Source organism: Salipiger thiooxidans, from assembly GCF_900102075.1.
GTDB lineage: Bacteria > Pseudomonadota > Alphaproteobacteria > Rhodobacterales > Rhodobacteraceae > Salipiger > Salipiger thiooxidans.
In genome coordinates, this window is the sequence record NZ_FNAV01000001.1 from 1 (window position 1) to 222,059 (window position 222,059).

At 68.1% G+C, this 222,059-nt stretch carries 204 protein-coding genes, 4 tRNA genes, 1 other RNA gene and 12 pseudogenes (1 of these 221 running past the window's edge); 114 read left to right on the plus strand and 107 right to left on the minus strand.

What is annotated here, in order from left to right; all coding sequences use genetic code 11:
- The 4 genes and pseudogenes from BLQ77_RS00005 to BLQ77_RS29935 form a co-directional block, all read left to right on the plus strand.
- Positions 1-317: integrase core domain-containing protein (locus tag BLQ77_RS00005; RefSeq protein WP_165616986.1), on the plus strand; the 317-nt coding region annotated here is incomplete at its 5' end.
- A 50-nt stretch (positions 318-367) separates the two neighbouring features.
- Entirely contained in the window at positions 368-562 is a 195-nt protein-coding gene (locus BLQ77_RS00010; protein ID WP_242661585.1) for a hypothetical protein, read from the plus strand.
- Positions 563-574: 12 nt separating this feature from the next.
- Positions 575-1,195 (plus strand): SAM-dependent methyltransferase, encoded by a 621-nt coding sequence (locus BLQ77_RS00015; protein ID WP_089953959.1) that lies wholly within the window; start codon positions 575-577, stop codon positions 1,193-1,195.
- 62 nt (positions 1,196-1,257) lie between these two features.
- A pseudogene (locus BLQ77_RS29935) lies at positions 1,258-1,555 on the plus strand (hypothetical protein); the annotation flags it as partial.
- Positions 1,556-1,604: 49 nt separating this feature from the next.
- Here BLQ77_RS29935 and BLQ77_RS00020 read toward each other — a convergent pair.
- Positions 1,605-2,138 (minus strand): amino acid permease, encoded by a 534-nt coding sequence (locus tag BLQ77_RS00020; protein ID WP_207545796.1) that lies wholly within the window; start codon positions 2,136-2,138, stop codon positions 1,605-1,607.
- A gap of 631 nt (positions 2,139-2,769) precedes the next feature.
- On the opposite strand from BLQ77_RS00020, the gene BLQ77_RS00025 reads away from it, so the two are divergent.
- The 8 genes from BLQ77_RS00025 (at position 2,770) to BLQ77_RS00060 (ending at position 12,108) form a co-directional block, all read left to right on the plus strand.
- Positions 2,770-4,467 (plus strand): glycerol-3-phosphate dehydrogenase/oxidase, encoded by a 1,698-nt coding sequence (locus tag BLQ77_RS00025; RefSeq protein ID WP_089953962.1) that lies wholly within the window; start codon positions 2,770-2,772, stop codon positions 4,465-4,467.
- Positions 4,468-4,485: 18 nt separating this feature from the next.
- Entirely contained in the window at positions 4,486-5,958 is a 1,473-nt protein-coding gene (locus tag BLQ77_RS00030) for an FGGY-family carbohydrate kinase (protein ID WP_165616987.1), read from the plus strand.
- Between the two features lie 52 nt (positions 5,959-6,010).
- A complete protein-coding gene (locus BLQ77_RS00035) occupies positions 6,011-7,285 on the plus strand; it encodes an ABC transporter substrate-binding protein (protein WP_089953966.1) in 1,275 nt (424 codons plus the stop codon).
- Positions 7,286-7,351: 66 nt separating this feature from the next.
- Positions 7,352-8,224: a carbohydrate ABC transporter permease gene (locus BLQ77_RS00040; RefSeq protein ID WP_008885819.1), complete on the plus strand. Its 873-nt coding sequence runs from the start codon at positions 7,352-7,354 to the stop codon at positions 8,222-8,224.
- Entirely contained in the window at positions 8,212-9,027 is an 816-nt protein-coding gene (locus tag BLQ77_RS00045; RefSeq protein WP_008884655.1) for a carbohydrate ABC transporter permease, read from the plus strand. The genes BLQ77_RS00040 and BLQ77_RS00045 overlap by 13 nt, the downstream gene beginning before the upstream one ends.
- 10 nt (positions 9,028-9,037) lie before the next feature.
- Positions 9,038-10,117, plus strand: a complete 1,080-nt coding sequence (locus BLQ77_RS00050; protein WP_089953969.1) for an ABC transporter ATP-binding protein — start codon at positions 9,038-9,040, stop codon at positions 10,115-10,117.
- A gap of 4 nt (positions 10,118-10,121) precedes the next feature.
- Positions 10,122-11,123: a hypothetical protein gene (locus BLQ77_RS00055; RefSeq protein WP_089953972.1), complete on the plus strand. Its 1,002-nt coding sequence runs from the start codon at positions 10,122-10,124 to the stop codon at positions 11,121-11,123.
- Between the two features lie 34 nt (positions 11,124-11,157).
- Complete coding sequence (locus BLQ77_RS00060) at positions 11,158-12,108, plus strand: sugar-binding transcriptional regulator (RefSeq protein ID WP_089953974.1); 951 nt, start codon at positions 11,158-11,160, stop codon at positions 12,106-12,108.
- Positions 12,109-12,140: 32 nt separating this feature from the next.
- Here the strand turns inward: BLQ77_RS00060 and BLQ77_RS00065 are convergent.
- Positions 12,141-12,465, minus strand: a pseudogene (locus BLQ77_RS00065) (integrase core domain-containing protein); the annotation flags it as partial.
- A gap of 26 nt (positions 12,466-12,491) precedes the next feature.
- Between BLQ77_RS00065 and BLQ77_RS29000 the strand changes: the two are divergent.
- The 9 genes from BLQ77_RS29000 to BLQ77_RS00110 all read left to right on the plus strand — a co-directional run bounded on the left by BLQ77_RS29000 (position 12,492) and on the right by BLQ77_RS00110 (position 23,413).
- Complete coding sequence (locus tag BLQ77_RS29000; RefSeq protein ID WP_207545797.1) at positions 12,492-13,022, plus strand: hypothetical protein; 531 nt, start codon at positions 12,492-12,494, stop codon at positions 13,020-13,022.
- Positions 13,023-14,372: 1,350 nt separating this feature from the next.
- Positions 14,373-15,974, plus strand: a complete 1,602-nt coding sequence (locus BLQ77_RS00075) for an arylsulfatase (protein WP_089953977.1) — start codon at positions 14,373-14,375, stop codon at positions 15,972-15,974.
- Between the two features lie 63 nt (positions 15,975-16,037).
- Positions 16,038-17,009 (plus strand): haloacid dehalogenase-like hydrolase, encoded by a 972-nt coding sequence (locus BLQ77_RS00080; RefSeq protein ID WP_008886049.1) that lies wholly within the window; start codon positions 16,038-16,040, stop codon positions 17,007-17,009.
- Between the two features lie 75 nt (positions 17,010-17,084).
- Complete coding sequence (locus tag BLQ77_RS00085) at positions 17,085-18,089, plus strand: AAA family ATPase (RefSeq protein ID WP_008883770.1); 1,005 nt, start codon at positions 17,085-17,087, stop codon at positions 18,087-18,089.
- Positions 18,090-18,146: 57 nt separating this feature from the next.
- On the plus strand, positions 18,147-19,124 hold the full coding sequence (locus BLQ77_RS00090; protein WP_089953979.1) for a DUF58 domain-containing protein: 978 nt from the start codon (positions 18,147-18,149) through the stop codon (positions 19,122-19,124).
- Positions 19,121-19,618 carry a DUF4381 domain-containing protein gene (locus tag BLQ77_RS00095; protein ID WP_089953982.1) on the plus strand — a complete coding sequence of 166 codons (498 nt, stop codon included), beginning with the start codon at positions 19,121-19,123 and terminating at the stop codon, positions 19,616-19,618. Before BLQ77_RS00090 ends, BLQ77_RS00095 begins: the two co-directional genes overlap by 4 nt.
- Positions 19,615-20,619: a VWA domain-containing protein gene (locus BLQ77_RS00100; protein ID WP_089953984.1), complete on the plus strand. Its 1,005-nt coding sequence runs from the start codon at positions 19,615-19,617 to the stop codon at positions 20,617-20,619. The genes BLQ77_RS00095 and BLQ77_RS00100 overlap by 4 nt, the downstream gene beginning before the upstream one ends.
- The gene (locus BLQ77_RS00105; protein WP_089953987.1) at positions 20,616-22,148 is read left to right on the plus strand and encodes a VWA domain-containing protein; all 1,533 of its coding nucleotides are present in this window, start codon (positions 20,616-20,618) and stop codon (positions 22,146-22,148) included. Before BLQ77_RS00100 ends, BLQ77_RS00105 begins: the two co-directional genes overlap by 4 nt.
- Positions 22,145-23,413 carry a BatD family protein gene (locus BLQ77_RS00110; RefSeq protein WP_089953989.1) on the plus strand — a complete coding sequence of 423 codons (1,269 nt, stop codon included), beginning with the start codon at positions 22,145-22,147 and terminating at the stop codon, positions 23,411-23,413. The genes BLQ77_RS00105 and BLQ77_RS00110 overlap by 4 nt, the downstream gene beginning before the upstream one ends.
- A 2-nt stretch (positions 23,414-23,415) precedes the next feature.
- On the opposite strand, the gene arsB is transcribed toward BLQ77_RS00110, so the two are convergent.
- Positions 23,416-24,468 carry an ACR3 family arsenite efflux transporter gene (gene arsB, locus BLQ77_RS00115; RefSeq protein WP_089953991.1) on the minus strand — a complete coding sequence of 351 codons (1,053 nt, stop codon included), beginning with the start codon at positions 24,466-24,468 and terminating at the stop codon, positions 23,416-23,418.
- 134 nt (positions 24,469-24,602) lie between these two features.
- Between arsB and BLQ77_RS00120 the strand changes: the two genes are divergently transcribed.
- Positions 24,603-24,941, plus strand: a complete 339-nt coding sequence (locus tag BLQ77_RS00120; RefSeq protein ID WP_089953996.1) for an ArsR/SmtB family transcription factor — start codon at positions 24,603-24,605, stop codon at positions 24,939-24,941.
- 22 nt (positions 24,942-24,963) lie between these two features.
- Here BLQ77_RS00120 and BLQ77_RS00125 read toward each other — a convergent pair whose 3' ends face one another.
- Entirely contained in the window at positions 24,964-25,647 is a 684-nt protein-coding gene (locus BLQ77_RS00125) for an ABC transporter ATP-binding protein (RefSeq protein ID WP_089953999.1), read from the minus strand.
- Positions 25,640-26,926 (minus strand): lipoprotein-releasing ABC transporter permease subunit, encoded by a 1,287-nt coding sequence (locus BLQ77_RS00130; protein WP_089954002.1) that lies wholly within the window; start codon positions 26,924-26,926, stop codon positions 25,640-25,642. Before BLQ77_RS00130 ends, BLQ77_RS00125 begins: the two co-directional genes overlap by 8 nt.
- Positions 26,927-27,037: 111 nt before the next feature.
- On the opposite strand from BLQ77_RS00130, the gene BLQ77_RS00135 reads away from it, so the two are divergent.
- From BLQ77_RS00135 to BLQ77_RS00145, 3 genes are all read left to right on the plus strand, one after another.
- On the plus strand, positions 27,038-27,367 hold the full coding sequence (locus tag BLQ77_RS00135) for a DnaJ family domain-containing protein (RefSeq protein WP_089954006.1): 330 nt from the start codon (positions 27,038-27,040) through the stop codon (positions 27,365-27,367).
- A gap of 374 nt (positions 27,368-27,741) precedes the next feature.
- A complete protein-coding gene (locus tag BLQ77_RS00140) occupies positions 27,742-28,857 on the plus strand; it encodes a pyridoxal phosphate-dependent aminotransferase (protein WP_089954008.1) in 1,116 nt (371 codons plus the stop codon).
- Positions 28,858-28,975: 118 nt separating this feature from the next.
- Entirely contained in the window at positions 28,976-29,179 is a 204-nt protein-coding gene (locus BLQ77_RS00145; protein WP_008886262.1) for a hypothetical protein, read from the plus strand.
- Positions 29,180-29,249: 70 nt separating this feature from the next.
- Here the strand turns inward: BLQ77_RS00145 and BLQ77_RS00150 are convergent, their stop codons facing one another.
- Complete coding sequence (locus BLQ77_RS00150) at positions 29,250-30,446, minus strand: pyridoxal-phosphate-dependent aminotransferase family protein (protein WP_089954012.1); 1,197 nt, start codon at positions 30,444-30,446, stop codon at positions 29,250-29,252.
- Positions 30,447-30,587: 141 nt separating this feature from the next.
- Here BLQ77_RS00150 and BLQ77_RS00155 point away from each other — a divergent pair, with 141 nt between their 5' ends.
- The 4 genes from BLQ77_RS00155 to BLQ77_RS00170 all read left to right on the plus strand — a co-directional run bounded on the left by BLQ77_RS00155 (position 30,588) and on the right by BLQ77_RS00170 (position 34,622).
- Positions 30,588-31,283, plus strand: a complete 696-nt coding sequence (locus BLQ77_RS00155) for a phosphatase domain-containing protein (protein WP_008885122.1) — start codon at positions 30,588-30,590, stop codon at positions 31,281-31,283.
- Positions 31,280-33,028, plus strand: coding sequence for an ABC transporter ATP-binding protein (locus tag BLQ77_RS00160; RefSeq protein WP_089954014.1), 1,749 nt, complete (start codon positions 31,280-31,282; stop codon positions 33,026-33,028). The genes BLQ77_RS00155 and BLQ77_RS00160 overlap by 4 nt, the downstream gene beginning before the upstream one ends.
- 65 nt (positions 33,029-33,093) lie before the next feature.
- Complete coding sequence (gene ygfZ, locus BLQ77_RS00165; protein ID WP_089954016.1) at positions 33,094-33,828, plus strand: CAF17-like 4Fe-4S cluster assembly/insertion protein YgfZ; 735 nt, start codon at positions 33,094-33,096, stop codon at positions 33,826-33,828.
- Positions 33,825-34,622, plus strand: a complete 798-nt coding sequence (locus BLQ77_RS00170; protein WP_089954019.1) for a fructosamine kinase family protein — start codon at positions 33,825-33,827, stop codon at positions 34,620-34,622. The genes ygfZ and BLQ77_RS00170 overlap by 4 nt, the downstream gene beginning before the upstream one ends.
- 32 nt (positions 34,623-34,654) lie before the next feature.
- Here BLQ77_RS00170 and BLQ77_RS00175 read toward each other — a convergent pair whose 3' ends face one another.
- Entirely contained in the window at positions 34,655-35,122 is a 468-nt protein-coding gene (locus BLQ77_RS00175) for a GNAT family N-acetyltransferase (RefSeq protein ID WP_089954021.1), read from the minus strand.
- A gap of 93 nt (positions 35,123-35,215) precedes the next feature.
- A complete protein-coding gene (efp, locus tag BLQ77_RS00180) occupies positions 35,216-35,779 on the minus strand; it encodes an elongation factor P (protein ID WP_008884739.1) in 564 nt (187 codons plus the stop codon).
- 217 nt (positions 35,780-35,996) lie between these two features.
- Here efp and BLQ77_RS00185 point away from each other — a divergent pair, with 217 nt between their 5' ends.
- Positions 35,997-36,326, plus strand: coding sequence for a DUF6280 family protein (locus BLQ77_RS00185; protein ID WP_040383876.1), 330 nt, complete (start codon positions 35,997-35,999; stop codon positions 36,324-36,326).
- Positions 36,327-36,414: 88 nt separating this feature from the next.
- Here the strand turns inward: BLQ77_RS00185 and BLQ77_RS00190 are convergent, their stop codons facing one another.
- From BLQ77_RS00190 to BLQ77_RS00210, 5 genes are all read right to left on the minus strand, one after another.
- Positions 36,415-37,404, minus strand: a complete 990-nt coding sequence (locus BLQ77_RS00190) for a hypothetical protein (RefSeq protein ID WP_131821969.1) — start codon at positions 37,402-37,404, stop codon at positions 36,415-36,417.
- Positions 37,405-37,474: 70 nt separating this feature from the next.
- Positions 37,475-38,890, minus strand: coding sequence for a TolC family outer membrane protein (locus BLQ77_RS00195; RefSeq protein WP_089954026.1), 1,416 nt, complete (start codon positions 38,888-38,890; stop codon positions 37,475-37,477).
- Positions 38,891-38,930: 40 nt separating this feature from the next.
- The gene (locus tag BLQ77_RS00200; protein ID WP_089954029.1) at positions 38,931-39,581 is read right to left on the minus strand and encodes a protein-L-isoaspartate O-methyltransferase family protein; all 651 of its coding nucleotides are present in this window, start codon (positions 39,579-39,581) and stop codon (positions 38,931-38,933) included.
- A 188-nt stretch (positions 39,582-39,769) separates the two neighbouring features.
- Positions 39,770-40,129: a phage holin family protein gene (locus tag BLQ77_RS00205; RefSeq protein ID WP_089954032.1), complete on the minus strand. Its 360-nt coding sequence runs from the start codon at positions 40,127-40,129 to the stop codon at positions 39,770-39,772.
- 9 nt (positions 40,130-40,138) lie between these two features.
- Positions 40,139-40,495 (minus strand): ElaB/YgaM/YqjD family protein, encoded by a 357-nt coding sequence (locus BLQ77_RS00210; RefSeq protein ID WP_089954034.1) that lies wholly within the window; start codon positions 40,493-40,495, stop codon positions 40,139-40,141.
- A gap of 353 nt (positions 40,496-40,848) precedes the next feature.
- Here BLQ77_RS00210 and BLQ77_RS28600 point away from each other — a divergent pair, with 353 nt between their 5' ends.
- Entirely contained in the window at positions 40,849-40,992 is a 144-nt protein-coding gene (locus BLQ77_RS28600) for a hypothetical protein (protein WP_165616988.1), read from the plus strand.
- Between the two features lie 292 nt (positions 40,993-41,284).
- On the opposite strand, the pseudogene BLQ77_RS00215 reads toward BLQ77_RS28600, so the two are convergent.
- Positions 41,285-41,593, minus strand: a pseudogene (locus BLQ77_RS00215) (transposase); the annotation flags it as partial.
- A 65-nt stretch (positions 41,594-41,658) separates the two neighbouring features.
- Here BLQ77_RS00215 and BLQ77_RS28075 point away from each other — a divergent pair.
- From BLQ77_RS28075 to BLQ77_RS00225, 3 genes and pseudogenes are all read left to right on the plus strand, one after another.
- Positions 41,659-41,815: pseudogene (locus BLQ77_RS28075) on the plus strand (IS5/IS1182 family transposase); the annotation flags it as partial.
- Between the two features lie 80 nt (positions 41,816-41,895).
- Positions 41,896-42,402 carry a tyrosine-type recombinase/integrase gene (locus BLQ77_RS00220; protein WP_278184676.1) on the plus strand — a complete coding sequence of 169 codons (507 nt, stop codon included), beginning with the start codon at positions 41,896-41,898 and terminating at the stop codon, positions 42,400-42,402.
- 112 nt (positions 42,403-42,514) lie between these two features.
- A tRNA-Cys gene (locus tag BLQ77_RS00225) sits at positions 42,515-42,588 on the plus strand.
- A gap of 294 nt (positions 42,589-42,882) precedes the next feature.
- Here the strand turns inward: BLQ77_RS00225 and BLQ77_RS00230 are convergent.
- From BLQ77_RS00230 to BLQ77_RS00240, 3 genes and pseudogenes are all read right to left on the minus strand, one after another.
- Positions 42,883-43,686 (minus strand): annotated as a pseudogene (locus BLQ77_RS00230) (IS5 family transposase); the annotation flags it as partial.
- A gap of 287 nt (positions 43,687-43,973) precedes the next feature.
- The gene (locus tag BLQ77_RS00235) at positions 43,974-44,183 is read right to left on the minus strand and encodes an HNH endonuclease (RefSeq protein ID WP_089954039.1); all 210 of its coding nucleotides are present in this window, start codon (positions 44,181-44,183) and stop codon (positions 43,974-43,976) included.
- A gap of 205 nt (positions 44,184-44,388) precedes the next feature.
- A pseudogene (locus BLQ77_RS00240) lies at positions 44,389-45,236 on the minus strand (IS5 family transposase); the annotation flags it as partial.
- 193 nt (positions 45,237-45,429) lie between these two features.
- Between BLQ77_RS00240 and BLQ77_RS28605 the strand changes: the two are divergent.
- On the plus strand, positions 45,430-45,837 hold the full coding sequence (locus BLQ77_RS28605) for a type I glutamate--ammonia ligase (protein ID WP_375360190.1): 408 nt from the start codon (positions 45,430-45,432) through the stop codon (positions 45,835-45,837).
- 223 nt (positions 45,838-46,060) lie between these two features.
- Here BLQ77_RS28605 and BLQ77_RS00250 read toward each other — a convergent pair whose 3' ends face one another.
- Positions 46,061-46,756: a fumarylacetoacetate hydrolase family protein gene (locus BLQ77_RS00250; protein WP_089954043.1), complete on the minus strand. Its 696-nt coding sequence runs from the start codon at positions 46,754-46,756 to the stop codon at positions 46,061-46,063.
- A gap of 207 nt (positions 46,757-46,963) precedes the next feature.
- On the opposite strand from BLQ77_RS00250, the gene BLQ77_RS00255 reads away from it, so the two are divergent.
- The 6 genes from BLQ77_RS00255 to BLQ77_RS00280 all read left to right on the plus strand — a co-directional run bounded on the left by BLQ77_RS00255 (position 46,964) and on the right by BLQ77_RS00280 (position 52,971).
- Positions 46,964-48,205 carry an NAD(P)/FAD-dependent oxidoreductase gene (locus BLQ77_RS00255; protein WP_089954046.1) on the plus strand — a complete coding sequence of 414 codons (1,242 nt, stop codon included), beginning with the start codon at positions 46,964-46,966 and terminating at the stop codon, positions 48,203-48,205.
- 46 nt (positions 48,206-48,251) lie between these two features.
- The gene (locus BLQ77_RS00260) at positions 48,252-49,223 is read left to right on the plus strand and encodes a TRAP transporter substrate-binding protein (RefSeq protein ID WP_089954048.1); all 972 of its coding nucleotides are present in this window, start codon (positions 48,252-48,254) and stop codon (positions 49,221-49,223) included.
- A gap of 234 nt (positions 49,224-49,457) precedes the next feature.
- Positions 49,458-49,988 (plus strand): TRAP transporter small permease, encoded by a 531-nt coding sequence (locus BLQ77_RS00265; RefSeq protein ID WP_089954051.1) that lies wholly within the window; start codon positions 49,458-49,460, stop codon positions 49,986-49,988.
- A 1-nt stretch (position 49,989) separates the two neighbouring features.
- A complete protein-coding gene (locus tag BLQ77_RS00270; protein WP_089954053.1) occupies positions 49,990-51,303 on the plus strand; it encodes a TRAP transporter large permease in 1,314 nt (437 codons plus the stop codon).
- A gap of 4 nt (positions 51,304-51,307) precedes the next feature.
- Complete coding sequence (locus BLQ77_RS00275) at positions 51,308-52,051, plus strand: TSUP family transporter (RefSeq protein WP_089954055.1); 744 nt, start codon at positions 51,308-51,310, stop codon at positions 52,049-52,051.
- Entirely contained in the window at positions 52,048-52,971 is a 924-nt protein-coding gene (locus tag BLQ77_RS00280; RefSeq protein WP_089954058.1) for a hypothetical protein, read from the plus strand. Before BLQ77_RS00275 ends, BLQ77_RS00280 begins: the two co-directional genes overlap by 4 nt.
- Here the strand turns inward: BLQ77_RS00280 and cbbR are convergent.
- Positions 52,968-53,909, minus strand: a complete 942-nt coding sequence (gene cbbR, locus BLQ77_RS00285; protein ID WP_089954060.1) for a LysR family regulator CbbR — start codon at positions 53,907-53,909, stop codon at positions 52,968-52,970. The two genes, BLQ77_RS00280 and cbbR, sit on opposite strands and share 4 nt — an antisense overlap.
- A 97-nt stretch (positions 53,910-54,006) precedes the next feature.
- Here cbbR and BLQ77_RS00290 point away from each other — a divergent pair, with 97 nt between their 5' ends.
- The 11 genes from BLQ77_RS00290 to BLQ77_RS00340 all read left to right on the plus strand — a co-directional run bounded on the left by BLQ77_RS00290 (position 54,007) and on the right by BLQ77_RS00340 (position 64,520).
- A complete protein-coding gene (locus BLQ77_RS00290) occupies positions 54,007-55,014 on the plus strand; it encodes a class 1 fructose-bisphosphatase (RefSeq protein WP_089954810.1) in 1,008 nt (335 codons plus the stop codon).
- Between the two features lie 28 nt (positions 55,015-55,042).
- Positions 55,043-55,915, plus strand: a complete 873-nt coding sequence (locus tag BLQ77_RS00295; RefSeq protein WP_008885788.1) for a phosphoribulokinase — start codon at positions 55,043-55,045, stop codon at positions 55,913-55,915.
- An 11-nt stretch (positions 55,916-55,926) separates the two neighbouring features.
- On the plus strand, positions 55,927-57,912 hold the full coding sequence (tkt, locus tag BLQ77_RS00300) for a transketolase (protein ID WP_089954063.1): 1,986 nt from the start codon (positions 55,927-55,929) through the stop codon (positions 57,910-57,912).
- A gap of 19 nt (positions 57,913-57,931) precedes the next feature.
- Positions 57,932-59,011: a class II fructose-bisphosphate aldolase gene (gene fba, locus BLQ77_RS00305; protein ID WP_089954066.1), complete on the plus strand. Its 1,080-nt coding sequence runs from the start codon at positions 57,932-57,934 to the stop codon at positions 59,009-59,011.
- Between the two features lie 86 nt (positions 59,012-59,097).
- A complete protein-coding gene (locus BLQ77_RS00310) occupies positions 59,098-60,561 on the plus strand; it encodes a form I ribulose bisphosphate carboxylase large subunit (RefSeq protein ID WP_089954813.1) in 1,464 nt (487 codons plus the stop codon).
- Between the two features lie 76 nt (positions 60,562-60,637).
- On the plus strand, positions 60,638-61,057 hold the full coding sequence (locus BLQ77_RS00315; RefSeq protein ID WP_008885562.1) for a ribulose bisphosphate carboxylase small subunit: 420 nt from the start codon (positions 60,638-60,640) through the stop codon (positions 61,055-61,057).
- Positions 61,058-61,153: 96 nt separating this feature from the next.
- Entirely contained in the window at positions 61,154-62,083 is a 930-nt protein-coding gene (gene cbbX, locus BLQ77_RS00320; protein WP_089954068.1) for a CbbX protein, read from the plus strand.
- Positions 62,084-62,095: 12 nt separating this feature from the next.
- Positions 62,096-62,797: a ribulose-phosphate 3-epimerase gene (gene rpe, locus BLQ77_RS00325; protein ID WP_089954071.1), complete on the plus strand. Its 702-nt coding sequence runs from the start codon at positions 62,096-62,098 to the stop codon at positions 62,795-62,797.
- A 3-nt stretch (positions 62,798-62,800) separates the two neighbouring features.
- On the plus strand, positions 62,801-63,355 hold the full coding sequence (locus BLQ77_RS00330; protein WP_089954073.1) for a thioredoxin family protein: 555 nt from the start codon (positions 62,801-62,803) through the stop codon (positions 63,353-63,355).
- Between the two features lie 23 nt (positions 63,356-63,378).
- On the plus strand, positions 63,379-64,068 hold the full coding sequence (gene gph / locus BLQ77_RS00335; RefSeq protein ID WP_089954076.1) for a phosphoglycolate phosphatase: 690 nt from the start codon (positions 63,379-63,381) through the stop codon (positions 64,066-64,068).
- Entirely contained in the window at positions 64,065-64,520 is a 456-nt protein-coding gene (locus BLQ77_RS00340) for an HAD family hydrolase (protein WP_089954079.1), read from the plus strand. The genes gph and BLQ77_RS00340 overlap by 4 nt, the downstream gene beginning before the upstream one ends.
- Here the strand turns inward: BLQ77_RS00340 and BLQ77_RS00345 are convergent.
- Positions 64,510-65,103 carry an SAM-dependent methyltransferase gene (locus tag BLQ77_RS00345; RefSeq protein ID WP_089954083.1) on the minus strand — a complete coding sequence of 198 codons (594 nt, stop codon included), beginning with the start codon at positions 65,101-65,103 and terminating at the stop codon, positions 64,510-64,512. The genes BLQ77_RS00340 and BLQ77_RS00345 overlap by 11 nt on opposite strands.
- A gap of 175 nt (positions 65,104-65,278) precedes the next feature.
- Between BLQ77_RS00345 and BLQ77_RS00350 the strand changes: the two genes are divergently transcribed.
- Genes BLQ77_RS00350 through BLQ77_RS00360 form a run of 3 tightly spaced genes read left to right on the plus strand, consistent with a single transcriptional unit; the run spans position 65,279 to position 68,805 of the window.
- Positions 65,279-66,481, plus strand: coding sequence for an ABC transporter substrate-binding protein (locus BLQ77_RS00350; RefSeq protein WP_089954085.1), 1,203 nt, complete (start codon positions 65,279-65,281; stop codon positions 66,479-66,481).
- A 43-nt stretch (positions 66,482-66,524) separates the two neighbouring features.
- Positions 66,525-68,165, plus strand: coding sequence for an ABC transporter permease (locus BLQ77_RS00355; RefSeq protein ID WP_165617006.1), 1,641 nt, complete (start codon positions 66,525-66,527; stop codon positions 68,163-68,165).
- Positions 68,158-68,805: an ABC transporter ATP-binding protein gene (locus tag BLQ77_RS00360; protein ID WP_089954090.1), complete on the plus strand. Its 648-nt coding sequence runs from the start codon at positions 68,158-68,160 to the stop codon at positions 68,803-68,805. Before BLQ77_RS00355 ends, BLQ77_RS00360 begins: the two co-directional genes overlap by 8 nt.
- Before the next feature lie 10 nt (positions 68,806-68,815).
- Here the strand turns inward: BLQ77_RS00360 and BLQ77_RS00365 are convergent, their stop codons facing one another.
- Together BLQ77_RS00365 and nudC are read right to left on the minus strand one after the other, a co-directional pair.
- Entirely contained in the window at positions 68,816-69,286 is a 471-nt protein-coding gene (locus BLQ77_RS00365; RefSeq protein WP_089954092.1) for an SRPBCC family protein, read from the minus strand.
- A gap of 55 nt (positions 69,287-69,341) precedes the next feature.
- Entirely contained in the window at positions 69,342-70,307 is a 966-nt protein-coding gene (gene nudC / locus BLQ77_RS00370; RefSeq protein WP_089954095.1) for an NAD(+) diphosphatase, read from the minus strand.
- Positions 70,308-70,507: 200 nt separating this feature from the next.
- Here nudC and BLQ77_RS00375 point away from each other — a divergent pair, with 200 nt between their 5' ends.
- Both BLQ77_RS00375 and ffs read left to right on the plus strand, forming a co-directional pair.
- Positions 70,508-72,487 carry a bifunctional 2',3'-cyclic-nucleotide 2'-phosphodiesterase/3'-nucleotidase gene (locus tag BLQ77_RS00375; protein ID WP_089954097.1) on the plus strand — a complete coding sequence of 660 codons (1,980 nt, stop codon included), beginning with the start codon at positions 70,508-70,510 and terminating at the stop codon, positions 72,485-72,487.
- 69 nt (positions 72,488-72,556) lie between these two features.
- Positions 72,557-72,653: signal recognition particle sRNA small type (ffs, locus tag BLQ77_RS00380), an RNA gene on the plus strand.
- A 613-nt stretch (positions 72,654-73,266) separates the two neighbouring features.
- Here ffs and BLQ77_RS00385 read toward each other — a convergent pair.
- The 3 genes from BLQ77_RS00385 to BLQ77_RS00395 form a co-directional block, all read right to left on the minus strand.
- On the minus strand, positions 73,267-73,776 hold the full coding sequence (locus BLQ77_RS00385; protein ID WP_089954099.1) for a protein-tyrosine phosphatase family protein: 510 nt from the start codon (positions 73,774-73,776) through the stop codon (positions 73,267-73,269).
- Between the two features lies 1 nt (position 73,777).
- The gene (gene ypfJ, locus BLQ77_RS00390; protein ID WP_089954101.1) at positions 73,778-74,614 is read right to left on the minus strand and encodes a KPN_02809 family neutral zinc metallopeptidase; all 837 of its coding nucleotides are present in this window, start codon (positions 74,612-74,614) and stop codon (positions 73,778-73,780) included.
- 426 nt (positions 74,615-75,040) lie between these two features.
- On the minus strand, positions 75,041-75,325 hold the full coding sequence (locus tag BLQ77_RS00395) for a hypothetical protein (protein WP_131821970.1): 285 nt from the start codon (positions 75,323-75,325) through the stop codon (positions 75,041-75,043).
- Positions 75,326-75,388: 63 nt separating this feature from the next.
- Here BLQ77_RS00395 and BLQ77_RS00400 point away from each other — a divergent pair, with 63 nt between their 5' ends.
- Complete coding sequence (locus BLQ77_RS00400; protein WP_008885130.1) at positions 75,389-77,155, plus strand: DNA polymerase III subunit gamma/tau; 1,767 nt, start codon at positions 75,389-75,391, stop codon at positions 77,153-77,155.
- 351 nt (positions 77,156-77,506) lie between these two features.
- Here the strand turns inward: BLQ77_RS00400 and BLQ77_RS00405 are convergent, their stop codons facing one another.
- Both BLQ77_RS00405 and BLQ77_RS00410 read right to left on the minus strand, forming a co-directional pair.
- A complete protein-coding gene (locus BLQ77_RS00405) occupies positions 77,507-78,433 on the minus strand; it encodes an NAD-dependent epimerase/dehydratase family protein (protein WP_089954107.1) in 927 nt (308 codons plus the stop codon).
- A complete protein-coding gene (locus BLQ77_RS00410) occupies positions 78,430-79,533 on the minus strand; it encodes an NAD(P)/FAD-dependent oxidoreductase (protein WP_089954109.1) in 1,104 nt (367 codons plus the stop codon). Before BLQ77_RS00410 ends, BLQ77_RS00405 begins: the two co-directional genes overlap by 4 nt.
- A 249-nt stretch (positions 79,534-79,782) precedes the next feature.
- On the opposite strand from BLQ77_RS00410, the gene BLQ77_RS00415 reads away from it, so the two are divergent.
- Together BLQ77_RS00415 and BLQ77_RS00420 are read left to right on the plus strand one after the other, a co-directional pair.
- The gene (locus tag BLQ77_RS00415; RefSeq protein ID WP_008884942.1) at positions 79,783-81,585 is read left to right on the plus strand and encodes an autotransporter assembly complex protein TamA; all 1,803 of its coding nucleotides are present in this window, start codon (positions 79,783-79,785) and stop codon (positions 81,583-81,585) included.
- Complete coding sequence (locus BLQ77_RS00420) at positions 81,582-85,856, plus strand: translocation/assembly module TamB domain-containing protein (RefSeq protein WP_089954111.1); 4,275 nt, start codon at positions 81,582-81,584, stop codon at positions 85,854-85,856. The genes BLQ77_RS00415 and BLQ77_RS00420 overlap by 4 nt, the downstream gene beginning before the upstream one ends.
- Before the next feature lie 302 nt (positions 85,857-86,158).
- Here BLQ77_RS00420 and BLQ77_RS00425 read toward each other — a convergent pair whose 3' ends face one another.
- Complete coding sequence (locus tag BLQ77_RS00425) at positions 86,159-89,710, minus strand: ExeM/NucH family extracellular endonuclease (protein WP_089954114.1); 3,552 nt, start codon at positions 89,708-89,710, stop codon at positions 86,159-86,161.
- Between the two features lie 390 nt (positions 89,711-90,100).
- Between BLQ77_RS00425 and BLQ77_RS00430 the strand changes: the two genes are divergently transcribed.
- The 3 genes from BLQ77_RS00430 to BLQ77_RS28610 are packed head-to-tail and all read left to right on the plus strand — an operon-like array spanning position 90,101 to position 92,339.
- Entirely contained in the window at positions 90,101-91,042 is a 942-nt protein-coding gene (locus BLQ77_RS00430; protein WP_089954117.1) for a sulfurtransferase, read from the plus strand.
- Positions 91,042-92,178: a YeeE/YedE thiosulfate transporter family protein gene (locus BLQ77_RS00435; protein ID WP_089954119.1), complete on the plus strand. Its 1,137-nt coding sequence runs from the start codon at positions 91,042-91,044 to the stop codon at positions 92,176-92,178. The genes BLQ77_RS00430 and BLQ77_RS00435 overlap by 1 nt, the downstream gene beginning before the upstream one ends.
- Positions 92,175-92,339, plus strand: coding sequence for a hypothetical protein (locus tag BLQ77_RS28610; RefSeq protein ID WP_165616991.1), 165 nt, complete (start codon positions 92,175-92,177; stop codon positions 92,337-92,339). Before BLQ77_RS00435 ends, BLQ77_RS28610 begins: the two co-directional genes overlap by 4 nt.
- 76 nt (positions 92,340-92,415) lie before the next feature.
- Here BLQ77_RS28610 and BLQ77_RS00440 read toward each other — a convergent pair whose 3' ends face one another.
- Genes BLQ77_RS00440 through BLQ77_RS00450 form a run of 3 tightly spaced genes read right to left on the minus strand, consistent with a single transcriptional unit; the run spans position 92,416 to position 95,143 of the window.
- On the minus strand, positions 92,416-92,874 hold the full coding sequence (locus BLQ77_RS00440; RefSeq protein WP_089954122.1) for a CYTH domain-containing protein: 459 nt from the start codon (positions 92,872-92,874) through the stop codon (positions 92,416-92,418).
- A 2-nt stretch (positions 92,875-92,876) separates the two neighbouring features.
- Positions 92,877-93,620 (minus strand): ParA family protein, encoded by a 744-nt coding sequence (locus tag BLQ77_RS00445; protein ID WP_089954125.1) that lies wholly within the window; start codon positions 93,618-93,620, stop codon positions 92,877-92,879.
- On the minus strand, positions 93,617-95,143 hold the full coding sequence (locus BLQ77_RS00450) for a CHAD domain-containing protein (RefSeq protein ID WP_242661586.1): 1,527 nt from the start codon (positions 95,141-95,143) through the stop codon (positions 93,617-93,619). The genes BLQ77_RS00445 and BLQ77_RS00450 overlap by 4 nt, the downstream gene beginning before the upstream one ends.
- Positions 95,144-95,522: 379 nt before the next feature.
- On the opposite strand from BLQ77_RS00450, the gene BLQ77_RS00455 reads away from it, so the two are divergent.
- Both BLQ77_RS00455 and BLQ77_RS00460 read left to right on the plus strand, forming a co-directional pair.
- Positions 95,523-96,497 carry a SphA family protein gene (locus tag BLQ77_RS00455; protein ID WP_089954127.1) on the plus strand — a complete coding sequence of 325 codons (975 nt, stop codon included), beginning with the start codon at positions 95,523-95,525 and terminating at the stop codon, positions 96,495-96,497.
- Between the two features lie 96 nt (positions 96,498-96,593).
- The gene (locus tag BLQ77_RS00460; protein WP_089954130.1) at positions 96,594-97,355 is read left to right on the plus strand and encodes a YbaY family lipoprotein; all 762 of its coding nucleotides are present in this window, start codon (positions 96,594-96,596) and stop codon (positions 97,353-97,355) included.
- A 28-nt stretch (positions 97,356-97,383) separates the two neighbouring features.
- Here the strand turns inward: BLQ77_RS00460 and BLQ77_RS00465 are convergent, their stop codons facing one another.
- Together BLQ77_RS00465 and BLQ77_RS00470 are read right to left on the minus strand one after the other, a co-directional pair.
- Entirely contained in the window at positions 97,384-97,716 is a 333-nt protein-coding gene (locus tag BLQ77_RS00465) for a hypothetical protein (RefSeq protein WP_131821971.1), read from the minus strand.
- 111 nt (positions 97,717-97,827) lie between these two features.
- Positions 97,828-98,367: an HdeD family acid-resistance protein gene (locus tag BLQ77_RS00470; protein WP_089954132.1), complete on the minus strand. Its 540-nt coding sequence runs from the start codon at positions 98,365-98,367 to the stop codon at positions 97,828-97,830.
- 438 nt (positions 98,368-98,805) lie between these two features.
- Between BLQ77_RS00470 and BLQ77_RS00475 the strand changes: the two genes are divergently transcribed.
- On the plus strand, positions 98,806-100,359 hold the full coding sequence (locus BLQ77_RS00475; protein WP_089954135.1) for a phospholipase D family protein: 1,554 nt from the start codon (positions 98,806-98,808) through the stop codon (positions 100,357-100,359).
- Positions 100,360-100,375: 16 nt separating this feature from the next.
- Here BLQ77_RS00475 and BLQ77_RS00480 read toward each other — a convergent pair whose 3' ends face one another.
- Together BLQ77_RS00480 and BLQ77_RS00485 are read right to left on the minus strand one after the other, a co-directional pair.
- Entirely contained in the window at positions 100,376-100,831 is a 456-nt protein-coding gene (locus tag BLQ77_RS00480; protein ID WP_089954139.1) for a hypothetical protein, read from the minus strand.
- Between the two features lie 25 nt (positions 100,832-100,856).
- Entirely contained in the window at positions 100,857-101,255 is a 399-nt protein-coding gene (locus BLQ77_RS00485) for a phage holin family protein (protein ID WP_008885814.1), read from the minus strand.
- 317 nt (positions 101,256-101,572) lie between these two features.
- Between BLQ77_RS00485 and BLQ77_RS00490 the strand changes: the two genes are divergently transcribed.
- Positions 101,573-103,534, plus strand: a complete 1,962-nt coding sequence (locus tag BLQ77_RS00490; protein WP_242661587.1) for a cytochrome c3 family protein — start codon at positions 101,573-101,575, stop codon at positions 103,532-103,534.
- Between the two features lie 78 nt (positions 103,535-103,612).
- Here BLQ77_RS00490 and BLQ77_RS00495 read toward each other — a convergent pair whose 3' ends face one another.
- The 5 genes from BLQ77_RS00495 to betI form a co-directional block, all read right to left on the minus strand.
- Positions 103,613-104,419, minus strand: coding sequence for a glycoside hydrolase family 25 protein (locus BLQ77_RS00495; protein WP_207545798.1), 807 nt, complete (start codon positions 104,417-104,419; stop codon positions 103,613-103,615).
- Between the two features lie 183 nt (positions 104,420-104,602).
- Complete coding sequence (betA, locus tag BLQ77_RS00500) at positions 104,603-106,261, minus strand: choline dehydrogenase (RefSeq protein ID WP_089954147.1); 1,659 nt, start codon at positions 106,259-106,261, stop codon at positions 104,603-104,605.
- Positions 106,261-107,718 carry a betaine-aldehyde dehydrogenase gene (gene betB, locus BLQ77_RS00505; protein ID WP_089954163.1) on the minus strand — a complete coding sequence of 486 codons (1,458 nt, stop codon included), beginning with the start codon at positions 107,716-107,718 and terminating at the stop codon, positions 106,261-106,263. The genes betA and betB overlap by 1 nt, the downstream gene beginning before the upstream one ends.
- Positions 107,719-107,739: 21 nt before the next feature.
- Positions 107,740-109,251, minus strand: a complete 1,512-nt coding sequence (gene betC, locus BLQ77_RS00510) for a choline-sulfatase (protein ID WP_089954166.1) — start codon at positions 109,249-109,251, stop codon at positions 107,740-107,742.
- On the minus strand, positions 109,248-109,820 hold the full coding sequence (gene betI / locus BLQ77_RS00515; RefSeq protein WP_089954168.1) for a transcriptional regulator BetI: 573 nt from the start codon (positions 109,818-109,820) through the stop codon (positions 109,248-109,250). The genes betC and betI overlap by 4 nt, the downstream gene beginning before the upstream one ends.
- Positions 109,821-109,919: 99 nt before the next feature.
- On the opposite strand from betI, the gene choX reads away from it, so the two are divergent.
- The 5 genes and pseudogenes from choX to BLQ77_RS00540 all read left to right on the plus strand — a co-directional run bounded on the left by choX (position 109,920) and on the right by BLQ77_RS00540 (position 115,055).
- Positions 109,920-110,840: a choline ABC transporter substrate-binding protein gene (choX, locus tag BLQ77_RS00520; protein WP_008884727.1), complete on the plus strand. Its 921-nt coding sequence runs from the start codon at positions 109,920-109,922 to the stop codon at positions 110,838-110,840.
- Between the two features lie 116 nt (positions 110,841-110,956).
- A complete protein-coding gene (gene choW, locus BLQ77_RS00525) occupies positions 110,957-111,793 on the plus strand; it encodes a choline ABC transporter permease subunit (protein ID WP_008883970.1) in 837 nt (278 codons plus the stop codon).
- Positions 111,790-112,812, plus strand: coding sequence for a choline ABC transporter ATP-binding protein (choV, locus tag BLQ77_RS00530; RefSeq protein WP_008883580.1), 1,023 nt, complete (start codon positions 111,790-111,792; stop codon positions 112,810-112,812). Before choW ends, choV begins: the two co-directional genes overlap by 4 nt.
- Positions 112,813-112,962: 150 nt before the next feature.
- Positions 112,963-114,120 (plus strand): annotated as a pseudogene (locus BLQ77_RS00535) (IS5 family transposase).
- A 302-nt stretch (positions 114,121-114,422) separates the two neighbouring features.
- Positions 114,423-115,055: a tyrosine-type recombinase/integrase gene (locus tag BLQ77_RS00540; RefSeq protein ID WP_089954171.1), complete on the plus strand. Its 633-nt coding sequence runs from the start codon at positions 114,423-114,425 to the stop codon at positions 115,053-115,055.
- A gap of 177 nt (positions 115,056-115,232) precedes the next feature.
- Here the strand turns inward: BLQ77_RS00540 and BLQ77_RS00545 are convergent, their stop codons facing one another.
- Positions 115,233-115,577, minus strand: coding sequence for a Rossmann-fold NAD(P)-binding domain-containing protein (locus tag BLQ77_RS00545; RefSeq protein ID WP_207545799.1), 345 nt, complete (start codon positions 115,575-115,577; stop codon positions 115,233-115,235).
- Between the two features lie 25 nt (positions 115,578-115,602).
- Between BLQ77_RS00545 and BLQ77_RS00550 the strand changes: the two are divergent.
- The 3 genes and pseudogenes from BLQ77_RS00550 to BLQ77_RS29795 all read left to right on the plus strand — a co-directional run.
- Positions 115,603-116,297: pseudogene (locus BLQ77_RS00550) on the plus strand (IS5 family transposase); the annotation flags it as partial.
- Positions 116,298-116,670: 373 nt separating this feature from the next.
- Positions 116,671-117,135: an IS5 family transposase gene (locus BLQ77_RS29175; RefSeq protein ID WP_242661588.1), complete on the plus strand. Its 465-nt coding sequence runs from the start codon at positions 116,671-116,673 to the stop codon at positions 117,133-117,135.
- Positions 117,132-117,428 (plus strand): transposase, encoded by a 297-nt coding sequence (locus BLQ77_RS29795; RefSeq protein WP_375360192.1) that lies wholly within the window; start codon positions 117,132-117,134, stop codon positions 117,426-117,428. Before BLQ77_RS29175 ends, BLQ77_RS29795 begins: the two co-directional genes overlap by 4 nt.
- Here the strand turns inward: BLQ77_RS29795 and BLQ77_RS00560 are convergent.
- Positions 117,411-117,848 carry a hypothetical protein gene (locus BLQ77_RS00560; protein ID WP_207545804.1) on the minus strand — a complete coding sequence of 146 codons (438 nt, stop codon included), beginning with the start codon at positions 117,846-117,848 and terminating at the stop codon, positions 117,411-117,413. The two genes, BLQ77_RS29795 and BLQ77_RS00560, sit on opposite strands and share 18 nt — an antisense overlap.
- A gap of 399 nt (positions 117,849-118,247) precedes the next feature.
- Here BLQ77_RS00560 and BLQ77_RS00565 point away from each other — a divergent pair, with 399 nt between their 5' ends.
- From BLQ77_RS00565 to BLQ77_RS00575, 3 genes are all read left to right on the plus strand, one after another.
- The gene (locus tag BLQ77_RS00565; protein WP_089954173.1) at positions 118,248-119,240 is read left to right on the plus strand and encodes an ABC transporter substrate-binding protein; all 993 of its coding nucleotides are present in this window, start codon (positions 118,248-118,250) and stop codon (positions 119,238-119,240) included.
- A 105-nt stretch (positions 119,241-119,345) separates the two neighbouring features.
- Positions 119,346-120,380: an ABC transporter permease gene (locus tag BLQ77_RS00570; protein ID WP_089954176.1), complete on the plus strand. Its 1,035-nt coding sequence runs from the start codon at positions 119,346-119,348 to the stop codon at positions 120,378-120,380.
- A 10-nt stretch (positions 120,381-120,390) separates the two neighbouring features.
- Positions 120,391-121,434 (plus strand): quaternary amine ABC transporter ATP-binding protein, encoded by a 1,044-nt coding sequence (locus tag BLQ77_RS00575; protein ID WP_089954178.1) that lies wholly within the window; start codon positions 120,391-120,393, stop codon positions 121,432-121,434.
- A 308-nt stretch (positions 121,435-121,742) separates the two neighbouring features.
- Here BLQ77_RS00575 and BLQ77_RS00580 read toward each other — a convergent pair whose 3' ends face one another.
- From BLQ77_RS00580 to BLQ77_RS00620, 9 genes are all read right to left on the minus strand, one after another.
- Complete coding sequence (locus tag BLQ77_RS00580) at positions 121,743-122,795, minus strand: phage late control D family protein (RefSeq protein ID WP_089954181.1); 1,053 nt, start codon at positions 122,793-122,795, stop codon at positions 121,743-121,745.
- A gap of 203 nt (positions 122,796-122,998) precedes the next feature.
- Positions 122,999-123,634, minus strand: coding sequence for a TetR/AcrR family transcriptional regulator (locus tag BLQ77_RS00585; RefSeq protein WP_089954183.1), 636 nt, complete (start codon positions 123,632-123,634; stop codon positions 122,999-123,001).
- A 132-nt stretch (positions 123,635-123,766) separates the two neighbouring features.
- A complete protein-coding gene (locus BLQ77_RS00590; RefSeq protein ID WP_089954186.1) occupies positions 123,767-125,074 on the minus strand; it encodes a TRAP transporter large permease in 1,308 nt (435 codons plus the stop codon).
- 21 nt (positions 125,075-125,095) lie between these two features.
- Positions 125,096-125,590, minus strand: a complete 495-nt coding sequence (locus BLQ77_RS00595; RefSeq protein WP_008884083.1) for a TRAP transporter small permease subunit — start codon at positions 125,588-125,590, stop codon at positions 125,096-125,098.
- Positions 125,591-125,653: 63 nt separating this feature from the next.
- Positions 125,654-126,775 (minus strand): C4-dicarboxylate TRAP transporter substrate-binding protein, encoded by a 1,122-nt coding sequence (locus tag BLQ77_RS00600; protein WP_089954189.1) that lies wholly within the window; start codon positions 126,773-126,775, stop codon positions 125,654-125,656.
- A gap of 68 nt (positions 126,776-126,843) precedes the next feature.
- Positions 126,844-127,560, minus strand: coding sequence for an HAD family hydrolase (locus BLQ77_RS00605; protein ID WP_165616992.1), 717 nt, complete (start codon positions 127,558-127,560; stop codon positions 126,844-126,846).
- Between the two features lie 17 nt (positions 127,561-127,577).
- Positions 127,578-128,813 carry a metal-dependent hydrolase family protein gene (locus BLQ77_RS00610; protein ID WP_089954194.1) on the minus strand — a complete coding sequence of 412 codons (1,236 nt, stop codon included), beginning with the start codon at positions 128,811-128,813 and terminating at the stop codon, positions 127,578-127,580.
- Positions 128,814-128,858: 45 nt separating this feature from the next.
- The gene (locus BLQ77_RS00615; protein ID WP_008885319.1) at positions 128,859-129,509 is read right to left on the minus strand and encodes an isochorismatase family protein; all 651 of its coding nucleotides are present in this window, start codon (positions 129,507-129,509) and stop codon (positions 128,859-128,861) included.
- Between the two features lie 663 nt (positions 129,510-130,172).
- Positions 130,173-131,075: a LysR family transcriptional regulator gene (locus tag BLQ77_RS00620; RefSeq protein WP_089954197.1), complete on the minus strand. Its 903-nt coding sequence runs from the start codon at positions 131,073-131,075 to the stop codon at positions 130,173-130,175.
- Positions 131,076-131,176: 101 nt separating this feature from the next.
- Here BLQ77_RS00620 and BLQ77_RS00625 point away from each other — a divergent pair, with 101 nt between their 5' ends.
- The 9 genes and pseudogenes from BLQ77_RS00625 (at position 131,177) to BLQ77_RS00660 (ending at position 139,992) form a co-directional block, all read left to right on the plus strand.
- Entirely contained in the window at positions 131,177-131,914 is a 738-nt protein-coding gene (locus tag BLQ77_RS00625) for an SDR family oxidoreductase (protein WP_089954199.1), read from the plus strand.
- Positions 131,869-132,141, plus strand: a complete 273-nt coding sequence (locus BLQ77_RS28370; protein ID WP_131821972.1) for a Rossmann-fold NAD(P)-binding domain-containing protein — start codon at positions 131,869-131,871, stop codon at positions 132,139-132,141. The genes BLQ77_RS00625 and BLQ77_RS28370 overlap by 46 nt, the downstream gene beginning before the upstream one ends.
- A gap of 189 nt (positions 132,142-132,330) precedes the next feature.
- Complete coding sequence (locus BLQ77_RS00635; RefSeq protein WP_008884938.1) at positions 132,331-132,540, plus strand: tautomerase family protein; 210 nt, start codon at positions 132,331-132,333, stop codon at positions 132,538-132,540.
- Positions 132,541-132,875: 335 nt separating this feature from the next.
- A pseudogene (locus BLQ77_RS29190) lies at positions 132,876-132,998 on the plus strand (IS481 family transposase); the annotation flags it as partial.
- A gap of 341 nt (positions 132,999-133,339) precedes the next feature.
- Entirely contained in the window at positions 133,340-134,290 is a 951-nt protein-coding gene (locus BLQ77_RS00640) for a TAXI family TRAP transporter solute-binding subunit (RefSeq protein ID WP_008885804.1), read from the plus strand.
- 80 nt (positions 134,291-134,370) lie between these two features.
- On the plus strand, positions 134,371-136,512 hold the full coding sequence (locus tag BLQ77_RS00645; RefSeq protein ID WP_089954204.1) for a TRAP transporter permease: 2,142 nt from the start codon (positions 134,371-134,373) through the stop codon (positions 136,510-136,512).
- Positions 136,509-136,892: a DUF1850 domain-containing protein gene (locus tag BLQ77_RS00650; protein WP_089954207.1), complete on the plus strand. Its 384-nt coding sequence runs from the start codon at positions 136,509-136,511 to the stop codon at positions 136,890-136,892. The genes BLQ77_RS00645 and BLQ77_RS00650 overlap by 4 nt, the downstream gene beginning before the upstream one ends.
- Positions 136,893-136,954: 62 nt before the next feature.
- Entirely contained in the window at positions 136,955-138,691 is a 1,737-nt protein-coding gene (locus BLQ77_RS00655) for a sensor histidine kinase (protein ID WP_242661601.1), read from the plus strand.
- On the plus strand, positions 138,688-139,992 hold the full coding sequence (locus tag BLQ77_RS00660) for a sigma-54-dependent transcriptional regulator (protein ID WP_089954212.1): 1,305 nt from the start codon (positions 138,688-138,690) through the stop codon (positions 139,990-139,992). Before BLQ77_RS00655 ends, BLQ77_RS00660 begins: the two co-directional genes overlap by 4 nt.
- On the opposite strand, the pseudogene BLQ77_RS29940 reads toward BLQ77_RS00660, so the two are convergent.
- A pseudogene (locus tag BLQ77_RS29940) lies at positions 139,992-140,093 on the minus strand (IS481 family transposase); the annotation flags it as partial. The gene BLQ77_RS00660 and the pseudogene BLQ77_RS29940 sit on opposite strands and share 1 nt — an antisense overlap.
- Here BLQ77_RS29940 and BLQ77_RS00665 point away from each other — a divergent pair.
- Positions 140,080-140,595 (plus strand): hypothetical protein, encoded by a 516-nt coding sequence (locus tag BLQ77_RS00665; RefSeq protein ID WP_089954215.1) that lies wholly within the window; start codon positions 140,080-140,082, stop codon positions 140,593-140,595. The pseudogene BLQ77_RS29940 and the gene BLQ77_RS00665 overlap by 14 nt on opposite strands.
- Before the next feature lie 13 nt (positions 140,596-140,608).
- On the opposite strand, the gene BLQ77_RS00670 is transcribed toward BLQ77_RS00665, so the two are convergent.
- The 15 genes and pseudogenes from BLQ77_RS00670 to BLQ77_RS00740 all read right to left on the minus strand — a co-directional run bounded on the left by BLQ77_RS00670 (position 140,609) and on the right by BLQ77_RS00740 (position 155,686).
- The gene (locus tag BLQ77_RS00670; protein ID WP_089954217.1) at positions 140,609-142,168 is read right to left on the minus strand and encodes a hypothetical protein; all 1,560 of its coding nucleotides are present in this window, start codon (positions 142,166-142,168) and stop codon (positions 140,609-140,611) included.
- Between the two features lie 140 nt (positions 142,169-142,308).
- Complete coding sequence (locus BLQ77_RS00675; protein ID WP_040384260.1) at positions 142,309-142,518, minus strand: YgaP family membrane protein; 210 nt, start codon at positions 142,516-142,518, stop codon at positions 142,309-142,311.
- 88 nt (positions 142,519-142,606) lie between these two features.
- A complete protein-coding gene (locus tag BLQ77_RS00680) occupies positions 142,607-143,278 on the minus strand; it encodes a Crp/Fnr family transcriptional regulator (protein WP_089954220.1) in 672 nt (223 codons plus the stop codon).
- Positions 143,279-143,429: 151 nt separating this feature from the next.
- Positions 143,430-144,638, minus strand: coding sequence for a TsoY family (seleno)protein (locus BLQ77_RS00685; protein ID WP_089954222.1), 1,209 nt, complete (start codon positions 144,636-144,638; stop codon positions 143,430-143,432).
- An 86-nt stretch (positions 144,639-144,724) separates the two neighbouring features.
- Positions 144,725-146,359: a tetratricopeptide repeat protein gene (locus BLQ77_RS00690; protein WP_089954224.1), complete on the minus strand. Its 1,635-nt coding sequence runs from the start codon at positions 146,357-146,359 to the stop codon at positions 144,725-144,727.
- 327 nt (positions 146,360-146,686) lie between these two features.
- The gene (rsgA, locus tag BLQ77_RS00695) at positions 146,687-147,772 is read right to left on the minus strand and encodes a ribosome small subunit-dependent GTPase A (protein WP_089954227.1); all 1,086 of its coding nucleotides are present in this window, start codon (positions 147,770-147,772) and stop codon (positions 146,687-146,689) included.
- Between the two features lie 115 nt (positions 147,773-147,887).
- Entirely contained in the window at positions 147,888-149,213 is a 1,326-nt protein-coding gene (locus BLQ77_RS00700) for a hypothetical protein (protein ID WP_089954230.1), read from the minus strand.
- Positions 149,214-149,371: 158 nt separating this feature from the next.
- The gene (locus BLQ77_RS00705; RefSeq protein WP_089954232.1) at positions 149,372-149,584 is read right to left on the minus strand and encodes a hypothetical protein; all 213 of its coding nucleotides are present in this window, start codon (positions 149,582-149,584) and stop codon (positions 149,372-149,374) included.
- 51 nt (positions 149,585-149,635) lie between these two features.
- A pseudogene (locus tag BLQ77_RS29800) lies at positions 149,636-149,860 on the minus strand (FAD-binding protein); the annotation flags it as partial.
- 278 nt (positions 149,861-150,138) lie between these two features.
- Positions 150,139-150,213, minus strand: a tRNA-Glu gene (locus BLQ77_RS00715).
- A 35-nt stretch (positions 150,214-150,248) separates the two neighbouring features.
- Positions 150,249-150,323: transfer RNA gene (locus BLQ77_RS00720), tRNA-Glu, on the minus strand.
- Between the two features lie 143 nt (positions 150,324-150,466).
- The gene (gene recJ / locus BLQ77_RS00725) at positions 150,467-152,206 is read right to left on the minus strand and encodes a single-stranded-DNA-specific exonuclease RecJ (protein ID WP_089954235.1); all 1,740 of its coding nucleotides are present in this window, start codon (positions 152,204-152,206) and stop codon (positions 150,467-150,469) included.
- Positions 152,207-152,330: 124 nt separating this feature from the next.
- Positions 152,331-153,296: a class II fructose-bisphosphatase gene (gene glpX, locus BLQ77_RS00730; RefSeq protein ID WP_008885180.1), complete on the minus strand. Its 966-nt coding sequence runs from the start codon at positions 153,294-153,296 to the stop codon at positions 152,331-152,333.
- A gap of 539 nt (positions 153,297-153,835) precedes the next feature.
- A complete protein-coding gene (locus BLQ77_RS00735; RefSeq protein ID WP_089954237.1) occupies positions 153,836-155,122 on the minus strand; it encodes a homoserine dehydrogenase in 1,287 nt (428 codons plus the stop codon).
- A gap of 258 nt (positions 155,123-155,380) precedes the next feature.
- A complete protein-coding gene (locus tag BLQ77_RS00740; protein WP_089954240.1) occupies positions 155,381-155,686 on the minus strand; it encodes a hypothetical protein in 306 nt (101 codons plus the stop codon).
- A 99-nt stretch (positions 155,687-155,785) separates the two neighbouring features.
- On the opposite strand from BLQ77_RS00740, the gene BLQ77_RS00745 reads away from it, so the two are divergent.
- Positions 155,786-156,376 carry a TetR/AcrR family transcriptional regulator gene (locus BLQ77_RS00745; protein ID WP_008884135.1) on the plus strand — a complete coding sequence of 197 codons (591 nt, stop codon included), beginning with the start codon at positions 155,786-155,788 and terminating at the stop codon, positions 156,374-156,376.
- A 19-nt stretch (positions 156,377-156,395) separates the two neighbouring features.
- On the opposite strand, the gene BLQ77_RS00750 is transcribed toward BLQ77_RS00745, so the two are convergent.
- Positions 156,396-156,827 (minus strand): cytochrome c family protein, encoded by a 432-nt coding sequence (locus BLQ77_RS00750; protein WP_089954243.1) that lies wholly within the window; start codon positions 156,825-156,827, stop codon positions 156,396-156,398.
- 142 nt (positions 156,828-156,969) lie between these two features.
- On the opposite strand from BLQ77_RS00750, the gene BLQ77_RS00755 reads away from it, so the two are divergent.
- Positions 156,970-157,404, plus strand: coding sequence for a DMT family transporter (locus tag BLQ77_RS00755; RefSeq protein ID WP_089954246.1), 435 nt, complete (start codon positions 156,970-156,972; stop codon positions 157,402-157,404).
- A gap of 12 nt (positions 157,405-157,416) precedes the next feature.
- On the opposite strand, the gene BLQ77_RS00760 is transcribed toward BLQ77_RS00755, so the two are convergent.
- On the minus strand, positions 157,417-157,860 hold the full coding sequence (locus BLQ77_RS00760; protein WP_008885742.1) for a MerR family transcriptional regulator: 444 nt from the start codon (positions 157,858-157,860) through the stop codon (positions 157,417-157,419).
- Between the two features lie 156 nt (positions 157,861-158,016).
- Between BLQ77_RS00760 and BLQ77_RS00765 the strand changes: the two genes are divergently transcribed.
- Positions 158,017-160,218, plus strand: a complete 2,202-nt coding sequence (locus BLQ77_RS00765; RefSeq protein WP_089954250.1) for a heavy metal translocating P-type ATPase — start codon at positions 158,017-158,019, stop codon at positions 160,216-160,218.
- A 159-nt stretch (positions 160,219-160,377) separates the two neighbouring features.
- Positions 160,378-161,934, plus strand: a complete 1,557-nt coding sequence (locus BLQ77_RS00770) for a D-aminopeptidase (RefSeq protein WP_089954253.1) — start codon at positions 160,378-160,380, stop codon at positions 161,932-161,934.
- Positions 161,935-161,938: 4 nt separating this feature from the next.
- Here BLQ77_RS00770 and BLQ77_RS00775 read toward each other — a convergent pair whose 3' ends face one another.
- Positions 161,939-162,622, minus strand: coding sequence for a GntR family transcriptional regulator (locus BLQ77_RS00775; RefSeq protein ID WP_089954255.1), 684 nt, complete (start codon positions 162,620-162,622; stop codon positions 161,939-161,941).
- Positions 162,623-162,789: 167 nt separating this feature from the next.
- Here BLQ77_RS00775 and BLQ77_RS00780 point away from each other — a divergent pair, with 167 nt between their 5' ends.
- Positions 162,790-164,517, plus strand: coding sequence for a thiamine pyrophosphate-binding protein (locus BLQ77_RS00780; RefSeq protein WP_242661590.1), 1,728 nt, complete (start codon positions 162,790-162,792; stop codon positions 164,515-164,517).
- Positions 164,518-164,535: 18 nt separating this feature from the next.
- Here the strand turns inward: BLQ77_RS00780 and BLQ77_RS00785 are convergent, their stop codons facing one another.
- The 8 genes from BLQ77_RS00785 to BLQ77_RS00820 form a co-directional block, all read right to left on the minus strand.
- Positions 164,536-165,582, minus strand: coding sequence for a siderophore-interacting protein (locus BLQ77_RS00785; protein WP_165616993.1), 1,047 nt, complete (start codon positions 165,580-165,582; stop codon positions 164,536-164,538).
- A complete protein-coding gene (locus tag BLQ77_RS00790; RefSeq protein ID WP_089954261.1) occupies positions 165,579-166,349 on the minus strand; it encodes an ABC transporter ATP-binding protein in 771 nt (256 codons plus the stop codon). Before BLQ77_RS00790 ends, BLQ77_RS00785 begins: the two co-directional genes overlap by 4 nt.
- Positions 166,346-167,320, minus strand: coding sequence for a FecCD family ABC transporter permease (locus BLQ77_RS00795; protein ID WP_165616994.1), 975 nt, complete (start codon positions 167,318-167,320; stop codon positions 166,346-166,348). Before BLQ77_RS00795 ends, BLQ77_RS00790 begins: the two co-directional genes overlap by 4 nt.
- Positions 167,317-168,285, minus strand: coding sequence for a FecCD family ABC transporter permease (locus tag BLQ77_RS00800; RefSeq protein WP_165616995.1), 969 nt, complete (start codon positions 168,283-168,285; stop codon positions 167,317-167,319). The genes BLQ77_RS00795 and BLQ77_RS00800 overlap by 4 nt, the downstream gene beginning before the upstream one ends.
- A 14-nt stretch (positions 168,286-168,299) precedes the next feature.
- A complete protein-coding gene (locus BLQ77_RS00805; protein ID WP_089954267.1) occupies positions 168,300-169,322 on the minus strand; it encodes an iron-siderophore ABC transporter substrate-binding protein in 1,023 nt (340 codons plus the stop codon).
- Between the two features lie 73 nt (positions 169,323-169,395).
- Positions 169,396-171,507, minus strand: coding sequence for a TonB-dependent siderophore receptor (locus BLQ77_RS00810; protein WP_089954270.1), 2,112 nt, complete (start codon positions 171,505-171,507; stop codon positions 169,396-169,398).
- 240 nt (positions 171,508-171,747) lie between these two features.
- The gene (locus BLQ77_RS00815; RefSeq protein ID WP_131821973.1) at positions 171,748-172,053 is read right to left on the minus strand and encodes a hypothetical protein; all 306 of its coding nucleotides are present in this window, start codon (positions 172,051-172,053) and stop codon (positions 171,748-171,750) included.
- Between the two features lie 142 nt (positions 172,054-172,195).
- A complete protein-coding gene (locus BLQ77_RS00820; RefSeq protein ID WP_089954275.1) occupies positions 172,196-172,684 on the minus strand; it encodes an RrF2 family transcriptional regulator in 489 nt (162 codons plus the stop codon).
- A 126-nt stretch (positions 172,685-172,810) separates the two neighbouring features.
- Between BLQ77_RS00820 and BLQ77_RS00825 the strand changes: the two genes are divergently transcribed.
- Together BLQ77_RS00825 and BLQ77_RS28615 are read left to right on the plus strand one after the other, a co-directional pair.
- Positions 172,811-173,281 (plus strand): Lrp/AsnC family transcriptional regulator, encoded by a 471-nt coding sequence (locus BLQ77_RS00825; protein ID WP_089954278.1) that lies wholly within the window; start codon positions 172,811-172,813, stop codon positions 173,279-173,281.
- A 198-nt stretch (positions 173,282-173,479) separates the two neighbouring features.
- Entirely contained in the window at positions 173,480-173,653 is a 174-nt protein-coding gene (locus BLQ77_RS28615; protein WP_165616996.1) for a hypothetical protein, read from the plus strand.
- On the opposite strand, the gene BLQ77_RS00830 is transcribed toward BLQ77_RS28615, so the two are convergent.
- The 7 genes from BLQ77_RS00830 to BLQ77_RS00855 form a co-directional block, all read right to left on the minus strand.
- Positions 173,634-174,209 (minus strand): hypothetical protein, encoded by a 576-nt coding sequence (locus tag BLQ77_RS00830; RefSeq protein WP_089954281.1) that lies wholly within the window; start codon positions 174,207-174,209, stop codon positions 173,634-173,636. The two genes, BLQ77_RS28615 and BLQ77_RS00830, sit on opposite strands and share 20 nt — an antisense overlap.
- Positions 174,210-174,235: 26 nt before the next feature.
- Entirely contained in the window at positions 174,236-174,595 is a 360-nt protein-coding gene (locus BLQ77_RS00835) for a hypothetical protein (protein ID WP_089954283.1), read from the minus strand.
- Positions 174,595-174,810 carry a hypothetical protein gene (locus BLQ77_RS28375; protein WP_131821974.1) on the minus strand — a complete coding sequence of 72 codons (216 nt, stop codon included), beginning with the start codon at positions 174,808-174,810 and terminating at the stop codon, positions 174,595-174,597. The genes BLQ77_RS00835 and BLQ77_RS28375 overlap by 1 nt, the downstream gene beginning before the upstream one ends.
- Positions 174,811-174,943: 133 nt before the next feature.
- Positions 174,944-175,225, minus strand: coding sequence for a cell division topological specificity factor MinE (minE, locus tag BLQ77_RS00840; RefSeq protein ID WP_008885621.1), 282 nt, complete (start codon positions 175,223-175,225; stop codon positions 174,944-174,946).
- Positions 175,222-176,070 (minus strand): septum site-determining protein MinD, encoded by an 849-nt coding sequence (gene minD / locus BLQ77_RS00845; RefSeq protein ID WP_089954286.1) that lies wholly within the window; start codon positions 176,068-176,070, stop codon positions 175,222-175,224. Before minD ends, minE begins: the two co-directional genes overlap by 4 nt.
- Positions 176,067-176,813: a septum site-determining protein MinC gene (gene minC / locus BLQ77_RS00850; RefSeq protein ID WP_224948645.1), complete on the minus strand. Its 747-nt coding sequence runs from the start codon at positions 176,811-176,813 to the stop codon at positions 176,067-176,069. The genes minD and minC overlap by 4 nt, the downstream gene beginning before the upstream one ends.
- Before the next feature lie 228 nt (positions 176,814-177,041).
- Entirely contained in the window at positions 177,042-179,402 is a 2,361-nt protein-coding gene (locus BLQ77_RS00855) for a Tex family protein (protein ID WP_089954293.1), read from the minus strand.
- 256 nt (positions 179,403-179,658) lie between these two features.
- Between BLQ77_RS00855 and BLQ77_RS28620 the strand changes: the two are divergent.
- Positions 179,659-180,207, plus strand: a pseudogene (locus BLQ77_RS28620) (GntR family transcriptional regulator); the annotation flags it as partial.
- Positions 180,208-180,320: 113 nt separating this feature from the next.
- Here the strand turns inward: BLQ77_RS28620 and BLQ77_RS00865 are convergent.
- Positions 180,321-180,950, minus strand: a complete 630-nt coding sequence (locus BLQ77_RS00865; RefSeq protein WP_242661591.1) for a MarR family winged helix-turn-helix transcriptional regulator — start codon at positions 180,948-180,950, stop codon at positions 180,321-180,323.
- A 142-nt stretch (positions 180,951-181,092) separates the two neighbouring features.
- On the opposite strand from BLQ77_RS00865, the gene BLQ77_RS00870 reads away from it, so the two are divergent.
- Positions 181,093-182,607, plus strand: coding sequence for an MDR family MFS transporter (locus BLQ77_RS00870; protein WP_008883960.1), 1,515 nt, complete (start codon positions 181,093-181,095; stop codon positions 182,605-182,607).
- A gap of 99 nt (positions 182,608-182,706) precedes the next feature.
- On the opposite strand, the gene BLQ77_RS00875 is transcribed toward BLQ77_RS00870, so the two are convergent.
- The 7 genes from BLQ77_RS00875 to BLQ77_RS00905 all read right to left on the minus strand — a co-directional run bounded on the left by BLQ77_RS00875 (position 182,707) and on the right by BLQ77_RS00905 (position 188,990).
- Positions 182,707-183,675 (minus strand): dipeptidase, encoded by a 969-nt coding sequence (locus BLQ77_RS00875; RefSeq protein WP_089954301.1) that lies wholly within the window; start codon positions 183,673-183,675, stop codon positions 182,707-182,709.
- 15 nt (positions 183,676-183,690) lie between these two features.
- Positions 183,691-184,410: an ABC transporter ATP-binding protein gene (locus BLQ77_RS00880; protein WP_089954304.1), complete on the minus strand. Its 720-nt coding sequence runs from the start codon at positions 184,408-184,410 to the stop codon at positions 183,691-183,693.
- Positions 184,397-185,158: an ABC transporter ATP-binding protein gene (locus tag BLQ77_RS00885; RefSeq protein ID WP_089954308.1), complete on the minus strand. Its 762-nt coding sequence runs from the start codon at positions 185,156-185,158 to the stop codon at positions 184,397-184,399. The genes BLQ77_RS00880 and BLQ77_RS00885 overlap by 14 nt, the downstream gene beginning before the upstream one ends.
- Positions 185,155-186,138: a branched-chain amino acid ABC transporter permease gene (locus tag BLQ77_RS00890; protein WP_089954310.1), complete on the minus strand. Its 984-nt coding sequence runs from the start codon at positions 186,136-186,138 to the stop codon at positions 185,155-185,157. The genes BLQ77_RS00885 and BLQ77_RS00890 overlap by 4 nt, the downstream gene beginning before the upstream one ends.
- Before the next feature lie 4 nt (positions 186,139-186,142).
- On the minus strand, positions 186,143-187,012 hold the full coding sequence (locus tag BLQ77_RS00895) for a branched-chain amino acid ABC transporter permease (RefSeq protein ID WP_089954313.1): 870 nt from the start codon (positions 187,010-187,012) through the stop codon (positions 186,143-186,145).
- 74 nt (positions 187,013-187,086) lie between these two features.
- Positions 187,087-188,265: an ABC transporter substrate-binding protein gene (locus BLQ77_RS00900; RefSeq protein WP_008884539.1), complete on the minus strand. Its 1,179-nt coding sequence runs from the start codon at positions 188,263-188,265 to the stop codon at positions 187,087-187,089.
- Between the two features lie 101 nt (positions 188,266-188,366).
- On the minus strand, positions 188,367-188,990 hold the full coding sequence (locus tag BLQ77_RS00905) for a TetR/AcrR family transcriptional regulator (RefSeq protein ID WP_008883772.1): 624 nt from the start codon (positions 188,988-188,990) through the stop codon (positions 188,367-188,369).
- A gap of 402 nt (positions 188,991-189,392) precedes the next feature.
- Here BLQ77_RS00905 and BLQ77_RS00910 point away from each other — a divergent pair, with 402 nt between their 5' ends.
- The gene (locus tag BLQ77_RS00910; RefSeq protein ID WP_089954316.1) at positions 189,393-191,162 is read left to right on the plus strand and encodes a putative bifunctional diguanylate cyclase/phosphodiesterase; all 1,770 of its coding nucleotides are present in this window, start codon (positions 189,393-189,395) and stop codon (positions 191,160-191,162) included.
- Positions 191,163-191,240: 78 nt separating this feature from the next.
- Here BLQ77_RS00910 and BLQ77_RS00915 read toward each other — a convergent pair whose 3' ends face one another.
- A complete protein-coding gene (locus tag BLQ77_RS00915; RefSeq protein ID WP_089954319.1) occupies positions 191,241-191,702 on the minus strand; it encodes a response regulator in 462 nt (153 codons plus the stop codon).
- A 79-nt stretch (positions 191,703-191,781) separates the two neighbouring features.
- Here BLQ77_RS00915 and BLQ77_RS00920 point away from each other — a divergent pair, with 79 nt between their 5' ends.
- On the plus strand, positions 191,782-194,376 hold the full coding sequence (locus BLQ77_RS00920; RefSeq protein WP_089954321.1) for a CheR family methyltransferase: 2,595 nt from the start codon (positions 191,782-191,784) through the stop codon (positions 194,374-194,376).
- 210 nt (positions 194,377-194,586) lie between these two features.
- On the opposite strand, the gene BLQ77_RS00925 is transcribed toward BLQ77_RS00920, so the two are convergent.
- Both BLQ77_RS00925 and BLQ77_RS00930 read right to left on the minus strand, forming a co-directional pair.
- Positions 194,587-194,673, minus strand: a tRNA-Leu gene (locus BLQ77_RS00925).
- A 155-nt stretch (positions 194,674-194,828) separates the two neighbouring features.
- A complete protein-coding gene (locus BLQ77_RS00930) occupies positions 194,829-196,547 on the minus strand; it encodes a peptidoglycan-binding domain-containing protein (RefSeq protein WP_089954323.1) in 1,719 nt (572 codons plus the stop codon).
- Between the two features lie 245 nt (positions 196,548-196,792).
- Here BLQ77_RS00930 and lipB point away from each other — a divergent pair, with 245 nt between their 5' ends.
- A complete protein-coding gene (gene lipB, locus BLQ77_RS00935; RefSeq protein ID WP_089954325.1) occupies positions 196,793-197,443 on the plus strand; it encodes a lipoyl(octanoyl) transferase LipB in 651 nt (216 codons plus the stop codon).
- Between the two features lie 9 nt (positions 197,444-197,452).
- Here lipB and BLQ77_RS00940 read toward each other — a convergent pair whose 3' ends face one another.
- Both BLQ77_RS00940 and BLQ77_RS00945 read right to left on the minus strand, forming a co-directional pair.
- On the minus strand, positions 197,453-197,914 hold the full coding sequence (locus BLQ77_RS00940) for a GNAT family N-acetyltransferase (protein WP_089954328.1): 462 nt from the start codon (positions 197,912-197,914) through the stop codon (positions 197,453-197,455).
- Between the two features lie 158 nt (positions 197,915-198,072).
- Positions 198,073-198,270: a hypothetical protein gene (locus tag BLQ77_RS00945; protein WP_089954331.1), complete on the minus strand. Its 198-nt coding sequence runs from the start codon at positions 198,268-198,270 to the stop codon at positions 198,073-198,075.
- A 351-nt stretch (positions 198,271-198,621) separates the two neighbouring features.
- On the opposite strand from BLQ77_RS00945, the gene ctaD reads away from it, so the two are divergent.
- From ctaD to BLQ77_RS00960, 3 genes are all read left to right on the plus strand, one after another.
- Positions 198,622-200,295, plus strand: coding sequence for a cytochrome c oxidase subunit I (gene ctaD, locus BLQ77_RS00950; RefSeq protein ID WP_008885275.1), 1,674 nt, complete (start codon positions 198,622-198,624; stop codon positions 200,293-200,295).
- 167 nt (positions 200,296-200,462) lie between these two features.
- Positions 200,463-200,960 (plus strand): DUF2244 domain-containing protein, encoded by a 498-nt coding sequence (locus BLQ77_RS00955; protein ID WP_089954333.1) that lies wholly within the window; start codon positions 200,463-200,465, stop codon positions 200,958-200,960.
- A 20-nt stretch (positions 200,961-200,980) separates the two neighbouring features.
- Positions 200,981-201,874, plus strand: coding sequence for a hypothetical protein (locus BLQ77_RS00960; protein ID WP_089954337.1), 894 nt, complete (start codon positions 200,981-200,983; stop codon positions 201,872-201,874).
- Between the two features lie 30 nt (positions 201,875-201,904).
- Here the strand turns inward: BLQ77_RS00960 and BLQ77_RS00965 are convergent, their stop codons facing one another.
- On the minus strand, positions 201,905-202,372 hold the full coding sequence (locus tag BLQ77_RS00965; RefSeq protein WP_008885169.1) for a GatB/YqeY domain-containing protein: 468 nt from the start codon (positions 202,370-202,372) through the stop codon (positions 201,905-201,907).
- A 192-nt stretch (positions 202,373-202,564) separates the two neighbouring features.
- Here BLQ77_RS00965 and carA point away from each other — a divergent pair, with 192 nt between their 5' ends.
- Complete coding sequence (gene carA, locus BLQ77_RS00970) at positions 202,565-203,704, plus strand: glutamine-hydrolyzing carbamoyl-phosphate synthase small subunit (RefSeq protein WP_089954340.1); 1,140 nt, start codon at positions 202,565-202,567, stop codon at positions 203,702-203,704.
- Positions 203,705-203,899: 195 nt separating this feature from the next.
- On the plus strand, positions 203,900-205,687 hold the full coding sequence (locus BLQ77_RS00975; protein ID WP_089954341.1) for a glycosyltransferase family 2 protein: 1,788 nt from the start codon (positions 203,900-203,902) through the stop codon (positions 205,685-205,687).
- 29 nt (positions 205,688-205,716) lie between these two features.
- Here BLQ77_RS00975 and BLQ77_RS00980 read toward each other — a convergent pair whose 3' ends face one another.
- Positions 205,717-206,361, minus strand: a complete 645-nt coding sequence (locus tag BLQ77_RS00980) for a GntR family transcriptional regulator (protein WP_008886109.1) — start codon at positions 206,359-206,361, stop codon at positions 205,717-205,719.
- 99 nt (positions 206,362-206,460) lie between these two features.
- On the opposite strand from BLQ77_RS00980, the gene BLQ77_RS00985 reads away from it, so the two are divergent.
- The 4 genes from BLQ77_RS00985 (at position 206,461) to BLQ77_RS01000 (ending at position 209,213) form a co-directional block, all read left to right on the plus strand.
- A complete protein-coding gene (locus tag BLQ77_RS00985; protein WP_008884654.1) occupies positions 206,461-207,102 on the plus strand; it encodes a pyrimidine 5'-nucleotidase in 642 nt (213 codons plus the stop codon).
- 123 nt (positions 207,103-207,225) lie between these two features.
- Entirely contained in the window at positions 207,226-207,438 is a 213-nt protein-coding gene (locus BLQ77_RS00990; protein ID WP_008884317.1) for a hypothetical protein, read from the plus strand.
- Positions 207,439-207,619: 181 nt separating this feature from the next.
- A complete protein-coding gene (locus tag BLQ77_RS00995; RefSeq protein WP_089954344.1) occupies positions 207,620-208,813 on the plus strand; it encodes a UbiH/UbiF family hydroxylase in 1,194 nt (397 codons plus the stop codon).
- Between the two features lie 4 nt (positions 208,814-208,817).
- Complete coding sequence (locus BLQ77_RS01000; protein ID WP_089954348.1) at positions 208,818-209,213, plus strand: GFA family protein; 396 nt, start codon at positions 208,818-208,820, stop codon at positions 209,211-209,213.
- Positions 209,214-209,349: 136 nt separating this feature from the next.
- On the opposite strand, the gene BLQ77_RS01005 is transcribed toward BLQ77_RS01000, so the two are convergent.
- The 3 genes from BLQ77_RS01005 to BLQ77_RS01015 all read right to left on the minus strand — a co-directional run bounded on the left by BLQ77_RS01005 (position 209,350) and on the right by BLQ77_RS01015 (position 211,654).
- On the minus strand, positions 209,350-210,474 hold the full coding sequence (locus BLQ77_RS01005; protein WP_089954350.1) for an aminotransferase class V-fold PLP-dependent enzyme: 1,125 nt from the start codon (positions 210,472-210,474) through the stop codon (positions 209,350-209,352).
- 260 nt (positions 210,475-210,734) lie between these two features.
- Entirely contained in the window at positions 210,735-211,202 is a 468-nt protein-coding gene (locus BLQ77_RS01010) for an Lrp/AsnC family transcriptional regulator (protein ID WP_089954353.1), read from the minus strand.
- Positions 211,199-211,654: an Lrp/AsnC family transcriptional regulator gene (locus tag BLQ77_RS01015; RefSeq protein WP_089954356.1), complete on the minus strand. Its 456-nt coding sequence runs from the start codon at positions 211,652-211,654 to the stop codon at positions 211,199-211,201. The genes BLQ77_RS01010 and BLQ77_RS01015 overlap by 4 nt, the downstream gene beginning before the upstream one ends.
- Positions 211,655-211,800: 146 nt before the next feature.
- Between BLQ77_RS01015 and ilvC the strand changes: the two genes are divergently transcribed.
- Positions 211,801-212,823 carry a ketol-acid reductoisomerase gene (gene ilvC, locus BLQ77_RS01020; protein ID WP_008884831.1) on the plus strand — a complete coding sequence of 341 codons (1,023 nt, stop codon included), beginning with the start codon at positions 211,801-211,803 and terminating at the stop codon, positions 212,821-212,823.
- An 89-nt stretch (positions 212,824-212,912) separates the two neighbouring features.
- On the opposite strand, the gene BLQ77_RS01025 is transcribed toward ilvC, so the two are convergent.
- The 3 genes from BLQ77_RS01025 to BLQ77_RS01035 form a co-directional block, all read right to left on the minus strand.
- Positions 212,913-213,107, minus strand: coding sequence for a hypothetical protein (locus BLQ77_RS01025; protein ID WP_165616997.1), 195 nt, complete (start codon positions 213,105-213,107; stop codon positions 212,913-212,915).
- Positions 213,108-213,272: 165 nt separating this feature from the next.
- Entirely contained in the window at positions 213,273-214,658 is a 1,386-nt protein-coding gene (locus BLQ77_RS01030) for a GntP family permease (protein WP_089954361.1), read from the minus strand.
- 227 nt (positions 214,659-214,885) lie between these two features.
- Positions 214,886-216,637 carry a serine protease gene (locus BLQ77_RS01035; protein WP_089954364.1) on the minus strand — a complete coding sequence of 584 codons (1,752 nt, stop codon included), beginning with the start codon at positions 216,635-216,637 and terminating at the stop codon, positions 214,886-214,888.
- A gap of 160 nt (positions 216,638-216,797) precedes the next feature.
- Between BLQ77_RS01035 and BLQ77_RS01040 the strand changes: the two genes are divergently transcribed.
- The gene (locus BLQ77_RS01040) at positions 216,798-217,727 is read left to right on the plus strand and encodes a glycine--tRNA ligase subunit alpha (protein WP_008885474.1); all 930 of its coding nucleotides are present in this window, start codon (positions 216,798-216,800) and stop codon (positions 217,725-217,727) included.
- A 44-nt stretch (positions 217,728-217,771) separates the two neighbouring features.
- Here the strand turns inward: BLQ77_RS01040 and BLQ77_RS01045 are convergent, their stop codons facing one another.
- Entirely contained in the window at positions 217,772-218,404 is a 633-nt protein-coding gene (locus BLQ77_RS01045; protein ID WP_089954367.1) for a MarC family protein, read from the minus strand.
- An 80-nt stretch (positions 218,405-218,484) separates the two neighbouring features.
- Between BLQ77_RS01045 and BLQ77_RS01050 the strand changes: the two genes are divergently transcribed.
- From BLQ77_RS01050 to glyS, 3 genes are all read left to right on the plus strand, one after another.
- Positions 218,485-219,000 (plus strand): DUF6446 family protein, encoded by a 516-nt coding sequence (locus BLQ77_RS01050; protein WP_089954370.1) that lies wholly within the window; start codon positions 218,485-218,487, stop codon positions 218,998-219,000.
- A 364-nt stretch (positions 219,001-219,364) separates the two neighbouring features.
- Positions 219,365-220,222 (plus strand): DUF1206 domain-containing protein, encoded by an 858-nt coding sequence (locus tag BLQ77_RS01055; RefSeq protein ID WP_089954372.1) that lies wholly within the window; start codon positions 219,365-219,367, stop codon positions 220,220-220,222.
- A 104-nt stretch (positions 220,223-220,326) separates the two neighbouring features.
- A protein-coding gene (gene glyS / locus BLQ77_RS01060) for a glycine--tRNA ligase subunit beta (protein ID WP_089954374.1) crosses the window boundary here: on the plus strand, positions 220,327-222,059 show its 5' portion. It continues 490 nt past the right edge of the window; only the first 1,733 of its 2,223 coding nucleotides appear in the window; its start codon is at positions 220,327-220,329; its stop codon lies off the right edge, out of view.

Sequence of the window (222,059 nt, forward strand, 5' to 3'; positions counted from 1 at the left end):
CCATGCGTTTCGACATGATCTGTGAGGCCAACGGGATTGTGCACCGGCTGACCAAACCCAACCATCCCTGGACCAACGGACAGGTCGAACGGATGAACCGCACGATCAAGGAGGCCACCGTCAAACGCTTCCACTACGAAAGCCATGATCAGCTGCAAACGCACCTCTCGGACTTCATGGCAGCATACAACTTCGCGCGCCGGCTCAAAACCCTCAACGGGCTCACACCCTACGAATACATCTGCAAGATCTGGACATCAGAGCCGGACAGATTCATCTTGAACCCGATCCACCAGATGCCGGGACTGAACACCTAGCCCCGGACACAGTGCCCTCCTGCGATCTGGCGGAGGCTCTCGGTTGCTCCATGAAGGACGGACCGACCGGTCCCTATGTGGCCGTCGACCCGATGCAGGCCACCAGCCAGCCCGGCGTCTTTGCCGCCGGCGACCTTGCCAGCCCCATGCCCAATGCAACGATTGCGGCGGCGGCGGGCGTGATGGCGGGCACCGCCGCGCATCGCTCGCTGATCTTCGACCCCGATCTGACCGCTACCGCCTGAAGGAGCATCGCCATGCAACAGACCACACGAGACTTCTGGAACGACCGATACCGCCAAAAGACCGGCGAGAGCTCAGGCAAGCCCAGCCTCGTCCTGTCCCAGTTCGCCGGTCCGCTGGTGCCTGGGCGGGCGCTGGAACTGGGTTGCGGCCGGGGGGACGACGCGCTCTGGCTGGCCCGGCAGGGCTGGCAGGTGACGGCGGCGGACGTTTCCGCCGTGGCGCTCGACTACGCGTTCCAAAGCGCCACCCGCGCCGGACTGGCCGGGAAGATCCACTTCGAAGAGCACGATCTGGCCGAAACCTTCCCCGAAGGCGTCTTTGATCTCGTGGTCGCCAGCTTCCTGCAATCGCCGCAGGACTGGCCACGCGCACATGTGCTGGCCCGGGCTGCCGGGGCAGTGGCCACGGGCGGGCGACTTCTGATTACCGAACACGCCTCGCGCCCGCCGGGGTCCGACGCCCCCGAGGACACGGTTTATCCAAGCGCCGAGGAAACGCTGGCCTCGCTCGACCTCGATCCCCGGCACTGGCAAAGGCTTTGCGTCTGTGCCATCGCCCGCACGGGAACCAGAGACGAGGTTCAGGGCGAAACGGTCAAGGACAACGTGATCTTCATGGAACGGCTGGGATAGGCTAGGTGTATGATCCCACGGTTTGATGTTGTGATCCTTTCGAAGGAACGGAAGGATGCCCTATGGGACAGGTTCGTCACGGAAGCGCCACGTACTGTTACCCGGCAGGCGATTTGCATGGCAAATCTGCCGAGAGGCCACGCACGCCGTCAGAGCAGCAATACAGCGATCCACTGCCCGACAGGGTCATGCGCAGCATGATCCCGAGAGGGGAAAGCTTCGCTCGCGACGTTGAGCCGGGAGCTCGGGATCAATCCCAAGACGGTTGCGAAGTGGCGCAAACGGCAGACGGTCGATGATCTCAAGACCGGCCTAACGGAGCCTCGTTCGACGGTCCTCACCGAGGCTGAGGAGGCGGCCAGCCCGCGTTGAACAGCGCACAAAGGAACAGCGTCCGGCCGCCCACATCTCATTCCCCGGGCGGCGGGACCAGCGGCACGGAATTGTCGCCGTTCACATTGCCATTGAAGAACGGCACGATGCCGACGATCAGCATCGGCACGACCACCATCAGGCCGATCCACATCTGTACTCGAGCGGTGCCAAGGATGCCCCGGTGCTGGATCGCGAAAGTGATCAGCATCAGCGCAGCACCGATGAAGAATGCTGCGCCCGCGTCGATATCCGCAAGCCCGAGGAGCGAGAAGCGCAGCACTGAAAAGCTTTGCAGGAACGGCGTGTTGGCCTCGGTCAGCGCAGCGATTGCGGCCTGTGCCGCAGCGCCGTCAGACAGGCCCTGGATCGCTTGCGCGTTGGCGGCGCTGCCAAGCCAGACCAGCACCTCTGGCGCGCCCGGGGTAAAGACCGGCATCGGGGCGACGGCGTTCAGGACATAGCACGCTGCGATGGCGCACCCCAGCGACAGAACCGGAGTCCAGGCGAACCGGTTCCACCAGACCGACAGCGGTGCGAGGAACTTGCTGTAACGTAGCGAGGCGGCCACACCAAAGACCGCAGCCCCACCCGGCTTGTTTTTGTTCTGATCGAGATCAGCACAAGCGCGGGCACGCCGCTTGCGATCCAGAAGGCCCCTTTCCAGTCTATGGCACGGTGCAGCCCGTCCACCTCGTTCACGGATGTTTCGGCGCGATGTCCGCCGCGGAATTTAAGGACATGTTTCCTCCCTTTTGAACTTTTCGCCAGTTTCAGAATTTGCACACCAGACAATTGCATTGCACCAAGCAGGAACAAACTTCGAACCCAGCCCGATGTGCGGCTTGAGGGAACGGCAGGAGATGTCGTCTGAAACACCCGAAACCGGCGGGCTCTGTCCCGAGATGGCGTCGCTGCCATCCGAATTTTCGCTTGAGTTACAGGCGGGTGCCGGGGCGTCTCTTCAAAGCCCGTCGTGAAGGGAGGATTTGCGTCGCATGCGCGCCGGGCCTGCGGCAATAGTTCGAAGGTCGGGTGTGCCGGTCGCGCCGCAAATCGGCGCGTTTCCACATCAAAGGCGGGGGCAGCACCGGAATCACGGGCGCCGCCGCGCGGTTCGTCCAGGGGCGGCATCTACGACCTTTGTTTAATTTATGGCAAAATGGCTTTACACAAGTTAAACATTGCGATGAGTTGCAATCATGACAAGCAGCACCCCCTTCCTCTCTCTTCAAGAGCCGCACGCCGAGACCCTGCGCGAAGACACTGCGCGGCGGCTTGAGGCGCTGGCGGACCCTGAGGTCCTGATCATCGGCGGCGGCGTCAACGGTGTGGCGACACTGCGCGAGCTGGCACTGAACGGCGTGTCCTGCGTGCTGCTCGACACTGGGGATTTCTGCACCGGCGCCAGCGGAGCATCGAGCCGCATGGCCCATGGCGGGCTGCGCTATCTCGAAGGGCGCGAGTTCCGGCTGGTGGCCGAGTCCGCGCGCGAGAGAAACCGGCTCGTGGCCCATGCGGGTCATCTGGTCAAGCCGCTCGAAATCGTTGTGCCGATCGAGCATCGGCTGCGGGGCTTCGGGCGGGCAGTGCTGCGTTTTCTGGGTCTGTCGAAGCGCAGCGGGCCGATGTCTCTGCTTGCGCTCGAAGGGGGCCTGCTGGTCTACGAAATCTTCGGGCGGCGCGAGCATCCCCTGCCCTCGCACAGCACCTTTCTGCGCCGGTCGGGCTTTCCCGAAGGGCTGCGCGATACGACCCGCGCAGTGACCAGCTATTTCGACGGCCAGATCACCCAGCCAGAGGGGTTGGTGATGGAAATGCTGCGCGAGGCGCTGGATCAGGGGCCGCAGGTTGCCGCGCTGAACCATGTCTCCTGGCAGGCCGAGGGCGGCGCAATCACATTGCGCGACCGCTTCGGCACCGGCAGTTGGACGCTGCGCCCCAGGGTGATCGTCAACGCCACCGGCGCCTGGATCGATCAGGTCAACGCCGAGCTTGGCGGAAACACCCGTTACCTGCGCGGCATCAAGGGCGCGCATCTGGTGCTGCACAACCCGCAGCTTTTCGAGCGGATGGCCGGGCGGGCCTTCTACTTCGACGATGGCACCGGGCGCATGGTCATCACTCTGCCCGTGGACCGGAACGTGCTGGTCGGCACCACCGAGGTCGAGACCACGGATCCCGATGATCGCCGTGTCGCCGAGGATGAGATCGCCTATTTGCTGCGCGCCATGGATGGACTGTTTACCGACATCTCGGTGGACCGCTCACAGATCGTCTCGGTCACATCGGGCATCCGCCCCCTGCGCAGGGGCGTTGAAGGATCGGCGACCAGTGCGGCGCGGGATCACGCCCTTGAGGAAGACCGGTTTCCGGCCTGCCCCGCGCCCGTGCTGTCTCTGGTCGGCGGCAAGTGGACCACCTTCCGTGCTTTTGGCGAAGAAAGTGCGGATCGCGCGCTGGCGCTGCTGGGACGGTCGCGCCGCGTCTCGACCGCCGCGCGGGACTATCCCGGCGCAAGCGCTTGCACTGCCGAAGAACTGGACCTGCCGCTATCGCTCGGCAAGCGGCTGATCGACCGCTACGGCGCTCTGGCGCGCGAGGTTGCGCCGCTTTGCCGCGACGAGGGCGCCGTGCCGATGGCGGGGGCATCGGACTGGTGCCGGGGCGAGATTCGCTGGGCGATCCGCGCGCGCGGTGCCGCCACGCTTGAAGATCTGGTGCTGCGCCGGACCCGGCTGAGCTTTGGTGAGGGGCTGCGGCCCGAGACGCTCGAGGATCTGGTCACGCTGCTGTCGCAGGAGACGGGGCGCGACGGGGCCGAGCTGGAGGCAGAGCGCCGCGCCGCCCTGCGCGATCCAAGACTGATGGGGACCCGCGCCGAACCGGCGTCGATATAGGGACGGGGAGACCGGATCATGAGCACACCAGTGCTGATCGCCATTGATGCCGGTGGGACGGCGGTAAAGGTCGTGGCCTTCGACCTGGAAGGCGTCGAGATCGCCACCGAAACAGCGGATGTTCCCACGCAGCACCACCCGGACGGCCGTGTCGAACGCGATCTGGAGCCGTTCTGGACCGGCACCGTTTCGGCGCTGCGCCGCCTGACGGCCGCTTGTGCCGGACGTGAGATCCTGGGGGTGGGCTGCACCGGTTTCGGCAACGGCATCTTTCTGGTCGACGAAGATGGCCGCGCCACCCGCCCCGGCATCGTGTCGGTGGATCACCGGGCTCAGCCGCTTGTCGATGCGCTCACCAAGACGGGTGCCGCGCGCGAAATTTCTGCCGTGACCGGGCACCGTCTTTGGGGTGGCCAGACGGTGATGCAGATCGCCCGCCTGGCGCAGACCGAGCCGGAGGTCATGGCGCGCACCCGCTGGGCGCTTGCCTGCAAGGACGTCATCCGCTTGCGGCTGACCGGCGCGGCATTGACCGACCCGAGCGATGCCAGCGGCGGCGGGCTGGTGGATCTGGCCTCAGGCGACTATGCTACGGAGGTGCTTGAACGGCTGGGCCTTGGCGCGCATCTGCACCGCCTGCCGCCCATCGTGGCGAGCGATGCGGTCGCGGGCCGCATCAGCCGAGAGGCCGCCGAGGCCACCGGCCTGCCCCAGGGCACCCCCGTCGCCGGCTCAATGATGGATGTCGCCGCCTGTTCGCTGGGCGCGGGCGCGGTGGATGCGCCGGTGCTGACCATGATCGCGGGCACCTGGTCGATCAACAGCCTTGAAAGCGATGCACCGCTGGGCGACGCCGCGCCGATCCTGAACATGCTCTATCGTGGCGACAAGCGTCTGATTGCAGAGGGCAGCCCAAGCTCTGCCGCCAATCTTGGCTGGTTTCTCGACCGGGCCCTGGGGCAGCGCGTTGGTGTGGACGAGGCGAACGCGCTCGTGGCCGCAAGCCGGGCAACCGGGCGGCGCTGCCAGTTCATGCCTTACGTCTTCGGGCCGGAGCCGCGTCGTGGCAGCTTTGTCGATCTGGGGGCAACCGACGATCTGGGAACCATGCTGCGCGCGATCTACGAAGGGGTCGCCTTTCAGGCGCGCCGCCATGCCGAGGATGCCGTGGGTCTGGCCGGGCAGGTCTTTCCCGGAACCATCCGGCTGGCGGGGGGCGCCGCGAAATCGCCGGTCTGGACCCAGATCTTTGCCGATATCTGCCAGCGCCCGGTCGAGGCCGTGCGCGCCGGAGAGGTGGGCGCACTGGGGGCCGCGATCTGCGCCGCCGTCGCGTCGGGCGCCTATCGCGATCTGGCCGAGGCCACGGCGCGGATGACGGGCACGGCCCGTCGCGATGATCCCGACCCGACGCTTGCCGAGCTCTACGATACACGCTTCCGCGCGTTCCGTCGGTTCGACCTGGGACTGGCGGCCATGATGATGGACTGAGCGCCTTCGGGACGCCGGGCGAGACAAACAGCTTTTCAAGGGAGGAAAGACAATGAGAAAGACGACGTTTCTACTGACAACCGCGCTCTGCGCAGCGGCGCTACAGGCCCAGGCGCAGGACATGTCCTGCAAGGGGAAGCTGTCGACGCTCAACGTGATCGGACAGGGGATGCCCGCCGTCACCGCGCTGGACTCCTACCTGCCCGAGTTCAACGAGAAATGGGATACCGAAGTCAAGGTGACCATGCTGGGCGAGAACGAGCGCCGCGCCAAGGCGCGCCTCGATGCCTCGACGGGCGCGGGAGCATATCAGGTGCTCTATATCGACGAGGCAAACCTTGCCGAGTATGTCGATGCGGGCTGGGTCTATCCGCTGGCCGACGTGGTGCCCGAAAACTATGAGATCGGCGATTTTCGCACCGATCTGAGCAATGTCGCCACGGTTGACGGCGTGCTGTATTTCGCCCCCTTCGTGGGCGGCGGCGACGTGATGATGTACCGCAAGGACCTGCTTGAAGACGCCGGGATCGACACGCCGACCACGCTGGACGAGATGGTCGCGGCGATCAAGGCGCTGGACGAGGCCGACAACGGCGCGCATGGCTGGTCGGCGCGCGGGCAGCGCGGGTCTGGCATGAATGTCTGGCGCTGGACGCCGTTCTTCCGCGCCATGGGCGGCGAATGGCTGGACGGCGATATGCCCGCCTTCAACAGCGATGCGGGCGTTGAGGCGACAGACCTGTACATCGACCTGATGAAAAGCGCGCCTCCGGGTGTGGCGACCTTCAACTGGTCGGATTCGGTCGAGGCGTTCCGGGGTGGCCAGGTCGCCATCCTGATTGAATCCGACGTGTTCGGCCCGTGGATGGAGGACCCGGCGAAATCCTCGGTGGTGGGCAAGGTGGGCTATGCGCCGCCGCCCGACCCGCTGCCCTCGGCAGGCTGGGCGCATGGCTGGGCGGTGTCCAAGACCGGCGCGGCTGACGACTGCACCAAGGCCATCGCGGGCGATTTCGTGGGCTGGGCCACCTCCAAGGAGATGGAGCAGCGCCGGCTCGAGGCGGGCATCGCCTCGGATATCGGCCGCACCTCGACGCTGCAAAGCGACGCCTACAAGGCGCTTGTGCCTGCCGAGTACATCGAAGCGCTGCTGGCCACCGGCGACAAGACCAACCTTCTGATCATGAAGAGCCCGGTCTGGCCTGAAATCGGCGACAACCTTGGCCTGACGCTCGAAGAGCTGTTCGCGGGCACCCGTGACGACGTGCGCGGTGCGCTGGACGAGGCGGCCTTCTTTGCCGAAGACAGCCTGATGCAGCTCAAATAACGCCCCCTTTCCGGCGCGCCCCGCTTTCGGGTGCGCCGGAGCCATCCTTTGCCTGAAGGACATGCCATGACCCGGAAACGGTTCGTCACCTTGTCGCTTGTGCCAGCAATCGGCCTGCTTGCTACGCTGGCGCTGGTTTCGGTGGCCGGTGCTGTGTGGTTCTCGTTGATGAACCGGACCCTGCGCTCGGCAGATTACGACTTCGTCGGCGCCTACAACTTCCTGCGCCTGCTGCGCGACCGGCGCTTCATGAACGCGCTGGAAATCTCGGCGCTTTGGGAAATCATCACCGTGCTCGGAACGCTGGCGCTGGCGGTGCTGCTGGCGGTAATGATCTTCGAGACGGTGAAGAAACCGCTTTGGCGCAACCTCTTGTGCTTTGCCTTCCTGGTGCCGGTGCTGCTGCCCCGGGTGGCGGCGGCGTTCATCTGGCGGTTCCTCTATTCGCCATCGCTCGGTGTCATCAACTACCTGTGCGGTCTGGTCGGCATCGGCCCGGTCGAGTTCCTGGCGGACCCATCTCTGGCGCTGATCTCGGTCGCGGTGGTGGATATCTGGCAATGGGGCCTGTTCTTCACCGTGATCCTGCTCAAGCTGCTGGAGACGCTGCCGCGCGATCCCATCGAGGCGGCGCTGCTGGACCGGGCCCGCACGTGGGAGATCCACGCCTATGTCACCCTGCCGATGCTCAAGGGGCCGCTGATCAGCCTGGCACTGGTCAAGGCGGTGGAAAGCCTCCGGTCCTTCGATCTGATCTTCGTGATGACCGGCGGGGGGCCGGGCACCGCGACCGAAACGCTCGACCTTTACGCCTATCAGATGGGCATCAACATGGGTGGGCGCATCTCCTATGCCTCGGCCATGTCCATCCTGCTGCTGATCGTCACAACGGTCGCCTTCACCATCATCTGGAAAGCGGGGAAGAAATGGGCAAGCTGATTTCCGCCATCGGGGTGCGCGTGCTGCTGGCCGTGCTGATCGTCGTGGCGCTGGGGCCGATCCTCTGGACCGTGCTCGGCGCCTTCAAGGAGCTGCGCGACATCGTCACCCCGGTGCCCAAACTCGTCTTTGAGCCGACGCTGGACAATTTCGCCACCATCCTGCGCAACCCCACGATCCGCGACGGGCTGCTGCATTCGGCGATTGTCGTCTCGGTCTCTGTGCTGATCGGCGCGCTGCTGGGCATTCCGGCGGCCCATGTGCTGGCCCGCCACGCGCGGCGCTATGGCGACGACGTGCAGTTCTTTGTGCTGTCGCTGCGCTTCATGCCCCCCGTCGCCATCGCGATCCCCTTCATCGTCATCTACCTCGATCTCGGGATTTACGACACGCTGTTCGGGCTGATCCTTGTCTACCTCATCACCACCATCTCGACGGTGATCTGGCTCGCCGTGCCCGCCTTCGAGCGGGTGCCGCAGAACATCGAGGAAGCCGCCGCCATGGAGGGCTGCGGCCCGGCGGAGATCTTCTGGCGCTTTTCCCTGCCCGTCGCGGCACCGTCGCTCTTCGGCGCGCTGGTCTTCACCTTCGTGCTGGTCTGGAACGAGCTGCTGCTGGCGCTGACGCTGGCGGCGCAGAATGCCACCCTGCCCGTGGTGGCCGCCTCGATCACCTCGCTGGGCAAGGAAGTGCCCTGGGGCGTCATCAACGCCGCGACCGTGGTGCTGGTTCTGCCGCCGCTCGTCTTCATCGGCCTTCTGATGGGCCTGCTCAACACCATGGTCCGCAGCGGCCCGAAATAGGACACATCCCATGGCCAATATTTCCTGTACCGATATCGTAAAGTCCTATGGCGCCCATCCGGTGATCGAAGGCATGAACCTCGACATTCCCGACCACGAATTCGTGGTCTTCCTCGGCCCCTCGGGCTGCGGCAAGTCGACCATGCTGCGCATGATTGCCGGGCTCGAAGAGGTGACAGGCGGGCGCATCGTCATCGGCGGCACCGACGTGACCACCCTGCCCCCGGGCGAGCGCGGCGTCGCGATGGTGTTCCAGAGCTACGCGCTTTACCCGCATATGAGCGTCGCCGACAACATCACCTTCGGCCTGCGCCGTCAGGGTATTGCCAGGGCCGAGATCGCGCCGCGCCTTGCCCATGTGGCGCAGATGCTGGGGCTCGAGCCGTATCTGGACCGCAAGCCCAAGAACCTCTCGGGCGGCCAGCAGCAGCGCGTTGCCATGGCCCGCGCGATGATCAAGACGCCCAAGGTGTTCCTTTTCGACGAGCCGCTGTCGAACCTCGACGCCAAGCTGCGCGAAAAGCTGCGGACCGAGATCCGCAAGATGCACCTGCAACTCAAGACCACGACGATTTTCGTCACCCACGATCAGCTCGAAGCCATGACAATCGCCGATCGCATCGTGCTGATGCGCGACGGGCGCATCGAGCAGATGGGCAGCCCCGACGAAATCTTCGAACGGCCCGCCACGCGCTTTGTGGCAGATTTCATCGGCACGCCCGCGATGAACTTCCTGCACGCCACCATGCAGGACGGCCATGTTGCCCGCGCGGGCAACATCGCGCTGCGGCTCTCGCCCACTGACTTCCCCCGCCTGCGCCCCGGCCAGAACGTCGAGCTGGGCCTGCGCCCCGCCCGGATGAAGCTGTGCCCGGAAGGCACGCCCGGCGCGCTGACCGGCACGGTGGTGCTGGTCGAGAACATGGGCGCCGAGGGGCAGGTCATCACTGATGTGGACGGGCATGAGATGTCCTTTACCACCCCGGCCTTCCGGGGCCTCGCAATCGGGGATCGGGTGAGCTTTGCTATCGACCCCGGGCATGTCCACGCCTTCGACCCGCAAAGCGGGCACAGCCTTCGGGAGGAGTAACCCAATGACCCGCTACGCCGACAAGATCGCCCGCATCCGCGCGGGCAGCTATCGCAAGGGCGATTACATGATCGCCGACGCCAAAGATTCCGATGTCACCGGCGGCATCACCACCACCGGCGCGCGGCGCGATGCCTCCGGGATGCCCAGCGGCCCGCGCACCCGCCCCGAATTCCTGCGCCAGATCCGGACCGTGGTCGAACAGGACGTGGTCGACATCATGCTGACCTCCGCCGGCAACATGGCCGCGCTGCGCGAGGCAGGCGTTTTCGAAGGCAGCGCCATCCAGCCCGCGTTTCGCGCCAATGAAACGACCTGCGTCTGGGGCAATGTGCGCGGCGCGGGCTATGCCGCACAGCCCTCCCGCCCCTATCGCGGCGCGGATCTGGGCTTTGCCCCCGCGGATTTGTGTCTTTATTCGATCACCTTCAACAACGACACCGAGGCCGACGCCGATGCTCTGGAACGCTATGCCGCGTTTCGCGCCGAAGCGCGTGACGCCGGGGTGCGGCATTTCCTTGAAGTGTTCAACCCGAACGTCGCGGGGGCCGTTGCCCCCGAGGACACCGGCGCCTTTGTCACCGATTGCATCATTCGACTGCTGGCGAGCCTGACCCCGACTGAGCGGCCCGAGTTCCTGAAGGTCGCCTATAACGGACCCGAGCACATGGCGGCGCTTGCCGCGCATGACCCCTCGATGGTGGTTGGTGTTCTGGGCGGCGCGGGCGCCACGCATCGCGACACGTTCGAACTGCTGGCGCAATCCGAACGCCATGGCGCTCGGCTGGCGCTGTTCGGGCGCAAGATCAACCAAGCCGAAGATCAATGCGCGCTGATCGCCTGGATGCGCCGGGTTGCCGATGGCGAGACGACGCCCGCCGAAGCCGTCCGGGGCTATCACGCCGATCTCGCGACGCGTGGATTGCAGGCGGATCGCACCCTTGAAGACGATCTTCGGATCACTGCGGAAAGTCTGTGCTTTGACGCTGTCTCCGAGCCGGTCTAGCCTGCGCCACTCGCGTCGCACTCAAAGGACAGCAATGGCCCGCGCCAACCACCCATCCGACCGGATCGTAGCCGAGATTGCATGGCTGTATTACATCAAGGGTTATAACCAGGCCGAGATCGCCAAACGGATGAACCTGTCCCGACCGACGGTCATCACCTACCTGCGGCTGGCGCGCGAGCGTCAGATTGTGGGGGTGAAGATCGCGGGGCTGCATTTCCGGGTCAACGACCTGGCGGATGCGCTATGCGCGCGCTACGGCCTGCAAAGCGCTTATGTCGTCCCCGAGGCCGAAAGCGCGCTGGAGACCGCCTATCAGGTGTGCGAAGCCGCCGCGCAGTTCCTGCCCGATTTCGTATCGACCAGCGACACGTTGGGCGTGAGCTGGGGGCAGACCGTGTCCTTCGTGTCCGAACGGGTGCCCTGGTGGCCGGTGCAGGGTCTGGTCGTTCGTCAGTTGATCGGCTCGCTGGCGAACCCCTTGCTGCCCACCTGCGAAAGCTGCACAACCGAGATCGCGCGGCGGCTCTCGGCGCAATGCATCAACCTAAACGCCCCGGCGGTGTGCAGCGATGCCGGGCTGGCCGCCCAGCTTCGAGCCGAGCCGATCATTGCGCAACAACTCGACCGCCTGCTCGACTGCAACAAGGCGATCTATTCGCTCAGCCCCTGCACCCTCGACACGCATGTCGTGCAATTCAACCTCGCGACCGAGGCGGACATTTCCGATTACCGCGCGAAGGGCGCGGTGGGCATCATCGCAGGTCGCTTCATCGACCCGGAGGGCGTGCCAGTTCTCGGCGATCTCGACCGGCGCATGATCGGCGCCGATCAGGAATGCCTGCGCGGGATGGAGGGGCTGCTTGTGGTGACCGGTCTGCCCAAGATGGAAGCGACCCGTGCGGCGCTGCGCGGCGGTTATGTCAATCATGTCGTGCTCGATACGGCGCTTGCCGAAGAGCTGACGCGCAACCGGCCAGCGTGATTTTCACGCGGGTCGCGGAGCGACTTGCCGCCTTATATGTTCAGTCCCGGCATCTGGTGGAGCGGGTTCAGGATGAATCGATCCGGCCTCTGATGTCCAGATTTTGCAGGTGTATTCGTAGGGCGCGAGCCCGTCGAGGATCTTGAGCCTACGAGCGAAGTTGTAGGCAGCCATGAAGACCGAGAGGTGCGGTCTCAGCTGAATGTGGCTGTCGTAGTGGGGGCGTTTGACGATGGCCTCCTTGATCGTGCGGTTCATTCGCTCGACCTGGCCGTTTGTCGGCGAAACAGTCCCCCGGACTGTTTCCCAATCCTCCAAACTCCACGGATGGTTCGGGTTGGTCAGGCGGTGCTCGATCCCGCTCGACCATTGTCCTTGGACCAATGGCGGACAAGGTCTCGCCCTCACAGATCATGTCGAACCGCATTGCCCGCGCGTATGCTGTGTTCCGGTTGCGGGGCTGCTCGGCGATCTGCCCCGGGGACGGCAACACCCCTGCCCTCGCGCCCGTCTACGACCTGCTCTCGACCATTCCTCATCTTCCTGCGGACGATTTGGCCCTGTCGGGCGGCGGCGAGCGCGCCTTCAAAGCACTGACCTCGGCCCGCTGGAAGGCCTTCGACAACCGCGTCAAGCCCCCCGAACCCGCCGTTTTGAAGGTGGTTGCCGAAACTCGTCAGGCGGTCGATGCACATTGGTGGGATCTGCCCGAACGCGCCGTCGTACCCGGCGCGGTCCCGGAACGCATCGACGCCCACGTCCGGACGATGACGACCGTTCTGGTCGGGCGACCGAGGTCGGGGATTTCCGGACCCGCCCCAGTTGGGGATCACGGATCGGCAAGCCATATCGGCAATGACGATCGGTCCAGCCTCACGGCGGGACGGACGCCTCATTCGGACGAAGTTCATTGAGCCTGCGCAGCTTGCAAGAAGATCGAGACCATGGCGGCTGAATTGCAACGTAACGCGCGAATGAGAAGGAAAAAAAGCACGAAAACTCGTGTGAAAATACTGCACACAAAGCACATCAACCATCTGATTTAAATTACAAATTCCCCCATCCATCATCGGGAGGCGGACAGACGAGCGTTCGGGCGCAGACTTCACCGGTCATGCGCGTTCCTTTGTCCTTGCTCTGGATCGGGCCGGTTCGGAGGTGAGCCAGCCACTGCCGGGCGGGGGCATGGTGCCCTGGCCGGTCCCCCTGAACACGGTCTGACGTGACTTGGATCCTGGACATAGGAGCGCCGGGCGGCGGCGGTGAACCTGCGGGCCCCTGCATCTGCAGCAAGGAAACCCGCCTGGTCACGCTCTGGGTCTCGCGAGGATGGGTCGTCGAAACAGGGGCAAAGATGATGATGCCCGATCTGCTCGAGCGACAGATCCCGTGTCGGAAGCCGGCGCGGCGCCCCCGCGCAACCTTGAACTCCGCCATGGAACCCATGCCGTGACGCCTGCGTGGCATCATGCGAATCGCGGGGAAGGCGGTTGCAGGTATTGCCGTTTGCGAGCGGCCCGGCGGAGGTCGTGCGCAGGGTGGTTCGGGCGGCGTTCCGCCTCGTGCAAGACAGCTCGGCAGCTCTCAACCCGGAAATGGCCGGACTTACATGTCCGGCGGCGGCATCCGTGCCGCCCTCATACCAAGCGCTCAAAGTCCCTTGCCACGTGGCGCGGAGGCTGCCTTGCGGCCGCAGAGGCCTCAGCGGGGACGTTCACAAAACTGCCAGGAGAACACTTTTAGGTTGCAAATGCCCTCCGCGGAGACACGCCAGATACACCTGCGGTTATAAATGCCCTCTATCCAACAACCCTTGATAGTGCTAACTTTTCTCTCGGAGAGGTGTTTCCCGTAGGGGGGAGACGAGACGTTCGCGATCGGGGCAGATCCGGCAGTGCCGCTTCCGTCCCATCAGGGTGGGCTTTGACATGACGGGACGCGTGGAGACGGCGCCAAAGGGCGCGGAAGACGCGGGCGGCGGGCCCCGATCCACTGCGCGCCATGCCCGGCCCGATGACGGCACTTCGCGCCCCACCGCACGCCACGGACCGCCACCGCATTCCACGGGCACCCCGATGCCCGCATCCAGGACGTTCGACCTGACCCCGGTGCCGTCACGGCCGCGAGACCCGCGCCCGTGTACAGCCACCACGACGGGGTCGAGGTCGCCCGTGGCCCTTAAGGGGATCCACGCCGCCTTGCCGGGCGGCACCGCACTCCCGCCGGGCAATTCTCTGAAGTCGCGATATTCTGAGGAGTTTCTTATGAAACCGAAGCACTGGATAGCAACGACCATTTGCAGCACCGCATTCATCGCCGGCGCCGCATTCGCCCAAGACGCGGAAACGGCCGACCAGCCGAACATCTTAGTGATCTGGGGCGACGATGTGGGTCAGTCCAACGTCTCGGCCTACACCATGGGCCTGATGGGCTACACCACGCCCAATATCGACCGGATCGCCAAGGAAGGGATGATGTTCACCGACTATTACGCCGAGCAGTCCTGCACCGCCGGCCGGTCGTCCTTCATCATGGGCCAGTCGGTCTTCCGCACCGGCCTCTCCAAGGTCGGCCTGCCCGGCGCCGAAGAGGGCATGCAGGTCGAGGATCCGACCATCGCCGGCATGCTGAAGGCGCAGGGCTACGCCACCGGCCAGTTCGGCAAGAACCACCTCGGCGACCGTGACGAACACCTGCCGACGAACCACGGCTTCGACGAATTCATGGGCAACCTCTACCACCTGAACGCCGAGGAAGAGCCCGAGCACGAGGATTATCCGGGCGACATGGTGATGCCCGACGGCAGCACCTTCCGCGAGACCTTCGGACCGCGCGGCGTGCTGCATTCCTACGCCGATGGCGAGATCCAGGACACCGGCCCGCTCACCCGCCAGCGCATGGAGACCGTCGACGACGAGACCGTCGCGGCAGCCATCGACTTCATCGAGCGCCAGCAGGAAGCGGGGACGCCCTGGTTCGTGTGGTGGAACGGCACCCGGATGCACGCCCGCACCCACGTTCCCGACGACGTCCGCGCCAAGGCCGACGAGATGGCCGGGCGCCACCTCGACGAGTATTCCGCCGGGATGCTGCAGCACGACATGAACGTGGGCCAGCTTCTCGACAAGATCGACGAGCTCGGAATCGCCGACAACACCTTCGTGTTCTACTCGACCGACAACGGCCCGCACATGAACACCTGGCCGGACGCGGCGATGACGCCGTTCTGGGGCGAGAAGAACACCCAGTGGGAAGGCGGCTGGCGGGTGCCCGCGATGGTGCGCTGGCCCGGCAAGGTCGAACCCGGAACCGTCTCCAACGAGATCATCCACCACATGGACTGGTTCCCGACCTTCCTCGCGATGGCCGGCAACGAAACCGTCAAGGAAGACCTGCTGACCGGCGTGACCGTGGCCGAGGTCGGCGGTGGCCGCGACTACCGCGTGCACCTCGACGGCTACAACATCCTGCCGCTGCTGACCGGCGAGACCACCGACAGCCCGCGCGAGGAGATCTTCTACTTCACCGACGACGGCGACCTTGCGGCGCTGCGCTGGAACGACTGGAAGATCACCTTCCTCGAGCAGAAGGCATGGGGCACGCTGCGGGCCTGGATGGAGCCGCTCACGCCGCTTCGCACGCCGCTGGTGTTCAACCTGCGCCGCGACCCCTACGAGCGCGCCTACCGCACCTCGAACACCTACTACGACTGGATGTTCGACCGCGCCTACATGCTGGTGCCCGCACAGCGCTATGTCGGCAATTTCCTCGAGACCTTCATCGAGTACCCGCCGCGCCAGGAAGCGGCGTCGTTCAGCCTCGACAAGGTCATGGAGAAGCTGTCGCAGCCACATGGCGCCCAATAGTCCACGCTTGACGGACCGGCGGCCCCCGCCGCCGGTCTTTCCCATTTTCAGGAGGTTCCTGCGATGCGTATTGCCGCAGCCACGATTGTCACGCTGACCCTGCCCCTGAGCGCCCTCGCCGATCCCCTGCCGTCGTGGAACGACACCGAGGCCAAGGCCGCGATCATCGCCTTCGTCGACACGGTCACCGATCCCGAGTCCGGCGATTTCGTCCCGGCCCGCGACCGCATCGCCACCTTCGACAACGACGGCACGCTCTGGGCCGAGCAGCCGGTCTATTTCCAGGCGCTCTACGCGCTCGACGTGCTCAGGGAGAAGGCCGCGGACGATCCCTCGATCCTCGGCACCGACGTCCTGAAGGCCGCGGCCGAGGGCGATCTCGACACGGTTATGGCCAGCGGTATCGAGGGCCTGCTCGAGGTGATCAACGTCTCGCACGCGGGCATCACCGTCGATGCCTTCCAGGCCGATGCCTACGAGTGGCTCACCACCGCGACCCATCCGACCAGCGGCAAGACCTATGCCGGTATGGTCTACCAGCCGATGCTCGAGCTGCTGAGCTACCTGCGCGACGAGGGCTTTGCCACCTACATCGTCTCGGGCGGCGGCATCGACTTCATCCGCTCGTTCGCCGACGACGCCTATGGCATCCCGCCGTGGCAGGTGGTCGGCACCGAGGGCACCACGACCTTTGCCGTCGAGGAGGGCGGCGCGGTGCTCAACAAGGACGGCGGCGTCACCTTCGTCGACGACAAGGAGGGTAAGCCGGTCGGGATCATCCGCCACATCGGCCAGCGCCCGATCTTCGCCGCGGGCAATTCCGACGGGGATTTCGAGATGCTCGAATACACAACCGGCGGCGACGGGCCGTCCTTCGGACTGATCGTGCACCACACCGACGCCGAACGGGAGTTCTCCTACGATCGCGACAGCCACATCGGCGAACTGGAGCGCGGCCTCGACGAGGGCCCGGAACGCGGCTGGCTGATCGTCGACATGGCACAGGACTGGGCGAAGGTGTTCCCGTCCGACTGAGCCTGGCGACTGAGCCTGGCAACTGGGCGCGCGGGACGCTTGCGGGAAGAAGGCTTGGGGGAAGAAGGATTGAGCATGGACGACATGACCGACACCGGCGCGCGCGCCCAGATCGACGCGCTGCGCGCGCGGATGGGCGACGCGATCATCGGCCAGCGCGAAGTCATCGAGCGGCTGCTGATCGGCCTCCTGGCCAACGGCAACCTGCTGGTCGAGGGCCTGCCGGGCCTTGCCAAGACCCGCGCCATCAAGGCCCTGGCCCGGAACATGGAATGCGATTTCAGCCGCATCCAGTTCACCCCCGACCTGCTGCCCTCGGACGTCACCGGCACCGAGGTCTATTACCAGGGCGAGGGCGGCGGCTCGTTCCGCTTCGAGCCGGGGCCGATCTTCGCCAACCTCGTGCTGGCGGACGAGATCAACCGCGCGCCTGCCAAGGTGCAGGCGGCGCTGCTCGAGGCGATGGAGGAACGGCAGGTTACGGTGGCGGGCACCACCCACCGGATGGAGCCGCTGTTCATGGTCATGGCCACCCAGAACCCCATCGAGCAGGAGGGCACCTACCCGCTGCCCGAGGCGCAGATGGACCGCTTCCTCATGCACGTGAACATCACCTACCCACCTGTCGAGGACGAGGTCGAGGTCATCCGCCTCGTCCGCTCCGAGGAGATCGCGGCGCAGGCGCCCGCGGACGGCGCCCATCTCGAGCCCCGCGCTCCGATCCCTCAGAAGGCGGTGTTCGCCGCCCGCCGCGAGATCGCCGCCCTGCCCGTCGCCCCGGCGATGGAGCGCTACATCGCCGATCTGGTCAACGCGACCCGCGTGCCCGGGCAGTTCGGCGACGACCTGAAGCGCTGGATCGAGGTCGGCGCCAGCCCGCGCGCCTCGCTGGCGCTCGACAAGTGCGGGCGCACCCACGCATGGCTCGCCGGTCGCGACTACGTCGACCCAGAGGACATCCGCGCCGTGGTCGCCGACGTGCTGCGCCACAGGCTGGGCCTCAGCTACGAGGCGCAGGGCGAAGGGGTCAGCCCCGACGCGGTGGTGGCCGAGATCGTCCGGCAGGTGGCCCTGCCCTGAGACGCCACCCCGGCGGTTGACCCGACCGCTGGCCCGACCACCTGAAGGGGGGAGAAGATGAAGGACCGCGCCGCCCGCATCCGCACCGGAACCCTGCCGAAGGCCCGGCAGGTGTCGGAGGATCCGCGCATCCACACGAGTCTCGCGCATCTGCGCAGCCTCGAGGGTCCGGCGCGCGGGCTCAGCTTCCTGCCGCGCCAGCCGGCGCAATCGGTGCTGAACGGCCGCCATGCCTCGCGGCTGCGCGGGCGCGGGCTCAACTTCGAGGAGCTGCGCGACTACCTGCCCGGCGACGACGTGCGCGCCATCGACTGGAAGGTCACCGCCCGCACCGGCGCGCCGCACGTTCGGGTGATGACCGAGGAGCGCGACCGCCCTGCCCTGCTGGTGGTCGACCAGCGCATGTCGATGTTCTTCGGCACGCGGCACAACATGAAGTCGGTGACCGCCGCCGAGGCCGCCGCGATGACCGCCTTCCGCATCCTGGACCAGGGCGACCGGGTGGGCGGCATCGTCTTCGGCGACGAGGTGCTGGCCGAGATCCGTCCGCAGCGCAGCCGCGCAGCGCTCAACCGCTTCCTCACCGCGCTGGCCGATGCCAGCGCGCTGCTGCACGCCGAGGCCCCCAACGTGACGCCCATCGGGCTCACGCAGGTGCTGCGCTCGGTGGCGCACATCGCCCGGCGCAACCACCTGATCGTGGTGCTGAGCGATTTCGACGGCATCGACGCCGAGACCGAGCGCGTGGTGGCGGCGCTGTCACGGCACAACGACCTGATCCTCGTGCCGGTCACCGATCCCAGCGCGGGCGAGCTGCCCCCGGGCCTGCGCCTCATCGTCACCGACGGCGCGCTGCAGGCCGAGATCGACACGGGATCCGCCGGCGCCCGGCAGGGGCTGGCCGAGATGTCACGCGGCCGGATCCGCGAGGTGCTCGACTGGCAGCGCCGCTTCGGCGTCGCGATCCTGCCGCTCTCCGCCGGAGAAGAGACCCTGCCGCAGATGCGCCGCCTGCTGGGGCTCGGGCCGCGATGACCGACGAGGACGCCCCGGAAACCGCCGAAAGCCTCGTCGCGCTCATCGACCTGCTGGTCGAGCCGGCGCCGCCCGTTCCGGTGCCGCTGACGCCGCAGACATGGGGCTGGGCGGCGCTCGCAGTGCTGCTGCTGGCCCTTGTGGCCTGGGGGCTCTGGCGCTGGCTGGCGCAGCGCCGTGCCAACGCCTACCGCCGCGCCGCGCTGGCCGATCTCGGCACCGCCGCCACCACCGCCGAGCTCGCCGAGATCCTGCGCCGCGCCGCGCTGGCCGCGTGGCCGCGCACCGAGGTCGCGGCGCTCGCGGGTGCCGACTGGACCCGCTTCCTCGACCGCACCGGCAAGGGCGAATTTCCTGCCGCCGCGGGCGAGGAACTGCGCCGCGCCACCTATCGCGACACCGGGACCGCGCCCTCGCCCGAGCTGCGCGCCGCCGCAGGCCGCTGGCTGCGCAGCCACCGCGCCGGGCCCCCTGTCGCGGGGGCGCCGTCATGATCCAGCTCGCCGCGCCCTGGATGCTGCTCCTGCTGCCGCTGCCGCTGCTGGTCTGGAAGCTGTTCCCGCCCCACCGCGAGCAGGAGGACGCCCTGCGCTTTCCCTTCTTCCGCCGCATCGCCGAGGCCGCGGGCGCAGAACCCCGCGCCGGTGCCGTGGTGCTGTCGCGTCCGAAGGTCTCGGTGATCGCGGCGTCGCTCTGCTGGGTCCTCGTTGTGCTGGCACTGGCCCGTCCCGAGCGGCTTGGCGCGCCGGTCACCATCGAGACTGCCGCGCGCGACGTGGTGCTCGCCATCGACATCTCGGGCTCCATGGACAGCCGCGATTTCACCGCCCCCGACGGCACCCGCAAGCAACGCCTCGCCGGGGTGCGCGACGTGGTGCGCGGCTTCGTCGAGGGCCGGGACGGCGACCGCATGGCACTGATCGTCTTCGGTTCGGCGGCCTACCTGCAGGCGCCGCTGACCGCCGATCTCGACGCCATCCTCGCCCTGCTCGACCGGACCGAGGTCGGCATGGCCGGGCCGCACACGGCGCTCGGCGATTCCATCGGCCTCGCCATCCGCACCTTCGAAAGCAGCGAGATCGACCAGCGCCTGCTGATCCTGCTGTCTGACGGGTCCGACACCGCCAGCCGGATGGACCCGGTCAACGCCGCCGAGATCGCCGCCGGGCGCGACGTCGAGATCTTCACAGTGGGCGTCGGCGATCCCGATGCCACCGGCGAGAACCGCGTCGACCTCGACACGCTGCGCGCCATCGCCGACCGCACCGGCGGCGCTTATTTCTTCGCCGCCGACGAGGCCGCGCTGACCGCGGTCTACGAGCGCATCGACGCGCTCGCCCCGCGCGAGACCGAGACGCTTTCGTTCCGCCCGCGCCGGTCGCTGTCGTGGCTGCCGCTGGGTCTTGCCGCGCTGGTGGGCCTTGCCTCGCTGGCCTTCCTGCGGCTGCGTCTCGGGCACCGCCGGGCGCGGCGCGACAGCGGGGCGGCGGCATGAGCGATCTGGCGTTCGTCCTCGAGGCCTTCCGCTTCCTGCGCCCGCTCTGGCTGCTGCTGATCCCGCTGGTGCTGCTGCTCTGGTGGTCGGTGCGCCGCGCCGACCGGCGCAAGCCGATGCTGGCCGAGGCCATCGCCCCCCACCTGCGCGAGGCGCTCACCGTCGGGCGCCGCGGCCGGCGCAGGCTGGCGCCGGTGGACAGCGTCGCCCTGATGCTGGTGCTCGCGGCCATCGGCGCCGCCGGGCCCACGTGGTCGCGCCAGCCCGACCCCTTCGCCGCCCAGTCCGCCCCCGCCGTGGTCGTGCTCGAGGTCACCGACAGCATGGAGGCCAGCGACGTCGCGCCCACGCGGCTCGAGCGTGGCAAGCAGAAGATCCGTGATTTCCTTGACCTGCGGGCCGGCGCGCGCACCGCGCTGGTGGCCTATGCCGGCACCGCCCACGCGGTGCTGCCGATGACCGAGGATCCGCAGGTCATGGTCCCCTATCTTGAAGGCCTCTCGCCGCAGGTCATGCCGCGCGAGGGCGCCCGCGCCGCCGAGGCGCTGCAGCTCGCGCAATCGCTTCTGGCCTCCGAGGCCAGCACCGGCGGCATCCTCTTCGTGAGCGACGGCATCGACGCGGCGGACGTCGCGGCGCTGAACGCCAGCCCGCAGCCGGTGGCGGTGCTGGCGATGCTGCCCGAGGGCACGCGCGACCGGGGCATCGACTCCCTGTCGGTGCCGGTGGTGACGGTAACGGCGGATGCGGGCGACGTGCGCCAGCTGGACGCGCTGCTGAACGCCGCCTACCGCCGCGCCCGGCTCGAGGAATCCGAGCAGCCGTGGGACGACCGCGCCCACTGGCTGGCCTGGCCCGCGGCGCTGATCCTGCTGCTCTGGTTCCGCCGCGGCTGGACCATGCGGTGGGCCGTGCTGGCCGCGCTGGCGCTGCTGCCCGGCGCCGAGGGTGCCCGCGCCGAGGGCATCGCCGACTGGTTCCTGACGCCGGACCAGCAGGGCCGGCTCGCCTACGAGAAACGCGACTACGAGCGCGCCGCCGAGCTGTTCACCGATCCGCTCTGGCGCGGCTATGCGCTTTACAAGGACGGCCAGTACAAGGCCGCCATCGAGGTGCTCGACCGGGTCGAGACCGCGCAGGCGGCGATGGTTCAGGGCATCGCGCAGATCAAGTCGCAGAGCTACCGCGACGGCGTGCGCGCCTTCGAGACCGCCCTCGCACGCGACCCGGACTACCCCGGCGCTGCCGAGAACCTCGCGACCGCCAAGCGCATCGTCTCCTACATCGAGACGCTTCAGGAAGGATCCGACACCGGTGAGGACACAGGCATCGGTGCCGACGAAGAGGTCTACGACAACGAAAGCGGCAGCGGCGAGGAGACCGAGCGCCCCGCGACGGCGGGCGCCGCGATGCTCACCGCAGACCAGTGGATGACCACGGTGGACAGCCGCACCGACGAGTTCCTGCGGCTGCGCTTCGCGCTGGAGGCGTCGCAGCCAGCGCCCCCGCAGGAGGGCACAGAGCCATGATCCGCGCAGCGCTTCTCGTGCTTGCCCTGCTCCTGCCGCTGCGGCTTGCGGCGCAGGAGGAGGCGCTCGCCCCGGAGCTTCTGGTGGAGTTCCCCGAGACCGAGGCCATCCCCGGCCAGTTCCTGAACCTGCGTCTCACGGTGCTGGTGCCGACCTTCATGCCGAAGCCGCCGCAGTGGCCGGGCTTCGAGGCGCCGAACCTGATCGTGCGGCTGCCCGAGGGCTCCACCAATCCGACCTCGAAGCGGGTGAACGGCGAGACATGGTCCGGGATCACCCGCCGCTACCGCATCGCGCCGATGGTGCCGGGCGACTTCACCCTGCCGCCGCAGCAGGTGCGGATCACCTATCGCAACCCCGAGGGCCTCGACGATCTGACCGCTACCCTGACGACCGGGGCCATCGTCTTCTCCGGCATCCTGCCCGAGGGGGCCGAGGGGCTCGACCCGTTCCTCGCCGCCTCGGATCTGGTGCTGACGCAGGAGATCGAGGGCACGCCCGAGGCCATGGAGCCCGGCGACAGCCTGTCGCTGCGGCTGGTCGCCGGGGTCGAGGGCGTCTCGCCGATGTTCCTGCCGCCGCTGCTGCCTCGGGTCGCGCTCGAGGGGTTGGCGGCCTATCCCGACGAGCCGCAGCTGGCCGAGACGGACGACCGCGGCGTGCTGAGCGGCACCCGCACCGAAAGCGTGACCTACGTGGCCGAGGCCGGCGGCGGCGGCACCGTCCCGGCCGTCGATCTGCAGTGGTACGACATCGACGACGGCACCGTGAAGACCGCCTCGGTCGGACCGGTCACGCTGCAGGTGGACGGACCTCGGGCAACGGGCGCCGCGCCGCTCGACCTGCGCCGCCTCCTGCTTCTTGGGCTGGCCGTCGTGGTGGGGCTGGCGGTGGTGATCGCACTGCTGCGGCGGGCACTGCCGGTGCTTGCCCTCCGTCGCGAAGAGCACAGGGCCCGGATACTGGCCTCAGAGGCCCACGCCTGGCAACAGCTCTCGCAGGCGGTGGCCCGGCGCGACGACGCGGCGCTGCGCCCGGCGCTCGACCTCTGGGCCTCACGCTGCGACGGCGCCGACCCGCGCCGCACGCCGGCGGTACAGAACGCCCTGCTGGCGCTCGGGGCGGCGTGCTATGGCAGGGGCGAAACCAAGGCCCCAGCCTCCTGGGCAGCGCTTGACACGGCGCTGAGCGAGGCGCGCGGCAGGCTGCGGCGGCATCGCGACACGTCGCCCCTGCCCCCGCTCAACCCGGGCCACGCGGGCTAGGGTCAGCGCGGGTTTTCGGGGAACCGCGCCCGGGTGCGGTTGGCGAAGGCCACCAGCGACAGCATCACCGGGACCTCGACCAGAACGCCCACCACCGTGGCCAGCGCCGCGCCAGAGTTCAGCCCGAAGAGCGAGATCGCGACGGCGACCGCCAGCTCGAAGAAGTTCGACGTGCCGATCATCGCGCAGGGCGCCGCGATCCGGTGCGGCACTTTCAGGACCCATGCCGCGCCATAGGCCAGCGCGAAGATGCCGTAGCTCTGGATCAGGATCGGCACCGCGATCAGCGCGATCACCAGCGGCCGCGCAAGGATCACCTCACCCTGCAGCCCGAAGAGGATCGCCACGGTCGCCACGAGCCCCACCATCGAGAGCGGCTTCACCCGCGCTGAGAACGCCGCGATGGCCGCCTCCGAGCCCAGCAGCCGGCGCGTCAGAAGCCCGGCGAGCAGCGGCAGCAGCACGTAAAGCACGGTGGCCAGCACCAGCGTGCTCCACGGCACGGTGATCTCGGTCACGCCCAGCAGGAAGGCCACGATGGGCGCGAAGGCCACCACCATGATGAGGTCGTTCACCGACACCTGCACCAGCGTGTAGGTGGCGTCGCCCCGGGTGAGCTGCGACCACACGAAGACCATGGCGGTGCAGGGCGCGGCGCCCAGCAGGATCAGCCCGGCCGTGTATTGCGCCGCATCCTCGGGCGCGATCCACGGCGCGAAGACACGGTCGAAGAACAGCACCGCCAGCAGCGCCATGGTGAAGGGCTTGACCAGCCAGTTCACCGCAAGCGTCACCAGCAGCCCCTTGGGCTGTCGCGCCACCCCGGCGACGGCGCCGAAATCGACGCCCACCATCATCGGGTAGACCATGGCCCAGATCAGCACCGCCACCACGAGGTTGATCGACGCCACCTCGGCCGCGGCAACCGCCCCCATCAAGCCCGGCGCCACCAGCCCGAGCGCGATGCCGCCCACCATCGCCAGCGCGACCCAGAGCGTCAGGAACCGTTCGAAGCGGCCCATCGGGGCGGGCGCGGTGCAGGATGCGTCGGACATGGCGGAACCTCACGGGCGGGCGGCGACGGACGCTCGCTGATGTTTCGTCATTTCGGGGATTCCCGAAGTGAGAACTCAGCTAGCCGACGCCCCCTCCGCTTGTCAAGTTTCGTCATTTCGGGCAGGATCGAAATATGAACAAGACCACCGCCATCGACGCCTTCTCGGCCCTCGCCCACGACACGCGGCTGTCGATCTTCCAGCTGCTGGTCACCCGCGGCCCCGGGGGAACGCCGGCGATGGAGGTGGCACGGCTGCTCGGCGCCAAGCCCTCGACGCTGTCGGGCCATCTCGCCACGCTCAGGCGCGCCGGGCTCGTCCGCGCCACCCGGCAGCAGCGCGAGATCCTCTACGCGGCGAACCTCGACACGGTGAGCGGGCTCGTCACCTTCCTGCTGCGCGATTGCTGCAAGGGCACCGGCACCGAGTGTCTCGACCTCTCGGCGCTGCTGCCCGACCGCGACGCCTGCTGACGCCGCGGGGCCCCGGGCCGGATCAGACCGGCACCAGCCGTCCCTCGTCCAGCCGCACCTGACGGTCCATGCGCGAGGCCAGCTCGAGGTTGTGCGTCGCGATCACCGCGCAGAGCCCGGTCTCGCGCACGAGGCTCATCAGCGCCCCGAACACCGTGTCAGAGGTTGCGGGATCGAGATTCCCCGTAGGCTCGTCCGCCAGCAGCAGCTTCGGCGTGTTGGCCATGGCCCGGCAGAAGGCCACCCGCTGCTGCTCGCCCCCCGACAGCGCCGCCGGCCGATGCTCGGCCCGGCTCTCGACGCCGACGCTGGCAAGCAGCGCCCGGGCGCGCTCTTCCGCGGCCGCGCGGGCGGTGCCGTTGGCGAGCTGCGGCAGCACGATGTTCTCGAGCGCGGTGAACTCGGGCAACAGGTGGTGGAACTGGTAGACGAACCCCACCTCCTGCCGCCGCAGGATGGTGCGGCGCCGGTCCGAGGCCGCCCCCAGCGCCTCTCCCGCGATGGCGACCTCGCCCCGGTCGGCGGTGTCCAGCAGGCCCGCGATGTGCAGCAGCGTCGACTTGCCCGCCCCGGAGGGCGCCACCAGCGCCACGACCTCGCCGCGACCGACGGTCAGGTCCGCGCCGCGCAGCACGGCCACCTCGTTGGGACGGCCGGGGTTGTAGCGTTTCTCGATGCCCTCAAGGCGCAGGATTTCCTCATTCATAGCGCAGCGCCTCCACGGGGTTCATCCGCGCCGCACGGCGGGCGGGAAAGATCGTCACGACGAAGGACAGCCCGAGCGAGAGCGCCATGGCGCTGAGCACGTCGCCGAATTGCAGCTTGGCGGGCAGCGAGTAGATGCCGCGCACCGCCGGATCCCAGACCCCGCCACCCGCGACGTAGTTCACGAACGAGAAGATCGGATCGATGTAGATGGCGAAGAGACAGCCGAGGATCACCCCCAGCAGCGTGCCCAGCACCCCGGTGAAGGCGCCGCAGATGAAGAACACCCGCAGCACCGAGCCCTCGGTCAGCCCCATGGTGCGCAGGATGCCGATGTCGCGCCCCTTGTTCTTGACCAGCATGATCAGCCCCGAGACGATGTTCATGGTGGCGATCAGCACCAGCACCGAGAGGATCACGAACATCACGTTGTCCTCGACCTCGAGCGCCCGGAGAAACGCCCCCGACGCATCCTGCCAGGTCCAGATCAGCGCGCCCTGCCCGGCCGCCTGCTGCACGCCGAGCGCGATGTCCTCGACATGCTCCGGGTCCTCGGTCATCACCTCGAGCTCGTCGGCGACACCCTCGCGGTTGAAATAGAGCTGCGCCTCCTCGAAGGGCATGTAGGCGCGGGTCCGGTCGATGTCGTAGCGCCCGGCGGTGAAGATGTAGACGACCTCGTAGCTCACCACCCGCGGCGACACCCCGAAGGCGGTCTTCACCCCGTCGGGCGAGATCAGCCGCACCTCGTCGCCGACGCCGACGCCAAGCTCGCGCGCCACGCCCGAACCGATGGCGATGCCCTCGTCGAAGCGCGCGATGTCGCCCTGCCCGGTCTCGGGATCGGCGATGCGCGGGATGGCGGCAAGGTCGTCGGCGGCGATGCCGAAGACCTCGACCCCGGCGTTGCGGCCGTTGGCGGTGCCCATGACCTGCCCCTTCACCAGCGGCGCCACGCGGGTCACCCCCGGCACCTCCGCCACCCGCTCGGCGCGCTGGGTGTAATCGGGGAAGGTGCGCACCACCCGGCCGAACTCGTCCTCGCGGCTCTGGGCGTAGACGGTCACGTGGGCGTTGGCGCCGAGGATGGTGTCGACGAACTCGGCCCGGAAGCCCGAGCGCACCGACAGCGTGGCGATCAGCGCGAAGACCGCGAGGGTGATGCCCACGAGGCTGATCCAGGTCATCACGCTGACCCCGCCCTCGGCGCGGCGGGCGCGGAGATAGCGCCAGGCGATCATCCACTCGAAGGGGGCGAAGGGGGGCGGTGTGCTGGCCATGCGGGACGGCGCCTTTCGGTTCATCTGCTCGCGGCGGAAACTGGCGCGTCTCCCCCATGCGGTCAAGGCAAAGCCCGTTGAAAACGAGCGGCACGCCGATATACTCGCGCCATGTTGCGCTGGACCCGACTCACCGAACGGCAGATCCGCAAGGCCGAAGCCGAGGGCAAGCTCTCGGGCCTCGAGGGCGAGGGCAAACCGCTGCCCGACCGCTCCGCCGAGGCGCATCTCGACGCGGGCGAGGCGGTGGGCTTCCGGATGATGGCCGAGGCCGGCGCCCTGCCCGAGGAGATCCGGCTCAAGGCCCAGCTCGACGCCGCCCGCACCGACTGGCAGGCCGCCAGCGATCCCGCCGAGAAGAAACGCCACATGGCCCGCATCGCCGACCTGCAGATGCGCCACGAGATCGCCCGCGACGCCCGCCGCAAGTTTTTGCGCTGACCCCGCCCCGCGACAGGGCCCGCCGACACGGCGCGCGCCCCACCCTCCAACTTTCCAAGCAAACGCCGGGGAGTCTGCCGCGGGCAGACGGGGCAGAGCGCCTGTTCCCTCACCACCCGGCGCAACCCCCCTCTCCCCTTCCCACCAACGACAAGGTCCGCCTGCCAAGCGCGATCCCCGCCCTTCATCTTGCCAAATAAACTCCGGGGAGTCTGCCGCAGGCAGACGGGGCAGAGCCCCTCTTCCATCCCCACCGGGCGCAGCCTCCCTCTCCCCTTCCCACACCCCCGCCGCAACCGATCTGCCCCGCTCGGCCCCCATCACCTGCCATTGCGCTTGACCGCCTAAGCACCGGCGCAGTAGGGATTTCCTCCATGACAGGACCGCGCTTTCCCGACCTCATCGCCAGCCTTCCCGCAACCGTGCCCTTCGTGGGGCCCGAGGAACTCGAGCGCGCGCAGGGCTTTGCCTTCCGCGCACGGCTCGGCGCCAACGAGAGCGTCTTCGGCCCCTCGCCCCGCGCCGTCGAGGCCATGCGGGCGGCCGATGCGGAGATCTGGAAATATGCCGACCCCAGCCATCTCGCGCTCAAGACCGAACTGGCGGGACGACTCGGTTGCGGCCCTGCCAACATCGTCTTCGGCGAAGGCATCGACGGGCTGCTGGGCTATCTCGTGCGTCTGCTGGTCTCGCCCGGCGACGCGGTGGTGACTTCGGACGGCGCCTATCCGACCTTCAATTTCCACGTCTCCGGCTTCGGCGGCGTGCTGCACAAGGTCCCCTACCGCGACGACGCCGAGGACATCGCGGCGCTCTTCGCGCGGGCGGCCGAGGTCGACGCCAAGATCGTCTACCTCGCCAATCCCGACAACCCGATGGGAAGCTGCCACCCGGGCCAGGCCATCGAGGAGGCGCTGCCGCTCTTGCCCGAGGGCTGCGTGCTGGCGCTCGACGAGGCCTATATCGAGTTCGCCCCCGAGGGCACGGCGCCCGTCATCGCGATCGACCATCCCCGCGTCGTCCGCTTCCGCACCTTCTCCAAGGCCTATGGCATGGCCGGCGCGCGGGTGGGCTACGCCTTCGGTGACGCGCCGCTGATCGGCGCCTTCGACAAAATCCGAAACCACTTCGCCATGAACCGCGCGGCACAGGCCGGCGCGCTGGCGGCGCTGTGCGACGACGCATGGCTCGACGAGGTGCGTGGCAAGGTCTCGGCAGCGCGCGAACGCATCGCCCGGATCGCCGCCGACAACGGGCTGAGCGCCTTGCCCTCGGCCACCAATTTCGTCGCGGTCGACTGCGGCAAGGACGGCCCCCATGCCCGTGCCGTGCTGCAGGCGCTGGCCCGGCGCGGCGTCTTCGTGCGCATGCCCTTCGTGGCACCGCAGGACCGCTGCATCCGCATCAGCGCCGGCACCGAGGCGGATCTCGACATCCTCGCCGAGGCGCTTCCCGAGGCGCTGGCGGAGCTGCGCGAAGCAACGGATTGAACGAATTCGGAGCCTCGGGAGTTACCCTTCCGAAAGGCTTCCGCGGCAAGGCTCGTCACGTAGGGTCCGCGCGTCGCGCGCCTTCGGACCCCGTTCCCTTTCGCGAGGATGCCCCGTCATGGACGACCAGACCCGCCAACCGGCACCGGACTACACCAGCTCAGCGCTCTTCTTCATCTTCATCAACATGCTGTGGATCTTCGGCGTGATCTGGGTGCACTGGGGGCTGGGTGCCGTGGCCATCGCCGGCGTCGGCGTCAATCACCTGATCACCATGCTCGACGACCGCATCAAGCGCGACGCCACCGCCCCGGACCGCTGAGCGGCGACGTCGCGGGCAGGTCCTCCCCGCCCGCGACGCGTGTTCGCGCGCACCCGGCCCCGGCAAACGGTCAGGCGCCGCCGATCACCTCCGCCGCCGCCGCGACACCTCCGCGGCCATGCGGCACGCCGAGCGCCTGAAGCCCCGCCTCGATCACGCCGAGCGCACCGAGGATCATGTGCGCGTTGACGTGGCCCATGTGCCCGATCCGGAAGAAGCCGGTGCCGGCGGGATCGTCGGGCTCGGACATGCCGAGGCCGATGCCCAGCGTCAGCCCGGCGCGGCTGTCGGTCCATTCCCGCAGCTGCGCGCCGTAGGGCGCCCCGATGCGCAGCGCCGACACTGCGTGGCTGCGCAGCGCCGGATCGGCGATGTTCATCGACATCGGCCCTTCCGAGCCCCAGACGTCGACCGCCGCCCAGACCGCACGGGCCAGCGTCTCGTGCCGCCTCCAGATCGCCTCGAGCCCCTCCTCGCGGATCATGTCGAGCGCGACGCGCAGCCCGTACAGATGATGCGCGGGCGCGGTGCCGCCGAAATACTGGTAGAAGAACTCGGGGGTCGCGCGCGGCGTCCAGTCCCAGTAGCGGCTGACCCGCTTCATCGCGGCCCGGCGCTCGGCCGCGCGGTCGTTGAAGAAGACGAAGGCCATGCCCGGAGGCACCATCAGGCCCTTCTGCGAGCCCGCCACCATCACGTCGGCGCCCCAGGCGTCCATCTCGAAGCGGTCGCAGCCGAGCGAGGCGATACAGTCCACCATCAGCAGCGCCGGGTGGCCGGTCTCGTCGAGCACGCGGCGCACCGCGGCGACGTCGTTGCGGACCGAGGTCGCGGTGTCCACGTGGGTCACCAGCACCGCCTTCAGCGCGTGTTCGGTGTCGGCGGCCAGCGCCTCGGCGATTCGGGCCGGGTCCAGCGGCCCCTTGCGGCCGAATTCGATCACCTGCGGCTCGATGCCGAGACCCGTCGCCATGTCCGCCCAGCCATGGCCGAACCGCCCGGTGGCCGCTACCAGGATCCGGTCGCCTTCGGCCACCACGTTCGACAGCGCAGCCTCCCAGGCGCCGTGACCGTTGGCGATGTAGATGGCGACGTGCCCCTCTGTCTGCGCGACATATTTCAGGTCGGGCACCATGCCGCGCACCATCTCGACAAGCTCGCCCTCGTAGATGTTGGGCGATGCGCGGTGCATGGCGCGCAACACTGCATCGGGCATGACGGACGGGCCGGGAATGGCCAGGTAGGGGCGGCCGTGAGCTAGCGACATGGGAGACTCCGTGAAACAGGCCCCTTGAAATGACGGCCCGAGCGCCAAACTATCCGCAGTCGCGGCGGCGTCAATCCGCCCCGCGGCTTGCCACGCGGGGGCAAGGTCACTAAACCCGCGATTGACTTCCGTGGAGACGACATGCTGACGCAGCTTTGGGAAAAGATCGAGAATGCCGAGCGGCGCCTGCGCCGGTCCTTCGGCAAGGACATCTCGACGCCGGGATCGCGGGCGCTCTCCACTTTCCATTACCATCTGTTCGACCACGCCTGGCTGCGCACGGTTTGGACGAACTTCTGGGAGATCGCGCCCGGCGTCTGGCGGTCGAACCACCCCACCCACCGGCGGTTCGAGAAATATGCCAAGATGGGGATCAAGACGGTCATCACCCTGCGCGGCGAGGAGAAATTCTCGCACTACCTCTTCGAGAAGGAGAGCTGCGAGGCGCTCGGGCTCAAGCTCGAGCACGCCAAACTCTGGGCCCGGATGGCGCCCAAGCGCGCCCGCATCCTGCATCTGATCGAGACCATGCGCACCGTCGAGCGTCCGATGATGTTCCACTGCAAGTCCGGCGCCGACCGCGCGGGCTTTGCCTCGGCGGTCTACCTGATGGTGTTCGAGGGCGTGCCGGTCGAAGAGGCACGCAAGCAACTCGGGCTGAAGTACATCCACCTGGAATTCACCAAGACCGGGATCCAGGGCTACATCCTCGACACATACGCGGCGCGCAACCGGCGCGAGCCCATCGGCTTCGAGGACTGGATCGCCACCGAATACGACGCCCGGAAACTGCAGGCGGGCTTCGACGCCAAGCGCCCGCCGGAAGAGCTGGCGTGACCAAGGCGCCGCCCAACGCGAAGGGGCTCTTCGTCTGGCTCTGGTGGGGATACCTCTGGAAGCATCGCTGGCTGCTGGCCATCGCGCTGATCTTCATGGCGATCGAAGGCTCGATGTTCGGGCTGCTCAGCTACATGATGAAGCCGATGTTCGACCAGGTCTTCGTTGGTGGCAACGCCGGCGCGCTGTGGTGGGTCGGGCTGGTGATCTTCGGCAGCTTCCTGGTGCGCGCCACAGCGAGTGTGGTGCAGAAGGTGCTGCTGACCCGGATCTCGGAAGAGACCGTGGGCGACATCCGCAACGACCTGCTGCGCCACCTGATGACCCTCGACGGCAGTTTCCACCAGGCCCACGGGCCGGGCTACCTGATGCAGCGGGTCGAGGGCGACGTGGGCCAGATCAGCAAGGTCTGGCGCATCATCATCACCGGCGCCGGGCGTGACGTCATCGCGCTGGTCTCACTTTTCGCCGTGGCGCTGGGAATCGACTGGCACTGGACGCTGGTGGCGCTCGTCGGGGCCCCGCTCATGGTGCTGCCTTCGATCCTCGTGCAGCGTTACGTGCGTGGCAATGCCCGCAAGGCGCGCGACATCGCGGCAGGGCTGTCGGTGCGGCTCAACGAGGTGTTCCACGGCATCGTCCCGGTCAAGCTCAACCGGCTCGAAGACTATCAGGCGGCGCGCTATCGCAAGCTGACCGACGACCGGATCACGGCCGAGACCCGCTCGGCGCTGGGGCAGAGCTCGATTCCCGGACTCATCGACATTATGGCGGGCATCGGCTTCCTCGGCGTGTTGTTCTACGGCGGCAGCGAGATCATCGCCGGCACCAAGACCGTCGGCGATTTCATGGCCTTCTTCACCGCCATCGCGCTGGCCTTCGAGCCGCTGCGCAGGCTGGGTGCGGTCAGCGGCAGCTGGCAGATCGCCGCCGCCTCGATCGAGCGCCTGAAGGAGCTTCTGGACACCGTTCCGGACCTGCGCGATCCGCCTTCCCCCCGCCCCGCGCCCGAGGCCGTGCCCGAGGTCGTGCTCGACAACGTCACCCTGCGTTACGGCGACCAGCCGGTGCTGCGCGGCGCGAGCTTCGTGGCCGAGGCCCGCAAGACCACGGCGCTGGTGGGCGCTTCGGGCGCCGGCAAGTCCACGGTCTTCAACCTGCTCACCCGCCTCGTCGACCCCGAGGGCGGCCGGGTCGAGATCGGCGGCGTCCCGGTGCAGGACATGCGCCTCTCGGACCTGCGCGGCTTGTTCTCTGTGGTCAGCCAGGAAGCGTTGCTGTTCGACGAATCCCTGCGCGACAACATCCTGCTCGGCCGCAAGGACGTGACCGAGGAACGTCTCGAACAGGTGCTCGAAGCGGCGCATGTGGCCGACTTCCTGCCCCGGCTCGAGGGCGGGCTCGACGCGCAGGTGGGTCCCCGCGGCTCGTCGCTGTCGGGCGGCCAGCGCCAGCGCGTCGCCATCGCCCGCGCCATCCTGCGCGATACGCCGATCCTGCTGCTCGACGAGGCCACCTCGGCCCTCGACGTGCAGTCCGAGGCAGTGGTGCAGGCCGCGCTCGACCGGCTGGCCCAAGGCCGCACGACCCTCGTGATCGCGCACCGCCTCTCGACCGTGCGCCACGCCGACAAGATCGTGGTCATGGATCAGGGCCGAGTCGTCGAGGAAGGCACGCACGATGCCCTTCTTGAGCGCAACGGCGCCTATGCGCGACTTCATGCCATGCAGTTCGCGGAAAGCTGACCGGCCCCCACTCGCAACTCCCGCCAAGCCGCTTTAAGCTGCGAGGGAACAGACGGGAGAGTGCCATGAGCGACACACGCAAGGTCCTGCGGGTCAGCGGGCCGGACACCGAACACTTCCTGCAGGGGCTCGTGACCAACGATGTCGCCCTGTTGAAGGACGGGCTGGTCTATGCAGCGCTGCTCACCCCACAGGGCAAGTATCGCGCCGATTTCTTCCTCGTCCCCGATGGCGAGGACATCCTGGTCGACGTGGCCGAGGGGCTCTACGAAGGGCTGGCCAAGGCGCTTACGATGTACAAGCTGCGCGCCAAGGTCACGATCACCGAGACCGACATCACGGTCGCCCGCGGTCCCGGCCCCGCGCCCGAGGGCGCCTACGCCGACCCGCGCGACCCGCGCATGGGATGGCGCGCCTATGACGGCCGCCCCGACGAGAGCGCCGACTGGGACGCGCTGCGCGTCGCCGCCTGCGTGCCCGAGAGCGGCATCGAGCTGACGCCAGACACCTTCATCCTCGAGGCCGGGTTCGAGCGCCTGCACGGCGTCGACTTCCGCAAGGGTTGCTATGTCGGTCAGGAAGTGACGGCGCGGATGAAGCACAAGGTCGAACTGCGCAAGGGGCTGGTGACGGTCGAGGTTAACGGTGCGGCACCGGTGGGCAGCGAGATCACCGCGGGCGAAAAGGCTGCGGGCGTGCTCTACACGCAGGCCGAGGGCCGCGGCATCGCGCATCTGCGCTTCGACCGCGCCGGGGACGAGATGACCGCGGGCGACGCGGTTGTCCGGTTCGCGCCATGAGCGTCGAGGCACTCGCCCGGGTGTTCGGCGCCGATGTCACCGCCACCGCGCCGCTGCACGGCGGCGACCTCTCCGAGGTGCTGCGGATCACCTTCGCCGACGGCCGCTCGATGGCGGTCAAGCGCGGGCCGCGCGTGGACACCGAGGCGCGGATGCTGGCGGCCATGGCCACCGCAGGTGCCCCGGTGCCGCGGGTGCTTCACCAGGCGGGCGACCTGCTCTGCCTTGAGTGGCTCGACGAGGGCACCGCCTCGCCCGAGGGCTGGGAGGCGCTGGGGCGCGGGTTGCGCACGCTGCACAACTGCACCGGCACCGCCTATGGCTGGCCCGAAGATTACGGCTTCGGCCCCGTGCCCATCGCCAACGAGACGATGGCGGACTGGCCCGAGTTCTGGGCGCGGCGGCGGCTGCTGCCCTTCCTGCCGCGCCTGCCCATGGCGCTGGCGCGCCGGCTCGAGGCGCTGGCCCGTGCCCTGCCCGAGCGCCTGCCAGCCCGCCCCTCGCCCGCGCTGCTGCACGGCGACCTCTGGACCGGCAACACGCTCTTCGGGGCCGGGGACGGCTGGATGATCGACCCGGCCTGCTACCACGGCCACGCCGAGGTCGACCTTGCCATGCTCGAGCTCTTCGGCGCGCCGCCCAAAGCCTTCTGGCAGAGCTACGGCCCCGAGGAACCGGGTCGCGCCGAACGTCGCGCGATCTACCAGCTGTTCCCGGCGCTGGTGCATTTCCGGCTCTTCGGCGCGGGCTACCAGAGCATGGTGGCACGGCTGCTCCTGGCCGCGGGGATCTGATCCCCGCGCGCCCTGCCCGTCCCCCGTCTCCCTCAGACGAGCTGCTTCTCTAGCAGCTCGACCGCGGGCCTTGCGCCTGCCCGTCGCATCAGCGCCGCCGAGGCGCCGTTGAAGGAATGCACCGTGGTGACCCAGCCTTCGCAGCCCTCGGAACGGATCCCGGTCTCGAAGCGCTCAACCAGCCGCCGGGCAATGCCGCGCCGGCGCCAGGACGGAGCCACCGCGATATGTTCGAGCACCGCGACCCGTCGCCCCCGCTCGACCGCGCTGGCGGGAATATCGCGGAGCTTCCACAGCAGGTAGCCGCGCGGCACCCCCTCGGCGCGGTAGACGAGGATCCGGCCCCCCTGCTCCATCAGCGTGGCGACGAACGCCTCGAGCGTCTCGGGGTCCGCGTCATCGTGGAAGCGGTGCGGGACCTGCTGCACGTGCAGCGCATTGAGCCCGCGCAGCAGCGAAGCCACGTGCGGCAGGTCGGTGTCGAGGAATGAGTCGATCATGAAAAGGGCCTCCTAGGCTTTGCGCCGGAGGCCCTTGCTGTTCTGAAAATGTCGCCCCCGGATCGCACGGGGACAAAGTGGTCGGCGCGCGGGTTATGCGCGTTCCGAATACTCCATGGTTTCAGTGTTCACGATGATGTCCTCGTCCTGCCCGACGAAGGGCGGCACGAGCACCCGCACGCCGTTGTCGAGCACGGCGGGCTTGAAGCTGTTTGCGGCGGTCTGACCTTTGACGACCGGCTCGGTCTCGACGATCTTGCAGGTGACCTTCTGCGGCAGGGTCGCGTTCAGCGCCTCTTCCTCGTGGAATTCGACCACGATGGTCATGCCGTCCTGCAGGAACGGGCGACGCTCGCCGAGGATGTCGGCGGGCAGCTGCACCTGCTCGTAGGTCTCGGTGTCCATGAAGATCAGCTGGCCGCCGTCTTCGTAGAGGAACTGCATGTCCTTCTGCTCGAGCCGCACGCGCTCGACCTTGTCGGCGGACCGGAAACGCTCGTTCAGCTTGGAGCCGTTGCGCAGGTTCTTCATTTCGACCTGTGCGAAGGCACCACCCTTGCCGGGCTTCACGTGGTCGACCTTCACGGCAGCCCAGAGGCCACCGTCATGCTCCAGCACGTTACCGGGGCGAATTTCGTTACCGTTGATCTTGGGCATCAGGGCTAAACTTTGGCAAAAGGTTGATGAACGTTTGCCGGCTCCTATATCTCTGTCGTCCTGCCCGTGCAAGACAACGAAATACGGAATGCCCGGAAAGTGAGCTATGCGCCAGCGTCAACGGTGCCTTGCGTTACAGATGTATCCGAATCAAACGGAATGGTCCATAACGCCACTCACGCCGGAAAAGACAAGAGCAATAATCAAAGGTCGAATCATGAAAGATTTCGTGGATAGCACTGCGTTCAATGCAGAACAGGGCAACCGTGCGCGGAAGCTCTTTGCAGCGGTGGTGCTGGCTGCGCTCGACGACGCGATCGCCGATGACAAGAAATACGGCAATGGCCCGGAACAGATCGCCCGTTGGGCGCGCTCGCGCGATGGACGCGAGGTTCTCAGCTGTGCCGGTATCGACCCGAACGAACGAGTCGTGTCGGGCCTGATGGAATTTGTCGGAAAGGGTGTGCGCACCTCGGTCGCGCTGTCGCGCGAAGAGAGCGAGCGTCGTCACGCCGCAGCATCGGCAGATCGCGCCGAAGCCGCCTGACCCCAGAACGCTACGTCAGAATGCATGAAAGGCGCGCCCGTCTCCCCGGGCGCGCCTTTCGTTTTGCGCGGCGTTTTTTGACGCGACGTTATTCGTAGTCCTTGCTCATCGCCATGCGGTGGATCTCACGGCGCACGAGCTTGCGGACGTTGCGGGTGATCCGCTCACCAAGCGCGCCCTGCAGCTCCTGCCGGATCATGTCCGACACCATGCCGCGCACCATCTCCTCGTCGACAAGCGCCACGGCGCCGCCCTCGGGCCGGGTTTGCGGCAGGGCCGTATCGTCGTTGCCGGGCCGGGGCGTGCCGCGCCATTCGGGGCCGCGCAGCACCGTGGCCTCGGTCTCGCGCTGCGGCTCCGCGAGCTTGCGGTCGTGGTCTTCCCACTCCAGCGGCTCCTGCGCGCGGTGCACGAAGGCAGCGTCGCCCTCGCCCGGCTCGGCGGGCGCGGGGCGGTTGCGCGCGATGAGCTCCTCGAGCGCGGCGATCTTGCCGGCGAGGCCACGCTCGGGCGTGTCCGCGGCCTGTGCGGGGGCTTCAGCGACGTCGGCCTCTGGACGACTGCCGGTCTCACTGTCCTCGACCTCAGGCTCGGCCCCCGTGGCCTCTTCGGGCTCGGCGGCCGGGAAGCTGCGACCCGAGTGCATCTCGAACTCGTCGATGCCGAAGCCCGCGGCATCGAACTCTGCCGCGAGGGTGCGGGCGACCTCTTCCTCGACGAAGCTGTCGAACAGCCCCTCGGTGTCGTCGCCGTCCTCGACGTAGTCGGGTTCCACCGGCGGGACCGGCACCTGCCGCGCTCCCGCCACGACCGGCTCGGAGAGCACGAGCGTCGGGTGGGTCAGCAGGATCGGGCCGCCATCGCGAGCGGGGGGCGGCGTCTCGCCGGACAGCTCCGCGTCCGGCACGCGCAGCGCCGGGGTGAGCACGAGCCGCTCCGGCTTGCCCTGCCGGTTGTCGGGCTCTTTGGCGGCTTTGGCAGGCTCATCCCGCAGCTTCGGGCGGGCGTCCTCGGAGACGAGCCGCCGGATGGAGGACAGTACGTCCTCGATTTCCACATTCGTCACTGGGTCTGACATTCAAGTTCCACTCTTGCCTCGGGAAAACTGTAGCCCGAGGCGCGATTCCAGACAACAGATCCGAAAAAACCTAATTTTTACCGAGGGCACGCAGCACACGATCGAGGTCTGCGCCCTGCTGCGACTTCACCGGAGCGGAGCGGACCATGTTGTAGTAGGCCGCCGGATCGTAGACCGGCACCGCGAGCCCGAGCGCCCTGGCGGTCAACTGACCGATCGAGGCAAGGACCGCGTAGGCGGCGATGGTCTCGTCCACCTGGGCCGAGATCTGCGCGGCGCGGGCGTCGAGAAGCTCCTGCTCGGCGTCGAGCACGTCGAGCGTGGTCCGGGCGCCCAGCGTCGCCTCCTCACGGATGCCTTCGAAGGCCACCCGCGCGGCGCGCACCTGCTCCCGCGTCGAGACCAGCGAGGCCTGCGCGATGCGCAGCTGCGCATAGGCGCTGCCCACCGCCTCTTCCACGTCGCGGCCGGTCGAATAGAGTTGCGCGCGCGAGGCATCGCGGTCGGCAATGGCCTGCCGCACGCCCGAGGTCAGCCCGCCGCCCTGGTAGATCGGGCCGGAGAGGCCGAGCGCCACGGCACCGCCACGGTTCGCTCTTTCGGAATCGAAGGTGTCGCTGGCGCCCCAGCTGCCCTGAAGCTCGACCTTCGGCTGCATCTGCGCCTCGGCGATCCTGACGGAGATGTCGTTGGCGGCGACCACGTGGCGAAGCTGGGTCATGTCCGGGTGGGTGGCCAGCGCCTGCGACTTGGCGTCGGGCACCGAGCCCGGCAGTCGCGGCAGGCCGCCCGGCGACTGCAGCGCGCCCGGGTAGTTGCCGACGATGGCGTTGTAGGTCTCACGGTTGACGGCGAGCTGGCCCTCGGCGGCGGCCAGCAGGCTGCGCGCCTCGGCAAGCCGGGCCTCGGCCAATGCGACGTCGGTGCGGGTGACCTCGCCGACCTCGAAACGGTCCTGCGCGGCGCGCAGCTCCTCGCCGATGACCCGGACGTTGTTCCGGCGCAGGGTCACCGTCTCTTCGGCGCGACGCACCTCCATGAAGGCGGAGACGGCGCTCAGCAGCACCTGCTGCTCGACCGAGACCAGCGCCGCGCGGGTGGCGAGCACCGCTTCCTTGGCGGCCTCGAGCCCGAGACGGCGCGCGCCGCCCTGGTAGAGCGTGAGCGAGGCGATGAGGTTCGCGCTGGCGGTGACATCGGCGCTTGGCGCCCAGCTGTAATCGCCGGTCAAGAGGTTGGCGTTGTTGGCCGAGCCGTAGTTGCGGCTGACGTTGCCCGACCAGCTCAGGACCGGGCGCAGTGCGGCGACGGCCTGCGCGACGTCTTCGTCGGCGGCCCGCAGAACCGCCCGGTTCTGGTCGAGCAATCCGCTGGTGACATAGGCGTTCGAAAGCGCCTCGGCGAGGGTTTCGGCCGACGCCGGAACCGCGTTGACTGCGGCGAGGCACAAGCCCGCCACCATTCCAAAGACCGTTCTGCGCGCCATGACTGCCCTCTCTGCCCGCGTTTCTTGCGGCGGCTGCGCTTCAGAGTGCGAACGCCGCTTCTTTTTTGTATCCGGGCAGCACCGGCGCGGTCGCGTTGAATGCGAACCGCCAGGTGATTGCCCCGTCGATCTTCCATCCGATGCGCACCACGCCCAGAGCCCCTTCCATGAAGAGGCAGGCGATGCGGCCACCGTCCTTGAGTTGTTCAGAGATTCCCGCGGGAAGCGCCTCGACGCCGCCTTCGATCACGATGGCGTCGTAGGGCCCGTGGGTCTTGGCGCCGTCGACCAGCGCGCCCACGTGCAGCACGACGTTGTCGGCGTATTCCGACAGAAGCTCCTGCGCCTCTTCGGCCATGGCCTCGTCTTCCTCGACCGCGACGACCGCCTCGGCGATGCGGGCGATCACGGCCGACGAATAGCCGTACCCTGCCCCGATATCGAGAACGAGGTCATCGTTGTCGAGATTCAGCGCGTCGAGCATCTTGGCCAGTGTCCGCGGCTCGAGCACGACCCGGCCCGGGGACAGCTCGACGTTGCGGCCGGCATAGGCCGCCTCGCGCTTGTCGTCGGGAACGAATGCTTCGCGCGGGATCCGCAGCATGGCCTCGATGATCGGGAACTTGGTGACATCCGAGGGCCGGACCTGCGTATCCACCATCATGCGGCGGCGCGTGGCGAAATCGGTCATCCGCTAAACTCTTCCGTTCAGTATGGTCTCGAATGTTTGTGCCACACTTGCTCCGCTGCCGCAATGACGGAGAGAAACGGATTCGCGCAAACGGGGAAAGGCGCAACACTGGCGCCTTTCCCCGTTGGGATTGATGGTAGGGATGCGACGGCGCGGTCAGGCGCCATCGAGGTCTTCAGTCAGGCTCTTCAATCGTCGTCCCGCGGGGTCCCGGCCTGTGAGGTCCCGGACCCGGACGTTCCGGCCGCGCCTCCGGCGGCACGCCCCGCGAGGAAGGCCTCGAGCAGCGCCGCGATGTTCATTGCGGGGGTGGGCGGCGGGACCGCAACCCTCGGACGGCGCGCGAAGAGCAACAGCAGAATCGCCAGGACGAGATACCCCGCCCCAACGACCAGCATCGCGATCAGCAAGTCATACGCCTCGGCCAACGCCACCAGCGCCGCGTCGGTGAAGAAGACAGCGGCAACGATCACGCAGACGAGCGCGAGCGCACCGAATACCAGTTGCCGAACGAATAGGCGCAGCCGCAGTTCGAGCGCGTAGAACATCTGGCCTTATTACCTCCGGGCGTTCAGGTAACCCAGCAGGAAGCCCGCCGCAGCGGCAATACCCACCGCCTGGAACGGGTTGGCACGGATCTGGCCGATGGCCGCGTCCTCGTATTGCGCCGCGCGACGGCCTGCCTCGTGCAGCAGCTCCTCGCCCTGAAGGCGCATTTCGCCGGCCTTTTCCTCGACCTTGCGCTTGGCGTCCTTGCTGCGGCGCGTGCCGATCTCGCCCACGAGCTCGGTGAGCCCGGCGAGGTCCTTGCGCAGCGTCGCGATCTGGGCGCTGAGGTCGTCGGCGTCGCGGGACCCCTTGTCGCTGCCCGACTGCGCCCCGGTTGCGGCGGCTTGTACGGATGCATTTGCCATGGTCCGATCTCCCTTCGGAAAGATGTGGTTGTCGGTAAAACGCGGAGCCGCGGGCAATGGTTCCGGCGTCCCCCGTCATTCTCTGTGTCGGTCGGCTGTTCTGGCGGGCACCCTTGCGAGGTGCACCGGCAGGCCACCGTCCTGACCGCCGAAACAACGGCTTGCCGCGACTGTGCCACGCGCGTCGCCTCTCGCAAAGCGCGAACGCGCGTGACCCTCTGTCGCCCCTGCGCCGCCGCAGTCACCGGCAGCTTCACGCCGTCCCGGGCGCCTCGGAGGCACTGCGGTTTCGCGGCATCCCGCGGGAGCGTATGGTGTGAGGAGGGAAGAGACCAAGTGCAGGAGGAAACCTCATGTCCCGAAATACGTTGATACTCCTTGCGATTGTCGTGGTCGTCGCGATCATCGTCATGGCGACGATGGGCCAGGAGGAGGACGCCACCATGGCCCCAGAGACCAACACCGAGGAGGTCCCGGCGGCCCCCGCCACCGAGTGATGCCGGCGCTGCCCCGACTGCTTTCGTTCGGCTCTCGCGCCGCGAGGGGTCACTGAAGCCCGGCCGGGTCGATGCCCCCCTCGTCGCAGACGGCGCTCTGCGGACCGCCCGCGAGGATCAGCGCGCCGATGTCGGCGCCCCCGGGCAGCTCGGCCCTTGAGCGTGACTGTGATGTCCTGCACCAGCACCCTGCCCCGTCGCCCTTGCACTGCATCTGCACCCGCTCGCCGGCGCCTGCACCGAAGTCCTGGTCGAAGACGGCGCAGCTCGGCGCTGGTCACGCTGCCGCCCACTCGTATTTCAGGGTGCGCCACAGCCTCTTGATGAAAATGTTGTCCCGGAACCGGCCTTTCCCATCCATTGATATGCGCACCCCAGATCGGCGGAGCCGATCCGTCCAGGCGAAGGACGTGAATTGGCTGCCCTGATCCGTGTTCATGATCTCGGGCGGGCCGAACTTGTGGATGGCCTCATTCAGCGTTTCGACGCAGAACTGGGCTTCCAACGTATTCGAGATCCGCCAGGACAGAACCTTGCGGGTGTGCCAGTCCATGATCGCCACGAGGTAGAGGAACCCACGCCGCATCGGCAGATAGGTGAGGCGTTGTTGCAGAACTCTGGCTGCGGGCGATTCACAGTGTGAATCCAGCCGGTTAGACGGTCTGCATGAGCAAGCCTTTTCCCGCCCGCTACGGCACGACGAACTGGTCCAGCTACAACACTGCCTTGCGCAAGCGCGGCTCAATGTTGATCTGGATAGACCGGAGAGATGGCTTGGCTTGCGCCGCATGAATGCCGGCTCGGACGTCCATGGGGCTTCTCACGAAGGCGGAGGAGAACCCGGCCAAGGGCATCAAGGCGTTGAAATACGAGAAGAAGGAGCGCGAGCCATCGCCGGACACGATGGTTGCCGCCTTCCGCAAGGCCTACGCCTACGGGACCCGTGAGCGCACACTGTTCGAGATGTGCCTCGGGACCGGGCAGCGCATCGGTGACGTGCTCAGGATGCAGTGGGGACACGTCCGGGGCGACACGATTCTCGTGATCCAGGGGAAGACCGGCGCTCGGCTTGAGATACCTCTCACGCCGCACCTGTCGGCAGCGCTGGAGGCCACGGAGCGCCAAAGCCTCTTCATCCTGACCAAGGATTTGTCGAAGACGAAGCGGCCGGGACAGTGGGAGTATCGAGGAGCATCAGACGCGATGCGTGCAGCGAGAGAAGCAATTGGCGCACAAGACTACGACCTGCACGGCCTGCGCTACACAGCCGCCGTCGAGCTTCTTCTCGCTGGCTGCAGCGATGACCTGATCTCAGCCGTCACGGGCCAGAGCGGCGCGATGGTACGCCACTACACACGGCACGTCCGGCAGCGTGTCAGTGCACGTGAAGCGCAGGTGCGCCGCGGGTGATTTTCAGCTTGAGAACAGAACAGAACGGAACGTGAAAGTGTGGCAATCTGTGTGGCGGAAGGGCTTGCGCGCCTCGAAAGGATGGTCTAAACGCCCGCTACCACTGGGCGACGGCGAGTTGGCGGAGTGGTGACGCAGCGGATTGCAAATCCGTGTACACCGGTTCGATTCCGGTACTCGCCTCCAAATTTCCCATTTTATTTCAATAACTTAGACCATTTCGCCTTGCCTTGCGGGCGCGCGAACAAAGTGCGTACATCCGAGGACGAAGCGGGAACAGCAAGCTGACTTTTGTTCCAAAACTTCGTTCCGGTTTCCGTCACGCGCTGGCTCCGAATGTCTCAAATTTTCACAAGTATATGAATTATAATCTATATTTTTCTCCTGTGCCCGCGTCTGACGCAGCGGAGATGTCGTCCGTTGATTAGAGGCGAGCACTCGGGACTAACGTAGACTACGCGCCTTCCGGGCGGTGGGGAATCTGTCCGCAGGATTTCGTTGCGCGACAGCTCCGGCGGTGCCAGGTTTCCAGGGTTTGGCGTTCTTGCGGGGCGGTATGATTGCGGCGGCACCTCGGGCGGCGATGGCGTCGTGGCACTTGCGCGTGTCGAAGGCGCCATCGGCGGTGACGGTGGCGATCTCCTGCTGGGGCGGGATCTGGTCGAGCAGCTCGGGCAGCATGGGGGCGTCACCGATCTCGCTGGTGGTGAACTCCGCGGCCCGGATTTCCAGTGATTATTCGTCGATACCGATGTGGATCTTGCGCCAGACCCGCCGCTTCGTGCCGCCGTGCTTGCGGGCGTTCCACTCCCCTTCACCCTCGACCTTGATCCCGGTTCTGTCCGCTGCCCGGCAGGGCATTGCGCAGCAATGTCCCGAGAGGGACCAGCAGGTGCAGCGGACCGTCCGAGCCGCGATAGGGGATGTTCACCTTCAGCATCTTCTGGCGACGCGACAGCGTGCTGAAGTCGGGCACCGTCCAGTCGAGGCCGATCAGCCGCAGCAGGCTCTCGACGAACCCGGTCGTCTGCCTGAGCGCCATGCCGAACAGCACCTTCATGGTCAGGCAGGTCTGAATGGCCGCGTCGCCGTAGTCGGGCTGCCGCCCGCGCTTGCCGGTCGGTGTGGCTTCCCAAGTCATCGAAGGGTCGAACCAAGCTCTCGTGACATTGCTGCGCAATGCACTGACGGTTAGTGGATCGTCAGCGAGCCGCGGCGCTTCAGCGCTTCGTTATAGGCGGGCCAGTTCCTGGTCTTGTAGGTCGGGGGCGTTGGTCTGCTCATGCAGTCCAGCTACCACGCCGGATTCACGAGATGAATCCCTCACGCGATTTGTGCAACAGAGTGACTCGCCTCCACAGACACCCATAAGCCCATGTTTTAAAAGGCTTTTGGATAATTTAGATTTGACCCCCTCATCTCACCCACCATCTTGGATGCGCTTGATTGAAACGGGATGACACACTACTTCATTCTTCGGCAAAGCGCGGACGACAAAGACTGATCTTTTTGTATCTGGAAAAAAGGCGGGGCTGGCTATTCTGAGCAGACTCGAGAGCTGGAATTTAGCCTCATGACGCGTTTTTCTTGGCCGCAACTTTGATCCGCGCCCTCTCGACACGGTGGCATGTCGGACACAACAGGGCGAAGTCCTTAATTGTTGTGTACCTCACGCCCTCGTCCAGCGGGTGCATGTGATGCACGTCCAATAAGGAGCGGGGATTGATGCCTTCGATCCCGCTCACCATCGACGGATCAAACTCGCAGTCGTCGCAATGCATGGCGTTCTCACGCCGTCGTTTCTTGACGAACTCCTGTGCGAGCCGTGCCGCTCGTTTGCGAACTTAGGCACGCCGCTCTTCTTCCATCCCTTCCAACGCACCGTCAGGTAGGTCTCGCTCAACCAGTCTGCGGATTCGGTCGTCAATCTCGCTTGCCTCGGCCAACACAAACTCGTCTTCAGTCCCAATCCATGCATTGGCAGCGGTATCCGCTCCATCGTCGCCAGAGCGCGCGGCCCAGGTATTTCGCCGCGCTCAGGGCCTCGTTTCGCGCCACGGCTCCGGCGGTGATGGTCTTCCAAGGCTTCGCGTTCTTGCGGGGCGGGATGACAGCATGGGCGCCACGGTCGGCAATAGCGTCGTGGCATTTACGTGTGTCGTAGGCACCGTCGGCGGTGACGCTGCCGATCCGCTCGTCTGCCGCGATCTGGCCGAGCAGGTCGGGTAGCACCGGGGCATCACCGATGTGGCTCCCGGTGATCTCGACAGCGCGGACCTCCAGTTTTTCCTCTTCAATCCCGAGATGGATCTTGCGCCAGACGCGCCGCTTGGGACCGCCATGCTTGCGGGCGTGCCATTCACCTTCGCCCTCAATCCTGATCCCGGTGCTGTCCGCTGCCCGGCAGGGCATTGCGCAGCAATGTCCCGAGAGGGATCAGCAGGTGCAGCGGCCCCTTGGAGCCGCGATACGGGATGTTCACGGCCAGGGTCTTCTGGCGCCGGGACAGGGTGCTGAAGTCGGGCACCGTCCAGTTGAGGCCAACCAGCCGCAGCAGGCTCTCGACGAACCCTGTCGTCTGCCGGAGCGCCATGCCGAATAACACCTTCATGGAAAGGCAGGTCTGGATGGCGGCATCGCTGTAGGTCTGCTGCCGGCCACGCCTGCCTGTCACAGCGGCCCCCCAGCTCATAGCGGGGTCGAACCAACCTCTCGTGACATTGCTCGCAATGCACTGCCGGTCAACGGATCGTCAGCGAGCCCCGGCGCTTGAGCGCTTCATTGCAGGCCGGCCAGTTCCTGGTCCTGCAGGTTGGGGGGGTAGCTCTGCTCATGCACACCAGCTACCACGCTGGATTCATGAGATGAATCCCACACGAGATTTATGCAACAGAGCCCTTCTGATGTTCCATGGCTCGCGACAGGCATCAGAATCACGTTTTTTTTCCGCACAATCTGTCAGTTGCACAAGCGATTTTGACGCCTACACAACTGAAAAAAATATTTCTTTTAATATCATGTCTTAGGATGATTTCAGGCCATTCCCAGTGCCGATTTGTACATCTCGAGGACTGCCTCTTCCGTCTTGTCGGCGAGGGCAGCAGGGGCGTGCGCATCGAGTGCCGGATCCCCGGCGCCGACATGACCCCCTACCTCGCCTGCGCGGCGCAGTTGGCCACGGGTCTTGCCGGGATCGAGGAAGAGCTCCCCCCTGTCGCCCGCCGCGACGGGCGACATCTACGGCGCCGAGGATGTGCCCGAGGTGCCTCGACCCTGCGCGAGGCGACCGCGATCTTCCGCAAGTCGAAGATGCTGCGCAAGGCGTTGGGCGGGCCGGTGGTCGACCACTACACGAGGGCGGCCGAGGTGGAGCAGGAGGACTACGACCGCGTTGTCACCGACTACGCGCTGCGGCGCTGGTTCGAGAAGGCCTGAGAGGCTGAGGCTGAGGCTGAGCTCCCGGCCGGCGGGATCGAAGTCAGGTCCGATGTCCCGAACGGCGCGCGGGCTGCCCGCGCCGGAGGACACCGCCGCCGCCACTGTCCTCGGGCAAACTACACCCTATCTTAGGCCACGCCGGTCACACGGCACCGCCCCCACCACAGGCCCACCTGCGCCCCCGACGGACAAGACCCGCCGGGGGCCGGAAGGCGGAGGCTCAGGCGCGCGGGCCGATGGTGGTGGTCAGCGAGCCCAGCCCGTCGACCGAGACCGTGCAGACATCGCCCGGCACCAGCTTGCCGACGCCCGCGGGGGTACCGGTCATGATCAGATCGCCCGGCTGCAGGGTCATGGTCTGCGACAGGATCGAGATCACCTCGGGCACCGTCCAGATCATCTCGGCGAGATCGCCGCGCTGCTTCTCCTCGCCGTTCACCTCGAGCCAGATCGCGCCCTCGGTCGGATGGCCGACCTCGGAAACCGGGTGCACCGGCCCCACGACGGCGGAATTGTCGAAGCCCTTGGCGAAATCCCACGGGCGCGACAGCTCCTTCGCCGCGTTCTGCAGATCGCGGCGGGTCAGGTCGTTGCCCAGCGCGTAGCCCCAGACGTGGCCCAGCGCCTCGGCCTCGGGAATGTCGGCGCCGCCGCTGCCGATGGCGACGACGAGCTCGGCCTCGTAGTGCAGGTTCCCGGTCTGCGGCGGATACGGGATCACCGCGCCGTCCTCGACCACCGCGTCGCAGGGCTTGGTGAAGAAGAACGGCGGCTCGCGGTCGGGATCGCGGCCCATCTCGCGGGCGTGCGCGGCGTAGTTGCGGCCGACGCAGAAGATGCGCCGCACGGGGAAGCGGTCGTCGCTTCCGGCGACAGGAACGGAGGGGGTGTCCATCGGGGGCACAACGTAGGCCATGCGGGCTCCTTTGCTGGGTCTGCGGTGTCGGCGGCCGCGATCCGGGGTCGCGGTTCTCGTCTCTTTGCACAGGCTTAAGGCCATCCGGCAGCGGGAAGCCAGCCCCTTCGGGCGCGCGCATTGACACCTCGCGGGAAACCGCGCTTGATCCGGGCTCAGGGACAGGCGGCGCTGAAGGATGTGCCGGCACAAAGGCAAGGACGGAACATGACGAAGACGGTGGCGGTGATCGGCGCGGGTATCGTTGGGGTCGCCACGGCGATCTGGCTGCAACGCGACGGACATCAGGTGATCCTGATCGACAAGGCGGGCCCCGCCGAGGGCACGAGCCACGGCAACGCGGGCGTGCTGGCCTCGTGCTCGGTGCTGCCGGTGACGGGTCCCGGCCTGTGGCTGAAGGCGCCGAAGATGCTGCTGGACCCGAACCAGCCGCTCTTCATGAAGTGGTCCTACCTGCCGAAGATCGCGCCGTGGCTGATGAAGTTCATGACCCACGCCAACGCCGACGCCGCCCGCAAGCGCGCCGCCGCCGCCGCGCCCATCATCGGCGACAGCCTCGCCGACCACCAGGCGCTGTCGGCGGGCACCGGCGCCGAGCAATGGGTCGTGCCGGGCGATTACGTCTTCCTCTACAACAACCGCGCCGCCTTCGAGGCGGACGCCTTCGGCTTCCAGGTGCGGCGCGAGAACGGCTTCGAGTGGGAGCTGCTCGAGGATCAGGCGCTGCGCGACTACGATCCGATCTGGGGCCCGCAGATGACCTGCGCCGCGCGTTTCCCCGGCCACGGGCGCATCACCGATCCCGGCCGCTATGTGAAGGACCTCGCCGCCCACGCGGTGTCGCAGGGCGCCCGGCTGGTCATCGGCGAGGTCACCGACCTTGCCCGCGAAAAGGGCGCTGTGACCGGGGTACGCGTGGGGGGCGAGACCATCCCCTGCGACGCCGCCGTCATCACCACCGGCGTCTGGTCCGGGCCGCTGGCGCGCAAGCTCGGCGTCAACGCGCCGCTGGAATCCGAGCGCGGCTACCATCTCGAGCTCTACGAGCCCTCGGTCATGCCCCGGAATCCGGTGATGATCGCCAGCGGCAAGTTCGTCGCGACCCCGATGGACGGACGCCTGCGCCTTGCCGGCATCGTCGAGCTTGGCGGGCTCGACCTGCCGCCGTCTCGCGCGCCCTTCGAGCTGCTCGAGAAGCAGATCCGCGCCGCGGTGCCCGGGCTGACGTGGAAGACGACCGTGGAGTGGATGGGGCACCGGCCGTCGATGGCCGATTCCCTGCCGATCATCGGGGAATCGCCGGCGGTGAAAGGGGCCTACATGGGCTTCGGCCACGATCACGTCGGTTTGACGGGCGGCCCCAAGACCGGGCGGCTTATTTCTCAGCTGATCTCGGGCCGGACACCGAACATCAATCTTGCGCCCTACGCCCCGGATCGGTTTCACTAGCCTCACCAAAAAACATTAGAACACAAACAACAGGGAGAGACAGATCATGAAACTCGCGAACACGCTGCTCGCAGCGACGGCGCTTGCCGGCATCGGCGCGGCGGCTCAGGCCGAGAAGTGGGACATGCCCATGGCCTACGCCGCGACCAACTTCCATTCGGAAGTCGGCGCCACCTTCGCCAGCTGCGTGACCGACGGCACCGGCGGCGAGCTCGAGATCGTGACCCACCCCTCGGGCTCGCTCTTCGGCGGCGCCGAGATCAAGCGCGCGGTGATGACCGGCCAGGCGATGATCGGCGAGCGTCTGCTTTCTGCCCACCAGAACGAGAACGCGCTCTACGGCGTCGACTCGATCCCCTTCCTCGTCTCCTCCTTCGACGAGCACGAGAAGCTCTGGTCGATCGCCCTGCCCTATGTCGAGAAGGCGCTGGAAGAGGACAACCTGCACTACGTCTACTCGGTGCCGTGGCCGCCGCAGGGGCTCTACATGAACAAGGAGCTGACCGACATCGAAGGCATGAAGGGCGTGAAGTTCCGCTCGTACTCGGCGGCGACCGCCAAGATGGCCGAGCTGACCGGCGCCCTGCCGGTGCAGGTCGAAGCGGCGGAACTGAGCCAGGCGCTGGCCACCGGCGTGGCCGAGAGCTTCATCTCGTCGGGCGCCACCGGCTATGACCGCAAGGTCTGGGAGCACCTGTCGCATTTCTACGAGGTCGACGCATGGCTGCCGCGCAACGCGGTCTTCGTGAACCTCGACGCCTGGAACGACCTGTCGGACGAGGCCAAGACGGTCATCACCGACTGCGGCGCCACCGCCGCCGCCGAGGGTCTGCAGAAGTCCATCGACTACACCAACTTCACGCTCGATGAGTTGAAGAAGAACGGCATGTCCGTCGAACGGGCCTCGGACCACCTGATGGGCCAGCTGCAGGAGATGGGCGAGGTCATGACCGCCGAGTGGCTCGAGACCGCGGGCGACGACGGCAAGGCCATCGTCGACGCCTACAAGGGCGAGTGATCCAGGCCGAGTGAGCCGGGTCACGTGCCCCGGCACGACTGACACGGGACCGGCCGCCGCGCGACGGGCGGTCGGCAGGATGACCCGGGCGGCGCCACGCGCGCCGTCCGGCACACCCGGCAGACGGTGACTTCGATCTCCGGCCCTGCGCGCCCCATGCGCAGGCCGCCGCGTCACCGCGACAGCCTCAAAAAGCCCCATGGGCCAACAGACAACAGGCAGGGAGGACAGGGCATGGCCGCCGCACGGACGCTTCGGCGCATCCTCGATACGTTCTATCTCATCGGCGGGATCCTCGCCTCGCTCTTCCTGATCGCGATCCTCGCGATCATCGTGCTGCAGATGCTGGCGCGCTGGACCGGGCATGTCTTTCCCGGCGCCACCGACTACGCCGGCTACTGCATGGCCGCGGCGTCCTTCTTCGCCTTCGCCTACGCGCTCAACCACGGCGCCCACATCCGGGTCTCGCTGCTCCTCACCGGGCTCGGCAGGCACCGCTGGTGGGGCGAGCTCTGGTGCTTCGGCATCGGCACCGCGATCTCGACTTGGTTCGCGTGGTACGCGATCCGCGGCAACCAGATCTCGTGGCGCTTCAAGGAACTGAGCCAGGGGCTCGACGCGACGCCGATGTGGATCCCGCAGCTGTCGATGTCGATCGGCACCGTCATGCTCGCCGTGGCGTTCTGGGACCACCTCGTGCGGCTGATCTTCACCGGGTCGCACGGCATCACCACCGACCTCGTCGACCAGAGCCAGGGAGAATGAGTTGGAACAGCTGATCCCCATCGGAATCTTCCTCTTCGTCCTTTTCCTGCTGCTGGGCTCCGGCGTCTGGGTGGGCCTTGCGCTGATGGGCGTGGCCTACGTCGGCATGGAGATTTTCACCTCGCGCCCCGCCGGCGACGCGATGATCACCAAGATCTGGTCGTCCTCCTCGAGCTGGACGCTCACCGCGCTGCCGCTCTTCATCTGGATGGGCGAGATCCTCTACCGGACACGATTGTCGGAGGACATGTTCAAGGGCCTGAGCCCGTGGATGGCGCGGCTGCCCGGCGGGCTCGTGCACACCAACATCGTGGGCTGCACCGTCTTCGCGGCGGTCTCGGGCTCGTCGGCGGCGACGCTGACCACGGTCGGCAAGATGTCGATCCCCGAGCTGCGCCGGCGCCACTATCCCGAGACCATGGTCATCGGCACGCTGGCGGGGGCCGCGACGCTGGGGCTGATGATCCCGCCCTCGCTGACGCTCATCGTCTACGGCGTGACCATCAACGAGAGCGTCACCAAGCTCTTCATGGCGGGCGTTCTGCCGGGCCTCGTGCTGGCGCTGATGTTCATGGGCTACGTGGCGGTGATGTCGTGGACGTCCAAGGACTTCAACCCGACGCCCGAGCCCCACATGTCCTTCGTCGAGAAACTCAAGAACTCGCGCTTCCTGATCCCGGTGATCTGCCTGATCGTCGTGGTCATCGGCTCGATGTACATGGGCTGGGCGACGGCGACCGAGGCCGCGGCCTTCGGCGTCATCGGCTCGCTGATCCTCGCGGCGGCGCAGGGCTCGCTGAGCTGGGGCACCTTCAGCGAGAGCCTCATGGGCGCGGTGCGTACCTCGGCGATGATCGCGCTGATCCTCGCGGGTGCCTCGTTCCTGTCGCTGTCGATGGGCTTCACCGGCATCCCGCGCGGGCTCGCCGACCTGATCGCCAGCTGGGAGCTGTCGAAGTTCCAGCTGATCATGGCGCTGCTGGTGTTCTACATCATCCTCGGCTGCTTCCTCGACGGCATCTCGTCGGTGGTGCTGACCATGGCCGTGGTCGAGCCGATGATCCGGGCACAGGGGATCGACCTGATCTGGTTCGGCATCTTCATCGTGGTGGTGGTCGAGATGGCGCAGATAACGCCGCCCATCGGCTTCAACCTCTTCGTGCTGCAGGGCATGACCGGGCACGAGATGAACTTCATCGCCCGCGCCGCGATCCCGATGTTCCTCATCATGGTGGTCATGGTCTTCGTGCTCATCGTCTTCCCCGAGCTCGCCACGTGGCTGCCCGACAACATCCGCAAGGGCCCGGGCGGCTGATAAGGTGACCGAGGCCTGGACACATCTCGCGGCGGCCCCCTGGGTCGCCGCAATCGCCTTCGCCATCGTCTTCGTGGGCGCCGTGGTGCAATTCTCGCTCGGCATGGGCTTCGGGCTGACCGTGGCGCCGGTGCTGGCGCTCATCGACCCGGTGCTGGTGCCCTTCCCCGCCCTGCTCATGAGCTTCGCCGTCGCCGCGGGCGGCGCCCTGCGCGAGCTGCACGCGGTGCGATGGCACGCGGTCGTCTGCGCCGCCGGAGGCCGGGGCCTCGGCGCGGCCGTTGCCGCAATGCTGCTCGCGGGCATCGCCTCGGCGCAGGGCTTCAGCCTCGTGTTCGGGCTATTGGTGCTTGGCGCGGTAGCTCTGTCGGTGGCGGGGCTGAGACTTGGCTTCACCTACCGCAACCTGCTGGGCATGGGCGCGGTCTCGGGGGTGATGGCGACGATCACCTCGGTGGGCGCGCCGCCGCTTGCCATGGTGTTCCAGGGCCAGCCCGCGGGCAAGGCCCGCCCGACGCTCGCGGCGATCTTCACCTTCGGAACCCTGTTCTCGATCGCCGGGCTCTGGCTTGGCGGCTTCGCCGGGGTGCGCGAGCTGTGGCTGGCGCTGCTGCTGTCGCCCGCGGCGCTGGCGGGGTTCTTCGCCACGCGCCTGCTGGGCGGGTTGCTCGACACCCGCTACCGGGCGCTCCTGCTGGGCGTGAGCGGGCTTGCCGGGCTGGCGCTGGTGATCCGGGGGCTGGCATGAGCCCGCTGCTGGCCTGCGCCCGGCACGCGCGCTGGCTGCTGGTGGCGGGGCTCGTTGCCGGCGTCGCGGTGCCCGGCGTCGCATCGGCGGTGCGACCATGGCTGCCCGAGCTGGTGGCGCTGATGCTCTTCCTCGCCGCCCTCAGGATCGGCCCGCGCCGCGCCGTCGGCGCGCTCCACGAGCTGCGTGAGACCGCCGCCGTGCTGCTGGCGTGGCAACTCGCCCTGCCCCTCGCGGCACTGGCGCTCTTCGCCGCAACAGGTCTGCTTGGCCAGCCCGTCGCACTTGCGCTGATACTGATGCTTGCCGCCTCGCCGCTGGCGGGGAGCCCGAACCTCACCATGCTGGTCGGCGCCGACCCCGCCCCGGCACTGCGCCTGCTGATCCTCGGCACTGCGGCCCTGCCGCTCAGTGTCATTCCGGTGTTCTGGGCCCTGCCCGCCCTCGGCAGCGCCGCCGCGGTCAGCGGCTCGGTGCTGCGGCTGCTGATGACCATCGGACTTGCCGCGGGGCTCGCCTTCGCGCTGCGCCTGACGCTGATGAAGGCCCCCTCCGAGACCGCGCTCGCCCGCATGGACGGGCTCTCGGCACTGACCATGACGGTGATGGTGCTGGGGCTCATGTCCGCCGTGGGCCCTGCCCTCTCCGAGCGCCCGCTGGCGCTGGCCGGGTGGCTGGCGCTGGCCTGTGCCGCCAATCTCGGGCCGCAATGCGTGGTGGCGCTGCTGCTGAGGGGCCGGATGCCCGGCCCGCGCATCCCGGCGCTGGCCATCACCGCGGGCAACCGCAACATCGCGCTCTTCCTAGTGGCGCTGCCGCCCGAGACCACCGACGTGCTGCTGCTGTTCATCGGCTGCTACCAGGTGCCGATGTATCTGACCCCGCTCCTGATGACCCGCTTCTACGCCCGGCTGCGCTAGGCCACGTGCCCGGCGGGCCAGCGCGGCAGGAAACTGTCGCGCTCGGCGGCGATGAACTCCCACACGGTGCGGGCGGCGCCGCTCAGCGGGGCGTCGGTCGGGTGCAGCAGGAACCAGTGGCGCATGATCGGCAGCCCGGGAAGGTCCAGGGTCACCAGCCGCCCCGAGCGCAGTTCCTCGACCACCGTGTGATACGAGATGAGCGCGATCCCCAGCCCCGCGATCACCGCCTGCTTGATGGTCTCGTTGGTGCCCATCTCGGAGCGCTCATAGGGCTTGCCCTCGCCGATCCGGTCCAGAAACCGGGTCGCGAGGATGCGGGTGCCCGAGCCCTGCTCGCGCATCAGGATGATCTCGTTCAGCACCTCGTCGGGGGTGATGTCGCGCTTCGCGGCCAGCGGATGATCGGGCGGCGCGATCAGCACGTGCGGGTGATCCCCGAGCGAGATCGCCTCGAGCGCCGGCACCCGCGGCGGCCGCCCCATGATCGCGAGATCCAGCGCCCCGTCCTGCAACGCGCCGATGATGCTGTCGCGGTTGCCGATCTGTAGCAGTATCTCGATGTCGGGGCAGCTCCTGCGCAGGCGGGCGACGATGCCCGGGGCGAAATACTTGCCGGTCGAGACCACCCCCAGAACCACCGTCCCGGCGAGCCCCTTCTGCAACGCATCGATTCTTCGCAATGCGATCCGGAGACCCGCGTCGGCCCTCTCGTAGGCGTGCAGAAGCACCGCGCCTTCGGCGGTAACGGTGAAAGGACCGGACCCGTCCCGCGACAGCATGGCACAGCCAAAGGTATGGTCCAGGGCCTTGAGCTGGCTGTGCACCGCTGGGGCAGTGAGACCCAGCTCTTCGGCGGCACGCGAAATTGATCCAGTTCTTTCAACGGCTTCCAAAGCGCGAAGCTGTTTGAACGTCAGCGAGGCCAATCTGCGCATTAAACTTCTCCGAAAGAGAGATCAGATTTTTTAAATTTTCTAACAACGCCCGATGCGGAAGATCAAGCCTCAGTCACCCGTCGAGGAGGAGGCCTTGATGACCGACAGGAACCCCTATTCACCCGACGCGCCGATTCCGGCCCGTCTCCGCCCCGCGATGGAGGCGCTCGGCCGGGTCGGCCGCGACCTCGCCCGGCGCATTGCCCGCGGCCCGCTCGATGGCCGTCTCGACCGCACCGTGGGCGGCAACGCCGACGGCGACGCGCAAAAGGCGCTGGACGTGCTGGCCGACGCCGCCTTCCTCGCCGAACTCAGGGGCACCGGCATCCGCTGGTACGCCTCGGAAGAGCAGGACGACGTCACCGAGCTCGACCCCGCCGGGCGGCTGGCGCTGGCCATCGACCCCCTCGACGGCTCGTCGAACATCGAGACCAACGTCTCCATCGGCACCATCTTCTCGCTTCGCGAGGCCAGGGATGAGGGCGTGGCGAGCTTCCTGCGCCCCGGTCACGAGCAGCTGGCGGCGGGCTACATCATCTACGGCCCGCAGTGCATGATGGTCGTCACTTTCGGCGACGGGGTGCAGGACTACCTGCTCGACCCCGCAACCGGGCTTTTCACGCTGGTCAACACGCGGCTGACGATCCCCGAGGAAAGCGCCGAGTTCGCGATCAACGCGTCGAACTACCGGCACTGGTCGAAGCCCGTGCGCGCCTACATCGACGACTGCATCGCCGGCAGCGAGGGCCCCCGCGCCAAGAACTTCAACATGCGCTGGATCGCCTCGCTGGTGGCCGAGACCCACCGGATCCTCGTGCGGGGCGGGCTCTTCCTCTACCCCCGCGACGCCCGTCCCGGCTACGCCGATGGCCGCTTGCGCATGGTCTACGAATGCGCCCCCATCGCGCTGCTGATCGAGCAGGCGCAGGGCCGTGCCACCGACGCCACCACGCGCATCCTCGACAAGGTGCCGGGCTCGCTGCACGCCCGCACGCCCTTCGTCTTCGGCTCGACCTCCAAGGTCGACCGCATCACCGCCTACCATGACCTCCCCGAGCAGGAAATCTCTGCCCTCTTCGGCAACCGCGGCCTGTTCCGCGTCTGATCGCCCCCAGGAAAGACCAGCAAGTCCCATGAGCAAGAAGCATCCCATCATCTCGGTCACCGGCTCGTCCGGCGCGGGGACCACCACGGTCAAGACGACGTTCGACCAGATCTTCCGCCGTGAAGGCATCAAGGCGGTGAGCATCGAGGGCGACGCCTTCCACCGCTACAACCGCGCCGACATGAAGGCCGAGCTCGAGAGCCGCAAGGCCGCCGGGGACGAGACTTTCTCGCATTTCTCCTACGACGCCAACGAGCTGGGCGCGCTGGAGGACATCTTCCGCACCTACGGCGAGACCGGCAGCGGCAAGACCCGCCACTACATCCACGACGACGCCGAGGCCGAGCGCCACGGCACCCCGCCGGGCCACTTCACCGACTGGAAGCCTTTCGAGGATGGCAGCGACCTGCTGTTCTACGAGGGCCTGCACGGCGCGGTGAAGAACGACGAGGTCAACCTCTCGGCGCTGGCGGATCTCAAGATCGGCGTGGTGCCGGTCATCAACCTCGAATGGATCCAGAAGATCCACCGCGACAAGGCCTCGCGCGGGTACACCACCGAGGCGGTGACCGACGTGATCCTGCGCCGGATGCACGCCTACGTGCACTGCATCTGCCCGCAGTTCACCGAGACCGACGTGAACTTCCAGCGCGTGCCGGTGGTCGACACCTCGAACCCGTTCATCGCCCGCTGGATCCCCACCGCCGACGAGAGCCTCGTGGTGATCCGCTTCAAGAGCCCGCGGGGGATCGATTTCCCCTACCTGACCTCGATGATCCAGAACTCCTGGATGAGCCGGGCGAACTCGATCGTCATTCCCGGCGGCAAGATGGACCTCGCCATGCAGCTCATCTTCACGCCGATGGTCCAGCGGCTCGTCAACGAATCCAAGCGCGCCTGAGGGAGGCACAGATGACCCTTCAACAGACAATCTCGACCAGCACCGAAGACCAGATGGCCAACGCCATCCGCGCGCTCGCGATGGACGCGGTGCAGGCGGCGAACTCGGGCCATCCCGGCGCGCCCATGGGCATGGCCGACGTGGCAACGGTGCTTTTCAACCGCTTCATGAAGCTCGACCCGAAGGACCCCGGCTGGGCCGACCGCGACCGCTTCGTCATGAGCGCCGGACACGGCTCGATGCTGGTCTACGCGATCAACCACCTGCTGGGCTACGACGACATGCCGATGGACCAGCTGCGCCGCTTTCGCCAGCTTGGCAGCCGCACCGCCGGGCACCCGGAATACGGCCACGCCAAGGGCATCGAGACCACCACGGGACCACTCGGCCAGGGCATTTCCACCGCCGTCGGGATGGCGCTGGCCGAGCGCATGATGAACGCCCGCTTCGGCGACGATCTGGTGGACCACTACACCTATGTCATCGCCGGCGACGGCTGCCTGATGGAAGGCATCAGCCACGAGGCCATCGACCTCGCCGGACACCTTGGACTCTCCCGCCTGATCGTTCTCTGGGACGACAATGGCATCACCATCGACGGGGGCACCGACCTCTCCACCTCCACCAACCAGCTGGCGCGCTTCGCGGCCGCGGGCTGGCACGTTGCCTCCGTCGATGGGCATGACAAGACCGCCGTCGCGGCCGCACTCGAGACGGCGCGCGCCGAAGCCTCCCCCTCCCTGATCGCCTGCAAGACGATCATCGGCTTCGGCGCACCAAACAAGCAGGGCTCGCACGACGTGCACGGCGCGCCGCTGGGCGAGGCCGAGATCGCCGCCGCGCGCGAGACCCTCGGCTGGACCCACGCCCCCTTCGAGATCCCGCCCGAGGTCTACGACGGCTGGCGCGCGGTCGCGGCCCGCGGCGGCGACGCCCGCTCCGCCTGGGCGCGTCGGCTGGCTGACAGCCCCGACGCCTGGACCTTCCGCGCCGCCCACGCGCCGGTGGACGACGCCAGCCTCGATGCCGCGATCACCGCCTACAAGCACCGGCTGTCGTCGGACGCGCCCAAGGTGGCAACCCGCAAGGCCAGCGAGATGGCGCTCGAGATCGTCAACGGCACCCTGCCCAACACTGTCGGAGGCTCTGCCGACCTCACCGGGTCGAACAACACGAAGACCAGGGGCCAGGCTCCGGTGAAAGCCGGCGACTACGCCGGCAGCTACATACACTACGGCATCCGCGAGCACGGCATGGCGGCGGCGATGAACGGCATCGCGCTGCACGGCGGGCTGAAGCCCTACGGCGGCACCTTCCTCGCCTTCGCCGACTACTGCCGGCCGGCGATGCGGCTGTCGTCGCTGATGGGGCTGCCGGTGGTCTACGTCATGACCCACGACAGCATCGGGCTGGGCGAGGACGGGCCCACGCACCAGCCGGTCGAAACCATCGCCTCGTTGCGGGCGATGCCCAACCACCTCGTGTTCCGCCCCTGCGACGCGGTCGAGACCGCCGAGGCCTGGCAGATCGCGATGACCCAGACCGCGCGGCCCAGCACGCTGGCGCTGTCGCGGCAGGGCCTGCCCACGGTGCGCACCCGGCACACCGAGGCCAACCTCACCGCCCGCGGCGCCTATGTGCTGCGCGACGTGGCCCGGCGCGACGTGACGCTGATCGCCACCGGCTCCGAGGTCGAGATCGCGCTGGCCGCCTCCGAGGCGCTGGCCGCCGAGGGCATCGCCGTCGCCGTGGTTTCGGCCCCCTGCTTCGAGCTCTTCGCCGAGGCCACGCCCGAACAACGCGCCGCAGTGCTGGGCGATGCCCCGCGCATCGGCATCGAGGCCGCGATCCGGCAGGGCTGGGAGCTGATGCTGCGCCCCGAGGACGGCTTCATCGGCATGACCGGCTTCGGCGCCTCGGCGCCCGCCCCCGAACTCTACCGCCATTTCGGCATCACCGCCAACGCCGTGGCCGCGCTGGCGCGGCAACTCGTCTGACCAAGGGAGGACCCACCACATGGCACTGATCACGCTGAGGCAATTGCTGGATCACGCCGCCGAGCACGGCTACGGCGTTCCGGCCTTCAACATCAACAACATGGAGCAGGGCCTCGCGATCATGGAGGCGGCCGAGGGCTGCGACGCGCCGGTGATCCTGCAGGCCTCGCGCGGGGCCCGGAAATACGCGGGCGACATCATGCTGCGCCACATGGTGCAGGCGCTGGCCGAGATGTTCCCCGGCAACCACATCGTGATGCACCAGGATCACGGCAACAACGATGCCACCTGCCTGTCAGCGATCCGCCACGGCTTTACCAGCGTGATGATGGACGGCTCGCTCGAGGAGGACATGAAGACGCCCGCCTCCTACGAGTACAACGTCGAGATCACCCGCCGCGTCACCACCGCCGCCCACGCGGTCGGCGCCTCGGTCGAGGGCGAGCTGGGCGTGCTCGGATCGCTCGAGACGGGCGAGGCCGCGGCCGAGGACGGCTCGGGCGCCGAGGGAAAGCTCAGCCATGACCAGCTTCTGACAGATCCCGATCAGGCGGTGGATTTCGTGCTGGCCACCCGCTGCGACGCGCTGGCCATCGCCTGTGGCACCTCGCACGGGGCCTACAAGTTCACCCGCAAGCCCGACGGCGACATCCTGTCGATGGAGACCATCCGCCGGATCAACGAGAAGCTGCCGGACACGCATCTGGTGATGCACGGCAGCAGCTCGGTCCCGCAGGAGCTTCAGGACCTGATCAACGCCAACGGCGGGCGCATGCCCCAGACCTACGGCGTCCCGGTCGAGGAGATCGAGCGCGGCATCCGCATGGGCGTGCGCAAGGTCAACATCGACACCGACTGCCGCATGGCGATGACCGGCCAGTACCGCCGCATCGCGCAGGAAAAGCCCGAGGAATTCGATCCGCGCAAGTTCAACGCGCCCGCCATGGAAGAGCTGCGCAAGCTCTGCCGCGACCGGTTCGAACGCTTCGGCACCGCCGGACAGGCCTCGAAGATCAAGCCCGTCTCGCTCGACGACATGGCAAGCCGCTACGCCAGCGGCGCGCTCGACCCGAGGATCGCCGCGGCCGACGCCGCCTGATCCCCCCCCGCCAACGGACCGACCACGGACCGACGACGGACCGACCGCGGATCTGCATTCGCATTATGCTCACGGAGGAGAAGACCATGCTGGACAATGCCAAGACCGTCACCGACGCGAAGAAGCGCTACAGCGCTGGCGTGATGAAATACGCCCAGATGGGCTATTGGGAGCCGGACTACACGCCCAAGGACACCGACATCATCGCGCTGTTCCGGATCACCCCGCAGGACGGCGTCGACGAGGTCGAGGCAGCGGCGGCGGTGGCGGGCGAAAGCTCGACCGCGACCTGGACCGTGGTCTGGACCGACCGGCTCACCGCCTGCGACAAGTACCGGGCGAAGGCCTACCGCGTCGACCCGGTGCCGAACTCGCAGGGCGAGTTCTTCGCCTACATCGCCTATGACCACGACCTGTTCGAGCCGGGCTCGATTGCCAACCTCACCGCGTCGATCATCGGCAACGTCTTCGGCTTCAAGCCGCTCAAGGCGCTCCGGCTCGAGGACATGCGCCTGCCGGTCGCCTATGTGAAGACCTTCCAGGGTCCCGCCACCGGCATCGTGGTCGAGCGCGAGCGTCTCAACGCCTACGGCCGCCCGCTGCTGGGCGCCACGGTGAAGCCCAAGCTCGGCCTCTCGGGGCGCAACTACGGCCGCGTGGTCTACGAGGCGCTTAAGGGCGGGCTGGACTTCACCAAGGACGACGAGAACATCAACTCCCAGCCCTTCATGCACTGGCGGGACCGGTTCCTCTACTGCATGGAGGCGGTGAACCGTGCCTCCGCCGCCACCGGCGAGGTGAAGGGGACCTACCTCAACGTCACCGCCGGCACGATGGAAGAGATGTACGCGCGGGCGGAATTCGCAAAGTCGCTCGGCTCGGTCGTCATCATGATCGACCTCGTGATCGGCTACACCGCCATCCAGTCGATGGCCAAGTGGGCGCGGGACAACGACATGATCCTGCACCTGCACCGCGCCGGGCATTCGACCTACACCCGCCAGCGCTCGCACGGGGTCAGCTTCCGCGTCATCGCCAAGTGGATGCGTCTTGCCGGCGTCGACCACCTGCACGCGGGCACCGTCGTCGGCAAGCTCGAGGGCGATCCGGCCACGACCAAGGGCTACTATGATATCTTCCGCGAGGAATATAACCCGATGGCGCTCGAAAACGGCATCTTCTTCGACCAGGACTGGGCCTCGCTCAACAAGATGATGCCGGTGGCCTCGGGCGGTATCCACGCCGGCCAGATGCACCAGCTGCTGACCTATCTGGGCGAGGATGTCGTGCTGCAGTTCGGCGGCGGCACCATCGGTCACCCGCACGGCATCGAGGCGGGCGCCACGGCCAACCGCGTCGCCCTCGAGGCGATGGTCTTCGCCCGCAACGCCGGGCGCGACATCTGGAACGAGGGCGAGGACATCCTGCGCGACGCCGCCCGCACCTGCACGCCGCTGAAGCAGGCGCTCGACACCTGGAAGGACGTCACCTTCGACTACGCCTCGACCGACGCACCCGACTTCGCACCGACCCCCGAGGTGTCGATGTGAGCCTCTGCGGGGGGAGATGCCCCCTCTTCCCCCGCACCCTCTCCATTTCCGAAATTCCGACCTGAAAGGACATCCCATGCGACTGAGACAGGGCCAGTTCAGCTTTCTTCCCGACCTCACCGACGACGACATCCGCGTGCAGGCGCAATACGCCATCGACAACGGCTGGGCGGTCTCGGTGGAATACACCGACGATCCCCACCCCCGGAACAGCTACTGGGAGATGTGGGGCCACCCGATGTTCGACAACCGCGACGCCGCGGCAGCGGTCTACGAGGTGAACGAGTGCCGCAAGCAACACGGCTCGAAGTACATCCGGGTGCTGGCCTTCGACGCCACCCACGGCTGGGAATCGATCCGCATGAGCTTCATCGTGAACCGCCCCGCCGAGGAGCCCGGCTTCCGGGTGGTGCGGCAGGAGGGCGAGGGGCGGCAGATCCGATACACCATCGAGAGCTACGCCGTGCGCGAACCCGAGGGCGCGCGCTACGCCTGACCTGCCGCCCACCGGCAGGTGCCGGACCGGGGGGCTTTGCGCCCCCCGGACCCCCCGCAGGATATTTATGGCCATTGGAAGACAGGGAGCCCCGTAATGAATGCCGAGACACAAGTGGTGACGCCGAAGACCGTGGATCTGGCCGCTTCCTTCGAGGAGTCGGGGGTGGCCGAGGTGCTGCGCGAGCTCGACGAGGCGCTGGTCGGGCTGGCCCCGGTGAAGCAGCGGATCCGCGAGACGGCGGCGCTTCTGTTGGTGGACCGGGCGCGACGGCAGCTGGGGCTCGCCACCGAGACCCCGACCCTGCACATGTCCTTCACCGGCAACCCGGGCACCGGCAAGACCACGGTGGCGCTCAGGATCGCCGACCTGCTGCATCGGCTGGGTTACGTGCGCAAGGGCCACCTCGTGACGGTGACACGCGACGATCTGGTGGGGCAGTACATCGGCCACACCGCGCCCAAGACCAAGGAAGTGCTCAAGAAGGCCATGGGCGGCGTGCTCTTCATCGACGAGGCCTATTACCTCTACCGCCCCGAGAACGAGCGCGATTACGGCCAGGAGGCCATCGAGATCCTGCTGCAGGTGATGGAGAACAACCGTGACGATCTTGTGGTGGTGCTGGCGGGTTACGCCGACCGGATGGACCGGTTCTTCGCCTCGAACCCCGGCTTCCGCTCGCGCATCGCCCATCACATCGAGTTTCCCGACTACAGCGACGGGGAACTGGGCCGGATTTCCGAGACGATGCTCGCCGAACAGAATTACGTCTTTGACGAGGGTGGCAAGCGTGCGATGACCGAGTATATCGGCAAGCGACGCGCGCAGCCGCATTTCGCCAATGCGCGCTCGATCCGCAACGCGCTCGACCGGGCGCGGCTGCGACAGGCCAACCGGCTGTTCGAGACCTCGAGCGGCCCGCTCGACGCCACGGCGCTGAGCACCATAACTGAGGCGGACATCCGTGCCAGCCGGGTCTTCCTGGGCGGGCTCGACGTGGACCGCGCGCAAGACGAACGAGCGTGAGGAGACCTGCGCATGAGCTTTGACCGATCCATCAAGATCGCCCCGTCGATCCTGTCGGCGGATTTCGCAAACTTCGGCGCCGAGATCCGCGCCATCGAGGACCAGGGCGCCGACTGGGTCCATGTCGACGTCATGGACGGGCATTTCGTGCCCAACCTGACCTTCGGCCCGCCCGCCGTTAAGGCCTTTCGCCCGCATGTGAAGACCTTCATGGACGTGCACCTGATGATCGCGCCCGTGGATCCCTACATCGAGGCCTATGCCGAGGCCGGTGCCGACATGATCACCGCCCATATCGAGGCGGGCCCGCACATCCACCGCACCCTGCAGGCGATCCGCGCGCAGGGCGTGAAGGCGGGCGTGGTGCTGAACCCCGGCACCCCGGCCGAGGCCTGCGCCGACGTGCTCGACCTCTGCGACATGGTGCTGATCATGACGGTGAACCCCGGCTTCGGCGGGCAGAAGTTCATCCATTCCGGCGTCGAGAAGACCCGCAAGGTGCGCCAGATGATCGGCGACCGTCCGATCCACATCCAGATCGACGGCGGCATCACCCCCGAGACCGCGCCGCTGGTGGTCGAGGCCGGCGCCGACGTGCTGGTCGCGGGCTCCGCCGTCTTCAAGGGCGGCTCGGTCGACACCCCCGAGATCTACGGCCAGAACATGCGCGCGATCCGCGAGGCGGCCGAGGGCGCACGGGCAAAGGCGGCCTGAGCTGTGGCCGTCATGCCTCCGGTCTGCAACTTCGGATGGCGCGCGCCGGGCTTTCACCTGCCCGGCGTGGACGGCCGCAGGTATCGCTTCGATGACATCGCCGGGTCGAAGGGCACGCTGGTCATGTTCATCTGCAACCACTGCCCCTACGTGCTCGCGGTGCTCGACCGGATCGTCCGCGACGCGCGCGAACTGCAGGCGCTCGGCATCGGGGTGGCGGCGATCAGCGCCAATGATGCCCTCGCCTACCCGCAGGACAGTTTCGAGAACATGAAGGTCATGGCCGACGAGCGCGGTTTCCCCTTCCCCTACCTCTACGACGAGGCGCAGGGCGTCGCCCGCGCCTATGACGCCGCCTGCACGCCGGACTTCTTCGGCTTCGACGCCAAGGGCGGGCTGCAGTACCGCGGCAGGCTCGACGCTTCGCGCAAGGAAGCCGGCGCGCCCGACCTGAAGCGCGAGCTCTTCGAGGCCATGAGACAGGTCGCGGAAACCGGACACGGACCCCGGGAACAGATCCCTTCCATGGGCTGTTCGATCAAGTGGAAGGCCGCCTGAGCGGCACAGCAGAAGGACATCGCATGACCGCTCCCATGGCCGCCGACCCCAAGGCCGTCGTCTTCGACCTCGACGGCACGCTCATCGACAGCGCCCCCGACCTGCACCTCGCCGCCAACCTCGTGCTGCGCGACGAGGGCCTGCCCGAGATCAGCTTCGAACAGGCGCGCAGCTTCATCGGCAAGGGTGCGGGCGTTCTGATCTCGCGCGTTATGGAAGCCGTGGGGCTGGGCGACGACCCCGAGGAGCACGCCCGCCTGCTGGCCAAGTTCATGACCCATTACGAGGGCGAGCCCGCGAACACGCTGGTCTATCCCGGCGTGGTGGACGCGCTGGCGCGGCTCGAGACCATGGGCTGCGCCATGGGGCTCTGCACCAACAAGCCGGGCGCGCCCACGCGCATCGCGCTCGAGCATTTCGGGCTCGACCGCTTCTTCGCGGCCACCGCGACCGCCGACACCCTGCCCCAGCGCAAGCCCGATCCGGCGCCGCTGCACCATGTGGTGCGCGCGCTTGGCGCGGGCAGCGCGCTTTACGTCGGTGACAGCGAGGTCGATGCCGAGACTGCCCAGCGCGCCGGGCTGCCCTTTGCGCTCTACACCGGGGGCTACCGCAAGACGCCGCTCGCTGAGCTCTACCACAGCTACACCTTCGACCACTGGGACGAGCTGCCCGAGATCGTCTCGCGCCATTTCGCCCGCGTCGAGGCTTGACCCTGCGTGCGCTGATCTTCGACGTCGACGGCACGCTGGCCGAGACCGAAGAGGCGCACCGACAGGCCTTCAACGAGACCTTCGCCGCCCACGGGCTTGGCTGGGACTGGAGCCGCGACGACTATCGCCGGCTGCTGCGCACCACCGGCGGCAAGGAACGGATCCGGGCCTGGCTGTCCGAGATCGGCACCGCCGGGGACGCGGTCGACGTGCCCGCGCTGCACGCCGCCAAGACCGAGCGCTACGTCGCGAAGCTGCGCGCGGGCGGCCTTGCCCTGCGCGAGGGCGTGGCCGCGCTGGTCACGCGCGCGCGGGCGGCGGGGCTGGGGGTGCTGGTGACGCCCTCGCTCTACACCGAGCACGAGGAATTCGGCACAGCGCCGGTGCTGCGCTCGCTGGCGCGGGGCGCGTTGCCCGACGATCTGCGCGCAGCGCTCTCGGTCAGCGTCTGACCGCCACGAGGTCGATCAGCGCCGACATGCCCACATGGCCGGCGCCCTCGTCGAGTTCCGTCTCGTAGCTCTCCAGCACCTCGATCTCCATGTCGCCGAAGGCTTCGCGCAACAACTCGGGCGTGTAGAGGTTCTCGAGCACCTTGGGCCCGCCGGTGCCGTAGTCGAGCTGCTTCGGCGTGTAGCCGTGCAGCATCAGCGCGCCGCCGGGCTTCACCGCCGACTTCATCCGATCGAAGAGCCGGGCCCGCGCCTCGGGGCCGACGAACTGGATGAAGACCCCGAGCACGAGATCGTAGGCCGCCTCGGGCCAGTCCCAGGTCTCTATGTCGGCCACCTCGTACTGCACCGGGACGCCGCGTTCCTCCGCCAGCGCCCGCGCCTTGGCCACCGCCGAGGGCGCGCCGTCCCAGGCCGAGACGACAAGGCCCTGCTCTGCAAGGAAGACCGAGTTGCGCCCCTCGCCATCGGCAACCGACAGCGCCGTGGCGCCGGGCGTCAGCCGGTCCTCGTGGCGCCGCAGGAACAGCGCGGGGGCGCGTCCGAACACGTACTCCTTGGTCGAAAACCGTTCTTCCCACATGATGCCGCCTCCCTTGCGTTTCCCCAGAGCTAGGCATGTCCCGGACGCCCGGCAAGCGCCGCGTTGAAACCTTTCTTGCGGCATTGTCATTTGACGCTACATCACCGCTCCTGCCAGAAGCAGGAAAACACTCATGAAATCCCGAGCCTGTTCGGGACCCACCGGGGGAAGACGAATGAAGACCTTGCTCGCTTCACTGGCGATGACAGCCGCGCTTGCACTGCCCGCCCTCGCAGATCCCGACCCGACCGACTGGGCGGTCGTGACCGCCGAGGCGCAGGGCCAGACCGTCTACTGGAACGCCTGGGGCGGATCCGAGCCCGTCAACGCCTTCATCGGCTGGATCGGCGAGAAGGCCGCCGAGCAGGGCGTCACGCTCGAGCACGTCAAGCTGTCGGACACCGCCGAGGCGGTGAGCCGGGTGCTGGCCGAGAAGAGCGCCGGCAAGGACGAGGGCGGCGGCATCGACCTCATCTGGATCAACGGCGAGAACTTCGCCGCGATGAAGGATCAGCAACTGCTGTTCGGGCCCTGGGCCGAGGCGCTGCCCAACCGGCAGCTGACCAACCCGTCGAACGCGGCGCTGACGTCGGATTTCACCGTGCCGACCGAGGGCATGGAAAGCCCGTGGGGCCTTGCGCAGCTGGTGTTCTTCCATGACAGTGCCCGCCTCTCCGAGCCGCCGCGCAGCATGCCAACCCTGCTGGCCTGGACGCAGGCCAACCCCGGCCGCTTCTCTTATCCGCAGCCGCCGGACTTCATGGGCTCCACCTTTCTCAAGCAGGCGCTGATCGAGCTTTCGCCGGACATGATCGCCCTTGAAGGGCCGGTGGAGGACGCCGACTACGAGGCCACGACCGCGCCGCTCTGGGCGTTTCTCGACGCGCTCACTCCGAACCTCTGGCGGCAGGGCAAGGCCTACCCGCAGAACGCCGCGCGGATGATCCAGCTGATGGCCGACAACGAGATCGACATCGCCTTCGAGTTCAACCCCAACGCCGCCTCCAACGCCATCGCCAACGGCGAGCTGCCCGACACGGTGCGCAGCTACGTCCACGAGGGCGGCACCCTCGGCAACGCCAGCTTCGTCGCGATCCCCTTCAACGCCAATGCAAAGGCCGGCGCCATGGTGGTGGCCGACATCCTGCTCTCGCCCGAGGCGCAGGCGCGCATGGCAGATCCCGCGATGCTGGGCTTCGGCTCGGTGCTCGACTTCGACAAGCTCGAGGCCGCCGACGTGCAGCGCTTCGACGCCATCGACTACGGCCCCGCCGCCATCGCCTTCGACGAGATCGGTGCCCCCCTGCCCGAGCCGCACCCGTCGTGGATGGAGAAGCTCGAAGAGGACTGGGCGCAGCGCTACGGCGTGGCCGAGTGACGTGTCCCCCCTGCGGCTCGCGCCTGCGCTGACGCTGCTGGTGATGCTCGGCCCCGTGGCAGCCGGGCTGGCGGGCACGCTGCTGCCCGCCTTCGGCATCATGCCGGTTCTGGGCCGGGTCGAGCCCGGCCTCATGCCCTTCCGCGACCTCGCCATGTGGCCGGGCCTGCCGCGCGCCGCGGCGCTGAGCCTCGGCACCGGGCTGGCAGCGACCCTGCTGGCGCTGGCGCTGACCATGGCGGTCTGCGCCGGCTGGCAGGGCACCCGCGCCTTCCGCTGGCTCGAACGCGCGCTCTCGCCGCTGCTGTCCGTGCCCCACGCGGCGGCGGCCTTCGGCCTCGCCTTCCTGATCGCGCCGTCGGGGCTTATCGCCCGCGCCGTGGCGCCGGTCGCGGGCTGGGATCGTCCGCCGGACGTGCTGATCCTGCAGGACCCGCTGGGGCTCTCGCTGATCGCGGGGCTGGTGGTGAAGGAGATGCCCTTCCTGCTTCTGATGACGCTCGCCGCCCTGCCCGCCCTGCGCCCGGTCCAGAGCCTCGCCACCGCGCGCAGCCTCGGCTACGGGCGCAGCGTGGGCTGGCTCAAGACCGTGTTCCCGAGGCTCTACCCGCAGATCCGCCTGCCGGTCTACGCGGTGCTGGCCTTCTCCATGAGCACCGTCGACGTGGCGATGATCCTCGGGCCCAACACGCCGCCGACGCTGGCGGTGCAGGTGCTGCGCTGGATGACCGACCCGGATCTTGCCATGCGGCTGCGGGCGGCGGCGGGGGCCCTGCTGCAGCTCGGGCTGACCGTCGCCGCGCTGGGTCTGTGGCGGCTGGGCGAGATCGTCGTGGCCCGCCAAGGGCGGCACTGGATCGAGGCCGGCGGCCGCGGCCGGAACGACGCCCCGCTGCGGACGCTTTCGCTCGGGCTCGGAACGCTTTCGGCCGTGGCGGTGATCCTCGGGCTCGCGGTGCTGGGCCTCTGGTCAGTGGCCGGGTTCTGGGGCTTTCCCGCGCTCCTGCCCGACGCGCTCACGCTCGCCGGCTGGCGGCGCAGCGGACCGGCGCTGCTGGCGCCCTCGCTCGACACCGCGCTCATCGCGCTGGTCTCGGTCGCCTGCGCGCTGGTGCTGGTCGTCGCCTGTCTCGAGGCCGAGGACCGCTTCGGCCTGCGCCCCTCGTCGCGGGCGCTGTGGCTGCTCTACCTGCCGCTCATCGTCCCGCAGATCGCCTTCCTGCCCGGGCTGCAGATCCTTGCGCTGGTGAGCGGCGTCGATGGCACCCGCGCGGCGGTGGTCGCGGCGCACCTGATCTTCGTTCTGCCTTACGTCTTCCTGTCGCTGTCGGACCCGTGGCGCGGCTGGGACGCCCGCCACGCTGCCGTTGCACGCGCCTTGGGGGCCGGGCCCTGGGGCGTGTTCTGGCGGGTGCGCCTGCCGATGATGCTGCGCCCGGTGCTGACCGCCGCGGCAGTCGGCTGCGCGGTCTCGGTCGGGCAGTTCCTGCCGACACTGCTGCTGGGCGCGGGCCGGGTGCCGACACTCACCACCGAGGCGGTGGCGCTGGCCTCGGGCGGGGCGCGGCGGACCGTGGGCGTCACCGCGCTGATGCAGACCGCCGCCGCCTTCGTGCCCTTCGCCCTGGCGCTGCTGGTGCCAGCGCTGGTCTGGCGCAACCGCCGGGGGCTGCACCATGGCTGAGGGGCTGGTGCTGGAGCGACTGCGCATCACGCAGGGCGACACCGAGATGGTGGCGGTAGATGCCTCCGTCGCCCCGGGCGAGATCCTGACCGTCATGGGGCCATCGGGCTCGGGCAAGTCGACGCTGCTTGCCGCGCTCACCGGCACGCTGGCGCCCGCCTTCACGCTCGGGGGGCGCATCCTGCTCGACGGGCGCGACATCACCGCGCTGCCGCCCGAGGCCCGGCGCACCGGCATCCTGTTCCAGGACGAGCTGCTGTTCCCGCATCTCTCGGTCGGCGGCAACCTTGCCTTCGGTCTGCCGCCCGCGCTGAAGGGCCGCGCCGCGCGCCGCGCCCGGATCGAGACGGCGCTTGCCGAGATCGGCATGGCGGGCTTTGCGCCGCGCGATCCGGCGACGCTCTCGGGCGGTCAGAAGGCGCGGGTGGCGCTGATGCGCAGCCTGCTGGCCGAGCCCCGCGCGCTGCTGCTCGACGAGCCGTTCTCGAGGCTCGACGCCGGGCTGCGCGGCCAGATCCGCACGCTGGTCTTCGAGCGCGCGCAATCGCAGGGCCTGCCGGTGCTGCTGGTGACGCATGATGCCGCCGACGCCGAGGCGGCGGGCGGGCGGGTCATCCTGCTGGGGCGACGGGACGACTGACGCGAAAGGCTCAGCCCTCGCGCTTCAGCCGGTCTTCGAGGTGGTTGGCATATTCCGCCATCTTCACCCGGAAGCGCTTGTCGATTGTGCCCTTGGCAAGCTTCATCGACTGCACCATGAGCCGCGCCGACAGGGTGCGCGGCAGCAGCTCGATCTTCACGCCGACCCGGGTGCGGCTGCGCGAGAGCGCCACGAAGTCGATGGTGCTGCGGGTCTCGAGCCCGCCGATCACGGTCTGGTAGACCATGCCGTTGGGCGGGTCGTACTCGACCAGCGTCACCTCGGCCTCGCGCGCCTTGCCGCGAAACCGGAACGAGGCGAGCCAGACCATGCGCGCGGCGGGCGCCGCGTGGTCGCCCGAGAGCCGGCGCACCTCTGCCCCGCGGCGCATCGCCTGCCGTTCGATCTGGTCGAAATCCGTCGCCTGGGCGAAGACCCGGTCCAGCGGCGCCTCGATGTACTCGCGTGTGGAAAACTCCATCTGCCCGGTCCTCTGCCCCATCATTTCGATGTTGTGGTTGGCCGCCAGTCTTGCTTCAATCCAGCCGGTCCGCAAGCCAGTTGCGCAGCAGAAAATGCGCGATGGATCCGCGCCTTGCGGGCTGGATCGACGGGTTGGTTCCGGCAAAAGAGGCGACGAGTTCCTCGCGCGTGACCCAGCGGGCGGTCTCGATCTCGTTGGGGTCGATGGTGATCTCTTCGCTCTCGGCGATGCCGTGACAGCCGATCATCAGCGACGCCGGGAAGGGCCAGGGCTGGCTGGCGAGATAGGAGACCGCGCCGACTTCGACGCCCGCCTCCTCCCAGACCTCGCGGCGCACCCCCGCCTCGAGCGTCTCGCCAGGTTCGACGAAGCCCGCGAGGCAGGAATACATGCCCTCTGGCCAACCGGGAGAGCGGCCCAGCAGGCAGGAATTGCCGCGGGTCACCAGCATGATGACCACCGGATCGGTGCGCGGGAAATGCGGCGTGCCGCAGGACGGGCAAACCCGCTGCCAGCCCGCCTGGGCGACCTCGCTCTTCGCGCCGCAGCGGGCGCAGAAGCCGTGCGCGCCATGCCACGTGAACAGCGCCCGTGCCGTGGCGCCAAGCTCGGCATCGCGCGGGCCCAGCCGGTTCAGCAGGGCGCGCAGTTCGACGAAGCGCTGGTCGCCGGTGCAGGCAGGGTGCACCTGCTCGGAGCTGTCGAGAAAGCCCTCGGCCCCCGGTGCGCCCTCGTCCGGCTGCCATTCCGACAGGTCGCGGGCGAAGATCGCCTCGCCCTCCTCGCGCCCGAGGAAGATCGGCGCGGTCGCGGCGCCGTCGAACACCGGGTGCTCGAGCGGCAGGCGCACCAGCGTGGCGCTCTCGTCGCCGCTCACCAGCACCTTGCCGCGCCAGAGCGCGATGGTCCGGCTGCCCTCGGCCTGCACCAGTGCCGCCATCGCCGGGATGTCGCCCCGGAGCTCGGCCGCACGGTCGAGCCCCGAGCCTCCGAACGTCACCTCTTCCGCATGTCTCATGTCCCGCCCCGCATCACGCACACCAGTCTCGGAGGCTTGCATGACACGGCTCGCGCGGGGTGGCAAACCGCTTGCCGCGAAACCTGCCCCTTGCGCGAAGCCTATCCTTCCGGTTGAGTTGAGGTCTGGCGGGCCGGCCCTCCCCGGGTCCCGGTCCCAGCGGTCACCGCACCAAGGCACCTGCCCAGAGGAGAGCTGCCATGCCCCGTATCCGTCCTTCCGATCTCACCCGCCGCACCTTCCTGGCGGGCTCGGCCGCAGGCTCTGCCCTGATCGCGCTGCATCCCTATTCCGCCAATGCCGCCCAGAACCAGGCGCACTTGCGGATCATGGAGACCACCGACCTGCACGTGCACGTCTATCCCTACGATTACTACGCCGACAAACCGGTCGACACCGTGGGGCTCGGGCGCACCGCCTCGATCATCCGGGGCATCCGGGCCGAGGCCACCAACTCGATGCTGCTCGACAACGGCGACTTCCTGCAGGGCAACCCGATGGGCGACTACATCGCCTACGAGCGTGGCATGAAGGAGGGCGACATGCACCCGGTGGTCGCCGCGATGAACGCCGTGGGCTACGACGCCGGCACCATCGGCAACCACGAGTTCAACTACGGGCTCGACTTCCTGATGAAATCCACCGCGGGCGCCGAGTTCCCGGTGGTGCTCGCCAATATCGCGACCGAGGCCGGGTCCTCGCCGCGCGAGGACAAGACGCTGTTTAAGCCCTACGTGATCCTCGACCGCGAGCTCACCGACGGCGCCGGGAACACCCACCCGATCCGCGTGGGGGTCATTGGCTTCACCCCGCCGCAGGTGATGAACTGGGACCGCAAGCACCTCGAGGGCAACGTCACCGCCCGCGACATCGTCGCGACCGCGCAGGCCTACGTGCCGCAGATGATCGAGGAAGGCGCCGACATCGTCATCGCGCTCAGTCATTCGGGCATCGGCGCGGCGCAGTACGAGGAAGGCATGGAGAACGCCAGTGTGCCGCTCGCCGGGGTCGAGGGCATCGACGCGGTGATGACCGGGCACAGCCACCTCGTCTTCCCCTCGGCCGATTACGCCGACCGCGAGGCCATCGACCTAGACGCCGGCACCATCCACGGCAAGCCCGCGGTGATGGGCGGGTTCTGGGGCTCGCACATGGGGCTCATCGACCTGCTGCTCGAGCGCGACGGCGACGGCTGGCGCGTGGTCTCCACCGTCTCCGAGGCGCGGCCGATCTCGCAGCGCAACGAGGACCGCTCGGTCACCGCGCTGGTCGAGGACGACGCCGAGGTGCTGGCGGCCGCGGCGCAGGAACACGAGGAGACGCTGGCCTACGTGCGGCGCCCGGTCGGCAAGACCTCGGCGCCGCTCTACTCCTACTTCGCGCTGGTGGCGGACGACCCGTCGGTGCAGATCGTGTCGATCGCGCAGGAATGGTACATCAAGCAGATGCTGGCGGGGACCGGGTACGAGGGGCTGCCGATCCTCTCGGCGGCGGCGCCCTTCAAGTCCGGTGGCCGGGGCGGCCCGGACTATTACACCGACGTGCCGGCGGGGGACGTGGCGATCAAGAACGTCGCCGACCTCTACCTCTACCCCAACACCGTCCGCGCGGTGAAGGTCACCGGCGCGCAGGTGAAGGACTGGCTGGAACGCTCGGCCGGCATGTTCAACCGTATCGAGCCCGGCGCGCAGGACGCGACGCTGCTGAACCCCGATTTCCCGAGCTACAATTTCGACGTGATCGACGGGGTGACCTACCAGATCGACCTCTCCGAGCCGTCGAAATTCGCCGCCAAGGGCGAGCTCGCGAATCCCGACGCCAATCGCATCAAGGAGCTGATGTTCGACGGCGCGCCGGTCACCCCCGACATGGAATTCGTCATCGCCACCAACAACTATCGTGCCTCGGGCGGCGGCAACTTCCCCGGCGCCATGGGCGACACAGTGATCTTCGAGGCCCCCGACACCAACCGCGACGTGATCGTGCGCTACATCGTCGAGCAGGGCACCATCAATCCCAGCGCCGACGGCAACTGGAGCTTTGCGCCCATGCCCGGCACCACCGTGCTCTTCGAGACCGGACCGGGTGCGCGTGCCTATGCCGACGGGTTGCAGGGGCTTGCGATCGAGGAGGCCGGCGACACCCCCGAGGGCTTCGCGCTCTACCGCATCACGCTTTGATCACGCGACCCGGCGTCAGCGACGGCGCCGGGGTTGCGAATCCGTCGCAATGCCCCTAAGTGATGGGTCGAGAGGTTGGCGCGGGCAGGCACCTCGCCAACCCGGTCAGGTCCGGAAGGAAGCAGCCGTAACGAGCCCCGCTTGGGTCGTTGTCCAGCCTCTCACCTCAACAGGGCAAGCCCGCCTGCCGGCGGACGGCCCATGCGCCAGACTGCGGCATCAGCCATCTTCCCCAGATCGACTGCCGCCGCCCGATGGCGCCAGGCGGGATTTTTCGCCAGAAGAATCTCGCTGCCCCCAAGTCCCCCGCCGCATCCAATCCCCCGCTGCATCCAGGTCCCCCCGCTGCAACAGGCGTGCCGCTGCCGATGACCTCGGTATCGATCTACCTGACCCAGCCCCCTGCGATCTCCCAGCGCTGCGTTCCCGTGCGGCGCTCAGATGGTGCGCGCCGCGCTGTCGCCCGCGATCCTCGTGGATACCGCAGACCTCGCTCTTCACATTCGGAAACCCAGAGGCACCGCCGCGTGACACGGTGCCGCCGCGGACAGTGCGCCAGCGCCATGGCCTTGGCAATGCAGGCGCCCCGACCCCTAAAGCTTCGTGACGCTGGATCACCGATGAAAGATGCGGAGCCGCCATCCCAGTCCTCTGCGCGCTGGCTTCAACGCCGAGAAGCCCGGCCCCTGACTCCCCGCACCTCAGAAACGCCCCTTCGCGCGCCCACCCGCACGCGTCGCGCCAGTACGCCGACCTCAGTGTCGCAGTGACCGGCTCCGTCAGTCGCCGCGGCGCAGGAACAGCGCCGCCTGGCGCGGGGCCGACATGGCCCAGTGCATCTGTGCGGTTGTCTCGACGGCGCAGGGCCGCACCGTGCGCAGCCGCGCCAGCGCGTCGTCCGGTGCCTCACCCGCCTCGATCATCAGCCGCAGCGCCACCATGCCCGAGCGGCCGCAACCGCCCCGGCAATGCACGAGCACCCGCCCGCCCCCGCTCAGCGCACTCCGCGCCAGCGCGCTGACCTTCGGCCAGCGGGCGAGGAACGCCTCGTCGGGCGTACCGAAGTCGGCGATGGGCAGATGCTCCCAGCGGGCGCCGTGATCCTGCACGTGGTGCCCGATCCCCGAGGCCCCGGCGGCGGCCATCTCAGCCGCCGAGGTCAGCGTCAGCACCATCGCCGGGCGCCACTCGGCCAGATGGGCCGCATCTCCGGCAAAATCGCCTCCGGCCCCCGGCAGCGGCGAGATGGCGAGGATGCCGCCGGCCACTGGGAGCGCGTGGAGGATCATCTCAGAGCTGTTCCGCGGAGAAGGTGTTGCAGGCCCGGATGTCGCCCGAATCGTAGCCCCGTGCGAACCAGCTCGCGCGCTGTTCCGAGGTGCCGTGGGTGAAGGTGTGCGGCTGCGGCACCTGCCCCGCCCGCCGCTGCAACCGGTCGTCGCCGATCATCCGCGCCGCGTTCAGCGCCTCTTCGATGTCGCCGGGCTCGAGAAGCCCGTCCACGTGGGTCGCCCAGACCCCGGCGAGGCAATCGGCCTGCAGCTCGAGCCGCACGGTCAGTGCGTTGGCCTGGGTCTGGCCGGAGCTGCGCCGGGCCTCGTCGACCTTGCCAAGGATGCCGAGCTCGTTCTGGACGTGATGGGCGACCTCGTGCGCGATGACGTAGGCCGAGGCGAAATCCCCCGAGGCGCCAAGCTGCCGCGAGAGCGTCGCGAAGAATTCGGTGTCGAGATAGGCCTTCTGGTCGATCGGGCAGTAGAACGGGCCGGTGGCGCCGCTCGCACCGCCGCAGGGCGATTGGGTCTGCCCGGAGAAGAGCACCAGCACCGGCGCCGCGTAGCTGCGGCCGACCTGCTCGGGGAAGATCTGGGTCCAGACCTCCTCGGTGGTGGCGAGCACCTGCGACGAGAACTCGGCCGCCCGCTCTTCCTCGGCGCTGATCTGGCGCGGGGCGCCGCTCTGGCCCGACAGGTCGCCGAGCAGCGGGGTGACGTCGATGCCGGCGAAATATCCGATGGCCAGCACCACCAGAAGGCCGATGCCTCCGATCGGGGCGATCCCGCCCCCTCCCGACCTGCGACGGCGATCCTCGACGTTGCTGCTGCGACGAACTCCCCTGAGACGCATCCGGCGACCCTTTCTGGTGATGGCTCGAGGGGATCATAGCCCCCCCGTGGCGTAGCGTTAATAGACAACGAACGCGCAGGGGACGGTTTGGATCCCGCACCGCCAGCGCCGTGCCGCGCCTTCACGCCCGCGGCGGGGCCGGATAGTGCGGCGGCGGAGGGTCGGGATATCGCACCCGAGGCGGTTTGGGCGATCTCGCCGGAGACGGGGCGAGGAATTGCGTCGGCCGCTCGCAGGCGCGTCGCGGACATGCACACGGTGACCACGCTCGGCCAGCCTGCCGCCGCGATTCTGACGGAGCGGCCCCCAGCGTGGTCCTGCCACAGCGCCACCGCTACAGCACAGCGCCTCCGTCACAGCACAGCGCCTCCGTCACGCGCGGCCGCGCCTTCGTGGAACGACCGCGCGCCAAAGCCCTACGTAGGGTCAGACGGCCTGCCCCGGATGTGCCTCGACCCAGTCCTGCAGGAAGGCCGCCGCGTCCTCGCGCACGGTGCTGCGGATCGCGCTGTGCGGCAGGGCCACGCCCGCGTGCAGCGCCAGCTCGAGGCAGGCGATGTGGTCGGCCCCGTCGCGGTCCGGCGCGTTCTCCGAGCCGTGCAGGGTCGTCGACAGCAGCGTGCCGCCGTAGCGGTCGATGTGCGACAGGTCCGGGCGCCGGCCCAGCAGGTCAGACATGACCTCGGGCGCGCAATCGGCTTTTCTGCGCACGCCGGTTTACCTCGGGCGGCGGGGCGCATACCTTGGCCCGGTCCATCACCGCAACAGGCCCCCATGTCCGAGCAAAGCCCGAAGTATCAGGTCCTCGCCCGCAAGTACCGCCCCGAGACCTTTGCCGATCTCGTCGGACAGGATGCCATGGTGCGCACCCTGAAGAACGCGTTCAAGGCTGGCCGGATCGCCCAGGCCTTCATCATGACCGGCATCCGCGGCACCGGGAAGACCACCACGGCGCGGATCATCGCCAAGGGCATGAACTGCATCGGCCCCGACGGCGAGGGCGGCCCCACCACCGAGCCCTGCGGCGTCTGCGAGCATTGCAAGGCGATCATGGAAGGCCGCCACGTCGACGTGATGGAGATGGACGCGGCGTCGAACACCGGCGTCGGCGACATCCGCGAAATCATCGACAGCGTGCACTATCGGGCGGCCTCGGCACGCTACAAGATCTACATCATCGACGAGGTGCACATGCTGTCCACCTCGGCCTTCAACGCGCTGTTGAAAACGCTTGAGGAACCGCCGGCGCACGTGAAGTTCATCTTCGCCACCACCGAGATCCGCAAGGTTCCGGTAACGGTGCTGTCGCGCTGCCAGCGCTTCGACCTGCGCCGCATCGAGCCCGAGGTCATGATCGCGCTGCTGCGCAAGATCGCCTCGTCCGAGAGCGCCGAGATCACCGACGACGCGCTGGCGCTGATCACCCGCGCCGCCGAGGGCTCGGCCCGCGACGCGACCTCGCTGCTCGACCAGGCGATTTCGCATGGCGCGGGCGAGACCACGGCCGAGCAGGTGCGGGCGATGCTGGGGCTCGCCGACCGAGGCCGGGTGATGGATCTCTTCGAGAAGATCATGCGCGGCGACGCGCCCGGGGCCCTGACCGAGCTCTCCGAGCAATACGCCGACGGGGCTGACCCGCTGGCGGTGCTGCGCGATCTGGCCGAGCTCACGCACTGGGTGTCGGTGGTGAAGATCACCCCGGAGGCGGCCGAGGATCCGACGATCTCGCCCGACGAGCGCGCGCGCGGACAGGCGCTGTCGGCGAACCTCGGGATGCGGGCACTGACCCGGATGTGGCAGATGCTGCTCAAGGCGCTCGACGAGGTGGCGCAGGCGCCCAACGCGATGATGGCCGCCGAGATGGCGGTGATCCGGCTGACCCACGTGGCCGAGCTGCCCTCGCCCGAGGAGCTGATCCGCCGGCTGCAGGACACTCCCCCGCCGCCCCCGCCCGGTCCCGGTGGCGGTGGTTACGCGCAGGCGCCCGGCGGTGCCGCGACGCAGGCGATGGGCCATCCGCAGCAAACCCACCCCGGTCCCGGGCCGTCGGGCCCCGTCGCCTCGCAGGGCAACGCGGTTCTGGCGCTGGCCGCCGACGGGGCGCTGGCGCGCTTCCCGAGCTTCGAGCACGTGATCGAGCTGATCCGCGCCAACCGCGACGGGCTGCTTCTGGCGCAGGTCGAGCGGCACGTGCGGCTCGCGGCCTACCAGCCCGGCCGGATCGAGTTCACGCCGACCGACAACGCGCCCGCCGATCTTGCGCAGAAACTCGGCAGCGCGCTGCAGCGCTGGACCGGCAACCGCTGGGGGGTCTCGGTGGTGAACGGCTGCGAGACGCCGACGGTCTACGAAAAGAACCACGCCGCCGAGCTCGCGATGAAGGCCGAGGCCACGGTGCACCCGCTGGTACAGGCCGCCATCGCCGCCTTCCCCAGCGCCGAGATCGTCGAGATCCGCACCCCCGAGGCCGCGATGCAGGAAGCCACCGCCGAGGCTCTGCCCGAGGTCGAGGACGAGTGGGACCCGTTCGAGGAAGACTGATGTCTTGTGCCCGGCCGGGGGCGCCGGCGACAGGCCGGCGCGTGCTGGCACCTCTGGGGCGCGGGTGGCTGCGCACCCCGATGGCAGGCGGGTATCTGCGGGCCCATGGACGTGCGGATTTTCGAGGGCCCTGCCGCCGGTTGGATCGCTGGCTAGCGCCGACGCATGAAGTTCAGGTGCGCCTCTCTCCTGTGGAGGACGGACCACGCCTCTGTCGTGTCGACTCGGACCACGCCGCCGTCGCGTGGGTGTCGAACCACGCCTCTGTCGTGCGGACGCCGGAGCCGCACATCGGGCCGAAGGCCGGGCCACGCACGCGGCGCATGTCGTCCTGACAGCTGAAAACCACGCTCAGTCGGTCGCGGGTCTCCGGGCGTAAACCTCGGCGGCGCGGCGCAGGCCGTCCTCGATGCCGATCTCGGGGCTCCAGCCCAGAAGCGCGCGGGCGCGGGAAATGTCGAGCACGCTCGATTTCAGCTCGTTCTCCAGCGGCTCGCGCCGCAGGTCGAGGCTCTGCCCCGTCACCTCCTGCACCAGCGCCACCAGCCGTGCCAGCGAGGTGCCCTGACCGGTGCCGAGGTTCAGCGTGGTGACCCGCTCGGGCAGGTCCACGGTCACCACCCGCTCCACCGCGCAGGTGAAATCCGCCACGTGCAGGTAGTCCCGCAGGCTCTCGCCCGTGCCGAACAGCCGGAACGGCGCGCCGCTGCGCAGCGCCTCGAGCAGGATCGTTACCACCCCGAAGCCCGGGCCCGCGAGCGGCGAGCCGTAGGCATTCGCAAGGCGCAGCACCGTGAGCCGGAAGCCGTGCCGCTCGGCCAGCATCCGCAGCGCCTGCTCGGTGGCGGTCTTCTGCAGCGCGTAGAAGGATTTCGGCACCAGCGGCGCGGTCTCCGGGATCGGCAGGTCGTCGGTGTCGCCGTAGACCCCGGCGGAGGAGACGTAGACGAGATGCCCCGCCCAGCCGCGCGCCACCAGCGCCTCGGCAAAGGCGGCCTGCGGTTCGATCTCGCGGCGGCTGAGGTCCTCGAAACGGGCGAAGGGCACGCGCGGGCTGGCGAGGCCGGCGCAATGCACGATGGTAGCCGAGCGCTCGTCCCCGGGCAGCCAGTCCGGCGTCAGCACACCGGGCGTGACGATCTGCGACAGCGTCTCGGCGCGGAGCGGCAGCGGCTTGCGGGCGACCCCGGTAACCCTGCCCGGCAGCGCCGCCGAGAGGTGGTCGAGCAGCTCGAAGCCCAGCACGCCCGAGCTGCCGGTGACGTAGACCGCGCTCATGCCGCGGCCGCCGCGAAACGGGCGGGCGCGAGCGCGGCGCAGGTGGCGGCGTCGAGCGCGGGCGTTTCGCCAAGACAGAGCGCCCGGGCGAGCCCGGCCAGCGCCGGCGCGGTCTGGATGCCGTGGCCGCCCTGCCCCGCCAGCCAGAGGAACCCCTCGGCGCCCGTGTCGAAGCCGCAGACCGGGGTCTTGTCGGGCGCGAAGCTGCGCAGACCGGCCCAGCTCGAGACCATGCGCGTCACCGGGACGGTGACCGCGGTCTCGAAGCGGTGCAGCCCCTCGGCCAGCACCATGTCGTCGGGCCATGCGTCCTGCGGCGGCACCGGGTCGGCGTCGGCGGGGCTGACCATGAGCTGGCCGCCCATGGGCTTGGCGTACCAGGTCTCGGCGATGGAGCCGAAGAGCGGCCAGCGGGCGCAGGGCTGGCCGTCGGGCGCGGGAATCACCGCCGCCGAGCGCCGGTGCGGGGTGATCGCGATATCCTGCGCCCCCGCCATGCGCGCCACCTCCGAGGCCCATGCCCCGGCGGCATTGACGACGATGGGCGCGGTGTGGATCTCGCCCCCCGCCGTCACCTGCCAGAGCCCGTCGACGCGGCTCAGCCCGGTCACCGCCGCGCTGGTCCGCAGCGTGCCGCCGTTGGCCTTCAACCGCCGCAGGTAGCCCTGCAGCATCATGTCGACGTCGATGTCCCGGGCGTCGGGCTCGTAGATCCCGCCCGCCACGAGGTCCGGCTTCAGGATCGGCACCATCGCCTCGGCCTCGGCGCCGGTCAACCGTTCGAGCCCGGCGCTGCCGGCGAGGTAGTCCTCGAGCGTCGGCATCTCGGCCTCGGTGGCGACCATGAGCTCGCCGCGCGGGGTCAGCAGCGGCGCGTCGATGTCGAGGTCCGGCGCCTCGAAGAAGCCCACGGCCTCGTCGCTGAGCGCCCGCAGCGCGGCGTTGCCGTAGTTTCGGATGAAGATCGCGGCAGAGCGCGCGGTGGAGTGGCGCCCCGGCCCCGGCTCGGTCTCCAGCAGCAGCACTTCTGCGTCTGCGGACAGGGCCGCCGCCGCGCTCATGCCGGCCATGCCGCCGCCGATCACGATGATGTCAGCCATGCGCCCTCCGTTCGCCTCCGAGGGGCCGGGAAAGCCCCTATCCCGGACCGGGATAGACAGTGCTGCACCTGCACGCAAGCGATGCTCCGCCGATGCCCGGATCCGGGGGCGCGTCCTTGCGGCAACGCAAGCCCAACAATGCGCCGGATCTGCGATTGGTTACTGGCCAGCGCCCGGTCCCTACCCTAGTGTCTAAACGCACCCGCCCCGGAGCCGCCCCTCCGCGAGGCAAGAAAAAGGACCACGCCCGTGACCCTTAGGCGCACCTCTGTCGCTCTTGGCATCGCTCTGTCCCTCTCCGCCATCCCGGCCGCGGCCATCGAGACGGTGAACTTCTCGACCCCCGGCATGGACGAGGATCTCAGGGCCCAGATCAAGAGCAACTCCGCGCTTGCGGCGGCCGAGGACGAGGGCCGCGTCTCCGGTCAGGACGTGCTCGCGGCGGCGCTGTCGGATTACGGCGTGCTGCTCGAGACACTCTATGCCAACGGCTATTACGGCGGCACCATCAGCATCACCCTCGACGGGCGCGAGGCGGCTGACATCCCGCTGCTGCAGACCCCCGACGCGGTCAACCGGGTGGTGGTCGACGTCCGGAGCGGGCCCAAGTACAAGTTCCGCACCACGCGGCTCGAGCCGCTGGCCCCCGAGACCGAGCTGCCCGAGGGCTTCGCCCCCGGCAACACCGCCCGCGCCAGCATCGTGGGCGAAGCCGCTGACGCCGGCATCGACGGCTGGCGCCAGCTGGGCCGCGCCAAGGCCGAGCTGACCTACCAGCAGGTGACGGCGAACCACCCCGACCGCCGGCTCGACGTCGACATGCGCATCACCCCCGGGCCGGAGCTGCGCTTCGGCAAGCTGCGCACGCTCAACGACAGCGCCGTGCGCAGCGCCGCGCAGCGCCGCATCGCGGGCCTGCCGACCGGCGAGCGTTTCGACCCCGACGAGCTTGACGAGGTGGCCCGCCGCCTGACCGACACCGGCGCCTTCTCGAGCGTGACGCTGCGCGAGGAAGAGGTGCCCAACGCCGACGGCACGCTCGACATCGAGCTGCGCGTCGCCGATGCCAAGCCCCGGCGCTTCGGCTTCGGCGCCGAGATCAGCTCGCAGGACGGGCTGACGCTCACCACCTACTGGCTGCACCGCAACCTGCTCGGCGGCGCCGAGCACTTCCGCGTCGATGCCGAGGTCTCGGACATCTCGAGCGAGACCAGCGAGATGGACGCCAGCCTCACCGCCCGGCTCGAGGTCCCCGCCGCCATCGCCGAGCTGGGGCCCGACACCAACGCCTTCTTCCAGGCCGCACTCTCGAGCGCCAATGAGCCGACCTACAACTCGGACAGCATCGGACTGACCGCGGGTTTCACCCGGCGCTTCACCGATAAACTGACCGGCGAGATCGGCGTGGGGCTGCTCTACTCGCAGACCGAGGACGACCTCGGCGACCGCGAGTTCCTGCTCTTCACGCTGCCGACCTCGCTTACCTGGGACAAGCGCGACGACGACCTGAACGCCAAGTCAGGCTTCTACACGAACACCGAGTTCACGCCCTTCATCGACCTCGACGGCAACAGCAGCGGCGCCCGCCTCTACACCGACCTGCGCGGCTACTACGGCTTCGGCGAGTCCAAGAACACGGTTCTGGCCGGCCGGCTGCAGCTTGGGTCGGTGATCGGCCCCGAGCTCGAAGACACCCAGCCCGAGTTCCTGTTCTACTCCGGCGGCGCGGGCTCGGTCCGCGGCCAGCCCTACCAGTCGCTGACCGTCGATCTCGGCGACGGTGACGAGACCGGCGGGCGCAGCTTCCTCGGGCTGTCCGGCGAAATCCGGCAGGATTTCGGCGCCAACTGGGGCGTCGTGGCCTTTGCCGACGCCGGCTTCATCAGCGCCGACAGCGCCCCGGGCGGCGACGGCGAATGGCATTCCGGCGCCGGTCTCGGCGTCCGATACAACACCCCCATCGGCCCGCTCCGGGTGGATGTCGCGGCGCCCACCAGCGGCGACACCGGCGAAGGGGTCCAGCTTTACATCGGCATAGGTCAGGCGTTTTGAAACGGCTTCTCCTCCTCCTCCCCCTCCTCTTCTGCCTGTGTCAGCCCGCCCAAGCGCAGGATGACGACGAGGGCACGCGCCTCGAACGGCTGATCGAGGACGCGCTCTCGTCCGAGGGCACGCAGGTCACCGTGCGCGGCTTCCGCGGCGCGCTCAGCTCGCAGGCGACGATGGAGCGCATGACCATCGCCGACGAAGACGGCATCTGGCTCACCCTCGAGAACGCTGAGCTCGACTGGAGCCGCCTGGCGCTGCTGCGCGGGCGGCTGCAGGTGGACACGCTCTCGGCCGAGCGGCTCGAGGTGGCGCGCACGCCGACGTCGAACACCGAGGCCCCTGCCCCAGAGGCCAGCGGCCAGCCGTTCTCGCTGCCCGACCTGCCGGTCTCGGTGAACGTGGGCGAGTTCCGCGTCGACCGGGTCGAGCTCGGCGCGCCGCTGATCGGCGAGCCGGTGGTGCTGACGGTCTCGGGCGCGGCGCAGCTCGCCGACGGCGATGGCAACGTCGAACTCGAGGTGCAGCGCGTCGACGGTCCCCGCGATGCGCTCACCTTCGCCGGCAGCTATGCCAACGAGAGCCGCCAGCTGTCGCTCGACCTCGTGCTCGACGAGGCCTCGGGCGGCCTGCTGACCACCAAGGCCAACCTCCCCGGCGCCCCGGACCTGCGGCTGACGCTGCAGGGCAAGGGCCCGATCGACGACTTCACCGCCGCGCTGGCGCTCGCCACCGAGGGCGAGGACCGGTTTTCCGGCGACATCACGCTGCAGGGCTCGGTGGGCGCGGATCACCGCTTTGCCGCCGACCTGTCGGGCGACCTGCGCCCGCTGTTGCCGGACGAGCAGCGCGCCTTCCTCGGCGACAACCAGCTGCTGCGCACCAGCGGCGTGGTCGAGGCCGCGGGCGCCATCGAGCTCGACACGCTGGAACTGCGCACCGCCGCTGTCGACCTGACCGGCGCCGCGCGCATCGGCGCCGACGGCTGGCCCGAGCGGCTGGCGCTCGACGGGCGCATCGCCTCGGAAGACGGCAGCCCGGTCACGCTGGCCTTTACCAGCGACGTCACCCGGATCGACGAGGCGGTGCTGACGCTGTCCTACGACCGCGCGCAGGGCGACGGCTTTACCCTCGAGGTGCTGGCGCAGGGCATCGACCGCCCCGAGCTGGCGCTGCGCGAGGCGAAGATCACCGGCGAGGGCACCATCTCGCGCAACGCCGACAGCGCCACGCCCGGCGAGATTGCAGGCCAGCTTCAGCTCGCGGTGGACGGGCTGGCGCTTGCCGACGAGAACCTGCAAAGCGCCGCGGGCGACGCGCTCGAGGGCGCTCTGGCCTACGACTGGCAGCAGGGCAACGGCTTCGACCTGACCGACATCGACATCGCCGGCGCGGGCATCTCGATCACCGGCGACGTGGCCTTCTCGGGCCTCGCCGAGGGCGAGGATCCGGCCATCGAGCCGAACCTCGCGATCCGCACCGACGACATCGCGCGCTTCTCGGGACTGGCCGGGCGCGACCTTGGCGGCGCCGCCGCCTTCGATCTCGAGGCCCGCGCCGAGCCGGTCTCGGGCCGCTTCAACGTCAATCTCGCGGGCACCGCCACCGACCTCTCGGCGGACATCCCGCAGGTTGACGGGCTGCTCGCAGGCGAACTCAGGCTGGCGCTTGCCGCCGAGCGCAACGAACAGGGCACCTTCCTGCGCAACCTCGACCTCGACGGCGATGGCATCGTGATGACCGCCAGCGGCGAGCTGCGCACCGGCGCCAGCACCGGCAGCTTCGACCTCTCGCTGCCCGACCTCTCGCGGGTGCAGGACGGCATGTCCGGCCCGCTGACCGTGAACGGCGACCTGCAGGAAAGCGCCTCGGCCTACACGCTCGACTTCACCGCCGCCGCGCCGGGCCGCACCGCGCTCGACGGCGTCCTGACCGCCACCAAGGACGAGGCCGGGGCGGTCGAGAGCCTGACGTTCAACGGCACCGCCGCCTCGGACGAACTCGCGGCCTTTGCCGCCCTCGCCGGGCGCCCCCTGCGCGGCTCGGTGAGCTTCGAGGGCCAGGGCTCCTACGCGCTCGACGACGGCACCGCCAGCGCCATCGGCGCGCTGGTGACGCAGGATGTCGGCATCGGCATCCCGCAGGCCGACGGGCTGCTCGAGGGCCGGGTGACGATGAACGTCAACGGCTCGCGCAGCAGCGAGGGCATCTTCCTGCGCACGCTCGAGATCGACGGCCCGGCCATCACCCTCGACGCGCAGGGCCAGATGGTGCCCGACGCCAGCACCGCGACCTTCGACCTCGTGCTCTCGGACCTTGCGAAGGTGCAGGACGGCATGTCCGGATCCGCCGCGCTCAAGGGCGACCTTCAGGAAAACGGCGAAGCCTACGTGGTGAACTTCAGCGCCACCGGCCCCGGCGAGACCGCGGCGCAGGGCGTCGTCACCGCCGGCAAGACCGACGCGGGCGAGATCGCCACCGTGGCCTTCGACGGCACCGCCTCGGCGCGCCGGCTCTCGGCATTCGCGCCGCTCACCGGGCAGGCGCTGCGCGGCTCGCTCGATTTCGACGGCGAGGGCTCGTATTCGCTCAGCGATGGTTCGGCCCGCGCCGACGGCACGCTGACCACGCAGGATCTGGGGCTCGGCATTCCCACCGCCGACCAGCTGATCGGCGGCACCGGCCGCGCCGTGGTCTCGGCCTCGCGCGATGCCGACGGCACCATCACCGTGCAGCAATTCGACCTCAGCACCGCCGAGATCACCGCCTCGGCCAGCGGTAGCCTCGGTCAGTCCGGCGACAGCGCACTGACCTTCGACGTGGCGCTGCGCGACCTCGGACTGCTGGTCGAACAGCTTCCCGGCCGCGCCACCGCCAGCGGCACCGTTTCGGCCACCGGCACCGGCCCCTATCAGATCAACACCACCCTCTCCGCCCCCGGCGGCACGCAGGCGCAGGTGAGCGGCAGCATCGCCCGCAGCTTTGACAGTGCCAACATCGCGGTGAACGGCAACGCGCCGCTGTCGCTGGCCAACCGCATTGCCGAGCCCAACCTGCTGAACGGCACCGCCCGCATCGACCTGCGCCTCGACGGGCCGCTGGCGGTGTCGTCGCTGTCGGGCTCGGTGCGCGTGAACGGCGCCGACATCGTGCTGCCCGGCCCCGCGCTCACGCTGACCGGCGTTGACATCGACACCCAGCTCGGCGGCGGGCAGGCGCAGCTCACGGTCGAGGGCGCGCTCTCGAGCGGCGGCAGCCTGCGCAGCCAGGGCACCATCGGTCTCACCAGCCCCTACAACGCCGATCTCCGGGTGCGGCTGCGCGACCTGCTTCTGCAGGACCGGCGGCTCTACCAGGCCACCGCCAGCGGCAACGTGACGGTACAGGGCCCGCTGCTCACCGGCCCAGCCATCGGCGGGTGGGTCGAGATCGAGCAGGCCGAGATCCGCATCCCCGAAACCGGGCTCGGACCGGGCAGCCGCAGCTTCACGCTCACCCACGTGCGCGAGCCGGCGCCGGTCCGCCAGACCCGTCTCCGCGCCGGTCTCGTGGAGACGGAACAGCAGGGCCGCGGGTCGTCCTACACGCTGCCGCTCGACCTCGAGATCCGCGCCCCGCAGCAGATCTTCGTGCGCGGCCGTGGCCTCGATGCCGAGCTCGGCGGCTCGCTGACGCTTACCGGCACCTCGGCCGACATCGTGCCCTCGGGCCAGTTCGAGCTGATCCGCGGCCGGCTCGACATCCTCGGCCAACGGCTGGTGCTGGAAAAGGCCGTCCTGCAGCTGACCGGCGACTTCATCCCGACCATCGACGTGCTCGCCACCACCGAGGTCGAAAGCGCCACGGTCTCGGTCGCGCTTAAGGGCGAGGCCACCTCGCCCGAGGTGACCTTCTCGTCCAACCCGGCCCGCCCCGAGGAAGAGGTGCTCGCGCTGCTGCTCTTTGGCCGCGATCTGGGCGAGCTCTCGGCGCTGCAGGCGCTGCAGATCGCCTCGGCGGTGAACTCTCTCGCCGGGCGCGGCGGCGAGGGCATCATCGGCAACCTGCGGCAGGGCTTCGGGCTCGACGATTTCGACGTCACCACCGACTCCGAGGGCAACGCGGGCCTGCGGCTGGGCAAGTACATCACCGAAAAAATCTACACGGATGTCGAGGTGAGCAGCGGCGAAAGCTCGATCAACCTCAACTACCAGATCAACCGCAACATCAAGGCGCAGACCAGCGCCACGTCGGACGGCGACACCACGCTCGGGATCTTCTTCGAGAAGGACTACTGAGCCCCCTCCCCGTCTCGACCGGCACTTCCTGAAGACCACCGGACCACGCAGAAGGGGCGCCCGCCATGCCGCGAGCGCCCCCTTTTCTTTGAGGGTTTGCCGGACGCAGCCATGGCGCCTGGCCCGCTGCGGTCTCACGAGGCGTGGGGCATTGGCCCCCAACCTCCCCGCACGCCGACAGCCCCAGAGAACGAAGAGGGCACCCGCTTCACAGCGCACGCCCTTGCGTTCATGGAACCGCCGACCTCTGGCGGCGGTCACCCTGCCCCTCCGACCCGGCACTGCCCGGGCGGAGGCAGGCCTCAGCTCAGGCCGAGCCCGAAGTCGAGCCCGACGATCAGCGGGTCGTGGTCCGAGCTGCCGAAGACGCCCGCGTCGTAGAAGGCGCTGTCGACGAAGCTCTCGTCGTAGCTCAGAAGGTCCGGCTCGTCGGCGTTGATATGCCACTCGGTGACCCCGGTGACGAAACCCGCCAGCATGTCGTCGGCGAAGCCCTGATCCAGCGTGCCCTGCTGGCCGTCGAAGACGTAGGAATAGGCCTCCTCCTGCCCGATGTAGGCGTCGATGAGGTCAGTGAAGCCCGCGTCGTCGTCGAGATACTGGACCGGGTCCTCCTCGGCGTAGGAGTTCATGTCGCCCAGCATCACCACGTTGCTGACGCCGCCGCCGTTGTACCCGGTGCCGATCCACTCGGCGAGCTCGACCGCGGCGTCGGTGCGCACACCGTTCCAGAAGCCCTGCCCGTCGCCCTGGTCGAAGTTGGCATCGGCATAGAGCGCGTCGAGATCGGCCTGCGTGATCGCCGTGCCGCCGCCTGCGAGATGGTCCTCGGCGGCCGAGGCCAGCGCCGCAAGCCCGCTGTCGCCCTTGGACTTGAAGTGCGAGGAGACCACGGTGAAGGTCTCGCCGCTGGAATTGTCCTGGAAGGTCGCGGCGACCGAGGGGCGATTGGACTGGTCGTAGGCCTCGAAGTCGTAGCCGATGGCGTCGGCGATGGCGGTCGCCAGCGCGTTGGTCACCGCCGCCGAGCTTTCCTCGTAGGCGATGAAGTCGCTGTAGAGCAGCGTCACCGCGTCCGCGTCGTAGATGATGCCGGTGGTGATGGCGTCGGTGCCGATGAACCCGCCGCTGCCGGTCGGATCGACGTAGCCGAAGTTCGCCCCCGGATCGTTGGCGTTGATGAGATCCGTCAGCGTGTCGATGGCCGAGCCCTCGCCCGAACCGTTGTTCTCGATCTCCTGCAGCGCGAGCACCTCGGCGCCGCTGCCAAGGATACCGCCGACCAGCTTGTCCGCCTGCCGCTCGAACTCGGCGGCGGTGTCGGCGCCGCGCGGGTCGAGATCGCCGTCGGGACCCGTGAGCGCGCCGTCGTCGAGCGTGGTGAAGAAGTTCAGCACGTTGTAGGACGCCACCTGCAGCGTGCCGCCAACGTCATCGGGCGTGTCCTGACGGGCGCCCGAGTTGGTGCTTTCGTCGATGGTCACCGTCCCGGAGGCGTTCACCGTCCACTCGTCGAAGCTGTAGGTCAGCACGCCCTCGACGGTGCTGGTGATCTCGGCGCCGAGGCGGATGGTGCTCAGCGAGAAATCGTCGCCCGCGTCGAGATAGCCGTTGCCGTTGTCGCCGGCGCCACCGGGCAGGAACTCGAAGCTGTCGGGGTTCTGCGCCGAGCTGCCATCGTCGATCAGCAACGAGGCGTTGGCATTGGCCTCGGCCAGCGCCGCCACCTCCGCCGCCTCGGTCTGGGCGTCGAAAAGCTGCGTGGGCTGGGTCTGGATGCCCGCCGAGACCCGGATCTGGCCGTAGCGGTCGAGATTGTAGTTCTCGGTGATGGTCAGCGCCTCGCTGGTGCCGGTGGTGACCGAGACGCTCATGCCCTCCATGGCCTCGTAATCCGGGGCCGCGTCGGGCGTCAGCAGGATGCTGGCCGCGGTGGGCGCGGTCATGCCACTGCCGAGCACCGTCACCTCGCTGACCGAGGTGAGCTCGGTGAGGCCCTGGTATTCCGCCACGGTGCCAGTTGCCTGCACCAGATCGCCCACGGCGGCCCTCGGCGCGCTGCCGGTGTAGATGAAGAGCCCTTCCGAGGTTGCCGCATTGCCGTCGGCATCCGCGTCCTCTTCCTGCAGGAAGAAGCCAGTGGAGGTGACGTAGGTAACCACCGCCTCGACCGTGACCTCGTCGCCTTCCATGGTGCTGGCGTCGCCGCTGCCCTGCACGGCGCTGATCAGAGTGACCTCGGCGGGGGCGGTGTCGTCGCCGGTCTCGACCGGTTCGAAGATGCCCACGTTGTCGATGAAGAGGCTCTCGGACGAGGCGTTGCTGTCGAGCTCCACCACCAGCCGGGCGCTGTCGATGTCGGCGCCGAGGCTGGTCTCGAGCGTCATCCACGCCCCCTCGATGCCAAGGTCGTCGATGTCCTGCCCGGTGCTGTCGAGCAGCGCGACGGTGCCCTGATCGGTCTCCACGTAGATGTTGACGAGGTCGTCCGCCTCCCAGCCGGTCTCCTGCAGGAAGACGTCGAGCGAGACGGTGACCTCGCCGGTGTTGGACAGGTTCACGGTCTGGAAGGTCAGGCGCAGCAGGCCGTCGGCGTCCTGAAGCTCGTAGCCCTGCGCGCCGTCGGTGTAGGCGCCCACGGTGCCGGTGAAATCCTGCACGCCGATGTAATCGCCGTCCGAGATGCCGGTGTCGCCGCGGGTGTTCACCCACGACAGGTCATAGCCCAGCCCCGCGAAGCTGGTGCTGTCCACCGTCGCCTGCCCGGCGTTGTTGACCAGATCGACCGCTTCGCCGAGGGCGGTGATCGCCCCGTCGGCCTCGGCGCTGACGTATTGCCCGCCGACGCTCTCGGTCTCGAAGCTCTCGGAGATGCGGAGCAGCCCCTCGTCCACATCCGCGACGGTGACGCCGAGATCGGCGCTGTCCGAGCCGCCGTTGCCGTCGCTGACGGTCACGGTGATCTCGTAGCTGTTGTCGCCGTCGGCATCGCGCGGCAGCTCGAAGTCGGGGGCCCCGGCAAAGGCCAGCGCGCCGGTGGCGGCGTCGATGGTGAACTGCGCGGCATCGGACCCGGACAGCGCGTAGCTCAGCGTCTCGCCGTCGACATCGCTGGCAGAGATCCCGGCGTCGATGGCGAGCGTGCCCTCGTCGACGCTCACGGTCTCCGGCACCACCAGCACCGGAGCGTCGTTCTCGCCGGTCACCGTGACGGTCACGGTGGCAACGTCGGTGCCGCCCTTGCCGTCATCGACCACGTAGGTGAAGCTGTCCTGCGCGGTCTCGCCCGCGGCGAGGTCGTCGAAGGCGCTACCCGGGTCGTAGGTCACTGTGCTGCCGTCGAAGCCGACAGTGGCGCCGCCGGTCGAGAGCCCAGCCACCGAGACGATCGTGAGGGTGTCGCCGTCGAACTCGCGGTCATTGGCCAGAAGGTCCGCGGCAGAGATCTGCAGCAGCGCGTTCTCGGTGGTTTCGGCGCTGTCGTCGCCCGCCAGCGCGGCGTTGTTGGTGCCGTCGAGGTGCAGCGTGTAGCCGTCGGCCGCGAAGTAAAGCGCCTCGACCCCGATCAGCGTGTCGGTGCCGGTCTCGGGCGCGCCCCCGAGCGCGGTCACGGTGACCGGGCCGAGGCCGAAGAACCCCTGCCCGATGCCGTAGTCGTCGATCCCGCCGGCATATTCGGCCACGTCCTTGCCCGCCCCGCCGATCAGCAGGTCCCAGCCGTCGCCGCCGTTCAGCGTGTCGTTGCCGGCAAGCCCGAGCAGCAGGTCGCTGCCATCGGTGCCGACGAGCGAGTCAGCCCGGCGCGTACCGAGCCACGCGGAACCGGCGGCTCCGTAGAAGATGCTGAATGCCATGATATTCCCCCGAACCCGGAAAACTGAATCGCCGAAAGCTGTGTCTCCGTTCACTGTAACCAAGGAATGACATCGGGCGAGCCTCGCGTCGGGGAGGCACCGCCGCTTGGCGGGGTTCTGCCAACCGGTTGGGCAGCGCGGGTCAATGGCGGAAGACTGTCCCGGCGAACCCCGGGAAGCGCCTTGGGAATAAGGACGCTGTCTTGCGAGACTGGCGGCACATGGAACACCTTCCCACGACGGCACGCCGCACCAATCAGGCGTCCGGATGTGCGAAAGGCACCGGGCGGCTGTTCCGCCCGAACGGGCGCCGTTCAGGCAGCCGACCCTTGCGGTCAGGCGCAGTTCAGCCAATTACACGGGAAACCACTCAGAACGGGAAGCCTTCCGATGAAACGTCATGTCATTGCCATTGCCGCCGCGCTCTCCGGTCTCTCGGCGACCGCTTCCTTTGCCGCCACTCTCGGCCCGCTGGTCACCGCGACCGAGCTCGACGCCGCGCTGCAGGACGGTGCCGAGGCGCCGGTCGTGCTCGACATCCGCGGCGACGCCTATGCCGGCGGCCATATCGACGGTGCCATCGCCGCGCCCTACGGCCTGTTCCGCGGCCCGGCCGACAACCCCGGCCAGACCGTGCCGGTCGACCAGCTCGAAGCCACCTACGAGAAGCTCGGGCTCGAGCCCGACGACGCGGTGGTGATCGTGGCGCAGGGCGCCACCGACACCGAGTTCGGGGCCGCAGCACGGGTCTACTGGACGCTGAAGAGCTCGGGCTTCACCGAGCTGTCGATCCTCAACGGCGGCGCGCAGGCCTGGGTCAACGCCGGCCTGCCGGTCTCGAAGGAAGCGGTGACGCCCGAGCCGACCGAGCTCTCGATCAGCTGGGACAACACCTGGACCGCCGAGACCCCCGAGGTCGCCGACGTCATCGCCGGCAAGCGGCAGGCACTGCTGCTCGACGCCCGCCCCGAAGCCTTCTTCGAGGGCAGCAAGGCGCATGAGGCCGCCGAGAAGCCCGGCACCCTGCCCGGCGCGCAGAACTACCCCTACACCCGCTTCTTCCAGAGCGGCGCCACCGCCATCGGCCAGATCTCGGACGTGCAGGAGCTGAAGGCCTCGCTCGGCGTCAGCGACGGCGAGGAGATCGTCTCGTTCTGCAACACCGGCCACTGGGCCGCGACCAACTGGTTCGCGCTGAACGAGATCGCCGGGCTCGGCAACGTCAAGCTCTACCCCGGCTCGATGGTCGAGTACTCGCACACCGACGGCGAGATGGCCAACGCGCCCGGCCTGTTCAAGAACCTGATGAACCAGCTCAAGGGCAGCAACTGATGACACAGACGGCAACCGAGGGCGCGGTCTCCGCGCCCGCCGGAGCCTGGGGCAAACGCGCCGGCCTTCTGGTCGGCGCGCTTGTGCTCGTGGCCCTCGTGGCGCTTTTCGCGGGGGCGCGCTACGGCTTCCTGCTGCTGATCGGGCTCGGCTTCGGCATCGTGCTCGAGGGCATGCGCTTCGGCTTCGCCGGGCCGTGGCGGGCGATGATCCTGCGGCGCGAGCCCTCGGGCGTGATCGCGCAGCTGCTGTCCATCGCGCTGGTCTCGGCCGTGGCGATCCCGCTGCTGGCCAGCCACCCGGGCGAGCTCGTGGGCGCGCAGGCCCCCGTGGGCTTTGCCATGATCGGCGGCGCCTTCATCTTCGGCGCCTGCATGCAGATCGTGCTGGGCTGCGGCTCGGGCACGCTGGTCAATGCAGGCAGCGGCAACCCGGTGAGCCTGCTCGCCCTGCCCTTCTTCGCGCTCGGCAGCTTTGCCGGGGCGTGGAACCTGATCTGGTGGACCGACCTCGGCGCGCTGCCGATCCTGACGCTGCAGGGCACCTCGGGCCTCGCGGTGACGCTGGTGCTGCTGGCGCTGGCCGCGGGGCTGTTCCTGTGGCGCGCGGCGCCGGGCACGGTGAAGCTGAGCCGCCGACACGCCATCGCGGCGCTGCTGCTGGCGGCACTGGCCATCGGCAACCTCGTGGTCGCGGGCCAGCCCTGGGGCGTGGTCTACGGGCTCGGGCTCTGGGCGGCCAAGGGCTACGCGGCGCTTGGCGGCGACTTCGCGGGCTCGGCGTTCTGGAGCGCCCCGGGCTCGATGGAGCGCGTGCAGGCAAGCCTGCTGACCGACTATACCTCGCTCACCGACATCGGCATCATCGCGGGCGCCTTCGGCGTCGCCGCGTGGCGCCGTGGCGCGCTGTCGGCGGCGCTGCCCGGCTACCCGGCGCGGGCGTGGATCGCCACCGTCGTGGCGGGATTCCTGCTGGGCTACTCGTCGCGGCTGGCCTTCGGCTGCAACGTGGGAGCGTTCTTCTCGGGGATCTCGACCGGCAGCCTGCACGGCTGGGTGTGGTTCGTCGCGGCCTTCGCGGGCGCCTTCCTCGGCATCCGCCTGCGCCCTGTGCTCGGGCTGGAGGCGCGCGCATGACCCGCACCTTCACCGCGTCGCTGGCGATGCTCTTCATCGTGGGGCTGGTGGGCTTCGACCTCGCCACCTCCGAGCTCAACCCCTACCAGGCGCCCGCCGCCTTTGCGCTGGGATCCGGGACCGCGGCCTCCGGCGGGTTCTGCGGCGCGCTGCCGAACTGACCGCCGCTCCTGGAAACGACGAAGGCCCCGCGCGATCTGCGCGGGGCCTTTTTGTCGGCCGGACAAGCGCGCGGGATCAGGCCCCGCCGCCGCTCGCCAGCACGTTATTGGAATAGGCGTGGTTGCCGGTGACATCCGCGCCGAACCAAGCGGGCGGTTCAAAGGCCGCGGCCTCGGCCTCGGAGGCGAATTCCACCTCGACAAGCCGCAGCTCGCGGTCCTCGAAGAGGTCGAGCTCGTAGACATGGCCGTTCTCGAGCCGTCCGGTCCAGCGCACCTTCTCGATGCGGCGGTCGCCGGTCGAGGGCCACATCGCCTCGAAGGCCTCGGCCGAGATCTCGGCCTCGTGCTCGCTGCGGACCAGCCCGCCCTGCCCCTTCACCGTGAGGAAGAATTTCTCGCCCTTCTGGCGCAGCCGCACCTGCACCGAGTCGCTGGGCACGGTGACATAGCCCTGACGGATCTTCCTGGCCTCGGCCTCACCGAGATCGGGGAGCGATGCCACGAGGAACTTGCGTTCGATTTCCTGCGCCATGGTCAGAGCCTCTTCTGCACGGTCTGGCAGAGCGCGTCATAGGCCTTGGCCGCGGCGCCGCTGCGGGCGAAGGTCGCGACCGGCGCGCGGTGCACACCCATCTTCTCGACCTCGGTGCTGAACGGGATCGCCACGTCGAGCAGGCGCTTGGGATAGGCCTTGCGCATCCCCTCCATGGTCTCGGCGTGCAGTTTCTTGGTGCCCTGCACCATCGAGAAGAAGCCCATGATCTTCTTCTGCGGCAGCTCCTGCTCGGCGAAGAATTCGAGCAGCTGCTCGAAGGTCCGCTCGGAGAGCGTCGTCGGGATCACCGGCACGAGGATCGCGTCGGCGCTGCGGAAGATGTTCTCGGACAGGGTCGAGATGTTCGGCGGGCAGTCCAGCAGCACCACGTCATAATCGCTGTCGACGCTCTTCAGCGCCTTCTTCAGCCGCGAGCGAGAGTTCTTCATGCGCGACAGGAACACGTCGAAATCGCGGAAGGTCATGTTGGCGGGCAGGATGTCGAGATTGTCGAAGTCGCTGCCGCGGATCGCGCTGGTGAACCGCTTCACGTCGGTGAAGAACCGGTCGTCGGTCAGCTTCTTCGACGGCTTCACCCGGAAATAGAACCCCGAGGCCCCCTGCGGATCGAGATCGCAGAGCAGGACACGCTGCCCCGCCTTCGCCAGCCCGTAGGCCACGTTCACCGAGCTCGCGGTCTTACCCACGCCACCCTTGTTTGAGTAGCAGGCGATGATCTTCATGTCGCGGCTCCTTCCGGCTTGAAGAGCGAGCGGAACTGCGCCCGGGTCTCGAGCGCGTCGAATGCGGCGAAGGAGTCGGTCACGCGGGCCCGTTCCTCGACCTGCCCCTGATGTAGCACGGTCACCAGCGCGCCAAGGCTCGTGGCGATTTCGACCGCATCCGACTTCGACCCGGCGGTCAGGCCCTCGGACATGTCCTGCAGCGCCGCCTGCTGCACCGAGTAGTCGTTGAAGGCGCCAAGGTTGTCCTGCAGCCGCTTCAGCGACTTGATCAGCGTCCGCACCTCTTCGTCGCCGAACAGCGGGGCGAAGAACTCCATCAGGTAGCGCAGCTTCTTGCAGTGGATGCGCAGCTCGTGCACGTCCTCGTCGGGCGTGTGCTCGCCGATGCTGCGGGCGATGGCGCAGACCCTCTTGTAGCGCTTCCAGATCAGCATCTTGGCGTAGTCCAGCGCGTGGCGGTCGGCCTCGGGCCCCTTGCCGAGCCGCTTGGGCCGGTCGAACAGCTTCTCGAGCTTCGCCATCTCCTTGGCATAGCCCTTGCTGCCGAGATAGGCCGCGAGCTCGGCCTGTGCCTCGCCCCGGTTTCCAGCGAAGGTGGCGAAGAGCTTCTCGAGGCCACCGCGGAACTTGGCGGGCACCAGCGCGATGTAGCGGTCGCGCTCGAGCATATAGACGTCGAGATCGCGCAGCGCCCCGGTGCGCGCCATGATGGCGCCGAAGCGGGCCTTGAGATCGGCGGTCTGCTTCTCGTCGTAGACGCCCTTGAAGAGCGAGATCACCGAGCGCACGCGGCGCAGGGCGACGCGGTACTCGTGCAGGAACTCGCTGTCGAGATCGGCGATCACGCCGGCCTCGTTGCGGCGGGCCAGCGCGATCTGGGCCCCGATGATGTCGTTGGCGGCCCTGAAGGCGCGCTCGTCGGGGGTCATCGTGATCCGCAGTTTGCCGGTCATCGTGGGGTCTTCGCCGCGCAGCACGGCGCAGGCCTCGGCCGCGTTGGTGACGGACCCGCCGCGGGCGCCCGCAAGCGCCGAGGCGAATTGCTTGAACGACTTGTCATAGCCGCGCAGCGCCCGCAGGTCGAAAATGGTGACCGTGCCGTCAGCGGTCGCGAGCACCCAGGCATCGCCGCGCAGGTGGGTCTTCTCATAATCGTCGAGCACCCGCACCGGCGCATGGGACAGCGCGCCCTCGGCCACGGTCATCAGGGTGCGCAGGGGCGACACCACGCCGGCAAGCGCCTCGGTCACCGGGCCCGCGGGCATGCGTTCGACGAAATCCGGCTCGGCCGGGTCCTGCGTCAGGATACCGCCCTCTCCGAGCAGCATCAGCGCGTCGCCGGTGGCGACCAGCAACCGGCCCTTGGCCGCGATCTGGGCGTCGAACGTGTCGATCAGGCGGATCTCGGTCGCGGGGGCCGCCTCTTCCGTGACCACGGAGAGCCCGCCAAGGTCAAGCCCGGCGAGGTCGGTCCGAAGGTCTCCGGCCCGAAACAGGGCTAAAGTCGCGGTCGCGGTCATGTCCGGTCTCCGAAGCTGGGTCGCAAGGTCTTTCTGAGCCTCCCTGGCAAGGTCCGTGCCCGATCGGGCGGTCTCTGTCGGTGAAGAGCCGTTCTTCCCTGAAATTATTACAGACCTCAAGATCGCAATTCGACCGAAAGCGCACCCTGACGTGTTGACGCGGGCCCGCTGCCCGCCTTCTGAGGCCACGGGCAGCGCCAGAGCCCAACTGTCTTGCGACCCGCAACGGGACCGCTCACCACAGCGAACAACGTGGACAGAACGGCGCCGACGAGATACCCTTTAGGTAGATTCATCCCAGTTCGTTTCCGCCATTATGTGAGAGACGGAACGACCTCGAATAGGTTCAAGCACTTTTCAGGCCCGGGAGGGACGACCCATGACGTACGAGGTTCCCAGCATCAGTTTCAGGACGGCAACCCGCGGCGCGGCAGCCTGCGGGCTCGCGCTTTTCGCCAGTACCGGCGCGGCGCTGGCGGCGGAGGGCGGCATCGGCTTCTACCTTCTCGGCTCCAAGGGCCCCTACGCCGGGGTTCTGGCGCCGCCGGGCACCTACATCAACAACGACCTCTACTTCTACACGGGCAACGCCTCGGCCAGCGAGTCCCTGTCGCTGGGCGGCGAGATCACCGCCGATGTCGACGCCATCGCCCGGCTCGACGTGCTGACAGGCATATGGGTGCTGCCCAACGAGGTGCTGGGCGGCAACCTCGCCTTCACCCTGTCGCTGCCCTTCGGCTATCAGGACGTCAAGGGGAAGGCGGCGGTCACGGGCACCGCGCTCGAGGCCTCGGTCAACGACGACGTCTTCACCATGGGGGACCCGGTCCTCGGGGCGACGCTGGGGTGGCACAGCGGCAACCTGCACTGGACCACCGGCGCGCTCGTCAACGTACCCATCGGCGACTACCACGAGGGCGATCTCGCCAATATCTCGTTCAACCGCTGGGGTCTCGACCTCACCGGCGCGCTGACATGGTTCGACCCGGCCACCGGCTGGGAAGTCTCGGGCGCCGCGGGCTTCACCTTCAACGGCGAGAACCCCGAGACCGACTACCGCACCGGCACCGAGTTCCACTTCGAGACGGCGGTCACCAAGACTTTCCCCTCGTCCTTCTCGGCGGGGCTCGTCGGCTACTATTACGAGCAGATCAGCGAGGACAGCGGATCGGGCGCCACGCTCGGCGACTTCAAGGGCCGGGTGAGCGCGCTGGGGGCGACCTTCGGCTACAATTTCCAGATGGGCAACACGCCCGTGTCGATGCGGCTCAGGGTGCTGCAGGAGTTCGAGGCGCGCAACCGGCTCGAGGGCACGGCGGCCTTCCTCACCCTGAGCTTCCCGCTCGGCGGCTAACGGCAAGGTTGCATCTGACCCAGCGTCAGATCTTGCCCGCTGACGGGCAGCGTCACCATATCGGACCCGGGCCAGAGAAGAAGATGGAGAGAAACGATGCGGACCAAGACGGTATGGCGCGGCGGCCTTGCGCTGATCGGCGTGTGTTGTGCCCTGGCGGGCGGCGCCGCCGTGGCTGAGCCGGCTGAGCTTCCGGTGATCGTGCGGCTGGCAGATGGCGCCACCCTGCCCCCCGACGCCACGCTCGAGGTCTCGCTGCTGGACGTGTCGCGCGCCGACGCGCCGTCGGTGACGATCTCCGAGCGCGACTACAAGATCTCCGAACTGCCGGTCGAGATCCGCCTGCCCTACGACAGCGACAAGATCGACGAGCGCATGAGCTACATCGTCTCGGGCAAGGTCGCCGTGGGCGACACGGTGCTGCTGCGCACCACCACCGCCTATTCCGCCCTCACCCGCGAGGCGCCCGAGCGGCCCGAGATCGAGCTCGAGCAGGTCGCGACGCTGGCCGCCACGCCGCGCATCAGCGGCGTCGAATGGGCGGCATTCGAGATCGGCGGACGGATGCTGGTGGCCGAGGACCCGCCCACCATCGCCTTCCTCGACGACGGCAGTTTCTCGATGTACGGCGGCTGCAACACCTTCCGCGGCAAGGCCGAGATGGGCAACGGCACGCTCCGCATCAGGGAGCCCTTCGCCGGGACCAAGCGGCTCTGCCCCGAGCCGCGCATGGAGCTGGAGAAGACCATGGTGGACGCGCTCAACGCGACCCGCGGCTATGTCCGCGTCGACAACCGCCTGAGCCTGACCAACGAGGCCGGCGTCACCACGCTGCGCCTGACCGAACGGCCCGAGTAACGCCCTGCAACACAGACCCCGGGGCCCGTCAGGGGCCCGCGGTCCAGTGCGCCTCGGGGTGGGCCTCGCAATAGGCGCCGAGCCGCGACAGCGCCACGCTGTAATCCTCGCCGCTCGCCGCCGCGTATCCCTTCACATAGGCGAAGACGAAGAGCATGCTCACGACGTCGCCGTCGGGCATGTCCGAGGCCACCGAGGGATCGACCCGGAAGAGCTCGCGCACATCGCCGCAGGTGGCCTCATCGAAGAGCCATGTCTCCGAGGCGCTCACCACCTCGAGCGTGGCCGGATCGGCCATGACGAAGGCGGGGGCGAAGGCCGGCAGAACCAGCGCGAACAGCAACGCAACAGAGGCTTTCATCGGTCTTGTGACCTCTTGGGGGGCGCGGCGGGACGCCTCGCCCGGTGTCGTTGTGCCGGGGGCGACGGTGTTGCCGCCGCCGCCCGCCCGGCCAGTCGATTGCGCCCGGTCTCAGGCGTGCAGGCCCCGCTCTTCCGGCGGCAGCTTGCGGGCGGCAAGGGCGAAGGCCACCATGGTCACGCCGCTCGAGATCAGCTCGATGGCGAGCAACACGCCCAGCAGCACCGCGCTCGACTGCAGGAAGTTGCCGAAGACCATGACCCCCAGCGCCACCGACAGCACGCCCGACAGGAGTGCCACCCAGAAGTAGCCGCTGCCGCGTGCGCCAAAGGCCATGACGATCTTCAGCACGCCGTTCACCATGAACATGATCGCCACCATCATGGTCAGCGTGATGATCCCAACCAGCGGATTGCCAAGCAGCGTCACGCCAAGCCAGACGTAGGCGATGCCCAACAGCACGCCGAGGATCTTCGACCCCCAGCCATCGGCGCGCAGGGCGGCAACGAGCTGCCCGATGCCGCCGAAGACGAAGCACCATCCGGCGATCTGCTCGGCCGCGACGCTGGCGGCGAAAGGGTTCATCAGGGCGAAGATGCCGCCGAGGATCAGCACGATCCCCACGATCAGCCAGAGCAACCAGTTTTTCATTGTCTCATCCTCCAGACGTGATGCGCCGCCCCCGAACCGGAGGCCGCGCGCGAAAACGGATTGACGGTAATTTCGGGACGGCCGGACAAAGGCATGCCCTCCGGGACTTCGGGATTCCCGGGGCGGAAAAGCGACTCCCGCAAGCCTCGGTCACGAAAGCCAGGCACGGCATAACCCTCTCCCAAGCAACGGTTTCATAAAACAATCGGCCGCAAGCAATATATTGGTAACCCGAAAAATGCGGTCCGAGAACAGGCAATGTTCCGGTCCCCGTACATAAAGTCCCCTTGGAATTGCGGCGCCACAATACGGGCCATGCAGCCCCGCTCTCCGCGCCTCGTGACGCAGCTCCCGCGGCCGCCGCTGCGCTTCGGTCGCCGTTGACCGCGGGCGCGGGCGTCTCTAGCCTGAACTGCAGGGGAGAGTTTCGGGGGGAACATGCGGTTTCTGAGGTTCGTCGTCGCGCTCGCGCTGGTGGTCGTCATCGTGGGGATCGCGGTCTTTACCATGCGCGTGCTCTACCCGCTGCCCGAGCTGGAAGGCCGCAGCGAAAGCACCCACCTGCAGCCCTCGGTCGAGACGCCGCTGGGCAAGGCCCTGCTGCCCGCGACCGACGCCCACCCCGGCCAGAGCGGCATCTGGCCGCTCGCCGACGGGCGCGAAGCCTTTGCCGCACGCATCCTGCTCGCCCGCCGCGCCCAGCAGAGCATCGACGTCCAGTACTACATTTGGCAGACCGACACGACCGGGTGGATCCTGCTCGATGAATTGAGACAGGCCGCCGAGCGCGGCGTGCGGGTGCGGATGCTGCTCGACGACAACGGCATTCCCGGGCTCGACGCCGAGCTCGCGGCACTGAACGCGCTGCCCGATGTCGAGATCAGGATCTTCAACCCGTTCACCCTGCGCAGCCCCAAGATTCTGTCCTACGCCTTCGACTTCCCGCGACTGAATCACCGGATGCACAACAAGTCGATGACCGTGGACGGCGCCGCAACCGTGGTCGGCGGGCGCAACATCGGCGACATCTACTTCGATTACGGCAACGGCGTGCATTACTTCGACGCCGACGTGCTGGCGGTCGGTCCCATCGCGGCCGAGGTCGAGGGGGCCTTCGACGAATACTGGTCGAGCGGCTCGTCCTACCCGGCCGAGACCATCCTGCCCGACGCCCCCGACGGGATGGAAAGCCTTCTGGCCCACGCGCAGCAGGCCCGCGAGACCGCTGTCGGCTCGGATTACGCGCAGGCCGTGGCCGACACACAGCTGGTGCAGCGGCTCGAGGCCGGGACGCTCGAATTCGAGTGGGGCGAGGTCTCGCTGTTCTACGACGATCCTGCCAAGGGTCTGGGCGAGGCCGAGGCCGACGCGCTGCTGATCAGCCACATCCTCGAGATCGCACAGCCCACGAAGAGCTTCGACCTCGTCAGCGCCTATTTCATTCCCGGCCACGCCGGAACCGAGATCCTCAACGGCTTTGTCGAGAGCGGCGTGAAGACGCGGGTGCTCACCAACGCGCTGGCCGCCACCGACGTGCCGCCGGTACACAGCGCCTACATGCGCTATCGCGGCGATCTGGTGGATGGCGGCGTCGATGTGCTTGAACTGCGTCCGCAGGCGGACCGGGTGAAGGAGCGCGATCTCTCGAGCATGATCGTGGGCTCCGCCTCGAGCCTGCACGCCAAGACCTTTACCATCGACGGCGAGCGGATCTTCGTGGGCTCGTTCAACTTCGATCCGCGCTCGGCGCAGCTGAACACCGAGATGGGGCTGCTGATCCCGAGCGCCGCCATGGCACAGGCGCTTGGCCAGGTGCTCGACGATCCCCGGCAGTTCTACGTCATCGAGCGCGATCAGGACGGCGAGCTGGTCTGGATCGAGACCGCTGAGGACGGCACCGTGACCACGCTCCACGACGAGCCGGAGACCGGCGCGTTCAAGCGGGGACTGGTGCGGTTCATGAGTTGGCTGCCGATCGAGTGGCTGCTCTGAGGTCAGCCACCCGGCCTCATTGCGGCGCCGGGGGCTCGAGCCCGAGCAGCCCGGTCAGCGCCACCGCCACGCTGCGGCCAAGGTTGCCGAAGGCGGCTTCCACCCCGTCCGAGATCGCCGGGTAGAGATCGGCCTCGATGCGCTTCAGGGTCTCGTTGAGCTCGCCGATGCGTTGCTCGGCGCGGGCGACCTGTGCCTCGAGCGCGGTGCAGATGTGCAGGTCCGGCCCCCCGCCCTCGCGCAGCTCGGCGATGTTGGCGCGGGTCTCGGCGATCTGCCCGGTCAGCGCGCGGATCTCGGAGCGTACCGGAAGGATGGTCTCGGTGATCCCGGCGAGGTCGTCGGTGATGTGCTCGACCTTGGACAGCGCGCTCCACCCCAGCCAGAGGCAGAGCGCCAGCAGGATCAGCGTCGCGTTGAGAAGCGCCAGCACGAGATTCCAGAGCGTCCGCCCGAGGCTTCGGCGTTCCATCGGTCCCTCTCCCCGCGCCGCGCCGTCAGGCCTTCTTCTTGTCCTTGGCGTTTTCGGCGAGTTGCTTGAAGACGTAGATCGGGATCAGGATGGTGGCGATGAGGCTGCCCAGCCAGACCAGCAGGGTCGCGCCGAGCCAGTTGGCCACGCCACCGATCGACATGCCCGGCAGCAGCAGGTCGGTGATCAGAAGCCCGATGGAGACCGTCACCAGCGCCACGCCGCCCATCAGCTGCGGCAGGTGCTTGAGCGAGATCTTGGTGATCAGCGGGCCGAGCACGGCCTGGATGACCGAGAAGGCAACGACCACGACGACAAAGGACAGCGCGTCGATCTGGAAGCCTTGCAGCAGCAGGACGGCCAGCAGAAGACCCACGGCGTTGGCGATCAGGTAGGCGGCGGCGGAAAGGGCTAGGCGGACCAAAATCAGTGCCTCCGAAATGTCCCGGGAGCCACCGGGTCAGACAATGACCGAGGCCCGGGAAATGACAATCTCAAGTTGAAGTCTGCCAGCGGAATTCGACAGGTCAAGGACATTCGTGCCAGGGCGGGAGACGCTTCCCTGACAGGTGTACCAGGCTTTGTCCGGGGGTTGTCACGACTCCTGCTGCGGCTCTAAGGTCGCCCTGAGGGTGTATGCGCCACCCCGCGCGCGCCCGGGACATGCGATACCGGCGACCATTCCCGGGGCCGGCCCACACTGCCCCGCCACCAGCCGCAGCCAGGACAGGAATCGACGACGTGCGCAGATCCACCCGAAGCAGACCGCAAAGCGTCTGGCGCGTCCTGGCCGTGGTCTTCGCCAAGGCGCTGCTCGCGACGCAGGCCCCCGCGCAGGAGGACGGCTATGTCGGCTCCGACGCCTGCGCCGGCTGCCACACCGACGCGGCCGAGGCCTGGGAAGGCTCACACCACGCGCTGGCCTGGACGGAGGCCACGCCCGAGAACATCCTCGCGGATTTCGACGGCACCGAGTTCGTGCTCGCCAATATGCGCGTGCGCTTCCGCATCGGCGAGGACGGCACCCGCTTCGCCTCGGTGACCGAGCGTGGCGGCGTCACCACCGAGTACCCGGTGCAGGCCGTCGTCGGCGTCGCGCCGCTGCAGCAGTATCTCTTCGAGACGGAACCAGGCCGCCTGCAAAGCTTCGACGTGGTCTGGGACACCGAGAAGGGCGACTGGTTCCACCTCTACCCCGGCACCAATCCGCCCCCCGAGGACGCCTTCCACTGGTCCGGTCCCTACAAGACCTGGAACGCCCGTTGCGCCACCTGCCACGCCACCGGCTTTGCGGCCAACTACGACATGGCGACGCGCAGCTATGCATCGGAACAGGTCGAGATCGGCGTCGGCTGCGAGGCCTGCCACGGCCCGGGTGCGCGCCATGCCGAGTGGGCGGAACAATGGCAGACCACGCAGGCAGCGCCGCCCGAGAACCACGGCTTCCCGCGCGACCTGTCGGACCCTGCGGCGTTCCTCGACACCTGCGGCGGCTGCCATTCGCGGCGCGAGGCCTATTTCGACGGCACCCCGCCGGCGGGGACGTCCTATCACGACGCCTACAACCTCTCGCTGCTGCGCCCCGGGCTTTACTGGCCGGACGGGCAGATCCGCGACGAGGTGTACGTGCTGGGCTCGTTCCTGCAGTCCAAGATGCAGGACAAGGGCGTCACGTGCAGCAATTGCCACGATCCCCACAGTGCCGAGCTGATCGCCGAGGGCAACGCGGTCTGCACCACCTGCCACAGCGCCGCCGGCAACCCGGACTTCCCGAGCCTGCCGCTCGAGGTCTTCGACAGCCCCGAGCACCATCACCACCCCGAGGGCAGCACCGGCGCGCAGTGCAGGTCCTGCCACATGCCCGAGCAAGTCTACATGGGCAACGACTGGCGCGCCGACCACTCCTTCCGCATTCCGCGTCCGGACCTGAGCGCCGAGACCGGAGCGCCCGACGCCTGCACCTCGTGCCACACCGAGCGCAAGCCCGACTGGGCGGCCTCCGAGATCGCGAGCTGGTTCCCCGACAGCACCCACCGCGGGCCGCATTACGGACAGGTGCTGGCGCGCGCGGTCAACAGCCCGGAGCCGGTCACCGACGATCTGGCGGCGCTGGCGACGGAAGAGGCGCAGCCCGGCATCGTGCGCGCCACCGCGATCTGGCTGATGGCGCAGGAAGGTACGGCGCTCGACGCGGCAACGCTGGAGCGGCTGCTGGCCGATCCCGACCCGCTGGTACGGGCCTCGGCGCTCGACGCCGGGCGCAGTGCCGAGCAGCCCGAGATCCTGCTGCTGATCGCGAGCATGCTCGATGATCCCTCGCGCACAGTGCGCATCGCCGCCGCCAAGGCCATGCTCGGCGCGCCCATTGCGCATCTTCCGGGGGCAATGTCGGTGCAGCTGCAGCAGGCGCAGGGAGAGTGGCAGGCGGCTCTGTCCTCGCGGCTCGACTTCCCCGAGACCCACCTGCAGCTCGGGGGCATGGCGCTCAGCACCCGGCGTTTCCCCGCCGCGGCGCAGGCCTTTGCCGAAGTCACCCGGCTTGATCCGCAGCACGTGGACGCCTGGGTGATGCGGGCGCGGCTGGCGGCGGCGCTCGAGGACGTGGACGCGGTGCGCGAGATCCTCGAGGCGGCGACCGCCGCCAACCCCGAGGCCCCGGCGCTGCAGGGGATGATGTCGCAGATCGACGCCCAGTCGCCCTGAGGCGCCGATCAGCCGATCAGCCACTCAGACGGGCGGCCCGGGTCGGCCCCGGCCTCCGAGTTAGCCCCGGCGTCCGGCTCAGCCCTGACGGCGCGACGACAGCCAGCGCACCCAGTCGCTCTCGCTGCCGGCGAAGGCGTTGAGATCCACCGTCCCGCGCACCCCCGGCACCAGCCCGGTGCCGCTGTACTGCCAGAAGCTCCAGCGTTCGTTGGGGTAGCGGTCCTGCGGATGGGCGGTGACCGAGCGCAGCCAGAACTCCTGCCCGCGCAGCTGGCCGAGGTCGTTGCGCGCGTAGAAGTCCGGAGTCGTGTAGATCAGCGGCGCGGTGCCGTAGTGGCGCTGCACGATCCGGGTGAATTCCTCGATGCTCGCGCGCACCGAGGCCGGGTCAGGCCGCAGCTTGCAGGTGGGCGAGAGGTGGTTCCACTCCATGTCGAGGATCGGCGGCAGATCGCCCCGCACCCGCGGCACGTTGGCGATGAACCACTCGGCCTGCTCGCGCGCCGTCCTGCAGAAATAGTAGAAATGGTAGGCGCCCACCGGCACCCCCGCCCCGCGCGCCGCGGCGGCATTCTCTCTGAACGCAGGATCCAGAAGGTCGCCGCCCTCGGTCGCCTTGAGCCAGGCAAAGCGGATGCCGGCCTTGCGGGCGGAGAACCAGTTGATCTGCCCCTGATAGCGCGCGGCGTCGAGCCCGTGCACCGGGTAGTTCGCGGGCGAGATCCGGCCCCACGCGTGCGGGTCGGTGTCGCCGAAGCGGTTGGGAATGCCCTCGGCGCGGTTCTCGCGAATGTAGAGCTCGGAGACGCCGGAGACCGGCGCCGAGGCGCCCGTGGTCCTGACCTGGGGGCTGCTGCTGCCGCACGCCGCGAGCAATGTCATGGCGATCGTGAGGCCGAGAGCCGTGGCTCGTGCCCGGCCCGGTCGAGTTGTCTTTCGCATCCTGCCTGTCCCTGCTGCCTGTTCCGGTTTCTTGCCTGGCAACAAGGATAGCGCGAAAACCTGTATCACGCATCAACTGCGTGGCCGGGCAGGATCACAATTCCCGCCCGGCCGCTGTAGCGCTCAGCGCTGCGCGGCTTCCCAGTTCGGGTGGATCCACGGCGCATCGTTGCGCGGCGGCAGCGGGGCGCGGCCGAGGATGTGGTCGGCGGCCTTCTCGCCGGTCATGATCGACGGCGCATTCAGGTTGCCGTTGGTGATGCGCGGGAAGATCGAGCTGTCCGCCAGCCGCAGCCCCTCGACGCCGATGACCCGGGTTTCGGGATCGACCACCGCCGTGGGATCGTCGGCGCGACCCATGCGGGCGGTGCCGCAGGGGTGGTAGGCGCTTTCCACGTGCTGGCGGATGAAATCGTCGAGCTCGTCATCGCTCTGGACATCGGCACCCGGCTGGATCTCGTGCTTGTAGTAGGGCTTGAAGGCGTCCTGCTCGAAGAGTTCGCGGGTGAGCCGGATGCACTTGCGGAAGTCCGCCCAGTCCTTCTCGTGGCTCATGTAGTTGAAAAGGATGCGCGGCGCCTCGTGCGGATCCGAGGACCGCAGCGTGACCTCGCCCCGCGACGGGCTTCGCATCGGGCCGACATGGGCCTGGAAGCCATGGCCCTCGGCCGCGACCTGGCCGTCGTAGCGCACGGCGATGGGCAGGAAGTGGTACTGGATGTCGGGATATTCCACGCCCGCGTCGGAACGGATGAAGCCCGCGCTCTCGAACTGGTTCGTGGCACCGGGCCCGGTGCGGGTGAAGAGCCAGCGTGCCCCGACGTAGGCCTTGCCGAGCAGGTTCCAGTACTTGAAGAGGCTCACCGGCTGGCTCGCTGCCGCCTGAATGTAGAGCTCGAGATGGTCCTGCAGGTTCTGACCAACGCCGGGACGGTCGGCCACCACCTCGATGCCGTGCTCGGCGAGATGCGCCGCCGGACCGATCCCCGAGAGCATCAGCAGCTTCGGCGAGTTGATCGACGAGGCGGCGAGGATGACCTCGGCCCCGGCCCGGATCACCTCGATCTTGCCGCCGCGCTCGACCTCGACGCCGACGGCGCGGCCGTCCTCGATCACCACGCGGCGGGCGAAGGCGCGGACCAGATCGCAGTTCTCCATCTTCAGAGCCGGGCGCAGGTAGGCCTTGGCAGCCGAGAAGCGTTCGCCCTTCCAGACGGTCATGTCGTAGGGCCCGAAACCTTCCTGCTGATGGCCGTTGTAGTCGGGCGTGACGGGGTAGCCCGCCTGCTGCCCGGCCTCGACGAAGGCCTGCGTCAGCGGGTTGTCGCGCCGCCCGCGGCTCACCCGCAGCGGGCCGTCGGTGCCGCGCCAGCGGGCATCGCCGCCGTGGCCGCCGTCGCTCCAGTTCTCCTGCCGCTGGTAGTAGGGCAGCACGTCGGCATATCCCCAGCCATCGGCGCCCTGATCGCGCCAGTGGTCGAAGTCGCGGGCGTGGCCGCGCACGTAGATCATGCCGTTGATCGAGGACGAGCCGCCGATGACCTTGCCGCGCGGCGTCGCCAGCCGGCGTCCGCCGAGATGGGGCTCGGGCTCGGACTGGAAACCCCAGTCGTAGCGCGACATGTTCATCGGGTAGCTGAGCGCTCCCGGCATCTGGATCAGCGGCCCCACATCGGTGCCGCCGTGCTCGATCACCAGCACCCGCCGGCCCGCCTCGGCGAGCCGGTAGGCGATGGCGCAGCCGGCGCTCCCGGCCCCGACGATGACGTATTCGGCCTGCATCAGAAGGGTGCCTCCACATCGCCCATGCGGACGTAGACGGATTTCATCTGGCTCCAGTGCTCGATCGCGGCCTTGGAGTTCTCGCGGCCCACGCCGGACATCTTCACGCCCCCGAACGGCGCCTCGACCGGCGCGTCGTTGTAGGAGTTGATGAAGCAGCTGCCCGCCCGAAGCTGACCGATCACCCGGTGACCGCGGGCGAGATCGCGGGTGAAGACCCCGGCGGCGAGCCCGTACTCGGTGGCATTGGCGCGCGCGATAGCCTCTTCCTCGGTGTCGAAGTCGAGCACGCTCATCACCGGGCCGAAGATCTCTTCGCGGGCGATGGTCATGTCGTCGGTGACGTCGGCAAAGACCGTGGGCTCGAGGTACCAGCCGTCGCGGTCAATGCGCTTGCCGCCGGTCACCAGACGTGCGCCCTCGGCGGCGCCCTTCTCGATGAAGCCCTGCACGATGGTCATCTGGCGTTCCGACACCATCGGGCCGAAGCTCGTGGCCTCATCCAGCGGATCGCCGATCACCGCGCCTTTCAGGCGTTCGGTCAGGCGGGCGAGGAAGGCCTCCTTGATGCCCTTCTGCACGAAGACCCGGGTGCCGTTCGAACAGACCTGCCCCGAGGAATAGAAGTTGCCGAGGATGGCGCCGCCCACGGCATTGTCGATGTCGGCGTCGTCGAAGACCAGCATGGGGGACTTGCCACCCAGCTCCATGGTCACGTGCTTCATGCCCTCGGCGGCGGCGGCGTAGACACGGCGGCCGGTCGGCACCGAGCCGGTGAGCGAGACCTTGGCCACGCGCGGGTCGGTGACCAGCGCGCTGCCGACCTCGCCCATGCCCTGCACCACGTTGAAGAGCCCCGCGGGGGCGCCGGCCTCGGTCAGGATCTCGGCGACCTTGAGAGCACATAGCGGCGTCGCCTCGGAGGGCTTGAACACCATGGCGTTGCCGCAGGCCAGCGCGGGCGCCGCCTTCCAGCAGGCAATCTGGGTGGGGTAGTTCCACGCGCCGATGCCAACGCAGACGCCCAGCGGCTCGCGGATGGTGTAGACCCAGTCCTCGCCCAGCGGGATGTGCTCGCCGGTGAGGCTTGCAGCGAGACCGCCGAAATACTCCAGCGCATCGGCGGCCGAGCTCGCGTCGGCCACCAGCGTCTCCTGCAGCGGCTTGCCGGTGTCGTATGTCTCGAGCACCGAGAGGTCGTGGTTGCGCTCGCGCATGATCTGCGCGGCGCGGGTCAGCACCCGCCCCCGCTCGCGAGGCGACAGCTTCGCCCACTCGGCCTGCGCCTTCTCCGCCGCGACCAGCGCCTGTTCGACGATGGCGGGTGTGGCGGCGTGGAGCGTCGCGATCCGTTCGCCGGTGGCGGAGAAGATCACCGGGATCTCGGCGCCTGCGGTATCCTCGACATAGGCGCCGTTGACGTAGTGGCTGCCGTCGGGCTGGAGTTCATAGGGCATCGGTCATCCTTTGTCGAAAGGTCATTCGCCGCGCGGGTAGCGGGCGTTTTCCTCGACCACGTTCAGGTCCATGTGGTTGCGCATGAAGCGGTCGCTGGCCTTCTGCAGCGGTTGGTAGTCCCAAGGGTAGTAGGCGCCGTTGCGCAGGCTTTCATAGACGACCCAGCGCTTCGCCTGGCTCTTGCGGACCTCGGCGTCGAAGCGGTCGAGATCCCAGCGCTCGTCGGCCATGGCGCGGAACCGCGCCAGCGTCTCGGCATGGGCCGGATCGGCGGCGAGGTTGGTCAGTTCGTGCGGGTCGGTGGCAAGATCGAAGAGCTGCTCGGGGTCGAGCGTGCAGCGGGTGTATTTCCAGTCGCCCTCGCGCAGCGCGACCAGCGGCGCGTAGGAGGCCTCGGCGGCGTATTCGATCGCCACCGGCCCGCGCCCCTCGCCCCTGGCGACCGGCACCAGCGTCTCGCCCGCGGTCCAGGGCATCACCTCGTCCATGCTGACGCCGGCGAGATCGCAGAGCGTCGGGCAGACGTCGATGTTGCTCACCGGCGTCTCGACCAGTCCCGGCGCGACCCCGGGGGCGGCCATCATCATCGGCACGCGAGAGGAGCCCTCGAAGAAGTTCATCTTGAACCACAAGCCGCGCTCGCCGAGCATGTCGCCGTGATCCGAGACGAAGAGGATCGCGGTGTTCTCGGCCTGGCGGGTGCCCTCGAGCGCCTCGAGAATCTCGCCGATCTTGTCGTCGAGATACGAGATGTTGGCGAAGTAGGCCCGGCGCGAGCGGCGGATGTCCTCTTCGGTGATGTCGAAGCTGCGCCAGTCGTTGGCGTCGAAGATGCGCTGCGAATGTGGATCCTGGTTGTCGTAGCCGAGATCGCCCACCTCGGGCAGCAGGTGCTCGCAATCCTCGTAGAGATCCCAGTACTTGCGCCGCGCCACGTAGGGGTCGTGCGGGTGGGTGAAGCTGACCGTGAGGCACCACGGCCGGTCGTCCTTGCGCCGCCCGAGGTCATAGACCTTGCGGGTGGCGTGGTAGGCGACCTCGTCGTCGTATTCCATCTGGTTGGTGATCTCGGCCACCCCTGCCCCGGTCACCGAGCCCATGTTGTGATACCACCAGTCGATGCGCTCGCCCGGCCTGCGGTAGTCCGGCGTCCAGCCGAAGTCGGCCGGGTAGATGTCGGTGGTCAGGCGCTCCTCGAAGCCGTGCATCTGGTCGGGACCGACGAAGTGCATCTTGCCCGAGAGACAGGTGTGGTAACCTGCGCGGCGCAGATGGTGGGCGTAGGTCGGCAGGTCCGAAGGGAACTCGGCGGCGTTGTCGTAGACCCCGGTGACCGACGGAAGCTCGCCCGACATGAAGCTGGCGCGGCCCGGCGCGCAGAGGGGCGAGGCGGTGTAGCAGTTGCGAAACCGCACCGACCGCTTCGCCAGCGCCTTGAGGTTGGGCGCGTGCAGCCAGTCGGCCGGACCGTCGGGGAACAGGGTACCGTTGAGCTGGTCCACCATCAGGATCAGGAGGTTCGGTCGTGTCATGCGAGGGCCCTCAGTTCGTTTTCGAGCGCGGCCAGGACGTGGGCCGAGGCGTTCTGCTCGGGCTCGTCCGACGGGAAATGCGCGAAGCGCAGGTAGATCCCGTCGATGAGCGCGGCGATGCGCCGGGCGATGCCCGGGGCGGCGTCGCCGGCCAGTTGTTTCAGGTCGCGGGTCAGGTTGGAGTGCAGGCGGCGGTGATAGACCACCAGAAGGCGCTGCGCCTCGGTGGAGCGATGCGCCAGCACATAGAAGTTCAGCCAGGAGGCGATCACGTTGTGGCTGAAGTTGGTTTCGCTGAAACTGGCACGAATTACGCCCTCGAGCCGGGCACGGGGCGATTCGGCCTCTCTCAGGGCGGCGCGCACCTCCTGCCCGTAGGCGCTCAGGATGTGCCGCATCGAGGCCAGGAACAGCCGGTCCTTGTCCCCGAAATAGTGGAAGGCAAGGGCCGGCGAGACCCCTGCACGCCTGGCGATTTGCCCTACCGTGACGGTCAGCGCACCGGTGGCGCCGATCTCCTGGATCGTCGCCTCAATAAGCTGCGTTCTGCGCTGTGCCTGAGCCGACATCGCGGGCCCTTCCAACAAAAATGGTTGCAATACTCAGATAATCAGGCACTGTTTGACTGGTCAATCAATAAAACGCAGCCAACGAACAGGGGAAGCAACATGAAGCTCCGCACAGCAATTTCGGCCATCGCACTCACTGCCGCGGGCGCGGGCGCGGCCTTCGCAGACTGCGACGCAGTCTCGATGTCCGACGTGGGTTGGACCGACATCACCACCACCACCGCCGCCGCCAAGCACGTGCTCGAAGGGCTCGGCTACGACGTCGACGTGAAGGTGCTTTCGGTTCCGGTGACCTTCGCCTCGCTCGAGAGCGACGACGTGGACGTGTTCCTCGGCAACTGGATGCCCGCACAGAACGGCGCCATCAAACCCTATCTCGACAGCGGCGAGATCGAGTCGATCAACACCAACCTCGAAGGCACCAAGTACACGCTGGCCGTCCCCGCCTATGCCTATGAGGCCGGCCTGCAGAGCTACGCCGACATCGCCAAGTTCGAGGACGAGCTCGACGGCAAGATCTACGGCATCGAGCCCGGCAACGAGGGCAACGCCTATCTCGTGAGCCTGACCGAAGAGAACAAATTCGGCCTTGGCAACTTCGATGTCGTGGAAAGCTCGGAACAGGGCATGCTCGCGCAGGTCGCGCGCTTCTACAAGAAAGAAGAGCCCGTGGTCTTCCTCGGCTGGGAACCCCACCCGATGAACGCCACCTTCGACCTCAAGTACCTGCCCGGCGGCGAAGACTTCTTCGGCGGCGAGGGTGTGGTCCACACCGTGACCCGCAAGGGCTTCTCGGAAGAGTGCCCGAACCTCGGCAAGCTCTTTGCCAACATGGATTTCACGCTCGAGATGGAAAACAAGATCATGGGCGAGATCCTCGATGACGGTGCCGACCCGGCCGAGGCCACCGAGGCCTGGCTGAAGGAGAACCCCGACGTTCTCGACAGCTGGCTCGACGGGGTGACCACCGTCGACGGCGGCGACGCGGTCGCGGCGGTCAAGTCCAGCCTGGGAATGTGATCCCGAGACATCGCCCGCGGACCCGCTCCACGGGCGGTTCTCTTTCCGGCCCCCGGCGGGTACGGAGCGCAGAAATCCGAACATAAAAAGGCAAGAACCGAGGGAGTTCCTACGCAGTGGAGTGGCTGACCGAATACAAGATACCCGTGGGGGACGCGGCAAGCGCAGTCTTCGAATGGATCAGGGACAACGGCGAGTTCGTTCTCGATGCCATGTCCACGTTCATGGAAGGGATGATCGACGGGATCCTCTGGATCCTGCAGGAGCCTCCAGAGCTCATCGTGATCCTCGCCTTCGTGGCCATCACCTACGCGCTCCAGCGGAACTGGAAGACGGCCCTGTTCGTGTTCGCGGGCTTCCTGTTCATCCTCAACCAGGACTACTGGGAAGAGACCACCGAGAGCCTGACGCTGGTGCTGTCCTCCTGCCTCGTCTGCATGGCGATCGGCGTTCCCATCGGGATCTACGCGGCGCACAGGCCCAAGCTCTACACATACCTGCGGCCGATCCTCGACCTGATGCAGACGCTGCCGACCTTCGTCTACCTGATCCCGGCCATCGTCTTCTTCGGCATCGGCATGGTCCCCGGCCTCATCGCCACGGTGATCTTCGTGCTGCCCGCGCCGATCCGCCTGACCTATCTCGGCGTCTCCTCGACCCCGAAACCGCTGCTCGAGGCCGCCACCGCCTTCGGCGCCACCTCGAGCCAGACGCTGTTCAAGGTCGAGCTGCCCTACGCGGTGCCGCAGATCATGGCAGGGCTCAACCAGACCATCATGCTGTCGCTCTCCATGGTCGTCGTTGCCGCACTCGTGGGCGCGGACGGGCTCGGCGTGCCGGTGGTGCGCGCGCTCAACCAGGTGAACACCGGCCTCGGCTTCGAGTCGGGCTTCGTCATCGTCGTGGTCGCCATCATGCTCGACCGCATCCTCAACGTCGGAGGGCGCAAATGACCGCAGCCGTCAACATCGACAACGTCTCCATCGTCTTCGGAGACCACCCGAAACGCGCCCTGCCCCTGATGGACGCGGGCCAGCAACGGGCCGAGATCCAGACCGAGACCGGGCAAGTCCTGGGCGTGCACAACTGCGACATCACCGTGAAGCAGGGCGAGATCCACGTGCTCATGGGGCTCTCGGGCTCGGGCAAGTCGACGCTGCTGCGTGCCGTCAACGGGCTCAACCCCGTGGTGCGCGGCAAGGTCGAGGTCAACGACGGCGACAAGATGGTCGACGTCACGCACGCCGACCCGGCGACGCTGCGGCGCATCCGCATGCGCCAGGTCGCGATGGTGTTCCAGCAGTTCGGGCTCCTGCCCTGGCGCACGGTGCGCGAGAACGTCGGCCTCGGCCTCGAGCTTGCTGGCATCAAGGCCCGCGAGGCCAACGAGCGCATCGACGAGCAGCTGTCTCTGGTGGGTCTCTCGGACTGGGCCGACAGCAAGGTGAGCGCGCTCTCGGGCGGCATGCAGCAGCGCGTGGGCCTCGCCCGGGCCTTCGCCACCCGGGCCCCGATCCTGCTCATGGACGAGCCCTTCTCGGCGCTCGACCCGCTGATCCGCACCAAGCTGCAGGACGAGCTTCTCGAGCTGCAGGAGCGGCTGAAGCGCACCATCCTGTTCGTGAGCCACGATCTCGACGAGGCCTTCAAGCTGGGCAACCACATCTCGATCATGGAGGGCGGCCGGATCGTCCAGAGCGGCGCGCCGCAGGACATCTTCACCGACCCCCGGAACGACTACGTGGCCGAGTTCGTGCAGCACATGAACCCGCTGGGCGTGCTGCGCGCCCGCGACCTGATGCAGCCGCTGGCAGGAAATCCCACCGCCACCATCGAGGCCGACTGCCTCGTGCGCGACGGCTTCGACACGCTGCTCGCGGCGAACGTCCCGCTGGGCGTGGTCGAGAACGGCCAGCTCGTGGGCCAGCTCGGCAAGGACGACGTCCTCCGCGGCCTCCGCGCCTCGCACTGAGCGACGGCACAAGCAAAGCGACCGCCGGACCCCGCCCGGCGGTCGCCGCATATTCTTGGGTGTTTGATCCCACGGTTTGATGGTGTGATCCGGAATTTGTGCACAAATTCCGTGGGGGATTCATCTCGTGAATCCAGAGTGGTAGCTGGGATGCATTGGCTAACCCACACCCCCAGCCTCAGGACCAGGAACTGGCCGGCCTGCAATGAAGCGCTCAAGCGCCGTGGCTCTCTGACGATCCGTTGACCGTCAGTGCATTGCGCAGCAATGTCACGAGAGGTTGGTTCGATCCCACCATGACCTGGTATGCCGCACAGACAGGCAGGCGTGGCCGGCAGCGGACCTGCAGCGACGCCGCCATCCAGTCGTGCCTGACGATGAAGGTGTTGTTTGGTATGGCCCTGAGACAGACGACAGGGTTTGTCGACAGCCTGTTGCGACTGGTGGGCCTCGACTGGTCGGTGCCCGATTTCAGCACTCTATCCCACCGCCAGCAGACCCTTGCCGTGAACATCCCCTATCGCGGCTCCAAGGGGCCGCTGCACCTGTTGATCCCTCTCGGGACATTACTGCGCAATGCCCTGCCGGGCAGCGGACAGCACTTGGATCAGGGTCGAGGGCGAAGGTGAGTGGCACGCCCGCAAGCATGGGGCCCCAAAAGGCGGGGCTGGCGCAAGATCCACCTTGGGGTCGACGAGGAAACGCTGAAAATCCGGGCTGTCGACGTCACCGGAAGCCACATTGTCGATGTACCGTCTTGCCCGACCTTCTCGGCCAGATATCGGAGGGCCAGGAGATCGGCAGCGTCACGGCAGACGGCGCCTGCGATACTCGCAAATGCCACGATGCCATCGCTGACCGCGGCGCACATGCCGTCATCCCCCAGAGCTCCGCTCGTTCAGGGCTGAATTGATCCACCGGATCAATTCCAGGCCGCCCTTCAACCCCGCAGGAACGCCAGGCCATGGAAGACTGTAACCGCTGACGCGGTCGCACGAAACGAGGCACTGCGCGCATCAAAATACCTCGGCCGGGCCATTTGGCGACCCCTCTCGGCAGCATCCTGCGGATGCGCCTGCCGGGCAGTGGATGGAGCGGATACCACCGCCGGAGCCGTGTCGGGACGAAACCTGCCGGGATCATGCTGCGCATGACCCTGCCGATCAGTGGATGCATTGCGTGAAACCGATGGGCCAGCGGCTCATGGCACGGACCTTTGACAGTCAGGTCGCCGACCTCCAGGTTCGCATCGCCGTCCTGAACGGCTACACCGCGCCCGGCATCCCGATCACGCTGGCCGCGGGATAGGTCTATCCGGGGAAGGGGTTACCCCGCCCATCACCCGATTTGTGCAACAGAGACAGGCTAAATGCAGGTGCAAGTAAGTCGTCTGGTAAGGACAATTGCAGAGCTCTTTCAGCTTGTTTTGGTAGAAGGCGGCGGTGGGCATTGGGCCCGACGGCCACATAGGGATCGTAGCAGCCTTGCGGCAACGCGGCGGCGGCGCCCCGGAGCCAATCTTCTTCACCGGTCATTCGCGACATCGCTTGGTATCGCAGGGTCATGCGATGTCGACGCCTGGGCCGGGAGGGACGGATGGAGAGAGTCTCATGTCCAAAATCCAGCTCCCCGCCATCAAGCCGAAGCGACGCCCTTGGAACCGTGGCAGGCTCGTCGGCCAGAAACGGCCTCTGCTGCCGAAACAGGTCTGGGCGATCCGTGCGCGCCTCGAACTCGCGGGCAACCTTTGCGATCTCGCTCTGTTCAAACTCGCCATCGACGGCAAGTTGCGGGGCTGCGACCTCGTCGGTCCGAGGGTCGCCGAGCTCGTTGTCGGCGATCGTGTCCGCGAACGCGTATCGGTCATCCAGAGCAAGACGCGCCGCCCTGTTCAGTTCGAAGTCACGGAAAACACCCGTGCTTTGATCTCGGCTTGGGTGAATCGGCCGGCGACGACCGGCTGCGCCTTCCTGTTCCCGAGCCGGTTTCATGCCAGACCGCACATTTCGACGCGACAATACGCGCGCCTCGTCCGAGAGTGGGTGACGGCGATCGGTCTCGAGCCGAGCGGCTACGGCACGCACTCGTTGAGGCGCACCAAGGCTGCACAAATCTACCGCAAGACAGGCAATCTTCGCGCAGTCCAGCTCCTGCTCGGTCACACCAAGGTGGACAGTACTGTCCGCTACCTGGGCGTTGAACTTGAGGATGCTCTGAGCATCGCGGAGTCGGTCGACATTTGATACCTTCGGCGGACGGCGCACGCCGTTCGCCAGCCGAGACCGGACGTGCGAGGAGATACGTGCCGACGTGGGCTTCGAGCCCACAGCTGTCGCTCTTGTCGGGCGCAGCGAAAGACGAAGTCGGACCCGAAGGCGGAGTTTCTCCGGGCACGAAGTGCGTGCGGCCTTCGTACGCCTTTAGCTGTCCGTGGAGCAGGTGACGGCCTCCCAGTCATCGATTTCCTGGAGCATCGCATGAAGCCGCTTGCGCACAAGGCCGAGCGCGTCGCTGCCGAGCAGAAGCTGCGGCGGGGGAGTGTCCGACATCACGAGGCCGAGGACGGCCTCAGCGAGCTTGGCGGGGTCGCCGAGCTGGGCGCCGTGCTTTTCCTGCCGCGCTTGGCGGATCGGGTCGAAGAAACTGTCGTAATCGCTGATAGAGCGTTCGCTCCGAACCATGGATCGACCTGCCCAGTCGGTGCGGAAGGAGCCGGGGCAAAGTGCCGTTACATGCACCCCGAATGGCGCCATCTCGCTGCGCATGACCTCGGAGATGCCCTGCAGTGCGAACTACCGCGGCGGCGCGGGTCCGCTGAACCTGCTGATCTGTCTACAGGCATCAAGGCCGAAGGCGAAGGCGAGTGGAACGCTCGCAAGCACGGGGGCTCAAAGCGCCGCATCTGGCGCAAGATACACATCGGCATCGACGAGGAAACGCTGGAGGTTCGGGCCGTCCATTGCCCGACAGGCGATTTGCATGGCAAATCTGCCGAGAGGGGAGGTCACGGGAAGCAATGTGGGCGATGCGCCCGTCTTGCCTGACTTGCTCGACCAGATCCCGTCCGATGAAGAGATCGGTTCCGTGACGGCAGATGGCGCATACGATACCCGCAAGTGCCACGAGGCAATCGCTGCCCGTTGTGCCGCTGCGATCATCCCGCCCCGCAAGAACGCCAAGCCGTGGAAACCGACGAGCCCCGGAGCCATCGCCCGCAATGAGGCTCTGCGCGCTTCCAAATATTTGGGTCGCGCCATCTGGCGACCCCTCTCGGCAGCATCCTGCGGATGCGCCTGCCGGGCAGTGGATGGAGCGGATACCACCGCCGGAGCCGGGTCGAGAGCAAGATGAACTGCATCAAGCTGCTCGGCCAATCCCTCATGGCCCGAGACTTCGACCCCCAGGTCGCCGAGTTGCAGGGTCGTATCGCCGTGCTGAACGGCTACACAGCGCTCGGCATACCCGTCGCGGAAGCTGTGGGATAGGTCCGTCCGGGGAAAGGGGAACCTCGGTGTTCAGACGATTTGTGCAACAGAGCCCCGATGACGCCAAAGTTATTGTTGATAATAGGACGTAAAGCTGTCGCAGGTCGATTTGAATTGATCGGGTGGGAATGTGCTGAAATGCGATCCCTGGTAATGTACACTTGCCGGTCTTTAGGCGGCGCGCTCGCCAAGTTCGTAGAGAGGGACGAGTGTTCAGTTAGGCGATGTATGAGAACGTGTTCTTCGCTTTGATCTCATCGTCTACGAAAAATTCCGGCCCACGGATAACAAGGGCTTTTAGGTCGTGTTGACAAAAGGGCTTCACAGAGCGCGCTGATCATGATTCAAGCTGGTATCTGCGATGGAGACCAGCTTGGCACGAGACCTGATGTCGGACGAGGAGTGGGCGTTCTTTGAGCGGTTCATCCTGGCTGTCCGCGCCCAGAATGGGCGCAAACCGACCAACCACCGCCTTGTGCTTGACGGGATATTCTGGATTTCCCGAACCGGTGCCCCTGGGCGTGACCTGCCCGAAGAGTTCGGCAAGTGGTCGAATGTCTATCGGCAGTTCCGACGCTGGACGCTGGCGGGATTGTGGGAGGACATCATGGACGCGCTGAACCAAAGCCGGGCGGTGCCGGACGCCCTGCAGATGATCGACAGCACCGTGATCCGCGCCCATCATCAGGCAGCGGGCGCAAAAGGGGGACTCCGTGTCAGGGTTTTGGCCGTTCGCGAGCGTCCGATGGGAAAACAGTCCGCTGGACTGTTTTCTGGACCATCTTCCACTTCACGACCAAGATCCACTTCCGCGTCAACTCAGCAGGCCTGCCCATGAGAACCGAAATCACGCCGGGCCAGACTTCCGATTACATGGGCTTTGATCTGGTGATGGCCGACAATCTTCCTGAGCCGAGCGTCCTGGTGGCCGATAGAGGCTATGATGCTGACAGCATTCGGAAAAAGATGGAGGCGCGGGACGTTCTCACCCAAATCCCCATGCGCAAATCCAAGGAAGATGCGCGTCGGTGTGGATCACTCCCTGTATTCGTGGCGCAACTTGCTCGAACGGTGCTTCAACAAACTGAAGAACGCTCGCCGGGTCGCAACCCGCTACGACAAGACCGCTGAGAGCTTCCTCGGCTTCATAGACATCACCTCCATCCGCCTCTGGCTGCGTCTTTTGTCAACATGACCTAGTGTGTCGAAGTTTTCACGCCTAACTGTTGCGAGAATCCGCTGCGACGCGCCGGCGCGTTCAGCAATGCTCCGGCCGGGCTGGCGGCTGAGCCAAACCATAGATGCGCGGTCCATTTCCCGAACGCGATCAAGCGGGGTAAGTTCCCTGTGCCTGCGCAAGACCCTGCGGATACGCCTTTCCAAATCATGCAACACCGGTTGCATCCGGCGTGCCTGGCGCACGATCTCGGCCATCTCCGGGTCGGCTTCATTCTCGGCGCGCTTCCAAGCGCCCCTTAGGCGCCCCCAGGTATCGCTTGGGTCTTCAAGTGCGTCTTCTAGCTCCTGAATGCGGGCGAGGACTTCGTTCATGTGCCGAAGCGCCTCCGCTCCTTCCTCTTCTGCCGCGGTTGCCGGATCGTGCCCCGATTTGGGTCGGACTGGAAAAACCAGACGAAGCGGTGCTCTTCCCTCTTCGCGCTTGGGATATGGGGCAAGCACCAAGCTTGTATTGGTGCCCTTCAGGAGAACAGAGTGCGCACGGCAAAGCAACGATGGCCGACCGCCACTGGTCCGATCATCAGGGGCGAGCGCGCGCCCGGTGGAGCACACCCGCGCTCGCCCGTTTGCGGTTCGACGCAGGGCCTGTTATCTACTGAATAAATGTTGAAAAGAAACGCAAAATGAACGCTTGGCATGTCCTGAACATGCCATCCCTCATGGCGTGCGCTGTCCTTTCGCATTCAAATGAAAGTCACAAAGGAGAACCTCATGCGTACTATGAAGCTCGCATCTACTGCCCTCGTTGCCACCCTCGTACTGCCGCTGGCCAGTCAGGCGCAGGCCCAGGACGACGCAGGCCGGTGCGGCGAAGTTTCGATCGCCCAGATGGGCTGGGCCGCTGCCGAAGTGACGACAAACATCGCCAAGTTCCTGCTTGAGCAGGGGTATGGCTGCGATGTCACCTTGGTGCAGTCCGACACCATCCCCGCCATCACCTCGGTCGCCGAAAACGGCGAGCCGGACGTTGTGACCAACCTGTGGCTCAACTCGGGCGGCGAAGCCTATACCAAGCTCGAAGAAGGCGGCACCATCCAGCGCCTGACCTCGGTGCTCGAGCCGGGCGGTGTCGAGGGCTGGTGGATCCCTACCTCGCTCGCCGAAGAGCACCCCGAACTGAAGACCATCGACGGTATCCTTGAGAACCCCGAACTGGTCGGCAGCCGTTTCAACAACTGCCCCGATGGCTGGGGTTGCCGCGTGGTGTCGGATAACCTGGCACGCGCGCTGGATCTCGAAGGTCATGGCATCGAGGTCTTCAACCACGGCTCGGGCGAGACGCTCGCGACGTCGATGGGCGCGGCTGTGACCGGCGGTGAGCCCTGGTTCGGCTACTACTGGGGTCCGACCGTCCCGCTCGGCAAGTACGACATGACCAAGGTGGACCTGGGCGGCTATGACGAGGCGGCCTTCACCCCGCTGCAGAACCCCGACACCCCCGACCCGCAGGTCTCGGATTTCCCCGCGGCGCCGATCCTGACATCCGTCACCACCGAGTTCGCCGAAGAGAACCCCGAGGTGACCGAGTTCTTCACCAAAATGACCTTCGCGACCGACCAGATGTCGGGCCTCCTGGCATGGAAGGACGAGAACAACGCCTCGAACGAGGAAGTCGCCGTCTACTTCCTGTCGACCGCATCCGACACCTGGACCAACTGGGTCAGCGACGAGGCGCGCGAAAACCTCTCGGCACTCGTTCAATAATCGAGTGCTCGGCCCATCGGGGCGCAGACTCTCAACGGGGCCGGGCAATCGGCCCCGTTTTGGTTTTCAACAACAAGGAGGGCCTGCAAGGGCCGCAATGCTCATATGGCAACCTATGATGGTCTCTTCGACACCCTTGGCCTGAGGGATTGGTGCGGCACGCAGGACTCCGGCGCACCAATGTCAATGGCCGACCTGCTGGCCAAGTCAAGCGGCGCCGTTGCCGACAGCTCGTTGCGGGATTTTCCATTTCCTTCGCTCGATGCCCTGCACGAGGCCTGCTCGGCCATTCCGCAGTCGCGCGATCTGACGCTTGGGCTGGAAACCGGCTTTCTCGGCATTCGCGATGCACTGCGCGTGGTCGTCGATCCGCTGACGCAACCGCTGAGCTGGGCGCTTGAGGACATGCTTTGGGTGATGACCGAAACGCCCTGGTGGGCCATGGTTCCGATACTTCTTGTGATCACCTGGGTGGTGGGCCGGTCATGGAAGGTCGTAGGCTTCGTGGCGCTGGTGCTTGCGAGCCTCGCCTTTGTCGACCACTACGAGGTCGCCATGCAGACCCTCGCGATCATTTTCGTCTGCGCCTTCATATGCGTATTGCTCGGGGTACCCATAGGGATCGCCATGTCACGCAGTGATCGCCTGCAGAGCGTGCTGACGCCGGTGCTGGACATGCTGCAGACCCTGCCGCCATTCGTTTACCTGATCCCGCTGATCTTCCTTTTCTCGGTGACCGAGCCCAAGCTTTATGGGATCGCCGTCATCCTCTACGCGATCGTGCCGGTGGTGCGTCTGACCAACCTCGGTATCCGGCTTGTCAATCCGGACGTGATCGAAGCGGCCGACGCCTTTGGCATGACCAAAAGCCAGAAGCTTTTTGGTGTGCAGATCCCGCTGGCCCTGCCCAACATCATGGCGGGCGTGAACCAGACGATCATGATGAGCCTTGCAATGGTGGTCATCGCCTCGATGGTCTCGGCCCCGGGCCTTGGCATCCTGGTGCTGCGCGGCATCCGCAACCTCGAGCTGGGTGTCGGTCTGATCGCCGGTCTTGGCATCGTGGTTCTGGCCATTGCGCTCGACCGCGTGACCAAAGCCTCGCTCGCGCGCATCGATGCCAGCCAGACCAGCCGCTAAGGAGACGGACATGACCAGGAAGAACGTGAAAGTCTCGATCAGGCACCTTTACAAGATCTTCGGTGGGGACCCCAAAGGGGCCCTTGCCAAGGTCCGCGAAGGGATGACGAAGGCCGAGCTGCTGGAGCAGACGAGCCATGTGCTGGGCCTGCAGGACATCAACGTCGACATGAAAGAAGGCGAGATCACCGTCATCATGGGCCTTTCGGGCTCGGGCAAGTCGACGCTGATCCGCCACCTCAACCGGCTGATCGAACCCACGGCTGGCGAGGTGCTTGTCAATGGCGAGGACATCCTGTCGTGGAACGACGCGCAGATGCGCACCCTGCGCCGGGAATCCATGTCGATGGTGTTCCAGAACTTCGCTCTGCTGCCGCACCGGACCGTGCTGGAAAACGCTGGCATGGCGCTGGCCACGCGCGGCAAGGCGCGCCGCGACTATGAGGGCGAGGCCAACAAGTGGCTCGACCGGGTCGGACTTGCCGGTCAGGGCGAGCAGTATCCCCACCAGCTCTCGGGCGGCATGCAGCAGCGCGTCGGTATTGCGCGGGCTCTGGCATCAAACTCGGACATCATGTTGATGGACGAGGCGTTTTCCGCCTTGGATCCGCTGATCCGCACGGACATGCAAAACCTTCTGCTCGAGCTGCAGGACGAACTGCACAAGACGATCATCTTCATCACCCACGATCTTGATGAAGCACTGAAGCTTGCCGATCATCTGGTGATCCTGAAAGACGGCGCAGTGGTGCAGCAGGGCCAGCCGCAGGAAATCTTGCTGAATCCTGCAGACCCGTACATCGAGGAATTCGTCGCCGACATCAATCGCGCGCGCGTGCTGCGCGTGCGTTCGGTGATGACGGATCGCAAGCCGGACGCTCCGATCGACGGGGAGGTCGCTCCAGGCGACAACCTGGAGAGCATCATCGCGCTGGCCGAGGGCAATCTGGACCGTGTCTTCGACGTAAAGAACGAAGGCGAAACGTTGGGTTATATCGACATGAAATCCGTCGTGCAGGCCCTGGTGCCGCGGCGCGTTGAAGCAGCAGGTTGAGCCCTGACCACCGCAATCGCCTGCCACGCTGCGCGAGATGAAAGCTCCGCGCGTCGGGCGATTGCTCAACCCGCGCCAACCGGCGTAAATACCAACCGGACTCCGGTCGCGGCTGGATGAAAGTTCAGTGGCAGGTCAGGTTGGCACTATGGCCCCTGGGGTGCGCATTCCGGGCTTCGCGGAAAGCGTTTCCAATGGCAAGCGGACAGACATTCCGGGGCTCGCGGACAATCGTTCACGAATGTGATCCGGACGCAGGGCGCGCTGAGACAAGGCTTCTCGCTACCCCCGCCCAAACTCGAGCCACCTCAGACGCGGTCCTCGAACCCAAGGAAAACGCTTGTCTGCCACGCACCACTCTCAACGATGTGACGCACCGAGGTCATGTATGCGTTGCCGTTGAAGCGATCTCCGAGGCCGTTCAGCTCCAGCAGGTGACCTGCAACGAGAGAGGCATTCCCCGGGAGCAGGACCTCCCCCGTGACGCGAGAAAGGCGGCTTTCGAACAAGATCGCGTCGGCCCATGCCTGAAGCCTTTCCGGCTGCATGGCGGAGTCGCTCATCACCGAACGGGTGACATCGAGCACTCTGGACAGCACCTTGCCGGTCAGGTTGCCGTGCGCATTGACCGACGGCTCTGAAGCCGTCGCGCTGATCCGTTCGTGACCTTCGGCATCGAAAGCCTCGACCCGGACAGCGGCGTCTTGCGTCGCTGCGTTCATGCTCAGCTCCAGCCCGAGGATGCTGTCACCATACGCGGCAAACAAGTCCGGCGCGTCGAAGCTCGGCGCAGCAAGTACCACCCGGCCATTGCCGACCGAAACCACAAGGCCGTTCGCCGATGCAATTCCGAGCAGGCAGTCCCAGGCCGTCGCCCCCTGTCGCACTTCCCGGGCGGAGCGGCCGCTCATCCGGGCGAGATCCGCGTCGAGGCCGGCCCCCTGCAGGATTTCCGCGACCATGTCTTCGTCGTTCAGATCGTCTCCGACAACGGGAGCCGTGAGCCGCGCCAGCTTCTCTGCCCTGTCCCCGCAGGTGACGATCAGGACAGGGCTGCCAACAGCTTCGATCCGGATGGACTGCGCAAGCACGATGCCCTGGAACACGCGGGTGTGCTGTCCATGGTATCCGAGCGCCAGTGCGATCCCGGCACCGGGAACGAAGAGCGAGGCGCTGCTGACATCGAAGGCCTGCTCGGCGGCATTGCCGTCCTCGACCACGATGCGGACGCGCGGCAACCTATTCAGCCCCTGATCGACCTCGAAGCTGCGCACCACGATGTCGTCGGGAAGCGGAGCGTCGTCAATCAGGAGTTCGAAGGAAACCAGATCGGCATTGGGCGAACGCACGGAACGGGACATATGGATTTCCTGAACGTTGGATCGAAATTCTTTTTGGGCCGCCGCACCGCGGAAATCGCGATCAATTCGGGTGACCAGAACTCGGTGGCACCCATAGTGCGGGGCGAGCCTCCCCTTGGCAACATTCGACGTCGCCCGGCGCGAAGACCGTGTCCGCCGGTCATTCGCCCAAGAGGCCCGTCGCACGCTGCGACCACCTTTGATCACGCGTCGGGGGGCGGAAACATGCGGTCCTTCATCTCGCCGGTCATGAAATGAGGCAGAACGGCCTTCCACGCATCCAGCAGGCGCTTGAAGTAGGCCGGATCCTGCCGCAGCACGGTCTGTATGCCCATGCCGCGCAGCAGGCACAGGGTCATGTTCAGCACCACTGCCGCTTCCTGCGCCGAGAGGTCCGTCGGCTCGCAAAACCCTCTCCAGATCTCGTCGAGCGCCTCGTGGAATTCCCGAACCACCGGAATCATCCGGGCGCGAAGCTCGGCATCCGTTCTCGAGCCGTTGATGAACTCGACGGCCAGGTAGAAGAAGCGCCCCGAGAAGAGCTGGTGCAGCCAGTCGATGAAGGCATCGAGACCGATCTCGTTGCGCGAGACCGAGGCCGCCATGTCGCGAATCTCGTCGGTGCCGCCGCGCAGGAGCGTCTCCATGGACGCGACCATGATGTCGGACCGCGCCGGGAAGTGATGCAGGAGCGCGCCGCGGGACACTCCGGCCCGCCGCGAGAACTCGGGCGTCGAGGCTTTTTCGTAGCCGACGTCGAAGATCGTATCCAGCGCCGCCTCGATGAGCTTTTCCCGCGTCACCACGCTGCGCGCCTGAACCGGTCCGTCTCGTTTCACGTCTGGACCCCTCTTCTGCTAAACATTCCTCAGGTCGCAAGCGACCCGAGGCCCCCTCTCCGATCGGCCAGCACGTCTCGGCGCGCCGGGGGTGGAGCGCTCCGGGCCACTCCCCCCCTACACTGATAGGGCTCAGTAGGCGAGCGACGGAAGCCACAGCGAGATCATCGGGAAGGCGATCAGGATCAACAGCGTCAGCAGGTCCATCGCAAGGAACCACGTGATGCCCCGGAATATCTCGGGCAGTGTCACCGCGTTCTTCAAGGCGCCGTTTATCATGTATACGTTCAGCCCGATCGGCGGAGTGATCAGACCGATCTCCAGCAGCTTGATCACGATGATCCCGAACCAGACCGCATTTATCCCTGAGGCGTCGATCATCGGCACCAGGATCGGCAGGGTGAGCAACAGCAGGCCGATGCTGTCGATGAGCATCCCGAGCACGAGGTAGATCACCGCGACGGCGAAGAGGATCCACCAGGTCTGGTCGCTGACCGACAGGATCGCGTTGCTGAAGGCGCGCGGAAAGCCGGAAAGCGCCAGGAAGCGCGTGAAGAACAGCGAGCCGATCAGGATGATGAAGATCGACGCGGTCGAGATCATCGCCTGGCTGACGGCCTCGACGAAGGTCTTCCAGTTCAGCTTGCGGCGCACCAGCGCGATCAGTGCGGCGAAGAATGCGCCGAGCGCGCCTGCCTCGGTCGGAGAGAAAACGCCCGTGAAGATGCCTCCGAGCACGAGCAGGATCAGCGTCGGCAGGGGCCAGATGTCGCGCATCGCCTCGCGGCGTTCCTCGTCGGTGACGACAACCTTTCCGCTGCCCGCGAGTTCGGGCTTCAGCTTCACCCGGACAATGATCATGGCCATGTAGATGAGCGCGGACAGCAGGCCGGGCAGGAAGCCCGCCATGAACAGCTGTCCGACCGAAACCTGTGCGTAGACACCGTAGAGGATCAGCAGCACCGACGGCGGGATGAGCGAGCCGAGCGTGCCAGAGGCGGCAATGGTGCCGGTGGCAAGGCCCCTGTCATAGCCGTTCTCGAGCATCTCCGGCACCGCCATGCGCGACATCGCCGAGGCGGTCGCGACCGACGATCCCGAGGCCGCCGCGAAGAAGGCGCAGGCCCCCACCGAGGTGATGGCCAGGCCTCCCGGCAGGCGCGACAGGTAGATCCGCAACGCGAGGAACAACCCCCGCGTCATGTCCGTGGACGAGCACAGGAAGCCCATCAGCAGGAACATCGGCGCCGCCGACAGCTCCCACTGGCCGACATAGTCGAAGGGCGTGGCCGAGATCATGCCCCATGCCACGTTCATGTTGAACATCAGGGCGATGCCGCCGATGGAGACCAGCCCGAGCGCCAGCCCGACCGGCACGCGCAGGGCAATCAGCACGAGGGCCAGGACGACACCGCCGATCCCGACGTCAAGGTTGCTCATCACAGGTTCTCCAGAGCGGGGTCACAGCGCCTTGCGCTGCGATACGGAAGTTAGAAGGTTGGCCATGACCGCGAGGAAGGCGGCGGCGAAGCCGATCGGCAGCGACCAGCGCGAGGGCCAGATGATGAAGCGGAAGTTGCTCATCGCCTCCTCGCCGCTGCTGGTGGCGCGGATCGCGTCGTGCAGCGTCTGCCAGAACAGCATCCCGAAGAAGATCAGCCCCAGCACGCAGGCCAGAAGGTAGAGCGCGAACTGCACCGGCCTCGGCATCATCTGCGCAAACAGGTCGACCCGGATGTTCTCGTGCTTGAGTTCGACGAAGCCGAAGGCGAGGAAGACCAGAGCCACCATGTAGTAAAAGGACACCACTTCAAGCGTGCCCACGATTTGCCCGTTGAAGAAGTAGCGATTGGCGACATCGAGCGTGATGTGCAGCATCATCAGCACCATCATCGCGCTCGCCAACGTTGCACTTCCGATGTTGAGCCAGCGGATTGCGGTCATGAGTCGCTGCATCGGCAGTCTCCGCGTCAGGGGATTGCAGGGCGGGCCCGCGGGTGCGGATCCGCCCGGTGTGCCTTAGTCCGCGCCGTAGGTGGCCGGGTCGATCTTGCTGTAGATCTCCTGCATCGCAAGCTCGGTGAGCGCGTCCTCGTCATCCGGCGCGACATCGGCCAGCAGCCCCTGCCACTTTTCCATCTTGCCGAGGAAGTCGTCGATGACCTCCTGCCCGTTGCTCAGGCCATACTGTTCCTGCGCGGTGGCATAGACCGAGTCGATGGCCTTCTGGCGGAAGGCGGTCACCGAGGCGAGCAGATCATCGCCCGGCTCGTAGACGTTGCCGCCCGCCTCCTGCGAGGCCTTGAGGCCCGCCTCGGCATTGGCGGTGTAGGCAATGATCATGCGCGCCATCGAGCGGGCCGAGGCCTCCATCAGCACGCCGCGCTGCTCTGGGGTGAGCCCGGCCCAGAAGCTCGGGTTGAAGCCCCACTGCGGGCCGGACCAATACATCCCGGTGGACAGCAGCGTGGTGTGCTCCGCGACCTCCATCAGCGAGCGGTCGACGAGATCGCTGGCGGCGTTGGTGGCGCAGTCGAGCGTGCCGCGCTCGAGGCCGGTATACATCTCGCTCGACGGCACGTTGACCGGGATGCCTCCGGCCTCCTCGACCCAGACCGACACGCTGGAGCCGGCGGTGCGGATGCGCTTGCCCTTCAGTTCCTCAAGCGTGCGGACCGGGCTCGAGCACATCAGGATGTAGGGCGGTGTCGTATAGGCGCCGAGGTAGACGACGCTCTTGTCCTTCCATTCCTGCAACTGGGTCGGGTTGGTCATCGAGAACTCGGTGACGGCAAAGATCGTCGGAAGCGGGTCACTGAAGTTGAAGCCGAGCTCCTGCACGGCGTTCGCGACCGGCAGGTCCGAGGGCGTGTAGATGGCGGCGTGGTGCGCGACCTGAACGACGTTGTCCTGCACCCCCTGAAGCGACGCGCGCGGTGCCAGAAGCACAGTGCCCGTGTAGACCTCGGGGACGAGGTCGCCGCCCGAAAGCTCCTTCACCAGTTCCGCCCACTGGATGTAGCCCTGCTGCGACATCGGCACGGCCGCGTCATAGAAACTGTTCGCGATGAAATTGGTCTCGGCCGACACCGGCAGTGCAAGCGTGGCGGCGAGAGCCGTCGAGACGATGAGCTTCTTCATGATTGGTCTCCCTGTGCGTTGGAAAGGGACGGGCCGGACTTTTTGCCGCCGGCTCCGCCGGAAAGGCGTCAGATGTCGCCTTTTTCGTGTGCCTCTGCCATCTCCCTCAGGCTGTTGAAGCAATAGGTGGTTTCGGCAAGCTTACCCGGATCCATGGTCGCGCCGAAGCCTGTCTTGGCATGGCGCCGATAGATCCATGCGTTGTCCAGCCCGTTGCCACGTGCCGGGACATGGTCGTGGAACATGCTCTCGGCCGTGTGCAGGAGTTGGGCTTTCTCGATCCCCAGAGCGTCGATCATGCCCAGAAGGTAATCGAAGTTGCGCTGGTTGGGTTTGTAGGAGCCGATGTCCTCGGCAAGGTAGGTTCCGTCCCAGGCGATGCCCAGTTTCGCCGCGGAGCCCGCAAAGCTGCGGTTGTCGACGTTCGACAGCGCGATCATCTTGTAGTGCTGCTTGAGATAGGCGAGCGCTTCGGCGCTGTCCTCGAACGCAGGCCAGTTGCCGACGCTGTTGCCGTAGGTCTCGCAGGCCTCCCAGTCCGTGGCGAGGCCCATGGCCTCGGCACAGCGGCGGTAGACCGTCGCCAGAAGACTGGAGTAGCCCTTCGCGGGCGTCAGCGCCTGATGCGAGCTTTCCATGCGCGCGTGAAGTTGCAGCACCTCGTCGTCGCTCATTTCCTGGGACAACCGGTCCGTCAGCGGACGCATGTTGGTGAGAATGCCGGTCTCCCAGTCGATGACCGTTCCATAGATGTCGAAGCTGAGAGCGGAGTAGTCCTTGAGCATGACGTCCTCGTTGGGGTTCAAAGTACAGAGGCTTTCTTGACGGCGACGCCGTCCTTCATGATGAGCGGCATGTGGGCGCCCTGCCCGGTCAGCAGCGACAGGTCCTCGAGCGGGTTGCCCTCGACCGCGATGACATCGGCAAAGGCGCCGGGCGTGATGGCCCCGATCTGGCCCTCCATGCGCAGCACACGCGCCGCGTCGACGGTCGCCGACCGGATGACGGCATCGGCGGGCATGTATTGGCCACGCAGCGGGAACTCCCCGGATTGCGCGGTCTGCATTCCGCCGAGCAGGTCCGATCCGTAGCCCATCAGCACACCTGCCTCGTGCATCTTGCCCAGACGCTCGAGCCCGGCTTCGCGCACGTCCGCGATCTTGGCGACCGATTCGGGCGGCAGCCCGAACTCGGCCCCCTTCCGGGCCAGCAGGTCATAGGTGATGTTCGTCGGTACGACGGGGATGCCATCACGTGCGATCCGTGCGATGGTGGCATCGGACATCAGGTTGCCGTGCTCGATGCACTCGAAACCGCAATCCAGCGCCCGAACGATTGCCTCGTCCGTGTAGAGGTGCCCGGTGACATAGGTGCCGAAGCCCTTGGCGATCTCGACGATGGCCTTCAGCTCGTCGACCGAGAAGACCAGGTAGCCGACGGGATCCGACGGCGAGGAGACCCCGCCATCCGCCATGACCTTGACGAACTGCGCCCCGTTCTTGATCTCTTCTCGCGCCGCGCGCTGGACCTCGGGAATGCCGTCACAGATCCGGCCCATTGCGCCGAGCTGGGTCGTGTAGTGGCTGACGTCGAGGTTGCTGTAGGGGCCGCGATAATCCGTATGGCCGCCGGTCTGCGACAGGGCCTTGCCACAGATCACCAGCCGCGGTCCGGTGAAGTACCCCTCATCTACCGCCTGCTTCAGGCCGACATCGGCGCCACCGAGATCGCGGACCGTCGTGAACCCGCGCATGATCATGTCCTTCATCAGCCCAGAGCTGCGCGCTGCGATCAGAGATGACGGCAGCGCTGCATTCAGGCCAAGGTTCGCGGTGGTCGCGATGACGTGCACGTGGCAATCGATCAGACCCGGCATGACGGTCAGGCCGTCGAGATCGAGCGTCTCGTCCGCGTCGACCGTCGCCGTCGGCGAGACCTCCCGGAAGATGCCGTCCTCGATGACGATGTTCACCGGATCCGCGATCTCGGGCGAGGTGCCGTCGACGATCCGGGCATTCTTGAGAAGTGTAAGAGCCATGAGTTCTGTCCGTGATGAAAGATAAGGGGGCGGGCCGCCGTCGGCTCATGCCTCCTGAGGGGTCGCCTGCGCCGCGTGCCAGCGCTCGAGATACGCAAGGGCATGGTCCAGATCGACCACGTCGACGTAGCGGCGCCCGAGGTCGCGCAGGTTGTCCCGATGCGGCTGCTCCTCGATGTCCCCGACGCAATCCTCGGGAACGAGCGTGCGATAGCGGTGGCTGAAGGCGTCGATCGCGGTCGCACGGATACATCCGCTTGTGTTGCAGCCGGTCACGATGACCGTATCGACGCGTTCCTTGGCAAAGTAGTCCGCCACTCCGGTCGAGAAGAAGATCGAGGGTCCCTTCTTGCAGACCACGAGATCATAGGCGGGATCGTGGATGCGAGGATCGAGCGCGACGCTGGGGTGATCGTGTCGGAAGGTCTCGCGAACGGCGGTGATCTTCCAGTAGGGCATCTCGCGTTCGTTCATGTAGGCGGTGTTGCAGCTTGCCACCGGAACGCCGTAGCGACGCGCCGCCTTGAGCAGCGTCTCGGTGTTTTTCAGCGCCCGCATGACCAGGGGCGCGCCGCCGAGGGGATAGTCCGGGTCGGTAAACCCGAGCTGGAAGTCCACGACGACGATGCCGGGCTTGAAGCCGGTGCCCACGGGAATCTCGCCATAGCTTCGGTTCTTGTAGTCGTCGTTGCCCATCGGGACACCTCCGTGTCTGCGTGTTCCGGGGCATTGAACGTCAGCCAAAACAAATCAGTCAAGACTGTTTTTTTGATAGACGCCACGCAGCTCCCCAAAAAGGATCGCCCGGCGCCCGAACCGCGAAAGGATTGATCTGGGCCGCCCGGCGGCCAGCAGCCCTTCGGCGCCATTCCGATAGCGCAGGCGGCGCGTCAGGTGTCGCCTGCGGTTGGATGGTCTGTGGCCGAAGCGCCCTGCCCCCTTGCCAGACGCTTCGAGCACAACGCACCTTCAACACGCTTGACGGTGACGGTGACGGGGGGGCAGGCAGAACGCAACGACAGCAACGCGCAATACGCGACGCCATTCGCACGATACCACGAGCGGAAGGCGCATCCGGCCCGCACAACATGTCTTGAGCTGATCACCACCAGAGCGTCGAAGGCATCCAAGTTCGTCTCGGGCTCGAACCAACCTCTCGTGTCATTGCTGCGCGGTGCGCTGCCGGTCAGTGGTTCGTCAGCGAGCCTCGGCGCTTGAGCGCTTCATTGTAGCCCGGCCAGCTCCTGGTCTTGCAGGTCGGGAGGTCTGCACATGCAGCCCAGCTACCACGCCGGACTCGCGAGATGAATCCCTCAGCCGGTTTGTGCAACAGAGCCTGCTTTTTCAACACAATCCGCCCTAACCGGACTTTCGGTCCGTGTCGGAGAACATCTCCTTTACCCAATCCAGAAAGACCTCCAACCGGCGCGAGACACTGCGGTCACCGGCATGGATTGCGTTGAGGGGGAGCGGTTCGGGGGGCGTTCCCTCAAGCACCTCAACCAGCGCGCCAGAGGCGAGATCGCTTGCAAACCGGTAGCGCGGGGCCTGGATCAGCCCCAGGCCCTGCCGTGCAAGCGCCGCAGCCGTGTCGGAATTGTCGGTAGAGACCGGCGCTGGCAGGCGACGGTGGACGGTGGCGCCGTCGCGCCTGAATTCCAGTGGCATCACCTCGCCTGTCCGCGACGACAGGAAGCCGATCATCCTGTGGCTTTCCAGGTCATCGCAATCGCGCGGCGTGCCGTGGCGGGCCAGATAGGCCGGGCTTGCGCAGGTGATCTCGGGCAACTCCCCCAGCTTTCGCATCCGCAGGCTGCTGTCCTGCGGGTGCCCGGCCCGCAGCGCGCAATCCACTCCGTCACGCACGATGTCGACGAAGCGATCGCTTTGCGAAAAGGATATTGTCAGGCCCGGAAACCGTTCCAGGAATGCCGGAAGATGCGGAACGAGGAAGGTGCGCGTCAGCAATCCGGACGCATCGATGCGCAGGTGGCCGGTGGGGCTGCCGCTGGCGAAGGTCCCGAACGTGTCCTCGACCTCTGCCAGGATCGCCCGTGCTCTGCGATAGAACTCGGCACCTTCCGGCGTCGTCGCGACCTGGCGGGTGGTGCGCGCCAGAAGACGCACGCCCGCTTCCTGCTCCAGCAGGTTGATCGCATTTGTTGCGGTGGACCGGGCGACATGCAGATCCCGCGCCGCGCGCGCGAAGCTGCCGCCCTCGACGATGCGGGTGAAGAGTTCAAGCCGATCCAGTCTGTCCATTCCGTTTGTTAGTTCAGAATGAATTGTGATGTCAATTTTCCGGCAATTGTTCAGTCACGGCGCATGGCCTAGCTGTCTCCCGTACTCAAACGGAGAACGTCATGACCCATGAAACCCGAACGGCGATCGTGACCGGCGCATCCCGCGGCATCGGGGCCGAGATCGCGCGTCACCTGGCAGCCGACGGCATTCGTGTTGCCATCAATTATGCAAACAGCCCCAACGCGGCAGAGGCCCTCGCGGCCGAGATCACGGACGCCGGCGGCCAGGCGGTCACGATCCATGCCGATCTGGCAGACCCTGCCGCACCCGTGGCCCTTTTCGACGCGGCAGAGGCCGCGTTCGGCGGCATCGACATCCTTGTGAACAACGCCGGGATGATGGTGTTCTCGCCTCTCGAAGAGGCCGATGACGCCCAGATCGACGCCCAGGTAGCGCTGAACCTTGCCGCCCCCATACGATTGATGCGCGAGGCGTCGCGGCGGCTGTCGGAGGGCGGGCGGATCGTGAACCTCTCGACTTCGGTCGTGGGGCTCTATCAGCCCGGCTACGGGCTCTATGCGGCGACCAAGGCCGGGATCGAGGCGGTGACCCACATCCTCGCCAAGGAACTGGGGCCGAAGGGCATCACCGTCAATGCGGTGGCCCCGGGCCCTGTCGGCACCGATTTTTTCCTGGCGGGCAAGAGTGACGCGCTGGTGGAGCAGATCAAGGGCATGAACCCCTTTGGTCGCCTGGGCACGCCAGAGGACATCGCGCGCGTCGTGCGGTTCCTCGCGAGCGACGAGGCGGAATGGATCAGCGGGCAGGTCATTCGGGCCAACGGCGGCGTGATCTGACGGCGCCTGTCCTGATCACCGGTGCGCCAAGCGGCTTTGGCGCCCTGATCGCCAGGGAACTCGCAAACGACGGCCACCACGTCTTTGCCTCGGTGCGCGATTCCACGGCCTATGACGGCGCGCCCGCCGCGGGGGGCGCGGACCTGGCGGCAGACGGGCAGCATATCGAGACGCTGGAGCTCGATGTCCCCGCGATGACTCGGTCGCCGCGGCCCCGGCGCACGTGAAGACGCGCGCAGGCCGTCTCGACGGGCTTATCCACGATGCAGGTCTCATCGGGACCCATCTCGACCCGCCCCGGGATGGGGCCGAGATCGTCAACGGCGTGGCCGAGCGTGGCCGCGTCCAACTTCCGCAGCGGATTGGCCTTGCCGACCTGCTCCCCCCTAACCCCAACCCTGAAAGGAAGACAAACCATGCCATTCGTGAACATCAAGACGCCCGAAGCGGCCCTGACATCCGACCAGAAAGCGGAGATCGGGCATCGCGTGACCGAGATGCTGGTCGAATACTTCTCCGAAGCAGCTCGACCGCATACCATGGTGCTGATCGAGGAGGTGCTTGATGGCGGCTATTACCGCGCAGATGAGCCCTTCTCGATCCCGGAGGCCTACCGCGCGCGATGAAATCCGAAACCCACTGGCTGCAGCTTGCGGCCAGTGGGTCGATCGATGGGGATGGTTAATCCGATGTAACACACCACGATCTGTCTCCCTTGCTCAAAGTCCTTCACTGATACCATCGAGCGCTCCACTACAGCACAGGGTCCGCCGAATTGCGCGTGTTTCCCGTTCTGCGTGTGGATCCTTCCCTTTCCCGCCGGGAACGGCCAGTGTGGATGGCTCCCGCATAGCAAGATGGAAATGAGACTGCGTGTCCCTTTTCAGAAGCGGTCTTGTGTCCGGCCTGTTTTCGCGGTTCGCACCGCGGTAGCGTCCACCTGCGTGGACGCTACCCATAGAACGTCGCTCGCCGGCTCAAGGCTCGCAACAGGCTCACACCCTGCGAATAGGTCTGCAGGATCTGGACATCAGAGCCGGACAGACTCGTCTTGAACCCGATCCACCAGATGCCGGGACTGAACAACGAGACAGGAGCCTGTCACGTTTCGATTTTTCCCCATGGATGCCCTGTAACACCTCAATAATACCCCTCAACGCACTGCTTCGGACGGTGGCAGCCGTCCGGGCTTCCGCAAGTCTCCGTCGCGGTTGCAGCGTACGGAGGCGGCGCGGCGGGCCGCGCGCGGGGTCCCGATGGCCGGAAGCGGCGCGTGAGCCGTGCGTGGCGGATTTCTGCCCCGGCCCGGGCGAAACCCTGCGACGAAAATTGCCGGAACCCCGGCCTCGGCAGTTGTGCGAGCGGATTTCCTTCCTCACAGTGCGGACACCACGCGCCTCAAGCGCGTCTTTCTGGGAGGAAATCATGATCAGAACTATTGGGTTCGGCGCTCTGCTCGCCGGCAGCATGTCCCTGTCCGCTCCGGCCGCCATGGCCGCGGAATTCATCAACGTCCTCGCGGGCGGCACCTCGGGTGTCTACTATCCGCTGGGCGTGGCGCTGGCGGACATCTACGGCCAGAACATCCCCGATGCCCGCACGCAGGTGCAGTCCACCAAGGCCTCGGTCGAGAACCTGAACCTGCTGCAGCAGGGCCGGGGCGAGATCGGCTTTGCGCTCGGCGATTCCGTCAAGGACGCCTTCGAGGGCAACGAGGACGTGGGCTTCACCAAGCCGCTCGACAAGCTGCGCGCCATCGCCGCCATCTACCCGAACTACATCCAGATCGCGGCCTCGGCCGAGTCCGGCGCCGTCACGGTGAGCGATCTGGTCGGCAAGTCGGTCTCGGTCGGTGCGGCCAAGTCCGGCACAGAGGTCAACGCCCGCAAGATCCTCGGCGCGCTCGACATGAGCTACGACGATCTCGGCAAGGTGGAATACCTGCCCTTCGCGGAATCGGTCGAGCTGATGAAGAACCGTCAGCTTGACGCGACGCTGCAATCCTCGGGCCTCGGCTCCGCGGCGCTCAAGGACCTGTCGTCGACCCAGGACGTGACCTACGTGTCGATCCCGGCCGAAGTCGCCGGCACGCTCGGTGCGCCCTATGCCGCAGGCGTGATCCCCGCCGGCACCTACCCGGGCCAGGACGAGGACATCCCGACGCTGGCGATCACCAACATTCTCGTCACCAACTCTGACGTCTCGGACGAGCTGGCCTACGAGATGACCAAGCTGCTCTTCGAGAACCTCGACCACATGAAGGCCGCGCATGCCGCCGCCGGTGCGATCGACATCCAGAACGCAGTGAAGAACTCGCCGATCCCGCTGCACCCGGGTGCCGAGCAGTACTACCGCGAGCAGGGCCTGCTGGACTGATCCACGAAAGACCCCGGCGGCCCGGCTCTTTCCGGTAATCCCCGGAAAGCCCGGGCCGCCTTCGTGAAGAGGAGGATGACATGAGCGTGAATCCGGAGGATGAGATGCGTTCTGACAACGGTTCCGATACAGCCAGGCCCCCCGAAGGCCGCAGCCGCGCCGAAGAGGTGGTCGAGCTGCACGACGCCCTCTCGGGCGGTTTCCCTGGAGGCTTTGCCGGGCGGTTCCTGTTCTGGCTGGCGGTGGTGTTCTCGATCTACCAGATCGCCATCGCGGCCCATGTCATCGACCTGCCGAGCCAGGTCATGCGGGCGGTGCACGTCGGCTTCCTCATGGCGCTCGGCTTCCCGCTGCTGGCCTACGGCCGTGGCTTCGGTTCTGTCGCAAAGACCATTTGCTGGGTGCTGGGGGCGGCGGGCGTCGCCGTCGCGGCCTACCAGTGGATCGAGTACACCCCGCTGCTGATGCGGGCAGGCGACCCCACCACGCTCGACCTCGTGTTCGGCTGCATCGCGGTCTCGACCGTGTTCATCGCGGCGTGGATGCTGATGGGCCCGGCGCTGCCGATCATCTGCGGCATCTTCCTCGCCTATGCCTTCTTCGGGCAATACGCCCCCGGCGTCATGCAGACCCGCGGCTATGCCTTCGAGCAGGTGGTCGAGCAGATCGCCTACGGCACCGAGGGCATCTACGGCATCCCGACCTACGTGTCGGCGACCTACATCTTCCTCTTCATCCTGTTCGGCTCGTTCCTCGAGAAGGCCGGGATGATCAAGCTCTTCACCGACGTGTCGCTGGGCCTCGTCGGTCACCGCATGGGCGGCGCGGCCAAGGTGTCGGTGCTGTCCTCGGGCCTGATGGGCACGATCTCGGGTTCGGGCGTCGCCAACGTGGTGACCACCGGCCAGTTCACCATTCCGCTGATGAAGCGCTTCGGCTACCGCCCGGCGTTTGCGGGCGGCGTCGAGGCGACCTCGTCCATGGGCGGGCAGATCATGCCGCCGGTGATGGGCGCCGTGGCCTTCATCATGGCCGAGACGCTGGGCGTGCAATACGTCGAGGTGGTGAAGGCGGCGCTGGTGCCGGCGATCCTCTACTTCGCGGGCGCCTTCTGGATGGTCCATCTCGAGGCCGGCAAGCGCGACCTGCGCGGGCTCTCGGCCGACCAGATGCCCTCGGCCCGCAAGGCGCTGAAAGATGGCTGGTACCTGATCCTGCCGCTGGCGGTGCTGGTCTGGCTGCTGTTCTCGGGCTACACGCCGCTTTTCGCCGGCACCATCGGGCTGGCGCTCACGGGGATGCTGATCCTCGGGGCGGCCATTGCCATGGGCATGCCCTCGACGGCGGTGCGGGTGATCTTCTGGATCGTGCTCGGTCTCTGTGCCTCGGCCTTCTTCAAGTTCGGCATCCACGCGCTGTTGCTGGTCATCGCCGTGATGATTGCCGCCTGTGCCTTCTTCAGGGGCGGGCGCGAGACGCTGGCGGTCTGCCGCGACAGCCTCGCCGACGGCGCCAAGACCGCGCTGCCGGTCGGCATCGCCTGCGCGCTCGTGGGGGTGATCATCGGCGTGATGACCCTGACCGGGGGGGCCAACACCTTTGGCCAGTTCATCGTCTCGGTGGGGCAGAACAGCCTGTTCCTGAGCCTCGTGCTGACGATGATCACCTGCATCATTCTTGGCATGGGGATCCCGACGATCCCCAACTACATCATCACCTCGTCCATCGCCGGCCCCGCGCTGCTCGACCTCGGCGTGCCGCTGATCGTCAGCCACATGTTCGTCTTCTACTTCGGCATCCTTGCGGACCTCACCCCGCCGGTTGCGCTGGCCTGCTTCGCTGCGGCGCCCATCGCCAAGGAAAGCGGCCTCAAGATCAGCTTCGAGGCGATCAAGGTTGCGGCGGCGGGCTTCGTGGTGCCCTTCATGGCGGTCTACACGCCCGCGCTCATGCTGCAGGACGGCGGTGCGCTTGCCGGGGCCATCGGCTACTGGCCGGCGGTTGCCTACATCGTGCTGAAGGCGCTGATGGCACTGGCGCTCTGGGGGGCCTGCGTCATCGGCTGGCTGGGGCGTCCGCTGGCGATCTGGGAACGGCTGATCGCCGTGGCCGCCGCCTTCACGCTGGTCGCGGCCCTGCCGATCACCGACGAGATCGGCTTCGCGCTGGCGGTGGTCTTCGGACTGCTGGTCTGGCGGCGCAAGGCTCCGGTGTCGGCATGAGCGGCTGCCTGATGGCCGGGGCGATGGCACTCGCCCTGGCCAATGGCGGGACCTTCACGCTGGAGTGGACCCATTCCGTGGAGCGCGAGACCTGGCGCGAGACCTGGCAGGTGACCGGCGACGACCGGCTGCAGCTGACAGGCGCCGCGGTGAAGGGTTCGGGGGCGGGCATGGAGCCCGGCCCCGGCGGCCATTTCGAGGACGGCTGGTGGGTCTGGGTGCCCGACCTGCCGCCGGTGCCGCGCCTGACTCTGGCCGCCTCTGGCGAGACCCCCTCGGCCTGGACGCTCTGCGCGGCGAAGTGCGTCGAGCTCGGCGCGACCTCGGGCGCACCCATCGAGGTGGCCCCCTGCGGCGACGAGAGCGCCGAGCAGGGCTGATGTCCCGGCGGCGCCCTCTCCTGCGCCGGATGAGGCCGGACAGGCGGTGGCGCTTGCTTCTGGTGCTGCTCGGCGCGCTGCTCTGCGGGGCGCTGGCCTGGCAGGTGACGCTTCTGCAGCAGCGCCGCGGGCTCGAGCAGACGCTGCTGGTCAGCCACCGCGCCATCCAGACCGAGATCGACCGCTTCCGCTACCTGCCGCGTGTCGCGGGCGAGGATGCCCGCATCCACGACGCGCTGAGCGATCCCGGCGCGCCCGGGGCGATCGACGCCGCCAACCGCTATCTCGAGAAGATCGTCACCCAGACCGGGGCCGAGCGGCTTTACCTGCTGGACGCCGAGGGCCTGACGCTGGCCTCGTCGAACTGGGCCGAGCCCGAGAGCTACGTGGGCCACGACTACAGCTTCCGCCCCTATTTCACCGAGGCCCGCGCCACCGGCTCGGGCGCGGTCTACGCCATCGGCGTCACCACCGGCGAGCCCGGCTATTTCATCTCGGCCCGCGTCGACGATCCCGCGCTCGGCGTCAACGGCGTCATGGTGGTGAAGATCGACCTCGGGCCGCTCGAACAGGCCTGGGCCGAGGCCGGGCAGCGCATCGCCGTCACCGACCGCGACGACGTGGTCTTCCTGTCTTCGCAGCCCGGCTGGCGCTACCGCCCGCTGACCCCGCTCACGCCCGAGACCCGCAGCCGGCTCGGGGCCTCGCGGGTCTACGACAGCGCCGCGCTCGATCAGGCGCAGCCCCTGCTGACCCGCGGCTCGGTGCTGCTGATCGAGGGCGAGGGCCGTGCCGCGATCCTGCGCGGCACCCCTTTCGAGAACGGCTGGCGGCTACTGATCGCGACGCCGCTCTGGCCGGCGGCGGCGGCGGCGGGGGCCACCGCCGCGCTGGTGCTGCTGGCGGGGCTGCTGGGGCTGGGGCTCGCCGACCTGCGCCGCCACCGGCAGCGGCTCATCGCGCTGCGCCTGCGTCAGACCGAGGTGATGGAGCGCAAGGTCCGCCTGCGTACCGCCGAGCTCGCCCGCGAGGTCGAGGCCCGCGCCCGGGTCGAGGCGGATCTCCGTGCCACGCAGGCGACGCTGGTGCACACCGAGAAGATGGCCGCCTTGGGCCGCATGTCGGCGGCCATCGTGCACGAGGTCAGCCAGCCGCTCGCCGCCATGGAGGCCACGCTCACCGCCGCCGAATTCAGCCTCTCGCGCGCGCCCGAGCAGACCGCCGCACGGTTGCAATCGGCCCGTGGGCTGATCCGGCGCATGCAGCGCATGACCAAGCATCTCAAGAACTTCTCCCGCCGCGAGGCCGCGCCGCTGGCGCCGGTGCCGGTGGTCGAGGTCGCCCGCTCGGCGCTGGCGCTGACCCGGCCGCGCGCCGATGCGGCGGGCATACAGCCCCGCTTCGAGGCGCCCGCGGGCGATCCCATGGTGCGGGCCGGGCACGTGCGGCTCGAACAAGTGCTGGTGAACCTGCTGCACAACGCCATCGAGGCGGTCGAGCCGGGGCGGGGCGAGGTCACGCTGTCCATCCGCGAGACCGGCGGCGAGCTGGCGCTGGCCGTGCGCGACAACGGCCCCGGCATCCCCGAGGACGTGCTGCCGCGCATGACCGAGCCGTTCTTCTCGACCAAGATCGGCGCCGAGGGGCTCGGGCTCGGGCTTGCGATCAGCTTCGAGGTGGTCCAGCAATTCGGCGGGCGGCTCGACATCCGGAACCATCCCGACGGCGGGGCGGAGATCTCGGTGATCCTGCCGCTGCTCGAGAACCGGAACGGCGGGGAATGGGAGGCCGCGGAATGACGGCACTGATCCATGTGGTCGAGGATGACGGCGATCACCGGCACGCGCTCTGCGACCTGATCGGCGCGGCGGGGCACGAGGCCGAGGGCTTTGCCTCGGGCAGCGCGGCGCTCTCGGCCGAGCGGCGGCCCGACCTCGTGCTCACCGACCTGCGGATGCCCGGGATGGATGGGCAGGCTGTGCTCGAGGCGGTGCGCCAGCGCGATCCCGACTGCCCGGTGGTGATGATCTCGGGCCATGGCGATCTTGCGCAGGCGGTGCAGGCGATGCGCGCGGGTGCCGAGGATTTCCTCGAGAAGCCCTATGACGGGATGCACCTGCTGACGGTGATCGAGCGCGGCCTGCGCAGCCGCGCCACCCGGGCCGAGATCGGACGGTTGCAGGACCAGATGGCCCGCCGCGACGAGGGCGGGCTGCTGGGCCAGTCCGCCGCCATCACCGCGCTGCAGGCCCGGATCGCGGCGCTGGCGCCGAGCGATCTCGACATCGTGGTGACGGGTGAGACCGGCACCGGCAAGGAGCTGGTCGCCCGCGCCCTCCACGCCGCAAGCGCCCGCGCTGCCGGTCCCTTCGTGGCGATGAACTGCGCGGCGCTGCCCGAGAGCCTCTTCGAGATCGAGATCTTCGGCCATGTCGCCGGCGCCTTTCCGGGCGCGCAGGACAAGGCCGGCAAGCTCGAGGCCGCCTCGGGCGGGACGCTGCTGCTGGACGAGATCGAGGCCATGCCCGCCGCCATCCAGCCCAAGCTGCTGCGGGCGCTGCAGGAGCGCGCCGTCGAGCGCCTCGGCGAGAACCGGCTGCGGCAGCTCGACCTGCGGGTGATCGCCATCTCCAAGACCGACCTGCGCGGGCTGACGCTGGACGGCAGCTTCCGGCCGGACCTGTTCTACCGCCTCGCGGGCGCAGAGATTGCGGTCGAGCCGCTCCGGGCGCTCGGCGACGACATCCTGCTGCTTTTCAGCCATTACGCCGGGCTTGCCGCCGCCCGCTACGGCCGCGAGTTGCCGCCGGTGGACTATGCGCTGAAGCAGCGCCTGCTGCACCGTCCCTGGCCCGGCAACGTTCGCGAACTGAAGGCGGTGGCCGAACGCTTCGTGCTGGGGCTCGACCTGCCCGAGGAGGGCGCCTTGCCGGTGAGCGAACCCGAGACGCTGGCCGACCGGGTCGCCGCCTTCGAAGCGCGCGAGATCCGCCTGACGCTGGAACGCTGCCGCGGCAACACCGAACGCGCCGCCCGCGCCCTCGGCATGGCGCGCCGGACGCTGAACGACAAGATCAGCCGGTACGGTATCCGGGTGTAGGTGCTCAGTCCCGGCATCTGGCGGATCGGGTTCAAGATGAGTCTGTCCGGCTCTGATCTCCAGATCCTGCAGGTGTATTCATAGGGTGTGAGGCCGCTGAGCCTCGGAGGGATCGCGCTCATCGTCGGGGCCATCTTCGTCTTCGACGAGCGGACACCGTTTCCCTCGCTCTACGCGCTGGCGCCGACGCTCGCGGCGGCGGCAATCATCCTCTTCGCACCGCAGGGAACGCTGGTGGCGAAGCTGCTCTCGATGCGGGCCTCCGTCGGGGCCGGGCTGGCAAGCTGCAGCGCCTACCTCTGGCCCCAGCCGCTCTTCGCCTTCGCCAGGCTCCGCTCGATGGAGAACTGCATCGCCTTCAACACCAAGGTGCTCGACGACCTGCGCCATCAGGACAGCGTAAAGTATGTCGTGCTGTCATCGCCCTTCCGGGCCTATGTCTCGAAGGACCGGCAGGTCCTGGCCCCGGACGGGATCTGCCGCGCCATGGCGGATGGCCACTTCGTCTACTTCGACCATGGCCACCTGACCCGCGAAGGCTCACGCGATCCCGGGCGGCGCATGGGCTGGGGCACGATGATCCAGTCCACGCCCGTGAACTGACCGCTCCCGCCCCTCAGGGGGCGGGCGGGAGCAGGCCGCGGTCCTGCAGGAGGATGAGCATGTCGACGACCGTCTCCGGGCTCACGTCGATCGAGGCCTTCATGGCGACGCCCAGCCCGCCCTCGCCGATCTCCTGCGGGGCGCCGTAGTCGAAGCGCGGCTTCAGCACCGCCAGCTCCGGCGGCAGCTCGGGGCAGAGCGCGGCCTCTTCCAGCACCAGCCCCACCGCCTCGAGCACCAGCGCCCGCGCCGCCTCGAGCCTGCCCGAAGCGGTCTGGATCTGGCCCAGCGCGCCCGGCGGATCGCGGGTGAGGTCGAGCAGCCGGAAGACCACGCAGCCCTCCACCAGCTCGCCCGAGAGATCCGCCCGCACGTCGACGTCCTTGGTCTCTTCGAGCACGCCGCGTTCCCACGAGCCCTCGCCCGTGCGCACGCAGTCGAAGCTCTCCATCTCCAGGGACGCCCTGGCGATCACCGCGGTGCCGTCGGCCTCGGTCTCGAAGCGCTCGATGGTGACGTGGCCGCCGCAGCTGTCGATCACCTCCTGCCCGGTCAGCAGGTCGGGAAGGCGCTTCTGGATGCCGCCGAGATCGAGCAGCGCCTCCATCCCGATCCGGGTCGCATCGACCGGGGAGAGCCGCGCGTCGATGCCGTAGGCAAGATCCTCGCCCTTGACCTCGAGGCTGTTGTCGAAGTCGAACCGCACCTGCCCCGGCGGCGCGGGCACGAAGCGCAGCGCGCCGTCGCCCTCGGCGTTGGCGCCGAGCCACGCGAGGATGGCGATCAGGTTGTCGGCGCCGATATCTGCGGACCCGGAGAGCGCCATGCCGACCCCGCCGCCTCCCACCTCGCGCACGCCGAGCGTGGTGAACTGCGGCTCGAGGATGGCGATGGGTTCCGGCAGCGTGGGGCAGACGAGGTTCTCGGCCAGCACCGTCTCGGCCTTCTCGAGAATGGCCGCGCGCACCCGCTCGGTGAAGCCGAAGAGCGTGGCGAGCCCGCCGAGGATCCCGCGCGGCTTCAGGCCGAGATCCGCCAGTTCGAGCCTGATGCAATTGCCGGCAAGACCGGCGCGCAGCCGGGCATTCACATCGACGGTCTGCGAGATCATGCGGAAGCCGCGGCGTTCCTCGGGCGTGTCGCGGTCCTTGCAACGGTAGAGCGAGGCCTTCACCGAGGCACCGGCGCGCAGCACGTCGCCCTCGGCCTCGATGCCGCCGAAATCGACGTTGAGCCCGATGCTGCAGCTTGCCTCGATGGGCCCGGAGAGCAGCCCCGGCAGCGCCTTCTGCAGGCCGCGCATGTCCCCGAAGGCGTTGGCTCCAAGGCGGGTCCCCCCCGCGGGCGCGAGGCCGAGGTAGAAGGCGAAGGGCACCTCCTGCCCGCGCGCGGAAAAGCTCTGGGCGACGCGGAAGGCGACGTCGCCCGCGTAGGCCGCCGGCGGCACCGGCGACTGCAGGTCGACCTCGCGGAAGGTCATCGCGTCCTCGGCCGAACCCGTGCAGGCGGACAGCGCGAGGATCGCCGCGCAGACCGACGCGATGAATGGAGTGCCGTTTCTCTTGCCACGCATGTCTCACCCGCCGTTGCCGCTGACAGTCTGGCACAACCATGCCACGAGCACAGCCATTGGCAAACCTGTTAGTGCCTTGCGCGCGATGCGTGCCGCCCGGGCGGGCGGGCGGAAACGCCCTCGCCCGTGCGGTGCAGAGTTCAGCAGTCGCGGCAGGTGCGCAGGCCGACGAGGCTGTAGAGCGGGCAGTTGCCCACCACCGCCGTCACCGCGAAGACCGCGGCCACGGCGAGCGCGAGCCAGTGCAGAACCCCGGCGGCGGCGAGGCCGGTTCCGAAGGCCACCCAGACCAGGATGGCTGCAAGGACAATGCGCAGCGCCCGGTCGAATTTGCCCATGTTGGTTTTCATGTCGTGCTCCTTGGCGGGAATCATGTGATGCCCTCGTCATCGCATGACATGCCGCTTGCGGACGGTGACTTGGTCACAGAGCCGCGTCTCAGGAGGCCCCGGCGGCGCGGACCAGACGCTCGAGCCCCTCGCGCCCGATGATCTCGACCTGCCCGCGCGCCTGTTCGATCCAGCCACGCCGGTGGAATTCGGCAAGCGTGCGCGAGATCACCTCGCGCGCGGTGCCAAGCTCGGTGGCCAGCACCGCATGGGTGGCGCGCACCACCCCCGCGTCGTCCGCCAGTTCGAGCAGGCGCGAGGCAAGGCGCACGTCCATCCGCTGGAAGACGATGTCGTCGATCAGGGTGAAGAGATCGGTGATCCGCCGCGAATAGGCCGCGAAGACAAAGCTGCGGAAAAGCTTCGAGCGGCCCACGAGGTCGTCGAAGACGGTGCGCGGGATGACCGCGGCGGTGACGTCGGTCTCGGCGATGCCGTCGGCCGAATAATCCTCGAAGGCCAGCATGCAGGCGGTGGTCAGTACGCAGCTCTCGCCCGCGTGCACGCGGTAGAGAAACACCTCGCGCCCGGTGTCCGAGCGCTGCTGCACCCGCACGGAACCCTCGAGCAGCAACAGCAGGTTGTCCGCCGACTGCCCCGGCGCAAAGACCTGCGTGCCGGCGGGGACGTACACCACCTGGCTGCCCCGAGCCAGGTCCGCGCGGACGTCCGCGGGCAAGCCTTTCAGGCCCTCAAAACGGTCAATCCAGCTGTCATCCATCGGTCTGCTCTTCTGTCTGCGGGAGGGCGGAAGATCGGCAAGCGGCCCCGAAAGCGACGTTCGCGCAGGAGCCGCCCGACGACAAGCGCGGACGGCCCTTGGGTGGGGCGCGGCCCATCGCCGCGCATGTGGCCCGACGCTGCGGGCGGCGTCACTCCGCCGGCGAGGCGACAAGCTGCGCGCGGCCGAAGTGGCGGCGGTTCAGCACCAGCATCAGCACGATCATCGCGACCTGCGCCGCCAGCGCGATCCCGGTGAGCGCCCAGTAGGCCAGACCGAACCTGGCGACGAGCCCGGCGGCGACCAGCCCCTTGTTGATCCAGAACTGCATCATGACCGACAGCGCCACGCCCGGGCAGATCAGCGCGTAGCTGCCGACCGAGGTCTCGGAGCCGCTGATGAAGCGCCGGATGTAGCCGGTCGCGCGCAGCACGGTGACGCCGAAGAGCGCGAAGAGCAGTTCGAGCGACAGGAATTGGGTGAGCATCGTCAGCATGTCGCCGGCCGAGCCATGGCTCTCGAAATGCACGTGCAGCCCGTGGTCCTGCCGGATGAGCAGGATGCCCAGCACCGTCATCAGCGGGATGACGATCATCAGGGTCGGCGCCTGCTCGACCGCGACGCCGTTCTCGAGCATCGAACGGATGCCGAGCACCATGCCCACCGCGGCGATCACCACGGCGGCGACGAGGAAGAAGGTCGAGGCGATGATGGCGATGCCCGCGGTCAGCGTGGTCCCGCTCATCGCGCCGGGGGCCGAGAGGCCGACGCCGACCATCGCGAGCGAGAAGGCGGGCAGGAGCTGCGCGAAGGAGTTGTTGGCCTTGCAGTCGAACCCGCCGCTGCCGATCACCCGCCCGAGGAACCCGCCCAGCTGCCGCAGCGCCAGCGCGCCGATGGCGAGGAAGGCGGCGAGCGCCACGGGGAAGAGAAATTCGACGACCGACCAGAGCCCCGGCACGAAGACGAGCCCGAGGATGAAGGCCACGTTAACCGACATGGCAAGCGCCAGCGGCAGGGCCATCATCTGGGTCTGCGCATTGCTCGCGCCCAGCGACTGGCCGCGCTCGGAGGCCACGAACGGCCCGACACGGCGCAGGTTCCAGGCCAGCAGGTAGAGGTTCATGGCACCGAAGATGGCGATGCCCGCCGCGGCGAGGGTGATGGCCACGGTCCGCAGCGGACTGCCGGCGCCGAGCGCCGCGGCGATGTCCTCGGAGACCGGCACGCTGCGGCCGGGGTGCGGGATCCAGAACATCAGATACATGAAGAAGGTGACGGCCAGCCCCCCTGCCCCGACGGAGGCGAGGAAATAGAGCGGGGACCAGGTGTCTGCGGGGCGGGTCGGAATGCGTGGCATGGCGAGTCTCCTCAGGATCTGACGCCAGTCTCGCATGGGGGACGCCCGGGGAACGGTGACTTGGTCACACGGGCGGCATCCCGGTGTCAGGCCGCCCCGCGCCGGCAGTAGCAAGAGGCGCGCACCGGCACCTCGGCCCTGGCGCGGGCCTTGTCGAGCTGACGCCCGATGTGCGCCGCCTCGACCTTTTCGCCGCGGCGCACGAGGCATTCGTGCAGCCCGTGCAGGCTCCAGACATTGCCCGGGTGCTGGCAGGCGCGCGCCAGCGTGTCGTCGAGCCCCAGGTCGGCGCGGTAGACCGCCTCCGCCTCGCCGTATTGCCCCGCGTCGAGCAGCAGCGCGCCCAGCGCGTGCCGCGTCGGCTGCATCCAGCCCCACGGCTCGTCATAGGGCAGCGCGTCGTCGAGCGCGACCGAGCGCCGGAGATGCGCGAGCCCAGCCTCCTTGTTGCCGCGCTTGTACTCGAGCTCGCCCAGCATCATCGCCTCGGCCACCCCGAGAATGTCGCGCCCGGTGTTGTTGAAGAGCATACGGCTTTCGGGCAGCGCGTCGCGGGCCTGAACGAACGCCGCGGCCTCTGCGCTGGCCTCGGTGCTGCGCCCCTTGTTGGCCAGCGCCACGGTGCGGGCGTAGCGCATCACCGCGGTGGTCATGGCGTAGAGCTCCGCGTCTTCGGGCAGCGGCTCGGCGAGGATCGCGTCCCACATGCCGAAGCGGATGTAGACGTGCATGTTCATCGGCACGAAAGCCTCGAGCCAGTCGGCGAACTGCCGCAGCACCGGCTCCTCCGGAAGGTTGGCAACCAGCTCCGCCGCGGCCTCGAGCGCGGGGGCGGGCTGGCCGAGGAACATCGCCCCGTAGATCTTGAAGTGGTAGTTGTGGCACCGGTAGACGGTGTAGAAATCCCCGGCCCCCTCGCGCGCGACCCAGATCCTGTCGGCCTCGATGGCCCGCGAATTGCGCGCGACGACGTTCTGGTAGTCGCCGCAAAGCACGTCGATATGGGTGGCCATGTGCAGCAGGTGCCCGGCATCGGGCGCCAGCGTGCTGAGCCGGTCGCCGTGGCGCAGCGCCAGCTCGGGATGCGGCGACATCTCCATCAGGTGGATGTAGAAATGCAGGAGCCCGGGATGGTCCCAGGCCCCGGGCAGCGTGTCGAAGGCCTGTTCGAGCAACGCGCGGGCCTCGACCGTGTCGGCGCCCCGGGCAGCCTTGCCGGTGGCGAGGTCCCAGAGCTGCCAGGGCGTGCGGCTCATCATCGCCTCGGCGCAGAGCGCGGCGACATCGCAATCCTCGGGGTGGGCCGCCCGCAGCGCGCGCATGGCGGCGGCATAGGCATCAAGGAAGGGCGCGATATCCTCGACCGGCTCCGCGGGGAAGCGCTTGCGTAGCGCCTCGACAAGCTGCGCCTCGACCGGCGACATGGCGGCGTCTGGCCCGATCGCCTCGAGCGCCGCGTGGGCAGTGGCGAGCGCCGCCGCCTTGTCCTCCGGCTCCATCGCCTCCCACGGCAGGTTGTAGTTCGGTCCCGAGGCCGCGGCGATGCCCCATTGCGCCATGGCGCAGTCGGGATCGGCCTCGAGCGCCTGTCTGAAACAGCGCGCCGCCGCCTCGTGGTTGTAGCCGTAGAGCCAGGTGAGCCCCTGATCGAACCAGAGCTGCGCCGTCTCGGATGAGGTCGTGACGCTCCGGCCGAAACGTCCAAGGTCATAGCGCTCCATCGTCGCCTCCCTATCGCTGCTGTCTCTCTCGTGCCGCCGGGACCACCCTAGCAAACCGCCCCCGCCCCGCAGAGCGCAAACCGCCCCGCGAGGGCGTTTGCGCCACCCTTGGCCCCGCGCTGCGTCCGTTTCGACCACTGACGCCGACGATCACGCCCGCAACCCCGCATGCGCAAGCACCAGCCACGCGCTCCGGCCCGGCAGCACCAGCCTGTCGCCGCGCCCGCGCACCAGCCCGGCGCGGACCCTTCGCAGGTCGCAGGACACAGGGCCCGGCAAGGATGGGGCCGTGCAGGCGGTGCCCAGGGCGGGCCGAAGACCGCGCGGTCAGCGCCGGTTGCGCGAGCGCGCCTTGACCACGCCGCGCACCATCTTGCCGAAGGCCCGGTCCTTTTCGCGGCGCTGCGAGAGGCTTGCCGAGTTGAAGGCATCCTCGGCCTGCAGCTTGCGCCAGCGCTCCAGCCGCGCGGGATCCAGCGCCCCGCTCTCGAGCGCGGCGGTGACGGCGCAACCGGGCTCGGTCTCGTGGTGGCAGTCGCGGAACCGGCAGGCGCCGGTCAGTGCCTCGATGTCGTCGAAGAGCTCGGCGATGCCGGAGGCGGCGTCCGCCAGCTGCAGCTCGCGTATTCCGGGCGTATCGAGCAGCACGCAGCCGCCCGCGATCGGGTGCAGCTCGCGGTGGGTGGTGGTGTGGCGGCCCTTGGCGTCGTCCTCGCGGATCGCCCGGGTCGCGATGTCTTTCCGGCCGGCCAGCGCATTGGTCAGGGTCGACTTGCCCACCCCCGAGGATCCGACGAAGGCCACCGTCCGCCCCTTGCCGCACCAGTCAAGCAGCACCTGGCCGGGTTCATCTCCCCGCGCGTCCAGCGCCACCACCGCGACCCGCTCCGAGATCGCGCGGGCGGCATCTGCATAGCTCCCCGGGTCCTCCGCGAGATCGGTCTTGGTCAGCAGGATGACGGGCTCGATATCCGCGTCAAAGGCCATGGCGAGGTAACGCTCCAGCCGCGCCGGGTTGAAATCCTGGTTGCAGGAGGTCACCACGAAGAGCGTGTCGATGTTGGCGGCGATGAGCTGCACCTGCCAGTCCGACCCGGGCGCGCGGCGCTTGATCAGGCTGCGGCGCTCGAGCACCCGGCTGGCCTTTGGCCGTTCGCGGTCGAAGAGCAGCCAGTCGCCCACGGTGGCGTCGATGCCCGGCGGGATGATCTCGTCAATGCCCTCGCCCACCACCTGCAGCCCGCTGCGGTGCACGGCGGTCACCCGCACCGGCGGCGTCTCGGTGAGATCGGTCGCGTCGATCTGCCCGGCAAAGAACGCGCCCCAGCCGAGCGCCTCGATGGCCGAGAGCGCAGGCTCGGGCTGGCGCTCGGGCGCGCCACCCGGAAGGAAGGCTGAGTAATCTCGGACCATGGGCTGTCACACTGTGGGCAGACTCGTTCGCGGCGCAGCATGCCACAGCGGGCCGGTGGCTCAAACGGTTTCAGCCCTGCACCCTCGCACACGGCCCCGTTTTGGGCGTGACGCCCTAGAACGGGTCGAGCTGCGACACCCGCTTCACCGCGTCGAGAAAGGCATAGATCTCCTGCTGCGGCGGATCGTTGTCGAGCGCCTCTTCCAGTACCACGCTGAAACAGCAGAGAATGACCGCCGCGGTGGTCAGCTGCCGCAACGCGGTAAGCCCGAAGAACTGCCGCGACACGGCCTCGGCCAGCCGTCCGACCTGACGCCGCAGCCGCGACGGCGCGGGCCGGACCAGCGCCCCGCGCGCCCGTCGCTGCACCAGCACGGCAGCGGACAGGTCCTCGACCATCGCGGCGCCGGCGCGCGAGGCCGGGTTGCGCTTCCAGCCGGTGGTGATCTGGCGGCAGTGGTGGAAGGTGAAGGCGCTGCTGTCGAAGAGCCAGTTGAAATGGAAGCCCTCGAGCGAGTGCGGCCGCCATTGCGTCTGGCCCACCGGCCCGGAGGGACGCACGCACCACTTGTGCGGACAGGGCGCTTCGCCCGGACGTCGGAAGACATGGTCGGCATGGCGCACCACCGTGGTCCCGGGGTCCACGCGGGCATGGCGCCAGACGCCCCGGAACCGGGTGTAGCCGAAGCGCGAAAGCGCCGCCGCGTCGAAGACCGTGTCCTCGCCCCGCGACAGCACCAGCTCGTCGATGTCGCAGAAAAGCACCGCGCGGGCCTCCCGCAGGTAGCGCAGCCGCACGGCGTTGAGCGCGCAGGTCTGCAGGAACAGCTCGCTGTTGGCGTGCGGCTTGATCCCGCGCGGGCCGAAGGGCAGCTCGGTGCGCAACACCAGTGGGTCGAGCCCCGCCCGTTCGAGACACGCCTCCAGCTCTGCGACGCCATAGCCCGAGGAGCCGTTGTCGATGAGGGCGATGGCCTCGGCGCCCTGGCTCTCGGCGTGGAAGCGGGCGAAATCCTCGATCCAGACGAGGTCGTTGTCGCGCGACATGGTGACGATGACGTTGCGGTCCCGGAAGCGCTCGGGCTCGGTCTCCCGTACGCTGCTCTCGACGCGGTGCCCGTCGATCTCGAGCGCCACGCTCTCGGGGCGCTGCGGACTTTTCAGGGTCACGACGCTGTGGCGGTAGAAGCTGCGCACCGAGGCCCTGACGGGCCGGCCGTCGAGCGTGAGCCGCCCGCGCTTCAGCAGGGCGGCAAGGTTGTTGAGCCGCGGGCAGGTGAGCGTGACGGCACCGTCCTGCCAGACCGCATCCATCCAGAGCGTCGTCGCGTCGAAGGCGGCGTCATAGCCCGGCGTCCGGTAGCCCGGGGCGACCCGCGAGCGGCGCCGGAAGGGCGTGTCCTGCAGGCTGCAGGTCGAGAAATCTGAGATCACGTCCACGCTTGGCTCCGTCTGAACCGCCGTTGCGGCGCTGGCGTGACCATAGGTCGCGCGCAGCGGACTGCAACGGGCGAAACACGGCACAGGCGCCGAGCCGCGCAAGGGCGCAGGCACCGAACGGCCCGCCCGGGGGGGGCGGGCGGACCGCCGGGCAGGATTTACGGCAGGGTCACCCGGTAGAACGGCGCCTTTGCCTCGTCGGATGAGGCGACGGGCCCCGGCGCCGGCGTGTCGCTCTTGAGGGTGCATTCGACGCAATCCGGCGCCTTGGCCATCACCCGTTCCACCCAGAGCGCAACCGCGGTCTGGCGCCCGGCCGGGTAGACCCGCAACACCGTGGTGGCGCCGCGCGGCGCCTCGTAGAGCCGCACGTGGCAGGCGGTGACAATGCCGAAGAACCCGGGTCCGCCGCCGCGCGCAGCTCAGAACACGTCCGGACGCTCGGTGGCACTGGCGGTGATCAGCGTGGCGTCGGCCATGACGACTTCAACAGCCAGCACCGAGAAGCAGGCGATGCCCCAGGCCGCGGCATTCCAGCCGATGCCGCCGCCGAGCAGGTGGCCGCTGACCGTGACCGCGCCGCAATGCCCGGTCGGGAAGGCCAGCCCGTGCCGGTCGAGCGCGGCGGCGAGGCGGGTGTTGGTGACCGCCGCCCCGCGGCGACACCGTCATGCCCGCCGCCGCGGCATGGCGCCCGGCCTCCTGCACGACGGCGGCAGAGGTGGCAGAGGTGGCAGAGGTGGCCCGCACGATTGGCGAGGTCCGCCGCTCGGGCTCGCGTAGACCTTGATCCCGATTGGCCGATGGACGATGAGACATGGGCAATCTCAAGCGGATAGATTTCTGCCATGAGTATAAGGACGGGTAAAAAGAGATCCCGAGGCCTCGGTTCTCTCTTTAGCTTCAATTTCTTACAGGAGAAAAGTGGCAGCCCGTAGGGGAATCGAACCCCTCTTTCCAGGTTGAAAACCTGGCGTCCTAACCGATAGACGAACGGGCCACGCTGCGACATTCCTGTCGCGGATCACGCTTCGGTGGCAGCCCGTAGGGGAATCGAACCCCTCTTTCCAGGTTGAAAACCTGGCGTCCTAACCGATAGACGAACGGGCCATATCCGAAGCGTGACGCGGGTTTTAGGGAATTGCGGTGGCAGCCGCAAGACATATTTTCAGATTTTTCGCGGATCCCGAGACTTATCCGAAAAACCCCTTTTTCCCTTACCAATCAATACCTTGCCGAAACCGCACCCAAGCTCACGCCGGCGCGGCATCCTCCAGCCGCAACTGCACCGCTCGGCGACCGTTCCACTCGTTGATCTCGAGCCGCCCGGCCATCTGGAATCGTTGCCCCTTGTGATCGGTCAGCGTCTGCCCCAGCGGCCCCTCGAAGGCGCCGAAGCAGATCGCGTCGAGCCGCGCGCCCAGCCCGTCCCCGAGGGAGAGCTTGAGATGCCCCGAGCCCACCTGCTTGGCAAAGCTCACCTGCACGTCCGGGAAGGCAAAGCGCGGCGACGGCGCACCCGCCCCGAAGGGCCCTGCCCGCTCGAGCATCTCGCAAAGCTCCACCGTCGCGGCGCCGGGCATCAGCATGCCGTCGAGCCTGAGGTCGGCAGCGCCCCCCTTGCCCGCCCCCTGCTTCGCCAAGAGCTCCGCCAGCCGCGCCATCGCCGCCTCGAGCTGCGCCTCTGCCACAGTCAGCCCCGCCGCCATCTTGTGACCGCCGCCCTTCAGCAGTAGCCCCTCCGCCACGAGCCGCTGCACGCTGGCGCCGAGATCCACGCCCGAGACCGACCGCCCCGAGCCCTTGCCCTCGCCGCCGTCGAGCCCGATCACCACGGCGGGCCGGTTGGTCATCTCCTTGAGACGCGAGGCGACGATGCCCACCACGCCCGGGTGCCAGCCGTCGCCCGCGGCCCAGACCAGCGGCGCGTCGAGCCCGCGTGCCTCGGCCTGCGCCAGCGCCGAGGCACGCACCGCCTCCTCGACCTCGCGCCGCTCGGTGTTGAGCCGATCGAGCCGCTCGGCCAGCGCCTCGGCCTCATGACGATCGCGCGAGGCCAGCAGGCGGGCGCCGATGTCGGCCTGCCCGATGCGGCCGCCGGCGTTGACCCGCGGCCCGAGGACGTAGCCCAGGTGATAGGAGCTCGGCGCCGTGTCGAGCCGCGCCACGTCCGACAGCGCCACCAGCCCTGGCCGCTGCCGCCGCGCCATGACCGCGAGGCCCTGCCGCACCAGCGCCCGGTTGACGCCGATGAGCGGCGCCACATCCGCCACCGTGGCCAGCGCCACGAGATCGAGCATCGACATCAGGTCCGGCCCGCGCGCGCCCGCCTCGCGCAGCTGCCGCCCGCATTCCACCAGCATCAGGAACACCACGGCCGCGGCACAGAGATGCGCCAGCGCCCCGTCCTCGTCCTGCCGGTTGGGGTTCACCACCGCGACGCAATCGGGCAGCGTCTCGCCGCCAAGGTGGTGGTCGAGCACCACCACGTCGGCCCCCGCGGCGGCGGCGATGGGCTCGTGCGAGAGCGTGCCGCAGTCGACGCAGACGATCAGGTCATGCGCCCCGGCAAGCTGCTGCATGGCGGGCACGTTGGGCCCGTAGCCCTCGTCGATGCGGTCGGGGATGTAGAGCGTCGCCTCGCGCCCCATCTGGTGCAGCCAGTCGATCAGCAGCGCCGCCGAGGAGCCGCCGTCGACGTCGTAATCGGCAAAGACCGCGATGCGCTCGCGCCGCTTCACGGCCTCGAGGAAGCGCGCGGCGGCGGTCTCCATGTCGCGCAGCCCGCGCGGGTCCGGCAGCAGTTCGCGCAGCTTCGGCTCGAGATAGCCCGGCACCTCCGCAGGCTCGACGCCGAGCCGCGCCAGCACCGCGCACAGCGCCCGCGGCTGGCCGGTCTGCTGCGCCATCGCCTCGGCCTGCCGCTCCTGCTCCACGCCCGGCCCGACCCAGCGCCGACCGTTCAGTGAGCTCTCAACCCCGAGATATGACATGCCATCGTCCCCTTGCCTCAGCGCAGACCGGATAACGCAGAAAGGCGGGAAACGGAACGCCGCTCCCCGCCTTTCATGTTGTCCACGATCCCCGGCCGGACGGATGCCCCGGCCGGGCGCCCGATCACTCGAACGGGTTGCGGTAGATCACCCGGCGCACGGAGCCGGTCTTCGAGCGCATCAGGATGGTCTCGGTGGTGATCCAGCCCGGCTCGCGCTTGATGCCCGAGAGGATCGAGCCGTTGGTCACGCCGGTGGCGGCGAAGATCACGTCCGCGGTGACCATCTCGTCACGCTTGTAGATCTTGTCGAGATCGGTGATCCCGGCCTTGGCGGCGCGGGCCTTCTCGTCGTCGTTGCGGAACAGCAGCTTGCCATACATCTGGCCGCCCATGCACTTGAGCGCGGCCGAGGCCAGCACGCCCTCGGGTGCGCCGCCGGACCCCATGTACATGTCGATGCCGGTCAGGTGGGACTCGGCGCAGTGCATGACACCGGCCACGTCACCGTCGGTGATCAGGCGGATGGCGGCACCGGTGGCGCGCACCTCGGCGATCATCTCCTCGTGGCGCGGACGCTCGAGGATGCAGCAGGTGATGTCCGACGGTTTGCAGCCCTTGACCTTGGCCAGCGCCTCGACGCGCTCGGTGGGGGTCATGTCGAGCGTCACCACGTCCTCGGGGAAGCCCGGCCCGATGGCCAGCTTTTCCATGTAGACGTCGGGCGCGTGCAGCATCGAGCCGCGCGGCCCCATGGCAATCACCGTGAGGGCGTTCGGCATGTCCTTGGCGGTGAGAGTGGTGCCTTCCAGCGGGTCGAGCGCGATGTCCACGCCCGGGCCGTTCCCGGTGCCGACTTCCTCGCCGATGTAGAGCATCGGCGCCTCGTCGCGCTCGCCTTCGCCGATCACCACGACGCCCTTGATGTCGAGCTTGTTGAGCTGGTCGCGCATGGCGTTGACCGCGGCCTGGTCAGCGGCCTTCTCGTCGCCGTGGCCCACGAGCTTGGCCGAGGCAATGGCAGCCTGCTCTGCCACCCGGGCGAGGCCGAGCGACAACATGCGGTCGTTGAAATCCTTGGGGATCGACATCGAGACTTCCTCTGAAATGGCTGTCGTTCGGGGTGTAGCCCGCACAACCCTGAGCCACAAGGCCGGTGACGCTAACGCCCCTGCCTTATCGGCAGAACGCACACACCCGCCCGAAAGCGCAGCTCCACGCCGCCCCGCTCCTCACCGCACCGCCCTTCGAACCGGCACCGGACATCCCACATACCGGCTGCACACCCCGACACGGCCCCCACCTTTCGACTTGCCGGACAAAACACCCGGGGGTGAGGCGCACAGCGCCCCCTGCTCGTCCGTGGCATGCAACGTCCAGACCCCAATGGGCCGTTCCATCTCCACCCGCCTCCGGAGGGCCGTCTCTCCGGCGAAAACCGCCTCCCCTCCCGCGCAACCCGGCCCCTTCATCTTGCCGGATAAACTCCGGGGGAGTCTCCGCAGGAGACGGGGGCAGCGCCCCCTTCCGCCTTCACCACAAACGCGGCGCCAGACACAGCGCCCCGCACCTTCAACAGCAAACACCAGGGACCGGCACCCGCCAGCCCCCGACGCTCACCTTCCGGGGATCAGACCTGCTCGATGCGCAACGCCACCGGGTCGCCGATGACGACGCCGGTGCCCGGCATCGCCGCCAGCGCCGTGTCGAGCGCCGCGCGGGTGGTCTTGTGGGTCACGATCAGCACCGGGGCCGCCTCGTTGACGTGGTCGTACTGGCGCATGCGGTGGATCGAGACCCCGGCCTCGCCCAGCGCCGAGGCGACCTTGGCGAGCGCCCCCGGCTTGTCGGCCAGCGCCATGCGCAGGTAGTAGGGCGCGGGGGTCGTGGCCCTGGCCGCGACCGCCTTCACCAGCTTGCTCGCGGGGGCCCCGAAGGTGGTAACGCGGGTGCCGCGCGCGATGTCGAGCACGTCGCCCATCACCGCGCTCGCGGTCGGGCCCTCGCCCGCACCGGCGCCGCGCAGCACGATCTGGCCGACCTGGTCGCCCTCGATCACCACCATGTTGGTGCCGCCGTCGAGCTGGCCCAGAGGCGAGGTCGCGGGCACGAGGCAGGGCGACATCGACTGCTCGAGCCCGCGACCGGACATGCGGCACACGCCCAGCAGCTTGATCTTGTAGCCCATGTCCGCGGCCTGGCGGATGTCGTCGATGCTGACCCGCCCGATGCCCTCGAGCTCGACCCCGTCGAAGGCCACCTGCGTGCCGTAGGCGATGGCCGACAGCAGCGACAGCTTGTGGCCGGCGTCGATGCCCCCCACGTCGAGCTCGGGATCGGCCTCGAGATAGCCCAGCCCGTCGGCCTCGGCGAAGGCCTCGTCGTAGCTGAGCCCGCCGCTTTCCATGCGGGTCAGGATGTAGTTGCAGGTGCCGTTCATCACGCCCATGACGCGGGTCACCTCGTTGGCGGCAAGGCCCTCGGTCAGCGCCTTGATGACCGGGATGCCGCCGGCGACCGCCGCCTCGAAGCGCAGCACGCAGCCGTTGGCCTCGGCAAGCTCGGCCAGCGCCTGGCCGTGGTGGGCGAGCAGCGCCTTGTTGGCGGTGACCACGTCCTTGCCCGCCTTCAGGGCCGCCTCGACCGCGGCCTTGGCCGGGCCGTCGGAGCCGCCCACCAGCTCGACGAAGACGTCCACGTCGTCACGGGTTGCGAGCATGACGGGGTCGTCCTCCCAGCCGTAGCTGTCGAGCGGAACGCCCCGGTCCTTGTCGCGGTTGCGGGCGGAGACCGCCGAGATCGCGATGCCGCGGCCCGAGCGGTCCTCGAGCAGCGCCGCCTTCTGGCGCACGATCTTGACGACACCGGCACCCACGGTGCCCAGGCCGGCGATCCCGAGACGGAGGGGGTCAGACATGGGCGGGTTCCTTCTTGCTGTTGTCTCGATGCGTTCAGGTTGCCGGAGGGCTTATCTGCATGGCCCGCCCTGTGCAACGGGATCAGCGTGGCCATCGCCGAAATCCTGGGGGTGGAGGCTGTCGCGGAGGCGGTCCCTGCGGGACCGGAGGGGGCGCTGCCCCCGTCTCCTGCCGGAGACTCCCCCGGGATATTTCCTGCCAGAGGAAGACAGGGGGCTGGTCGGCCCGAGTTTTTGCGTACCAGAATGGCAGCGTGCTCACTCGGGCAGGGTGACGCCGTCGTCCATCCGGGTGCGGTCGGTTGCCGGGACCACCGGGCCCTGCAGCGCCTCGGCGCGGGCGCGAAGCCCCGAGACCCGGCCCTCGATCCCGGCGCGCATCTCTGGCGTCGCCCGCGGTTCGGCGCCCCGCACCAGCGCCTCGAGCGGCAGGATCGCGGGGAACGGCGCGTATTCGGTTCCCGGGGTGCGGGCGGCGTCGAGCTCGGGGAACTGGGCGCAGCCGCTTTGTGTCGCCAGCGCGGCGACGAGGCTCAGGCAGGACAGGCTGGTCGAAAGGCGCATCGGCGGGTCCGTCTTCGGTCTGTCACCCTCTTGCCGCAGTCGACGGCGCGGGGCAAGCGCAACGCTTGATCTGAACGGTTGTTCATATAACCTCGTGCCATGGCCCGCACCCAAGGTTCGCATTCCGACATCACCGGTCCGCGCGTCCGCGACGCGGCGCTGAGGCTGTTCGCGCAGTACGGATATGCCGCCGTCTCGATGCGACAGATCGCGCGCGAGGTCGGCGTGCAGGCGGGCGCGCTCTACAACTATACCCCCGACAAGCAGGCGCTGCTGTTTTCGCTGCTGCGCGGCCACATGGACGAGCTGCTCGAGGCGTGGGAGGCGGCGCCCCGCCCCGAGGGCGCGGTGGCGCGGCTCGAGGGCTTCGTGCGCTTCCACATCCGCTTCAACCTCGACCGGCCCGAGGCAATCTTCATATCCTACATGGAGCTGCGCAACCTCGAGCCCGGGAATTTCGCGGTGATCGAGGCGCAGCGGAAGCGCTACGAGAGCGCGCTCGAGGAGATCCTGCGCGACGGTCAGGCCGAGGGCGCCTTCTCGGTGCCCGACACGCGGCTGGCCTCGTATGCGCTCATCGCCATGCTCACCGGGGTGAACACCTGGTACCGGGCGGGCGGGCGGCTCTCGATCGAGGAGGTGGCGGACATCTACTGGGACATGGTCCGCAAGTCCGTCGCCATCGGCTGAGCCCGCCCCTGCCCCGCGCTCAGCGCGTGGCCTGGATCGACTCGAGGTATTCCAGCAGCGCCACCATCTTCCGCGGCGTCGGCGTCATCACCCCGTCGCCGGTGTCGAGCGGCACGAGGTCGCCCTTCAGCAGCTCGCCGAACTCGGGCATACTGGGCCCGTCGAGATCGGACCGCGCGTAGCCGTCGATCATCGAGAGCACCTTCGCCCGCGGGAAACTGTCGCCGTGGCGCAGCGCGATGAGTGTCAGGTCCTTGGGCGGCGTCGACATCGCCCGCGCCATCTCGCCGTCGCCCCTGGCGCTCTCGCCGTGGCAGACCGAGCAATATTCCAGGAACAGCGCCCGTCCGTCGCTGGCCTCGGGCATCTCGTCCCGCGTACAGGCCGCCACCGCGAGGATCACCCCAAGCACCGCCACGGGCCAAAGCCCGCCTGCCAGTCGTCCCGTCATTCCCGTCTCCCTGCTCGTGTCTTTCCCTCTTCTCTCGCCCGCGCGGCAGGCCAGATCAACCCCTCGCGTCACGCGGGACGGCAGGGGATGACATTCCCGCATCGCAAGGTCATGGTGCCGACACGTTCCCGGAGGAGTCCCGATGCCAGTCCACGCGCTGACCATGCTTGCCGCCGGAATCGGCATCCCGGTTCTCGCGGCGCTCAACGCGCGGCTCGGCGCCTTCATCGGCTCGCCCGCCGCCGCCGCGGTGATCCTGTTCTGCGTGGCGCTCGTCGTAGCGCTGGTGACCATGTTCGTCATCGACCCCCGCCCCATCACCCGCGCCGTGGAGGCGCCGCGGCACCTGTTCCTCGGCGGCATCTTCGTCGCCTTCTACGTGCTGAGCGTCACCTTCATCGCGCCGCATTTCGGGGTCGGGCGGGCGATCTTCTTCGTGCTGGTGGGGCAACTGCTGAGCGCCGCGATCATCGACCATTTCGGCCTTTTCGGCGCGCGCACCGTGCCGCTGACGCTGAACCGGGCGGGCGGCATCGCGCTGATGGGCATCGGCGTCTGGCTGGCCCAGCGCGGCTGAGACCCGCGCCGCTCAGGCCGCGGGCATGCCCTGCCCGGCGCCGCCGTGGTCGGTGAGGCATTCGCCATGGTCGCGCAGCACCTCGAGCACCCGGCAATCGGAGACCGCACCGCCGGAGCACTCCCCGATCATGCGCTGAAGCTCGGTCCGCAGCGCCTCGAGCCGGACGATGCGCGCCTCCACCGCACGCAGCTGCTTTTGGGCGATGGCGTCGACGTGGCTGCAGGAATGGTCGGGAGTGTCCGACAGGTCCAGAAGCTCGCGGATCGCCTCGAGCGAGAAGCCCAGATCGCGGGCGTGGCGGATGAAGGCCAGCCGGTCGAGATCGGCATCGCCATAGCGCCGCTGCCCGCCGCTGCTGCGGCCCGGTTCAGGCATCAGGCCGATCTGTTCGTAGTAGCGGATGGTCTGCACCTTGCTGCCGGTGCGTCGCGCCAATGCGCCGATGGTCAGCATCTGTTGACTCCCTTAAAGCTACATGGATTGTAGCTTTAAGCGTCCGGAAAGGCAATTCCGCGGGCCGCGAAGATTTCTTCAGAAACCCCTTGAAGCTACAGTCGCCATAGCTCTTATCTTGCCTGTCGATCGGAACAGACTCACGGACCGGACGATATGACCACCTCTTCGACACAACTTCACGAATGGCGCGTGACCGGCATGGACTGCGGCTCCTGCGCCGCCAAGGTGCGGGGGGCGGTCGAGCAGCTGCCCGGCGTCGCCGAGGTCGATGTCGCCCTGATGACCGAGCGGCTGAAGCTGCGGCTCGACGAGGCCCAGACCCGGACCTCCGAGATCGAGACGGCGGTGCGCGGCGTGGGCTTCGGCATCGCTCCGCGCGGGGCGCCGCCCCAGCGGGAGAAGGGCGCCTTCGTGCTGCCGGACGGCGCGCCGCCGGTCGCTTCCGACACGCCCGAGCCCGACGTCGCCCCTGACGCCCCCGCGCCGCAGCGGTGGTACCAGAGCCGCAAGGGCCGGATGCTGCTCGGCACCGGAGCGCTGTTGCTGCTGGCCTGGGCCATCGAGCTCAGCATCGGCGGGGCGCCAGCGCACTGGGCCTTTGCGCTCGCCACGCTGCTGGGCCTCGCCCCGGTCGCGCGTACGGCCCTTGCGCTGGCGCGCGCGCGGATGCCCTTCACCATCGAGATGCTGATGACCATTGCGGCGCTCGGCGCGCTGGTCATCGGTGCCGCCGAGGAAGCGGCGCTGGTGGTCTTCCTCTTCGCCCTCGGCGAGATGCTCGAAGGCCTCGCGGCGGGCAAGGCCCGCGACGGCATCCGCGCGCTCGCCGACCTCGTGCCGCGCACCGCCCGCGTGGTCGTGGGCGCGCGCATCCGCGAGATGCCCGCCGCCGGACTGTCGGTCGGACAGGTGGTGCAGGTGCGCCCCGGCGACCGCGTGCCCGCCGATGGCACCGTCGTCTCCGGACGCTCGGGGCTCGACGAGAGCCCGGTCACCGGTGAGAGTGTCCCGGTGCTCAAGGAGCCCGGCGCCGAGGTCTTCGCCGGCTCGATCAACACCGAGGCCGAGCTGCGCGTGCGCGTCAGCCGCGACGCCGAGGACAACACCATCTCGCGCATCGTGCGGCTGGTGGAAGAGGCCGAGAGCGCCCGCGCGCCCACCGAGCGATTCATCGCCCGCTTCAGCCGCTGGTACATGCCCGCCATCGTCGTCGTCGCGGCGCTGGTGGCGGTGCTGCCGCCCATGGTTGCGGGCGGCGCGTGGGAGACATGGATCTACCGCGGCCTCGCGCTTCTGCTGATCGGCTGCCCCTGTGCGCTGGTGATCTCGGTGCCCGCCTCCATCGCCTCGGCGCTCTCCGCCGGGGCGCGCCACGGGCTGCTGCTCAAGGGCGGCGCGGTGATCGAGGCCGCGGCGCGCACCACGCTGGTGGCCTTCGACAAGACCGGCACCCTCACCGAGGGGCGGCCGCAGGTCACGGCACTTGCGCCGCTTGCGGGCAGCGAGACGGAGCTGCTGCGCATCGCCGCCGAGGTCGAGACCGGCGCCAGCCACCCGCTGGCGAAGGCAATTCTCGCGCGCGCCGAGGCCGAGGGGCTGGAGCCGCCCGCCGCCACCGAGGCCTCGGCCATCCCCGGGCTCGGCGCCACCGCGACCGTCGAGGGCCGGCGCTGGACCGTCGGCGCGCCCCGGCTCGCGTCCAAGACCGGCGTGCTGAGCGCTGAAGCCCGTGCCCGGGCCGAGGCGCTCGAGGCCGAGGGCCAGACCGTGGTCGCGGTCTTCGCCCCCGGCACGCTGCTCGGGCTCATCGCCCTGCGCGACGAGCCCCGCCCCGACGCCGCCCCCGCGGTGGCCGAGCTTGCCGCCATGGGCGTCGGCAGCGTCATGCTCACCGGCGACAACGCCCGCACCGCCGAGGCCATCGCCGCGCGCATCGGGCTCGGCCACCGCGCCGGGCTGCTGCCCGAGGACAAGGTGACAGAGCTGGGCAAGCTCACCCGTGACGCACGGGTGATGATGATCGGCGACGGTATCAACGACGCGCCCGCGCTCGCCACCGCCCATGTGGGCATCGCCATGGGCTCGGGCACCGACGTGGCGCTCGAGACCGCGGACGGCGCGCTGCTGCGCAACCGCGTGACCGACGTGGCGGCACTGTTGCGGCTGTCGCGGGCGACCATGGCCAACATCCGCCAGAACGTGGCCATCGCGCTCGGGCTCAAGGGGGTCTTCCTCGTGACCACGGTGCTGGGGCTCACCGGGCTCTGGATCGCCATCCTCGCCGACACCGGCGCCACGGTGCTGGTGACGCTGAACGCGCTGCGACTGCTGGGCTTCCGCCCCGGCGGCCGCTGACGCTGCCGGGAAAGCCACGACCGAGCGGTGAGGATTCGGGCGTTTTGCCTGCCGAACAGGCAAAACCGTCACCTCTGCTCCGTCCCTGCCCGGTTGCGCTTTCGCCGCCCTGCGCGGTTCGCTACCGATCCGGGCAAGACCAGACGCGAGGATCCGACCATGCCCGACATCGACCACACCCGTCTCGACGCAGCCCTCGACGCGCTGCCCAAGGCCCATCCCGGCCCCGGTGGCGTCGCGGGGGTGATGAAGGACGGCCGGATCGTGGCGGCCCGCGCCTGGGGCTATGCCAGCCTCGAGACCGGGACGCCCCTGTCGACCGCGACCCGGCTGCCGATCTGCTCGATCTCGAAGCAGTTCACCTGCGGTGTGCTGCTGGCGACGGTGGGCGACCCGGCAAAGCTCGACGCGGGCGTGGCCGACTTCCTGCCGCGGCTCGAAAGCCCGCTGCCCACGGTGAAGCAGCTCTGCGACAACCAGTCGGGGCTGCGCGACTACTGGGCGCTGACCATCCTTCAGGGCGCCAAGGCCGAGCAGACCTTCCGGCGCGAGGACGCCCTGCCGCTCATCGCAAAGATGAAGACCGGTCATTTCGCGCCCGGCACCTCGTATTCCTACAACAACAGCAACTTCCGTATGGTCGGCGAGCTGATCGAGCGAGCCACGGGCGAGACGCTCGAGACGCTCTACCAGCGACACATCTGGGGGCCTGCCGGCATGACCGGTGCCGAGCTCACCGCCGACACCCGCCACCCGGCGGACGGTGTGACCGGCTACGAGGGCAGCGACGCGACCGGGTTCTTCCCCGCCGACAACGGCATCTACTGGCGCGGCGACGCGGGCATCTCTGCCTCGCTTGAGGACATGCTGGCCTACGAGGCTTGGATCGACGCCACCCGCGACGATGCCGAGAGCCTCTACCGCCGACTTTCGGCCGCGCCCAGCTTTGTCGACGGGGCGCCCGCGTCCTACGGATACGGGCTGTCGCATGAAGAAATCGGCGGCGCCGCCTTCACCGGCCACGCCGGCGCCCTGCGCGGCTTCCGCGCCTATCGCATGAACAGCCGCGAAGAACGGCTTTCGGTGGTGGTGCTCTTCAACCACGAGGGCAGCGCCCATGGCGCCGCGACCCGGCTGGCGCTCGCGGCGATGGGCAAGGATGCGCCCGAGCCCGCCCCCATCGCCCAAAGCTGGGACGGCCAGTGGCTCGACACCGAGCGCGGAATGCTCGCGCGGATCGAGACCGGCTGCCGCACCGCTACGCTCCAATACGGCACCGGCGATGCGGAGCTGACCTGCGACGGCGAGGCGCTGCGCTCGGACGGGCTGGTGATCACCCGCGCGGGCGACGGGCTCACCATGCTGCGCCCCGGCGAGAACACCACGCGCAGGCTCACGCCCCTGAACGAGATCGCCTTTGCCGACGGCGCCGAGATTGCGGGGCGCTACCGGTCCGACGAGCTCGATGCCGAGATGGAGATCGAGGCCCGCGACGGCGGCGTCTACGCGGTCTTTCGCGGCATGTTGGGCGAAGGCCGGCGCGAGCGCATGGCGGCGGCGGGCAACGACGTGTGGCGGATCGCGACGCGGCGCTCGATGGACGCCCCCGCCCCCGGCGACTGGACGCTGGTCCTCTGCCGCGACGCGGCGGGTGCGGTCAGCGGCGCGACGCTGAGCTGCTGGCTCGCACGCGGCGTGGCCTACACGAGGCTCTGAGCGCTCAGCGCGCGCCAAGCATGTGGACGTGACCGTAGGCCGCCCGGATGGCGGCCACGATCCCGTCGTTGCGGTGCAGGATGTGCTCGCGCATCAGCGCCATGGCGCCCACGGCATCGCGGGCCCGCACCCGGGCGAGGATGTCGCGGTGCTGCGACTGGGTGCCGGCGCGGCGCCCGTCCATGGCGATCCAGCGCACGAGGTGGATGCGGTCGTTGAGATTGGCCAGCATCCCCCGCATCACCGCGTTGCCCGCCAGCCGGGCGAGTGTGTCGTGGAACCCTATGTCGAGCTCGATCAGCCGGTCGACCGAGGCGTCGGGGGTCTCGGCGATGCTCTCGTCGAGGAACCCCGCCAGCGCCTCGAGCCCGGCCTCGGTGGCGCGCTCGCAGGCCAGCCGGACGATGGCGCATTCGAGCTCGAGCCGGGCCTCGAAGAGGTCGGTGACCACGTCGACCCGCAGGTCGGGGACCGAAAAGCCCCGCGTGCCTTTCTCGAGCAGCCCCTCGGCCACCAGCCGGTTCAGCGCCTCGCGCAGCGGCGTGCGGCTGGTGTTGAGACGCTCGGCCAGCGCCACCTCGTTGAGTTTCTGCTTGGGCAGCAGCGCAAAGCGCAGCAGCAGCTCGCGCAGCTCGGCATGGGCCCGGTCGGCGGCCGAAACCGCAGTGCCTTCGCCTGTCTCCGCCATCGCCCCGCCCTCGCCCTCTTGCTGAATTCCGGCCTGTATGCAGCGCGCCTCCCCGGCCCGTCAAGCGCTGCGGCCCCTGTGCAGAAGTCGGTTGCGCGGGGCTGGCGCTGCGTAGTATTCCGCTTTGTATACAGAAAGTGATGCAGACGATCAGGGAGCGAAGGGCGATGACGGAGACAGGCGGGAACCAGACGGACGGGCGGCTGAGCAACGACAGCGTGACCGGCGCCGAGGCGGCGGTGCTGTCGCTGGCGCAGCACGGGGTGCGTCACGTCTTCGGGCTCTGCGGCGACACCAGCCTGCCGTTCTACGACGCGCTCGCCCGGCTCAACCACGGCATCACCCACGTGCTGTCGCGCGACGAGCGCTCGGCGGGCTACATGGCGGATGCCTATGCCCGGGTGACCGGCCGGGTCGGCGTCTGCGAGGGCCCCTCGGGCGGCGGCGCGACCTACATCCTGCCGGGCGTGGTCGAGGCCAACGAGAGCTCTTCGGCCATGGTCTGCATCACCTCGGACGTGCCGGTGACCGCGCGCGGCCGCTACCCGCTGACCGAGCTCGACCAGACCGCGATGTTCCGTCCGCTCACCAAGACCGCAACCACCATCGACCACGTCGACCAGATCCCCGACGTCTTCCGCAAGTCTTTCCGCGCCGCCACCACCGGACGCCCCGGGGCCGCGCATATCGGCCTGCCCTACGACCTGCAGAAGCAGACGCTCGACCCCGAGCGGATCTGGGCCCAGCCGCGCCACGCCAGCTTCCCCGCCTACCGCGCCGGGCCGGATCCCGAGACCGTGGCTGAGGCGGCGGCGATCCTGCGCGCGGCGAAGGCGCCGGTCTTCATCGTGGGTGGCGGCGCCATCATCAGCGGCGCCATGGAAGAGCTCGACGAGCTTGCCACGCTGCTGAGGGCGCCGGTGGCCTCGACGGTCTCGGGGCACGGGGCGCTGTCGGACCTGCACCCGCTGGCGGTGGGGGTCGTGGGGGCCAACGGCGGCACAGACGAGACCCGCGAGGTGGTGCAGGCCGCCGACACCGTGGTCTTCGTGGGCTGCCGGGCGGGGTCGACCACCACCGAGCACGGCAGGGTGCCGGGCCGCGGTGTGCCGGTCATCCACATCGACATCGACCCGATGGTGGTGGGCGCCAACTACCGCTGCGACGCGGGCATCGTGGCCGACGCCAAGCTGGCGCTGAGCGCGCTCATCGAGGCGCTGCGCGACGCCGACCTCGCCTCGGGCGGAGAGCTGGCCGCGACGCTCGACGACATGCGGGCGCGCAAGTTCGCCATGTTCGACCGGCTCGCCCGCTCGGACGACCGGCCGGTCCGCCCCGAGCGGCTGCTGGCGGCGCTGCAGACCCACCTGCCCGAGGATGGCATCATCGTCGCCGATCCCGGCACCCCCTGCCCCTATTTCTCAGGCTACTACCGCTTCCCCAGGGCCGGGCGGCACTTCATCACCAACCGCGCCCATGGCGCGCTCGGCTTCTCGCTCTCGGCGGGGATCGGCGCGTGGTACGGGCGGCCCGACGCGACGGTGGTCTCGGTCATGGGCGATGGCAGCTTCGGCTTCGCGGTGGGCGAGATGGAGACCCTCACCCGCCTGAACGTGCCGCTCAAGATGGTGGTGATCTCGAACGCCTGCTTCGGCTGGATCAAGGCCAGCCAGAACGCGGGCTACGGTTCGCGCTACTTCTCGGTGGATTTCTCGCGCACCGATCACGCGCGCATCGCCGAGGCCTACGGCATCAGGTCGTGGAGCGTCAGCGACCCGGCGCAGGTCGACACCGCCGTGCGCGAGGCGCTGGCCCATGACGGGCCCGCGCTCATCGACATCGTGAGCCAGGTGCTTCAGGACACAAACGTACCGGTCTCGGCCTGGATGGGCTGAGCCCCTGCGCGCAGGCGCTCAGGCGCTCCAGTAGGCCGAGAAATAGCCGCGGTCGCGGGGCAGGTCCCAGTGCTTGCGGAAATGTGCCCGCGCGGTGCGCACCAGCCCCTGCTCGGCGGCGACCCAGACGAAGGTGTCCGCCTCGGGCTTCGGCTCGGCCAGCAGAAGATCCGCGAGGCTCTCGCCGCGGCCGCGGGTGATCCAGTTGATCTCGACGCCCTCGGGGCGTGGCATGTCCTCGCGGTTGCCCGCATCGGCAAGCTCGATCAGCACCTTGCCACGGCGCGCGGGCGCCGAGCGGGCGAGAATGCGGCGGATCGCCGGCAGCGCGGTCTCGTCGCCCGCCATGAGCAGCACGTCGCCCGCCGGGAAATCCCCGCCGCCCGGCCCCATGACCGCCACCTGCGTGCCGGGCGTTGCGTGGCGCGCCCACTCGGTGGTGCGCCCGCCGTCATGTTCGTAGACGTCGAATGTGAAGCGCCCGGCCTCGGCGTCGAGTTCGACGAAGGTGTAGGCGGCGCGGTGCAGCGTATCGTCACCCTCGGGCCAGGCGGTGCGCCCGCGCGCGTCGATGTGCGGCCAGACCGGGGCGCGGCCCTCGGGCGGCAGGATCAGCGAGAAGTGCATGCCGCCCACCGACAGCGCCTCGATGTTGTCGCAGGCCATCTCGACCCGCAGAAAGCTGGCGCCGACGCGGGCGACCGAGCGCACGGTGGCGAGGTGGAAGTTCGGCGGCACGTCGGTCTCGGGGGTGCCGCCCTCCCAGACCAGCGCCGCGCCGGCCTCGGGGAAGACGTGGTCGAGCAGATAGGCCACGCTCTCGCGCATCTGGTAGAGGTGCAGGGCGCTGGCGGCAGACACCACCACCGAGAGCCCCTCGGCGCCGGTGCTCAGCACCACGTCCGAGGCATCGTAGCGCACCGCGATGCCGGTCTCGCGGCGGGCCACCCGGTCGGTGAACTCGCGCACCTGGGTCTCGACGTGGTCGAGCAGGTCCGAGGGCAGCGTGCCGGCGAAGCGGGCAGTGCTGGTGACGGGGAAATCGCGGGAGGGGGAATGCTTCATAGCGGACACACCATGGGTTTGCCGGTGACGGGATCAGGTTCGACGCGCGCGGCGAGGCCAAAGGCGCGTTCGAGGTTATCGGGGGTCAGGACGGTCTCGGGCGCGCCGGTGGCGACGAGCCCGCCGCGACCGAGCAGCACCAGCACGTCCGAGAACCGCGCCGCCATGTTGAGGTCGTGCAGCACGCTCACCACGGTGAGGCCGGTATCGCGGTTGCGCTGGCGCAGCAGGCTCAGCACCTCGAGCTGGTGCACGAGGTCGAGAAAGGTGGTGGGCTCGTCGAGCAGCAGGAGCGGTGTGTCCTGCGCCAGCACCAGCGCGATCCACGCGCGCTGGCGCTGACCGCCGGACAGCTCGTTGAGCGGGCGCTCGGCCAGATGGGTGAGGTGCACCGCCTCGAGCGCGCGGGCGCAGGCGGCGGCATCCTCCTCGCGCCACGGCGACAGGAAGCCGCGCCACGGCGTGCGCCCGCGCCGCACGAGGTCGCCCACGGTGATGCCGTCTGGCGCCAGCGGATCCTGCGGCAGGATGGCGAGCCGGCGGGCGAGCTTTCCGCTGTGGCTGGCGTGGATGTCGTCGCCCTGCAGCAGCACGCGGCCGGATGCGGGCTCGATGAGCCGCGCCAGCGTCTTGAGCAGCGTGGACTTGCCGCAGCCGTTGGGGCCGAGGATGGCGGTCACCTCGCCTTCGGGGATCTCGAGGTCGAGCCCGTCGATGACGGTGCGGCCCTCGTAGCCGATGGTCAGCGCCTCTGCAGTCAGGCTCATAGTTTTCCCCTGTCCATTTCGCGCGACAGCCGCCACAGCAGGTAGGGCGCGCCGAGGATGCCGGTCATCACGCCGACCGGAAGCTGGATGCCCGGCAGCGCCGAGCGGGCGACGAGATCGGCGAGCATCAGCACCAGCGCTCCGGCCCCCGCCGCCGCGAGCAACCGCCCCGCGACGCTGGTGGCACCGGTGATGCGCGCGCCCAGCGGACCCGACATCAGCGCCACGAAGGGCACCGGCCCGGCCACGGCGACGCCGGTCGCGGCGAGCAGCACGCCGGTCGCGGCAAGACCGCGGCGCACAGCCTCGACCCGCAGGCCGAGCCCGGCGGCGAGGTCGTCGCCAAGTTCCAGCGTCTCGAGCAGCCGCGCCTGCCCCAGCGCCGCCAGCAGCAGCGCTGCGCCCGGCAGCCAGACCTGCGCCACATGGCCCCAGTCGCGCGCCGCGAGCGAGCCGGTGACCCAGCGCTGCGCCTCGGCGGCCTCGGCCTGCGGCAGCAGCGTCATCAGGAAGTTCGACAGCGCCGAGGTGAAGAACCCCATGCCGAGCCCCACGAGGATGATCGAGAGCGGCGGCGTGCGGTGGCCCCTGCGCCAGGCGATGCCGGTGACCAGCAGCGCGGCGAGGATGCCCCCGGCGGCGGCCACCAGCGGCATCGGTGCCACGAGGCCGAAGGCGATGGAGACCACCACCGCAAGCCCCGCGCCCGAGGTGAAGCCGAGGATGTCGGGCGCCGCCAGAGGGTTGCGGAAGAGCGTCTGGAACAGCGCCCCCGAAAGCCCGAGCACGGCGCCGGCGCCAAGCGCGGTGCCCACGCGCGGGCCGCGGATGGTGCCGATCATCAGCGCCGCCGGCCCCTCGCCGGTCACCAGCCCCTGCCAGAGCGCACCGGGCGCCAGCGCCACCTGCCCCCAGAGCAGCCCGGCCACGGAGCCCGCGACCAGCAGGATGATCAGCAGGGCGCCCCTCACGTGGCCGCCCCCGGGCGGATGCGGCGCGCGATCCACAGGAACACCGGCCCGCCGATCAGCGCGGTCATGATGCCGGCGCGGATCTCGGAGGGGGCCATGAGCAGCCGTCCCAGCGTGTCGGCAAAGGTCAGAAGCGCCGCCCCCGCCATGGCCGAGACCACCATCTCGGCCCGCAGGTTGTGGCCGCTCACCAGCCGCGCCAGCGGCGGCACCATGAGCCCGAGAAAGGCGATGGGCCCGGCCACGGCCACGGCGGCGCCGGTGGTCAGCGTGACCACCAGCAGCGCCCCGGCCTGCACCCGCCGCGGGTGGGTGCCGAGCCCGCGCGACAGCGCCCCGCCGAGCGACAGCGCCTCGATGCGCGGCGCGATGACCAGTGCGATGATCCCGCCGAGCGCGGCCACCGCCGCCATTGCCCCCAGCGGCCGGGTGGTCGCCTGAGTCAGCGAGCCCGCGACCCAGAAGCGGAACACGTCCAGCGTCTCCTGCCGCACCAGCGCCACCGCCGAGACCAGCGACAGCAGCAGCGCGTTCAGCGCCGCCCCTGCCAGCGTCAGCCGCACCGGACCCACGTCGCCGCGCAGGCCTCCGCCCAGCGCGAAGACCGCGATCGAGGCCAGCGCCGCGCCGGGAAAGGACAGAAGCGCGACCATCGCCTCGTCCGAACGGCCGAGCAGAGAGGTCCCGAGCAGCAGCGCGAAGGCAGCACCGGCGTTGACCCCGAGGATGCCCGGATCCGCCAGCGGGTTGCGGGTGAGCGCCTGCATCACCGTGCCCGCGACGCCCAGCGCCGCGCCCGCGATGATCCCCGCCATCAGCCGCGGCAGCCGCACCGCCACCAGCGTCACATGCGCCGGGTCGGACGGATCGAAGGCGAGAAGCGCGTCGAGATAGACCGAGGGCGCAAGCGCGCGCGCGCCGATGGTCAGCGACCCCAGCGCGCAGAGCACGAGCACGACTGCCACCCAGAGCATCCGCATCAGGGGGCGAGACCCGCCTTCGCGGCCGAGGGCACCACGGTCGCGGGGTTGCCGTCGAGCGCAAGCGCGAAGGGCTCCTCGAGCCGCTCGAGCGCGTAGGGCAGCGACAGCACGCTGCCAAAGGACATGTCGCCGGCGATCAGCTCGTCGGCAAAGACCTCGCGGCCCTCGGCATAGGCGCCGAGCGTGCGCCGCATCGCCAGCGCCACCAGATCCGCTGCGCGCTCGGCCGACGAGATCCAGACCAGCAGGTCGGCGTCGATGGGCGACAGGTCCTCGGGCGAGAGCGTGGTGTAGAAGCCGTCGATGGCGGCGGTCTCGGCCAGTGCGTCGGGGGCGCGGAAACCGAGCTCCCGCAGGAAGCGCGCGCGGGTGTCCTCGGCCATGAAGGCGCCGGTCTGACCGCCATCATGCCAGGCGGCGACGGCGGTGCGCCCGGCCCAGTCCGGATGCCGGTCGCGGGCCGCGGCGAACGTGGTCTCGACACCCGAAATCAGCGCTTCGGCCTTGTCCTCCATGCCCAGCGCCCGTCCGACGGTGCGGGTCTCGGACTGCCATGGCGTGCCGTAGGTCGAGAACTCCTCGGACTGCATCAGCACCGGCGCGATCTGGCTCAGCATCGCGTATTCCGCCTGAGAGATGCCCGACCCGGTGCCGAGGATCAGGTCCGGGGCAAGGCTGGCGACGGTCTCGATCGAGACCTCGCCGGTCATCATCACGGGCTTGGCCTCGCCGAGGTAGGGCTGCGCCCAGGGCCAGACCCCGTAGGCGTAGTCGCCGTACCAGTAGCGCGTACCCACCGGAGCCACGCCGAAGGCCAGCACCGTGTCATGGGTGTTGTAGCCCAGCGAGACCACCCGCCGCGCCGGGCGCTCGAGCACCGTCTCGCCGTAGGCATGCACGAAGCGCAGGCCGCTCGCCTGTGCCATTGCCGCGGGCGCGGCCAGCAGCGAGCCGGCTCCGGCGAGAAGGCCCCGGCGGCTGATCCGCGACGGGGCTTTGGGGGTGTGGGCCGAGCTCAAGGCATCTCTCCTCTGGCGTCTCTGGCATCTGCGGCGAGGGAGAGGGGCACCGGGTGCGGTGCCCCCTTCCGGGTCACCACTTGTATTTCAGCGAGGCGCGGATGGTGCGGCTGTCGCCGTAGTATTCCGTTCCGTAGTAGTTGGTCGTGACGTATTCCTTGTCGAAGAGGTTCGACACGTTCATCGTCAGGTCGATGTCATCTGTGAGCGCGTATCCCAGCGCCGCGTCGACCAGAGTGTAGCTGTCCACGTCCACGGTGTTGGCATCGTCTCCCCAGGTCTGGCCGACGAAGCGCACGCCAAGGCCCAGCGTCAGGTCGCCGCGCCGCCCGGCACCGGGGATGGTATAGTCGGCCCAGAGCGAGGCGATCTGCTCGGGCACCCGCGCGGGGCGGTTGCCGTCGTTGCCCGAGATGCCGTCCTCGAGGATCTCGGCGTCCCAGTAGGAATAGGCGGCGGTCATGTTCAGGCGCTCGTTGAGCGCGACCTTGCCCTCGAGCTCGATGCCGCGCACGCCGATCTCGCCCACCTGCCGCTGCACGGTCGGGCTCACGTAGGTGTTCACGTTGGTCTGGGTGAGGTCGAAGATCGCCGCGGTGAAGAGCGCGTTCATGCCCTCGGGGCGGTACTTCATGCCGATCTCGTACTGCCGGCCCTCCTTGGCGTCCTCGGTCAGGTCCCAGACGTTGGGTTCGAAGCTCTCGGAGTAGTTGCCGTAGAAAGATAAGTTCGGCGTCGCCTTGTAGGTCAGCCCGACCCGCTTGGTGAGCGCGGTGAAGGTCTCGTCCTCGGTGCTGCCGGTGCCCGGGTAGCGGATCGACACGTCGGCGAGGTCGTAGCGCAGCCCGAAGGTCGCGATCCACTGCTCGGCGAAGGTCAGCTCTTCCTGCAGGTAGATCGACTTGGTGGTCTGCTCGGGCTCCCAGTCGACGTAGTCGTAGAGCGTCAGGCAGGAGCGGCCGCAATACGAGATGTCGTTGATGTCGATGCCGTCGGCGGTGCCGGATTTCGCCACCTCGTCGACCTTGATCCAGGTGTATTCGAGGCCGAGCAGGGTCTTGCTCTTCACGTTGCCGAACTGCGCATCGTACTGCAGCTGGTTGTCCCAGGCGAACTGCTCGCTGTCGGAGTTGACGGCAAAGGACGAGCGGTCGAGGGACGGGTCGAGCTGGGCGCCGTAGACCTGCTCGTATTCCATCTCGAACCAGCCGTAGCGGGCGTTCGAGCGGACCTTCAGCCCGTTGCCGAAATCGTGGCGCAGGGCGAAGCCGAGGTTCTTCTCGATGGTGTTGAGCTCGTTGAAGTCGGGCTCGCCGAGGAAGGTGTCGATGTCGAGATCGGCGCCCTCGGGGAAGCCGGTGCCGGGCACGCCGTCGCGGTCGTTGTAATTGGCGAAGAAGGTCAGCTCGGTGGCGTCGCTCGGGCGGTAGGAGAGCGCGAGCCCGAGGTACGTCCGGTCATCGCCGGAATGGTCGTAGGAATAGGCCCCGTCTTGCCACTTTGCGGTGACGCGGTAGCTCCATTTCTTGTTCTGGCCGAGCACGTCGCCAAAATCGGTGCCGATCTCGCTGTAATCCTCGCCCACCGTGGTGTGGACCTCGCCGAAGCGATAGAACTTCGGCGCCTTGGTGACCTGGTTCACCAGCCCGCCCGGCGCGTTGAGCCCGAAGAGCGCCGAGTTCGCCCCCTTGAGCACCTCGACCCGCTCGAAGGCGTAGGGTTCGCTGCGCGAGAAGGTCCAGCCGAAGCCCCGCACCGGCAGCCCGTCGCGGAAGGTGCCCATGGAGAGCTCGTCGAAGCCGCGGATGCGGTAGGCGTCGTAGCGGTCGTCGGCGCCCCACTCGTCCACCGTCACGCCGGCGGTGTAGGCGAGGATGTCCTGCAGGTTCCCGGCGCCCCGGGTCTCGATTTCCTTCTGGGTAATGACAGAAACCGAGGCGGCGCTGTCCATGATGTCGGTGTCGGTCTTCGAGCCGGTGGACTCGGTGCCGGCCACCAGCGTCTCGCTGTCGCCCCCGGTGGCGACGTAGAGCGTGCCGAGATCCTCGTAGGCGGTCTGCGCGAGCGCGGCGGCGGGCAGGATCAGCGCGGTGCAGGAGAGCAGCACCGGCAGGGCGGCGCGTCGGCTGCAGGGAAAACACGAGAAAAGCGCGACGGGACGCGCTTGGGCGGGCAGATGCGACATGTGGTCGGAGTCCAGCGTTCGGGGGGTGAGGGTCCGGCTGGGCCCGCGGGCAAGCGCTCGCAACACGGGATAGTCTGGCGGGACGAATGGGCCAATACCCGAGTCTTTTACCAAGTTACTGCGGAATGAAAAGCAGGTCGTGGAAATGCGGGGGCCGACGATGTGTCATTCCTGCACCGTGCCCCTTGCAAGGGCGCTGTCAGCGCGCCCTTCTGTGGCTGTCTTCGCGTGCCGGTGGGCTCAGTGCGGCGTCGTCGCGTCGCCGTCTTGCGCGTCGTTCTCGTCGGGCGGGACGGTGGCCGCGTAGAGTGCCCCCAGCAGCAGCGCCGGGGTCAGAAGCCAGGCGAAGATCGCAAGCACCACCCCGCCGCACGCCGCCCAGACCGTGATGCCGGTGGCGATGCCGAGCCCGCCGAAGGCCGATGCGATGCCGAAGCCCGCGCCGCGCGGCAGGGCGCGTCTTGCCTCACGGGGCTCCTCGTCAGACGCCGACGATCCCCGACCCTTGGGGCCGCTGGTCACCTCGCAAAGACCTGTGACAGCCACAGGCGGGGTCCTGGAAAAACGTGCTTCGGACATCTGGGGCACCCTTCGTGTTCGCTACAACCTCACAATAACACAAAACACCAGTGATATAGTCGTCTTTTGGTAGCATGGCCCGTTCGTTGTACACGGCCCGCTTGGAAAATCATTCTCCTGCAATCTCGTCCGGGGCCGCGTTCCTTGCGGCTCCGGGCTCACCGAGCGCCTTGCCCGCAGCCACCGGGTCGCGCAGCAGGTCCTGCAATGTCAGCGACTCGATCAGCAGCAGGTAGCTCCAGAAGATTTCGCCGAAGACCCGGCGGAGCTGGCAGGTTTCCTCGTCGTCACAATCCTCGCAGCGCCGGTAAGAGCGGCGCGACAGGCAGGGCAGCGGCGCGATGGGGCCGTCGATCTGTTGCAGGAGCTCGCCCAGCGACACCTTCGACGGCTCGCGGATCAGGAAGTACCCCCCTGCCCGGCCCCGGCGCGCGCCGAGATAGCCCGCCTTGCGCAGATCCAGAAGAATATGCTCGAGGAATCGCTTCGGCGCGCCGGAGCGCTGCGAGACCTCTTCGATGGTCAGCGCCGCGCCCTTTTCGAGCGCCCCGAGCGTCATCAGCGATTTCAACGCATATTTGGTCTTCTGGGTGATCATATCACGAGTAAATCACCAAATTCGTGGCTGGAGAAGTCGTCATTTAGTTAATTCACGATAAACTCGGTAGACTTATTGTTAATTTGAGGCATCCTCGGAGCACCGACACGCAAACGAGGCTGACCGATGGAGCTGGACCGTATCGACCGCAAGATCCTTGCGACCCTCATGGCCGATGCCGCGACGCCGCTGGCGCGGCTCGCCGATCAGGTCGGGTTGTCGCAGACGCCGTGCTGGAAGCGCGTGCGTAAGCTGCAGGACGCGGGAATCATCCGCGGCCGGGTCGCGCTGGTCGACCCGGAGCGGCTGGGGCTGGGCCTGACCGTCTTCGCCGAGGTTTCGGCGCCCGAGCAGAGCGCCGACTGGCAGGCGCGCTTTGCCGAGGTGATCGCCGACATCCCCGAGGTGATGGAGGCCCACCAACTTGCGGGAAGCCACGACTACGCCCTGCGCATCGTGGTCCGCGACATGGCCGGTTTCGAACGCATCCGCAGCCGCATCACCGAGGCGATCCCGGTGCGCGGCCTCTCGGCCAGCTTCGCGCTGAAGCGGATCAAGTCCGAGACCGTGCTGCCGATCGACACCCGCTCGGCCTGACGGGGACCGCCCCGTCGCAGGCATCGCGTGCCGGCTGGCGCTGCGGCACCTGCCGCCCCTGGCATCGCGCGGATTGCCGGACCGCACTCCCCGCCCTGCACGCCAAGATTGCAGGTGAGGTTTCTGCGGACACATCATGTCGCGGCCCGAGGACGATCTGTTGCTGCTGCGAGGCGTCGCCCGGGGGACAGGGCGGCGATGCGTCGTCTGTACGAGCGTCACCACGACGCGCTCTGTGCCTTCATCCGGATGCACTGCGACCACGACACCACCGCGAGCGACGTGATGCACGACACCATGCTGCCGGTCAGGCGCTCGGCGGCGCTATTTCAGCAGGCGCAGCGCGGTCCGGTCAGGGGCGGGAGACGGTGATCACCAGTTCGGGCCGCGCCCCCAACGCCGCTTCGGCGGCCTCGAGCGCCGCCGCGTCGGTGAAGCCCAGAGTGTAGAGCCCCGGCGCGCTCGGCCCGTCGACGAGCTTGGCGCCGGTCTCGCGCAGCAGCGCCGTGATCTCGACCAGCGTGGCGTCGTCGGTGAAGGCGACCAGCAGGGTCGGCGTCGCCACGATCTCGCTTGCCGGGACGAAACCGCCGGTCTCCGGCCCCGGGAGCTGCGGGACCACGACGAATTGCCAGACCACCACCGTAGCGGCGACAATGCCCGCGACCCTGAGCAGCGCCAGCCCGCGGTTGTCGTTCGCGGCGCGGGGCGCGCGGTCGGCCTCGATGCTGTCCGAGAGCCGCGCCCGGCCGGTGCTGCGCGCGCCCTCGGGCACCGGCGTCGCCCCCAGCGCATCCGCCGCCGCCCGCATCGCCGCTCGCTCGGCCCGCAGGCCCGGTTCCCTGGCCAGCTCGTCCTCGAACGCCACGCGAGCGGCGGGCGAGAGGCGGCTCTGCATGCAGGCCAGTAGACGGTCGTCGCGGTTCATGGTTGCTCCCTTCCGGTTCATCTGCCTCATCCCAGAGTTCCCCCCGGAACAGAAGGGCCGAAACGCGCCACCGGCGGCGCTTTGCACATCCCTTCTGCAGCTTCGGTCACGCGACTGGCCCCGGGATCCTGCTGCGTCACCGCCGGGTCGGGCCCGGCCACATCGGTGATCTCGGGGACGTCGAAGCTGTCGGCGATCTCGACCTCCGCGCCGTTCAGGGGATTGTCGTCGCCGGTGCCGCCTGGCAGGTTGTCTTCGCCACCACCGCCGGTGAGCGTGCCGTTGCCCGCGCCGCCGTCTGTGACGTTGTCGCCCGCATCGCCCGCCAGCATGTCGCCCTGCGCCGGGCCGGTGAGGTTCTCGAAACCCGTGTCCCGGATCCGCATCAGGGCGTGGCGTCAAGCGCCGCTGCCTCGGGGAAGACGCCCGCGCCGTAGCCGATGTCGACCGCGCAGGTCTCGATGCGCTCTTCCAGCGCCGCGACCGCATCGACGGTGTTGAAGACGACGCCCACCGTGTTCGGCAGCCGCTCGATGCGCGACGGCGCTCTGCGCGCGGGAGATGTTCGTGGAAGTGGCCGACCAGGTCCGGTGAGCACCATGGCGCGCTGCCGGTAGCGGCACAACGCCCCGACGCGCCTTGCCAACGGCCCCAAAAGAAACACCCCCGGCGCCACCGGCACCGGGGGGACTGGATCTGCCAGGGCCCGCCTTGCGGCGGGCCGTGTCGCCGGGTCAGCGCTTGGCCGGGCGTGCCTTGGACGTGGCGGGCATCTCTATATTGATCTCGAGGCTCGAGACGTCGTCGTCCCGCTCCATCTTGATCTCGACGTCGTCGTCGCTGACGTTCATGTACTTCCGGATCACCGCGATCAGGTCGTATTGCAGCTGCGGCAGGTAATCCGGAGTCTCCGAACCGGCAGACCGCTCGTGGGCGAGAAGCAGCTGCAGCCGGTCCTTCGCGGTCTGCGCCGACTTCGGGCGGCGGGCCTTGAGGGAGAAACCGAACAAGCTCATGCGGACCGCCCGAAGATCCGCTGGATGAAGCCCGGACGCTTCTCGCTCTCGATCTTCATCTCGACATCCTCTCCGGTCAGCCGCGCCACCGCGTCCTCGTAGGCCTTGCCCGCGGCCGAGGGCTCGTCGAGGATCACCGGCACGCCGACGTTCGACGCCCGCAGCACCGCCTGGCTCTCGGGCACGATGCCCAGAAGCGGCACGGCGAGGATCTCGAGCACGTCTTCCACGGTCATCATCTCGCCCTTGTCGATGCGGCCCTGATCGTGACGGGTGATCAGCACGCGCGGGCGCACCGGCTCGGAGGCGCCTTTCTCGGCACGATGGGTCTTGCTGGCCAGCAGGCCCAGCACCCGGTCGCTGTCGCGCACCGACGAGACCTCGGGGTTGGTCACGACCACGGCCTCGTCGGCGAAGTACATCGCCAGCTGGGCGCCGCGCTCGATCCCTGCCGGGCTGTCGCAGATGATGTAGTCGAACTCTTCCTTGAGCTCGTTCAGGACGGCCTCGACGCCTTCCTTGGTCAGCGCGTCCTTGTCGCGGGTCTGCGACGTGGGCAGGACGAACAGCGTCTCGAGCCGCTTGTCCTTGATCAGCGCCTGCTTCAGCCGCGCGTCACCCTGGATCACGTTGATGAAGTCGAAGACCACGCGGCGTTCGCAGCCCATGATCATGTCGAGGTTCCGCAGGCCGACGTCGAAGTCGATCACCACGGTCTTGTGTCCCAGCTTGGCCAGTCCGGCGGAAATTGCCGCGGCCGAGGTCGTCTTGCCAACACCGCCCTTGCCGGATGTGATCACGATGATCTTTCCGAGGGGCGGCTTGTCCTTGAGTTGCGTCGTCATGCGAGCGCCTCCACACATAGCCTGTCATCCTTGAGGAAGACCTGCACCGGGCAGTTGCCCAGGTCATCCCCGATACTTTCGCTCGTCCGGTAGAGCCCCGCGATGGCCAGAAGCTCTGCGCTCTGGCTCTGGCAGAAGATGCGGGCGCTCTCGTCGCCGTGGCATCCCGCCATCGCCCGGCCCCGCATCCGCCCGTACACATGGATGTTGCCGGCTGCCACCAGTTCGGCCCCAGAGGAGACCGACCCGATGATCGTCAGGTCGCCGCGCTCGGCCACCACCATCTGCCCCGAGCGCACCGGATGGGTGATCACCCGGTTGTCGGGCGGCAGCAGGCGGTCGATCTTGCGCTTGCGCTGGGTGGCGGGCTCGGGAAGCGGCGCCTCGCGGCCCACCTTGACCGGGATCAGGCCCAGCCCCTCGGCCGCCTCGACCTGCTTCGGCCCGGCGTTCTGCACGCCGAACACCAGCAGCCTGCGCTTGCGAAGCTCGTCGACCAGCGCACCGATGCGCATGCGGTTCTCGAGCCCCGGCACCTTTTCGAAGTCGATCACCAGCGGTGCGCCCTCGAGAAGTTGCGGCGACTGCTCGAGCTGCGCGTCGAGCGCCTCGAAGAAGGCGGCGTTTGGGGTTTCGCTTTCCACACGAATGGCGATCGCGGTCATGAAGCGACCGCGGATCTGGAATGGCCTGACACGCGCCGGGGCGTCGTCTCCCCGGCCTTGGGGGGTCTGTGCTGGCACCTTGCTCTGTGCTCCTGCTCTCGTTCCGTGTCGCGACTCGCTCGCGCTCTTGTTATCTTTCATCCCTAGTACGGGGGCATGCGCCTCCGCAGCAGGGAAATCACCGACCGGACGGTTTGAGCAGGTTCCCGCCAAATTTGGCCGAACCCTGCCGAGCGGAGCCTCTACACTGTCGCGTTGCCGTGCTGCAAGAGGCGAAGGGCGCCCCCTGCCCTGCTCAGCGCATCATCAACGCTTCTTCATGGCATCGAGCAGCGCCGCACCGAGCGCGCCGGGAGCCCCGCCGCCCTGCGACTTGCCGCCACCGCGCGGGCCCTTCGGCCCCTGTCCGCCACCGTCACGGCCCCGCGGGCCCTGCCCGCCGCCGTCGCGCCCGCGCGATGCGGACCGGCCGCGATCCCTGTCGCCGCCGCGTTCCGCCACATCGCCGCCGTCCTTGCGCATGGAGAGCCCGATGCGCTTGCGCGGCACGTCGACCTCGGTCACCCGCACGCGCACCACGTCGCCGGCCTTCACCACCTCGTGCGGATCCTTGACGAAGCGATCGGCAAGCTGGCTCACGTGGACCAGACCGTCCTGGTGCACACCAATGTCGACGAAGGCGCCGAAGGCCGCGACGTTGGTCACGGTGCCTTCCAGCATCATGCCGGGACGCAGGTCGGTGATCTCTTCCACGCCGTCGGTGAAGGTCGCGGTCTTGAAGCTCGGACGCGGGTCGCGGCCCGGTTTCTCGAGCTCGCTCAGGATGTCGCGCACGGTGGGCAGGCCGAAGCTGTCGTCGACGAACTGCTCGGCGCGCAGCCCCTTCAGCGCTTCGGGCTGGCCCATGATCTGGCGGATGTCGCGGCCGCAGGCCTGCACGATGCGGCGGGCCACGTCATAGGCCTCGGGGTGCACCGACGAGGCGTCGAGCGGCTCGGCACCGTCGCGGATGCGCAGGAAGCCGGCGCTCTGCTCGAAGGCGCGCGGCCCGATGCCCGGCACCTTCATCAGCGCCTTGCGCGAGGGGAAGGCGCCGTGGGTGTCGCGGTGCAGCACGATGTTCTGCGCCAGCGACGGCCCGAGCCCCGCCACATGCGCCAGCAGCGGCGCCGAGGCCATGTTGAGATCGACGCCGACGGCGTTCACCGCGTCCTCGACCACCGCCTCGAGCGCGCGGGCCAGCAGGCGCTGGTCGACGTCGTGCTGGTACTGGCCGACACCGATGCTTTCCGGCGTGATTTTCACCAGCTCCGCCAGCGGGTCCTGCAGGCGGCGCGCGATCGAGACCGCGCCGCGCAGCGACACGTCGAGGTCGGGGAATTCCTTCGCCGCCAACTCGGAGGCCGAGTAGACCGAGGCGCCGGCCTCGGAGACCACGACCTTGGTGGGCTTCGGCCCCTCGAGCAGCTTCAGCGTGTCGGTCACCATGCGCTCGGTCTCGCGGCTGGCGGTGCCGTTGCCGATGGCGATGAGCTCGACGCCGTGGCGCTTCACCAGCCGGGCGATCTCGGCCTGCGCGCCACGCAGGTCGTTCTTTGGCTGGAACGGGTAGAGCGTCGCGGTCTCGAGCAGCTTGCCGGTGGCATCGACCACCGCCGCCTTGACCCCGGTGCGGATGCCCGGGTCGAGCCCCAGCGTCGCCTTGTTGCCCGCCGGCGCCGCCAGCAGCAGGTCCTTGAGATTGCGGGCAAAGACGTTGATCGCCTCCTCGTGGGCGCGCCGACGCAGGTCGGCCAGCAGGTCCACGTACATGGTCAGGCTCAGCTTCACGCGCCAGGTCCAGCCCGCGGCGTCGCGCAGCCACTGGTCGCCGGGTCCTTCGCCGGGGATGCCGATGGCCTTCGCCACGATGGCCACCGCGCGCGCCGGCCCGGTTTCGGGCTCGGGCTCGATGCCCACGGTGACGATCTCTTCCTTCGAGGCGCGCAGGATCGCCAGCGCCCTGTGCGAGGGGATGTCCCGCCATTTCTCGCTGTGGTCGAAATAGTCCGAGAACTTGGCCCCGGCCTGTTCCTTGCCGGGCTGCACGCGGGCGGTGATCACCGCCTCCTGCTTCATGAACTCGCGCAGGCGGCCCAGCAGGGCGGCGTTCTCACTCAGCGATTCTGCGAGGATGTCGCGGGCGCCGTCGAGCGCCGCCTTCACCGTCTCGACGTTCCCGCCGACGAAACGCTCGGCCAGCAGCTTGGGGTCGGCATTGCGGTTCCCGGTGATCGCCGCCAGCAGCGGCTCGAGCCCGTTCTCGCGGGCGATCATCGCCTTGGTGCGGCGCTTGGGCTTGTAGGGCAGGTAGATGTCCTCGAGCGTGGCCTTGGTCTCGGCCTGCGCGATGGAGCGCGCCAGTTCCTCGGTCAGCTTGCCCTGCCCCTTGATCGTCTCGAGGATCGCGCCCCGGCGGGCTTCCATCTCGCGCAGGTAGACCAGCCGGTCGCCCAGGGTCCGCAGCTGGGTGTCGTCGAGCCCGCCGGTGGCTTCCTTGCGGTAGCGGGCGACGAAGGGCACCGTGGCGCCGCCGTCGAGCAGGTCCACGGCGGCCACGACCTGCTTTGGCGTGGCGGCGATCTCGGTGGCGATGGTGCGGGCGATGCGCTCGGCGGTCTGGTCCAAGACGGTCTCCTCTGGTTCGAGACTGCCGTAGTATCCCTACGCCCGGCGCACGCCAAGCCCGACCCGCATGACCTTGCCGATCATTTCGGGGTTTCCCGCCGATGCCCTCCCGGGCCACGGCGTGACGTAGCGTGACGGGGCGCGGCATGTCCGCCACCGGCCCCGCCCCGTGCCGCACGGTTTTTTTGTGGCCGCCCGGCCAAGGTGGCACTCTGCCCTCTGCATCCGACAGGCGAGATACGGGAAGACCAACGCGATGGCGCCGCGCGTGACACAGAAGAACCGCTCGGAACTGATCTGCGCCGCGCTGCGCTCGGCCATCCTCAAGCGCGCCCTGCTGCCGGGCATGAAGCTGCCCGAGGATTCGCTGGGCGAGCGCTTCGGCGCCAGCCGCACGCTGATCCGGCAGGCGCTGGAACGGCTTGCCGCTGAGGGGCTGGTCGAGCTGCGCCACAACCGCGGCGCCGAAGAGCTGCTGCGGCAGGCGCTGGGCTCGGGCGCCGACCTGCTCGGCGGCTGCCCCTACACCGACAGCGATCCCAGGGGGCATATCGCGCGGGTCTTCGCCATGGCGCAGGACTTCGGCGTGGATCTCGACTGCCACCGCGATTTCGACCCCGACACGCGCGGGCGGCATCTCGACGAGGTGGCGAAGCAGACCATCGCCCATGGGATGCAGGGCCGCGTGACCATCGGCCACGTCACCAAGCTGTCGATGCTGCCGCCCGAAGCGCTGCACGAGACCGTCGCGCTGATGCGCGACGCGGGCATCGCGCTGACGGTGCTGCCGGCCGGTCTGGGGGATGAAAGCCGGGCGCATGACCTTCGAGGCACGGCGGCCGAGGCTCTGCCGACCGGCCTCTGCCACGCCCCACGCGGCCTTCGCGCAGTCCGAAACCGGGCGCTAGAGCGTGCGCCTCATGCCCCGTCGCGCTCCTCGTCGCACTTGGGCCCCTGCGGGACGCCGCCCAGCGCCTCGCGCAGCTCGGCGATCTGCGAGGCCACCGGCGCGCTGTGCTGGAAAGCGCGGTCCGACCATGCGCTGAAGCGTTCGAGCAGGGGCAGGAAGGTCTGGACCTCCTCGTCGGTCCAGTCGCGGAGGAACGAGCCCAGCACCAGGAGCTTGTAGGTGCGCACCGCCTCGACCATGGCGGCGCCGGACTCGGTCAGCTCGAGCACCGTGCGCCGGGCGTCCTCCTGGCTGACCGCGCGCCGCACGAAGTCGCGGCGGATCAGGTCGGCGCTGATGCGGCTGGCGCGCGAGGGGTCGATGGCGAGCCGCGTCGCCACGGTGCCCACCGTGGTCTCGCAATCCGCCTGCTCGCCGAACTCGTTCACCGGCGCGCGCACCGCCATCAGCACGTCGAGCTGCGCGAGATCAAGCGGCAGCCCGAGCTCGTCCAGCGCGGTGCGCCCCAGCTCGCGCTTCATCACCCGACGCCGCCAGCGTTGCAGGATCGCGTCCACGTCCAGCGCCGCCTGCGACACCTCGCGCGCGATGCCCGCCCGCTCCAGATCGTCCTTCAGCTTCTCGTCTCTCCGGCTCAAGCCCGCCTCGTTCATTTTGTGTGCTATTGACATATAAATGCCATCAGCACAGATATAGGGACAGTTCCATTCTGCCCCAAGGGTCCCGCGCGCACCAGATCGCGTCGGGCCGCACCTGTCCTTTCCCCAAGGAGACGCGCCAATGGCGCCATTCGACAGCAGTGCCACGATTGCCGCGACGCCCGAGGCCGCGGAGTCTGTGCCTGTCCGGCTGGTGCTTGCGGCGGTGGCGGCGACACTTCTCTTCGCGTCTCTGGGACAGACCATCGTGTCGACCGCGCTGCCGGTGATGGTCGCCGACCTCGGCGGCATGGACAAGATCACCTGGGTGATGACCGCCTACCTGCTGGCCTCGACCATCGGCGCGCCGGTGGCGGGCAAGCTCGGCGACCTCTACGGCCGCAAGCTGGTGCTGCAATGGGCCATCGGCGTCTTCATCCTTGGCGCGGTGCTCTGCGGCACGGCGCAGAACATGTGGATGGTGATCGGCGGCCGCATCATCCAGGGCTGCGGCGGCGGTGCGCTGATCGTGACCTCGATGGCGGTGGTCGGAGACCTGCTGCCCGCCCGCGAGCGCGGACAGGCGCAGGCCGTCCTTGGTGCCGCCTTCGGGATCTCGACGGTGATCGGCCCGCTGCTGGGCGGCTTCCTCGTCCAGAACCTGAGCTGGCACTGGATCTTCTTCGTCAACTTTCCCGTCGGCCTCGCCGCCTTCATTGTCCTCAGTCAAGCCCTGCCCCGCCGCAGCGACCGCCGGCGCAAGTCGGTGGATTACGCCGGCGGCGCACTGCTGGCCACGCTGCTGGCCTCGCTGGTGCTGATCTCGAACACCGGCGGCACGGTCTTTGCCTGGAGCAGCCCGCAGCTGCTGTCGCTCGCGGTCATCGCGCTGAGCGCGCTGGCGCTCTTCATCCGGGTCGAGCGCCGGGCGGAAGAGCCGATCCTGCCGATGAGCCTGTTTGCCAACAACACCTTCGTGGTGGTGAATTTCGTCGGCATCCTCGTGGGCATGGGCATGTTCGGCACCATCACCTTCCTGCCGTTCTTCCTGCAGGTGGTGAAGGGCGTCTCGCCGACCACCTCGGGCCTCTTCCTCGTGCCGATGATGGGCGGGCTGCTGACGGCCTCCATCGCCTCGGGCCGCTACATGGCGCGCTCCGGGCGCTACAAGCTGCTGCCGGTGCTGTCGACCGCTCTGTTGGCAGTGGCGATGTTGTCGATGACCACGCTCTCGGTCGACAGCCCGCTTTGGCTGATCGCGCTGTCGATGATCGGCATCGGGCTGGGGATCGGGCCGGTCTATTCGATCGGCGTGGCGGCGATCCAGAACGCGATCCCGGTCTCGATGCTGGGCGTCGGCACCGCCAGCGCCAACATGTTCCGGCTGATCGGCGGCGCCGTCGGCACCGCGGGCTTCGGCGCGCTGTTCAGCACCGGGATGGCCCGCAACCTCGCCGGCCAGCTGCCGCTGGCGGCCGAGGGCGGAATTCGCAACATCGGCGCCGAGATGGTCAACGCCCTGCCGCCCGAGACGCGGCTGCAGGTGATGGAGGGCATCTCCCACGCCCTGCACCCGGTGTTCTGGATCGCGGCGGCGGCTGCCGTTCTGGCCTGCCTCGCCTCGATCATGCTCCGCGAGCTGCCGCTCTCGGGCTGAGACGGAACAGCTCCCGAGCGCCCACCGGTTTGGGAGGACCCGAGGCGCTCCAGACCCCGACCGGATGCTCCCCCGGTCGGGGTTCGTCGTATCCGGTCCTTACCAGACGCGGTCGAGCAGGCTGAGCCAGTTCTCCCCCATCACCCGGCGGATCTTGGTCTCGGACCAGCCGGCGCGCTCCATGGCGGCGGTGAGGTTGGGGAAATCGGCGATGGAGCCGAGCCCGTCGGGGAATTCCACCTTCCAGATCTCGGTGAGCTGACGGGCATAGCCCTTGTCGCGGTTGAGATACTCGAAGAACTTCGCGCCGTAGCCCATGGTGAAGTCGGTGCCGAAGCCCACCCGTTCCTCGCCCACGAGGTTCACGATGTAGTCGATGGCCGCCACGTAGTCGTCCACCGTCGCGTCGTTGCCCGCGGCAAGGAACGGCGGGAACATGGTCACGCCGACGAAGCCGTCATGCCCGGCGATGAAGCGGAGCTGTTCGTCGGACTTGTTGCGCGGGTGCGCCTTGAGCCCCGCGGGCAGGCAATGCGAATAGGCCACCGGCTTCTTCGAGGCGAGGATCACCTCCTGCGAGGTCTTGGGCCCGACGTGGCTCAGGTCGCAGAGCATGCCGACGCGGTTCATCTCGGCCACCACCTCATGGCCGAAATCCGAGAGGCCGCTGTCGGTGCTCTCGTAACAGCCCGAGCCCACGAGGTTCTGGGTGTTGTAGGTCATCTGGACGATGCCGACGCCCTGCTCCTTGAAGAGCTCGATGAACTCGAGCCGGTCCTCGAAGGCCGCGGTGTTCTGGAAGCCCAGCACGATGCCGGTCTTGCCCGCGGCCTTGGCGGCGCGGATGTCGGCGACGGTCTTCGCCTTCACGATGAGGTCGGCGTTCTCGCGGAAATGGGTGTTCCATTCCCCGATCGCCGACATGGTGTCGCGGAAATTCTCCCAGACCGAGCAGGTGCAGTTGGCGGCGGTGAGCCCGCCTGCTGCCATCGCCTCGAAGATCGGGCGACCCCAGTCCGAGATGATGAGCCCGTCGAAGACGATGAGATCGTCGTGCAGCGTGGTCATGTGGTGGTCCTTCGGTCAGAGATAGATATTGCGCACGATGGCGTCGTGATCGCCCGCCATGGCGCGGACGTCGCCGCCGTCCACCACCTCGCCGTCCCTCAGGACGATGAAGCGGTCGGCGGCGCGGAAGGCGAGGTTGAGGTTCTGCTCGACCATCAGCATGGTCACGCCGTCCTCCTTGAGACTGTCGATGATGCGGGCGATCTCTTCGCAGAACTGCGGCGAGAGCCCGCCCGAAGGCTCGTCGAGCAGCAGGAGCCGCGGCCGGGACATCAGCGCGCGGCCAATGGCAACCATCTGCTGTTCGCCGCCCGAAAGCGTGCGGGTGGCCTGCTTGCGGCGCTCCTTCAGACGCGGGAAGCGGTCGTAGATCTGCGTCAGCGTCTGCGACAGCTCCCGCCCGCCCCGTCGCATGGCGCCGAGCCGCAGGTTGTCCTCGACGGTGAGGTCGGGGAACAGATCCCGCGCCTGGCTCACCTGCGCGATGCCGAGCGCGAAGATCCGGTGCGGCGACAGGCCCGCGGTTTCCTGCCCGTCGAAAAGCACCGAGCCCGAGGTCGGACGGACGAAGCCACAGATCGCGTTCATCGAGGTCGACTTGCCCGAGCCGTTGGCCCCCAGCAGGGTCAGGCACTCGCCCGGCACCACGTCGTAGGAGGCGCCGCGCAGGATGGGTTTCTTGCCGTAGCCCACGTGCAGGTCACGGATCTTGAGGAGCGGTTCAGGAGTGTCCAAGGTAAGCCTCCAGCACGGCGCGGTCTTCGCGGATTTCCTCGGGGGTGCCCTCGGCGATGCGCGCGCCCGCCGCCATCACGAGGATGCGGTCGGCGGCGGCCATCACCAGCTCGACCGCGTGTTCGATGAGCAGGATGCCGACGCCCTTCTCGCCCGCCAGACGGTGGATGATCTCCATCATCTGCGCGCGCGCCTCCGGCGACAGCCCCACGGCGGGCTCGTCGAGCAGCAGGACCGGCGGGTCCGAAGCGACGGTGCGCACGATCTCGACGATGCGCTGCTGCCCGCCTGAGAGGTCGCCCGCCCGGGTGTCGGCCATGTGCTCCATCGACATCAGCTTCAGCAGCTCACGGGCGCGGTGGATGTTCTCGGCCTCGGATTTCAGCGCCTTCGAGCGCCCGAGCAGGATGTCGAGGAACGAGCCATGGGTCTGCGCATGCAGCCCGGTCAGCACGTTCTCGAGCACCGTCAGCGCCGGGAACAGCCCGCCGTTCTGGAAGGTCCGGCGGATGCCGCGCTCGGCGATCTCGTGCGGAGTGAGCTGCGTCAGCTCGTGGCCGTGCAGGTGCACGGTGCCAGAGGTGGGCGTCACGTAGCCCGAGATCGCGTTGAAGAGCGTCGACTTGCCGGCACCGTTGGGGCCGATGACGGCGCGGACATTGCCTTCCTCGAGGGTGAAGGACACGTCGTCGAGCGCCGTCAGCCCCGAGAAGCGGACCGACAGGCTCTTTACGTCGAGAAGGGTCATGGGGCCTCCCGGTAGAAACGTTCGACGAAGACGGGGGACAGGCGGCGCAGCAGGCTCGCGAGCCCCATCGGCATGGCCACGAGCACACCCGCAACGATCAGGCCGAAGAAGAGCTCTTCCATGCCCGGGAAGGCGCGCAGGTATTCCGGCAGCGCGGTCAGCAGAACCGCCCCCAGTACGGCGCCGAGCACCGAGCCGAGCCCGCCCACCAGCACCATCGCGAAGGAGGCGATGAGGTGCAGCATCCCGAAGCTTTCCGGGAAGACGTGGCCCACGTGGCGAGCAAAAAGCGCCCCCGCGCACCCCACGACGAAGCCCGACCACATGAAGGTGACCAGGATCACCCGCGCCGTGGGGATGGCGAGCGAGGCCGTCGCGATCTCGTTCTCGCGCACCGCCATCACGGCGCGACCGAAGCGCGAGCGCATGAGGTTCAGCGTCGCCTTCACCAGCAGCACGGTCACCCCGAGGAAGATGTAGAACTTCAGCGAGTCGTCCCCGAGCGAGATGCCGAAGAGCGCCTCGCGCGGCATCGGCATGCCGTCGGTGCCTCCGGTGACGGGCTTGGCGTGCAGGTAGGCCCAGCGCATCAGCTCGCCGAAGGCCAGCGTGATGATCGCAAGATAGTAGGTCCGGATCCCGCGCAGGGCGGCAGCCGAGGCGAGAAACCCGCCCAGCGCACCGAAAGCGCCCGCAAGCGGGATGGTCAGCAGCCACGGCACGCCGAGCTTGGCGGCAAGGATCGCCGAGGCGTAGGCGCCGATGCCGAAGAAGGCGGTGTTGGCAAAGGCCAGCTGGCCGAGATTGCCGATGGTGAGCGTGAAGCCGAGCGTCACCAGCACCGAGATCAGCATGCCGTTGGCGATGAACTGGGTGTAGGGGTTGGTGGCGAGCGGCAGGAGCAGCAGCAGCACGGGCACCGCCCAGAAGGCATAGGTGCGCAGGCGGCGTTGCGTGGCGGTGGGCATGGTCTGGCTCATGGGATCAGACCTTCACCACGGCCTTGCGGCCGAAGAGCCCCTGCGGGCGGATGAACAGCACCGCGACGATGACCACGTAGGCGGTGATCTCGATCAGCGCGCTGTCGATGTAGGCGCCGGCGTATTGCTCGGCGAGGCCCAGCAGCACACCGCCAAGCACCGCCCCGCCCAGCGAGCCGAAGCCGCCCAGCGTCATGGCCGCGAAGCCCTTGATCAGGAACGATGCGCCCAGATCCGGGTGCAGGAGCGAGACCGGCGCCACGAGGATGCCGCCGAGCGCCCCGAGTGCCGCGCCGATGCCCCAGGAGAAATCGTTGAAGCGGTCGACGTTGAGCCCGATGAGGCGCGCGCCGCGCGGGCTTTGGTAGACCGCCTGCACCATCTTGCCGAGGTCGGTCATGGCCATCAGGCCGAAGAACAGCAAGAGCAGCACCAGCACGGTGCCGATGATGAAGACCGCGTCGCCGGTGATCACGAGTTCGCCCACGAAGATCGGGTCCATGTCGAAGACCGGCGGCATCGGCAGCACCTCGCGGCCCCAAACCATGCGCGCCAGCCCGCGCAGCACGTAGCCCGCCGCGATGCACATGAGCGCGAGCCCGATGTGCGGCCCGCCGAGGATCGGCCGGATCAGGCCTCGGTTGAACATCACCCCCAGCACGAACATCGCGATCATCGCCAGCGCCGCCGCGGGCAGGAAGGCCACCCCCGCCAGCACCACCAGCACGTAGGACAGGAAGGCGCCTGCCATGACGAAGTCGCCGTGGCCGAAATTCACCACCGTGGTCGAGCGGTAGACCACCGTCAGCGACAGCGCGATGAGCGCGTAGATCATGCCCTGGGAGAGACCTCCCAAAGTCAGCTGCATCAGCATGTTGTCTGCTCCTTGGAACACCCCGGAAAAGACCGGGCGCGAACGGCGCCGCGCCCGGCAGTCGGGGGGAGTGATCAGTAGGGCTGGCCCCAGGCCTTCAGGACGGTCGGTTCGCCGTCGACGAAGCCCGCCACGGCCGAGCCCTTGACGCCCTGGTGGTCCTCGGGGGTCCAGGTGATCGGGTCCGAGAGGATGCCGGTGTCGAAGTCGCGCACCTCTTCCAGCGCCGCCATCAGCTTGGAGCGGGTGAGGTCAGGCCCCACGGCCTCGAGCGCGGCGACCAGCGCCTCGGCCGAGCCGATCGAGACGAAGGAGAAGGTCGAGAGCTCTTCATCCGGGTTGTACTTGTGGATCATGTCGCCCCACGGCTTCATCAGCGGGCCGTCGAGATTGTCCACGTAGGAGTGGATCACGTAGTAGTTCTTGACCGTGTCGAAATCGCCGGTGCGCTTGAGCGTGTTCTCGAGGTCGGTGCCCGCGGTGCCCATGACCGGGACGTCGCCCATGCCGTATTTCTTCAGGTCCCGCAGGAAGATCGCCGTCTCGGCCTCGTAGAGCGCCGCGATGATGAAGTCGGGTTTCTCCTGCCGCAGCTTCAGCACCTGCGCGGTGGCGTCGGTCTGGCCGCGTTCCATGATCAGCTCAAGCGAGGGCGTGACGCCGTTCTCCTCGAGATACTCCCGCGCGGGGTTCGAGTAGCTGTGCGCCCAGTCGTTCGAGTGCTCGATGATGGCGACGTTGCCGGTGTCGGGCTTCGAGAGCACGAAGGCCGCCATGGCCCGGCCGTTGGCGCGGCCGGTGGGCACGCCGTGGAAGATGTTCTTCGCCAGCGGGTCCGAGATCGAGTCGCTCACCGCGTGGGCGACGATCCACGGCAGGCCCGCGTCCTCGATGGTGGGCCGCAGCGCCACGGCCACGCCCGAGCAGGAGTTGCCCTGCAGCATGAACACCTTGTCCTGCGAGATCAGCTTCTTGGCGGCGGCGAGCCCCTTGGCGCTGTCGCAGGCGGTGTCTTCCTGCACCGCCACGAGCTTGCGTCCGTGCACCCCGCCCTCTTCGTTGATCTTGTCGTAATAGGCCATCATGCCCACCAGCGCCTTGCTGTAGGACGAGGCGTTGCCCGAGAACGGGCCCATCACGCCGATGGTGATCGCGTCGTCGGAAAGACCCTCGGTCTCCCACTCTGCGTCCTGCGCGAATGCCGGCACCGCCGCGACGGCGAGGGTGGCAAGCAGGGTTGCGACTCTTTTCATGTTGTTCTCCTGTTGGATGTCGGTTCCGAGCGCGGCTTGCTGCCGCTTTTGATTGGGGCCGGAGCCCATGTAGAAACCGGATGGACTGTTTGTTTCTTTCGTCAGCCCTCTTGAGAGACCGGTTTGACGTGCACCGCGAGGATCGCCTTCAGCGCTTGCAGCATGTCGATGAAATAGCCTTCGTCGCGCCGCAGGACGGCCTGCACGGCCATGCCCCGGAACACGTTCATCACGAGATTCAGCGCCGAGCGCGCCGAGACCCGCTCGGGCGCCACCGCCACGAAGCTGTGTGCCCATGTCGCCTCGAGCCGCTCGTGCAGCGTCAGGATCAGCGGCGCGAGCCGGCCGCGCAATTCCGCGTCGCCGCGGGCCGCGACGATGATCTCGAGCGAGGAATAGAACCAGTCGCCCTTGAGGACCTCGGTCCAGAGCGCGTCGAAGAAGCCGTCATAGGTCAGCACGCCGCTGCGCAGGTCCGCTGACAGCGCCTCGAGACCGGCGGCGAAGTTCTCGAACATCTCCTCGGTGGCGGCGACGATCAGGTCCATCTTGCCCGGGTAGTGGTGCGTCTGCGCCCCGCGCGAGACTCCTGCCCGCTTGGCGATCCCCGCGGTGCTGGTGTTGGCGTAGCCCACCTCCATCAGCGAGCGCACGGTGGCCGCGAGCAGCAGCTTGCGGGTCTCGGCGCTACGTTGATCCTGGGTTCTGCGCTTCTTGACGGTCATGATCGCTCCAAACTTACAAACAGGTCAGTTTGTTTTTATGATTCTGTCAAGCTTCGTCCAAGCCTTTTTCCGCCCGCCCCCGGATTCGCCCGACCTCTGCCTTTTTTGGCAGCAGACCGGTCCATCGCGGCGCCCGGACGGCCGCCACCCGGAACACTCTGGCGATCTTTCACCGGGCAGGCCTGAAGTTACCCCCAATTGGTCCCGGACTTGACGCATAGACAACGATTACCATAGGTTGAATATGATGATGCCCGGACAACGCAGCCGATGAGGATCGCAGGAGTCTTAAGAGATTTTTAACACTCACGTCACAGAACAGTCGCACCCGACACCGCGCACCGGTTGGCGCGGACCCACGTAACGATCGTCTCTGGACCGCAGTTAAGAAAGACGGAAGCCTTGACGCCTGCGCCAGACCTCCAGCATGACCATCGGGACGGCAGCCCAGCGGCGCAGGATCTCGAACGCCAGATCGAGGGCGTTCTTTCGGTTCTACTGTCACCTCACATCACCGGGGCGCAGTTCATCCCGATCCTGCCGAAGGGGCTCCCTCACCTGTGCCCCATCGCCGTCGGACGGCAGGAGGCGGACAAGATCGCGACGCTGTGCTGGTCGCTGCGCCTGCCAGAGGTTCCCGAGTGGCAAGCGGCGCTGGCCGCCAGGCCCTCGCACACCCGCCCCGACTTCATCGAGACCGGGCCGAACGGCAATTTCACCGCCTCGCTGGTGACCTCCAAGACCGGCGCCCGCTATGGCATCCTCGCGCTGAAATTCGCCCCCGGCGCCAAGCAGTGCGACATTCACCTCGAATACGGCACGCGCGCCGGGCTGCTGATCGGGCAGTCGATCCAGCAATGGCTCGAGTTGCGCATCCTCGAGCTCGAGCTTGCCGACGAGATCCGCCGCATGTCGCAGCTGGCCGAGCTCGACGGGCTGACCCGTATCCTCAACCACCACGCCTTCAAGCTGAAATGCGCAGAGCGGATCGGCAAGGCCGAGCAGCCCTTCGCGATGATGATGATCGACGTCGACAACTTCAAATCGGTGAACGACGTCTACGGCCACCAGTTCGGCGACAGCTACCTGCGCGAGGTGGCGCTGGCGATCGTCCGGGCGCTGCCCAACGCCGCCGTTGTCGGCCGCATCGGCGGCGACGAATTCGCGGCGCTGGTGCCGATCCCCAACCAGCAGCCCGAGCCCTATCTCGACCGCCTCATGCTGGGGTGCGCCTGCGACGTGCAGCGCGCCGCGGCCCGGCTCGGCAAGCCCAACCTCGGGCATGTGAGCATCGGCTGCGCGCTCAAGTCCAGCGTCTGCCCGGATGTCGAGAAACTGCTGCAGGGGGCGGATGCGGCGCTCTATGCCAACAAGAGCTCGGGCAAGTACTCGGGGGCGATCTTCGACCCCGACAGCCACGAGAACTTCAGCGCCATGCTGATCCGCCCGCGCTTTCTCAAGGCGCTGCACAACAACGAGCTGCGGCCGTTCTTCCAGCCGGTCATCGACCTTGCCACCGACCGCATCTGCGGGTTCGAGGTGCTGGTGCGCTGGATCGACCCGCAGCGCGGCGTGCTGGCGCCCGAGGAGTTTGCCTCGATCCTCGCCGCGCCGGAGCTGGCCGAGAAGCTCACACGCCTGCTCTTCGAGGACGCGCTGCAGCAGTTCGCCCGCCGCCCCGGCTACCAGAGCGAGACACTCGCGCTGAACCTCGGGACGGTGGATCTCATCAAGCAGGAATTCGTCTTCGACCTGCAGTCGCAACTCAACCGCTACGCCGTGCAATGGCGCCAGATCGTGATCGAGGTGACCGAGAACACCATGCTCGGCGCCATCAACGGTCCGGTGTTCCAGAACCTGACCGAGATGCGCAGCCGCGGCGCCAAGGTCGCGCTCGACGATTTCGGTACCGGCTACGGCGGGCTTGCCCACCTGCGCAACTGGCCGGTGGACATCATCAAGCTCGACCGCAGCTATGTCGATGGCATCACCCGCGGCCCGCGCGACGCGATCTTCGCACGCGCCCTGATCGAGATCGCCAGCACCCTGGGCCTCGAGGTGATCGCCGAGGGCATCGAGGACATCGAGACCGCCAACACCCTGCGCGAGCTCGGCTGCCAGATGGCGCAGGGCTACTTCTACTCCCCCGCCGCCCCGCTCGAGGAATTCTGAGCCGCCACCCCCGTGTGGATCGCGTTGGCCAGCACCGGCAGCCGCACCGGCTTGCGGACCACCACGAAATCCGCGGTCTCACGACGGGTGCTGCCGAGCCCGGTGATCAGCGGCACCGGCAGCGCGGGATAGCGCCGGGCCGCCGTCCGTGCGAGGTCGATGCCGTCCACAGGTCCCGACCAGGGCTTTGACCGGATCGGCGAGGTCCCTGAGCTTGGTCGACTTGCGCACCCGCCGTTGCGCCAGCTGCAGCCCGTTGACAAAAAGCGGCGAGTTCACGATCTCGGCCCGCCCGGTGATGATCACGACGGGGAGTGCATCCCTGCGGTCGCGGATCCGGTGCAGCGGGCTGATGGCCCCGCCGTTGTCCATCACGACATCGAGGGAGACGAAATCGAAGGCGCCGTCCTCGGCGATGAGAAGTTCCAGCGCTTCGTCAGCGCTCCGCGCGGTCATGACCTCGTGCCCGATGGCCGTCATGCCGTTGCTGAACGCTTCGCTGTATTCGAAATCGTCATCGGCGATCAGAAGTCGCGCCAGTCACGATCATCCGATAGTTGTGACAGCCACACCATGTGTTACGTTTCCTGTTACGACAAGATGTCAACGGGATGGTGGTATGTCCGACTTCGAAGACGATCGCGGTGGCGACGAGGCAACCGAGCGCATTCCGATCGTCGCAATCGGAACGTCGGCGGGCGGGCTCAACCCGCTGGAGGCGTTTTTCACCAATGCGCCCGACAGTCTCGGCTGGTGCTACATCATCATCCAGCACCTGTCGCCGGACTACCGCCCGGTCATGGACGAGTTGCTGGCGCGCACGACCCATCTCAAGATCCGCCATATCGAGGACGGGCTGCCGATCACGCCCGACACCATCTACCTCAACCGCCCCAACACCGGCTCGGTGGTCGAGGCCGACGTCTTCCGCACCTTCACCTATGGCAAGGCCGACCAGGTCCCGCACCTGCCCATCGACAGCATGTTGGCCTCGCTGGCCTCGCGCGGGGGCGAGAAGACCGCCGCGGTGATCCTCTCGGGCTCGGGCAGCGACGGCTCGAACGGGGCACAGATCCTGCACGCCTCGGGCGGCGCGCTGCTGGTGCAGACCCCGCAGGAGGCCGACTTCCCGTCGATGCCGCGCGCCATCCTGTCGCTGGGCATCCACGACCGCATCGCCGACGCGGCGGACATCCCCAACGCGATTCGCGACATCTTCACCACCGGCCAGCGCACCGCGCCGCACATTGGCACCGGGCTCGACCAATCGCTGAACCAGTCGATCCTCGAGCTTCTGGAAAAGCAGCACGACCTCGACTTCGGCTCCTACAAGGAGACCAACCTCCAGCGCCGCATCACCCACCGCCAGCATCTGCGGGGGATCGACGACCCGTCGCAATACCTCGAGCTGCTGCGCAATTCAGCGGAAGCGGTGGACGAGCTCTACCAGGACCTGCTGATCGGCGTGACCGAATTCTACCGCGACCCCGAGGCCATCTCGATCCTGCGCGACGAGGTCATCCGGCCGATGATCGAGAGCTCGCAGTCCGACGAGCCGCTGCGAATCTGGGTGGCGGGCTGCGCCAGCGGCGAAGAGGCCTATACCATCGGCATCGAGATGACCGAGGCGCTGCAGGCGGCCGGCGACCTGCGCGGCTTCCGCATCATCGCGACCGACGTGCACCGCCATTCGATCGACTTCGCCTCGGCCGGCGCCTACTCGGCGGACGCGGTGCATAAGATCCCCGAGCCGCTGCGGCGGAAGTATTTCGACCGGCGCGCCAACGTCTACACGGTCGTGCCCTCGCTGCGGCAGAAGATCATCTTCTCGGTGCATGACGCGCTGAAAGATCCGCCCTTCCTCGACCTCGACCTCGTGTCCTGCCGCAACCTGCTGACCTACCTTCGCGAAGAGGCGCAGGCACGGGTGATCTCGATGTTCCTCTTCGGGCTGAAGAAGCATGGCGTGCTGTTCCTCGGACCGTCCGAGACGCTGGGCCATTTCGGCGAGGAGTTCGACACGATCAACCCGCGCTGGCGGCTGTTCCGCAAGGCCTCGGGCCGGCGCGTCTTCGACCGGACCATGCTGCCGAACCGGCTCAGCCGCCGGGCCACGGGGCGTATGCCGGCCAATGACGACCACGCCCCCGTGCCCCGGTCGCGGATGTCGCCGGTGCTGCGCGAGTTCGCCGACATGCGCGGGCGCGAGGCGCTGTTCCGCTCCTACGACCTGCTGCTCAAGAACTACGCGCCCTCGTCCTTCCTCGTCACCTCCGAGGGCGAGGTGCTGAGCTGGTTCGGCGCCGCCAGCGCCTTTGTCGACACCCGCAGCGACCTCACCGAATGGTCGGTCGAGCACATCCTGCACCGCGACCTGCATTTCGTGATCGACGTGGCGCTCGAAAAGCTGCGTGCCGGCGATTTCGAGGTGTTCTCGCGCCGGGTCGACGTCGACATGGGCAAGGACGTGGCGCAGCCGGTGACCCTGACCTTCGAGCCGCTCGACAAGGTCAACAAGCCGCGCCTCATGCTGATCCGCCTGCGGCTCGAGGCCGAGGCCGACGACGAGCCGCAGGACTACGGCGGCGACGCCGAGGGTACCAACTCGGAAGACGCGATGGTGCTCTCCAAGCGCGTGCACGAGCTGGAACGCGACCTGCGGCTGACCGAGGAGACCCTGCAGCACGTCACCGAGCGACTCGGGGCCAGCGGCGAAGAGCTTCAGGCCTCCAACGCGGAGCTACAGGCCACCAACGAGGAACTGCAGGCATCGAACGAGGAGCTGCACGCGGCGAACAAGGAACTCGTCGCCGTCGGCGCCGAGCACGAGCGCAAGATTCTCGACCTCTCCTCGCTGAACAAGGAGACGGAGCACCTGTTCCAGATCCTCAGGCTCGGCCTGATCGTGGTGAATGACGAAATGCTGGTGAAGCGGTTCAGCGGGCTGGGGGCCCGGCGGTTCTCGCTCGAGCCGCATGACATCAACCGAAAGCTCAGCGTCATCGGCCCGCGCTTCGACTTCATCGACCTGCCCGAGGCGGTGGAGCGGGTGCTGCTCGACCTCGAGCCGATCAGCGCGCACGGATTGTTCGAGAACGAGCCGCTGTCGGTCGAGATCCAGCCGATCATCGAAGAGGGCCGCTCGGGCAAGGCCACGGGCGCCTTCATCATCTTCCGTCCCCACGTTTCCGACCAGGAGGAGGGCAGCCTCTGACGCCTGCCCGGCAACCGCAGCGGGGGCGCGAGCGGGGTCGACGCCTGCCCTTCGCATGCCCGGTGTGACGACGTGCGTCCTGCATCCGCGCCGGACGATCCGCGCGGTGATCTGACACAACTCACCCGAGGGGTGTCTTGCTTTGTCTAAGTGGGAAACTGTGACCCGGATGTGCTGACGCCTCTGCGCCTGCAACCCTCTCCGGGTAAATGGTGCGGTCGAGAAGACTCGAACTTCCACGGGAGTTACCCCACAGCGACCTCAACGCTGCGCGTCTACCAATTCCGCCACGACCGCACTGTCTTGACTTGGTGAAGCGCTCTCTACAAAAGCCCGCCGGGGAAGAAAAGAGGGAAATCACATCCCGCCGAAGATTTTTTCCGCTCGCCCCGAAAAGCGACGCGGCGGCCCCTTGCGACGCCGCCGCGCGATGTCCCGGAAGCTGACCCGGATCAGTCGGCGAGCTTGAACACCGGCACCGCCGAGGCCTGCGTGACCTTGGGTGCATCCTGCCCGGCAAGCCCGCTGTTGCCGCCCAGCATCATCGACGCCTTGCGCAGCAGCCCCGCCCGCTCGGGCTGGCCCGGGCCGAAGACCGGGGTCGCACCGGCGTCGAGCGCCGACAGCGCCTGGTCGTACCAGCTCACCGCGAGGTCCGAGCGCTGGCTGGCGCCGAAACCCTGGCTCAGGTGGTGGCCCAGAAGCTCGGCATAGGGCCCCTTGCCCAGCGCCACGAGCATCAGCGCAGCCCCCATGGCGGTGCCCATGTCGTCGGTCTTGTAGCCCGAGGCGAGGCAGATCTGCGCCGTCTTCTCGAGCTGCGCCGGGGTCATCCCGGTCGACAGCACGAACTGGCCCACGCTTGCCAGCACCTGGTCACGCGGTTGCAGCGAGACCGAGGCCACCTGCTCCTTGAGCAGCGCGCCGAAGGTGCCGCACTGCTCGGCGATCTGCTGCGGCGAGGATTCGGCCACCTGCGACATCAGCGTCTCGCCCGCCGCGATGGCATAGGTGCGGGTCAGGCAGAGCTGCTCGCCCAGCGCCGCCGCCGGGTCGGTGAGCGTGTCGGCAGTGATATAGCCGCCGTTGGTCGAGGTCACGAGGTTCACGCTGTTGCAATGCGAGGCCAGCGAGGCCTCGACCGGGGCCGCGCCGCCGAAGAAGTTCGGCAGGGCGGGCGCCGCGTTCACCGCGGCGGTCGTCGCGGGCACCGCCGGCGTGGCCGAGGGCACCGGCATCGCCGCCATCTGCGGCCCGGGATCGCGCGGGATCGCCTGCGGCACCGGCATCGCGGGGGCTGCGGCGGTGGTGGTGTTGCTGCCGGTCTTGGCGCAGGTGCCGCGCTGGCAGGTGAACATCGCCGGCGTCACGTTGAAGGCCTGGAAGTCGTTGCGCTCGTAGCCGTCGGGGGTCGAGGCGAAGACCCGCACCATGCAGCTCTGGGCGCTGCACCAGAAGGCCGAGCCGGTGACCGAGGTGTCGATGATGTAATCGGTCTGGCCATCACCGTTGATGTCGGAGAGCTGGATGAAGCCGTGGCGCTGCACCAGCTGCTCGGCGGTGGGGTCCGAACTCTTGGCGATCTCGTTCACCGCCGCGGCGACGACGCTCGGCAGCCCGTAGTGCCCGCCGATCGACGAGGTCGCGGTGGTGCCACCGCCGTTCATCTGCTCGTCGCGGTAGGCCACCAGCAGCCCCTTCACCCCGAGCGGGTTCGAGGCGATGAGCTGCGACGTGGCGGGTCCGCCCGCCTGCGCGCGGTGGTAGGAGCCGATCAGGAAGTCGCGCTCGTACTGGGTGAGCTGCCCGGTCGGGGTGTAGCCCATGTGCCCCTGATAGGCCGAAATCGCCGACCGCGACCGGCTGCCCATGACACCGTCGACAGAGCCCGCGTTGAAGCCGAAGTAGTTGAGTGCGGACTGCGTGTCGCGGTTGGTCTGGCGCTCGTAACTGCTGACCGAGCTGCTCTTCGTGGACTTGCTGCTGCTGTAGGTCTTGCGGGAGCTGCTGGCCGGCGCCCGGTAGACGCGCTGGGTCTTGGGTTGGTTGGCGATGGCGCTGCCGATGAAACCGCCGACGAGACCGCCCACGAAGGCGTTGTCGGCAAGGGCGGGAAGCGGGGTAAGGGCGACGCTGGCAGTCAGCAGTCCGGAAACAAGGATGCGTTTCACAGGAAATCTCCTCTGATGAAAAGCAAGCATGTCGCAAATTCTTGGCGGCGCGCCCGCTGGGACAGGTCGTTGCGCATTGAATGCAGTCAGGGTTTGCGGCGATCACGATTCTGTCAACCCTTGATGCCCCTCAGGGAGGCCGGAGGTCTGGAATACCCGCCCTGAATGGCCCTCGCGGCCCCTCGCCACCCCTCGCTGCGCGTGGGATCTTGACGACGGCGGCGCGCGGGCCTAGCCCGCTCGGCATGGTGGAATGGATCACGAGCGACGGCCTGACGGGCTACGAGGACGCGGTTGCCTTCATGGAGGACCGGGCGGCGGCCATCGCACGTGGCGAGGCCGACGAGGCGATCTGGCTGGTCGAGCACCCGCCGCTCTACACCGCCGGCACCTCGGCCCGCCACGAGGACCTCCGCGATCCCGACCGGTTCCCGGTGTTCGAGAGCAAGCGCGGCGGCCAGTTCACCTATCACGGTCCCGGCCAGCGCGTGGTCTACGTGATGCTGGACCTCAACCGCCACGGCCGCGACATCCGCTGCTTCGTGCAGAACCTCGAGAAATGGGTGATCGCGGCGCTGGCCGAGTTCAACGTCACCGGCCACATCCGCGACGGCCGCGTCGGCGTCTGGGTCGAACGCCCCGAGCGCCCGCGCCTGCCCGACGGCAGCATGGCCGAGGACAAGATCGCCGCCATCGGCATCCGCCTGCGCAAATGGGTGAGCTTCCACGGCATCTCGATCAACGTCGAACCCGAGCTCGAGCACTTTTCCGGCATCGTGCCCTGCGGAATCACCGATTTCGGCGTCACCAGCCTTGTCGATCTCGGCCTGCCGGTGACCATGACCGACGTGGACGTCGCCCTGAAGCGCAGCTTCGGCGAGATCTTCGGCGACTGAGCCGCGCGCTCAGCCCAGCCGCTTTGCCATGTAGACCCGGTGCAGGCCGTTGACCTCGGCCCGATGCGTCTCGACATAGCCGCGCCGCAGATAGATCTCGATGTTCTCGACCATGGTGACGTGGGTATAAAGCGTGATGCGGTCATACCCGGCGGCCCGCGCCCGCGCCTCGGCATGGTCCATGAGACGCCGCCCGAAGCCCCTGCCCTGCGCCCATGGCGCCACGGCGACGTTGTCCAGCAGCATGTGCTCGGGCTCGGGCACCAGCACCAGGAGCCCCGCGATGCGACCGTCGGCGCGCAGCACCTCGATCTGCCCCGCCGCCAGCGGCACGGCGTAATCAGTGCGCATCGGGCCGGGCAGCATCTCCATGCGCTCGACGTAATGACCATAGGCGCCGGACACCAGCTCGCCGATCTCGGCCAAGTCGGCGACCCAGCCCGGAGTGATGGCGTCGTCCCTGTCCTGCATGGCCCCTCCCACCGCAAAAGAATGACCGGAGCGGCCTGTTCCGGGGAGAACGCCGCTCCGGTCACCATAGCCTGACACGGGCGGGAGCAACACCGTGCAGGAGCAAACGCTTCCGGTCGGGACAGGAGCGAAGCGTTTGTGACGGGCGCGCGCCGGGATCAGCGCGCGCGGAAGACGTGGGCGAGGATCTCGTCGCGCCGCAGCCCGAGCCGGGCGAGCTCCTCGTCGGTCAGCGCCCGCAGCGAGGCGATGCGCTCTGCAAGCTGGCGCTGGCGACGCGTGAAGGGGGTCTCGAAGATGCGCGCGATCCTGCGCGATACGGAAAAGGACGGCGTCCGGTGGTCGATGCAGGTCATGGGTGGCAGCCCCTCCTGGCGGAAATGTCGAATCTGGAAATGCGGCGCCGGAAATTGGTTCGGCAGATGAGACAATCCTAGCCGACTGCGCCCCGAGTCGCAGGTCAGGAATACCTGACGCAAGGGCAAGCCCGCGGGTCGATTTCCGGCGAACGGGTGGCGACCGTCGCGCGGGACCGCCGCCTTGGGAGGCTCCGCTCCCCTGCGCAAGGTGGTGCGACAATAAAGTTTGATCCAGATCAAACGGCTATATTGCCCGGTCCCTGGAGACATTCTAAAAGGATGATTGGATATGAGGGGCGGATTGCGCGCAGTCGCAGCCGCCGGGACGAGACCAACAGGAGGCAGACGATGGCAGACGCCGCCATTCACGGCCACGAACACGAGGACAACCGGGGGTTCTTCACCCGCTGGTTCATGTCGACGAATCACAAGGACATCGGGATTCTCTACCTGATCACCGCTGCGATCGTTGGCCTCATTTCGGTGTGCTTCACCGTCTACATGCGTCTGGAGCTCATGGAGCCCGGCGTGCAGTACATGTGCATGGAGGGCGCGCGTCTGATACCGACCGCGACCGAGAACTGCACCCCCAACGGCCACCTGTGGAACGTGATGATCACGGGCCACGGCATCCTGATGATGTTCTTCGTGGTCATTCCGGCGCTGTTCGGCGGTTTCGGCAACTACTTCATGCCGCTGCAGATCGGCGCGCCGGACATGGCGTTCCCGCGCCTGAACAACCTCAGCTACTGGCTCTACGCCGCGGGCACCACGCTGGCGGTCTGCTCGGTGTTCTCGCCGGGCGGCAACGGCCAGCTCGGCTCGGGCATCGGCTGGGTGCTCTACCCGCCGCTCTCGACCTCGGAAGCGGGCATGTCGACCGACCTCGCGATCTTCGCGGTGCACGTTTCGGGCGCCTCGTCGATCCTCGGCGCGATCAACATCATCACCACCTTCCTGAACATGCGCGCCCCCGGCATGTCGCTGTTCAAGGTGCCGCTCTTCGCCTGGTCGGTGTTCGTCACCGCGTGGCTAATCCTGCTGTCGCTGCCCGTGCTGGCCGGCGCCATCACCATGCTGCTGACCGACCGCAACTTCGGCACCACCTTCTTCCAGCCCTCCGGCGGCGGTGACCCGATCCTCTACCAGCACATCCTGTGGTTCTTCGGCCACCCGGAAGTTTACATCGTGATCCTGCCCGGCTTCGGCATTGCCAGCCACGTGATCGCCACCTTCTCGCGCAAGCCGGTCTTCGGCTACCTGCCGATGGTCTGGGCGATCATCGCGATCGGCGCGCTCGGCTTCGTCGTGTGGGCGCACCACATGTACACCGTGGGCATGTCGTTGTCCCAGCAGAGCTACTTCATGCTCGCGACCATGGTCATCGCCGTCCCGACCGGGGTGAAGATCTTCTCGTGGATCGCGACGATGTGGGGCGGCTCGATCGAGTTCAAGACGCCGATGCTCTTCGCCATCGGCTTCCTGATCCTCTTCACCATCGGCGGCGTGACCGGCATCGTGCTGAGCCAGGCCGGCGTCGACCGCGCCTATCACGACACCTACTACGTCGTGGCGCACTTCCACTACACGATGTCCATGGGGGCCGCGTTCACCATCTTCGCGGGCTGTTACTTCTACATGCCAAAGATGACCGGCAAGATGTATCCCGAGGCGCTCGGCAAGCTGCACTTCTGGATGTTCTTCATCGGCGTGAACCTGACCTTCTTCCCGCAGCACTTCCTGGGCCGTCAGGGCATGCCGCGCCGCTACATCGACTACCCGGAGGCCTTCGCCACCTGGAACACCCTGTCGAGCTGGGGCGCGCTGCTGTCCTTTGCCTCCTTCCTGCTGTTCTTCGGCATCGTGATCTACACCGTGCGCAAGGGTGCTCCGTGCACCGCGAAGAACCCCTGGAACGAGTACGCGGACACGCTCGAGTGGACCCTGCCCTCGCCGCCGCCGGAGCACACTTTCGAGCAGCTCCCCAAGCGTGAGGACTGGGACAAGCAGCACGCGCACTGAGCGCGGGGCTGACCAGACCAGAGATCAAGGCCCCGGAGCGTTCCGGGGCCTTTTTCGTATCCGGCACCGGATCCCCTGCGCGCCCCGCACGTTCCGTTATCGCCCCTGCACTCCCCTCTACGACCCGCGCAGCGCCGCGGAATCGCTGACCATCAACGGAGCCCCGGATGCCCTATCGCTGGCAGACACCGGCCGCCGGCGAGCCCGGCACCGAGCTGCACCTCTGGCCGCACCAGTCGCTTTCGGCGCGGGGCTTCTCGATCTTCATCCTGAGCTTCTTCCTGCTCGCGCTGATTCCATTCTTCGGCCTCGTCGGCACCGTGCTGCTCTGGGCGCTCCTGCCCTTCATGCTGGCGGCGGTGGGCGGAATCTGGGTGGCGATCCGCTGGAACGCCCGCGACCGGCAGGTGCTCGAGATCCTGACGCTGAGCCCGGAGCGCACCCGGCTGGTGCGGCACAATCCGCGCGGACCGGACCAGTGCTGGGACAGCGACACGTACTGGGTGAGCGTCGTTCTGCACGAGGCCGGGGGCCCCGTCCCCTACTACGTCACGCTCAAGGGCGCCGGACGCGAGGTTGAGATCGGCGCGTTTCTGAGCGAAGACGAGCGCAAGGCACTCTATGCCGAACTTCGCGACCAGGTCCGGCAACTGTCCCGCCCCTGACGCGGCCACAGGAGAGAGACATGGCGCAGGTCCCTGCGACGCCGAAATGGAAACGCGCCCTGCGTCTCGCCGCCGCCGCGGTGTCGCCCGCGCTGGCACGCGGCCTCGCGCCCGCCGCCTCCGAGACCGCCGCGCTCGACCTGCGCGCCGCCACGGGCGGCCCGCGTCGCGCCGCGCAGGAGGTGATCTTCCTCGTCCCCCTCGTCGGCCCGCATCACGTCGGCGACTGGCAGGCGGTGACCGGGCGGCTGGCCCGGACCGTCGAGAGCCTCCGGCGTCAGGAGGGCGCTTGGCGCGCGGTGATCTGCTGTCAGGAGCGACCGCCCCTGCCCGACGATCCTCGGCTGATCTGGCTGCCCTTCACCGATCCCACGCCCGGCAACGACAAGTGGCGCAAGCTCGCGGCGCTCTGCGACCACCTCGCAGAGCTCGGACCCGAGCCCGCCTATGTCATGAGCTTCGACGCCGATGACCTGCTGCGCGACGGCACCGTGGCGGAGATGCTGGCACGGCAGGAGAGCGGCTATCTCGTCGAGTCCGGCTTCGTCATGGATCACGCCACTGGCGGCGTGGCACTTGCCGGGCCGCGCAGCCTGACCATGCCGCTGCGCAAGCCGTTCTGGAAGCTCTGCGGCTCCTGCGCTGCGGTGTTCCACGACCCGGCGCTGCCGCAAAGCGCCGCCTTCCTGCGCGCGATGACCGCCCACGAGCACCGGATGTTCCCTTATCTCGCGCAGCTGGCCGGACGAAGACTGCGCCCGCTGGCACGGCCCTCGGTGCTCTACGTGCTGAACCATGGCGAGAATTTCGGCGCCCGCCGCGGACGTGTCGGGTTCAAGACCCGTTTCGTGCAGCGCTATGCCGTGACGGCGGAAGACTGGGCCCGGGTCGCGCCGGATTTCCCGACGCCCTGACCCGCAGGACCTCCGACCGGAGGGCCGGGCTCAGCCGGCGCTCGACAGGCGGTCCTTGACCTTGGCGCCCACCGCGCCGAAATCCATGCGGCCCTGGTAGCGCGACTTCAGCACGCCCATCACCCGGCCCATGTCGCGGATCGAGCTGGCGCCGACCTCCGCCACCGCGCTATCGAGCGCTGCCTCGATCTCGTTATCGCTGAGCGGCTTCGGCAGGAATTCCTCGATCACCTCGATCTCGGACAGTTCCGCCTCGGCAAGGTCGAGCCGGCCGCCCTCTTCGTAGGTCCGTGCGCTCTCGCGGCGCTGCTTCACCATCTTGGCAAGGATCGCCAGAAGCTCGGGATCGGCGACGCCGCCGTCGATGCCTTCGGCGCGCGCGGCGATGTCGCGATCCTTGAATGCGGCGTTGATCAGCCGGAGCGTCGACAGCCGACTTGTCGCCTTGTCCTTCATTGCCTGCTTGGTCGCAGACGTGATGCGTTCTCGCAATTCCATTGATAGCCATCCCCAGAGCCATTCAGAAACGCTAAGGTATCCAAAGGTCCCGCCGGGCGCAACTCCGCCTGATCCGAGCCAAGGCATTGAAAATGCTAGTTTTCGCATTTCCCAGCAGGCCTTGACCCCAAACTGCGCAGACTTTAGGTATTGCGCGATTTGCCGCCTGCCTGCTGCCAGAGGAGTCGCGCCATGCCCGCAAGCCCCAAACCCACCGCCTGCCTCGCCCTAGCCGACGGCACGCTGTTCTATGGCCAGGGCTTCGGCGCCACCGGCCAGACCGAGGCGGAACTCTGCTTCAACACAGCCATGTCCGGCTATCAGGAAATCATGACCGACCCGTCCTACGCGGGCCAGATCGTGACCTTCACCTTCCCCCACATCGGCAACACCGGCGTGACCCCCGAGGATGACGAAACCGGCGATCCGGTCGCCGCGGGCATGGTCGTGAAGTGGATGCCGACGCAATCCTCGAACTGGCGCGCCGTGCAGGAGCTGTCCGAGTGGCTGGCCTCCCGCGGCCGGATCGCCATCGGGGGCATCGACACCCGCAGACTGACCCGCGCGATCCGCCAGTCCGGCGCCCCGCACGTGGCGCTCGCCCACGATCCCGAGGGCAACTTCGACGTCGAGAAGCTGGTCGCCGCGGCCCGCGCCTTCCCCGGCCTGACCGGGCTCGACCTCGCCAAGGACGTGACCTGCACCCAGTCCTATCGCTGGGACGAGATGCGGTGGGCGTGGCCCGAGGGCTATGCACGGCAGGAAGCGCCCAAGAAGAAGGTCGTCGCCATCGACTACGGCGCCAAGCGCAACATCCTGCGCTGCCTCGCCTCGGCCGGCTGCGACGTGACCGTGCTGCCCGCGACGGCGACCAAGGAAGACATCCTGGCCCACTCGCCTGACGGCGTGTTTCTGTCGAACGGCCCGGGCGACCCTGCAGCCACCGGCGCCTACGCGGTGCCGATGATCAAGGGCATCCTCGACGACACCGACCTGCCGATCTTCGGGATCTGCCTCGGTCACCAGATGCTGGCGCTGGCGCTTGGCGGCAAGACCGTCAAGATGAACCACGGCCATCACGGCGCCAACCACCCGGTGAAGGAAATCGAGAGCGGCAAGGTCGAGATCACCTCGATGAACCACGGTTTCGCAGTCGACGCGCAGAGCCTCCCGGCCGGCGTGATCGAGACTCACGTCTCGCTGTTCGACGGGTCGAACTGCGGGATTCGCATGGCCGACCGCCCGGTGTTTTCGGTCCAGCACCACCCTGAGGCGAGCCCCGGCCCACAGGACAGCTTCTACCTGTTCGAACGCTTCGTGAACGTGATGTAATCGCAGGTGAAATCCGTTTCGCGGGCCTGAAATTAACGTCGCATTTACCAAATCAACCTGAATTGGACTCCTGTCAGAGCGCAGGAGTCAGTCATGTCGAGCCCAAGTCCGGTCTTTCGGACCTCCCGGATAGCCCAGGCGGAACTGCCGCGGGGCCGTCCGTTATGGGCGATCCTGCTCGCCAATGGCACCCTCATGCCGACCGAGGCGGTGCAGGCGCTGGCCGAGGCCGGACGCAGCGGCGCCGCCCTACCCCGGGTGCTGGTGGCCGAGGATCTGGCGACGCCCGAGCAGGTGCTGGAGGCGCAGGCGCTGCACTACGGCGCGATGATCCTTCGGCGCGAGGCGAACCCGCCCGATCCCGCGCTCTCCGATCTTCTGTCCCCCGAGACCTGCCTGCGCCACTCGGTGCTGCCGTGGCTGCGCATCGGCGAGACCATCGTACTGGCCACCGCACAGCCCGACCGGTTCCATTCGGCGCTCGACGCCCTGCCCGAGGGCTGCGGGGCCGTCGCCATGGCGCTCGCCACCGAGGCCGACATCCAGTCCGAGATCGCCACCAGCCATGGCGAGGCGATGGCCCGCCGCGCCGAGACGCAGGTGCCCGCCGACGAGAGCTGCCGCGACATGGACCGGATCACCCCGCTGCGGGCGGTGATCGGCGGCAGCTTCGCGCTTGCCTGTCTCGCGCTGCTGTTCCACGACGCGCGGCTGTTCTTCGCCCTCGCGACACTCGCCGCCGTGGTGACGCTGGTGCTGGCGCAACTGACCCGGCTCGCGGCCCTCGTGGCCGGGCTGCGTTCGCCCCCGCCGCTCGACGACCTGCCGCCACGTCTGCCGACAGTGTCGCTGCTGGTGCCGCTCTTTCGCGAAGAGCGCATTGCCCGTGATCTCGTGCAGCGGCTGTCGCGGCTCGACTACCCACGCGCGGCGCTGGATGTCCTGCTGGTGCTCGAGGCCCGCGACGAGACCACCCGTGCCACGCTCTCGCGCATGATCCTGCCGCCGTGGATGCGGGTGATCGAGGTGCCGGACGGCCCGATCACCACCAAGCCCCGCGCGCTCAACTACGCGCTGCGCTTCGCCCGCGGCGAAATCGTCGGCATCTACGACGCCGAGGATTCGCCCGCCCCGGACCAGCTCCGCCGGGTCGCCGCCCGCTTCGGACGCGCACCGCCGCGCACCGCCTGTCTGCAGGGCATCCTCGATTTCTACAACCCGCGCGCCAACTGGCTCTCGCGCTGCTTCACCATCGAATACGCCACCTGGTTCCGGGTGATGCTGCCCGGCCTCGCAAGGCTGGGCTTCGCAATTCCGCTGGGTGGCACCACCGTCTTCTTCCGCCGCGCCGTGCTCGAGGAGGTCGGCGGCTGGGACGCCCACAACGTCACCGAGGACGCCGATCTCGGCATCCGCCTCGCCCGCCACGGCTATGTCACCGAGCTCTTGCCCGTGGTCACCCGCGAGGAGGCCAACAACCGCGTCTGGCCCTGGGTCCGGCAGCGGTCGCGCTGGCTCAAGGGTTACATGATCACCTGGGCGGTGCACATGCGCGCGCCGCGACGGCTCTGGCGCGAGCTCGGGGCCTGGCGCTTTCTGGGGGTGCAGCTGGTGCTGCTGACCGGCTGCCTGCAGTTCCTGCTCGCCCCGGCGCTCTGGTCGTTCTGGCTGCTGCTCGCCGGCTGGACATCGCAGCTTGCCAGCTGGGGCGCCCCCCACGTCACCCGCGCGCTGCTGCTGGGATTTCTCGTCGCCGAGGCGGTGTCGCTGCTGGTCTCCATCGCCGCCGTCTCGCGCTCGCCGCACAACGGGTTGCTGCTCTGGGTGCCGACGCTGTTCCTGTACTTCCCGCTCGGCACGCTCGCCGCCTACAAGGCCCTGTGGGAGCTCATCGCCCGCCCCTTCTACTGGGACAAGACGGCGCACGGCCACTCGGCGCCCGACCGGCCCGACGCCGACATCCCCGAGGACCTGCCCCGCTAGGCGCCGGGCAGTCGTCGGATGGCCGTCGGTCAGTCCACCTTGCGGCTGTCGAGCTTCAGACGGGTCACGAACGCCACCGAGATATGATCGCGCAGCGCCTTGTAGGCCGCGTCCTCATCACGCCGGGCAATGGCGTCGACGATGGCCTTGTGCTCGGCGAGCGCGATCTCGCCCCGGCCCTGCGCCGCCAGCGAAGTGGTCGCCATCAGCGCCATGGACCGGTGCACGAGGTCGAGCTGCTGCACGAGGAAGCGGTTGTGCGAGGCGAGATGGATCATCTTGTGAAACCGCCGGTTCGCCCGCGACAGCGCCGAAGGGTCGTTCAGCAACGCCCGGTCCTCGGAGACCATCTCGCGCAGCACGGTGATCTCTTCCTCGCTGGCATGGCGCGCCGCAAGCCGGGCGGCGAGCCCCTCGAGCTCGGTGCGCACCACGTAAAGCTCGGCCATCTGGTTGTGATCCAGCGACGCCACGATCAGCGACCGGCCGTCACGGGTCAGCAGCGACTGGGTCTCGAGCCGCTGCAGCGCCTCGCGGATCGGCGTGCGCGAGACCCCGAACCGCTCGGCCAGCTCGCTCTCGACCAGACGGTCGCCGGGGCGGTAGACGCCGGTGTCGATCGCCTCGAGGATCAGCGTGTAGGCGTCCTTGTTGGACGTCCGGATCTGGTTCATTGGGTACTCCTGGCTCGATCCGGCCAAGATAGCGCCAACGGCGCCTGTGGATCAATGCGCCCATTGCCGCAAACCGCGCAGAGGATTAAGCTTCGCGCCATGGTGAAACAGCACTTCAGCCACGTCCGGCACTGGGTCTTCGACCTGGACAACACGCTCTACGCCCCCTCCGTGCGGCTCTTCGACCAGATCGAACGGCGGATGAACGCCTTCGTCGTGCGCGTGCTCGGCGTCGACGACACCGAGGCCAACCGCCTGCGCAAGCATTACTGGCAGCTCCACGGCACCACGCTCGCCGGGCTCATGGCCGAGCACAAGATCGACCCCGACGCCTATCTTGAAGAGGTCCACGACATCTCCTTCGACGCGCTGGCGCCCGACCCGCATCTCGCCGAGCTGATCGGCAATTTGCCGGGCCGGCGCATCGTCTACACCAACGGCAGCGCTCCCTACGCGGCGCAAGTGCTGAAGGCGCGCGGGCTCGACGCGGCCTTCGACGCGATCTACGGCGTCGAACACGCGGGCTACCGTCCGAAACCGGAGGAAGACGCCTTCCGTACGGTCTTCGAACGCGACGGCACCGATCCCCTCAGGGCCGCGATGTTCGAGGACGACCCGCGCAACCTTACCGCTCCCCACGCCATGGGGATGCGCACGGTGCATGTCGCCCCGGAACGGGCCGCGGGCTCGCATATCCAGCACCATACCGACGATCTGCCCGCCTTCCTCGGCCAGCTCTGAGCGCCCCTGCGACATTCCGTTCCTGCGGCAATCCGGCATGCTGATTTGCCGCCCGGCGGTCCTTATCTGCCTGCCGATGCGCCGCGCAAGATCGCCCGGCCCCAGTGACCAGGAGAGACCGACATGAGCATGAACGAAGCGACCGCCGCCGATCTGGCCCCCGCAACCGCCCGCGGCCTGAGCGTCGAGGCCCGGATCTGGATCGGCCTCGCCGTCTTCATCGCCGTGGTGGCCGCGGCGACCGTGACCTGGGGTGCCGTCGGCCTCGCCATGTGCGCGCTGGCCTGCGTGCCGGTCTGCTACGCGATGATCCTGCTGATCACCGTCGGCAAGTAAGGCGGGCAAGGTGCGCCCGCGCCGCATGGCATCCCGCCGCCCACTGCCCTAGATCTCCCATCGGGACCCCGTCCGACTCGGCCCGGCAGCGCAGCCCGCATACGCACGGCTGCGCAAGCTTCCGCCGGGTGGTTCAGCTTCGTCCCGAAACGCTCTAGATATGGGGCAAAGGAGAGCGGCCATGGATTGCGACATTCTCATCTCGGGCGGCGGCATCGCCGGTCTGACCGCGGCCGCCGCCTTCGGCGCCGCCGGATTCTCGGTGATCTGCGTCGACCCGGCCCCGCCGGTGACCGACCGCGAGGCAAGCGGCGCCGACCTGCGCTCCACCGCCTTCCTGCAGCCGGCGCAGGCGTTCCTCGAGAAGGCGGGCCTCTGGGCCCGGCTCGAGGGCCACGCCATGCCGCTGCAGGTCATGCGCATCGTCGACGCCGGTGGCGAGCGCCCGGAACCGCGCGTGACCCGCGATTTCGATGCCGACGACATCTCGGAGAAGCCTTTCGGCTGGAACCTCCCGAACTGGCTGCTGCGGCGCGAGATGGCGGCGCATCTGCACGACATGCCGACGGTCGACTTCCGCCCCGGCACCGCCACCACCACGCTCTTCACCCGCGAGGCCTATGCCCGCGTCGGCCTTTCGGACGGCAGCACGGTGCAGACCCGGCTGGTGATCGCCGCGGACGGGCGCAACTCCCCCATGCGCGAGGCCGCGGGCATCGGCGTGAAGACCACCCGTTTCGGCCAGAAGGCGCTGGCCTTCGCGGTCACCCACCCGATCCCTCACGGCAACGTCTCGACCGAGATCCACCGCACCGGCGGCCCCTTCACCCTCGTGCCGCTGCCCGACTTCGACGGCAAGCCCTCTTCGGCGGTGGTCTGGATGGAGGAAGGCCCCAAGGCCGAGGCGCTGTTCCGGCTCGACACGCCGACGCTCGAGGCGGCGATGTCCGAGCGCTCCTGCCACCTCTTCGGCCCGCTGACGCTGGCCTCGCAGCGCACCCTCTGGCCGATCATCGCCCAGCATGCCGAGACGCTCTGCGGCGAAAGGCTGGCGCTGGTGGCCGAGGCCGCACACGTGGTGCCGCCGATCGGCGCGCAGGGGCTCAACATGTCGCTCAACGACATGGCGACCCTGCACGACCTCGCCACCGCCACGCCCGAACGCCTCGGCGACCGGCAGATGCTCGAGAGCTACCACCGCAAGCGCATTCTCGACGTGCGCGCCCGCGTCGCCGGCATCACGCTGCTGAACCGCACCTCGATGCTCTCGGCGCCGCTGCTGCGCGACGCCCGCGCCAAGGCGCTCGACGCGCTCTACGGCGTCACCCCGGTGCGCAAGACGCTGATGCAACTCGGACTCGGGGCCAAGGGCTGAGGCCATGGCAGACACCCCCGACACCCCCACGGTCGAAGGCGGCTGCCTCTGCGGCGCCGTGCGCGTTACCGCCACCGGCCAGCCCGACCGGGTCGGCATCTGCCACTGCCTCGACTGCCGCAAACACCACGGCGCGCTGTTCTTCGCCGCGGCGATCTACCCGGAACGCGCCGTGACCGTCACGGGAGAGACCGGCGAATACCTCCGTCGCCACTTCTGCCCGCGCTGCGGCTCGTCGGTGTTCTCGCGCACCGGGGACGAGATCGAGCTTCACCTCGGCAGCCTCGACGCCCCCGACCGGTTCACCCCGGACTACGAGCTCTGGACCATTCGCCGCGAACGCTGGCTGCCGCCCTTCCCGCTCCGCGCGCGGCACGAATGCGATCGTCCCGAAGACTGATCCTTCATCTTGCCGGGAAAACTCCGGGGGAGTCCGCGTCAGCGGACGGGGGCAGCGCCCCCTCCAGGCCCACCACGCGGACCCACGACCTGAAAACCAGGCCCGCGCGTACCAACACGCGCGGGCCCGGCAAAGGTCAGACCACCTCGTCCAGCACCTTCTCGAGCCGCGCCACCGTGGCCGAGACATCCGCCAGCTTGTCGAGCCCGAAGAGCCCCAGCCGGAAGGTCGAGAAGCCCGCCGGCTCGTCGCATTGCAGCGGCACGCCCGCGGCGATCTGCGTGCCCCTGGCGGCGAAGGCCCGGCCCGACTGCACCTCGGGATCGTCGGTGTAGCTCACCACCACGCCCGGCGCGCCGAAGCCCTCCGCCGCGACCGAGGCGATGCCGCGCGCCGCCAGCAACTCGCGCACGCGCCGCCCAAGCTCCCATTGCGCCGCCTTGGCCTCGGCAAAGCCCATCTCCCGGGTCTCGACCATGGCGTCGCGGAACATGCGCAGCCCGTCGGTCGGCATGGTGGCGTGGTAGGCGTGCCCACCGGCCTCGTAGGCGGCCATGATCTGGCGCCACTTCTTGAGATCCATGGCAAAGGAGTTCGACGCCGTCCCCTCCAGCCGCTCCAGCGCGCGCTCCGAGAACATCACGATGCCGGCGCAGGGGGTCGCCGACCAGCCCTTCTGCGGCGCCGAGATCAGCACGTCGACGCCGGTCTCCTCCATGTCGACCCAGATGCAGCCCGAGGCGATGCAGTCGAGCACCATCAGCGCCCCCACCTCATGCGCCGCCGCGGCGATCTGCGCGATGTAGTCGTCGGGCAGGATCACGCCCGAGCTGGTCTCGACATGCGGCGCGAAGACGATCTGCGGCGCCTCGCGGCGGATCGCCTCGACCACCTCGGAGACGGGCGCGGGCGCAAAGGGCGCGACCGCCTCGTTGCCGGTCTGGCGCGCCTTCATCACGGTCACCTCGCCGCCGAAGCCGCCGGCCTCGAAGATCTGCGACCAGCGGAACGAGAACCAGCCGTTGCGCACCACCAGCGCCCGGGCGCCCTGTCCGAACTGCCGCGCCACGGCCTCCATGCCGAAGGTCCCGCCGCCCGGAACCAGCGCGACGCCGGCCGCACCATAGACCTCGCGCAGCATCGACGAGACGTCGCGCATCACCTCCTGGAAGGCGGCGGACATGTGGTTGAGAGACCGGTCGGTAAAGACCACCGAGAATTCCTCGAGACCCTTGGGGTCGACATCATCGCGCAGCGGCATGGCAAGCTCCTGTCTGTTTGACCCGTCGATACCGCATCGGTCACGGAACGCAACGCCTCCCTTGGGAGCAGTAGCGGGACGGCGGGCGGGGCGATTGCCGAAGGCGAGCGCCGTCCCGGCGTCCGGCGCGCCGCTCGGGCCGGGCGCGACAGATCAGCCCGCCAGACCAACCCCCGGCGGATCGCGCCCACCAGACGAACCCGATCGGCTCCCCCCCGTCGGACCACCCCCGTCAGATCGAGCCCATCGGACAGACCCCGTCAGATCGGCCCTGGACGACGCTCCTCGCTCAGCACCACGTTGGCCTCGACGTTGCCGACCCCGGGCAGCGTCATGATCCGGCGCCGCAGCACCCGCTCGAAATCCGGCAGATCCCGCGCCGCCACCCGCAGCCGGTAGTCGAAGGCACCCAGCACGTGCTCGACCAGCTGCACCTCGGGGATGGCGCTTACCGCGCGCTCGAAATCCTCGAGGCTCACCCGCCCCTTGGTGGCCAGCTTGATGCCGAGGAACACCGTCACCCCGAAGCCCAGCCGCCCGAGGTCGAGGTCCAGCCGCGCGCCGCGGAACACCCCGGCCTCGCGCAGCCGCTGGATGCGGCGCCAGCAAGCCGGCTGCGACAGGCCGAAGCGCCGCCCCAGCGCGCCTGCACTGGCCTGCGCGTCCTCGGCCAGGGCCCGGATCAGTCCCCGGTCGATCTCATCGAGCGCCAGCCCCTCCCCGGTCACAGCGGCACCGTCTCGTCGTGCTTCACCAGCGCCACGTGCATCAGCGCCTCGATGTCGGCGATATGCGGCAGGGTGAGCAGCTTCTCGCGGTAAAGCGTCTGGTAATGCCCCAGATCCCGCGCCACCACCGCGAGCCTCACGTCGACGGTGCCGAGGAAGGTCTGGATCTCGATCACCTCCGGCACCCCGCGCGCGCTCACGATGAACTCGTCGAAGGCCCGCGGCGCGGTCTTGTCGAGCGTCACCCGCAACGACACCTCGAGCTCGTAGCCGAGCGCCGGCCAGTGGATCACCCCGCGCACGCCCTTCAGCACCCCCTCGGCCCGCATCGCCGCCAGCCGGCGCGCCAGCGTCGAGGGAGTCACCCCCGCCCGCTCGGCAAGCTCTGCCGAGGCGACGCCCGGCGCCGCCTGGTATTGACGAAGAATGCGCCGATCGGTGTCGTCGAGCATGAATCCACCACCTTTCCAGGATTTCAGGAATGATCTTTCATCATTTCCGCAAATACTCAAGAAAAACGCAACCAACATCGCCGCGTGCAACCTAGTCTGCGCCCCATAACAAGACCAAGAGAACACGACCAAGGAAGGAAAGACCGATGCGCGTCTATTACGATCGCGATTGCGACATCAACCTGATCAAGGATATGAAAGTGGCGATCCTGGGCTACGGCAGCCAGGGCCACGCGCACGCGCTGAACCTGCGCGACAGCGGCGCCAAGAACGTCGTCGTCGCCCTGCGCGAAGGCTCCGCATCGGCCAAGAAGGCCGAAGCCGAGGGCCTCGCGGTCATGGGCATCGCCGAAGCGGCGGCCTGGTGCGACCTGATCATGTTCACCATGCCCGACGAGCTGCAGGCCGAGACCTACAAGAAATACGTCAAGGACAACCTCAAGCCCGGCGCGGCCATCGCCTTCGCCCACGGCCTGAACGTCCACTTCGGCCTGATCGAGGCGCCCGAAGGCATCGACGTCATCATGATGGCACCCAAGGGACCGGGCCACACCGTGCGCGGTGAATACGTCAAGGGCGGCGGCGTGCCCTGCCTCGTCGCGGTCGACAGCGACGCCACCGGCAAGGCGCTGGAAATCGGCCTGTCGTACTGCTCCGCAATCGGCGGCGGCCGCTCGGGCATCATCGAGACCAACTTCCGCGAAGAGTGCGAAACCGACCTTTTCGGCGAGCAGGCGGTTCTCTGCGGCGGCCTCGTCGAGCTCATCCGCTGCGGCTTCGAGACCCTGGTGGAAGCCGGCTACGCCCCCGAGATGGCCTACTTCGAGTGCCTCCACGAGGTGAAGCTGATCGTCGACCTGATCTACGAAGGCGGCATCGCCAACATGGATTACTCGATCTCGAACACCGCCGAGTTCGGCCAGTACGTCACCGGCCCGCGCATCCTGCCCTACGAGCAGACCAAGGCCGCGATGAAAGCCGTTCTGACCGACATCCAGCAGGGCAAGTTCGTCCGTGACTTCATGCTCGAGAACGCCGTGGGCCAGCCGACGCTGAAAGCCTCGCGCCGCGCCAACGACGAGCACCAGATCGAGCAGGTCGGCCAGAAGCTCCGCGACATGATGCCGTGGATCTCCGCCGGCAAGATGGTCGACAAGGCCAAGAACTGATCCTCCGGATCATCCGATGATCTCCGCGGGCCCGTGCCGACAAGGCGCGGGCCCGTTCCGTTGCGGCATTTCCCCTGCCAGCGCGCCTGTCAGAGCGCGGTGCCGCGCTTCAGGCGGATGTCGGCGTCACGCAGGGGCGCATCGGTGCACCACTGGTCGTCCCTGGGGAGCCAGACGGCATCGCGCACCTCGGCGTGGACGACGACCCGCTCTGGCGACACATCCACGATGTCCTCCGGCAGCACCGAGAGGAACAGGAAGAGGGCTTGGGCGGTGAGGCACATGGTCAAATCCTTTCGTGTCCTCCCGAGCCCAGCATGCCAGAAATCCGCAACCCTGTCACAGGCACGATGCTGCAACGCAGCACAAGCGCCCGACAGAGGCGGCCGGCGCCTATCGTCTGATCGGTTTGCAGGCAGGCGCGCCGGCCCGGGGCGCCCCCTCCGGTTTCAGAGCCCCAGCGAGCCCAGCACGATGACCGTGATCGTGGCGACCACGGGGATCGCCACCGCCACCACGAAGATGTCGGAGTAGCTCTTCTTGTGGGTCATGCCGGTGATCGCCAGCAGGGTGATGACGGCGCCGTTGTGCGGCAGCGCGTCGAAGCCGCCCGAGGACAGCGACGTCACCCGGTGCATCAGCCCCATGCTCACGCCCTGCTCCTGCCCCATCTGTGCGAACTGCTCGCCCAGCGCGTTTAGCGCGATGGACATGCCGCCCGAGGCCGAGCCGGTGATGCCCGCGAGCACGTTCACCGCCACGGCCAGCGACGCCACGGGGTTATCCGGGAACAGCCCCAGCACCGCATCGCGGATCAGCGCAAAGGCGGGGAGCGAGGCGATCACCGCGCCGTAGCCGACCTCGGAAGCGGTGTTGAAGACCGGCAGGAGCGACCCCATGGTGCCGGCGTTGACAGTCTCGAGCACATCCTTGAACCGGCTCCAGTTCAGCGCGATGGCCAGCACGATGGAGATGGTCAGCGACACGATGATGGCCCAGATGCCCGCCACCGACGATAGGCTGGTCTCGCCGTACTGCGGCTCGGCAAGGTAATCCGCCGACATCATCGGGATCAGCACGTAGGTGAAGAGCGCATTGAGCGCGATCACCGCCACCACCGGCGCGATGGCTATGGGGAAGCTCGGCAGGGTCGCGTCGGCGGGCAGCGTGCTGTCGGCGCCGGTCTCGTCATGCTCGCCATAGCCCTCGCCCTTGCCCTGCGCCGAGGCACGGCGACGGTTGAGCCAGAGCGTGCCGCCCACCAGCATGATCATCCCCGCCAGCGTGCCGAGCAGCGGCGCGGCAAAGACGTTGGTGCCGAAGAACGGGATGGGGATGGCGTTCTGAATCGCCGGTGTGCCCGGGAAAGCGGTCATGGTGAAGGTAAACGAGCCCAGCGCGATGGCCGCGGGCAGGAGCCGCTTGGGCACGTCGGCGCGGCGGAACAGCGCGTTGGCGATCGGGTAGATCGCGAAGGCCACCACGAAGAGCGACACCCCGCCGTAGGTGAGCACGCCGCAGGCCAGCACCACCGCGAGGATCGCCCGCCCCGCGCCAACCCAGTCCACGATGCGCTCGGCGATGGTCCGCGCGGCACCGCCGTCGGCCATGACCTTGCCGAAGATCGCTCCCAGCAGGAACAGCGGGAAATAGGTGATCACGTAGCCGCCGAGGCTTTTCATGAAGACCTGCGTGTAGGTCGCGAGCACCGGCAGGCCGCCCGAGAGCAGCACCGCCAGCATCGCCAGCAGCGGCGCAAGGATAAGAACGTTGATGCCGCGATAGGCAAGGTACATCAGCAGCCCGAGCGACAGGACGATCCCGAAAAGGCCCATGAAGAATGCTCCCCCCAATGTCAGTTGCTGCAGACGTTAGCGCCCGGACTGGCGAGGGCCAGTGCGGGCGCACAGCTTTCGTTCCGGCCGGACGAACCGTCGCAGAGAGAGGCGACTAATTCAGCAAAATACAACTATGCGGAGAAATTGACCCCAACGCCTCACGAAAGGCACCGGGGTCTGGAAGGTCTGCGATCCGGATGAAGGAACGTCGGACCGCGCCCGGATCAGTCCCAGCAGCTCACCTTCACGGTCATCTTGGTGGCCGCCGCCGCCAGATCCTCGGGCGCCAGCATGTCCTGCCCGGCGGTGCCGGAGCTGCGCACACCGGACGCGTCGAGGAAGGCCTTCAGCGCATCGGCGTCGGCGGCAAGCGCCACGCCCGCGGGCAGCTGCCGCGCGCCCTGCGCCTCGGGCAGCAACATGCCGAGCACCGCACCGCCGGCGTCGAGTACCGGGCCGCCCGCATCGCCGGGCTGTGCGGCGAGCGCCACCCGGGCCAGCGTCTCTTCGCCGCCGAGGCCGCGCGAATCCTCGAGCGAGCCATAGGTCAGGGTCGGCGCGCTGAGCACGCCGCCGAACGGGTAGCCCGCCACGGCGATCTCGGTCTTCAGACGCGGCGTGCCGCTGCGCAGGTTGGCGACGCCGCGCGGGGCCAGCGCCTGCTCGGGCCGCAGCACCGCGACGCCGAGCTCGGCGTCGGTGGCCGCCACCGAGGCGTCGTAGATGTCGTCAAGCGTGATCCGCCCGCAGGAGGCCACTGCCTCGGCCGAGGTCACCACCGCCCCGCCGGCATCGACGAAGAAGCCCGAGACCGTGGCGATGGGCTGGCGGATCTTCAGACCGGAGACGAGATCCACCGCCTGGCCCTCGTCGGTGACCGAGGCCGGGTCGAGCACAGCCGCCGTCGTGGCGAAGGAGGCCTTCATCATCGCCGACACCCGCTCGCGCCGCTCTTCGTCGCCGGCGGGCCAGATCAGGGTCCAGCCCTTGATGTGACCCTCGCGCAGCGCGACCTCGGTGTGGCTGACGATGCGGACGTTCTGCCCGGTGATGCTGAAGCTGTCGCGGCCGCGCTCGCGCGGGCCGGTGGGCGGCACGATCTCGAGCGTCTGCATGATCTCGTAGAGCCCGGCGAGGGTCTTGCGGTCGCCCGGCTGGCTGATCAGCAGCACGCGCGCCTGCAGGTCGCCGCTCGGCTCGTAGAGCGCGAAGGGCGCCTCATAGCGGTCGAAGGACACGACGCCGGTCGGCATCTCGATCTCGATCCCGGCGCGGCTGTCGCTGACCCGGGCCATGTCGAGCCCCTCGAGCACGGCGTTGTAGGCGCCGATGAGGTCCGCGCGCTGCGCCGAGGTCAGCACGCCGGTGACCTGGTAGCCGTTGGCGGCCTGCCATTCGGCCATGGCGTTGCGGGTGCCGGCGCCGAAGGCTCCGTCGATGGCGGCATTGTAATGCCCCGACCATTGCAGCGCGACCTGCAGCAGCTCGCGCTCGCCGCGCGAGAGCAGCGCCTCGCTGGCGCGGGCCTGCCGCGGGGTTTCCTCGGCGATTTCGGGACGGGTGACCACCTCGGGCGTGCCGGTGTCGGGCGAAAGACCCGTGTCGGGCGCCTGCGGCACCGGCTGCGCGGTCGAAAGGCCCGCCCCCACCGGCCAGAACTGGTCGCGATACTCGGAGCTCGAGGCGAGGTAGCTGTCGCGCGGGATGATCCCGGTCAGCCGCAGCTCGCGCAGGAGCGCCCCGGCGCTGTCGGGCGCATAGGGGCCAAGCGCGATGCCGTACCAGCCGCTGCCCAGAGAGAATCCGTTCACATTGTCGAGCCGCGTGGCATAGCCGCGCAGCGCCGCTTCCGCCTGCGTGAGGCTCGGCTGCGCTTCGATCTGGATGTAGACAAGCTCCTGTCCGGTACCTTGTGCAAACGCGCCGCCCGCGATCAGCAGCGCCGTCGCGCTCCCCAGAAGAAAGGATCTCATCATACTCGCTAGTGCCCCTCAGGCCGTGAAATTCTTGTTGGCTCTGGCGGTCTGTGTAGCAAATCGGGCTGTGCCGTCACCTCAAAATATGGTCAGCCCCGCGATTGACCCCTGCGGCTGTGGCGCATAATCAAGGCCCCAGCTTCAAGACAGGGCAGATGCGATGTTCGACACCGGCACCAAACCGAGGAGTTTCCAGGAGATCATCCTGCGGCTTCAGACCTACTGGGCCTCGAAGGGCTGCGCGGTGCTGCAACCCTACGACATGGAGGTCGGCGCCGGCACCTTCCACCCCGCCACCACGCTGCGGGCGCTGGGGTCCAGGCCCTGGGCTGCGGCCTATGTCCAGCCCTCGCGCCGGCCGACCGACGGGCGCTACGGCGAGAACCCGAACCGGCTGCAGCACTACTACCAGTTCCAGGTGCTGATCAAACCGTCGCCGCCGGACCTGCAGGACCTGTACCTCGGCTCGCTGGAGGCCATCGGCATCGACATGTCGGTGCATGACGTGCGCTTCGTCGAGGACGACTGGGAAAGCCCGACGCTGGGCGCATGGGGCCTTGGCTGGGAGGTCTGGTGCGACGGCATGGAAGTGTCGCAGTTCACCTATTTCCAGCAGGTCGGCGGTCACGACTGCACCCCGGTCTCGGGCGAACTGACCTACGGGCTCGAGCGTCTGGCCATGTACGTGCTCGGCATCGACCACGTGATGGACATGCCGTTCAACGACCCGCAGACGCCCATCGCGCTGAGCTACGGCGACATTTTCCGCCAGACCGAGCAGGAATACTCGCGCTGGAACTTCGACGTGGCCGACACCGAGATGCTCCTGAAGCATTTCGAGGACGCCGAGGCCGAGTGCCAGCGCATCCTCGACACGCCCGCCGAGGACGCCAAGACCGGCAAGCGCATCGTCATGGCCCACCCAGCCTATGACCAGTGCATCAAGGCCTCGCACCTCTTCAACCTGCTCGACGCCCGCGGCGTGATCTCGGTCACCGAGCGGCAGGCCTATATCGGCCGCGTCCGGGCGCTGGCGAAGCGCTGTGCCGATGCCTTCGTGACGACCGAGGCCGGCGGTTACGCCGCCTGATGCGCGGGCGCCCCTCAGGCGCGGCGCCCGGCGGCATGGCCTCGTCAGGCCAGCCCCGGCAGCAGCGCCTTGAGGCCGCTCGCGATCATCTCGACCGCGATGGCGGCGAGAATCATGCCCATGATCCGGATCATCACCACGCGCAGGGTCTGCGACAGATAGCGGCCGATGCTGGCGGCGAAGAACATCACCACGCCGAGCGAAACCAGCACACCGGCCAGCGCCAGCGCGATGGCGAGATGGTCGCCCATGCCCTTGGCCTGCCCGGTGAAGACCACGATGGTGGTGATGGTGCCCGGCCCCACGAGGATCGGGAAGGCCAGCGGGTAGAAGGACGGATCGCTCTCGGGGTCCTGCTGCGCGCGCTCGGCACTGGTGCCGTGATGGGCGCTGCCGGCGCTGCCGTTCAGCATGCCGAGCCCGATGATCATCAGCACCAGCCCGCCCGCGACGCGGAAGTCGTCGACGCTGATCCCGAAAAAGCCGAGGATCGCCGTGCCCGCCACCGCCACCACCGCGCAGAGTGCGCCGCTGTAGGTCACCGTGCGCAGCGCCGCGCCGCGCTGCTCGGCGAGGCTCATGCCGTCGGTGAGGCTCAGGAACATCGGCAGGTTCACGAACGGGTTCATGATCGCGAAGATCGCCCCCAGGAACTTGATAAGAAACGCCGTATCCATATCTGTCCCTGTGCAGCCCACCCCGGCCTAGCACACGGGGCGGACCCGGCAAAGCCCGCATTCCAAGGAGGAATGGCAGTATGAGCGGAAAGATCCTCGCCATCGCCATCGTCGTCAGCGCCCTGCTCTTCGGCGCCGGTGTCTACTATTTCCAGGTCTACTACTACTATGCCGCGGTCGAGGACGACGCCGGGCAGGTTTTCCTGACGCCCCTCGATGGCGGCGCGCCCGAGCACATCGCCTATGCCGGGTTCGAGGGCATCGACGCCACCAGCTCGCCCATCCGCTACCGCGCCTGCTTCACCACGCCGGAGCGACCGCAGGCGCTCGACGAGCGCTTCGAGCGCTACGGGGATGGCGAGCCGCGCAACGCGCCCTTCTGGTTCTCGTGCTTCGACGCCGAGGAGATCGGGCGGATGATCGAGACCGGCGAGGCCCATGTCTACGTCGCCCAGCGCAACATCGAGTTCGGCATCGACCGGGTGGTGGCGGTGGCCGAGGATGGCCGCGGCTACGTCTGGGAAGAGATCAATGAATGCGGCGACAAGGCCTATGACGGCACGCCGCTCGGCGAGGATTGTCCGCCGCGAGACTGATGCTGCGGGAGCCTTCGGCGCCGCCGTCACGCGGGCGGTTCGGCCTGGGTGATCCGCTGCCTGCAGTGCTCATCGCCCGCGCCCCGGCGGTTCCGGATCTCGCTGCGCGATGGTTCTGGCGGCAGGGACCGGGTGTCGTGCAGGCGGCGAGGGTCGAGGGGGCGCTGCCCCCGTCTCCTGCGGAGACACCCCCGGAGTTTACCTGGCAAGATGAAGATGAAGGCCGCGCTTGCTGCCTGAGGCAAGGGTCTGGTGGGGCTCGGGGTTTTGTCTTTGGCCATGGGTGGTGCGGGGGCGCCTGGCGTTTGTCGATGGAACCAGAACGGGGTCTGGCGCGCTCTGTCTGCAACCGAGGAGACACGCCATGTCCGACAAAGCCCCTGCCTGGGTCGTTCCCGCAATGCGCGCCGGCTACGCCGCCCGAGGCGCCGTCTACACCGTGGTGGGGGGGCTCGCCCTGTTCGCCGCCTGGCGCGGCGGCCAGGCCGAAGGCACCACCGACGCGCTCGCCCAGCTGAAGGGAGAGCCCTGGGGCGTGCCGCTGCTGCTTGCCATCGCGCTCGGGCTGATCTGCTACACGATCTGGCGGCTGATCGACGCCTGGATGGACCTCGAGTGCTACGGCAGCGAGCTCAAGGGCATCGTGGCGCGGGCCGGCCAGGTGATCACCGGGCTGATCCACGGTGCCATCGGCGTTTCGGTCGCCACCATGGCGCTGCGCGGCAACTCCGGCGGTGACGGCGCGCAGAGCGCAACCCAGAAGCTGATGGCGATGCCCTGGGGCCCCTACCTCGTGATCGCGGCCGGTCTCGCGACCATCGGGGCGGGCATCTATTACGCCCACAAGGGCATCAAGGAGAAGTACAAGGAAGACATCCGCGTGACGCCGCTGGCGCGCAAGCTCGATCCGCTGATGAAGTTCGGCCTCGTGGCCGAGGGCGTGGTCATCGCCATCATCGGCGCCTCCATCGTCTACGCCGGGATCACCCACAACCCGGGCCAGGCCGGCGGTGTCGGCACCGCGCTCGACCAGATCCGTTCACTCGCCTTCGGACGCATCCTTCTGGGTGCCGTGGCCATCGGGCTCATCGGATTTGCCATCGAGAACTTCATCGAAGCCGCCTATCGCATCGTCCCGCGCCGCTCGGGCACGGACGTGATGACGCTGGCGCGCCGCGCCAGGCTCAAGGCCGAGGGCAAGCTGCGCGAGGCCACCACCTGAGGCGATCGGCCTAATCGCTGGACCTCCGCCGTCCATCCCGTTATCCAGCCAAGCGAACAACAGCCCGCGCCCCTTCCGGCGCGGGCAGATGCTTTGGTGAGACCATGCCCGACCTTCTGATCGAACTCTTCTCCGAGGAAATTCCCGCCCGCATGCAGGCCCGCGCCGCGGAGGACCTGAAGAAGCTGGTCACCAACGGCCTCGTCGAGGCGGGCCTCACCTACGCGGGCGCCGCCGCCTTCTCGACCCCGCGCCGGCTGACGCTGGCGGTCGAAGGGCTGCTTGCCGCCTCACCCGCCACCCGCGAAGAGCGCCGCGGCCCCAAGGTCGACGCGCCGGAGAAGGCCATCGAGGGCTTCCTGCGCGGCGCCGGCGTCACCCGCGAGCAATGCGAGGTGCGCGAGGACAAGAAGGGGGCCGTGCTCTACGCGGTGATCGAGAAGCCCGGTCGCCCCGCCGCCGAGATCGTGGCCGAGGTGCTTGAGACCACGGTGCGCAACTTCCCCTGGCCCAAGTCGATGCGCTGGGGCGCCGGCAGCCTGCGCTGGGTGCGCCCGCTGCACCGCATCCTCTGCGTGCTGACCACCGAGGCCGGCTCCGAGGTGGTGCCGCTCGAGATCGACGGCATCTGGGCCGGCAAGATTACGCAGGGTCACCGCTTCATGGGCGGCGCGCCCTTCGAGGTCACGTCCTTCGAGGATTACGAGACGAAGCTCAAGCGCTCGAAGGTGATCCTGTCGCCCGAGGAGCGGGCCCAGACGATCTGGCACGATGCCACCAACCGCGCCTTCGCGGCCGGGCTGGAGGTGGTCGAGGATCGTGGCCTGCTGGCCGAGGTCTCGGGGCTGGTGGAGTGGCCGGTGGTGCTCATGGGCAAGATCGGCGAGGATTTCCTCGATCTGCCGCCGGAGGTTCTGCAGACCTCGATGAAAGAGCACCAGAAGTTCTTTTCCGTCAAGAATCCGGCCTCCGGGCGCATCGAGGGCTTCGTAACGGTTGCAAATGTGGAAACCGCCGATGACGGCGCGACCATCCTCGCGGGCAACGACAAGGTGCTCTCGGCCCGTCTGTCCGACGCCAAGTTCTTCTGGGAGAACGACCTGCGGGTGGCGAAGCAGGACGGGCTCGAGGCCTGGACCGCGCGGCTGGCCAACGTGACCTTCCACAACAAGCTGGGCAGCCAGAAGGACCGCATCGACCGCATCGCGGCACTGGCGCGCGAGATCGCGCCCATGGTTGGCGCCGATGCCGGCCTAGCCGAGCAGGCCGCGCGGGTGGCCAAGGCCGACCTGTCGTCGGAAATGGTCTACGAATTCCCCGAGCTTCAGGGGCTTATGGGCCGCTATTACGCCGAGGCCGCGGGCCTTCCCGCAGAGGTGGCCGCGGCCTGCCAGGAACACTACTCGCCGCTCGGGCCGTCGGATGACGTGCCCACCGCGCCGGTCTCGGTCGCCGTGGCGTTGGCCGACAAGCTCGACACGCTGACCGGCTTCTGGGCCATCGACGAGAAGCCCACCGGCTCCAAGGACCCCTACGCCCTGCGCCGCGCCGCGCTCGGGGTGATCCGTCTTGTGCTGGCGAACGGGTTGCGGCTGCATCTCGACCGGCTGGTCGATGCCCAGCTGCTGCGTCACCAGATCACCACCGACGGCAACAAGGATGCCGCCATGCTCGACGACCTGCTGAGCGAGATCGCGCACCACGGCGTCTTCGGCTCGGCCGCGCGGACGATCATCGAACAGGCCAGGTCGGATGCGCCCTCGTGGCTGCCGGTGGTCGAGAACCACGCGCCGGACGTCAGCGACGACCTCGTGGCGTTCTTCCACGACCGGCTCAA

What these genes read in the sequence shown, in the direction of transcription:
- BLQ77_RS00040 (WP_008885819.1), top strand. Translation starts at nt 7,352, where the DNA reads ATGACCCGGAAACGGTTCGTCACCTTGTCGCTTGTGCCAGCAATCGGC.
- BLQ77_RS00810 (WP_089954270.1), bottom strand. Translation starts at nt 171,507, where the DNA reads ATGTCGCATCTGCCCGCCCAAGCGCGTCCCGTCGCGCTTTTCTCGTGT.
- BLQ77_RS00600 (WP_089954189.1), bottom strand. Translation starts at nt 126,775, where the DNA reads ATGAAGAAGCTCATCGTCTCGACGGCTCTCGCCGCCACGCTTGCACTG.
- BLQ77_RS00755 (WP_089954246.1), top strand. Translation starts at nt 156,970, where the DNA reads ATGCCAGTCCACGCGCTGACCATGCTTGCCGCCGGAATCGGCATCCCG.
- BLQ77_RS29795 (WP_375360192.1), top strand. Translation starts at nt 117,132, where the DNA reads ATGAGAACCGAAATCACGCCGGGCCAGACTTCCGATTACATGGGCTTT.
- BLQ77_RS00895 (WP_089954313.1), bottom strand. Translation starts at nt 187,012, where the DNA reads ATGCTGATGCAGCTGACTTTGGGAGGTCTCTCCCAGGGCATGATCTAC.
- BLQ77_RS01050 (WP_089954370.1), top strand. Translation starts at nt 218,485, where the DNA reads ATGAGCGGAAAGATCCTCGCCATCGCCATCGTCGTCAGCGCCCTGCTC.
- betA (WP_089954147.1), bottom strand. Translation starts at nt 106,261, where the DNA reads ATGCAGGCCGAATACGTCATCGTCGGGGCCGGGAGCGCCGGCTGCGCC.
- BLQ77_RS00310 (WP_089954813.1), top strand. Translation starts at nt 59,098, where the DNA reads ATGCTGGACAATGCCAAGACCGTCACCGACGCGAAGAAGCGCTACAGC.
- BLQ77_RS00265 (WP_089954051.1), top strand. Translation starts at nt 49,458, where the DNA reads ATGGCCGCCGCACGGACGCTTCGGCGCATCCTCGATACGTTCTATCTC.
- BLQ77_RS00980 (WP_008886109.1), bottom strand. Translation starts at nt 206,361, where the DNA reads ATGAACCAGATCCGGACGTCCAACAAGGACGCCTACACGCTGATCCTC.
- BLQ77_RS00455 (WP_089954127.1), top strand. Translation starts at nt 95,523, where the DNA reads ATGACGTACGAGGTTCCCAGCATCAGTTTCAGGACGGCAACCCGCGGC.
- ctaD (WP_008885275.1), top strand. Translation starts at nt 198,622, where the DNA reads ATGGCAGACGCCGCCATTCACGGCCACGAACACGAGGACAACCGGGGG.
- BLQ77_RS00620 (WP_089954197.1), bottom strand. Translation starts at nt 131,075, where the DNA reads ATGGACAGACTGGATCGGCTTGAACTCTTCACCCGCATCGTCGAGGGC.
- BLQ77_RS00135 (WP_089954006.1), top strand. Translation starts at nt 27,038, where the DNA reads ATGTTGCGCTGGACCCGACTCACCGAACGGCAGATCCGCAAGGCCGAA.
- BLQ77_RS00250 (WP_089954043.1), bottom strand. Translation starts at nt 46,756, where the DNA reads ATGGCCTACGTTGTGCCCCCGATGGACACCCCCTCCGTTCCTGTCGCC.
- BLQ77_RS28370 (WP_131821972.1), top strand. Translation starts at nt 131,869, where the DNA reads ATGGATCAGCGGGCAGGTCATTCGGGCCAACGGCGGCGTGATCTGACG.
- BLQ77_RS00875 (WP_089954301.1), bottom strand. Translation starts at nt 183,675, where the DNA reads ATGACCACGCTGCACGACGATCTCATCGTCTTCGACGGGCTCATCATC.
- glpX (WP_008885180.1), bottom strand. Translation starts at nt 153,296, where the DNA reads ATGTCGATCCCCAAGGATTTCAACGACCGCATGTTGTCGCTCGGCCTC.
- choX (WP_008884727.1), top strand. Translation starts at nt 109,920, where the DNA reads ATGAAGCTCCGCACAGCAATTTCGGCCATCGCACTCACTGCCGCGGGC.
- BLQ77_RS00475 (WP_089954135.1), top strand. Translation starts at nt 98,806, where the DNA reads ATGCGGTTTCTGAGGTTCGTCGTCGCGCTCGCGCTGGTGGTCGTCATC.
- BLQ77_RS00060 (WP_089953974.1), top strand. Translation starts at nt 11,158, where the DNA reads ATGGCCCGCGCCAACCACCCATCCGACCGGATCGTAGCCGAGATTGCA.
- BLQ77_RS00560 (WP_207545804.1), bottom strand. Translation starts at nt 117,848, where the DNA reads ATGAACGAAGTCCTCGCCCGCATTCAGGAGCTAGAAGACGCACTTGAA.
- BLQ77_RS00350 (WP_089954085.1), top strand. Translation starts at nt 65,279, where the DNA reads ATGAAGACCTTGCTCGCTTCACTGGCGATGACAGCCGCGCTTGCACTG.
- ygfZ (WP_089954016.1), top strand. Translation starts at nt 33,094, where the DNA reads ATGAGCGACACACGCAAGGTCCTGCGGGTCAGCGGGCCGGACACCGAA.
- BLQ77_RS01000 (WP_089954348.1), top strand. Translation starts at nt 208,818, where the DNA reads ATGGCAGACACCCCCGACACCCCCACGGTCGAAGGCGGCTGCCTCTGC.
- BLQ77_RS00955 (WP_089954333.1), top strand. Translation starts at nt 200,463, where the DNA reads ATGCCCTATCGCTGGCAGACACCGGCCGCCGGCGAGCCCGGCACCGAG.
- BLQ77_RS00595 (WP_008884083.1), bottom strand. Translation starts at nt 125,590, where the DNA reads ATGCAGCGACTCATGACCGCAATCCGCTGGCTCAACATCGGAAGTGCA.
- BLQ77_RS00830 (WP_089954281.1), bottom strand. Translation starts at nt 174,209, where the DNA reads ATGAACCGCGACGACCGTCTACTGGCCTGCATGCAGAGCCGCCTCTCG.
- minD (WP_089954286.1), bottom strand. Translation starts at nt 176,070, where the DNA reads ATGACGACGCAACTCAAGGACAAGCCGCCCCTCGGAAAGATCATCGTG.
- BLQ77_RS00960 (WP_089954337.1), top strand. Translation starts at nt 200,981, where the DNA reads ATGGCGCAGGTCCCTGCGACGCCGAAATGGAAACGCGCCCTGCGTCTC.
- BLQ77_RS00130 (WP_089954002.1), bottom strand. Translation starts at nt 26,926, where the DNA reads ATGGCCAGCACACCGCCCCCCTTCGCCCCCTTCGAGTGGATGATCGCC.
- BLQ77_RS00650 (WP_089954207.1), top strand. Translation starts at nt 136,509, where the DNA reads ATGAGCGGCTGCCTGATGGCCGGGGCGATGGCACTCGCCCTGGCCAAT.
- BLQ77_RS00290 (WP_089954810.1), top strand. Translation starts at nt 54,007, where the DNA reads ATGACCGACAGGAACCCCTATTCACCCGACGCGCCGATTCCGGCCCGT.
- BLQ77_RS00470 (WP_089954132.1), bottom strand. Translation starts at nt 98,367, where the DNA reads ATGAAAAACTGGTTGCTCTGGCTGATCGTGGGGATCGTGCTGATCCTC.
- BLQ77_RS00090 (WP_089953979.1), top strand. Translation starts at nt 18,147, where the DNA reads ATGAAGGACCGCGCCGCCCGCATCCGCACCGGAACCCTGCCGAAGGCC.
- BLQ77_RS00670 (WP_089954217.1), bottom strand. Translation starts at nt 142,168, where the DNA reads ATGCGTGGCAAGAGAAACGGCACTCCATTCATCGCGTCGGTCTGCGCG.
- BLQ77_RS00825 (WP_089954278.1), top strand. Translation starts at nt 172,811, where the DNA reads ATGGAGCTGGACCGTATCGACCGCAAGATCCTTGCGACCCTCATGGCC.
- BLQ77_RS00200 (WP_089954029.1), bottom strand. Translation starts at nt 39,581, where the DNA reads ATGACCGATTTCGCCACGCGCCGCCGCATGATGGTGGATACGCAGGTC.
- BLQ77_RS00170 (WP_089954019.1), top strand. Translation starts at nt 33,825, where the DNA reads ATGAGCGTCGAGGCACTCGCCCGGGTGTTCGGCGCCGATGTCACCGCC.
- BLQ77_RS00295 (WP_008885788.1), top strand. Translation starts at nt 55,043, where the DNA reads ATGAGCAAGAAGCATCCCATCATCTCGGTCACCGGCTCGTCCGGCGCG.
- BLQ77_RS00140 (WP_089954008.1), top strand. Translation starts at nt 27,742, where the DNA reads ATGACAGGACCGCGCTTTCCCGACCTCATCGCCAGCCTTCCCGCAACC.
- BLQ77_RS00765 (WP_089954250.1), top strand. Translation starts at nt 158,017, where the DNA reads ATGACCACCTCTTCGACACAACTTCACGAATGGCGCGTGACCGGCATG.
- rpe (WP_089954071.1), top strand. Translation starts at nt 62,096, where the DNA reads ATGAGCTTTGACCGATCCATCAAGATCGCCCCGTCGATCCTGTCGGCG.
- BLQ77_RS00885 (WP_089954308.1), bottom strand. Translation starts at nt 185,158, where the DNA reads ATGACCCTTCTCGACGTAAAGAGCCTGTCGGTCCGCTTCTCGGGGCTG.
- BLQ77_RS00435 (WP_089954119.1), top strand. Translation starts at nt 91,042, where the DNA reads ATGACACAGACGGCAACCGAGGGCGCGGTCTCCGCGCCCGCCGGAGCC.
- BLQ77_RS00205 (WP_089954032.1), bottom strand. Translation starts at nt 40,129, where the DNA reads ATGTTCTACGCGCTCGAACTGCGGCTGCGCCTATTCGTTCGGCAACTG.
- BLQ77_RS00255 (WP_089954046.1), top strand. Translation starts at nt 46,964, where the DNA reads ATGACGAAGACGGTGGCGGTGATCGGCGCGGGTATCGTTGGGGTCGCC.
- BLQ77_RS00030 (WP_165616987.1), top strand. Translation starts at nt 4,486, where the DNA reads ATGAGCACACCAGTGCTGATCGCCATTGATGCCGGTGGGACGGCGGTA.
- BLQ77_RS00975 (WP_089954341.1), top strand. Translation starts at nt 203,900, where the DNA reads ATGCCGACCGAGGCGGTGCAGGCGCTGGCCGAGGCCGGACGCAGCGGC.
- BLQ77_RS00570 (WP_089954176.1), top strand. Translation starts at nt 119,346, where the DNA reads ATGGCAACCTATGATGGTCTCTTCGACACCCTTGGCCTGAGGGATTGG.
- BLQ77_RS00405 (WP_089954107.1), bottom strand. Translation starts at nt 78,433, where the DNA reads ATGAGCGCGGTCTACGTCACCGGCAGCTCGGGCGTGCTGGGCTTCGAG.
- ypfJ (WP_089954101.1), bottom strand. Translation starts at nt 74,614, where the DNA reads ATGCGTCTCAGGGGAGTTCGTCGCAGCAGCAACGTCGAGGATCGCCGT.
- BLQ77_RS01030 (WP_089954361.1), bottom strand. Translation starts at nt 214,658, where the DNA reads ATGGGCCTTTTCGGGATCGTCCTGTCGCTCGGGCTGCTGATGTACCTT.
- BLQ77_RS00185 (WP_040383876.1), top strand. Translation starts at nt 35,997, where the DNA reads ATGAAAGATTTCGTGGATAGCACTGCGTTCAATGCAGAACAGGGCAAC.
- BLQ77_RS00945 (WP_089954331.1), bottom strand. Translation starts at nt 198,270, where the DNA reads ATGACCTGCATCGACCACCGGACGCCGTCCTTTTCCGTATCGCGCAGG.
- BLQ77_RS00365 (WP_089954092.1), bottom strand. Translation starts at nt 69,286, where the DNA reads ATGGAGTTTTCCACACGCGAGTACATCGAGGCGCCGCTGGACCGGGTC.
- gph (WP_089954076.1), top strand. Translation starts at nt 63,379, where the DNA reads ATGACCGCTCCCATGGCCGCCGACCCCAAGGCCGTCGTCTTCGACCTC.
- BLQ77_RS00465 (WP_131821971.1), bottom strand. Translation starts at nt 97,716, where the DNA reads ATGAAAGCCTCTGTTGCGTTGCTGTTCGCGCTGGTTCTGCCGGCCTTC.
- BLQ77_RS00360 (WP_089954090.1), top strand. Translation starts at nt 68,158, where the DNA reads ATGGCTGAGGGGCTGGTGCTGGAGCGACTGCGCATCACGCAGGGCGAC.
- BLQ77_RS00985 (WP_008884654.1), top strand. Translation starts at nt 206,461, where the DNA reads ATGGTGAAACAGCACTTCAGCCACGTCCGGCACTGGGTCTTCGACCTG.
- BLQ77_RS00075 (WP_089953977.1), top strand. Translation starts at nt 14,373, where the DNA reads ATGAAACCGAAGCACTGGATAGCAACGACCATTTGCAGCACCGCATTC.
- BLQ77_RS00125 (WP_089953999.1), bottom strand. Translation starts at nt 25,647, where the DNA reads ATGAATGAGGAAATCCTGCGCCTTGAGGGCATCGAGAAACGCTACAAC.
- BLQ77_RS00745 (WP_008884135.1), top strand. Translation starts at nt 155,786, where the DNA reads ATGGCCCGCACCCAAGGTTCGCATTCCGACATCACCGGTCCGCGCGTC.
- BLQ77_RS00640 (WP_008885804.1), top strand. Translation starts at nt 133,340, where the DNA reads ATGATCAGAACTATTGGGTTCGGCGCTCTGCTCGCCGGCAGCATGTCC.
- BLQ77_RS00175 (WP_089954021.1), bottom strand. Translation starts at nt 35,122, where the DNA reads ATGATCGACTCATTCCTCGACACCGACCTGCCGCACGTGGCTTCGCTG.
- BLQ77_RS00905 (WP_008883772.1), bottom strand. Translation starts at nt 188,990, where the DNA reads ATGACCGTCAAGAAGCGCAGAACCCAGGATCAACGTAGCGCCGAGACC.
- choV (WP_008883580.1), top strand. Translation starts at nt 111,790, where the DNA reads ATGACCGCAGCCGTCAACATCGACAACGTCTCCATCGTCTTCGGAGAC.
- BLQ77_RS00685 (WP_089954222.1), bottom strand. Translation starts at nt 144,638, where the DNA reads ATGCCACGCATTCCGACCCGCCCCGCAGACACCTGGTCCCCGCTCTAT.
- BLQ77_RS00260 (WP_089954048.1), top strand. Translation starts at nt 48,252, where the DNA reads ATGAAACTCGCGAACACGCTGCTCGCAGCGACGGCGCTTGCCGGCATC.
- BLQ77_RS00750 (WP_089954243.1), bottom strand. Translation starts at nt 156,827, where the DNA reads ATGACGGGACGACTGGCAGGCGGGCTTTGGCCCGTGGCGGTGCTTGGG.
- BLQ77_RS00775 (WP_089954255.1), bottom strand. Translation starts at nt 162,622, where the DNA reads ATGGCGGAGACAGGCGAAGGCACTGCGGTTTCGGCCGCCGACCGGGCC.
- cbbX (WP_089954068.1), top strand. Translation starts at nt 61,154, where the DNA reads ATGAATGCCGAGACACAAGTGGTGACGCCGAAGACCGTGGATCTGGCC.
- BLQ77_RS28605 (WP_375360190.1), top strand. Translation starts at nt 45,430, where the DNA reads ATGATTTCAGGCCATTCCCAGTGCCGATTTGTACATCTCGAGGACTGC.
- BLQ77_RS00080 (WP_008886049.1), top strand. Translation starts at nt 16,038, where the DNA reads ATGCGTATTGCCGCAGCCACGATTGTCACGCTGACCCTGCCCCTGAGC.
- BLQ77_RS00565 (WP_089954173.1), top strand. Translation starts at nt 118,248, where the DNA reads ATGCGTACTATGAAGCTCGCATCTACTGCCCTCGTTGCCACCCTCGTA.
- BLQ77_RS00770 (WP_089954253.1), top strand. Translation starts at nt 160,378, where the DNA reads ATGCCCGACATCGACCACACCCGTCTCGACGCAGCCCTCGACGCGCTG.
- BLQ77_RS00835 (WP_089954283.1), bottom strand. Translation starts at nt 174,595, where the DNA reads ATGCGGATCCGGGACACGGGTTTCGAGAACCTCACCGGCCCGGCGCAG.
- BLQ77_RS00785 (WP_165616993.1), bottom strand. Translation starts at nt 165,582, where the DNA reads ATGAAGCATTCCCCCTCCCGCGATTTCCCCGTCACCAGCACTGCCCGC.
- BLQ77_RS00590 (WP_089954186.1), bottom strand. Translation starts at nt 125,074, where the DNA reads ATGAGCAACCTTGACGTCGGGATCGGCGGTGTCGTCCTGGCCCTCGTG.
- fba (WP_089954066.1), top strand. Translation starts at nt 57,932, where the DNA reads ATGGCACTGATCACGCTGAGGCAATTGCTGGATCACGCCGCCGAGCAC.
- BLQ77_RS01040 (WP_008885474.1), top strand. Translation starts at nt 216,798, where the DNA reads ATGTTCGACACCGGCACCAAACCGAGGAGTTTCCAGGAGATCATCCTG.
- BLQ77_RS28600 (WP_165616988.1), top strand. Translation starts at nt 40,849, where the DNA reads ATGTCCCGAAATACGTTGATACTCCTTGCGATTGTCGTGGTCGTCGCG.
- BLQ77_RS00610 (WP_089954194.1), bottom strand. Translation starts at nt 128,813, where the DNA reads ATGGCTCTTACACTTCTCAAGAATGCCCGGATCGTCGACGGCACCTCG.
- BLQ77_RS00105 (WP_089953987.1), top strand. Translation starts at nt 20,616, where the DNA reads ATGAGCGATCTGGCGTTCGTCCTCGAGGCCTTCCGCTTCCTGCGCCCG.
- BLQ77_RS00450 (WP_242661586.1), bottom strand. Translation starts at nt 95,143, where the DNA reads ATGACCGCGACCGCGACTTTAGCCCTGTTTCGGGCCGGAGACCTTCGG.
- efp (WP_008884739.1), bottom strand. Translation starts at nt 35,779, where the DNA reads ATGCCCAAGATCAACGGTAACGAAATTCGCCCCGGTAACGTGCTGGAG.
- BLQ77_RS00425 (WP_089954114.1), bottom strand. Translation starts at nt 89,710, where the DNA reads ATGGCATTCAGCATCTTCTACGGAGCCGCCGGTTCCGCGTGGCTCGGT.
- BLQ77_RS01005 (WP_089954350.1), bottom strand. Translation starts at nt 210,474, where the DNA reads ATGCCGCTGCGCGATGATGTCGACCCCAAGGGTCTCGAGGAATTCTCG.
- betI (WP_089954168.1), bottom strand. Translation starts at nt 109,820, where the DNA reads ATGTCGGCTCAGGCACAGCGCAGAACGCAGCTTATTGAGGCGACGATC.
- BLQ77_RS00045 (WP_008884655.1), top strand. Translation starts at nt 8,212, where the DNA reads ATGGGCAAGCTGATTTCCGCCATCGGGGTGCGCGTGCTGCTGGCCGTG.
- BLQ77_RS00025 (WP_089953962.1), top strand. Translation starts at nt 2,770, where the DNA reads ATGACAAGCAGCACCCCCTTCCTCTCTCTTCAAGAGCCGCACGCCGAG.
- BLQ77_RS00680 (WP_089954220.1), bottom strand. Translation starts at nt 143,278, where the DNA reads ATGGATGACAGCTGGATTGACCGTTTTGAGGGCCTGAAAGGCTTGCCC.
- BLQ77_RS00315 (WP_008885562.1), top strand. Translation starts at nt 60,638, where the DNA reads ATGCGACTGAGACAGGGCCAGTTCAGCTTTCTTCCCGACCTCACCGAC.
- BLQ77_RS00440 (WP_089954122.1), bottom strand. Translation starts at nt 92,874, where the DNA reads ATGGCGCAGGAAATCGAACGCAAGTTCCTCGTGGCATCGCTCCCCGAT.
- BLQ77_RS00220 (WP_278184676.1), top strand. Translation starts at nt 41,896, where the DNA reads ATGGTTGCCGCCTTCCGCAAGGCCTACGCCTACGGGACCCGTGAGCGC.
- BLQ77_RS00385 (WP_089954099.1), bottom strand. Translation starts at nt 73,776, where the DNA reads ATGATCCTCCACGCGCTCCCAGTGGCCGGCGGCATCCTCGCCATCTCG.
- BLQ77_RS00085 (WP_008883770.1), top strand. Translation starts at nt 17,085, where the DNA reads ATGGACGACATGACCGACACCGGCGCGCGCGCCCAGATCGACGCGCTG.
- BLQ77_RS00870 (WP_008883960.1), top strand. Translation starts at nt 181,093, where the DNA reads ATGGCGCCATTCGACAGCAGTGCCACGATTGCCGCGACGCCCGAGGCC.
- BLQ77_RS00015 (WP_089953959.1), top strand. Translation starts at nt 575, where the DNA reads ATGCAACAGACCACACGAGACTTCTGGAACGACCGATACCGCCAAAAG.
- BLQ77_RS00100 (WP_089953984.1), top strand. Translation starts at nt 19,615, where the DNA reads ATGATCCAGCTCGCCGCGCCCTGGATGCTGCTCCTGCTGCCGCTGCCG.
- BLQ77_RS00410 (WP_089954109.1), bottom strand. Translation starts at nt 79,533, where the DNA reads ATGGCTGACATCATCGTGATCGGCGGCGGCATGGCCGGCATGAGCGCG.
- BLQ77_RS00150 (WP_089954012.1), bottom strand. Translation starts at nt 30,446, where the DNA reads ATGTCGCTAGCTCACGGCCGCCCCTACCTGGCCATTCCCGGCCCGTCC.
- BLQ77_RS28610 (WP_165616991.1), top strand. Translation starts at nt 92,175, where the DNA reads ATGACCCGCACCTTCACCGCGTCGCTGGCGATGCTCTTCATCGTGGGG.
- BLQ77_RS00790 (WP_089954261.1), bottom strand. Translation starts at nt 166,349, where the DNA reads ATGAGCCTGACTGCAGAGGCGCTGACCATCGGCTACGAGGGCCGCACC.
- BLQ77_RS00155 (WP_008885122.1), top strand. Translation starts at nt 30,588, where the DNA reads ATGCTGACGCAGCTTTGGGAAAAGATCGAGAATGCCGAGCGGCGCCTG.
- BLQ77_RS00660 (WP_089954212.1), top strand. Translation starts at nt 138,688, where the DNA reads ATGACGGCACTGATCCATGTGGTCGAGGATGACGGCGATCACCGGCAC.
- lipB (WP_089954325.1), top strand. Translation starts at nt 196,793, where the DNA reads ATGGTGGAATGGATCACGAGCGACGGCCTGACGGGCTACGAGGACGCG.
- BLQ77_RS00540 (WP_089954171.1), top strand. Translation starts at nt 114,423, where the DNA reads ATGTCCAAAATCCAGCTCCCCGCCATCAAGCCGAAGCGACGCCCTTGG.
- BLQ77_RS01055 (WP_089954372.1), top strand. Translation starts at nt 219,365, where the DNA reads ATGTCCGACAAAGCCCCTGCCTGGGTCGTTCCCGCAATGCGCGCCGGC.
- BLQ77_RS00995 (WP_089954344.1), top strand. Translation starts at nt 207,620, where the DNA reads ATGGATTGCGACATTCTCATCTCGGGCGGCGGCATCGCCGGTCTGACC.
- BLQ77_RS00460 (WP_089954130.1), top strand. Translation starts at nt 96,594, where the DNA reads ATGCGGACCAAGACGGTATGGCGCGGCGGCCTTGCGCTGATCGGCGTG.
- BLQ77_RS00495 (WP_207545798.1), bottom strand. Translation starts at nt 104,419, where the DNA reads ATGACATTGCTCGCGGCGTGCGGCAGCAGCAGCCCCCAGGTCAGGACC.
- BLQ77_RS00575 (WP_089954178.1), top strand. Translation starts at nt 120,391, where the DNA reads ATGACCAGGAAGAACGTGAAAGTCTCGATCAGGCACCTTTACAAGATC.
- BLQ77_RS00050 (WP_089953969.1), top strand. Translation starts at nt 9,038, where the DNA reads ATGGCCAATATTTCCTGTACCGATATCGTAAAGTCCTATGGCGCCCAT.
- BLQ77_RS00110 (WP_089953989.1), top strand. Translation starts at nt 22,145, where the DNA reads ATGATCCGCGCAGCGCTTCTCGTGCTTGCCCTGCTCCTGCCGCTGCGG.
- BLQ77_RS01025 (WP_165616997.1), bottom strand. Translation starts at nt 213,107, where the DNA reads ATGTGCCTCACCGCCCAAGCCCTCTTCCTGTTCCTCTCGGTGCTGCCG.
- BLQ77_RS00055 (WP_089953972.1), top strand. Translation starts at nt 10,122, where the DNA reads ATGACCCGCTACGCCGACAAGATCGCCCGCATCCGCGCGGGCAGCTAT.
- BLQ77_RS00760 (WP_008885742.1), bottom strand. Translation starts at nt 157,860, where the DNA reads ATGCTGACCATCGGCGCATTGGCGCGACGCACCGGCAGCAAGGTGCAG.
- rsgA (WP_089954227.1), bottom strand. Translation starts at nt 147,772, where the DNA reads ATGGTCCGAGATTACTCAGCCTTCCTTCCGGGTGGCGCGCCCGAGCGC.
- arsB (WP_089953991.1), bottom strand. Translation starts at nt 24,468, where the DNA reads ATGTCCGACGCATCCTGCACCGCGCCCGCCCCGATGGGCCGCTTCGAA.
- BLQ77_RS00355 (WP_165617006.1), top strand. Translation starts at nt 66,525, where the DNA reads ATGCTCGGCCCCGTGGCAGCCGGGCTGGCGGGCACGCTGCTGCCCGCC.
- BLQ77_RS00615 (WP_008885319.1), bottom strand. Translation starts at nt 129,509, where the DNA reads ATGGGCAACGACGACTACAAGAACCGAAGCTATGGCGAGATTCCCGTG.
- BLQ77_RS01035 (WP_089954364.1), bottom strand. Translation starts at nt 216,637, where the DNA reads ATGATGAGATCCTTTCTTCTGGGGAGCGCGACGGCGCTGCTGATCGCG.
- carA (WP_089954340.1), top strand. Translation starts at nt 202,565, where the DNA reads ATGCCCGCAAGCCCCAAACCCACCGCCTGCCTCGCCCTAGCCGACGGC.
- BLQ77_RS00375 (WP_089954097.1), top strand. Translation starts at nt 70,508, where the DNA reads ATGCCCCGTATCCGTCCTTCCGATCTCACCCGCCGCACCTTCCTGGCG.
- ilvC (WP_008884831.1), top strand. Translation starts at nt 211,801, where the DNA reads ATGCGCGTCTATTACGATCGCGATTGCGACATCAACCTGATCAAGGAT.
- betB (WP_089954163.1), bottom strand. Translation starts at nt 107,718, where the DNA reads ATGCCCTATGAACTCCAGCCCGACGGCAGCCACTACGTCAACGGCGCC.
- BLQ77_RS01045 (WP_089954367.1), bottom strand. Translation starts at nt 218,404, where the DNA reads ATGGATACGGCGTTTCTTATCAAGTTCCTGGGGGCGATCTTCGCGATC.
- tkt (WP_089954063.1), top strand. Translation starts at nt 55,927, where the DNA reads ATGACCCTTCAACAGACAATCTCGACCAGCACCGAAGACCAGATGGCC.
- BLQ77_RS00900 (WP_008884539.1), bottom strand. Translation starts at nt 188,265, where the DNA reads ATGAAAAGAGTCGCAACCCTGCTTGCCACCCTCGCCGTCGCGGCGGTG.
- BLQ77_RS29000 (WP_207545797.1), top strand. Translation starts at nt 12,492, where the DNA reads ATGGCGGACAAGGTCTCGCCCTCACAGATCATGTCGAACCGCATTGCC.
- BLQ77_RS00400 (WP_008885130.1), top strand. Translation starts at nt 75,389, where the DNA reads ATGTCCGAGCAAAGCCCGAAGTATCAGGTCCTCGCCCGCAAGTACCGC.
- BLQ77_RS00120 (WP_089953996.1), top strand. Translation starts at nt 24,603, where the DNA reads ATGAACAAGACCACCGCCATCGACGCCTTCTCGGCCCTCGCCCACGAC.
- BLQ77_RS00430 (WP_089954117.1), top strand. Translation starts at nt 90,101, where the DNA reads ATGAAACGTCATGTCATTGCCATTGCCGCCGCGCTCTCCGGTCTCTCG.
- BLQ77_RS00010 (WP_242661585.1), top strand. Translation starts at nt 368, where the DNA reads ATGAAGGACGGACCGACCGGTCCCTATGTGGCCGTCGACCCGATGCAG.
- minE (WP_008885621.1), bottom strand. Translation starts at nt 175,225, where the DNA reads ATGAGCTTGTTCGGTTTCTCCCTCAAGGCCCGCCGCCCGAAGTCGGCG.
- cbbR (WP_089954060.1), bottom strand. Translation starts at nt 53,909, where the DNA reads ATGCGCAGATTGGCCTCGCTGACGTTCAAACAGCTTCGCGCTTTGGAA.
- BLQ77_RS00195 (WP_089954026.1), bottom strand. Translation starts at nt 38,890, where the DNA reads ATGGCGCGCAGAACGGTCTTTGGAATGGTGGCGGGCTTGTGCCTCGCC.
- BLQ77_RS00625 (WP_089954199.1), top strand. Translation starts at nt 131,177, where the DNA reads ATGACCCATGAAACCCGAACGGCGATCGTGACCGGCGCATCCCGCGGC.
- BLQ77_RS00635 (WP_008884938.1), top strand. Translation starts at nt 132,331, where the DNA reads ATGCCATTCGTGAACATCAAGACGCCCGAAGCGGCCCTGACATCCGAC.
- BLQ77_RS00280 (WP_089954058.1), top strand. Translation starts at nt 52,048, where the DNA reads ATGAGCCCGCTGCTGGCCTGCGCCCGGCACGCGCGCTGGCTGCTGGTG.
- nudC (WP_089954095.1), bottom strand. Translation starts at nt 70,307, where the DNA reads ATGAGACATGCGGAAGAGGTGACGTTCGGAGGCTCGGGGCTCGACCGT.
- BLQ77_RS00645 (WP_089954204.1), top strand. Translation starts at nt 134,371, where the DNA reads ATGAGCGTGAATCCGGAGGATGAGATGCGTTCTGACAACGGTTCCGAT.
- BLQ77_RS01015 (WP_089954356.1), bottom strand. Translation starts at nt 211,654, where the DNA reads ATGCTCGACGACACCGATCGGCGCATTCTTCGTCAATACCAGGCGGCG.
- BLQ77_RS00580 (WP_089954181.1), bottom strand. Translation starts at nt 122,795, where the DNA reads ATGTCCCGTTCCGTGCGTTCGCCCAATGCCGATCTGGTTTCCTTCGAA.
- betC (WP_089954166.1), bottom strand. Translation starts at nt 109,251, where the DNA reads ATGACACGACCGAACCTCCTGATCCTGATGGTGGACCAGCTCAACGGT.
- BLQ77_RS00605 (WP_165616992.1), bottom strand. Translation starts at nt 127,560, where the DNA reads ATGCTCAAGGACTACTCCGCTCTCAGCTTCGACATCTATGGAACGGTC.
- BLQ77_RS00735 (WP_089954237.1), bottom strand. Translation starts at nt 155,122, where the DNA reads ATGTCTGACCCCCTCCGTCTCGGGATCGCCGGCCTGGGCACCGTGGGT.
- BLQ77_RS00920 (WP_089954321.1), top strand. Translation starts at nt 191,782, where the DNA reads ATGTCCGACTTCGAAGACGATCGCGGTGGCGACGAGGCAACCGAGCGC.
- BLQ77_RS00235 (WP_089954039.1), bottom strand. Translation starts at nt 44,183, where the DNA reads ATGCATTGCGACGACTGCGAGTTTGATCCGTCGATGGTGAGCGGGATC.
- BLQ77_RS00820 (WP_089954275.1), bottom strand. Translation starts at nt 172,684, where the DNA reads ATGATCACCCAGAAGACCAAATATGCGTTGAAATCGCTGATGACGCTC.
- BLQ77_RS00780 (WP_242661590.1), top strand. Translation starts at nt 162,790, where the DNA reads ATGACGGAGACAGGCGGGAACCAGACGGACGGGCGGCTGAGCAACGAC.
- BLQ77_RS28375 (WP_131821974.1), bottom strand. Translation starts at nt 174,810, where the DNA reads ATGGTGCTCACCGGACCTGGTCGGCCACTTCCACGAACATCTCCCGCG.
- BLQ77_RS00345 (WP_089954083.1), bottom strand. Translation starts at nt 65,103, where the DNA reads ATGTGGGAAGAACGGTTTTCGACCAAGGAGTACGTGTTCGGACGCGCC.
- BLQ77_RS00690 (WP_089954224.1), bottom strand. Translation starts at nt 146,359, where the DNA reads ATGGAGCGCTATGACCTTGGACGTTTCGGCCGGAGCGTCACGACCTCA.
- BLQ77_RS00675 (WP_040384260.1), bottom strand. Translation starts at nt 142,518, where the DNA reads ATGAAAACCAACATGGGCAAATTCGACCGGGCGCTGCGCATTGTCCTT.
- BLQ77_RS00445 (WP_089954125.1), bottom strand. Translation starts at nt 93,620, where the DNA reads ATGAAGATCATCGCCTGCTACTCAAACAAGGGTGGCGTGGGTAAGACC.
- BLQ77_RS00890 (WP_089954310.1), bottom strand. Translation starts at nt 186,138, where the DNA reads ATGAGCCAGACCATGCCCACCGCCACGCAACGCCGCCTGCGCACCTAT.
- BLQ77_RS00990 (WP_008884317.1), top strand. Translation starts at nt 207,226, where the DNA reads ATGAGCATGAACGAAGCGACCGCCGCCGATCTGGCCCCCGCAACCGCC.
- BLQ77_RS00545 (WP_207545799.1), bottom strand. Translation starts at nt 115,577, where the DNA reads ATGCGCAGCGAGATGGCGCCATTCGGGGTGCATGTAACGGCACTTTGC.
- BLQ77_RS00740 (WP_089954240.1), bottom strand. Translation starts at nt 155,686, where the DNA reads ATGCGCCTTTCGACCAGCCTGTCCTGCCTGAGCCTCGTCGCCGCGCTG.
- BLQ77_RS00210 (WP_089954034.1), bottom strand. Translation starts at nt 40,495, where the DNA reads ATGGCAAATGCATCCGTACAAGCCGCCGCAACCGGGGCGCAGTCGGGC.
- BLQ77_RS00190 (WP_131821969.1), bottom strand. Translation starts at nt 37,404, where the DNA reads ATGTCAGACCCAGTGACGAATGTGGAAATCGAGGACGTACTGTCCTCC.
- BLQ77_RS00965 (WP_008885169.1), bottom strand. Translation starts at nt 202,372, where the DNA reads ATGGAATTGCGAGAACGCATCACGTCTGCGACCAAGCAGGCAATGAAG.
- BLQ77_RS00095 (WP_089953982.1), top strand. Translation starts at nt 19,121, where the DNA reads ATGACCGACGAGGACGCCCCGGAAACCGCCGAAAGCCTCGTCGCGCTC.
- BLQ77_RS00940 (WP_089954328.1), bottom strand. Translation starts at nt 197,914, where the DNA reads ATGCAGGACAGGGACGACGCCATCACTCCGGGCTGGGTCGCCGACTTG.
- BLQ77_RS00035 (WP_089953966.1), top strand. Translation starts at nt 6,011, where the DNA reads ATGAGAAAGACGACGTTTCTACTGACAACCGCGCTCTGCGCAGCGGCG.
- BLQ77_RS00480 (WP_089954139.1), bottom strand. Translation starts at nt 100,831, where the DNA reads ATGGAACGCCGAAGCCTCGGGCGGACGCTCTGGAATCTCGTGCTGGCG.
- recJ (WP_089954235.1), bottom strand. Translation starts at nt 152,206, where the DNA reads ATGTCATATCTCGGGGTTGAGAGCTCACTGAACGGTCGGCGCTGGGTC.
- BLQ77_RS00145 (WP_008886262.1), top strand. Translation starts at nt 28,976, where the DNA reads ATGGACGACCAGACCCGCCAACCGGCACCGGACTACACCAGCTCAGCG.
- BLQ77_RS28615 (WP_165616996.1), top strand. Translation starts at nt 173,480, where the DNA reads ATGCGTCGTCTGTACGAGCGTCACCACGACGCGCTCTGTGCCTTCATC.